The sequence below is a fragment of the Rhizobium arsenicireducens genome, assembly GCF_964021225.1.
The window spans coordinates 283460-514145 of the sequence record NZ_CAXHYK020000001.1; the positions used below are offsets into that span (position 1 = coordinate 283460).

A 230686-nucleotide genomic window follows, 5' to 3' on the forward strand; every position below is an offset into this window, starting at 1 on the left:
GGTGGCGACGACGGCGGCGACGGCGGCGATCTTCACCGAGCGGATCGAGGCCTCGATCACCTGGCTGTTGTTCCAGGCGGCCGCGAACCAGCGCAACGAGAAGCCTTCCCACAGCGCGATCGATGTGCCGGAATTGAAGGCGAAGACCACGAGGGTGGCTATCGGCAGGTAGAGGATGAAGAAGCACAGCATGGCGATGGTGGCAAAGCCCGACTGCGTGCGGATGTCGAAACCCTTATGCATGGCCGCCTCCGGTCTTTCCGGCGTTCTTCACGTAGTAGAGCATGGCCACGAGAACGATGATGACCAGCGTGATCGATAGCGCGGCCCCGAGCGGCCAGTTTCGGCCCTGGCCGAACTGCAGCTCGATCAGGTTGCCGATCATCAGGTTCTTGCCGCCGCCGAGGATGCGCGGAATGACGTAGGACGACAGTGCGGGGATGAAGACCAGGATCGAGCCGGCGATGATGCCGGGCTTTACCAGCGGGATGATGATGCGGCGCAGCACCTGGAAGCGGGTGGCATAGAGATCATAGCCGGCCTCGACCAGGCGGAAGTCGAGCTTCTCCATGCTGGCATAGAGTGGGAGCACCATGAGCGGCAGGTGGACATAGGCCATGCCGAGCAGGATGGCGAAATCGGTGTAGAGCATCTGGATCGGTGCGGAAATGATGCCGAGCTTCATCAGGATGGTGTTGGCAAGTCCCTCGTTGCGGATCACTTCCTGGATGGCGAAGGCGCGGATCAGCATATTGGTCCAGAACGGAATGGTGATCAGGAACAGCCAGACCGAGCGGATGTGGGGCGCCCGGCTGGCAATGAAATAGGCGGTTGGGAAGCCGAAGATCAGCGAAATGACGGTGGTGGCGACGGCCAGCTTGATCGAACGCCAGAGGATCGAGACATGGGCGTCGGCCATCGAGATCGTGCCGTCGAAGATGTCGCGCGATAGGAAGACATTGAACCAGGCCTCGGTCGAGAATTGCCACTTCACGTCGCCATAGGCGCCCGGCGCGAGGAAGGAATAGATCAGCACGATCATGAGCGGACCGACGCTGGCCAGCGTGATGATGAGGAGGGCCGGGGCACTGAGGAGCCAGCGGCCCCGGATGTCCTTTTTCTGTGCCGCGCTGGCGGCTTGGGCGGCGGTGCTCATGACGTCAGCCCCTCAGGATCTGCGCGGCCTGCGGGCCGAGACAGACGGCGATGCGTGAGCCCTTGTCGTGGGGAACCATACCGTTTCGCATGTTCTGCTCGCGCACGATGAAGGTGTCGCCGCTGTCGAGCAGAATGTGGAAATGCGTATCGGTGCCGAAATAAATGGTGTCGACAAGTGTCCCGTCGAAACTGCCGGTGCCCGGGTCTGCAAGCGCGGCATGTTCCGGGCGCACCACGATGGTCACCTGGCCCGACGGGCGCAGGCCTTCGGGAAGGGATGCCTCGATGACCATGCCAGCTGCAAGCCGGACGTTGGCGGTGTCCTCGCCGAGGTCGAGTATCTCCCCGGCGAGGAAATTCGACTCGCCGATGAAGTCGGCGACGAAGCGGTCGGCCGGGCGCTCGTAGATCTCGTGGGCCGATCCGACCTGGCGCACTTCGCCGTTCGACATGACGGCGATGCGGTCCGACATGGTGAGTGCTTCTTCCTGGTCGTGGGTGACGAAGATGAAGGTAATGCCGGTTTCGCCCTGCAGGCGCTTGAGTTCGATCTGCATTTCCTTGCGCAGCTTGTAGTCGAGGGCCGAGAGCGGTTCGTCGAGGAGGAGAACCTTCGGCTTCGGCGCAAGCGCCCGCGCCAACGCCACGCGCTGTTGCTGGCCGCCGGAAATCTGGGCAACCGAGCGGTCGCGCATGGTTTCCATGTGGACGAGGGCCAGCATCTCTTCGACCCGGGCCTTGATCTCGGTCGCGGGCTTGCCGAGCATCTTCAGGCCGAAGCCGATGTTTTCGGCGACCGTCATGTGCGGAAACAGCGCATAGGACTGGAAGACGGTGTTGACCGGCCGCTTGAACGGCGGCAGCGGCGCAATATCTTCCCCGTGCAGCAGGATTTCGCCGCTGGTGGGGAAATCGAAGCCGGCGATCAGCCGCAAGAGCGTGGTCTTGCCGCAACCGGATGGCCCCAGCAGCGTGAAGAATTCGTTTTCCCGGATCGTCAGGTTGACCCGGTCGAGCGCGATGACCTGGCCCGCGCCGGCGCCATAGACGCGGCCGACGTCCCGGATTTCGATTGCGGCCTTCTTCGATGTCGAACTCAAGAAATATCCCCAGTTAAAAAATGGATCTTTCCGGCAACAGTTCGCGTTCCGGCGTTGCCGACATGTTGTCGCGCCCGGTTGGCCCGTCGATCATGACAAAGCAATACGCGTGCCATGCAGGTTGATGTGACGAATTCCTCCTCGTTTCCTCCTGATTGGAGCCTGCACGCTCTGCAAATCCGCCGAAATCCAGCGATGCGCAAAGGCGTTGCTCCACTGCGGGCTCCTCCAAGCCCGATCCCGCACAGGGCGGAATTTGTGTATCGTGCCGCAAATTTGGTCGCTTGACCATTTTTATTTCGCCATGCGGGGCAAATTTTGAGCGAACCTCGCTGGGCGGCTGAAAGGTCCAGGAATTGGGGCCGATAAAACAGCGAGCCCCGGTTGCGCAGGGCGGAGGCAGGCCTGCTACTCCTGCGCGCATCGCCTTGTTCGCAATCGGTTTTTTTTGGCTTGAACCGGCGCGCGATTTAGTTCTACGTTGGTTCAACAAGCGGTCTGGACCGCTTGTTGCGGTGACGGTCGGGTCCGTTCCGGCGCTCTTGTTTGTTTCAACCTGGCTATCTGACTGCGGGACAATCTTTTCATGGAACGGGTATTCGACGGTCACAACGACGTCCTGCTGCGGCTTTGGCGGGGTCGGGCGAACGGCAGCGATCCAATTGCCGAGTTCGTCAACGGCACGAACGAGGGCCACATCGACGGGCCGCGCGCCAAGGCGGGTGGGCTGGCTGGCGGGCTCTGTGCGATCTATATCCCGTCGGACAACGACTTTGCCCTCAAGGAGCCAGACGCAAACGGTCATTATAGCACGCCGCTCGAGGCGCCGCTCATGCGACAGCCGTCGCTCGACATCGCCCTCGAAATGGCCTCGATCGCGCTGCGCCTCGATCGCGCCGGCGCTTGGCGTCTCTGCCGCTCGACCGGCGAGATTCGGAAGGCGATGGACGATGGCGTGTTTGCTGCCGTCCTTCACATGGAAGGCTGCGAGGCGATCGACGAGGACCTTGACGCGCTTGAGACCTTCCATGCGGCAGGGCTGCGCTCGCTGGGGCCGGTGTGGAGCCGCAACAACATCTTCGGCCATGGCGTGCCATTCGCCTATCCCTCTTCTCCCGATAGCGGCCCGGGCCTGACCGATGCCGGCTTCAATCTGGTGAAGGCGTGCAACCGGCTGGGCATTCTGGTTGATCTCGCACACATTACCGAAAAGGGGTTCTGGGATGTGGCGAAGACCACCGACCAGCCGCTGGTCGCCAGCCATTCCAATGTCCATGCGCTGACGCCGGTGGCGCGCAACCTCACGAACAAGCAGTTCGACGCGATCAAGGAAAGCGGCGGCCTGGTGGGTCTCAATTATGCCGTGACCATGCTGCGCGACGACGCGCAGGACAATGCGGCAACTCCGCTCAGCGATATGGTGCGCCATGTGGACTACATGGTGGAACGCATGGGGATCGACTGCGTGGCGATCGGTTCCGATTTCGATGGTGCGACGATTCCGGCTGAAATCGGCGACGCTGGCGGCAATCAGAAACTGGTTGCGGCACTGAAAGGTGCCGGATACGCTGATGAGGATCTTGCAAAAATATGCCGGGAAAACTGGCTGAGGGTTCTGGCATCCGCCTGGCACGAATAGGTCGCGGACGCTCGATTAAGACCAACTAGGTAAACAGGGGAACGAAGATAATGATGCATACCTTCAACAAGACTATGCGCCTGCTGACGACCAGCGCGGCCATGGCGCTGATTATGGCAGCCGCCCCGCAGGCCTATGCTGCGACGCCGGCCGACACGCTTGTCCAGGGCTGGGCCATCGATGACATCATCACGCTCGATCCGGGCGAGGCTTTCGAGATCTCCACCGCTGAGTTGACCGCCAATACCTATAGCAAGCTGGTCAACCTCGACATGAACGACACGTCGAAGGTCGTCGGCGAACTCGCCGAGAGCTGGACGATTTCCGACGATGGCCTGACCTATACGTTCAAGCTGAAGCCGGGCCTGAAGTTTGCCTCGGGCAATCCCCTCACGGCGGAAGATGTCGCCTTCTCCTTCGAGCGGGCCGTCAAGCTCGACAAGTCGCCGGCATTCCTGCTCACCCAGTTCGGTCTTAACGGCGACAACGTCACGGACACAGCCAAGGCTGCAGACGAGACGACCTTCGTGCTGACCGTCGACAAGGCCTATGCGCCGAGCTTCGTGTTGAACGTCCTGACCTCTACCGTGGCCTCCGTCCTCGACAAGAAGGTCGTGATGGAGAACGCAAAGACCGTGACTCCGAGTGATGACTACAAGTACGACACCGACTTCGGCAATGAATTCCTGAAGACCGGCTATGCCGGTTCCGGCCCCTACAAGATCCGCGAATGGCGCGCCAATGAAGTCGTGGTGCTGGAGCGCAACGACAATTACTACGGCGAGAAGCCGGCTCTCAACCGCGTCATCTATCGCCATATGAAGGAAAGTGCCGGCCAGCGCCTGGCACTCGAGAACGGCGATATCGATGTGGCCCGCAACCTCGAGCCGGGTGACGTGGAAGCTGTCTCCAAGAAGGAAGGCATCGCGCTGACCTCCGCTCCGAAGGGAACGCTCTACTATTTCAGCCTCAACCAGAAGAACGAGACGCTGGCCAAGCCTGAGGTCATCGAGGCTTTCAAGTATCTCGTCGACTATGACGCGATCGGCGAGACCCTGATCAAGGGCATCGGCACGATCCACCAGACCTTCCTGCCGGCTGGCCAGCTCGGCGCCCTTGACGACAAGCCCTATACGCTCGACGTCGCCAAGGCCAAGGAACTGCTGGCCAAGGCCGGTGTCGCCGACGGCTTCACCGTCACCATGGATGTGCGCAACACCCAGCCGGTCACCGGCATTGCCGAAAACGTCCAGCAGACGCTGGCCCAGGCCGGCATCAAGCTGGAGATCATCCCCGGCGACGGCAAGCAGACGCTGACCAAGTATCGTGCCCGCCAGCACGACATCTATATCGGCCAGTGGGGCTCGGACTATTTCGACCCGCACTCGAATGCCGAGACCTTCACCTACAACCCGGATAATGCCGACGAAGGCAAGACCAAGACGCTCGCATGGCGCAATGCCTGGGACGTTCCGGAACTGACGGAGAAAACCCAGGCTGCGCTGCTCGAGAAGGATTCGGATGCCCGTGCGGCGATCTATGAGGACCTGCAGAAGCAGGTTCTGACCGCGGGTCCGTTCGTTGTCATCTTCCAGCAGATTGAAAACGCCGGCTATTCGGACAAGCTGAAGGGCTACAAGCTCGGTCCGAGCTTCGACACGAACTTCGTCTACACCGTTTCCAAGGATTAAGGTCCATTGACCATCCTCGAGTCAAAAACCGAGGCGCGGCGCTCCGGCGCGCGCGCCTCGGCGTTCGCCATGTCGTTGCTGCGGTTCCTCGTGATCGTGGTAACCACCTATCTCGGCCTTCTGGCCGTGACCTTCTTCATCGGCCGCGTCGTGCCGATCGATCCGGCGCTCGCGATCGTCGGCGATCGGGCGCCCGCCCATGTCGTCGAGCGCGTGCGTGAGCAACTGGGGCTCAACCTGCCGCTCTACCAGCAATTCTTCATTTATGTCCGCCAGGCCTTGACCGGCGACTTCGGCACGTCGGTGCTGACCACCAATCCGGTGATGACCGACATCCGCCGGGTCTTCCCCGCGACAATCGAGCTTGCCAGCGTGGGGACATTGATCGGCGCCGTGTTCGGCGTGCCGCTCGGTGTTCTTGCGGCCGTCAAGCGGGGTTCGATCGCCGACCAGATCGTCCGGGTCATCGGCCTGATAGGCTATTCCGTGCCGATCTTCTGGTTGGGTTTGCTGGCGCTGGTGTTCTTCTATGCCAAGCTCAACTGGGTCGCCTATCCGGGCCGTATCGACATTGTTTACGAATACAGTTTCACGCCGGTGACGGGCTTCTATCTTCTCGATGCCACCATGCAAGGGCGATGGGATGTGCTGTGGGACCTCTTCCGCCACATCATCCTGCCGGGCGGGCTGCTCGGCTATTTTTCGCTGGCCTATATCAGCCGCATGACGCGAAGCTTCATGCTGAACGAGCTTTCCCAGGAATACATCGTGGCCGCTCGTGCGAAGGGGCTTTCCGAGACAAGGATCATCTGGTTCCACGCGCTGCGCAACGCTGCCGTGCCGCTGGTCACCGTGATCGCACTGTCCTATGCCGGGCTGCTCGAGGGCTCGGTTCTGACCGAGACGATCTTTTCCTGGCCGGGGCTCGGCCTCTACATCACCAATTCGCTGCAGAATGCCGACATGAACGCGGTGCTGGGCGGCACGATGGTCATCGGCGCCGTGTTCATCGCTATCAATCTGCTGTCCGATATCCTCTATCACGTGCTCGACCCGAGGACACGCAGCCGATGAGCCAGACCGATATGCAAACCAAACAGAGCCTGCGCGACTGGCTGCTCTCCGACCGTCCGCAATCGCGCCGACAGGCTCGTCTTGGACGGCTCTACATCATCTGGCGGCGCTTTTCCGAGAACCGGCTGGCCGTTCTCGGCCTGCTGATCCTGCTCGGCCTGCTGTTCGTCGCGGCTTTCGCCGACGTGCTCGCCCCGCATTCGCCGATGCAAGGGGATCTGCGCAATTCGCGGCTCCTGCCGCCGGGCACGGCGGGCTATCTGCTCGGCACGGACGACCAGGGTCGCGATATTCTCTCGCGCCTGATCCACGGTTCGCGGCTGACCCTGTTCGTCATCTTCCTGGTGGCGATCATCGCCGCGCCGATCGGGCTGATCGTCGGCACGGTGTCCGGCTATGCGGGTGGATGGGTCGATGCCGTGCTGATGCGCATCACCGACATCTTCCTTGCCTTTCCGAAGCTCGTCCTGGCGCTGGCGCTGGTTGCTGCGCTCGGGCCGGGCATTGAGAACGCGGTGCTCGCGATCGCCATCACCTCGTGGCCGCCCTACGCCCGTATCGCGCGGGCGGAGACGTTGACTTTCCGCAATTCCGATTTCATCGCGGCGGTCAAGCTGATGGGCGCATCGCCGATCCGCATCGTTATTTCCCACATCATGCCGCTGTGCATGTCGTCGCTGATCGTGCGCGTCACCCTCGACATGGCGGGTATCATCCTGACGGCGGCAGGCCTCGGGTTTCTCGGTCTCGGTGCGCAGCCACCGCTGCCGGAATGGGGCGCGATGATCGCGTCCGGGCGTCGCTTCATTCTCGACCAGTGGTGGGTTGCGGCCATGCCGGGCTTTGCCATCCTGATTGTCTCGCTCGGCTTCAACCTCCTGGGCGACGGGCTGCGCGATGCGCTCGATCCGAAGGAGGCTGGACAATGACGCCGCTCCTGGCCGTCGACAATCTCAAGGTCAGCTTCCCGACGCGGACCGGCCTCGTCGAGGCGGTGCGCGGGGTGAGCTTCACGCTCGGGCGCGAACGGCTCGGCATCGTCGGCGAGAGCGGCTCCGGCAAGTCGCAGACCGGCCGGGCCATCATGGGCCTGACGCCGGCGCAGGCGAGGATCAGCGCCGATCGTCTCGCTTTCGGAGACACCGATCTTCTGGCGATCTCGAAGCGGGAACGCCGTTCGCTGCGCGGCAAGAAGATTGCCATGATCCTGCAGGACCCGAAATATTCGCTGAACCCTGTCATGCCAATCGGTCGGCAGATCATGGAAACCCTGCATACCCATGAACGCCTTTCCAATGCCGAGGCCCGCCAGCGAGCGCTCGCCATGCTGGAAGCGGTGCAGATCAGCGACCCGGAACGCGTCTTCGACCTCTATCCGCATGAAGTCTCTGGCGGCATGGGCCAGCGCATCATGATTGCCATGATGCTGGTCTGCGGTCCTGAGCTTCTGATTGCGGATGAGCCGACTTCGGCGCTGGACGTGACCGTCCAGCTCGAAATCCTGGCGATCCTCGACAAGCTCGTCTCCGAACGAGGCATGGGTCTGATCTTCATCAGCCACGACCTGCGGCTCGTTTCGTCCTTCTGTGACCGGGTGCTCGTGATGTATGCCGGACACATCGTCGAGGAACTGCCGGCGTCAAAGCTTTCCGAGGCGCAGCATCCCTATACGCGCGGACTGCTGAACTGCCTGCCGCAGATTCATGGGGACCGGCATCCCCTGCCTGTCCTCGAACGCCAGGTGGAGTGGTCGCTATGACCGGACCGGCCCTTTCGATCCGCGACATGCTCGTCACCTTCAGCGGCTTTCGAGCGCTGGACGAGGTGAGCCTCGACATTGCCGCGGGCGAATCCTTCGGCATCGTCGGCGAGTCCGGCTCCGGTAAGTCCACGCTGCTTCGGGCGGTCGCCGGGCTCAATCGCTTCGACAGCGGCAGCCTGACGGTCAACGGTCGCAGTTTTACGGGTCACAAACGCGACGATGAATTCTATCGCACTGTCCAGATGGTGTTCCAGGACCCCTACGGATCGCTGCATCCGCGCCAGACCGTCGACCGCCTGCTTCTGGAACCGCTCGCCATCCACGGCTTCACCGACACCGAGACACGCATTGCCCGCGCGCTGGACGAGGTGGGACTGGGCGAGGGCTTCCGCTTCCGCTTCTCGCACCAGCTTTCGGGCGGCCAGCGCCAGCGCATTGCCGTTGCCCGGGCGCTGATCGTTGAGCCCAAGGTCCTGCTTCTGGACGAGCCGACCTCGGCGCTGGACGCCTCGATCCAGGCCGAGATCCTGAACCTGCTCGAACAGGCCCGCCGCGACCGCGGACTGACCTTCGTGATGGTCAGTCACGACCTCGCGGTCATCAGCCATATGTGCGAGCGGCTCGCGGTGATGAAGACAGGCAAGGTGGTGGAGGCGCTCGACGTCGCGCAATTGCGTTCCAGGCAGTTCTCGAACGACTATACGCGCCAGCTCATGAGCGCCAGTGAGGGCTTCCGCCGGGAAGCGTGATGTTCTCGCATGCCGGAACTCCCGGCGCGACGAAGGCCTGCTTTTTTAGAGGACGGTGAGGGCCTCGTCGGCGATCACCTGTTCCTCGTCCGTTTCGATAACCATCACGGCGACACGCGAACGGCTGGCTGAGACCGTTTTGGCATTGGCGGCGTTCGCCACCGCATCGAGCTCGACGCCGAGGAAGGCGAGGCGTTCGCAGACTGCGCTGCGGATGGCCGGCTGGTTTTCGCCGATGCCGGCGGTGAAGACGAGGGCGTCGAGCCCGCCGATCGTGGCGGAAAGGCGAGCGATCTCGCCGGCTATGCGGAACGTGAAGACGTCGATTGCCTCCTGCGCTTCCTTGGCGTCGCTTTCAAGTAGGACGCGGCTGTCGGCGCTGATGCCGGAGAGGCCGATGAGGCCGGATTTGTGGTAGACGATGTCTTCCACCTCCTCGCGCGAGAGGCCCATGCGCGCCATGAAGTGGAAGATCACGCCCGGATCCAGTGCGCCGGAGCGGGTTGCCATCGGGATGCCGTCAATGGTCGAGAAACCCATCGAGGTATCGCAGCTCAGGCCGCCCTTGATGGCGCAGAGGCTGGCGCCGCTGCCGAGATGGGCGACGACCGTTCGCGCCTTGCCGAGTTCCGGGTCGATCTTCGCCAATGCCCCGGCGATGTATTTGTACGAGAGGCCGTGGAAGCCGTAGCGCTTGATGCCCTGGTCGAAATACTGACGCGGAATGGCGAAGCGCTGCACGGTCGCAGACTGCGTTCGGTGGAAGGCCGTGTCGAAGGAGGCCGTCTGCGGCAGATGCGGCTTCAGGTGGCGGATCGCCTCGATCAGCCTGAGGTTCTGCGGCTGGTGCAGCGGCGCCAGCGGGGTCAGCGCGGCGATCTGGGAGCGGGCGGCGTCGTCCACCAGCACCGGGCCGGCAAAGACGTCGCCGCCGTGCACGACGCGGTGGCCAACGGCCGTGACGGCGTCGATGTCAAAATGGTCGGCGAGCCAGCCGAAGGTCTCGTCCAGAACCTCGTGCAGCACGTCGCCCCCTTCTGCCTCCAACGGTACGTCGAAGACCTGCGGACCTTCCACCAGCTGGAAGGTCAGCGGCTTGTGGCGGAAGTCGATCATGCCCTTGCCGATGCGCCGCGCCTTGTCGGCCTCACGCTGAAAAAGACCGATCTTCACGGTCGATGATCCGGCGTTGAAGGTAAGGAGCAGCTTGTCCGTCATTGGCCCGGGAGCCCCTGCGCGGCGCGCTTGGCGGCGACCAGCTTGGCGAGTGCGGCAGAGGCGATGCGGACCTTGAGGCTGTCGGAGCGGCTGGTGAGAATGATCGGCACGCGGGCGCCAAGCACGAGGCCGGCGGCATCTGCGCCGGCGAAATAGAGCAGCTGCTTGGCCAGCATGTTACCGGCCTCGAGATCGGGTACGAGCAGGATGTCGGCCTGACCGGCGACCGGCGAGACGATGCCCTTGGTGCGGGCGGCTTCGAAGCTGATGGCATTGTCGAAGGCAAGCGGCCCGTCGACGCTGCCGCCGGTGATCTGACCGCGCGACGCCATGACGGTCAGCGCCGCTGCGTCGAGCGTCGCCTGCATCTTGTCGTTGACCGTCTCGACGGCGGCGAGCACGGCGACCTTGGGATTGGGATTGCCGAGCAATCTCAGCAGGTCGATGGCGTTCTGGCAGATGTCGCGCTTGTGGTCGAGGGTGGGGGCGATGTTGATCGCCGCGTCGGTCACCACCAGCAGTTTCTCATAGGCCGGCACATCCATGGCATAGACATGGCTGATGCGTCGCGCGGTCTTGAGGCCCGAACCGGGGGCGACGACGGCGCCGAGCAGTTCGTCGCTGTGCAGGCTACCCTTCATCAGCGTGGAGACCTTGCCGGCGACCGCCAGTTCGACGGCCTTTTCGGCAGCGGCATGGCTGTGCTCGACGGGGATGATCTCGAAGCCGTCAAGCGAGACGCCTGCCTGTTCGGCGGCGGCGCGGATCTTGGCTTCGGGTCCGATCAGGATCGGGTCGAGCAGGTTTTCGTCGCGGATCTCGAAGGCCGCCTGGATCGCCTCGGGCGAGCAGGGATGGACGAGGGCGGTCTTGATCAGCGGCAGGGTGCGCGCCTCGGCAATGATGTCCTCGAAGCGGTCGTGATGCTGGGCGGCCATGGCCGGCATGGCCACTTGCGGCCACTCTACCCTCTCGAAGGGGGCGATCACGGTCGCCAGGCCGCTTAGAACGTCTTCACCCTTCTGATTGGTGCAGCGCGTCTCGAACACGACGATCCGTTTGTCGGGACGCTTTTCGGTCACGGTGACAAGCGCGGTGATCGTGTCGCCCGGGAAGACGGGCTTCTGGAAGCGCAGTTCCTGGCCGAGATAGATGGTGCCAGGACCGGGCAGCTTGGTGCCGAGCACCGCCGAAACCATGGCCGCCGTCCACATACCGTGGGCGATCACCTGGCCGAAGAAATCCTTCTCGGCGAATTTCGGATCGACATGGGCCGGATTGTAGTCCCCGGAGGCTAGGGCGAAAAGTTCGATGTCCTCGCGGCCGATGGTACGCGCAATGGTGGCGCTGTCGCCAACCTTCAGTTCGTCGAAGGTACGGTTCGTAAGCAGGGACTGGTTCATTGCGACTCTATCTCTGGTGGACGTAGGTGCCGGGTGCGGCTTCCTTGGCGACGTAACCGTTTTCGCTCGATCCCATCGTCGGCGCAGCAACCTTATCGGGTGACGAATGTGATGCAAGCCAGGCCGACCAGGCCGGCCACCAGGAACCGTCCTGCGGAGCGCATTCGGCCATCCATTCCTCGGCGCTCACGCAAGGGTCGACCGCCTTCTTCGTCGTCGTGCGGAAGTGACGGTGCGGATGGCCCGGCTCGCTGACGATGCCGGCATTGTGGCCGCCGCTGGTCAGCACGAAGGTGACGTCGGTGTCGGTCAGGTAATGGATCTTGTAGACCGAGGTCCAAGGCGCGACGTGGTCGCGCTCGGTGCCGACGGCAAAGACCGGAACGCGGATGTTCTGCAAAGCGGCCGGGCGCTCGTCGACCATGAAGCGGCCGGAGGCGAGTTCGTTGTCAAGGTAGAGGCGCTGGAGATATTCCGCGTGCATGCGGAAAGGCATGCGGGTCGTATCGGCGTTCCAGGCCATCAGGTCGTTGAGCGGCGTGCGTTCGCCCATCAGGTAGTCGTGCACGATGCGCGACCACACGAGATCGTTGGAGCGCAGGAGCTGGAAGGCGCCGGCCATCTGGTCGGCGGAGAGGAAACCGCGGTTCCACATCACGCTTTCGAGGAAATGCAACTGGCTGTGGTCGATGAAGAGGGCGAGCTCGCCCGGTTCGCTGAAATCCGTCTGGGCGGCAAACAGGGTAACGGAGGCCAGCCGGTCGTCCTTCGCCCGCGCCATGGCGGCCGCGGCGATCGACAGCAGGGTGCCGCCAAGGCAGTAGCCGGTCGCATGCACCTTGCGATCCGGTACGATGGCGTTGATCGCGTCAAGCGCGGCCATGACGCCGAGCCGGCGATAGTCATCGAGGCTGAGATCGCGGTCGGCGGCGGTCGGATTGTGCCAGGATATGCAGAAGACGGTGTGGCCCTGACTGACCAGGTAGCGGATCAGCGAGTTCTCCGGCGAAAGATCGAGGATATAGTATTTCATGATCCAGGCGGGAACGATCAGGATCGGTTCGGCATGGACCGTCTCGGTTGCTGGCGAGTACTGGATGAGCTCGATCAGGCGATTGCGGTAGACGACGCGGCCGGGCGTGGTCGCGACCGTCTGGCCGGGCACGAAATTCTCGGTGCCGGCGGCCGGCTGCTTGGTGAGTTCGCGGTTGGTGTCTTCGATGAGGTTCCGGACGCCTTGGACGAAGTTCATGCCGCCGGTCTCGACAGCCCGCTTCAGCACCTCCGGGTTGGTCAGCGGGTAGTTCGAGGGCGAAAACATATCGAGGATTTGCCGCGTCGCAAAGGCGATCACATCCTCATGGTGGGGCGCGACGCCCGGCACGTCATTGGTGACATTGTGCCACCATTGCTGGTTCAGCAGGAAGCACTGAGCCATGACGTTGAAGGGAAAATGCCGCCATTCCTCGCCCTTGAAGCGATCGTCGCCCGGCAGGGGCTCGATGCAAGGGGGTGTCTTCGGATCAACGGCTGCGGCCGCCATGTGGGCCGCAAGGCGATTGCTCTTGCGCACCGCCTTCTGCGCAAGCTCCAGCCGCTTGCCCGGAGCCATTCCCAGATGGACCGCCCAGTCATAGACGGCGAGCGACAGGGCAGCGGGCGAGATCCCGCCGGTCAACGGCGCGATCAGCGCCTCGTTCATCCTGGTCAGCGCCTCGAAGCCCGCGGCCTGAGAGCCATCGTCGAAACCAAGGACGTCGAGCGTCGCATCCATGTTGGCGGGCGAGGGCTCGCCGGCCCTGATCATGCTCGATATCGACATACAATCTTCTCCAGCACGCTTCGGCGTGTCGTTTCCGCCAACGGATAACCTAGCTTCGTGACGGGTACGCGACCAGGCGACGCGCCTACCGGTGGTCGACATAACCGCCGTTGTTGCAATGCAATATAATCATTTACGGTCGGGATTCAATCGAAGCCGAGTGGAACCCTTAACATCTGCTTGCGCGGGCAGCGCATCTGCCGCTCCCCATACGGGAACGCTGCCGCCTCTAGTCAGCCATAGCGATCGCGCCAGGAGACCTGGGCGCCGTCCATGGGCAGGGAGGTTGCCTCGAAGATGCCGCGAGCGATGGCGCGCGCCATGACGAGGGTGGCGAGGTGGCAGAGTTCCATGAAATCGGCGGAACTGGCGAGCGGTCGGCGATTGGTCGCGGCGGAAAAGATCGTATCGCCATCGGCCGGCAAATGGGCGGGCAACACGGCGCGGGCGAGCCCGTCATGGGCCATGATCGACAGGCGGTGCGTTTGCGCCTTGGTGAGCGCCGCGTCGGTGACGACTGCGCCGAGGGTGGTGGCCGTCAGGTTGATGCCCTTGGCGCGAAGGATGGTGTCGGGCGAGGAGAAATTGGCCGGAAGACCGATGCCGCCGAATTCGTCGTCCAGCTCGAACGGGGCGGCCCAGAAGAACGGACCGTCGCCGATCGTCGCCGAACCCATGGCATTGACCGCGGCGAGAGCGGCTATGGTGTGGCCGCCGCTGGTCATGGCGCTGGCCGAGCCGAGGCCGCCCTTGAAGGTTGCGGTCGTCGCGCCGGTGCCGGCGCCGACGCTGCCGAGATCGAACGGACCGTGTTTCGCCGCCATGAAGGCATCATAGCCCATGTCGCGATAGGGCGAATGCAGGCCCCAGTCCTTGTTGCCGCCGTTGAGCAAATCCATCAGGATCGCCTGCGGCACGATCGGCACGCGGACATCGCCCACCGGGAAGCCCCGGCCGATGGCGCGGAGCCCGGCCTGCACCCCGCCGGCGGCATCGAGGCCGAAGGCCGATCCGCCCGACAGCACGAAGGCATCGACCGCCTCCACCGTCATTGCCGGATCGAGCAGTGCCGTCTCGCGCCCTCCCGGCGCCCCGCCGAGCACGCTGCCCGAGGCCGTGGCCGGCCGGTCGAAGACGATCACGGTCACGCCGGACCCGAGCTTCAGGTCGGTCGCATGGCCGACGGCAACGCCCTCGACATCGGTCAGAAGATTGAGTTGGGATGTCATGCCGCTCCTCGTATGCGCTTCGGTTCGATGGGAACCACCTATGACCTTGAAAATATGCGCGGAGAGTGGCCTCGTCCGTGATCGGAATCAAGCCATGGGAGGAGGATGGTCGCGCGGGGGGCGTAGGGCCGCAAGACACGTAGCTACCCGATCTTCGAAAAATATCGCTGTAGTATGGCGATAATACCCGCCCTCCCTGACGATTTGCTAGCGTCCGCCCGACATTCCAGAACGGGAGGATGATATGTCGAAGAAGATCCTGATGATTGTCGGCGATTTTGCCGAAGACTATGAGACCATGGTGCCGTTCCAGACGCTGTTGGCCTGTGGTCACACCGTGCACGCCGTCTGCCCCGGCAAGAAGGCCGGCCAGACGATTGCCACCTCGATCCACGATTTCGAAGGCGACCAGACCTATACGGAAAAGCGCGGCCACAATTTCGCGCTCAACGCCACTTTCGCCGACATCAAGGCATCGGACTATGATGCGCTCGTCATTCCGGGCGGCCGGGCGCCGGAATATCTGCGCCTCGATCCCGAGGTGATCGCCGCCGTGAAGCACTTCTTCGAAGCCGACAAGCCGGTTGCCGCCGTCTGCCATGGCGCGCAGATCCTGGCCGCCGCGCGCGTTCTCGAAGGTCGCACCTGCTCGGCCTATCCGGCCTGCCGTCCCGAAGTGGAACTCGCCGGTGGCACCTATGCCGACATCGCGATCGATGCGGCCGTCACCGACGGCAAGCTGGTGACCGCGCCGGCCTGGCCGGCCCATCCGGCATGGCTGAAGCAGTTCATGGCGGTGCTTTCCGCCTGATCCTCGACATTCTGCCGAAACGGCGGGGCTTTGCGAGCGCCGCCGTTTCGCGATAGGGTCGCATCCACGCCGAGGACCGCACATTCGGGAGGAAACCATGTGCAAGCTCTTCATCCAGGCCGATCCAGGCCTGTGGGAAAGCCAGACGAAGTCGCTTCGGATCGACGGCATGGTGACCAGCGTGCGGCTGGAGAACTTCTTCTGGATGACGTTGGAGGAGGTCGGTCGCCGCGACGGCATGACCGTGATCCAGCTGATCGCCAAGCTCTATCACGAATCGATCGACGCGGGGCACGATCTGGGAAACTTCACCTCGTTCCTGCGCGTCTGCTGCGGCCGCTATCTTGCGCTACAGCTCTCCGGCGACATACCGGCCAATACCGACCTGCCGATCGCAGCGCTGGATGCGGACCATATCCTGACGGCCGAAAAGGCGAAGTATCACTAACCGATAAGGTGGGTTCGGTGCTGTCGCCTTTGGAACGCGCCATGTCACCGGCCGGCGTGACGAGGCGAACCGCCGGTGCTATAGCTTGGCCATTGTACCGGCAGCCAATCGACCTCCTTCCCTGACTGCCGGACCCCTTTGTCTTTCAGGAGTTCATTCCCCATGCCCGGTCCCAAGGTCGTTCCCGTTCAAGGTGACGCTCACATGCCTGCCCGCGTCGATGTCGTCGTCATCGGTGGCGGCATTATCGGCGTATCGACGGCGCTGGAGCTGGCCGAACGCGGCGTGTCGGTGGCGCTGTGCGAAAAGGGCGGGATCGGCGAGGAACAGTCGAGCCGCAACTGGGGCTGGGTGCGCATCTCCTGGCGCGATCCGCGCGAGGTGCCGCTGATGGCCGAAGCCATCCGCATCTGGCAGGGGCTCGACCAGCGCATCGGGCGCGACACAGGCTACAAGCAGTGCGGCATCGTCTTTGCCTCCATGGATGAGAAGTACGAAGCCAAGAACGCCGAATGGCCCGACATCCTGAGCAACTATCAGATGAAGTCACGGATGATCGACGGGCCGGAATTCAGCGGGCTCTATCCGGGCATGAAGCACGATTTCAGGAGCGCGCTGTTCACGCCGGCCGACGGCCGCGCTGAGCCGCAGAAGGCGGCACCGGCGATCGCCGAAGCGGCGCGTGACAAGGGCGCACATATCCTGACCAACTGCGCGGTGCGCGGCATCGAGACCTCGGGCGGAAAAATTTCCGGTGTTGTCACGGAGCGCGGCTCGATCGCCTGCTCGTCCGTGGTGCTCGCCGGCGGCGCCTGGTCGAGCCTGTTTGCCCGCAATGCCGGCATCGACCTGCCGCAGCTCAAGGTCATGAACACCGTCATCCGCACCAAGCCGATCGAGGGAGGGCCGGAACACACGCTCTATGGCAAGGACTTCGCCTTCCGCAAGCGCGAGGACGGCGGCTACACCATCGCCTCGCGCTACGACAATATCGTCGAGATCGTCCCGGACAGTTTCCGCTTCATGCTGAAGTTCCTGCCGGCGCTGAAGAGCGAATGGCGGTCGCTGCGCTTCCGCGTGTCCGGCCAATTCCTCGAAGAGGGGCGCATGGCGCAACGCTGGCGGATGGACGAGGAAACGCCGTTCGAGCGCTGCCGGGTACTCGACCCGAAGCCCTCGGACAAGTGGACCAACCATGCGCTTGCGCAACTGAGACAAGACTATCCGGTCTTCGCCAAGGCCGAGATCGAACAGCGCTGGGCCGGCTATATCGACGTTTCGCCGGACGCCGTTCCGGTGATCTCGCCAGTCGAGGAAGTCCCGGGCTTCTTCATCGCCACCGGCTTCTCCGGCCATGGCTTCGGCATCGGACCGGGGGCGGGACGGCTGATGGCGGACCTTGTCACCGGACATACCCCTTGCGTCGACCCGACGCCGTTCAGGCTGTCGCGTTTCTTCGACGGTTCGAAGATCGAAGTCATCAGCGGGGTTTGAAGGGAATTTCCCTTCTCCCCGATGGGGAGAAGGGAGGGCTCACCGTTTCATCATTCTCGGGTCGAGCGCGTCGCGGATGGCGTCGCCGATATAGTTAACGCTCAGCACTGTGAGCGAGATGGCCAGGCCCGGCCAGAGCACGCGCGACGGGTTGATCTGCAGGAAATTGGCGCCGTCGAACAGCAGCCGGCCCCAGGTCGGGAAGTCCGATGGGAAGCCGAGGCCGAGGAAGGAGAGCGCCGATTCCGTGATGATGGCGGAGGCGATGCCGAGCGTTGCCGAGACCATGATCGAGCTCATGACATTGGGCAGGATGTGCTTGAGGATCACCCGGTATTCCCACATGCCGCTCGCCTTGGCCGCAAGGATGAATTCCTGGCTTTTGACGGCCAGCACGTCGCCGCGGACGATGCGGGCGGTGTGCATCCAGCTGGTGATGCCGATAACGAAGACGATCAGGATGAAGATCCCGGTCTCCGGGCCGAAGGCGGCACGGAGCGTGTCGCGGAACAGCATGATGATCACCAGCAGCAGCGGCAGCAGCGGCAGGGCAAGGAAGAGATCGGTGATCCGCATTAACAGCCCGTCGATCCGTTTGAAGTAACCGGACAGCACACCGACGAGCGTGCCGAGCAGCAGGGCCAGCAGCATGGCCGTCATGCCGACGGCGAGCGAGATCTGCCCGCCGGCCAGCACCTGGGCCAGCATGTCATGGCCGAGATTGTCAGTGCCGAAAGGGTGGGTCCAGGACGGACCCTGGTTCTTCGCCTTGATGTCGATCTTGTTGGGATCGATGGTGTGGATGAACGGCCCGAGATAGACAGCGACCACGATGAAGGTGAAGACGATCAGGCCGGCAACCCCGCCCGGATGAGCCCGGAACTGGTGCCAGAGGTCGCCGGCAAACGAGCGGCCCGGCTTTTCGATGGTGGCGAGGGCGTCAGTCATAGCGAATCCTCGGGTCGAGAATGCCGTAGAGCACGTCGGCAATCAGGTTGAAGAGGACGATCAGCACGGCGAAGATGAAGGTCAGCGTCTGCACCAGCGGAATGTCGGCGCCCTGGATGGCGGTGATCAGTAATTGGCCTAGCCCATTCACCCGGAAGATCTGTTCGGTGATGATGGCGCCGGAAAAGATGGTCGGCACGCCGAGCGCAATCACGGTGACGACCGGGATCAGGCTGTTGCGCAGCACGTGGACCAGAAGCACGACCTTTTCCTTCACCCCCTTGGCGCGCGCGGTGCGGACATAGTCCTGGTGCAGGTTGTCGAGCATGGAGGCCCGCACGAAGCGGCTGATCTGCGAGGTGTTGTAGAGGGTGAGCACCAGGACCGGCAGGAACATTTGCCTGGCCTGCTGAACGAAACTCCCCCAGTCCCGCACGACGAGATTGGTGTCGTAGATCGACGGGAACCACTGCAGATACGAGCTGAAGATGACGATCAGCAGCACGCCGGTGAAGAAGGTCGGAACGGAATAGCCGACCATCGACACGAAAGTGCCGATCTGGTCGAAGACCGAATACTGCTTGTAGGCCGAGATGACGCCGATCGGAATCGCCAGAAGTACGCCGAAGAGATAGGACAGGCCGACGACCCACAGCGTCTGCGGCAGGCGCTGGACGATCAGGTCGACAACCGGGCTGCGGGTCGCCCAGGAGAGTACGCGCATGCGCTCTCCGGTGCCGATGGTGAGCCCTGTGATCTGTTCGAAAATGTTGATCGGTTCGTTGATGAAGAACTGCTGCAGCCATCTCAGGTAGCGAAAGACGAATGGCTGGTCGAGGCCCATGGCTTCGCGGATCTGCGCGCGGACCTCGGGGGGGATTGTGAGCGGCAGGTCGCTCAGCGGGTCACTCGGCGCCAGATCGAGAAGCGCGAAGATGATGAAGCTGATGACGAGTAAGGTCGGGATCGCGAACAGCAATCGCCGCAGGGTGAAGGTGAACATTCAAGGGTCCCCGGACTGTCAGGAAGAGGGCGATCACCGGGCCGGCGCGGACGCCGGCCCGGTGAAACTGCACTTACTTCTTGCGTGTCCAGTCAGCGACGTTCCACAGCTCGCTGTCCCAGGCGTTCATGCGGACGCCTTCGAGGGTTACCGAATGGGACGAGACGCTGCCGCGGTGGATCAGCGGGATTTGCGCCACGTCGTTGGTCAGCATGTCATTGAGCTTCTTAGCAATGACGGCGCGTTCCTCGAGCTTGGAGGTCTTGCCCAGTTCGACGACCAGTTTGTCATAGTCTTCATTGCAGTAGCGGACGATGTTCTCGCCCTGCCAGCCATTGGCCGGGCTCGGGATCTTGTCGCACATCCAGCCGGCCATGTACTTCTCCGGGTCGGTGCCATCGAAGTTGTTGGTGTACATCTGCACGTCGGCGTAAAATTTCTGGAACGTGTCCGGGGAGGCCGGATCGCCGCCGAAGAAGACGTTGGCGGCAATGTTGCGCAACTCGACGGTTACGCCGATCTGCGACCACATATCCTTGACCAGCGCCTGGGTGGCCTGGCGCACCGAATTGGTCGAGGTCTGGTAGAGGAAGGAGAGCTTCACCCCATCCTTGGCGCGGACGCCATCGCCGCCCATGACCCAACCGGCGTCGTCGAGCAGCTTGTTGGCCGCATCGAGATCCTGCGTCAGGCACCAGTCGACATCGGTCGACTTGTAGATATCCGGGGCGGGGAGGATGTTGCAGGTCGGCTGACCCGCTTCACCGTAGCCGGCCTCATCGATGATGTCGCGGTCGATGGCGAGCGAAAGGGCCTTGCGCACCGCCGGGTCGGACAGAGCCGGGTGCGGGCCTGCCTCTTTGGTGGAGCGCTTGTCGCCGAGCGAGGAATCGACGGCAAAGGGGTTCACGTCGATACGCTCGACCTGGGTACCGAAGGATGTGACGAGCTTGCCCTTGCCGGCGGCCACCATGCTGGCGAGGATTTCCGGCTCGACCTGCATGTTCCAGGCATAATCGAATTCGCCTGTTTCAAGCACGGCGCGGGCGGCCGATGCTGCATCACCGCCGCCCTTCAGCGTCGCGGTGGCGAAGGCGGGCTTGGCCGGATCGCGATAGTTCGGGTTGGCTTCGAAGGTGATGACGTCGTTCGGCTTGAATTCCTTGACGACGAAGGGGCCGGTGCCGATCGGGCCGAAATTGGCGGAGGTGCATTCCGGAGCCTTGACGCCCATGCAATCCTTGAACTGGGCCGCCTGGATGATCGGCGACTGGGCGCCGACGAAGGCGCTATAGGGATAGGGCTTGGCCTCGGAGAAGGAAACCTTGATGGTGGAAGCGTCGACCGCCTCGACATTGGTCACGCCCTCATAATAGGCGGCCTGGGCGCAGCCGCCGTCCGGCGCCGTGCAGTATTTCCAAGTGAAGATGGCATCGTCGGCGGTGACGGGCGTACCGTCTGACCACTTGAGGTCGGGCTTCAGCTTCCAGGTGATGCTCTTCAGGTCTTCGGCTACGCCACCGTTTTCGACGGTGGGGATTTCGGCGGCCAGCATGGGAACCAGCGCACCGGTCTCGTCATAGCGGGCGAGGGGCTCGATCACCATCGACGAGCTGTAGACTTCCTTGGTCCCGCCGGAGAGGTAGGGATTGAGCGTTGAAACGGCTTGCCAGAAGAGGATCTTCAGTTCGCCGTCGGAGCCTCGCTCGGCCAGTGCTGGCGCCGCCTGCACGGCGAGCGCCGCAGCCGATGCCGCCAATAGAATACGGAATTTATGCATGTCGTCATTCCCCTGTTATTATCATTGGAGTTGTGAACGTCAGTGCTGCCTTGGGAGAGTTCCCGTTCTCCCGGCAATCAAGGCCAGTCCCAGTTAAATTGCTGACCTTGTTATGTAATCTTGATTTTTTGGCCTCCGCCTGAAGTCGTTGCCCTTGTGAGAAATCGATCCGAAGATGGTGGGCCTGATCAAAATATGAGCCATCTAAGCATAGGCCTATTTTCCGTTCAAGGCGGAAAATTGCGGCTTGCAAAAGCGCTTTGAGGCAGCGCAGTATGGCGCAACAAGAGTGGGAACCAAAAGAAAAACCGAGGATCAAACACATGCCTGTGTTGAACCGTGCCAGCGAATTGCAGGGCGAGGTGGCCGCCTGGCGCCGCCACCTTCACGAGAACCCGGAACTGCTGTTCGACGTCTACGAGACGGCCGAATTCGTTGCGGAAAAGCTGACATCCTTCGGTTGTGACGTCGTTGAAACCGGTATCGGCCGGACCGGGGTCGTCGCCATCATCAAGGGCAATCGCGGCCACGGACCGGTCATCGGTTTTCGCGCCGACATGGATGCGCTGCCGATCTATGAGACGAGCGGCAAGGAATGGGCCTCGAAAGTCCCCGGCAAAATGCATGCCTGCGGCCATGACGGGCATACCGCCATGCTGCTGGGCGCTGCGAAGTATCTCGCCGAGACCCGCAATTTCCGCGGTTCCGTCGCGCTGATCTTCCAGCCGGCGGAAGAAGGCGGCGGCGGCGGGCGCGAAATGGTCGAGGACGGCATGATGGAGACCTTCGGGATTTCCCAGGTCTACGGCATGCACAATCATCCGGGCATTCCGGTCGGTCACTTCGCCACCCGCAAGGGCTCGGTGATGGCGGCGGCCGACGAGTTCGAGATCCTCGTGCACGGCCGCGGCGGGCATGCGGCCCAGCCGCATAAGACCATCGACCCGGTGCTGGTTTCCTCCCATATCGTCATTGCATTGCAGACCGTTGCCTCCCGCGAGGTGGACCCGCTGGAATCCGTCGTCGTCACCGTGGCGACGGTGCATGGCGGCGAGGCGTCAAACGTCATCCCCAACACCGTGAAGCTGACCGGCACGGTCCGCACGCTTCTGCCGGAGACGCGCGACTATGCCGAGCGACGCCTAAGCGAGGTGGCGAGTGGCATTGCCGCGAGCTTCGGCGCAAGCGTCGATGTGCATTACCGGCGCGGTTATCCGGTGACGTTCAACCATCCGGACGAGACGGATTTCGCGCTTGGCGTGATGCGGCGGATCTCCGGCGAACGGAACGTCGAGGGTGAGCTGCCGCCGATGATGGGTGCGGAAGATTTTTCTTACATGCTGGAGGTGCGTCCCGGCTCCTTCGTTTTCATTGGCAATGGCGATAGCGCCAATCTCCACCATTCGGCCTACGACTTCAATGACGAGGCGATCCCCTATGGCATCAGCTACTGGGTGACGCTCGCGGAAACGGCGCTCGCGGCCTGATGCTGCGGTCTCATGTCTTGCCGAAAATCTGAGGTTGAAGGACGAGTCGGATGGTGGAAGCTTCGAATGGCAATCTTGCGGGCGAGATCCCGGTTCTCGCGGTCAGGGATCTGACGACCTCGTTCAAGGTCGGCGACGAATGGCGATCGGTGGTCAAGGGCGTGAGCTTCGATGTGGCTCCGCGCGAAACGGTGGCGATCGTCGGAGAATCGGGTTCCGGCAAGAGCGTCACCTCGCTGTCGATTATGCGGCTGCTACCGCAGAACGCCAGCCGCATTGAGGGCAGCATCAAGCTGAACGGGCGTGAACTGCTGACGCTCGAAGCCGAGGAGATGCGCAAGGTGCGCGGCAATGAGATCGCCATGATCTTCCAGGAGCCGATGACGTCGCTCAACCCGATCTTCCCGATCGGCAAGCAGATCGCCGAAGCGATCACCTGCCATCGCGACGTCTCTACGTCCGAGGCGAAGGCCGAGGTGTTGCATTTGCTGGACAAGGTCCGCATTCCGAACGCCAAGAACAAATTCGGCGACTATCCGCACCAGTTTTCCGGCGGTATGCGTCAGCGCGTGATGATCGCCATGGCGCTCGCCAGCCGCCCGAAACTGCTGATCGCCGACGAACCGACGACGGCGCTCGACGTCACCATCCAGGGCCAGATCCTCGACCTGATCAAGGTCTTGCAGGACGAGGAAGGCATGGCGGTGCTGTTCATCACGCATGACATGGGCGTGGTGGCGGAAGTTTCCGACAGGACGATCGTGATGTTTCGCGGCGAGGCGGTCGAGACGGGCACGACCGACGACATCTTCAATCGCGGCAAGCATCCCTATACGCGCGCACTTTTGTCGGCCGTGCCCAAGCTCGGCTCGATGGGCGGGCGCGAACGGCCGATGCGCTTTCCGGTGATCGACATTGTTACCGGCGAAACCCGGATACCGGAGACGGAAGCCGGCGGCGTCGATGGCGCCAAGCGACCGGTGCTGGAAGTGAAAAATCTCACGACGCGCTTCGACATCCATTCGGGCCTGCTCGGCCGCAAGAGCGGCGCCGTGCACGCGGTGGAGAATGTTTCCTTCGACCTTCGCGAAGGAGAGACGCTGGCGCTGGTCGGGGAATCCGGTTGCGGCAAGTCGACGACCGGCCGCTCGATTACCCGGCTGGTCGAGCCGACCGCCGGCGCGATCTCGCTCGACGGCTATGATGTCGTCAACCTAGACCGGACCTCGCTGCGCAAGATGCGGCGCAGCATCCAGATGGTTTTCCAGGACCCGTTCGCTAGCCTCGATCCACGCATGAGCGTCGGCAGCGCGGTCATGGAACCCTTCGTCGAGCATGGACTGGGGCCGAAGGCGCAGGCGCGCGACAAGGCCGCCGACCTGCTCGAGCGGGTGGGGCTGAAGGCCGACATGATGCGGCGCTACCCGCACGAATTCTCCGGCGGCCAGCGCCAGCGTATCGCAATTGCTCGCTCGCTGATGCTCGACCCCAAGGTGATCGTCGCCGACGAGGCGGTCTCGGCGCTCGACGTGTCGATCAAGGCACAGGTCTGCAACCTGCTGCTTGACCTGCAGCAAAGCTTCAACCTCGCCTATCTGTTCATTTCCCACGATATGGCGGTGGTCGAGCGGGTGAGCCATCGGGTGGCGGTGATGTATCTCGGCGAGATCGTCGAGATCGGCCCGCGCCAGGCGGTTTTCGACAATCCGCAGCATCCTTATACGAAGAAGCTGATGGCGGCCGTGCCGATCCCCGATCCCGCCCGGCGCAGCTTGAAGCGCAATATATCGACGGACGAGATCAAGAGCCCGGTCCGTCCGGTCGGCTATGTGCCGCCCGAACGGCAATACCGCGAGGTATCAGCAGGGCATCTCGTCCAGGTGTGAGGCGGGAACTCGCGGTTGGCACTGTCATCGGCCCCGCAATAACTGCCTTCGCTCGCCGGCTTCACCGTTGTTGACCAAAGATCCGACATTGTCTTCGGCTAGGAGGATGTGGGATCATAAGTGAAAGTTGGTCGAGAGAAGGCATGGCAGAGACGGATGGGGAGCAAACGGACGATCCAAGTGGTCGCGGCACCCGCAGGCGCGGTGGTCGCCTCTCCGACATCCTGACGAGCATTGCCGGCGACGAGAGCCGCGAGCGCGTATCCATCGGCGATATCTTCGAGGCCATGGGCGACCGCGCCTTCGGGGCGCTGATGCTGATATTCGCGCTGCCGAACACCATGCCGACGCCGCCGGGAACCTCGGCGCTGACCGGCGCGCCGCTGGTCTTCCTCTCCGCGCAACTGATGCTCGGCCAAACGCCGTGGTTGCCGAGGATCATCGCGGACCGATCGATGGCGCGGAGCGATTTCGCCTCGATCGTCAGTCGCATTTCTCCCTGGCTGGCACGCGGAGAGCGCATGCTGCGCCCGCGGCTCGACATTTTCATCTATCCGCCGGCCGAATATCTCATCGGCCTGCTCTGTCTCATCCTGTCGGTTATCCTCGCCCTGCCGATACCCCTCGGCAACATTCTGCCGGCGATCGCCATTTGTCTTTTTTCCTTTGGCATACTCGAGCGTGATGGTCTCTGCGTATTGCTTGGCACGGCGATGTTCGCCGTGTCGGTGACCGTGGTCGCGGGGGTGCTCTATGCGCTCGTCAAGGGTTTTCTCCTGCTCATCACGGCCGCAGTGCTCTGATCGATCGAAAGCTGTGGCTATGCCGTAGGACGCTTTGCAAAGCGCGGCCGGTCAGCCTATCGTCCGGCTTTGATCGTCTTGGGCAGGATCCGTCATGTTGATTTCAATCTACCAGATGCAGCCGATTTCCGGCGATGCCGCAGCAAACCTTTCCAAGATCGCTCAAGCCGCGGCTGCCGCTGCGGACATGGGGGCCGACCTTCTGGTGACCCCGGAGCTTTCCGTCACCGGCTATGCCTTGGCTCCGGCCCAGTTCGCCGAAATCGCCGAAGGCCGCGACGGTGACATCATCGCTGCGCTCAGCGAAATCGCGGCCGAATTCGAAATCGCCATCTGCGCGGGCTTTGCCGAAAAGGATGGCGAGGGGGTCTACAACAGTGCTGTCCTGGTCGGGCCGGAGGGGACGACGGAATTCTATCGCAAGGCCCATCTCTACGGCGATGCCGAACGGGCGGCCTTCGTACCGGGTGGCGATGCGCCGCATGTCTTCGACTTCGCCGGCATCCGCACCGCAATGCTGATCTGCTACGATGTCGAATTTCCCGAATATGTCAGGACGCTGGCGCTGGCCGGCGCCGAACTTGTGCTCGTCCCCACCGCCCTGCCAGCCGGGCTGATCAGCCGGCGGGTGGCCGACATGGTGGTGCCGACGCGGGCCTTCGAAAACGGGCTGTTCATTGCCTATGCCGATCTCTGCGGCGATGAGGGCGCGCTTTCCTATGGCGGTCGCTCCGTGGTCGTCGGGCCGGACGGTGAGGAATTGGCGCGGGCCGGTATGCGCGAAACCCTGCTGTTCGCGGAAATCGACAGATCCGCCTATGACGACTGCCGCAAGCAGAACCCCTATCTGACCGACCGCCGGCCGGGGCTCTACCGGCTGGGATAATTCCGGACCGGAGGGCATCTGCCTTGTTCGCCGGCATGGTGCATCCTACATTCGCATCGGTATTGATGGAGGTTCCGGATGATCCTTGACGCAGCAGGCCTTGCCTTGCGCAATCTCTTCGCGCCCGAGACCCGCTCGGTGTTCTGGAAGGTGATCGGCCTGACGCTGCTGGTGCTGGCGGGGTTGTGGTTCGTGCTGCGGGAGACCTTCGTCGCCTTTGCCATGCCGTGGGTCGATGCGCTGATCCCGGGCACGCCGGAATGGGCGGGATGGCTCACCTTCATCTTCGGCATCTTCGCCAGCATCGGCCTTGCGCTGGCGCTCGCGCTGCTTTTGTCTTCGGTGACCGCGATCATCGCCGGCCTCTTTCTCGACGACGTGGCCGAGGTGATCGAAAAACGTGACTATCCGACGGATCGACCGGGCACTGCCATGCCGATCGGCGCTGCCATGCTCGCCTCGCTGAAGTTCTTCGGCATCGTGATCCTTGGCAACGTCATCGCGCTTTTCCTGCTGCTCGTGCCAGGCGTCAACATTCTCGCCTTCTTCCTCGTCAACGGCTATCTGCTCGGCCGGGAATTCTTCGAATTCGCCGCCATGCGCTACCGTTCGCCGGTTGAGGCGCGGCAGTTCCGCTCGCGCCATGCCGGAACGGTCTTCGTCGGCGGTTTGGTCATTGCCGGCTTCCTGGCAATTCCCTTCCTCAACCTGCTGACCCCGCTCTTTGCCGCCGGCTTGATGGTGCATCTTCACAAGATTCTGTCGGCGCGACAAGTTCTCCTGAGGGCCTGATCAGGCCGGCAGGGCTGCCGCATCATACAGCGCCGCATACTCCGCGCTCGGCGGGATCGGCTTTATGATGTCGATCAGAACGCCGTTCGGGTCGGCGGTGATGAAGTGACGCTGGCCGAAGTCCTCATCTGTCAATTCCTTCAGAATCGGCAGGCCGGCCTTCTTGCAGGCCTCGTATAGCGTATCCGGATCCTCCACCTCGAAGTTGAGGATGAGGCCTGCCACGCCTGCGCGGGCCTGTTCCGGTACGGTTTCATGGGATGGATCGAGGATGGCAAGCGTGACCTTTTCGTCCTCGGTCGACTGCAAATGCACATACCAGTCGCTCTCGAACAGCCGCGCGAAGCGGAAATGCCGGCAATAGAAGCCGGCAGTTTCGGCGACGCGATTGGTCATGATCACCGGATAGTAACTTGTCGATTTCATGCTTTCGCTCCTCTTCGAATTAACATACAATGTGAATGTATTTGGATGGATATCATACATACATCGTGCATGTAAAGAGGACTTATGGCGAGAAATACCCGGGAAGGAATGGAGCAGACGCGGCAGGCGCTGATTGCCGCAGCCCGGCGATTGTTCGCTGAAAAGGGATACGCCGAGACCGCCACACCGGAAATCGTCGCGGCCGCCGGTGTCACACGCGGCGCTCTTTATCATCATTTCGATGACAAGAAGGCCTTGTTCGAAGCGGTCCTGGCCGCCGAGGCTGAGGCCGTGGCTGCGGCCATAGAAGCACAATCCGTTCCGGCCGCGTCTGCGCGGGAGGCTCTGCTGACGGGCGCGAAGGCCTATTTCGACGCCATGAGCGAACCCGGACGGACGCGGCTGCTGTTGCTTGACGGCCCTGCCGTGCTCGGAGCCGCAAAGGTGTCGAAGATCGATGCGGAGCGGGCCGAAGGCAGCCTGCGAGAGGGGCTCAAGGCCTATCTCGAAGACGCCGGTTGCTCCCTGGAGGGCCTCAATGCGTTGACAGCTCTGCTATCCGCTGCGTTCGACCGCGCGGCACTGGCGATCGAAGCGGGCGAGCACCGAAGCGAATACGAGCGTGCGATCCGAACGCTTGTGGATGGCGTGGCCGAAGCGCGGCCCTGAGGCAGCCGCCCAGGGCGCGTTCCAGGTTGCGCTATTGATCGCGCTAAGTCAGTCAGTTAGCGGACCCGATTATCTGCTGCGGCAATTCTACCAGCGGGGCCGGCACGTCGCAGTTCTTTTCCGGCGACTTGCAGATGTCGGCGATGACGCAGCGTTCGCATTCGGGCTTGCGCGCCTTGCAGCAGTAGCGCCCGTGCAGGATCAGCCAGTGATGGGCATGGAACAGATAGTGCTTCGGGATGATCCGCAGGAGCTTGTCTTCGATTTCGTCCGGGGTCTTTCCGGGCGCCAGACGGATGCGGTTGGCGATGCGGAAGATATGGGTGTCGACGGCGACCGTCGGGATGCCGAAGGCCATGGACATGACGACATTGGCGGTCTTGCGGCCAACGCCCGGAAGGGTCACCAATTCCTCGCGCGTCTTCGGCACCTCGCCCCCATAGACGTCGACCAGGCGCTGCGACAGGGCGATGACGTTCTTCGCCTTGTTGCGGAAGAGCCCGATCGTCTTGATGTAGTCGCGGACCTTTTCCTCGCCGAGATCGAGCATTTTCTGCGGCGTGTCGGCCACCTTGAACAGGGCGCGTGTCGCCTTGTTGACCCCGGCATCGGTCGCCTGGGCGGACAGCGCGACGGCAACGACGAGGGTGAAGGGATTGACGTGTTCCAGTTCGCCCTTCGGCTCCGGCCGCTGGATGGAAAAGCGCCGGAAGATCTCCTCCAGCTCGGCCCTGGAATAGGCCGATCGCGCCACGGGCTTGCGCTTCACGGCTGCGGGAATTGACTTTTTCAAAGTTTGGGTGCTGGATTTCTTGGATGGACTCGTCATGGACAATCTATAGTCGGCCCCAATGACCAAAGGCAATGTGAACCCCGTCGCGGAGCAGCCGATATTCGCTGCCGAACTCGTGCCCTACCGCTCGCTCGGCCGGAAGGGCTTCCGCATACTCCTGATGATCACCGGCGCGGTTTGCGCGGTCCACGCCGCGTTCTTCATGTCGACCGGCGCCTGGCCGATCGGCCTGTTCTTCGGCCTCGATTTCCTGCTGCTCTACGGCGCGTTCTGGCTGAACTACCGTTCCGGCCGCGCCCGCGAGGAGGTCTATGTCTCGCGCACCGACCTTGCGATCCGCAAATTCACGCCGTCGGGGCGGATGACCGAGCATTGGTACAACCCGTTCTGGGCGCGCTTCTTCGTCAAGCGCCATGACGAGATCGGCATCGTTTCGATGCAGGTGACCGGCCAGGGGAAGCGCACCGAAATAGGGTCGTTTCTCAATCCCGACGACCGGGAGAGCTTCGCCAAGGCGTTCAAGCGGGCGCTTGCAACGGCCAAGCAGAGGATTTAGCGCTCCGCACGCGGCAAGAAACGGGTGGCGAGCGGCGCCAAGCCATGGTCAGATCGAGATCTCAGACCGAGGATTTCGCCATGACCCTAGCCCAGCAGATCGACCTTTCCGCGACCACCGACATTACGCCTGGAGGCTCCGACTACGAGACGGTGCGCCGCGTGATCGAGATGCTGACGCTCGACTATCAGGCGCAGCCGTCGCTGGAGACCATGGCGGCCCGGCTCGGGCTATCGCCGAGCCAGTTACAAAAGACCTTTACCCGTTGGGCCGGCCTCTCGCCCAAGGGTTTTCTTCAAGCCGTCACGCTGGACCATGCCAAGCGGCTGCTCGGCCAGGAGGGCATGCCGCTTCTCGAAGCCTCGATCGAGCTTGGGCTTTCCGGGCCAGGGCGGCTGCATGATCTCTTCGTCACCCACGAGGCGATGTCGCCGGGCGAATGGAAGGCGAGAGGCGCCGGTCTTGTCATCCGCTACGGCTTCCATCCCTCGCCCTTCGGACTGGCGCTGGTGATGGCAACGGACCGGGGGCTGGCGGGTCTCGCCTTTGCCGATCCGGGCGGGGAGGCCGCCTGTTTCGACGATATGGCGCGGCGCTGGCCGCAGGCGCAGTATGTGCCCGACCAGACCGCGACCGCCCCCTATGCGAGCCGCATCTTCGACTCTGAGAAATGGAAGGGCGAGCAGCCGCTGCGTGTTGTTCTGATCGGCACGGATTTCCAGGTCCGGGTCTGGGAAAGCCTGCTCGAAATTCCACTCGGCAAGGCGGTCACCTATTCCGACATTGCTGCGAGGATCGGCCAGCCGACGGCGAGCCGAGCGGTCGGGGCGGCGGTCGGGCGCAATCCGATCTCCTTCGTCGTGCCCTGCCACCGGGCGCTGGGCAAGGGCGGCGCGCTCACCGGCTATCACTGGGGCCTGACGCGCAAACGCGCCATGCTCGGCTGGGAGGCGGGCAGGTCCTCCGGCTGAAGGCTGGCCGCGGGACTTGTTAATCGATTGAAATCAGGGAGCCTTGTTCTTGACTTTGCCATCTTCGGCTGGTGATAGTCGGCGCGAATTCTTCGGCCTTGCCGCCTCTAAGAACAGGGATGACGATCATGACCTCCAAACTCGAACAGCTTCGCGCCATGACCACCGTGGTCGCCGACACCGGCGACATCGAGGCCGTTGCACGCCTGAAGCCGGTCGATTGCACGACCAATCCGACGATCGTGCTCAAGGCTCTGGGCACGGAGGCCTTCGCCGAAACGTTCGAGACGGAAATCGCCTGGGGCAAGGCCCAGGGCGGTGCGAGCGAGGCGGTGACGGCTGTAGTGGCCGACCGGCTGGCGATTTCGGTCGGTGCTGCCCTAGCCAAGATCGTGCCGGGCCGCGTCTCCACCGAGGTCGATGCCGACCTCTCCTTCGACACCAAGGCTTCGATCGCAAAGGCGCATGAAATCATTGCGCGCTACAAGGAACTGGGCATCGAGCGCGACCGGATCCTGATCAAGCTCGCCTCGACCTGGGAAGGCATCCGCGCCGCGGAGGTGCTGCAGCGCGAGGGTGTCGACTGCAACCTGACGCTGCTGTTCTCCAAGGCCCAGGCAATTGCCTGCGCGGAAGCGAAGGTCTTCCTGATCTCGCCCTTCGTGGGCCGCATCCTCGACTGGTACAAGAAGTCGACAGGCGAAAACTACACCGCCGAGACCGATCCGGGCGTTCTTTCCGTGCGTTCGATCTACAACTATTACAAGGCGAACGGCATCGAGACGATCGTCATGGGCGCCTCGTTCCGCAACGCGGGCGAGATCGAAGCGCTGGCCGGTTGCGACCGGCTGACGATCAGCCCGGCGCTTCTCGACGAACTGGATGCCGACAAGGGCACGCTGCCGCGCATGCTGTCGCCGGAGAAGGCGACGGCGGAACCGCGTGTTTCGCTTGACGAGAAGGCCTTCCGCTGGTCGATGAACGAGGATGCTATGGCGACGGAGAAGCTCGCCGAGGGAATCCGCGCCTTCTACAAGGACCTCGGCACGCTACGCGGCATGGTCGCCAAGGCACTGGCGGCTTAAGCGCCGAGAAGGAAGTTTCCGCTCAGTCCATGTGTTGCCTCCTCTGCCCTGCCGGGCAGGGGGTAACTGCGTGCGTCCCAATTCGTCACTCGATGTTTCCCCCAATGGCTGACGCTGAACTCACCAGCCCATCACCACATCGTCGGGAATGTGGAAGGTTTCCTCGCCGTTGACTGTGACGACGGCGACGCCGCCCTGTTTGCGGCTGCGAACTTCCGAGCCGTCCTTGGCGGCGAAGCGGCCAGCGCGGTAGGTGAGTGAACGGGTATAGCCGTCAGGGAAGGTCAGGTCGATTTCGGCGAAGGGGCCGTTGCGGACGATGCCGAAGGCACAGGCGGTAATGCGCGTGTCGCCGAGCGTTTCGCAACGGAGCGTACCGGTGGCGTGATAGGCGGTGCCGGGGATCACGCGCTCTTCGTCGTCTTCACGCTGGGAGCCCGCCGGCGGCAACCACTCGTCGGAGATATAGCGACCGTTGACCCAGCCGCTGATGCTCGGCCGGTCATAGGTGGAGATACGGCACCAGAAGCCGCCGTCGCGCTCGCGGCAGCCAAGATTGCGCACGGGGTCGCCTTCCTGCAAGGCGCCGATCACCCGGAAGGATGTGCCTGGACCGGAACGGATATTGAGGATATCGCCGGGGATCAGCCCATAGACATGCCAGATCGCCGCATCGTCAGACGGTTTGCCACCGAGATTCGGCGCCGGGATCACCAGCGGTTCCTGGGCGGTCGCGACGGCAGGCGATGACAGGGTCGCCATGGCGATCAGGACGGGCAGAATGCGGCGCATGCGGGAGACTCCTCTGATTCTCTCCCGACGATAGTGCAGCGGCGGACGCGTCGCCAGATTATCTCGGCCGAAGGTAAATGGGTCCTGTCCCACGGCGCCCGGACGCAGTGCCGCTCTCCATCCGTTCTGCATCCCGCTCCATAAGCAAACGGCGTGACCTCAGGCCACGCCGTTTTCGATGATCATCCGCGAACGGCTCTCAGTGCGCAATCATCACGTGGCGGACGGCGGTGTAGTCCTCCAGGGCATAGACCGACATGTCCTTGCCGTAGCCGGACTGCTTCAGGCCGCCATGGGGCATCTCGTTGCACAGCATGAAGTGGGTGTTGATCCAGGTGCAGCCGTAGCGAAGGCGTGCGGCGGTCTTCATGGCGCGGGAAATGTCCTTGGTCCAGACGGAGGAGGCAAGGCCGTAATCGCTGTCGTTTGCCCAGGCGACCGCATCGTCGGTGTCCGAGAAGCGGGTGACCGAGACGACCGGGCCGAAGACTTCGCGGCGCACGATCTCGTCGTCCTGCAGGGCGCCGGCAATGACGGTCGGGGCATAGAAGAAGCCCTTTTCGCCCGATACCTTGCCGCCGGTGACGACTTCCATGTGGCTGTGCTCGGAGGCGCGGGTGACGAAGCTTTCGACGCGGTCGCGCTGGCGCTTCGAGATCAGCGGGCCGATCTCGTTTTCGGTGTCGTCGGCCTGGTTGAACTTCAGCGTGGAGACGGCCGAGGCAAGGTCGGCGACGAAGTTGTCGTAGATCTTGTCTGAGGCATAGATGCGGCAGGCGGCGGTGCAGTCCTGGCCGGCATTGTAGAAGCCGAAGGTGCGGATGCCGGCGACGACGGCCTCGAGGTCGGCATCGTCATAGACGATGACCGGGGCCTTGCCGCCGAGCTCCAGATGGGTGCGCTTGACGGTCTTGGCGGCGGCGGCGAGCACCTTCTTGCCGGTGGCGATGTCGCCGGTGATCGACACCATGTTGACCTTGGCATGGTTGATGATGGCATTGCCGACGCTTTCGCCGCGACCGAGCACGACGTTGACCACGCCTTCCGGCAGTATGTCGGCGAGCAGCTTGGCCATCTTCAGCGCGGTCAGCGGGGTCTGTTCGGACGGCTTGAACACGACCGTGTTGCCGCCGGCGATCGCCGGTGCCAGCTTCCAGGCCATCATCATCAGCGGATAGTTCCATGGCGCGATCGAGCCGACGATGCCGATCGGATCGCGGCGGATCATCGAGGTGTGACCGGGCAGGTATTCGCCGGCGACCGGGGCATGCAGCGAGCGGATGGCCCCGGCGAAGAAGCGCCAGCAGTCGACGATCGCCGGGATTTCGTCATTCAGCACGGCATTGATCGGCTTGCCGCAGTTGAGGCTCTCCAGCGTGGCAAAGCCTGCCGCATCCTGCTCGATCGCATCGGCGATCTTCAGGAGATAGGCGGAACGCTGCGAGGGCGTGGTCGAGGACCAGGTGTCGAAAGCCTTTTCGGCGGCATCGACGGCGGCGTCGATCTGGGCGAGCGAAGCTTCGGGCAGGTCGAGAATGGTCTCGCCGGTTTTCGGATTGAGGACCTTTTCCTCGGTTTCGGTGCCGGCCTCGAACTTCGAGCCGATCAGCATTTGCGTGTCCATGTCGTTCTCCCTCAACTTTTCGAGTTGTCTTTGATGCTATTTGCCGCTGCCGGAAATCTGGTCGGTGTCGCGGGTCAGGTAATAGGCGGCGAGGATCGGCAGGAAGGTGACGATCACCACCAGCATGGCGACCACGTTGGTAACCGGGCGCTGGCGCGGGCGGATCAGTTCTTCCAGCATCCAGATCGGCAGGGTGGACTGCTGGCCGGCGGTGAAGGTGGTGACGATGACCTCGTCGAAGGACAGCGCGAAGGCGAGCATGCCGCCGGCGAGAAGGGCCGTGGCGATGTTCGGCAATACGACATAGCGGAAGGTCTGGAAGCCGTCGGCGCCGAGATCCATCGAGGCCTCGATCAGCGAACCCGAGGTGCGCCGGAAGCGGGCGACCGCGTTGTTGTAGACCACGACGACACAGAAGGTCGCGTGGCCGAGGATGATCGTCCACATCGAGAACGGGATCTCGGCGAGCGAGAAGGCCGAGCGCAGCGCGATGCCGGTGATGATGCCGGGCAGGGCGATCGGCAGGATGACCAGCAGCGAGATCACTTCGCGGCCGAAGAATTTTGTACGCGACACGGCGGCAGCGGCCAGTGTGCCGAGCAGTAGGGCGACGACTGTGGCGATCGAGGCGACCTTCACCGACAGCGTCAGCGCTTCCCAGACGTCCGGCCGGTTCCAGGTGACGGCGAACCACTTGGTAGTGAAGCCCGGCGGCGGCCACTGGAAGCTCTTCTCCTCGGTGGTGAAGGCATAGACGAAGATCAAAAGGATCGGCAGGTGCAGGAACAGGAGACCGCCAGCAGCCGCGATCTTGAGGGGCCATCCGGCGGAGGAGCGGTCAGAGCGCATCGAATGCCCCCATGCGTTTGGCGGCCCACAGATAGACGCCCATGATGACGATCGGTACGACCGAGAAGGCGGCGGCGAGCGGCACGTTGCCGGCGGTGCCCTGCTGGGCATAGACGGCCTGGCCGATGAAGAGGCGCGAGGAGCCGACGATCTGCGGGATGATGTAGTCGCCGAGCGTCAGCGAGAAGGTGAAGATCGAGCCGGCGATCACGCCGGGCAGCGCCAGCGGCAGCAGCACGTGGCGGAAGGTCTGTCCCGGCCGGGCGCCGAGATCGCCCGACGCCTCGAGGAGATTGCCGGGTACGCGCTCGAGTGCGGCCTGGACCGGCAGGATCATGAAGGGTAGCCACACATAGATGAAGACGAGGAAGGTGCCTATATAGCTGATCGACAGTGAATTTCCGCCGATCACCGGGATCGCCAGGATAGCGTCAAGCAGCCAGGTCAGGTGCAGTTTGGCAAAGGCCCAGGTGAGGATGCCTTCCTTGGCGAGGATCAGCTTCCAGGCATAGACCTTGACCAGATAGCTCGACCAGAGCGGCAGCATTACGCCGATATAGAAGAAGGCCTTCCATTTGCCGGTGGCGTAGCGGGCGGCATAGTAGGCAATCGGGAAGGCGAGTACGGCGGAGGCCAGCGTGACGGCGGCGGCCATCAGCACGGTGCGCAGTATGATGTCGAAATTTGCCGGGTGGAGTAGTTGACGATAGGTCGAGAACGTCAATTCGTAATTGATCATCCCGGAGAATTCGTCGATCGAGAAGAAGCTCTGCAGCAGGAGCGCAATCAGCGAGCCGATGTAGATGATGCCGAGCCAGAGTACCGGCGGGATCAGCATCAGCATGAGCAGCAGGGCGGGGCGGCGCCAGAACAGGTCCGACAGGCGGCCCATCAGGCCGCCGCGGCCGGGCAAGATCGATGTGGTGACGACCGCGCTCATGCGACGCCGTCCATGTAGTGGAGATCTGACGGCTGCCAGGAAAGTCCCGTGCCGGAGCCGACTTCCGGCACGGGTTGGCCTGCCGGCACCATGACCGACAACGCAATGTTGCCGGCCGAGACAGTGAGCCTTGTGGCGGCGCCGAGAAAACTCCTCGAGCGCACGGTTGCGGGAATGCCGCCCTCGGTGACGAGGCTGATGGCCTCGGGGCGCAGGCTTGCCCAATTCGTTTCGCCACCGAGCGTCTTCATGTCGTCGGGCGAGATCACATTGGAGGAGCCGACGAAATCGGCGACGAAGCGCGTCTTGGGGCGATTGTAGATCTCTTCCGGCGTACCCGCCTGGACAATCTTCCCGTCGTTGAATACGGCGACGCGGTCGGCCATGGACAGGGCCTCGCCCTGGTCGTGGGTGACGAAGATGAAGGTGATGCCGAGCGAGCGTTGCAGCGTCTTCAACTCTTCCTGCATCTGCTCGCGCAGCTTCAGGTCGAGGGCGCCGAGCGGCTCGTCCAGCAGCAGGACCTTGGGCTTATTGACAAGCGCGCGTGCGAGCGCCACGCGCTGGCGCTGGCCGCCGGAGAGCTGGCCGGGCTTGCGCGTGCCGTAGCCTGGCAGCTTGACGAGATCGAGCGCGTCTTCGGCCTGCTTCAGCCGTTCGGACTTTTCGACGCCCTTGACCATCAGCCCGTAGGCGACGTTGTTGAGGATGTCGAGATGGGGAAACAGCGCGTAGTCTTGGAACACCGTGTTGACGTGGCGGCGATAGGGCGGAACGCCCTCCGCCGTCTCGCCGAAGATCTCGATATGGCCGGATGTCGGTTGTTCGAAGCCGGCGATCAGGCGCAGGCAGGTCGTCTTGCCGGAGCCGGAGGGCCCGAGCATGGCGAAGAACTCGCCGGGCGCGATCGCGAGATCGACAGCATCGACGGCCTTGACGGCGCCAAAATGGCGCGACACCTGCGAGAATTCAACTGCTGCGGTCATGGGGACTCCGGTCGAGGTTTGGACTTCTCGCCCCTTGTGGGAGAGAAAGCGATTTCAGCATCTTAGCCTTGGCCAAGTGCTAGAAATCGCAAGTGAGGGGTCGCGTGCGGAGGGGACCCCCTCACTTGCAAAAATCTAACGTCTAGCACTCGCTGCGCTCGGCTAAATCGTTGATTTTGCTTTCTCCCCCACCAAGGGGGAGAAAGGGCTCGTCAACGGCCGCCGATCACGCCGATGTAGTCGGAGACCCAGCGGTGATACGGAACGCATTCGCCCTGGCTTTCGCACTTCGAGGTCGGCGTCTTCCAGAAGCTGATCTTCTCGAAGTTGTCGTAGCCGTTGGTCGTGCAGCCCTCGTCGGTCAAAAGCTCATTGCCCTTGCAGGCGGCCGGGACGGAGGGAACGGTGCCGAACCAGGCGGAGACGTCGCCCTGGACCTTGGGCGAGAGCGAATGCTCCATCCACATGTAGGCGCAGTTCGGGTGCGCGCTTTCGGCGTGCAGCATGGTGGTGTCGGCCCAGCCGGTGACGCCTTCCTCCGGGAAGGTCGAAGCGATCTTAGCGCCCTCGGCCTTCATCAGGTTGACCTGGAACGGCCAGGAACCGGAAGCGACAACGCCTTCGTTCTTGAAGTCGTCGATCTGGATCATGGCGTCGTGCCAGTAACGGCCGACGAGCTGGCGCTGACCGCGCAGCAGCTCAAGGGCGGCCTTGTACTGATCTTCATTCAGCTCGTAGGGGTCCTTGATGCCAAGTTCCGGCTTGTGCTTCATCAGGTAGAGGGCGGCGTCGGCGACATAGATCGGGCCGTCATAGGCCTGGACACGGCCTTTGTTGGACTTGCCGTCGGCGAGCGTCATTTCCTCGAAGACGACCTTCCAGCTGGTCGGCGCCTGATCCTTGAACGCTTCGGTGTTGTACATCAGCACGTTCGGGCCCCAGACATAGGGCGTGCCGTAGTGTACGCCGTTCACCGTGTGCCAGGGGGCGTTCTGCAGGCGCTCGTCGATGGTGCTCCAGGACGGGATGAGATCGGTGTTGATCGGCTGGACGCGCTTGCCGGCGACGAGGCGGAGCGAGGCGTCGCCCGAGGCGGTGACGAGGTCGAAGCCGCCTTCGTTCATCAGGGCGACCATTTCGTCCGAGGTCGCGGCGGTCTTGACGCTCACCTTGCATCCTGTGTCGGCTTCGAACTTGCTGACCCAGTCGTAATTCTTGTCGGTTTCGCCGCGCTCGATATAGCCGGCCCAGGCGACGATGGAGAGCGCACCTTCGCCCTTGCCGAGTTCCTTCAGCGGTTCCTGGGCAATGGCATTGGTGGTGAAGCTGGCAACGGCAATGATTGCGGTGCAGGACTGCAATAATTTCTTCATGGCAATTTCTCCCGGTTGGGGGCCGCCTTATCGCGGCGTTTGTTCCCGATCGTGAAGGTGACGTGAAATTACCGCATTCGCAAATTCATTTGTCAGAAAGGCGCTATCGGTTTTTCCGAAAGGTCAAGGGGTGAAGACCCCTCCCCACAAGGGGGAGGGGCTTTCCAAGAAAGCTGCGGCAGGTTCGTGGCCGAACGGTCCCGCGCGTGTACTCCCCCCTTGTGGGGGAGATGGCCGGCAGGCCAGAGGGGGATTTACACAGGTTTGAAGTCCTACCGTCCCCGCCCGCTTCTCAGCGCTTCGGCGATGCCGACGAAGTCGCGGGCCGATTGGGGCAGGCTCGAGCCCTTGCGCCAGACCATGCCGACCTGGACGACGGGGAGGGCACCGGAGACGTCGCGGCTTTCGATGCGGTCGCCTTCCAGCGACCAGGGGCGGTAGACGAGGTCGGGCAGCAGCGCCACGCCGGCGCCGGTCGCTACCAGGCTGCGTACCGCCTCCACCGAGCGGGTGCGGAAGGCGACATGCGGGCGGGCGCCGAGCGCCGAGAGGAGCTTGCCGGTGTTCTCCTCGATTTCGTCGACTGTCAGCATGATCAGCGGTTCGCGGGCGATATCGGCAATCGAGATGATGTCGGCGGAGACGAGCGGATGGCCCATGGGTAGCCACAGGCGATAAGGCGAGGTTTCGAGGATTTCCGCCTGCAGCGCCATGCGGTCGCGCAGGTTGGAGATGACCATGACGGCGACATCGAGTTCGCCGCCGATCAGCAGATGCTCAAGATAGGAGCCGTTGTCCTCGATGGCTGAGACCTCGACACCCGGGCAGGCGCGGCGATAGCGGGCGAGCAGGTCGGAAAGGACGTAGCCGGCGACGAGCGAGGTGACGCCGATATTGAGCGTTCCGCCGGTGTTTTCCTGTGTATCGGAAAAGGCGTTGCGCGCATCCGAGACGCTTGACAGAATTTTGGTGGCGTGGCGCAGGAACTGATGGCCGTTATGGGTGATCGACAGGCCGCGCGGATGGCGCTCGAACAGTTCGACGCCGAGATCGCCCTCGAGTTCCTTGATCGCCTCGGTCACCGAGGACTGCGAGATCGACAGGTTCTGCGCCGCCCGCGTCACGGAACCTTGCTCGGCGACGGCGATGAAATATTGCAATTGGCGAAGCGTGAAGGCCATGGCCGGTTAGAGCATGGCGGTGGGCGAAAGGGCAAGCGGCGGCGCGGATTGCGATCCGAGGCGGGAGATCTGCTCGTTTGCCACAAGGCAGATGTGCAAATTACCGACTTTGCAAATGCCAAGAGACGTATACGATCGATTCGCCTCCTTTCTCTGCGAAGGAGCCATTTCTGCTCCTTCCACGTCAGACGGTTTCATGAAATCAACGCCGCTCGGCTATGCCTTTGCCATCATCGCCTTCACCATATTTTCGGTGCAGGACGCCGTGTCGAAGCATCTCGGCATGCACTATCCGCCGGTGCTGGTGGCGATGTTCCGCTATTGGGCGTTTGCCGCCTTCGCCATCCTGTTCGCCATGCGGGCACGCGGTGGGCTGAGGGCGGCGGTCGCCACCAAGCGCCCGTTCCTGCAGATCGCCCGCGGGTTGCTGCTGGCGGTGCAGATCCCGATCGCCATTGCCGCGTTTGCCAAGGTCGGGCTTGCCCAATCGCAGGCGATCTTTGCCGCCGGTCCGCTGATTGTCGCGCTACTGTCGGTGCCGATCCTCGGCGAAAAGGTCGGATGGCGGCGCTGGACGGCGATCGGCGTGGGCTTGTGCGGGGTCTTGCTGATCCTGTCCCCAAGCGGGGACCAGTTCAGCCCGTTGGTGATCCTGCCGATCGCGACGGCCGTGATTGGCGCGCTCTACGGCTTGATGACGCGGCTGGTCAGCCGGGTCGATGGGCCGATGACGAGCTTCTTCTACATTGGCACGGTCGGGGCCGTGGCGCTCTCGATCGCCGGGCCGTTCTTCTGGACGGAGATTTCCGCCGCCGACTGGAAATGGATGATCCTGCTCTGCTGTACCGGCATTGCCGGGCACTATCTGCTGATCAAGGCCTATGACAATCTCGATGCCGTGGCGGTCCAGCCGATCACCTATCTGCAGCTCGTGCTGGCCTCGGGCATCGCCGTCATGGTTTTCGGCGAGGTGCTTCGGGTCAATATGGTGATCGGCGCCGCGATCGTCGTCGGCGCCGGGCTGTTCACCGTCTGGCGGGAGAATGTGCTGGCAAGGCGGAATTCAGCGGCTCAACCCGGAAGGTAGGTGGCCGGGCCGCTGCGGCGACACGGTTGTTGGAACGACCTCAATCCCCTGCGGCAATCTTGCGCAGTTCCTGCAATCCAACCGGTGCGACCGCACGGAAGTCGAGCCCGTAGACCCGGCTGGCAAAATCGCGTTTCACCCGCTCGATCTGGGCCGCCTCGCCCTTGATCCGGGCGCGCAGCAGCGGGTCGCGTGTGCCGGTAATCGCCATCGACTTGTTGACCACCCAGCCATAGGGCTCGATCCTGGCGCGGCGAAGATCCTCCTGCAACGTGCCGGCTTCGGAGACCGGCGTGGTTTCCGGCAGGGTGACCAGCAGGACGCGGGTATAGGCGGGATCCTGCAGGCGCATCAGTGGGGTTACCATGCGGCCGGGGGCGTTTTCGTCAAGGTGACGTGTCATCTGGCGGTGATAAGCGCCGGTCGCGTCGAGCAGCAGCAGGGTATGACCGGTCGGTGCCGTATCGATGACGACGAAGCTGCTCCTCGCTTCACCGACAACACGCGAAAAGGCGTGGAAGACGGCAACCTCCTCGGTGCAGGGGGAGGCCAGATCCTCGCGCAGCAGGGCCTTGCCATCCTCATCGAGGTCGCGGCCCTTGGTCGTCATGATCTTGTCGATATACAGCGCGGTTTCGGCCTCCGGGTCGATGCGGTCGACGGTCAGGCCCGGCATGGCATCCGAGCCGACGACGAAGGAAAGATGGGCCGCCGGGTCGGTGGTCGTCAGGTGCACGGAATGGCCGCGTGCGGCCAGCCCGATTGCCACGGCGGCGGCTACCGTCGTCTTGCCGACTCCACCCTTGCCCATCACCATAACGAGACCCTTGCCGCTCGCGGCAATGTTGTCGACGAGGGCCGAGAGACGCGGCAGGTCGGTGACGGCGGGCAAGCTGCCAGTGCCGGAAGCGGTGACATCGTCATTCGGCGCGAAGAGGGCTCGCAAGGCCCCGAGCCCGACCATGTCGAAGGATTTCAGCGGCACCTCGTCGCGCGGCAGGGAGGCGAGGGAGGCGGGCAGTTCGGCCAGTGCCGCAGCCTGCTCGGCGGCGAAGGCCGCAGCGACCGTGTCGCCCGGACCGGAGGGCGTGAAGCGGCCGTTGACGGCGAGCATCTGGTTGGAGAGGCCGAGTTCGCTGAGCTTCTCCGGCCGTGCGCGCTGCCTCGCGGATCGCGCCGCGCTCGGCACGGGTCACCAGCACGATGGTGGTGCGGGCCGGGTCGCCCAGGCATTCGAGTGCGTCGCGGAAGCGATCTTCCTGCATCTTCAGGCCGGAATGCGGTCCAAGGCAGGAGGCGCCGCGCTCGTTGGCCTCGAGGAAACCTGTCCAGGCCTTGGGCAGGCTCAGCAGCCTGAGCGTGTGGCCGGTGGGCGCCGTGTCGAAGATGATGTGGTCGAACTGCGGATTGTCGTCGGCGAGCAGGTCGACGAACTCATCGAAGGCGGCGATCTCGGTGGTGCAGGCGCCGGACAGCTGTTCGCGCACGGTCGCCTTCTCGGTGTCGGTGGCGGCCGGGCCCATCTGGTCGAGCACACGGGCGCGGTAGTCCTCTGCCGCCGTCTCCGGGTCGATGTTCATGGACAAAAGGCCGGGCACGCCCGGCACCGGGGTCGGATCGCTACCGAGCGCTACGCCGAGCATTTCATCGAGATTGGAGGCCGGGTCGGTGCTGACCAGCAGGACTTTCAGGCCCTTGTCGGCCAGCGCGATCGCGGTGGCGCAACTGATCGAGGTCTTGCCGACGCCGCCCTTGCCGGTGAAGAACAGGTGGCGGTTCGGTTTCGTCAGCAGCATCAGTTCGTTCATGCGCCCGGTCCTCGTTGATTGCTCCTGTTTAGAGCTAAAGAGGATCGGACGAAAGCGCGTTGATCCTGGGCAAGGCTTCTTCCGTGCCGTCGGTCAGCGGCTCAGACTGTCCGCGCATGTCGCGGGCCTTCCAGACGGTGCGCAGGAAGGCGAGGATGAAGATGGCGGTCATCACCAGCACGATGGTCGGGGCCGGCGCACTGTCGATGAGGAAGCTCAGATATATGCCGAGGAGCGTGGAGCTGGTTGCCACGATGACGGCGGCCAAAAGCATGGTCTGGAACCGTCGGGTGATGAGGAAGGCGATGGCGCCGGGGGCGACCAGCATGGCGACCGACAGGATGATGCCGACGGCCTTCAGGGCGCCGACCACGGTCAGCGACAGGACGGCCAGCAGGCCGTAGTGCAGGAGCCTGACCGGCAGGCCGATGGCCCGGGCATGTTGCGGGTCGAAGGCGTGGGCCAGAAGATCCTTGCGCAGGATCACCAGGAAGGCGGTCGCGGCAAGGGCGATCAGGCCGGTCTCGAGGAGGTCTAAGGGCAGGATGCCGAGCATGTCGCCGAACAGGATATGGTCGAGATGGACGTCGGATTCGACCTTGACGAAGAGCACGAGGCCGAGACCGAACATACCGGAGAAGACGATGCCGAGCACTGTGTCCTCCTTGATCCGGCTGTTCTCCTTCACATAGCCGGTGGCGAGCGCGCAGATCATGCCGGCGACGAAGGCGCCGACGGCAAGCGGCAGGCCGACCATGTAGGCGATGACGACGCCGGGCAGCACGGCATGGGAGACGGCGTCGCCCATCAGCGACCAGCCCTTCAGCACCAGGAAGCAGGAGAGCAGGGCCATCGGCACCGCGATCATCAGCGTGACGGCGAAGGCCGAGAGCATGAAGGGCAGCTGGAACGGCAGGAGCAGCAGCTCAAGGGTCTCGTTCATGGCGTCAGCTCCAGTGCTTGCGCCGCACGGCGGCGGGCGGCGAGCATGCCGTGCTTCGGCGCGAAGACGAAGGCGAGCAGGAAGAGCAGCGTCTGCAAGACGACGATCACGCCGCCGGTGGCGCCGTCGAGGAAATAGCTCGCATAGGCCCCGGTGAAACTTGTTCCGGCGCCGATCAGGAAGGCGAGCACGATCAGCCGCTGGAAGCGGTCGGTGAGCAGATAGGCGGTGGCGCCCGGCGTCACCACCATGGCGACGACGAGGAAGGCGCCGACCGTCTGGAGGGCGGCGACCGTCGAGCCGGCGAGCAGGGTGAAGAAGACGATCTTCAACAGGTCGGGGCGCAGGCCGATCGAGCGGGCGTGGTTCTCGTCGAAGAAGGCAACCATGAAGTCCTTCCACTTGGCGGTCAGCACCACGAGGCTGACGCCGCCGATCAAAACGAGCTGCAGCGTGTCGGCCGGGGTGATAGCGAGGATGTTGCCGAGCACGATGGTCTGGATGTTCACCGAGACCGGCGAGAGCGACACCATGAACAGGCCAAGGCCGAAGAAGGAGGTGAAGATCAGGCCGATGATCGCGTCTTCCTTCAGCCGCGTGCGCTGGTTGAGGAAGAGCATGGCGGCGGCGGCGAGCCCGCCGGAGAGGAAGGCGCCGAAGGCAAAGGGCAGGCCGAGCATGTAGGCGCCGGCGACGCCCGGCACGATGGCGTGGGAGAGGGCATCGCCGATCAGTGACCAGCCCTTGAGCATCAGATAGGCGGAGAGAAAACCGCAGACCCCGCCGACGAGCGCGCTCACCAGGATGGCGTTGCGCATGTAGTCATAGGTGAAGGGTTCAAGCAGCAGGCTTGTCATCGACTTCTTCCGGGACTTTGTCCGTTTGCGGCTTGCCGTAGATGACGAAGGGGCGTTCGTCGTCGGTGATGACCTTGAGCTGGCGCGCATCGGCGTCGTCATGCAGGTCGGCGCCGCCGAGAACGAAGTGGCGCAAGGCCCCGCCGAAGGCGGTCTTCAGGTTCTCCTCGGTAAAGGTTTCCTCGGTCGGGCCGGACGCGATCACCGTGCCCTTGACGAAAATGGTGCGGTCGCAGAATTCCGGTACGCTGCCGAGATTGTGGGTCGAGACCAGCATGACGCGGCCTTCGGCGCGCAGGTCGCGCATCAGGGCGACGATCTGTTCCTCGGTGTTGACGTCGACGCCGGTGAAGGGTTCGTCGAGCAGGATCACCTGTCCTTCCTGGGCGAGAGCGCGGGCGAGGAAGACGCGCTTGCGCTGGCCGCCGGACAGTTCGCCGATCTGGCGCTTGCGGAAGTCGCTCATGCCGACCCGCGCCAAAGCGTCGGCGACCATCCTGTGGTCGTTGCGCGAGGGGATGCGGAAGAAGTTCATGTGGCCGTAACGGCCCATCATCACCACGTCCTCGACCAGGACCGGAAAGTCCCAGTCGACCTCCTCGGCCTGGGGTACGTAGGCGATGAGGTTCTGGCGCAGCGCCTGGCGCACGCTCATGCCGAGCACGCTGATCTCGCCGGCGGCGAGCGGCACGAAGCCCATGATGGCCTTGAACAGGGTCGACTTGCCGGCGCCGTTGACGCCGACGAGCGCGGTGATCGTGCCCTTGGGGATCGAGAAGCTCGCGGCCTTGAGCGCGGTGAGGCCGTTGCGGTAGGTGACCGTGACGTTCTCTGCGGTCAGGCCCTCGGGCCGTGTTCTGGTGCTGCGTCCCATGATCATCGGGCAAGCCCCTCGGCGATGGTCGAAACGGTGACCTTCAGCAGATCGATATAGGTCGGAACCGGGCCGCCGTCCTCGCTGAGTGAGTCGACATAGAGCACGCCGCCATAGGCGGCGCCGGTCTCCTCGGCCACCTGTCGGGCCGGCTTGTCGGAAATCGTGCTCTCGGAGAAGATCACCGCGATCCGGTTTTCGCGCATGGCGTCGATTACGGCGCGTACCTGCTGCGGCGTGCCTTGCGCATCGGCATTGACCGGCCAGAGGAAGAGTTCCTTGAGGCCGAGGTCGCGGGCGAGATAGGAGAAAGCACCCTCGCTGCTGACCAGCCAGCGCTTTTCAGCCGGCAGATCTGAGATCTGTGCCTTCATCGGTTCGATCTCGGCGCGGATCCTGTCGGAATAGGCCTTGGCATTGGTGGCATAGGCATCGGCGTTTTGCGGATCGACGTCGGCCAATGCCTTGCGGATGTTCTCGACATAGATCAGCGCATTGTCCGGCGACATCCAGGCATGCGGATTGGGCTTGCCTTCATAGCCGCCGCCGGAAATGTCGATCGGCTCAACGCCGTCGCTGATAACGGCGGCCGGCACCGAGCCGAGATTGGCGAGGAATTTTTCGAACCAGCGTTCCAGGTTGAGGCCGTTCCACAGCACCAAGTCAGCGTCGCGGGCCTTGAGGATGTCGCGCGGCGTCGGTTGGTAGTTGTGGATCTCGGCACCCGGTTTGGTGATGCTGTCCACCTCGGCCAGATCGCCGGCGACATTGCGGGCAATGTCGGCGATGACCGTGAAGGTGGTGATGACCTTCGGCTTCTCGGCCGCCGCCGCGCCGATCGGCAGCAGCACGAGGGCGGCAGCGAGAAAGCCGGCGATGCGGGACAGCATGAAAACTCCTGAGGCTTCTTGCGAATAATTCTCATTCAAAGTTAGGACGGATTTCGGCATTGTCAATGCTTTTTGCGAGCGGTTCGCAAAGAGGGCTCGATTCTGACGACTTGGTATCAAAGCCGGGCAGTGTGCCGAGGATTGTTGCGACTGGATTAAACCTTCATCAAGACCGTTGTGGCAACTATCGACCTCTGTATTGCGTGTTAAAGCGGGGCGTGATTGATGTTGGAGTTCATGGCGTGAAGGGTCTTTTGAGCAAGATCCGGATCTCTCGCAAAATCGTCCTTGCCTTCGGCGGTGTGCTCGTGCTCTGCGGCGCCACGGGTGCTGCGGCCGTATTCATCGGCGCCGACAAGATCCTTGGTCCGTCCTATTCGACCCTGAACGGGTTCGAATGCACCGAGGTCAAGACCGTCACGATCAAGACCAAGGATCGTTTCTGGGTCCGCAAGTACATCACCACCTCCACACCCGGTGACGGGATTACGCGGGTCAAGACAGCACTTCGGGTTGCCGGTGCGGTCTACCAGACCGAAAAGCCGGATCTGGTGCAGGTGGTTGTTCTCGACAAGAACGGGCCGATCGACCGCTCGGCGATGCGCGGCCGGGCCGTCGGTGCGGACATCATCTACATTCCCGACCCGAGCCGTGTTCCGCAAGGGGCGAGTGGCCAGGTGTTCACGGCGCGCTATGTCGACAGACCGGCAAATGCCGACGGGCTATTCTATGGCGAAAGGATCGCCATGTTGGAGGCCGATATTGAAACGCTGGTGGCGCGGCTCGACGACAAGACCGATTGCGTCCGGCCTGAAGTGGCCGTTCCCGAGGGGCAAGACCCATCGGCCGGCCACGAAAAGGCGTCAACCGCCGCACATGAGGTGGCACCGGCCGACGGTCATGCAACGGCACCTGCTGACGAGCATGCCGATGAATCTGCGGCTGTACCGGCTGTCGCCGAGGTCAAGACGGAGGATACCGGGTATGCCGCCAATGCAGCTTCCGCCCATGCCGCGCCGGCAAGTGAAGCGGATGCCGAGGAGATCATGGCCCCGCAAGGTGTCGCTGCTGAGGACGCCCATGCCAAGCCGGCCGAGCCTGCCGGCGATGGCTGGCTATCGTCGCTGAAGAGCATGGTCCTCGGTACCGGCGAAGAAAAGCCCGTGGCGCAGATCCCAGGCGATGCGGGCGCCGCCGATCAGATCAAGGCTGCGCCGGAGGAGCAAGATGCCTCCGCGCCAGCGGTTGAAACCGAGGCCGTGGTCGAGGGTGATGCGGCGCCGGCGCAAGCCGCCGCGACCGAAGAGCCCAAGGCGGCATCTGAGCCGGAGGCGGAAGGCAAGGCAAAATCCGCCGGCGCCGCATGGCTTGAAAAACTTCGGTCCCAGCCGCTCGAGGGCGTGAAGCAAGGTGCCGCTACGCAACAGCCTTCTGCCGACGCCCATGCCACAGGCAGTGGAAAGCGGCCTGCCGCCGAGATCCCGGCCGAAGAAAGCCTGGTCCTGCCGCCGAAGGCGAGCGCCAAAGCCGCTGAGGAAAAGCACGCCGAAGCCACGCACTAAAGTCTATCGACCGCACAAACAAAATCCCGGCGCACGTTCTGCGCCGGGATTTTGTTTTTGTCGTCTCGAGATCGCCAAAACGGCCGGGCTTTCGTTCAGTCGCCCTTGTGGCGCCGCGCCGGGAAGAGGATGACGTCGCGGATCGACGGAGCGTTGGTCAGCACCATGATCAGGCGGTCGACGCCGATGCCCAGCCCACCGGCCGGCGGCATTCCCTGGTCCATGGCATCGAGGAAGTCCTCGTCGAGGGCCTTTTCCTTTTCGCCACGGGCATGGGCCTGAGCCAGCTGTTCCACCATGCGGGAGCGTTGCTCCTCCGGATCGTTGAGTTCGGAGAAGGCATTGCCGAGTTCCCAGCCGTTGACATAGGTCTCGAAGCGCTCGACCAGGCGTGGTTCGCCTGGCACTTCCTTGGCAAACGGCGAGATGTCCTTGGGGAAGTCAATGACATGCACCGGCTGGATGAGGTCGCCCTCGACGGTTTCCTCGAAAATGAACGCGAGGCATTCGCCCCACGTGGAGTCCTTCTCCACTTCGAAGCCGGCATGGCGCGCGGCAGCGCGGGCTTCCTCGTTGGTCTGGATGGCGAGGAAGTCGATACCGGTCTTCTCCTTGACCGCGCCGGGCATCGAGATGCGGCGGAACGGCCCTTTAAAAGAGAGTGTCTTGTCGCCATAGGGCACTTCGGTGGTGCCGTGGAGGGTCATCGCCAGTTCGGAGAACATCCGTTCGACAAGGTCCATGACGTCCTGGTAATCGGCATAGGCCCAGTAGCACTCCATCATCGTGAATTCCGGATTGTGCCGGGTGGAGACGCCTTCGTTGCGGAAGTTGCGGTTGATCTCGAACACCTTGTCCGACAGGCCCGAAACCAGTGTGCGCTTGAGGTACAGTTCCGGCGCGATGCGCAGGTACATGTCCATCTTCAGCGTGTTGTGGTGGGTCTTGAAGGGCTCTGCCGTCGCGCCACCGTAGATCGTCTGCAGCATCGGCGTCTCGACTTCCATGAAGTCGTCGTTTTCCATGAAGCGGCGAATGCCCGAAATGATCTTCGAGCGCTGTTGGAAGCGAAGCTTGGATTCCTCGTTGGTCAAGAGGTCGAGGTGGCGCTTGCGGTAGCGCGTCTCGATGTCGGCGAGGCCGTGATATTTTTCCGGCATCGGCAGCAGCGACTTGGTGAGCATGGTGATCTCATGCGTATTGATCGTCAGCTCGCCGCGCTTGGTGCGGCGCACCGCGCCGGTGACGCCGATGATGTCGCCGAGGTCGATCATCGGCAGTAGCGCGCGGGCTTCCTCCGGTGTCGTGTCCTTGTGGGAGAAGATCTGAATCTTGCCCGAGGCGTCATGGATGTCGATGAACATGCCGGAATTGCGCGACGAGTAGACACGGCCGGCGACGGTGACGATGTCGCCGGATTCGGTGTCGAGCTCCAGATCGGCATATTTCTCGGCGAGCTCCGCATTGGTGATGGTGCGGTGGAAGTGGGCCGGATAGACGTCGCCGACCTGCTGGCGCAGGAGGGCGAGCTTCTGGGCGCGGACTTCGGTCACGTCGGAGGAGAGGGCGGGTGCTGCGGTCTTCTGTTCGGTCATCGTGTATCGCCTTCAGCGGCTGTTTTCGTTTCGCTCACCCCCTCTGCCCTGCCGGGCATCTCCCCCACAAGGGGGGAGATCGGATGGGGGACGCTTGTCGTTCCACCTCTGATGTCAAGACCGGCGGTCAACGAGGGCTTAGGGCAACAGGCCGGCTACTCGCTGATCTCCCCCCTTGTGGGGGAGATGCCCGGCAGGGCAGAGGGGGGTAGCTCAATGCGCCGCCGGTCGAGCGACGCTGCATCGTCAGTTCGCAGCCCCAACCATTCCGGTCAGCACCTGGCTTGCCACTTTCAGCCGCTGGCGAACGACCGAGCGGCCGAGCAGCGCCATACTGTCGAACAGCGGCAGCGAGCGGGACGAGCCGGACATGGCGATGAACAGCGGCGGGGTCACCACGCGCAGCTTCTTGCCGAGGCGATCGGCGATGTCGCGCAGTTCCTGCTCGATCGTCTCGACGTTCCATTCGAGGATCTTTTCCAGATCGAAGGCCACCGTGTTGACAATCTCCAGCGTCTCGGCTGGCGCCGTCTTGAGGCCGGCAAACGAGGCAGGCGTCAGGCCGACATCGTTGGCGAGCAGGAAGCCGGTGAGCTGCGGCAGTTCGCCCAATTTGGAAATGCGGCTCTGCGCAAGCTTCAGGCCTTCCGTCAGGCGGTCATTTTCCGATGCCCAGTCGAAGACGCGGGCGAGGAATTCGTCCGGCATCAGCTTCTCGCGCATCCAACGGCCGTTCAGCCAGTCGAGCTTCTGAACGTCGAAGATCGCGCCAGCCTTGGACAGGTTGTCGGGATCGAACTTTTCCGCCAGCTCTTCCATGGTCAGAAGCTCTTCGCCTTCGGCGATCTGGATGAAGAACAGGCCGAGGAAGTTCATCAGGGCTTCCGGCAGGTAGCCGAGGGCCGAATAGTAGGAGATCGATGTCGGGTTCTTGCGCTTCGACAGCTTCGACTTGTCGGCATTGCGCATCAGCGACAGGTGCATGAACTTCGGCGGCTCGAGGCCGAGATACTTGTAGATCAGGATGTGCTTCGGCACGGAGGCCAGCCATTCCTCGCCGCGCGCAACGTGGGTGATCCTCATCAGGTGGTCGTCGACGACGTTCGCCATGTGATAGGTCGGCATGCCATCGGCCTTGAGCAGCACCTGCATGTCGACGGCATCCCACGGGATGGAGACATCGCCATAGACGCCGTCATGGAAATCGCAGGAGCCTTCGGTCGGGATCTTCAGGCGCACGACCGAGGGTTCGCCCTCTTCCATGCGCTCGGTGACTTCCTCGGCCTTGAGGTTCAGGCAATGGCCGTCATATTTCGGCGGCAGGCCCTTGGCGCGCTGGGCGTCGCGCATCATTTCCAGGCGCTCCGGCGTGCAGAAGCAGCGGAAGGCATGGCCGTCGCGCACCATCTGCTCGACGAACGGACGGTAGATGTCCTTGCGTTCGGACTGACGGTAGGGGCCGTAGGAGCCGCCAATGTCCGGGCCTTCCGACCAGGTCAGACCGGTCCATTTCAGCGCATCGAGCACCTTCTGTTCGAATTCCGGAGTTGAACGGGTTGCGTCGGTGTCCTCGATGCGCAGGATGAACTCGCCGCCCATCTTTTTGGCGAAGAGGTAGTTGAACAGCGCAATGTAGACGGTGCCGACATGGGGCTCGCCGGTCGGGGAGGGTGCGATGCGGACGCGGACGCCGGAAGTGCTCATGGAAATCTTGCTCGTAGTGACGTGCGGGGCGATCGAGCGGATGCCGCAGGATCAGCGAAAAAGGGAAAACAATCGTGTGGAAAGACGGGAAAAGGCCCGATGCATGCGCCGATCCTGTCATTTCCGCTGGCTGGCCTTAGGCCATATTCAGCCGCATGCGTCAAGGAAAACTGCTGGCTCTGGCGGCGTGGCTGCCCTGCTCAGACGAAACTTGTAGAGAAATTCGCAAAGCGCGGGAACCAAACGCCGCGACCGGTGTTTTACAGGCAGAGCGCAGGCCGTGCCAACCGGACGCGACGGGAAATGGGGAATGCGGAGATTTTTCCGGTTTCTCTCCGTAGCCAACGAAACGGCAGACGAGCCCCTTACCCGTCCGGCCCGCGTTCATTCCTAGTCCCCGCCCGGAAAAGCCTGCATCCGCCGATGCAGGCTTTTCTGCTTTGTGCCTTCGTGATGCTGGCGTCGAACTGGGCTGTGTGCCTGGCGGATCAGTTGACCGGCCAGACCATCAGCAGCATGGGAATAGACACCAGCACGATGAGGATCGACAGGGGTAGGCCGAGGCGCGGATAGTCGCTGAAGCGGTAGCCTCCGGGACCCATGACCAGCGTGTTGCACTGGTGGCCGATCGGGGTAAGAAAGTCCGAACCGGCACCGATCGCCACCGCCATCAAAAATGCGTCCGGCCTGTAGCCGAGGCCGGCGGCGAAGCTCGCGGCGATCGGGGCCATGACCAGAACGGTCGCGGCATTGTTGAGAAAGGGGGTGACTGCCATTGCGGTCACCAGTATCAAAGCAAGTGCCGCAAAGGCCGGCAATCCTTGTGCGGCCGCGCCCAGCCAGCTGGCGATCACCTCGCTGCCTCCGGTGGTGCGCAAGGTGTCGCTCACGGGGATCAGGGCAGCCAGCATAACGAGGATCGGTCCGTCCACAGCGCGGTAAATCTCGCTGAGCGGGATGACCTTGAGGATGACCATGGCCAGCGCCGCGGCGAAGAAGGCGACGGCGACAGGGGCAAGCCCCAGCGCCGTCGCGCCCATGGCGGCAACGAGGATCCCCAGCGGCACGATGGCGCTTCGGCTCGTGCCGAGCAGGATTTCGCGTTCGGCAAGAGGCAAGCAGCCGAGTTCCATCAACAGGCCGGGAAGAGCCGGGCGTTGGCCCTGAAGTACCACCACGTCACCGGCACGCAGTGTCAGTTCGCCGAGGCGCTCGCGGATCCGCTTGCCCTTGCGGCTGACCGCAAGGAGATTGACGCCATAGGTATTGTAAAGTGAGAGTTCGCGCGCGGAGAGACCGACGAGGGCGGAATCGCGGCTGATCACCGCCTCGATCGCCGCAATCTCGCCACTGGGTTTCACCTCGCTTTTGCCGTCCGCCTTGGCGGAGAGCGAAAGCTTGGCCTGGGAGACGATCCGGTCAAGCGGTTCGGAGGCGCCCTCGAGGAGGATCACGTCATTTTCCTTGAGGACGATGTCGGGAAATGGGGAGATACGGGTATGGCCGCGCAGGATTGCCGTGGCGATCACCTCGCCCGCGGCAATCTGCAGAAGCTCGTTCAGCGATTTGCCGAGAAAGGGCGACTGCTTGCTCACGGTCGCCTCTGTGGAAAAGGTCGAGTTCTCCAGGGCATCCTGCAAGGAGGGGGTCTGGTTCTCGCGCTTCGGTACCAGCCAGTAGAAGAACATCAGGAAGACGGTGCCGGTGAGGGCGAGCGTTGCACCGACCGGGGTGAAGTCGAACATGGTGAAGGCTTCGCCGGTGATCTCGGCGCGCAGGCGCGACACGACGATGTTCGGTGAGGTGCCGACCTGGGTCATCAGCCCGCCGAGCAGCGCGCCGAAGGCCATAGGCATCAGAAATGTCGATGCCGGCGTTCCGGAGCGGCGGGCGAACTGGAAGGCAACCGGCATCATGATTGCCAGCGCGCCGATGTTCTTGATGAAGGCTGATAGCACTGTCACCGTTACGACCAGCAGCAGCATCTGGGCGCGGATCGATGTGAGCGAGGGGAAGAACCTCTTTATGGCGTAGTCCACGATGCCGGACCGTGCGACCCCGGCGCTGACCACCAATGCGCTGCCGACGATGATAACGATATCGTCGCTGAAGCCGGAAAAGGCCTCGCCTGCGGGGACAAGGCCTAGAGCGACGGCAATGATCAGCGTGACGCAGGCAACCACGTCGTAGCGCAGCCGGTCCCAGATGAAGGCAGCCATCATCGCGCCGATGACGGCGAAGGCAAGAATCTGCTCGGTGGTCATAGGACTCCGGATAAGTTGTATCGAAGAGATCTTGAAGGACAGGCAGTCGGACAATCAATGCCCGCCGCATTGTCTTTGTTCCTCGCCACGGCGGGGCCTAGAAAATTTGGCCCGCGACGAGGTCGCGGGCCAATGACAGCATCACTGGGAGGCGAAGGTCGCCTGCTCAGTGCAACCGGGCTTTTGCTATCCGTTCTGCCTCCCGCTTGCGCCGGGCGAACATGTTCAGCACCTCGACGAGGCCGGAGAAGGCCATGGCGGCATAGACATAACCCTTCGGCACATGGAATCCCGTGCCTTCGGCGATCAGGGTCATGCCGATCATCAGCAGGAAGCTCAACGCAAGCATGACGATGCTCGGGTTCTTCTCAATGAAATTGGCCAGCGGTGTTGCTGCTACCAGCATGACCGCGACCGCAATGATGACGGCGGCGACCATGATCGGCAGATGCGGCGTCATGCCAACTGCGGTGATGATGCTGTCGACCGAGAAGACGAGGTCGAGCACGAGGATCTGGCCGATGGCGGCCGTGAATGTGTGGGTTGCGGACGAGGCGATGAAATCCTCCTCATGGTCCACCGGATCGACATTGTGGTGGATTTCCTTCGTCGCCTTCCACACCAGGAACAGGCCGCCGGCGATCAGGATCAGGTCCTTCCACGAGAAGCCGTGGCCGAAGAGTTCAAACAGTGGCGTGGTGAGCTGGACGATCCAGGCGACGGTGCCGAGCAGGACGAGGCGCAGGACCAATGCCAGGCCGATACCGAGCCGACGCGCGTTCTCGCGCTGGTCCGCAGGAAGCTTGTTGGTCAGGATGGAGATAAAGACGAGGTTATCGATGCCGAGGACGATTTCCATGACCACAAGGGTGATTAGGCCGATCCAGGCGGCTGGACTTTGAAGGAGGAGGAGGATTTCCTGCATGGGCTCATTCCGGTTTGCAGCAGCAGATAGCTGCAACAAATGGAGTATGGCCCGCACAACGGCAAGAGGCCGTGAAAAAGCATTTGGGAAAAGTGTGTTTGGCGCTCCTTTTAGAGCGGCTTTTGGCAGGTTCCGGTGCCATAGGCGCAAAGGAAAACGCGGACGGCACTTTCAATGACGCGATCGAGTTCCTCCCGCGCCGGCACCTCGCGCATCTCGCCGAACAGACGCTGTTTGAAAAAGGTGCCGGTTGCAAGGTCGATGAACTGGCGGGCGGCGAGATCCGGATCCTCGGTTGCCAGCGCGCCCCGGTCGATCTGGTGGCGGATGAAGGCCTCCAGCACGCTACGGGCATTGGATGGGGCATTCGACAGGAATCGGTGACAAAGGCCGGGCATGCGGTCGACGACGCCAAGCACCGTTCGCATGGCGGGGATCATGTCAGTTTCGACGATCTGGTGAACAAAGGCCTCGGCAAAGCGACGCAGCCCTTGCTCGGCGTCCTCGCTGTCGGCGAGAATATCCCGCAGCGCGTCCGTGAAACGCCCTTTTTGTCGCTCGATCAGCGCCGCGAACAGGTCTTCCTTGCTCTGGAAATAGACGTAGATCGTTCCTTTCGAGACACCGGCCTCCCGGGTCACGTCGTTCATGCTGGCGGCATCGAAGCCCATTTTCATGAAGACCTGTCTTGCGCCGTCGAGTATCTGCTCGCGCTTCACCGGGTCTCCTCCGGCCGGGAAACGGCTGGGAATGACGGGGTAAGGGAACTCGGTCGAGTTGGTCTCTTCGACCTTCTTGGGCTTGCGGGTCATGGCTATCCGAAAATTAACTGCAACCAGCCAGATAGGGAAGGCGCTGACTTTCTGCCTCTTGATATGTGGTAGAAAAGGCTCTATGTCAATCGAACCGAACGGTTCAGTTCGATTTCGTACTCTGCCAGCGAATGGTTTGATCATGCCAGTATCCCAAAGGACGGGTGCCGCCCGCGCCGCCAATACCGCCGACGAGCAGGCGCCCGCCAACGACGTCAGCGTTCTGGAGGTGCGTCCCGGCGCGACTGCCGAACACGAGGTTGCGCCAGTTTTGGCTGCAGAACCCGCTGTCGTGAAGAAGCGCCGCAGCCCTGTCCTGCCGGTCATATTCGCGGCATTGGTCGCGGGTGCCGCATGGTATGGATATGGCTGGTGGACCGAGGGCCGGTTCATGGTCTCGACGGAAGACGCCTATATCGAAGGTGACATCGCGATCATCTCGCCGAAGGTCTCCGGCTATGTGAAATCGGTCGAGGTTGCCGGCAACCAGCGCGTCAAGGCGGGCGATCCGCTGGTGACACTTGATGATGGCGACTATCGCATCGCCGTTGAGCAGGCCAAGGCACAGATCGCGGTGCAGCGGCTGACGCTCGAGCGGATCGACGCGCAGATCAAGGGCGGGGACGCCGCGCTTGCCCAAGCCGCGGCGCAGAAGCTGTCGGCCCAGGCATCGCTCAGTCTTGCCGAGCTTTCTTTCAAACGCGTCAGCGGCCTGCAGGAGCAAAAAGTGGTTTCGACCGCCGATCTCGACAATGCAAAGACCCGGCTCGAGCAGGCAAAGGCCAGCCTCGCCGCGGCCGACGCCAATATTGCTGCCGCCGAAGCCAGCATAGCCGTGCTGAGAGCGCAGCGTGCGGAAGCCGATGCCGGCATGCGCTCGACCGAACTGGCGCTGGAAAAGGCCGAACGCGATCTTGCCTTCACCGTCCTCAAGGCGCCCTATGACGGCATCGTCGGCAACCTCTCGGTTCAGGCGGGTGATCTCGTTTCGACAGGCAAGCGGCTGGCAGCGCTCGTTCCGGTCGAGGAACTCTATATCGAGGCGAACTTCAAGGAGACCCAGATCGCCAAGTTGGTTCCCGGCTCCAAGGTCGCGATCCATGTCGACGCCTATGGCGACGAGACGATCGAGGGCACGGTAACGTCGATCGCCCCTGCGTCCGGCTCGGTCTTCTCCATGCTACCGGCGGAAAACGCCACGGGCAATTTCACCAAGGTCGTTCAGCGGGTTCCTGTCCGCATCGAGATCCCGAAGGACGTGCTCAAGGCCGGCCACCTGCGGGCGGGCCTGAGCGTCGTGGTCGACGTTGATACGCGCACGGCGCCTGCCGGCGCCGCCCTGGCGGCTCAGTAGGCGAAAGTTCGAGGGGCGAGACCATGGCGGCAACGGGAGCGACACCGGCCGGATCGGCGGCGCTGCCCGCCGGCGAAGAGCGGATGGATCCGAAACGCGTCATCGCCTTCTTCGCGATGGTGTTCGGCATGTTCATGTCGATCCTCGACATCCAGATCGTCTCCGCCTCGCTCGCCGAGATCCAGGCCGGCCTCGGCGCGGGCTCCGACGAGATCGCCTGGGTGCAGACCTCCTATCTGATCGCCGAAGTGATCATGATCCCGCTGTCGGGAGCGCTGGCGCGCATCGTGTCGACGCGTATTCTCTTTTCCTTCTCGGCCGCCGGCTTCACCCTCGCCAGCGCGCTGGCCGCGACCGCGACCAATATCGACCAGATGATCGTCTACCGGGCGATCCAGGGCTTCATCGGTGGCGGCATGATCCCCTCGGTGTTCGCGGCCGCCTTTACCATCTTCCCGCCGTCCAAGCGCAATATCGTCTCACCGATCGTCGGTCTCGTGGCGACGCTGGCGCCGACCATCGGCCCGACCATCGGCGGCTATATCAGCCACGCCATGTCCTGGCACTGGCTGTTCCTGGTCAACGTCATCCCCGGCATCATCGTGACCGCGGTGACCTTCAGCCTCATCGATTTCGACAAGCCCGACTTCAAGCTCTTCAAGAAGTTCGACTGGTGGGGCCTGTTCTGGATGGCACTCTTCCTCGGGACGATGGAATTCGTTCTGGAAGAAGGCAACAACAAGGACTGGTTCAACGACGAACACATCGTCATGGGCACCGTGGCCATGGTGGTCGGCGGCTTCTTCTTCTTCCACCGGGTGTTCCGTGTGGATTTCCCGGTCGTCGATCTGCGGGCCTTCGCCAATCGTAATTTCGCCTTTGGCTCGCTGTTCTCCTTCGTCATGGGGGTGGGGCTCTATGGCCTGACCTATCTCTATCCGGTCTATCTCGGCCGCATCCGCGGCTATGACTCGATGATGATCGGCGAGACCATGTTCGTCTCGGGCGCGGCGATGTTCCTCACCGCTCCGGTTGCCGGGGCACTGTCGAACAAGCTCGATCCGCGGGTGATGATGATGATCGGTTTCGCCGGCTTCGCCGCCGGCACCTACACCATGACCTTCATGACCGCGGACTGGGACTTCTACGAGTTGCTCATTCCGCAGATCCTGCGCGGCTGCTCGCTGATGCTGTGCATGGTGCCGATCAACAATATTGCGCTCGGTACGCTTTCGCCCGACCGGATGAAGAATGCGTCGGGCCTGTTCAACCTGACCCGCAACCTCGGCGGTGCGGTCGGGCTTGCGGTGATCAACACCATGCTGACCCAGCGCTCGGACGAGCACTATGGCCGGCTTGCCGAACAGGCCCACTGGGGCAATGCCGCCGCGCTTGACTGGCTGGCGAGCGTCGGGGCCAACTATGACGCTTACGGCCTCGACGGAACGGCGGTGGCAATCAAGAAACTCTCGGGCGTCATAACCCAGCAGTCATGGATGCTGTCCTTCATCGATGTTTTCATGGGTCTGACGGTGCTGTTCTTCGGGCTGGTCTTCCTCGCGCTGCTGATCAAGAAGCCCGGCGCGCCAGCGCCCGCTGGCTCCGGCCATTGATCCCGACCTTCCCCGCTCCGTTAATCCACCGCAGCGCCAAGGACCGTCTCCCCCAGCAGGGAGGCGGTCTTCGTCGCTTTGGTACTCACTGAAATATGAGGTACGTACATCAAAAAGCGATTTACGTACCTCAGAACCTGCGCTAGGAGTCCGCTCGGAGGAAAAATGAAGCCGACAGTCCATGACATCGCATCAGCAGCAGGCGTCAGCCTCGCGACAGTCGACCGCGTGCTGAACCGGCGGCCGGGCGTGAGTGCGCGTACCCGCGACAAGGTGGAGGCCGCCGTCGTGGCGCTCGGTTTCGTGCGGGACGTGGCGGCGGCCAATCTCGCCAAGGGCCGCGTCTATCCACTGACCTTCATCCTGCCTTCCAACGACAATTCCTTCATGCGCGAGCTGGAAGCGGCTGTGCAGGATGCCATGGCGCGCTCGCCCTCGGAGCGTACCGACATCCGCATCCTCAAGGTGCCGCCCTTCGATGCGGCGGCGCTTGTCGCAGTGCTCGACGCGCTTGTGGACGAACAACCGGCCGGCGTGGCCCTCGTCGCCGTCGATGCGCCCGAAGTGGCGGCCGCCGTCGATCGGCTGGTCGAGGCGGGCATTCCGGTCGTGACGCTGGTTTCCGACCTGCCGGCTTCGCGACGCGTCCATTATGCCGGCATCGACAACCTGGCGGCGGGCCGCACGGCGGCGAGCCTGCTCGGACGTTTCGTCGGTGACCGGCGCGGTTCGATCGCCGTGCTGGCCGGCTCCATGCTGGTGCGCGACCATCGCGAGCGCCTGGAGGGTTTTCGTTCGGTCATGGCCGCCGACTATCCGCATCTCTCGCTGCTCGAGGTCATCGAGGGGCGCGACGATCCGGCGCTGGTCGAGAGCCGGCTCACCGATCTCTTTCGCGAGCGCGGCGACATTCTCGGCATCTACAGCCTCGGCGCCGGCAATCGCGGTCTGGTCGCCGCACTCGGCAAGGCGAGGTTCGACCGGCGGCCGGCGGTGATTGCCCATGAGCTGACCGGCACGACGCGCGGCGCGCTCAACGACCGGCTTGTCGACGCGGTGCTGAACCAGGATGCCGGCCACGAAGTGCGCAGCGCCATCCGGGTGCTGAAGGCCAAGGCCGACGGCCTGCCGCTGCTGGCCGCGCAGGAGCGCATCCGCATCGACATATTCTTGAAGGACAACCTGCCGTGAAGGGCGGGGCATAGGGAGAGACGACATGTATCTGGGGCTCGATCTTGGCACCTCGGGTGTGAAGGCCATGCTGATCGACAACGACCAGCGGGTGGTGGGTGTCGCCAATGCGGCGCTCGATGTTTCGCGTCCGCATCCCGGCTGGTCGGAACAGGATCCGCTCGACTGGATCCGCGCGGCGCGGGAAGCGGTTTCCGGCCTCAAGGCCGCCCATGGCAAGGATCTTGCCGCTGTGAAGGGCATCGGTCTCTCCGGTCATATGCACGGCGCCACGCTGATCAATTCGGCCGACCAGGTGCTTCGCCCTTGCATCCTGTGGAACGACACGCGCAGCCATGTCGAAGCGGCAGCACTTGACGCCGATCCGCGCTTCCGCGCCATCACCGGCAATATCGTCTTTCCGGGCTTCACCGCGCCGAAACTCGCCTGGGTGGCGAAGAACGAGCCGGACGTCTTTGCCCGGGTGGCCAAGGTTCTGCTGCCGAAGGATTTCCTGCGCCTGTGGCTGACCGGCGAATATCTCTCCGACATGTCGGATTCGGCCGGGACCGCCTGGCTCGATACGGGCGCGCGCCGCTGGTCTGCGGAGCTGCTGGCGACGACCGGGCTTTCGGAGCGGCAGATGCCCGGGCTCGTGGAAGGCACCGACCCGGCCGGCACCCTGCGCGACCAGCTGGCAGCCGAATGGGGCATGTCGAGCGGCGTGACCATTGCCGGCGGGGCAGGGGACAATGCAGCCTCGGCCTGCGGCATGGGCACGGTCGCCGAGGGACAGGCCTTCGTCTCGCTCGGAACCTCGGGCGTGCTCTTCGCCGCCAACGGCTCCTATCTCCCGAAGCCGGAGAGTGCCGTGCATGCCTTCTGTCATGCGTTGCCGAACACCTGGCACCAGATGGGCGTCATTCTCTCGGCGACCGATGCGCTGAACTGGCTGAGCGGCATCACCGGCAAGGCGGCCGGCGAACTGACCGGCGAGCTCGGCAACGATCTGAAGGCGCCGGGCAGCGTCACCTTCCTGCCCTATCTTTCGGGCGAGCGCACCCCGCACAATGACGCGAAGATCCGCGGCGTCTTCATCGGCCTTGGCCATGAGAGTTCGCGCGAGGTTTTGACGCAGGCCGTGCTCGAGGGCGTCACGTTTGCCATCCGCGACAATCTCGAGGCGCTGAAATCGGCGGGAACGTCGATCGACCGGGTGACGGCGATCGGCGGCGGCTCGCGCTCGCGCTACTGGCTGGCCTCGATCGCAACGGCGCTCGGCCTTCCGGTCGACATTCCGGCCGACGGCGATTTCGGCGCGGCCTTCGGTGCGGCACGGCTCGGACTGATCGCAGCGACAGGGGCGGACCCGCTTTCCGTCTGCACGGCGCCGAAGACGGCGGAAACCATCGAGCCCGTCACGGCGCTCGGCGGCGCCTATGATGAGGCCTACGGGCGCTACCGGTCGCTTTATCCGGCGATCCGCGGGCTTTGAGACAAGACCCCCTCTGGCCTGCCGCCATCTCCCCCACAAGGGGGGAGACGACTCGCGGTTCGGCCCTGCCTGGGCCGCAAGGGCGGTGAGGCGGGGCAGCCCCTCCCCCTTGTGGGGAGGGGTTGGGGAGGGGAACGCCGTTGGTCGCAACGTTGAACAATCAAGTGCATTTCGAACATGAACCAGGAGGAAATACCCATGACGACAGGCTTCTTCGGCGATACGCCCAAGGTCAGATACGAAGGCCCGGATAGCACCAATCCGCTCGCCTTCCGCCACTACAATCCCGACGAAGTGGTGCTCGGCAAGCGTCTGGAGGACCATCTGCGCTTCGCGGTCGCCTACTGGCATACCTTCACCTGGCCGGGCGGCGATCCGTTCGGCGGGCAGACTTTTGAACGTCCATGGTTCTCCGACACGATGGAAGCGGCGAAGATGAAGGCCGACGTCGCCTTCGAATTCTACCAGTTGCTCGGCGTGCCCTATTACTGCTTCCACGACGCCGACGTGCGTCCCGAGGGCAGGACCTTCGCCGAGAATACCAAGAACCTCAACGAGATCGTCGACTATTTCGAGAAGAAGCAGGCCGAGACGGGCGTCAAGCTGCTCTGGGGCACGGCCAACCTGTTCTCCAACCGCCGCTTCATGTCGGGGGCTGCGACCAATCCCGATCCGGACGTCTTCGCCTTCTCGGCGGCGACCGTGAAGACCTGCATGGACGCCACCCAGCGACTCGGCGGCGAGAACTATGTGCTGTGGGGCGGGCGCGAAGGCTACGAGACCCTGCTCAACACTGACCTCAAACGCGAGCTGAGCCAGCTCGGCCGCTTCCTCAACCTTGTGGTCGAGTACAAGTACAAGACCGGCTTCAAGGGCACGATCCTGATCGAGCCGAAGCCGCAGGAGCCGACCAAGCACCAGTACGACTACGACGTCGCGACCGTCTATGCCTTCCTGCAGAAGAACGGGCTGGAAAACGAGGTCAAGGTCAACATCGAGCAGGGCCACGCGATCCTTGCCGGCCATTCCTTCGAGCACGAGATCGCCATGGCGAACGCCTTCGGCATCTTCGGCTCGATCGACATGAACCGCAACGACTACCAGTCCGGCTGGGATACCGACCAGTTCCCCAACAACGTGCCGGAAATGGCGCTGGCCTATTATCACGTCCTGTCGGGCGGCGGCTTCCGGACCGGCGGCACCAATTTTGACGCCAAGCTGCGCCGCCAGTCGGTCGATCCGGCCGACCTGCTCTATGGCCATATCGGCGGCATGGACTGCTGCGCCCGTGGCCTCAAGGCTGCGGCAAAGATGATCGAGGATGGCGCGCTGTCGAAGCCGCTGGAAGAGCGCTACGCCAAGTGGGACAACCTCGAGTCTGAGCGCATGCTGCGCGGCGAGCTGTCGCTCGAGGCGATCACCCAGATGGTCGAGGAGGGCGACATAAATCCACAGCCGAAATCCGGTCGTCAGGAATTTCTGGAGAACGTCGTCAACCGCTACGTCTGATATTGCGCGGTGCCAAGAAGACCGGGGTACCACGCGCCCCGGCCTTCCATGAGCTGAGTCAGCTATTCGCTATCGGTGGGCCAGCCGCCAGGGGGTGGCGGGATCTGGTAAAGCGGCCCTGCCGTCCAGCTTGGAGGAAGGTCGAGATCGGTCTGGCCCCAGAGCGTGAGGCGTCCCGCCTTGTTGGCCTCGCTCTCGAGAAGCCGGTCATGAACCGCCTGCATGGCAAGTGTCAGGGCCTGGACCCCATCCTCGCCACAGGCATAGCCGCGCGCCTCGCCATCAGGCCAGAAGATCGACCAAGGGCATTGGAACTCACCGCCGGGCGCCCTGGCGGGAGTTAGAAAGCGAGCGAGCAGCTCGACGCCATCGAGATCGAACCGGCGTTCGACAAAGGGAGTTACGTCCATGGAGGTTCCTCATCGTTCGGACAGGACTGACAGGCGGGATACCATTCAGGCTCTCCCGGCGGAAAGGACGAGAGCGGGAGTTGTGTGCCTTTATAAACTTCGCTAATCCTTACTGCAACGTTGCAGGAGAGGCAGCGGCAGCATTTTGCACATGAACCGGAGCCGCTTTTAAAGACGTGGATCGCAAGACCGGGAAATACACCGGATTACCTGATGGGGAGGAGAATTCATGAAGACGATCAAGGGGCCAGGCATCTTTCTAGGGCAGTTTGCGGGCGAAGCCGCGCCCTTCAATTCCTGGGATGCGATCACCAAATGGGCGGCAGAAGCAGGCTATCTCGGCGTGCAGGTGCCGACTTGGGCCGGGCAACTGATCGACCTGAAAAAGGCAGCGGAATCCAAGGACTACTGCGACGAACTGGCCGGTGTGGCGCGGGCGAACGGCGTCGAGATCACCGAACTATCGACCCATCTGCAGGGCCAATTGGTTGCTGTACATCCGGCCTATGACGGGGCGTTCGACGGCTTTGCCGCACCGGAAGTGCGCGGCAACCCGAAGGCGCGGCAGGAATGGGCCGTCGAACAGGTCAAGTATGCGCTCAAGGCGTCGCGCAACCTCGGCATCAACGCGCACGCGACCTTTTCCGGGGCGCTGGCCTGGCCCTACTTCTACCCCTGGCCGCAGCGACCGGCCGGCCTCGTCGAGACCGCCTTCGACGAGCTGGCCAAACGCTGGAGGCCGATCCTCGACTATGCCGAGGAGCAAGGCGTCGATGTCTGTTACGAAATCCATCCCGGCGAGGACCTGCACGACGGCGTCACCTTCGAGATGTTCCTTGAGCGCGTCGGCGGGCATGCCCGCGCCAACATGCTTTACGATCCGTCGCACTATGTGCTGCAATGCCTCGATTATCTCGACAACATCGACATCTACAAGGACCGGATCAAGATGTTCCACGTCAAGGACGCGGAGTTCAATCCGACCGGCCGGCAGGGCGTTTATGGCGGCTATCAGAGCTGGGTGAACCGGGCAGGGCGCTTCCGCTCGCTCGGCGACGGCCAGGTCGATTTCGGCGCGATCTTCTCCAAGATGGCAGCCAACGACTTCGACGGCTGGGCCGTGGTCGAGTGGGAATGCGCGCTGAAGCATCCGGAAGACGGCGCCCGGGAAGGCGCCGAGTTCGTCAAGCATCATATCATCCGTGTGACGGAACATGCGTTTGACGATTTTGCCGCAGGCGGGACCGACGATGCGGCCAATCGCCGGATGCTCGGCCTTTAGAAGAAAGACCCCTCCCCAACCCCTCCCCACAAGGGGGAGGGGCTTTGCCGCCGCCCCGGTGCCTGCTTCAAGCAGGGAGGTGGGCAAGGGACGCTCTCCCCCTTGTGGGGGAGATGGCGGCAGCCAGAGGGGGTGTCAGAGACAACAAGGGAGACGTATTTCATGGCAATCGAAGGAAAGACGGAAGCGCGGACGCAAAAGATCAGGCTCGGCATGGTGGGCGGCGGGTCGGGCGCCTTCATCGGCGGGGTGCACCGCATGGCGGCGCGCATCGACGATCATTTCGATCTGGTGGCCGGGGCCTTGTCGTCGACGGCGGAGAAATCGCTCGCCTCCGGCCGCGAGCTGGGCCTCGATCCGGAGCGCTGCTACGGTTCGTTCGAGGAGATGGCGGCGAGGGAAGCGGCCCGGCCCGACGGCATCGAGGCGGTGTCGATCGTCACCCCCAATCACATGCACTATCCCGCGGCCAAAGCCTTTCTCGAGCGCGGCATCCACGTCATCTGCGACAAGCCGTTGACCTCCAACCTCGAGGACGCGAAGAAGCTGAAAGAGGTCGCCGACCGGTCGAAGGCGCTGTTCGTGCTGACCCAAAACTACACCGGCTATCCGATGGTGCGCCAGGCCCGCGAAATGGTGGCCGAGGGTGCACTCGGCGCGATCCGCGTGGTGCAGGCCGAATATGCGCAGGACTGGCTAACCGAGGCGGTCGAGCAGACCGGCGCCAAACAGGCTGTCTGGCGGACCGATCCCAAGCAGGCGGGCGCCGGTGGATCGACCGGCGATATCGGCACGCACGCCTACAACCTCGCCTGCTTTGTTTCGGGGCTGAGGCTCGACAGCCTTGCGGCCGATCTCGACAGTTTCGTCGAGGGGCGGCGGGTCGACGACAACGCGCATGTGATGCTGCGCTTCGAAGGCGGGGCCAAGGGCATGCTTTGGTGCAGCCAGGTGGCGCCGGGCAACGAGAACGGCCTGCGCCTGCGGGTCTATGGAACGAAGGGCGGTCTCGAATGGGAGCAGGAGAACCCGAATTATTTGTGGTTCACACCCTTCGGCGAACAGAAGCGGCTCATCCCGCGCAACGGTGCCGGCGCCGGGGCTGCAGCCGGGCGCGTCAGCCGCATTCCCGGCGGCCATCCGGAAGGCTATCTCGAAGCCTTCGCGACGATCTATTCGGAAGCCGCCCTTGCGATAAACGCCTCGAAATCGGGCAAGGCCGTCGATCCGGCGGTGGTCTATCCGACCATCGACGACGGCGTCAAAGGCGTTGCTTTCGTCGAGGCCTGCGTGGCCTCGTCGAAGGGCAACGGGGCGTGGGTCAAGGTGTGACTTCGCGCTCGTGGGGTCAAGCGGAAGCTCCCCTCGTCGCTTTGCCCTCACCACCGGGAGCAACGGGGTTGCTTCCGGCCTCTCCCCGCGAATGGGGGAGAGGGTGACCCATGCGACTTGAACAAGTCCCGGCGATGCTGGGATATCCGCGCGCCGGTCAGTCCGATGCGCAGGCCGAGAGCATGGCCGGCGTGTCGACATAGGCTTCGTAGCGAACAATCTTTCCCTCTCGCACGGTATATAAATGGACCGCGGGAAGCTCGAATTGCCGGCCCGTCGCCCAGGCCTTGCCCCGTGTGCGTCCGATACTGACCACGCGGTCGCCTGCCTCGAACAGTTGCTCGTCGACGATCTCGGTGTTGATCGTGCTGGTCAGCCGGGTGAAGAACTGCTGGAGGCCGAAATAGCCGCGATATTCGCCGCCCCATGGCAAGAGGTCGGACTGGTAGATCTCGCAGTCCGGATGGTAGAGAGCCTGGATCGCGGCCAGATCGCGGCCAGCATAGGCACGGTAGACAGCCCGCACGACATCAAGCGGGCAGGGGTGGTTTGCAGGCGAGGTATTCCGTGCTGCATTGGGTTGCATGACAAATCTCCTTCGGGCGGCTTCGGTGCCGACGCTTGTTCCCTAGGATATGTTCGGGGCAGGTTCTTTCTGCTGGTTGCGGGCCATTGCCCGTGATTGCGAAAACTATGCGCGGGCACGCGCACGCCACTGCGCCGGGGTCGTGCCGGTCGAACGGCGAAAGACGGTGGTGAAATGACTCTGGTTCTTGAAGCCGACGTCAAGGGCGACCTGCGCGAGGGGCATGTCAGTGGCCGCCAACAAGCCGGATGCGAGTTCGATCCGGAAGTCCTGCAGCCATTGAAACGGCGTTCTGCCCGTGGAGGCCTTGAAAGCGCGCAGGAAATGGAACTGGCTCAAGCCTGCCGCAGTGGCGATCTCCTCCAGGCTCGGATCGTCGGCCACCGTTGAGCGCATGTACTCGATCGCCCGCTTCAGGCTGCCGGGCGACAGCTGCTCTTTCGCGCCCCGGGCAACATCGGGCGATGGCGCGCGCTCCGCTTCCTGCGCGAGACGGGCAAGAATGAGGGCGACACCATGGTCGCCATAGGCGCGACCGATGCCGTCCTCGCCAGCCTTGATGCTTTCCTTCCAGAGCGCGGTCGAGACGGCGGCAAAAATCGGATCGTGCACCACGTGCCCTGTCAGCCGCTCAAGCGAGGCCACACCCGTCGGCGTGAACTCTTCGATCATCCGTGCCACCATTTCCTTGGGGAAGGAAAAAATCAGGCAGTCGTGATTGCCCTCGACCCGCCAGAGAGCGGATGTGTCGGCAGGGGTCAGGATACCCGCACCCTGATGTCGATATCCTTCCGCGCCCTTGGGAATCGTCAATCCGTCGCCAATGTCGCGCCAGGGTCTGGAACGACCGGCGAGCAATATCGAAAAGGTGTATTCGGGAAGCGCTGGCTGGAGGGTCTCGAAGTCGGAATGGCGCAGGCGCGTCAAGGTGACGCCGGCGGAGCCCACATGCCGCGTCTGCACGTTTGCACCCGGCGGGACCGTCTGCGCGCTGTCGCCTTCCTTGCTGGTCATGCGGCAAGGGTACCGAGCTTGGAAGGCGAGGTCCAGTTGGGACGCGCTCGCAGGCGACTGGAATTGGTGCCGGCAGGAAAATCATCAGCGGGTCACCATCTCGAAGCCTTCAGGGCATCAATAATGTCCCGGAAACACTCAATCCTGCAACGTTGCAGTTTTTTCTTCGCTCGCTCTTCACCGGCTCTGGTGAATGGTATATGCCGCTGGCGATAATTTTTGGGGCGCCTTGACGAAGAGGCCTTTGCCGCACGCCTGCCCAGAAGACGAAGGGTATCCAGATGACCGATCCAAAGAAGCTTGCCGAACGCTTTCCCGGCGATTTCGTATTTGGTGTCGCCACCGCCTCCTACCAGATCGAAGGCGCCACCAAGGCCGATGGGCGCAAGCCGTCGATCTGGGACGCTTTTTCCAACATGCCGGGCCGCGTCCATGGCCGGCACAATGGTGATGTGGCTTGCGACCACTACCATCGCTGGGAAGAGGATCTCGATCTCATCAAGGATATGGGCGTGTCTGCCTATCGCTTCTCGATCGCCTGGCCGCGGGTCATTCCCGACGGCACAGGGCGCATCAACGAGAAGGGCCTCGACTTCTACGACAAGCTGATCGACGGGCTGAAGGCACGCGGCATCAAGACCTTCGCCACGCTCTATCATTGGGATCTACCCTTGACGCTGATGGGCGAGGGTGGTTGGACGGCACGCTCGACGGCCTATGCCTTCCAGCGCTACGCCAAGGTGGTGATGGCGCGGCTCGGCGACCGGCTGGATGCGGTCGCGACCTTCAACGAGCCCTGGTGCTCGGTCTGGCTGTCGCATCTCTACGGCCAGCATGCGCCAGGCGAGAAGAACATGGATGCGGCGCTGCATGCGCTGCATTACACCAATCTCGCCCATGGGCTGGGTATCGACGCGATCCGCCAGGTGGCCCCGCAGGTGCCGGCCGGGCTGGTGCTGAACGCCCATTCGGTCGTGGCCGGCTCTGCAAGCGAAGCCGACGCGGCGGCGGCCGAACGGGCCTTCGAGTTCCACAACGGCGTGTTTTTCGATCCGGTATTCAAGGGTGAATATCCCGCCGCCTTTCTCGCGGCGCTGGGCGAACGCATGCCGGAAATCAAGGACGGCGACATGGAGATCATCCACCAGAAGCTCGACTGGTGGGGCCTCAACTACTACACGCCGATGCGGGTCTCCGACGATCCGACGACGGGTGCGGAATTCCCGGCAACCGTCGATGCGCCGCCGGTCTCCACGGTCAAGACTGATATCGGCTGGGAAGTATATGCCCCGGCGCTGAAGTCGTTGGTCGAGGGTCTCTACGATCGGTATGACCTGCCGGTCTGCTACATCACCGAGAACGGCGCCTGCTACAACATGGAGGTCGAGAACGGCGAGGTTGATGACCAGCCGCGCCTCGACTACTATGCCGAGCACTTGAGCGTCGTCGCCGACCTCATCAAGGACGGCTATCCGATGCGCGGTTATTTCGCCTGGAGCCTGATGGACAATTTCGAGTGGGCGCAAGGCTACAAGATGCGTTTCGGCCTCGTCCATGTCGACTACGACACCCAGGTGCGAACGATCAAGAAGAGCGGCAAATGGTATAGCGAGCTGGCAGCGTTGTTCCCGAAGGGCAATCACAAGGGGGCGTGACAGACCCTGCGAAACGCTGATCAATTCCGCTCCGTCGGCTGCTGCCGAGGGGCATAGCCTCAACCTATGCGGATCAGCTTGTCGTTGCCGCGTTCGGCGGCCGTGCGCTGGTCGAATTCGGCGCGGGCATCGTGAATCTTACTGTAATTGTTGAACACCCAGCCTCCCACGGCTTCGATCGGCTCCGAGAAGGATTGCCCGACCTCGGTCAGTTCGTATTCCACGCGGGGCGGGACCGTCGGATAGACGGTGCGCTTGACCATGCCGTCACGCTCGAGCGCACGCAGGGTCAAGGTCAGCATGCGCTGGGAAATGCCGACCACGGCACGCTTCAGGTCGCTGAAGCGTTGCGGCCCCTTGCGCAGGACCATGATGACGAGAACGCTCCATTTGTCGCCCAGGCGCGAGAGCATTTCACTGACTGTCGGGCATTGCGCCGGATCGTAAGGTGAGCACATTTCCGGTTACCTCCATGTGCCTTCGTATAGCCTATGTGCCTTCTTGTGTCTTCCTCCAAGTTACATATCTAGCCTTGGTTACGTTTTGATACCGAACTCTGCAGCGGCGCCCCAGTTCCGCGGGAGGCGGTATCAACCAACTAGAAAAGGTACACTCCCATGCTCATCGAAAAGCTCAACTGGCGCTATGCCACCAAGAAAATGGACCCGTCCAAGATCGTTGCAGAAGACAAGGTCGACCGCATTCTCGAAGCGGCGCGACTGGCCCCGACCTCTAGCGGCCTGCAACCCTACGAGATCATTGTCGTCAAGGATCCGCAGACACGGGCGAAGATCCAGGAAATCGCCTGGAATCAGGCCCAGGTCACCGAAGGGTCGCATCTCCTCGTCTTCGCCGCCTGGGACAATTACACGCCCGAGCGCATCAACGGCATGTTCGACCTGGTGAACGAGGAGCGCGGTTTCGTCAACGAAGGCTGGGAGAGTTACCGCAAGATGCTGCTCGACACCTATCCGCCACGCGACCCGCAGGTGAACTTCGAGCATGCGGCGCGCCAAGCCTATATCGGCTTCGGGCTTGCGCTGACGGCCGCCGCCTTCGAGGGCGTTGATTCGACGCCAATGGAAGGCTTCGACGCCGCCAAGCTCGACGAGATCCTGGGGCTTCGCGAACGCGGTCTGCGCTCCGTCACGATCTTGCCGCTCGGCTATCGTGCCGAGGATGGTGATTGGCTCGTCAATCTCAAGAAGGTGCGCCGCCCGAAGGACGACTTCGTTACTGTGATGAACTGACGGAAATAGCGGCGTGTCGCCGAAGTGCGGCACGCCTGCCGACCCAGCGCGGCATTCGACTTGGACGAATTTTCCGCTTTTCTTCCTGCTGGGCGGAAAAACATCTCTGTCCGGACGCGATGGTGAGTGGCATAAGCGGACCAGATTTCCGCGGCGCATGGCTGACCTGCGCCCGCCGGGTTTGAAAAGGTGAGACTGATGATGCTAGAGCGGCGCCCAACCGTCCGAATGTGTATGTCGCGATAGACCATCCGGCACACGATCATCTTTGCCGCCATTGGCGACGCTCACTGAAGAGACTTCCATGACGAACAGACCAAACCTGCCCAACGCCCCAACAGGGGGCTTCCGATGAGTGCGCCCGGCGACAAGGCACCCCTTGCCCAAAACCCGATGGTCGCCTTCGAAGGCGTCACCAAGCATTTCGGCGGCTCCAACGGGCAGCCGGCTTTCACGGCGCTTTCCGGGATTGACTACACGGTGCCGAAGGGTTCGATCACCGGCATTATCGGCCGCTCGGGAGCGGGAAAATCGACCCTGATCCGGTTGGTCAACGGGCTTGAAACTCCCTCATCCGGCAAGGTGCTGGTCGATGGCGTCGATGTAGGCGCGCTGGACGCTGCGGGCTTCCGGACGCTGCGCCGCTCGGTCGGCATGATCTTCCAGCATTTCAACCTTCTGTCGTCGCGCACAGTACATGACAATATCGCCTTGCCGCTGGAGATTGCCGGCATCGACAGGCAGGCGATCGACGCGCGGGTGAAACCTCTGATGGAACTGGTCGGGCTCTCGGACAAGGCCGGTCGCTATCCGGCCGAACTCTCCGGCGGGCAGAAGCAACGCGTCGGCATTGCCCGGGCGCTTGCCACGGAGCCGAAGCTGCTGCTGTCCGACGAGGCGACATCTGCGCTCGATCCGGAAACGACCCAGTCGATTCTCGAACTTCTGAAGACCATCAACCACGATCTGGGCCTCACCGTCCTGTTGATCACCCACGAGATGGAGGTGGTGAAGACCATCGCCTCGCAGGTGGCGGTGATTGACCGTGGGCTGATCGTTGAGCATGGCCGCACCTTCGACGTTTTTACCGCTCCAAAGCATGAGACAACGCAGGCGCTTCTCTCGGCCTCGATCGGGGCGAAGCTACCGGAGTGGATCCGTTCGGATCTGAGGGATGAGCCTTCGCCGGGTGACAGGGCGCTGGTACGGCTCGTCTTCTTCGGTGAAACGGCGTTCCAGCCGCTGACTGCGCGGCTGGTTGCCGAACTCGGCGCCGAAATCAACATTCTGGCCGGCGCGATCGACGAGATCGCCGGAGAGCCTTTCGGTTCGCTTGTCGTCTCCTATCCGGCCGATCCGGCGACCCTGGAACGGGCCAGCCGTTTCTATCAGCAGACAGGTCTCGTCACGGAGGTGCTCGGCTATGGCGTATGACATGCTTTTCAGTCTGCTGCTCAAGGCACTTTGGCAAACCTTGCAGATGGTCGCTGTCGCCGGCGTGATCGGCACGGTGATCGGCCTGCCGATCGGTGTGTTCCTGGCGACCAGCGGCAGGGGGGAGCTTTTCGCGGCCCCGACCGTTAACCGCATCGTTGGGTTGATCGTCAACGCGGCACGCTCGACGCCCTTCATTATCCTTGTCGTGGCGATCATCCCGTTCACCCGGCTCGTTACAGGAACTTCGATCGGCACTGCCGCTGCGATCGTCCCCTTGACGGTTGCCACCATTCCCTTCATCGCGCGCCTGATTGAGGCGGCGATCCGCGAGGTCGACAAGGGGCTGATTGAGGCGGCACGCGCCATGGGCGCCACCCCGTTCCAGATTGTCACCAAGGTGTTGCTCGCCGAGTCCAAGCCCGGCATTGCCATGGCCCTGACGCTGACGGCGGTGAGCCTGATCGGCTATTCCGCCATGGTCGGCGCGGTCGGCGGCGGCGGGCTTGGTGACCTCGGCATCCGCTACGGCTACCAGCGCTTCATGCCGGACGTCATGCTGGCGGTGGTCGTCGTGCTGATCGTTCTCGTCCAGGCGGTGCAGAGCGCCGGTGACCATCTGGCCCGGCGCTTCGACAAGCGCAGCCGAAAGAACTGAAATCCCGTCATTAGAAAACCAAGGAGTGACATGAAATGAAGAAATTGATCGCTGTTGCTGCAGTTGCAGCCCTCTTTTCCACGGCTGCGCTGGCCGAGAACATCAAGGTCGGCGTGACGCCCGGCCCGCACGCGCAGATCATGGAAAAGGTCAAGGAAGTCGCGGCCAAGAAGGGGCTTGAGATCGAGATCCTCGAGTTCTCCGACTATGTCGTGCCGAACCAGGCGCTGGCCGATGGCGACCTTCACGCCAACTCCTTCCAGCACCAGCCCTATCTCGACAACCAGATTGCCGACCGCGGCTACGAGATCGTCAGCGTCGGCCCGACGGTCAACTTCCCCATGGGCATTTATTCCAAGAAGGTGAAGAGCCTCGACGAACTGGCGGACGGCGCCAAGGTTGCGATCCCGAACGATCCCACCAATGGCGGTCGCGCGTTGCTGGTGCTGGCCGACAAGGGCTTGATCAAGGTCGATGCCGCCAAGGGTCTGAAGATCGGTCCGGCGGATGTCACGGAGAATCCGAAGAACATCGAATTCGTCGAACTCGACGCCGCCCAGCTGCCGCGTTCGCTCGACGATGTTGATGCCTCGGTGATCAACACCAACTATGCCATCGAGGCGGGCCTGAACCCGAAGACGGACTCGATCGCCATCGAAGGTGAGAAGGCCCCCTATGTGAACGTCATCGCCGTGCGCGTCGCCGACAAGGACGCCGCTTGGCTGAAGACGCTGCTCAAATCTTACTACAACGACGAGATCAAGGCCTTCGTCGCTGAAGAGTTCAAGGGCGCCGTGGTCGCCGGCTGGTAAGCGGGCGCTACAGACATTACCCCTCCCCGCAAGGGGAGGGGACGACGTTTTGAATACGATGGGCACCGGCGGATCCTGCGCCTCTTGCCGCCAAGTCTGATCCCCCGCCATCTTGCCTTTCGCGCCGCAAAAAGCGGTCGAGGCGTTCAAGGTTCTGCTGGCCGATATCGAGAGCATCAAGGCGCGTCACAGGCAGGACTGGCACTGATTGGCGAAGCGAGTGGCTCTCCCGAGATGCGAAGGAAAGGCCCTTCAGCTGCCGATGTGCTTCTCGCCGCGTTTCTTGGCAAGCGCGATCTGCATTTGGCGTTGGCGGTAGCGGTCACGATCTGCCTCGGTGCGGCTGTCGTAGCAGTGCGGGCAGGAGACACCCTCCTCGAACTTCGGCGATGTCACCTCTTCCGCCGTCAGCGGGTAGCGGCAGGCGTGGCAGAGCGTGTGCTCGCCCTGCTTCAGGCCGTGGGTTATCGAGACGCGCTCGTCGAAGACGAAGCAGGCGCCGTCCCACAGGCTTTCTTCCGCGGGCACTTCCTCGAGATATTTCAGGATGCCGCCCTTGAGGTGGTAGACCTCGTCGAAGCCCATTTCCTTGGCGAAGGCCGTCGACTTCTCGCAACGTATGCCGCCGGTGCAATACATGGCGAGCTTGGGCTTGTTGTGCAGGCCGGGATTGTTGCGCATCCAGTCGGGGAATTCGCGGAAGGTCTTGATGTTCGGGTCGATCGCGCCCTTGAAGATGCCGATCGCCGTCTCGTAGTCGTTGCGGGTATCGATGACGATGGTGTCGGGATCGGAAATCAGCGCGTTCCAGTCCTTCGGATCGACATAGGTGCCGACGATCTTGTTGGGGTCGATATTCTCGACGCCCATCGTGACGATCTCTTTCTTCAGTCGCACCTTCATGCGCAGGAACGGCATTTTCGAGGCGCGGCTTTCCTTGTGCACGAGCGCAGCAAATTCAGGTTGGGCGCGCAGGAAGGCGAGGATTTTCGCGATGCCCTCGTTGGTGCCGGCGATCGTGCCGTTGATGCCTTCGGCGGCCAGCAGCAGCGTGCCCTTGATGCCGTTTTCGCGCGCGACGGCATCAAGCTCGGCGCGAAAGCTCTCGAAGCGCGGGAAACGGGCGAAATGATAGAGCGCGGCAACACAGAAGGCGCCGCCCTCTTCATGGCGAGGGGTTTGGAAATCGTCGGTCATGGCCGGGGAATACTGCCTCGGCCCTTGCCGCGCAACGTTTTTCGTGCACCGGACGGCACTTTGAATATTGTCAAATCCTGGCCGTCCGGGGGGAAGCGCGGCGGGGGGCGACTTCGTCACGTCCGCGCAGACATGTGTCGTCTACCGCGCCGGAGGATTGTAGAAGCGGATGCGATGGCCATCCGGGTCGGCGATGACGAAGTTGTGGCCGAATGCCATGTCGGTCGGCTCCTGCAAGATCGTGTGACCGGCGGCGGACAGGCGGGCAAAGGCCGCGTCGACCTCGGCGCCATTCGCCAGGGGCACGTCGATCTCGAAGGCGCCGGTGCTGCCGGTCACGGCCGGCTCCACGGCCTTGCGGGACCACAGGCCGAGCTTGATGCCGCCGGGGAAGACGAACATGGCAAAGGCCGGCGAGCGTTCCGCGGGCTTGACCTCGAGCAGGGCCTCGTAGAAGGCGGAGCTCCTCTCGGTGTCGTCGACGTAAAGAATAACGAGGTTCGGTGTCATGGGCTTCTCCTGGGTTGAGAGCCAGACACTAGGCCTCTCTGCTGCCAAAAAATGACAGCATGCTACAGCGTGCGCTCGGAATAGTCGTTTTGCTGTCGCCATGCCTTGAGTAACTGCATCCGGCGCTTCGGGTAGCGGGCCAGGGGACCTTCCAGGATGTCCATGCGATCAGTGCGGAAGTGGCGGAAATCGTTGCGCAGCATGCACCAGGCGATCACCACGCGGGCGCCCTCGAAGAAGGTGAGGGCAAAGGGCCAGATTACGCGCTCGGTCGCGCTCCCCTTCTCGTCGCGATAGGCGATCTTCAGCATCTGCTCCGAGCGTATGAAATGGCGCATCCGGGCAAGGTCGATGCGGTCTTCCGGCAGAGGCAGTCCTGGCCCTGCAAACAAGGTGCTCGACGCGAGCTCCTCGCGCAGCTCGCCCGGCAGGACTTCGGTAATCTTGGCAAGGGCATCGCGGGCGGAAATTGCCAGTTCACGGTCCGCCCGTTGCGCCACCAGCCGCGCGCCGAGGACCAGCGCCTCGATCTCCTCGCGGGAGAACATCAGTGGCGGCAGCATGTAACCGGGGCGCAGCACGTAGCCCACGCCCGCTTCGCCCTCGATGTTGGCGCCCTGCGCCTGCAGGGTGGCGATGTCACGGTAGAGCGTGCGCAGCGAGACACCCAGTTCACGCGCCAGCGCGGCTCCGCTCACCGGCTGGCGATGGCGGCGCAGGACCTGCAGCAGGGACAACAAGCGTTCGGAACAACTCATGGTTCGATCCTAAAGAGATTGCTGCCAAGAAATGTCAGCAGTGTCGGCTATTCGGTGGCTGCGGCGATCCACAGAGCCTCGATGATCATGCCCTCGCGCGCCGGCGTATCGCCGAACAAGTGCTCGGCGATTGCGAGCGCGTCCCTGCGCAGTTCCTGTTGCTGGCGGATGATCGCGCCGAGCAGGTGGGAGAATTCCTCGCCGCCGCCGATCAGCCCGGTTTCCCGGTCGAGAAGGTCTGCGAGCAGCGCAAGGTCGTGTTCATGGCCCAGCGTGTCCACCAATGCCTTGGCTTCGGCTCGCTTGGCGCGCATGGCCGAAGGCCAGATGTCGCGCAATAGCGACAGGTTCATCCAGTAGGCCTGACCGGCCTTGCGCAGTTCGTGGAAGACTTCCTCGTGAACGCTGCGATGGCAATCGTCGAGCGAAGCGCGTGCCCGGTCCAGACCCTTGCGCCAGCCCTTGGCGAGCAGCTTGGCGGCCTTGCGCGGGCTGGAGGGAAACGTGGCCTTTTCCAGCGAGGTGATTGCCTCGCGACAGGCCGAGATGGCACCTGAAACCTTTTCCGGGAGGTCGGTTTCGGCGAGCGCCCGTGCGTCGCGCCGCTCGGTGAGCGCCGCGCGCGCGTGGGAGAGGGCATCTTTCTCCTCGTCGTTCAGCGCATGGCTCTCGAGATAAGCAACGGTCTCGATCAGCGCTGTGGCATCGCGCACGATGGACAGGGTCCGGGCTGTGTCGCGCAGCCGGGCGTTCTCCGCGGCGCGGAATTGTCTCTGGTCCAAGGCGACGAGGCGGTAGAGTGAACGCACGCGCTTGAACTTCTTGCGTGCCTCGTGGATGGCTTCGTGCACGCCCTCGGGCTGGTCTTCCAGGGCGCTGATGGCGCGCCGCAGCTGTTCGCTCGCGACCGCCACGACCTCCTCGCCGAAGGGATGGTCCGGTCTAATTCGATACGGCATGCACGACCTCGGGCTTCAACCTTTCGGTGGCCAGCGCCTGGTTGGAATAGCGACGGTCGCCGGTCACCTCGCGGCCGAGCCACTGTGGGAACTCTGGCTGGTCCTGCTCGGACTGCATTTCCACCTCGGCGATGACGAGCCCCTGGAAGGCGCCCTCGAAGACGTCGATCTCCCAGGTGAAGCCACCGATCTCGACGGTGTAGCGAACCTTCTCGATGACGCTGCCGATCGCAAAGGAGATCATTTCGAGCGCCTCATCGAGCGGGATGTCATATTCGAACTCGTCCCGAACCAGGGCGGTCTTGCCAAACTTGATCGTGAGCTTCGCCGAATCTTCGTTGCTGGTCCGTACGCGGACGGATCGATCGGAATTGACCGATAGATAAGCCTGCCGCATTGCAGTCGCCGACGTGACGCAGTCGCGCCAGCTGTCATTGATCACCAGGAACTTGCGCTCGATTTCCTTTGCCATCTCGCCGTCCATCGTGAAAATCCCAGTTACCGTAACGCAGTTGAACGGCCATGCAAACTGTCACCATCCTTAGCGCGCGCATTTGTCTCGACAATGACACAGGTTCGCGATAATCCTTGGGTCGAATTCAATCGTTTGAAATGGATGCCTGCCGTGAGTGAAAAAATCGAAAAACTCCTTTCCACCCTCAGGCTGCAGCCGGTTATTCCGGTGCTGATCATCGAGGATGCGGCAAGTGCTGTGCCGCTCGCAAGGGCGCTTGTCGCTGGCGGGCTGAGGGCGATCGAGATCACCATGCGTACCGATGCCGCGCTCGAAGCGGTTCGCCTTGTCGCGGCCGAGGTCGAGGGCGCCGTGGTCGGTGCCGGTACCATCCTCAACCCGGCCCATTTCGAGGCGGCGGTCAAGGCCGGTTCGCAGTTCATCGTCAGCCCTGGCACGACGCGCGAACTCATCCATGCCGCACGGTCTTCCGAAATTCCGCTGCTTCCAGGCGCTGCGACCGCCAGCGAAGTGATGCAACTGCGCGAGGAAGGCTATCAGGTGCTGAAGTTCTTCCCCGCCGAGCAGGCCGGTGGCGTCGCCTATCTCAAGGCGCTGTCCTCGCCGCTTGCCGGCACACTGTTTTGCCCGACCGGCGGCATTTCGCTCAAGAATGCGCGAGATTACCTGTCGTTGCCGAATGTGGTCTGCGTCGGCGGTTCCTGGGTCGCACCGAAAGAGCTTGTCGAGGCGGGCGATTGGGCGGGCATCACCAAGCTCGCGGCAGAGGCAGCGGCTCTCGCCGGCTGACGCCGCAGAAGGGAAAGCGTCGCTGCGTCATGGTAATTTCGCGATCGCTTCTTATCTAGCATGCGAGGACGAAACCGACGGAGATCCCGATGTTCGACGCGAAGAAGCTGCTTGATCAATTTCTCGGTGCCCAGGTGCCGGGCTCGACCGGCACCGTTAAGCAGAAGGCCGGCGATGCCGTCCAGCTTGCCAAGGACAATCCGCTGGCAACCGGCGCCATCGCCGCCGTGCTTCTCGGCACCAAGACAGGGCGCAAGCTCGCCGGCAACGCCGTGACGCTTGGAGGTCTCGCTGCCATCGCCGGGATCGGCTATCAGGCCTACAAGAACTACCAGGCCGGAAAGACACCGCAGGATGTCGCTGAGGCCGAGCAGAAGCTCTTGCCGCCGCCGGCCGACTCGCCGTTCAGCGTCGAGGCGCCCGCCGCCTCCGACGATTTCGCCCTGATTCTCGTGCGTGCGATGATCGCCGCTGCCAAGTCCGACGGCCATATCGATGCCGCCGAGCGCGCCCGCGTCATGGACAAGATCCACCTCTCGGGCCTCGGCGCGGAAGCCGAAGCCTTCCTAGAGAGGGAGTTGGCCGCACCCACCGATCTCGATGCGCTCGTCAAGGCGGCGGTCAGCGAGGAGCAGAAGGTCGAACTCTACACCGCCTCGCGGCTGGCGATCGATCCCGACAGCCGGGCCGAGCGCGGCTATCTCGACCTGCTGGCCGGCCGCCTCGGCCTTGCCGACGGGCTGGTCGATCATATCGAGGTGACCGTTTCGTCTGTCCAGGCCTGAACCGCTCCCCATCACAATGCGCCGGCCAGTTGCCTTTGCCGGGCGGCTGGCCTAATCGTTTGCCGACACATGAAGAGGCAGACATGCGCGATCTTTCCACATTCAAGGGCTGCCCGGCCCCGAAGCCGGTTCGTCTCGAAGGCCGTTTCGTTACCGTTGAACCCTATGACAAGGCGACGCATCTCCAGGCCCTTTGGGATGGTCTCGGCGGCATGGGAATCAATCCGCTGCTGACCTATTTTACCCAGCCGGACTTCGCCGGCATCGAGGACTTCGGAACGTGGCTCGATGGCGTCCGGAGCAACTGGGGCTGGGTGCCGCACGTCTTCCGTGACAAGCAGACGGGCAAGATCGTCGGCATGGCCAGCTATATGCGGGCCGATCCGGCCAATGGCGTCGTTGAGGTCGGGGCGGTCGCCCATGGTCCGGCGATGAGCCGTACGCCGCTTTCCACCGAGGCGCACTACCTGATGGCGCGCCATGTATTCGACGATCTGGGCTATCGCCGTTATGAGTGGAAGTGCCACAATGAGAACGTGCCGAGCCGGATGACGGCAGAGCGCTACGGTTTCACCTTCGAGGGCGTGTTCCGCCAGCACATGCTGTCCAAGGGCAAGAACCGCGACACCGCCTGGTTTTCGATGATCGACGGTGAATGGCCGGTCATCAAGGCCGCCTTCGAGGCCTGGCTTTCGCCCGGCAATTTTACCGAGGACGGCAGGCAGATCCGCAAGCTCGAAGACATTCGGGCGGACCTGGTCAAGGGAGCGACGGCATGAACGAGAACCAGAGCGATAAGAAAAGCAATCGGTCGGCGGCCTATGCGGCGCTGGCCATCGTGCTTGGCTTCGGCCTTGTGTTGCTCGGCCTGCCGAAGTTGGTCCTGTGGATCGGCGACTTTTCGCCGGTGCTCGCTGCGGTGGTGGGTACCGTGGGGATCATGTCCTTCTTCATAGTGCTGTGGCTGCGGGCCCGCCATCAGCGGCGGCGCGACCAGTCGTAGACGCGCTTCTCAGGGCTGGAGAGAGGCGGCGAGCAGCAGCGCGCCGAGCGCAATCACGGCCAGCGCCCCGAAGATCTCGATTGCATCTGTGACCCGCCGTGCCATCGGTGAGCCTGGGCCGGACAGCCTGACGGCCAGGCCCTTTGCCGAAACGGCGAGGGCGGCGAGGGCCGAGACGGTGATCGCGGTACCGAGCGCCATGGCGAAGACCGACAGAACCCCGCCGAGATAAAGTCCGTTCAACAGGGCGAAGGTCATCACCAGAAGTGCGCCCGAGCAGGGCCTGAGGCCAACGGCGACGATCGCCGACGATGCTTCGCGCCAGCTGAAGTTGCTGGAAGACAGGAGGCGCGGGTCAGGCAGGTGGGTCACCCCGCAATCGGGGCAGACCGAACCGGGAGCAAGGGCTTCATGTCCGTGTTCCACGGCAACCGCGCGGAACGAGAGCCCTGTGCCATTGCCCGCTGCGGCTGTCGCCGGGGAGGGGACGTCAAACAGGCTTCCTGTCGAGGGCGCATGAAACAGGGCGGCGCTGACCGGCGCACGCCGCGCGATTCGCAGGGCGTTCAGCTTGCGCAGCAGGAGCCAGGTGCCAAAGGCCACGACGAGGGCGAAGCTGGCGATCTCCAGAGCATGCGTCGCATCGGTCATGGAAATCGCCGAGCCGCGCAAAACCGCATAGCCGAGCCCGACCAGCGCGATCGCGACGACGCCTTGGAGGAAGGCGGAAATAAAGGAAATGGCGATGCCGCGCCGCAGTTCGGTCTCGTTGGCGATTATGTAGGAGGAAATGACCGCCTTTCCGTGGCCGGGGCCGGCGGCATGGAAGACGCCATAGGCGAAGGAAAGGCCGATCAAGGTCCACAGGTGGGCCGGGTCCTCGCGCATGGCTTTCAACGCCCCGGTCAGTGCCCGATAGAAGGCCTGCTGGTTTTGGTTGATGAAGGCAAGGAAGCCGCCGAACGGACCGGTCGTCTGGAATGCCGGCTCCGCTGTACCGATGCCGAGCGGCGAGGCGGCATGGGCCAGCGAGGCAGCGACGATCACGACAACGGCCGCACCGGCCGTTGCTCCGGCAAGGCGTCGCATTAGCATGTCAGCTCGAGCCTTGTGGCGAACAGCTTGGTCATGTCGCTGCCGGCCGGATCGTCGAAGAAAGCCGATGTCAGATTCGCCTGGTTCTCGGCAATAATCTGATCCGGGTCGGGCCGGACCACGGCGCGCTTGCAGAGCTTGAAGCCGTCGCCTTCGGTGACCATGTCCCCGTCGTTGGCGAAATCGATCGCGGTGTACATGGTCGGGTCGTAGACGCCGATGGTGAGCTTGCCCTTTAGCGGCAGCACCTTTTCGGGCTTTGCGACGAAGAAGACGAGGAGTTGATTGTCTTTGAAGTCAACGTGAAACACGTCCGGCCTTGCAACGGATACCGAAGCGCCATTGGCGGTGATGGAGGTAAAGAAGCCGTAGTCGGCGATCGATGTGCGGATCGTCTCGGCGATCTCGTTCAGTTCGCCGTGATCGAGCTTCAGGTCGCTGTTCTTGTCGAAATCCATGAGCACGCTGGACGAGAAGATGTCGTCGAAACGCCAGACATTACGCAGTTCCGAAACTGTCCCGTCCGTGCCGGCGACGATTTCGAGTCGGGCCTCGGCAAAGACATGCGGATGGGCAAAGGCCGGCAGGGGGGTGCCGAGGAGTGCCGCAATCAATGCCAAACGTGTTCTCATGTCGCCATTACCCCTGCGCCCGAATCCCTGAACTTCTCCCTGTCTGACAATTTCGTCGGAAATGGGACTTCGGAGCAGCCTCTCCTTGCTGTCAGACCTGCTGACGGAACCAGACGTGAAGAAAATCGACAAGGGCTCGCACCTTGGCCGGCAGGTAGCGGCGATGCGGATAGACGGCATAGATGCCGCGATCCTTTGGCAGGTAGTCATCGAACAGGGAAACGAGCTCGCCCGTTTCGATGTAGGGACGACCGATGAAGTCCGGGATCATGGCGACGCCGAGGCCGGCGCGCGCGGCACGCAAGGTGGCGAGGGGGCTGTTGACCTCGATCGGGCCGCTGACCGCCACCGAAATCGCGCTACCCTGCGGCTCGACGAACCGCACCGTGTTGTGAGCGCGGGAGTTGGTATCGACGAGAAACGGTACGCGAGAGAGATCCTGCGGATGTAGGAGCGGCCCATGCTTCTCGATAAAGGCCGGGGTGGCGCAGGCAAAGATCCGGAAGTCGGAGAGCTTCTTGGCGATGAGGGCCGAATCATCGAGCTTGGTGATGCGGATCGCCAGGTCGAAGCCTTCCTCGACCAGATCGACGAACCGATCCTCGGCGATGATCTCGAGCGAGAGGTCAGGGTGCTGCGTGGCGAAATCGATCAGTGACTGGCCGACCTCGGCGTCGATGAAGGTGCGCGGCACGGTGATCTTGAGCTTGCCCTTCAGGTCCGTGATATTTTCACGCACCAGATCGGCCAGACTGTCGATCTCTTTAAGGATTTCGGTCGCGCTGCGGTAGTAGGTATGGCCGGCCTCGGTCATCGAGAACTGCCTTGTCGTGCGGTTCAGCAACAGGGCGCCGAGTTCGTCTTCCAGTTCGCGCACGTATTTCGACAGAAGCGCCTTGGACCGTCCGGTCTTGCGGGCGGCGGCGGAAAAACCTTCGGCTTCAACGACGTCGATAAAGGCGCGAATGCGCGTCAGCGTGTCCATGAACCAGTTCCTCCCGATACTATGTTCGAACTGTGAACATAACCGCTGGATCGTTCAATCATTTTTCTGTCCGCGGGATCAAAAAACGCTTGATTATGACCGCGAACATTCATATCTGAACTTCAGCCCAAAGTCGCACGTGCCCATGGGTGTCCGCCGGTCCTCGATGTGGTGAGGAAATCGGTAAGGTACCTGGAATTAACCCCTCCAGTCGCTATTCCGGCCATCCGGGAAATGCGAGGACATCTGAAGCAACGACGGTGCGGGCCTTTCTAGTCTCTTCCGGCTTTCCATCAGCCGGAGTTACTTCAGAGGCACACCATCATTGCCGGAAGTGCGGTTGGGTCATCCCACCAATCCATGGCAGACAAAGCCGAATTGACGCTCCTGGCAGGGTGTCCGTTCACTGTTCGCGCTTCGAGCGCTCGTACGGTCTCAGCGTTTCCACCGGCTGATTTCGATCGAGTTCTCGTCGTCCTTTGTCCTTCCGTTCTCGGCAACGAGTCCGGGAACCTTGGAACTTGAGAGGGATAGACCCATGACCACCGCTCGTATCCTCGACTTTATCAACACCCGACGTCCGGAAGGTCCCTGCCTCGTAGTCGACCTTGACGTCGTACGCGAAAACTTCGGCGCCTTCCGCCACGCCCTGCCGGACAGCGCGATCTACTATGCCGTCAAGGCCAACCCGGCTCCGGAAATCCTCAAGCTGCTCGCCTCGCTTGGTTCGAGCTTCGATTGCGCTTCGGTCGCCGAAATACAGATGGCGCTCGACGCCGGCGCAACCGCAAACCGGATCTCCTACGGCAACACGATCAAGAAGGAGCGTGACATCGCCCGCGCCCATGCGCTCGGCATCGATCTGTTCGCCGTCGACAGTCACGAGGAAGTCGAGAAGATTGCTCGCGCGGCCCCCGGCGCCCGCGTGTTCTGCCGCGTGCTGACCGATGGTGAGGGTGCCGAGTGGCCGCTTTCGCGCAAGTTCGGCTGCGTGCCGCAGATGGCCGTCGATGTGCTCGTCTACGCCCACCAACTCGGCCTCAATTCGTTCGGCGTGTCTTTCCACGTCGGCTCGCAGATGACCAAGGTCGACGCCTGGGATGCGGCTCTTTCCGATGCCAAGCGTGTCTTCACCTCGCTCGCCAAGCAGGGCATCCACCTGCAGATGGTGAACATGGGTGGCGGCTTCCCGACCAAGTACCTGCGCGACATCCCTTCGGCAGAAGCCTATGGTCGTGCGATCACCGGTGCGCTGAGGAAGCATTTCGGCAATCACATCCCGCAGACCATTATCGAGCCGGGCCGCGGCATGGTGGGCAATGCCGGCGTGATCAAGGCGGAAGTCGTGCTGATTTCGAAGAAGTCGGACAATGACGCCCACCGCTGGGTCTTCCTCGACATCGGCAAGTTCGGCGGTTTGGCCGAGACCATGGACGAGGCGATCCGCTATCCGATCCGCACGGAGCGCGATGCGGACGAGATGGAGCCCTGCGTACTCGCCGGCCCAACCTGCGATTCAGCCGACGTCATGTACGAAAAGAACATGTATCCGCTGCCGCTCTCGCTGACGATCGGCGACGAGGTTCTGATCGAGGGCACAGGCGCCTATACGACGACCTATTCGGCGGTCGCCTTCAACGGCTTCGAGCCGCTGAGGTCCTACGTCATCTGAGGTCTATCGGACCTTTTGACGACCGCGCCGGTTGGACCGGCGCGGCGCAATAGACCATCATCGAAACACATCTTGGTACGGGAGGCCGCCATGGCCGCTGTTCTGGACGTCGTGCGTGCATTGTTCGCGCCTGCATCTACGCCTGCTTTTGTCATCGATCGTGAAACGCCGGCCGACGTCGTCGCCCGGGAGGCCTTGCTTGATCGCGCTCTGGGCGCTGATCGTAGCAAGAAGTCTTCGGAAAAGGTCCGAAAGGATCGCTTTCCGGCACAGGGGCTGGCGCTGGTTGCGCGTGACCGCGTCGGCCACGTGATCGGCACGGTCCGGCTTTGGAATATCGAGGCCGGCGTCTCGCGCGAAGGTCAGCCGGTCGATGCGCTGCTGCTTGGCCCGCTGGCGGTCGATGCCGCGCGTGAGGGTAAGGGCATCGGCTCGGCGTTGGTGCGCGCCGCGATCGTCGAGGCGAAGAAGCGCGGACACGGCGCCATCCTGCTGGTCGGCGATGCCAGCTATTATGAGCGCTTCGGCTTCTTCGCGAAAAAAGCGCGGCATCTCGTCATGCCGGGGCCTTTCGCGCGCGAGCGCTTTCTGGCGCTGGAGCTGAAAGCCGGCTGGCTCCACGATGCCGCCGGGATGATCGTCGCCTCGGGCCGCAAGTTTTCACGTCCGGCGCAACGCACGGTCGTCTGAAGCCTCGCGGCGCCCCAGGCTCGTCTTCTTTAGAATCCACCGCCCGGCGGCCGCGGAACCATGTTCCGCGGCCGTTGTTTTCAGCATGTGAGCCTCGTTTGGGCGGCAATTCATCGAATCCTAAATACATCCTCAAGGGATTTAATCGATTGTCGCTAATGTATACTGTCCGTGAAAGTTGAAGATGCGGAGGGAATGCCTTTGAGCGGGAGCAGCATACCTCCTCCGGGCGGGAGAACGCGGGGCATCGATCGTGCGCTGATCGACCGCACCCTGGCTGGGAAGCGGGGATTTCTTGAATTTCCTGCGGTCCTCGAGAAGCGTTTCGAGGCCGATACTCGTGCCCAGCGCTGTCGTGAAATTGTGTTGCGCGGGTTTATCGCCCTGATGGCCTTCGATCTTTTCCTGATCATCGACTACCTGGCGCTACCGGATGCGTTCGGGCTTGCGCTCTCTGCAAGGCTCAGCGTGACGATCCTAGGCTTGCTCGTTTTGGCCTTTATCTCCCGCAATCCTCCGCCTGCCTTGCGCGAAGGCGCGATCTCCGCGGTAGCTCTGGCGGCAGCGGTCGCTATCGTCATCATCATCATGGCCCGTTCGAATCCCTTGGCGAAGGATTACCTCTACGGGCTGCTGCTGGTCCCGCTGCTCGGTGTGATCGTGCAGCGCCTGCGTTTCCGCTATGCGGTGGCGGTCAGCCTCGGCTGCGTGGTACTCCACGGGTTCGCAATGTGGAACATCGAGGCGCTGACCTTGCCGTCCCAATTGATGGCCGGTCTTCAGATGATCGCGGCCTCGATCTTCACGCTGGTCGCCGGCTATACCATCGAGCGTGAGATGCGCATCGACTATCTCCAGGCGCTACGGCAGGGCCTCCGGACTGAGGAACTCGAAGATCTTTCAACCCATGATGCCATGACGGGGCTCGGCAATCGGCGCGGGCTGGAGCAAACCCTCTCCTGGATCAGCGCCGATGCGGCCGGAAACGGCAGGCTTGCGGTGATCATCGCCGATATCGACAAGTTCAAGGAATACAACGACCATTTCGGACATCCGGCGGGCGACGTATGCATCAAGCAGGTCGCTGATATCCTGGCGTCTGAAGTCCGGATCGCGGGCGACGCGGTCTTTCGCTATGGGGGCGAGGAGTTCATCGTTCTTCTGCCGGGCATGGAGGCCCATGGGGCGGCGGCGATCGCCGAGCGCTTGCGCTATGCCATCGAGGCCGCGGGCATTGTGCATGTCGAACCCGTAATGGGCGCACCGTTGACCGCAAGTTTCGGGGTGGCGACGGCGCGTCTCGACGAAAGTTTCCGCGCCCAGGATCTTGTGGAGCGGGCCGATGCCGCACTCTATCGAGCCAAGGACAATGGCCGCAATTGCGTGGTGGTCGACGGCTTGAATGCGGTGAAGCAGGTCTAGTCTCGCCCACGCCAGCTACCAATACGCTTGCGCCATGCACCCGTACTCTCGATCCCGGCGGCGGACGCGACTTCAGTATGCGACGTGAGGCGCCGTGTCCCGGATGCGTCACGTGAGAAAAATTGTCATCTCGATGGAACAAAAGGCCCTGCCGCGCTTGTTAGTCCCTGTGTGACGCGTTTCGTCACGACACAGTGCTTTTGTCCCGGCGATGCGGGACGCCCTGAGAGGGAGTAACAGCGATGATGAAGAAACTCGGATGGAGCGCGTTGGCGCTCATCGTGTCCACCACGCCGGTTCTTGCCGCGGATGCGATCATGGAAGCGCCGGCCGTGCCGCCGGAAGTCGTCGAAACAACGCCGGTGTTCAGCTGGGCCGGCGGCTATATCGGTCTCCATGGCGGCTATGCCTGGGGTGAGGGTGACTTCTACGATGGTGTCGTCTCGGCAACAGACGATTTCGACGGCGGGCGCTTTGGCGGATTTGTTGGCTATAACTGGGGCTTCGGCTCGGATGCCATCGTCGGCCTGGAAGCCGATCTCAACTATGACTGGAACGAGAACAGCTACGGCGCTGTCGATGTGGGCGCCGGCCTCAACGGCTCTGTTCGCGGTCGCGTCGGCTATGCCATGGACCGCGTCCTGCTCTATGCGGCAGGCGGCTGGACCGCGACCAACTTCAAGGTAGAAGGTGGCGGTTTCGACGAAAGCGAGACGCTGCACGGCTGGACGCTCGGCGCGGGCTTCGATTATGCGGTGACCGACCGGATCTTCACCCGGCTGGAATATCGGTACAACGACTATTTCGAGAAGGAGATTCTCGGGGTCGATACCCAGTTCAACCAGCATGTGATCAATGTCGGCCTCGGCGTGAAGTTCTGATCGTAGACGACCGAGATAGGGCGATCCGGCTGCCGCAGGCATGCCGGATGCCCTCGAGACGAGAGCAGGACGGGCCCTTTCCATCGTTCGTCACGAAAGCTGGGGAACGCGATATATGGCGACAGCTTTTGTCATCAAATCGCTTTTCAACTCTCGGGGTTGACGGGGCCAGGCGCAAGTAGCCGCCGGCAGGCGGGTCTGCCTCGTCCTTGTGCGTGGGCCGGCGGTACTTGCATTCGCTTTAGCCGCGTACTATCCCCCGTGCAGCAACTCTCAAAGGGACGTGACTGCATGAAAATCGGTGCTCTCAGCTGGAACAGCAACGATATCGGCGACGATATCCAGAGCATTGCAGTCATGCAGCATCTGCCACCGGTCGATGTGTTTCTCAATCGCGATCATCTGAACAGCTATGACGGTCCGAAAACGCTGCTGGTCACCAATGGCTGGTTCCTGGCGGAGATCGAAAACTGGCCGCCGAGCCCTTCCATCAAGCCGACCTTATGCCGCGGCTAGTGGACTTTCGATTTCAGCAGTTCGTCCATTGTTGGGGTCTATCAGTGGATGCGGCACACGCTATTTTTCAACGAGCCAGCCAAAACGATCAAATCACAAGGAGACAGCTATGGGTGCCTTTAGCCACTTGACAGAAAGACTTAAGCTCCGGAAGGTCAAGAGAAAGCACGGTCCCGATCTGCGTGGTTTGCTATGGAAGCGAGCTCTGGAACAGTCCGCAGAATTTGTCGAAGATAATCTCGAAGATGCCTTGATATTCGCTGACAGTGAAGCGATCCGTGAATACTCATTTCGTCAGCGCCCAAGCGAGGGGCTGTTACTAGAATTCGGTGTATACCGTGGTGCGAGCATAAACGGCTTTGCGAGAGAACTTGCGCGGTCACAAGATCATCGCCGAATTCACGGCTTTGATGCTTTCCTTGGTCTCTCCGAGGATTGGGCTGGACATGGCGTTGAGAAGCATGCCCACTTCTCGCTTGGAGGACACGCCCCCGAAGTAGAAGGCAATGTGTCTTTGGTTACGGGGTGGGTCGAAGATACGCTGCCGGTCTTTTTGGCCCAAAACGACGGTCCGATCGCATTCATTCACGTTGATACGGATACTTATACACCCTGCAAAACAATACTGACGTTGTGCGCAGATAGGCTCGTTCCAGGAAGCGTCATTCTTTTCGATGAACTGCTTTCATATCCAGGTTGGCGCTTGGGTGAGTACAAGGCATTGACAGAGTGTATCGATCGTCAGCGTTACACTTGGAAAGCATTTGCAGGTCACCGCGCGATGCTGGTTGTTAAATGAACGCGGGGCCTTTATGGCTTCTTTACAATCCAGGTTGGATGTTTCGCTGTAGAGCTTTCGATGACTTTTGGCGTCAGGATCATGCACTTTAGTTTATGCGAATAAACGAAATCATCAACCTCCTTCATTACCAGTGGCCATCGAGGTCCATAGTCATCCCCCGCAAAGATTCCACCCGAGGCGAGCTTTGGCCACCAATCTCTCAATGTTTGTCCGCCTTCTTCGCCGGTGTGGGCGTAGCCGTCAATGTAGATAAAATCGAAGTAGCTATCAGGGAAAAGATCAAGTGCTTCATCAAAACGAAGTCTAAGGCAACTGTTTTTCTCTCGATATGGCATTAGCAGCTTCAGTGCGGATTTATACTGATCTGTGCTGTGACCGCGGTCTCCAGCCCACATATCAATACTATACAGAAAACCAAGTTCCGAGTGCTTCAGAATTTGATGAGAAAACCAACCGGTTGCAACACCGAGTTCCACGCCAACCCCACCAGCCTTTAAAAGCTTGCAAATGTCGGCTCGCCGATCGAAGGTTCCTTCATATACATCTTGTACGTCCGCAGGCTGGACATAGCTGGCTGGACGACTGTAGCCGTCTTCTGCTGGTTTAGGCGGATTGAAATAATTCCTAATGAACTTTCTTAAACCCATCACTCTCTCCAACCTAAAATATTGATGTACACGGGGGCTCGCGTGGCTGTTCAGATATGTTGGGCGGACTCTTAATGCAATAGGGAGTTAAGTGGTTACGCTGACACTCACATCAACAGCTCGCAGTTGAAACCGAGCGTCATACCAAGGATCAAACGGATCAGGTGCATCTATGACGCGCGATGAATTTTATCAGCAAGCCATTCAAATCATTCGCCGCCACGAAAACATTCCGGCCACAGAATTGACGAAGCCGACCGTTGCCGACTTGCGGACGGGACAATTTTCCGGTGCTCTGATTGATTTGACGGACTCGCTGTCGAAATTAGAACGGCATGAAATTCATCAGGTGCTGTCAAAAGCTTCGGTGATGAGATCGAAGCTCGTGGCCGTTGCATCGATCTATTACTCGGATGTCATATTGGAAGATGGATCCAACGAAAGCAAAACGGTGGAGTCTTCAGAATGGTGGGAAGCGACGATTCGGCAACATTTTGATGACGTGGACAGAATAACGCCATTTAAGAGCAGTGATGTCGCAGTAAGCAATTTTGCGATCAGTCCTGAGATCATATCCGAGATATCGGCGCTGCGGCGACGGTCTTTAGTTCCGGGCGAGTTGGGCAAAATCGCAAACAGGGTTGCTCTCAGATTGCGGCTCCTGCTGGGAAGAACAACGAGTCAGGAAACCTTGTTTCAAGAAATTGAGGGCAAAACTGTCGCAATCGTCGGGAATGCTCGATCTCTTGCAGCCAAGGATTACGGTCCGACCATAGATGAACATGATGTGGTCGTGAGATTTAACCGCGTGCCGATCGTGTCGCGAAAATCGCACGGTTTCAAGACGAATTGGGTTGCCACCAGTGTTCCGGTGTCTCAGCGTCGTCTTGATGATCTCGGTGCTGACCGGTTGTTATGGCTTTCCGCTCGCAGACGAAAAATGCCCTCTGAAACCATAGCTGTCCAGAATCTCTATGTGCATTCGACAAAACAGATTCGTTCTCTAGAGATGCGCGCAGGGGTGTCCCGCGCTACCACAGGCATTACGGCCATCGATTTCTTATCGAGATCGGGCTTGTTGAAAGCTACACTTTTTGGATTTGATTTCTATCGGAGCCAGTCGTCATCGTCACATCAAACGGCGGTCGAAGCGCCACATGCTTTTGACCGGGAGGAGGTCTTCGTTCGCAATCTCGTGCAATCGGACCGCCGATTTGAGATCGCCGAGTAAGGCGACTCCTTGTATGCATGCGCTTTCCGCTTCGCTCCGCCGGTCTGGTAGTAGATCAGGTCCTCACGCTCGGCTTCGTCGACGAGCTTGAGTGCACGCAGGAGTTTGTGGCGCAGGGTCTTCTTCTGGGGATTTGAGGTGTGTTGGGCCATGGTCGAGCGATAGCCTACCGGCGGTGGCAATTCAAGCGAAGTGATACGGGTGGCACAAGGTCTGGCGCAATCCATCAGTGTCATTCGTATGTAGAGCAGTCGCAGACACTCGTGGCAGTAATGCGACAGCTCTTTTTTCATTCAAGCAAACTGGATTCCGGTCACGCGGAGATGTCGATGACGCCGCAGTCGCCGGCTTCCGAGGCATAGGCCACGAGCTTGCCATTGGCGCTCCAACCCATGGAAGTGATCGCTCCCTTGCCCGGTCGACGCAGCAGGGCTTCCTTGCCGTCGGCAATGCGGACCGCCAGGATCATCCCGTCGATGTAGCCGATCGCCAGAACCTCCTCGGCCGGATGGAAGGCGACCTGGGTGACCATGATGTTGGCGCGGGTGCCGAGTTCGAGCGGCGCCTTGCCCATTGGGCCTTCCTTGCCGGAAAACGGCCAGACGATCGCCGCCGGCGCGCCGGAGGAGGCGAGCCACTTGCCCTTGACCGACCAGGACAGCGATTTGACCTTGGCCGGATAGCCGGTCATGCGCATGTGCCGGGTTTCGGCCGACTTGCTGTCGAGTTTCCAGCCGTGCAGTGCATTCTCTTGCATGGTGGTGACGACGAAGCGGCCGTCGGGCGAGAAGGTGACGCCTGTATGGGCGCCCTTCCACTCGAGGTCGACCGGTGCGCCCGTGGTGCCGATCCAGTGCAGCGTCACGCCGTTATAGCGGGCAGCGGCGACACGCAGGCCCTTGGGCGCAAAGTCGAGGGCCTCGATGGTGCGTTCCTCGGTAAACTCCTTGATCGTTCCGTCGGCAAGCCGCACATAGCCGGTCTTGCCAACCGCGTAGGCGACGGCGCCCTGCGGCCCGGCCGCGACGACGGAAACCCATTTGCGCGGTACCTGGGCAAGTTCGGTGACCGAGCCGTCGTGGGCGATCCGCAGTACCTTGCCGTCTTCGCCGCCCGAGACCAGAGTCTGGTCGGCGCTGTCCTTTACGCAGGCGAGTAGGCCCTGATGCGCTTCGGTCACCTTTTCACCGCCGTCGAGGCGGTGAATGGCGCCCGAAGCCGCGGCAAAAACCGGAATGTCGCCGAGGAAGGCAGCGGTGACGACGTGACCTTCTATGTCCAGGGGGGCGACTGTCGGCATCAGGCTTTCTTTCCTGCTGGCATGACCTGATCCGAAAACCGCTTCACACTTTTCGGCGTCATACTGCTACCTCGCAGGCGTGGAAGCTCTTCTCCAGCTTCTCGCGGTCGAGATCGCGACCGATGAAGACGAGGCGGCTTTCGCGCTTCTCGCCATCCTTCCACGGCCGCTGATGGTCACCTTCGATGATCATGTGGACGCCCTGCACGACATAGCGTTCCTCGTCGCCCTTGAAGGCGATGATGCCCTTGAGGCGTAGGATGTTCGGGCCGTCGGTCTGGGTGACCTTCTGGATCCAGGGGAAGAAGCGGTCGGGGTTCATCTCGCCACCGCGCAGCGAAATCGACATGACCGTAACGTCGTGGATAGGTGAGGGGCCGTGGTCGTGGTGGTCATGGCCGTGATCGTGATCGTGGTGTTTGTGGTCATGGTCATGGCCATGATGATGATCGTGGCTGTGGTCATGGTCACAGTTTGGACCACAGACATGGTCAGGATCGTCGTGGTCGAGGAAGCTAGGATCGTTTTCCAGCGCCCGTTCGAGATTGAATGCGCCCTGGTTCAGAACCTTGGAGAGATCGACGCCGGAGCGGGTGGTCGAATAGATGCGGGCCGAGGGGTTGATGGCGCGCACGATGTCCTGGATGCGATGCAGTTCGTCATGGCTGACGAGGTCGGTCTTGTTGATGACGACGACGTCGGCAAAGGCGATCTGGTCCTCGGCCTCGCGACTGTCCTTCAGACGCAGCGGCAGGTGCTTCGCGTCGACCAGGGCGACCACGGCGTCGAGTTCGGTCTTGGCGCGCACGTCGTCGTCCATGAAGAAGGTCTGGGCGACCGGCACCGGATCGGCAAGGCCGGTGGTCTCGACGATGATGCCGTCGAAACGGCCGGGGCGGCGCATCAGGCCTTCCACCACGCGGATCAGGTCGCCGCGCACGGTGCAGCAGACGCAGCCGTTGTTCATCTCGTAGATCTCTTCGTCCGACTCGACGATCAGGTCGTTATCGATGCCGATCTCGCCGAACTCGTTGACGATGACCGCATATTTCTTGCCGTGATTGTCGGACAGGATACGGTTCAGAAGCGTCGTCTTGCCGGCGCCGAGATAGCCGGTGAGCACGGTGACGGGAATGGGTTTTGCGGCAGTTTCGGTCATGAAAACCTCGATCGGATGGGGCGCAGACGATGCGCCTGTAATTATGTTACCCCATATAGGCGCTGACGGGTGGCAGTTCAAAGGCTTTGTTTGCGGGCAACTCAATCGTCTGCTGAGACAAAAGTATCGACATCAAACGCCTGCACGTCACGCAGCAAGGCGATCAGCCCCGCGACTGCGTGATCGATCAGCTTCTCGCCCTTCTCGGCGGTGGCTGCCTTGGCATTGCCGGTGACGCCACGTGGATTGAGATCCGCCATTTTCCAGCCGAACGCATGCGGGCCATAGGCGCGCAAATGGGTGAAGCGCGCGGCATAGTCGGTTTGGAGTGAGGAAAAGTTCTCAGCCCTTGTCATGTCGACCCGCTCGGGATGCAATGCCAGCATGACCGAGGTTTCGATCTCGCCGCCGTGGATGCCTATTGCCTTCTCCTCCGGCGCAATGACGCCTTGGGGCAATCCGAAGCGCGTCCAGCTGGTCGCAACCGCCAACATGCCGAGGCGCACCCGGGCTTCCGTCGCAACGATGGTCAACAGCGGTGAATTGCCGCCGTGAGCATTGAGCATGACGAACTTGCGAATGCCCTTGCGTGACAGGTCTTCGGCAATCGCCAGCCAGCGCGCGACGGCTTGCCCATAGGTGAGCGTCTTGCTGCCGGACACGTCCATGTGCTCGATAGAATAGCCGACCCGCTCGGCGGGAAGAAAGGTCACCGGCAGGTCGACCGGCAACTTCTCGCCCAGTCGAGCGACGACGCCCTCGACAATCAGCGTGTCGGTCTCGAAAGGCAGATGCGGACCGTGCTGTTCGTGGGCGCCGAGCGGCAGGACGGCGATCCAGTCGCGCCTGGCCTCGGGCGGAAGCGAAGGGTCGTTGTCAAGGAAACGAGGGTTGGGCAGGGGCATCTGGCGTCGATCCTGGTTCTTCGCTATGGATTTAGGCGCTTGAATGTTGGCCGCCGAAACAATTGAAGTAGCCGCCTTTCCGCGGCAGGAGGGGAGAATGGCGAAAAAGGACAAGGGCGACAAGAAAAACAAGTCCTCCAAGAAGAAGGAAGACGGTACGCGCACTCTTTCCGTTGCCGCGGCCCTCACCCAGGCATCCCGGGCCATGCGCACCCAACTTTCTCGCGGCCTTGCCGACTGCGGCCTCTATGCCGGGCAGGATACGGTGGTGCAATTGCTCGCAGAGGAAGACGGATTGACGCCTGGTGCGCTGGCACAGAAGCTTGGCGTCAAAGCGCCGACCATGACACGCACGATCGGCCGGATGGAGGCCCAGGGTTTCGTTGAACGGCGCAATGCCGATGCCGACGGGCGCTTGACCATGGTGTATCTGACACCTGAGGGGCGCGCCCGGCTCGATGCCATTGTCACGGCTACGGAGGAAGCCGAAGCAGCGGCGACCAAGGGCTTGTCGGGTAAGGAGGTCAAGCAACTCGTCAAACTGCTGGGAGCGGTCGAGGAAAGCCTGAACGTTCAGCCGACGAAAAGCTGATCTCCCGGTGATTTTCCGTGAGAACGGGAATTGATATGCGTACTTAAATTATTTAATTAAACTGTTTAGGCGCGTGAAGGGTACCGCAGGGCATGCATCGGTCCATCAAGGGAGGCAAAGTGGCTCAGAAGGTCAAACTGTCAACGATCGCTGAGTCGCTTGGCTTGTCGACGGCCACCATTTCGCTCGCACTTCGCGACAGCCCTCTGGTGGCGGCCGACACGCGCGAGAGGATCAAGGACCAGGCACGCGCCCTCGGCTACATTTACAATCGCCGGGCCGCCAGTCTGCGCACTTCCCGATCGGGAATTATCGGCGTCGTCGTTCACGACATCATGAACCCGTTCTATGGCGAAATTCTGAAGGCGATCGAGAGCGAACTGGACCGTAGCCGTCATACCTTCATTCTCTCCAATCATTATGACTCGGTCGAGAAGCAGCGAACCTTCGTCGAAACGCTGCTTCAACTCGGAGGCGACGGCGTGATTATGTCGCCGGCCATCGGTACGCCGATCGAGGACATCAAGCTTGCCGAGGATAATGGCATGCCCGCGATCCTGATCGCCCGCCAGATGGAAGGACTCGACGTGCCGACCTATCGCGGCGACGACAGCTACGGCATATCCCTCGCCACCAATCACCTTATTGGTCTGGGCCATCGCGTGATCGCCATGATCGGTGGAACGGATCAGACCTCGACAGGGCGCGATCGCTACCAAGGTTATGTCAACGCCTTGCGCAAGGCGGGTATCGAGGTGGATCCGGAGCTTCGCATACCCGGTCCCCGGACCAAGCAGGGGGGCTTCGAGGCGGCGGTGCATTTCCTGTCGCTGCCGCAGAAGCCGACCGCAGCGGTCTGCTGGAACGATCTCGTCGCCATCGGCCTGATGAACGGGATTGCCCGCGCCGGGCTGGTGCCGGGCCGCGACATTTCCGTGACCGGCTATGACGATCTCGAGGAGGCCTCGATCGCGACGCCGTCGCTGACCACGGTGTGGAATGGCCAGGCCGAGGTTGGGCGGCTTGCGGCGCGCGCCTTGCTCGACAAGCTGGCCGGCAGCCACGAGCCGGACGGTATTCATTTGATCAAGCCGGAAATGCGCATTCGCCAGTCGACCGGCCCGATTCACGCTCGCTGACTTAACAGGAGGCCAAATGCCGAATTCGCGCATCACCATCCTCGTGCCGGGCCGAATTAGCCCCCGGGTCACCGAAAGGCTATCAGAACGCTTCGACCTCCTCACGGTGCCGCATGGCAAGGAGCTCGAACTCTCTCTGGTCGATGCGCCGAGGGTTCGTGGGGTCGCGGTCTCGGGAGCACTTCCGGCCAGCTGGATTGCGGGGCTGCCCAATCTCGAAATAGTCGCCAGCTTTGGCGTGGGCTATGACGGCGTTGACGTTCACGCCGCCGCTGCACGCGGCATTGTCGTGTCCAACACGCCGGATGTGCTCAACGACGAAGTCGCCGACACGACGATCGCCTTGTTGCTCAACACGGTGCGGCAGTTGCCCCAGGCGGAAACCTGGCTGCGGCAGGGCCGCTGGGCGGCGGAGGGGCCTTTCCCGCTGTCGCCACTGTCGCTCAAGGGGCGGCACGTGGGCATTCATGGCCTCGGTCGCATCGGTATGGAAATCGCCAAGCGGCTGGAACCGTTCAAGGTCAAGATCAGCTACTGCACGCGTCGGCCGCGGAGCGATGTCCATTATACCCATTTCCCCACGCTGCTCGGTCTCGCCGAGGCGGTCGACATACTGATCTCCATTGTTCCCAAGACGCCGGAAACGATCGGTGCGATCGATGCCGCAGTCTTGAGCGCGCTTGGCCCGCGCGGTGTGCTCATCAATGTTGGACGGGGCACGACGGTCGACGAGCCGGCGCTGATTGCGGCGCTGAAAGCCGGGACGATCGCGGCGGCCGGGCTCGACGTGTTTGCCAACGAGCCGCATGTTCCCACAGAACTGCTGGATCTGCCGAATGTTTCGCTGCTGCCGCATGTCGCCTCGGCTTCTGTCCCGACCCGCAATGCCATGGCCGATCTTGTCGTCGACAACCTGACCGCTTGGTTCGAGACGGGGCGGGCGCTGACACCTGTGCCGGAAACGCCGCAAAAAGCCTGATCCGATGTCAAACCTGAGTGACGGCTTAGGCTTTGTTCTGGGCGTAGGCGCGCACGGCATCGCCGAAGGCTACGAACAGCGCGCGCGAGGGCTCGTCGGTTTCGGCCCAATATTCAGGATGCCATTGTACCCCGATGGCGAAACCCGTGGCGCCGATCACCGATACGGCTTCGATCGTGCCATCTTCGGCCAGCGCCTCGACCTGCAAGCCTGGGGCGGTTTTCGAGATCGCCTGCCGATGAAGTGAGTTGACCTGGATCGAACCGGCGCCGAGATAGCGGGCGATGCACGAGCCCTCTGCCACGATCACGTCCTGTCGGATGCTGTAGACCACGTCGCGGTCCTCATGCTGCGGCTTGCGGTGATCCCAAACGCCCTCCTGCTCCTGGATCTCGCTGGCCAGCGTGCCGCCGAGAGCGACATTCAGTTCCTGGATGCCGCGACAGATGGCGAACAGCGGGATGCCTCGTTCGATCGCTCTGCGGATGAGTGGAAGCGTCGTGGCATCGCGCGCCGGATCGAAGGGGCCATCGCTTTCACGCGCTTCGGCGCCATAAAGCGTGGGGTGCACATTGGTCGCCGAGCCCGAAACCAGAAGGCCGTCGACCCTGTCCAGCAGCGCGTCGGTCTCATTGCCATCTTCAAAGGCCGGGATGATGAAAGACATGACGCCGGCGACCTTCAGGGCGGCGCGGACATATTGGTTCTGAGCGGCATGCCAATGCGTTCCGTCGAATTCGCGAATATCGGCGGGAATGGCGATGATCGGTTTGGACATGGGGGACTCCGGGAAAGCCAAGGCGGCACAGTATTTCTTGGAGTGAGCCGGGGGGATAAGTCAATATGGGATCTGTGTCGGCTTTCAGAGGAACGCGCCGGGAGCGATCTTCTGCCCAAAAATGCAACCAATACAAGCAGGAAGACGGGCGCAAAGCGTGAAATGTTCAGAATGCCACTCTACGCCGAAAGAATATTGCGGCGGCGCTTGAAAGGTTTTGGACAAAATGGTTATGTCGCCGGCATTGCCATCGGGAGGCGGCGCAAGGTTTCCCCCGGTGGAGCAAAACCATGATGGGAGGTCATTTCATGGATCGTCGTTCATTTATCAAGAAGGCGGGCGTTGCCGGCACTGGTGTCGCTGCGGCCACCGTACTGGCAGCTCCTGCCATTGCCCAGGAAAACCCGAAGATCACCTGGCGCATGACGTCTTCGTTCCCGAAGTCGCTCGACACCATTTACGGTGGTGCAGTCGATATCGCCGAACGCGTTGCTGCCGCAACTGACGGTAATTTCAATATTCAGGTATTTGCCGCAGGCGAAATCGTGCCCGGTCTACAGGCGGTCGACGCCGTTGCCGCCGGCACGGTCGAAGCTGCTCACACCACCTCCTATTATTTCTGGGGCAAGGAACCAACCTTCGCTTTCGGTACGGCCATTCCCTTCGGCCTCAACGCGCGCATGTCCAACGCCTGGTTCAACCAGGGCAACGGCAACACGCTGATGAACGAATTCTTTGCCACCCAGGGCCTCTACGGTCTGCCGGCCGGCAATACGGGCGTTCAGATGGGCGGCTGGTTCCGTAAGGAAATCAACACCGTCGACGACCTCAAGGGTCTGAAGATGCGTATCGCCGGTCTGGCCGGCAAGGTGCTCGAGAAGGTCGGCGTCGTACCGCAGCAGCTCGCTGGCGGCGACATCTACCCGGCGCTGGAAAAAGGCACGATCGATGCCGCTGAATTCGTCGGTCCCTACGACGACCAGAAGCTCGGCTTCCACAAGGTTGCCAAGTACTACTACTATCCGGGCTTCTGGGAAGCTGGTCCGGTTGTTCACGGCTTCTTCAATCTGGAGAAGTACAACAACCTGCCGAAGCACTACCAGGCGATCATTACCGACGCTTGCGCCTATGCCAACACCAACATGATGGCAAGATACGATGCCAAGAACCCGCAGGCGCTGAAGCAGCTGGTTTCCGAGGGAACGGTGCTTCGTCCGTTCAGCCAGGAAATCATGGAAGCCTGCTATCAGTCGGCTGTCGAGATCTACGCGGAACTGTCGGCGCAGAGCCCGTTCTTCAAGAAGGTCTACGACGATCAGCTGGCATTCAAGAAGGATGCCTATCTCTGGGCGCAGCTCGGCGAATATACCTTCGACACGTTCATGATGATCCAGCAGCGCGCCGGTAAGCTCTAAGCTTTTCAGCAACTCCAAGAAACGTGAGGCCCTGGGGTTCTATCCTGGGGCCTTTTTCGTGTCCGGTCTCGGTAAAAGGCGTTGGTATCAGGCCACATGTGGCTGCCGGGTGGCAGCAAGGTGGCGGGAACCGCTGCGGTCTCCGGCTTGCTGCTGACATTTGTCTGACGACAAGGAAAAGCCCCGGAGTTTCATCCGGGGCCTCAACATTCCTGATCGGGTGCAGCGTTCTGCCGTCCCGGAATTGCAGTCTCAGTTGATCACCGGCGGTTGGCTGAGATCGGGCGCCGGGTTGGCCGCAGGCGCTGCCGGAGCAGGCTGTTCGCCGCCGAGGTTGAGCGGAGGCAGGCCGAACGCCGGCGGGGGTGCGGGATTGGCGGCCGGCTGTTCTCCCCCGAAGTTGAGGGGAGGCAGGCCTATGGCCGGCGCCTGGGCGCCATTGTCGCTTCCAGCCCCGAGCGGCGGCAACCCGAAATTCGGTGAGCCGTTGCCACCATCCGAGCCGAGCGACGGAAGCGACATTCCGCCGCCTTGGCCAAAACCGGGTATCTGGATCTGGACGTCATTCGGGTTCATGGTCGGTGCATCTGCCTTATAGCGCATCACCAAGCCAGGGAAGGCAATGACCACCAGGATCGCAGCGAACTGGATGATGATGTAGGGCAGCACGCCCTTGTAGATCTGCAGCGTCTTGACGCCGTCCACCGTCTTTCCGGTCACCTGATCCTTCCACTTCCCAGCTGGCGTGATCGAGCGCAGGTAGAAAAGCGAGAAGCCGAAGGGTGGGGTGAGGAAGGAGGTCTGTAGGTTGATCCCGAGGATGACGCCGAACCAAATCAGATCAATGCCGAGCGTTTCGGCGACCGGTGCCAGAAGCGGCACCATGATGAAGGCGATTTCGAAGAAATCGAGGAAGCAGCCGAGGATGAAGACGATGATCGTCACGACGACCAGGAAGCCGTATTCACCGCCCGGAAGGGCTGTCAGCAATTCCTCGATCCAGACATTGCCGTTGATGCCGTAGAAGGTGAGGCCGAAGACGCGGGCGCCGATCAGGATCATCATGACGAAAGCGGAGAGTTTCGTCGTGGCGTCGAGGGCATGCTTTACCGTCGCGAACGACAGGCGACCCTTGAGGCCGGCAATGATCAGGGCACCGGTCGCGCCCATCGCGCCACCTTCAGTTGGCGTGGCAATGCCGAGGAAGATCGTGCCGAGCACGAGGAAGATCAGCGCCAGTGGCGGGATCAGTACGATGATGACCTGTTGGGTCAGTCGCGAGATGATGTTGAGGTTGAACGTCCGGTTGGCAAGTGCAATCAGGTAGACCGTGAAGACGCCGAAGGCGAGAGCTGAGACAAAGCGCCAGTCGGTGCTTTGGATCCCCGTGAACAGCACCTCGTGGCCGAGGAAGTATAGGCCGACGCTGATGGCGAGCATGACGATCAGCGAAGTCACGCCTCCGCCCAGCGTGCGCGCTTCGAGCGGCAGGGCCGGAGCCCATTGCGGCTTCACCATCGAAACTGCGAAAATATAGGTGCAATAAGCGGCGATGATCATCAAGGCGGGATAAAGAGCACCAACATACATGTCACCGACCGAGCGGCCGAGCTGGTCGGCCATGACGATCAGGACCAGCGAAGGCGGGACGATCTGCGCGAGCGTGCCCGAAGCGGCGATCGTGCCGGCAACCAGCGGACGGTTGTAGTTGTAGCGAAGCATGATCGGCAGCGAGATGAGGCCCATGGCCATGACGGAAGCCGCAACGACGCCGGTCGTGGCACCGAGCAGCGCACCGACCAGGATGACCGCATAGGCAAGGCCGCCGCGGATCGGGCCGAACAGCTGACCGATGGTGTCGAGCAGGTCTTCGGCCATGCGAGAACGCTCGAGGATCAGTCCCATGAAGGTGAAGAAGGGGATCGCCAGCAAGGTGTCATTGTACATGATGCCGTAGATGCGATCGGGATGCGACTGAAGGAGCGGCCAGAAAAGCCTGATTTCCGGGGAGATGGCGGAGAGCTCGACGCCAGCGGCAAAGTAGATCAACCCACCGGCAGCAAGCGTGAAGGCCACGGGATAGCCGAGCAAGAGCATCAGCATGACCGTGGTGAACATGATCGGGGCGAGATTGTGCGCGATGAAATCGATCATGTCAGTGTTCCGTCACTTCGTTGGCTTCTTTCACATCGACCTCGTCTTGAAGGTGGCCGGAGATGATGGCGGCGCGCTTGATGATCTCGGAAATCGCCTGGGCGCTCAACAGGATGAAGCCGAACAAGACGGCGGCCTTGGCCGGCCAGATGGTCAGGCCGCCGGCGCTCGAGGAGATTTCGCCGATGCGGAAGGAGTTCCAGAACCAGGGCCAAGCAAGCCAGGTCATCAGAAAGGTGAAGGGAACGAGGAAAATGATGTGCAGGACCAGGTCGATCCAGTCGCGCGTTCGCTTGCTCCAGTAGCTCGACACGATATCAATGCGGATATGTTCGTTCTTCAGCAGGGTATAGGCTGCGGCGAGCATGAACACGGTACCATAGAGATACCACTGCAGCTCAAGCCAGGCGTTCGAGGAAATATCGAACATTTTGCGGATGACCGCATTGCCGGCGCTGACCAGGACGGCGGCAAGGAGAAGCCATGAAACCCAGCGCCCTATTGCCCCGTTGATCGCGTCGATCACCCGGGTGATGGCCAATAACATTTTCATGTTTGTCTCCCCAAATACTAAGGGTCGTCCTTAGAGCATGGACCGGTGACGTGCAACGGGTGAAACCTCGGGCTTTCCGGCCTTTTTCTCAGTTTTCCGCCTCGCTCTGTATAGCCTTTCGTCTAAGGTTTTTCTTCAGGCTTACCGAAAAACAACTGCAAGTTTGGTGGGTGATCGAGACGTCGTTGGAGGGGTGCCGCATGTCCCGTCTTGGGGCGGTTGGCGCAACAGACGTTTCATCGGCCTTAACTCGTTCGGCATAAGCGATTTGCCATTTAGGGCAATTGGACGCAATCTCCGGCGGTGGCCTGGGGACTGTTGCCGCAAGCGTCGTCGTGACCGCGCGAAGCATACGGCTGACTATGGATTTTCCTGTGTTGTTGGCAATCGATTTTTAAATCGTTTTGCATAGGGTTCAGGAACAAGGAGGCCATCGGATGAAGGCTCAAAGCAGAAAGACTGTGCCGGCGGACGTGTATCTGTCCCTCGTCACGTCGCTGTTCGGCAACCGGCAGACCCTCTTCACAGGCATGCTGGTCCACATCCTGACGTACCTTGTGGTCTATCATAAGACCGAGGATCCGGTCTTCATCATGCTGGCCGTCGCCTTCGTGGTAGTCTTCGCCAATCGCATTTTTCTTTTCGCCCGCTTCAGCAGAGCTCAGAAGTCCGCCTGGACTGTCCAAGACATTCGGCACTGGGAGATGCGCTATGTCCTGGGCGGTGCGGCGACTGCTGCCATTCTCGGAATCGGTTGCGGCTATTCCATACTCCAGTTCGAGGACACGTTCGTCGAACTCGCCTGCGTCGCCGTCACGATGGCTTCGATGGTATCCGTCGTTGGACGCAACTACGGTTCGCGGCTGGCCGTCAATCTCCAGAGCCTGGCCTGTTGCGTTCCGATTATTGTCGGCGCCGCATTTTCCCAAGACCCGTACAAGGTCTTGTTGTCGATCATGCTTATCCCTTTCGTCCTGACGACCCAGGCTATGGCAAAGGGCGTGCGTGAATTCCTCTACGAAAATGTCATCGCTTCGCGGGAAATGAAGAAGCTCGTCGTCAGTTTCGACACCGCCCTTAACAACATGACCCACGGTCTTCTCATGTTGGATCCGCAGAACCGCATCGAGGTCATCAATCGCAAGGCTTGCGAACTGCTGAATCTCGGCGATCAGGCCCGTTTGAAGAACTGTGATCTGGACGTTGTGCTACGCTACGGCGTCCGTCACACCTTCGTCGACGGTTCCATGCCGAACCTGATCCAGCGTCAACTGGCGCAACTGATGGATGGCACGACTTCACGTGCGATCATGCAGTTTTCCGAGGATCTCGTAATGGAATTCTCGGCCAGCCGCCGACCCGAGGGCGGCGTCGTGCTGATCTTCGAGGACGTGTCGGCCCGTGTCCGCGCTGACCGCCGCATCCTGCACATGGCTCGGTTCGATTCTCTCACCGGTCTTCCGCAGCGTGGTTACTTCGCCGAGCTGGTGCTGGAACAGGTTGCTGCCCGTTCGAAGAGTGGTGTCGTGGGCTTTATGGTCTTGGACATCGACGAGTTCAAGCACGTCAACGACATGAAAGGTCACGTCACTGGTGACCGGCTTCTGGCAGCCATCGCCAATCGCCTGCTGACGCTGGCCGCCGGATCGGCGACCGTCGGTCATCTCGCCGGTGACCAGTTCGCTCTGTTCTTTCCGAATGATGATCGTCGTGAGGACCTAGAGCAGAAGATGCGAGACATGCACGCGGCGATCACTGGTTGCTATGAAGTGGACGGTACGCCTTTCTCGGTCACCTTCTGCGCCGGCGCAGTGCTGATCGAGAAGCTCCGAACTGCGGATGGAAGAGTGGCAGATCAAAGCCGATCTCGCCGTGTTTGAATCCAAGTCACGCGGCAAGGGAAATCTCACCGTATTCGCCCAGGAAATGGATGCGCGCTACATCGAACGCCAGCGGCTGAAGACCGACCTGAAGGTGGCGGTGGATGCCGGCGCGCTAGAAGTCGTCTATCAACCGATGTTCGTCCTCGACGGAAGCCGAATCGCCTGCTGCGAGGCCCTGTCCCGCTGGACGCACCCGGAAAAGGGCGCAATCCCGCCGAATATCTTTATCCAGATTGCCGAGGAGATGGGGATCGTGGCGGCCATCACCCGCTTCATGATTCGCTCCGCGTGCCGCGATTGCGCGACATGGCCGGATACCATCGGCGTCTCGGTCAACCTGTCGGTTATGGACCTGCGCAACGACGACATCGTCAAGACGGTACTCGACGCGCTCGCCGATTCAGGCCTCGCTCCAACGCGTCTGCACCTCGAGGTCACCGAATCAAGCCTGATCGAGGAGCTTTCAGCGGTGCGCGCGATTCTCGAGAAACTGCGCACCTATGGCATCACCATCGCGATTGACGACTTCGGGACTGGCTTTTCCAGTCTCAGCTATCTGGATTCGCTGCCAGTGGATCATGTGAAGATCGACCGTTCCTTCGTGCGCGACATCGGAGAGGATGCCAAACGCTTCAAACTCCTGCGTGGCATCGTGAACCTGTCACGCCAGCTTGATCTCGGCATTGTCGTCGAAGGGGTGGAGACCCGCGAACAACTGGCGTTGCTCGCCAAATACAATTGTGCGGATCTCATTCAAGGCTACGTCTTTTCGATGCCGATTGCCTCGAATGCCGTGGCTGATCTCGCTGAACAGGCGGAAAAGAAGCAGACTTCGGTCCATCCAGCCCACGTGGCCTGACGCTCTTTGCGACCTTCGGCCTCGCGCGCCCCCCTAGATTATGATTAGAAAACTCGGGTGCAACCATTGGTTAACTATGTTTCTTAAGCATTTGTTAACCCTAATAAACGGTAAATCGTCGCACTACTAATTTTCGCAAGTGTGCAACCTCACGTGGTTCGCTAACGTTGGTTAACGAAACGTAAACCGCGAGGCCGTCGAATGAACGTACGCACTCAGATGCCCGAGAGTTTTGCTGCGCGGCTTATGTCGCTGCTCGATAATATCGAGTATCGTAGGATCGAAAGCAGCGAGGATTTCGGCGAGATCGAGCGGCTCCGATATCGCGCCTACAAGGCGGCCGATGTGTTGCCAGTCGGCGCCGGCACTCTGCTCGACGATATCGATTTCGATGATCATGCCTATGTCTTTGGCGTCTACTATTTCGAACAATTGGTAAGCACCGTGCGACTGCATTACGTAACGCCGAGCCACCCGGTGGCACAATCATCTGGCGTGTTTCCGGATGCAATCGACGATTTCCTTGAGGCAGGCCTTACCCTTATCGATCCGGCACGTTTCGCCGTAGAACCGCAGGTCGCGGCAGAGCTTCCGGTGCTGCCATATATCACGCTGAGGCCGAGCATCGTGGCGGCTGCATACTTCAAGGCGGATCGCGTGCTGCAGCACGTCAGGCCGCCTCATGCGGCATTCTACAAGCGTGTCTTCTATGCCGACACGATCATCGACCGCCGGATGACTGAAATTTATGGGCTGGAGCTCACGTTGCTGGCCACGAACACCCATACGACTGGACAAAAGCTGCTGGAACGCTATCCATTCTTTAATTCGGGGGAACACGAGCGCCGCCTTATGTTCGGCCGTGACAGAGCGCATGTGCTCCCGTCGCTCACCGTTCTGCCTTCGGCACGGTTGGTGGCTGCGGGGCACATCCCAGGAGCGGTTGCAGGCGTGCATTATTGAGGAATGCCACATGCGCCTGATTGCACTCCCTTCCAGCTTTGTGTAAGGCGGAAATAGGAGGAAGCGTCTTCGGCGCGTCCTGCACCTGACGAAATCCAAGTCGGCGGGCAGCCACAGGCCTGATCCGGCCGACCCAAGGGGAGACAGATCATGAGCGAACACCACAGCGGTCCGGCCGAAACCGGTGCTCCGATGAACTACAACGAGCATGAAAAGACCTATGATCTCTTCATTGCTGCGACCAAGTACAGCACCGTTTTCCTCGTAGCGCTGCTGATCGCGATGGCGGCCGGCTTCTTCGCTGGCGCCGGCTTCTTCGGCGGCCTGATCGTTCTCATCGTTCTGACCTTTGCCGGCATCTTCCTGTTGCGCTGATCGAGCAGCGGCAGGAGGAGGGCTCAAGGGTTTCGCCGCCGCTTCTATGCTGTTCTGCAGGATAACTGACAAGCAGATCCCACAAATAGGAAATGCCGGCTACGCGCCGGCATTTCCTATTTTTTTGGGATCTGGCGGTATTTACGCGTCGAATCAGGCCGTGCCACGGGTGCGCGCAAGGCCCTGCTTGGCCGGCAGGTATTTTGGATCGAGCTGCAGGGCATGCGAGTAAGACTTCGCAGCGCGAGCCTTGTCGCCGCGGCGTTCGTAAACCAGTGCCTGGTTGGCCCAAGATTCCGCGATCTTGCCGTCGAGCTCGATGGCGTGGTTGAAGTCCGCAAATGCGTTTTCGTCGTCGTTCAGGGCGACATAGGACACTCCACGACCGTTATAGGGCTCCGGTGCACTCGGCGACAGCGATATCGCCTTCGAGAAATCATCGATCGCCTTGTCGTGCTGGCCGCGCAGCTGGTAGATCAGGCCGCGATTGTGGTAGGCGCGACCGTCTGTCGTGTCGAGCTGTATGGCGCGGTTGAAGTCGCCGAAGGCCTCGTCGGTCCGGCCGGCCTGGCGGTAGATGTTGCCGCGGCCGATATAGGCGACATCGTAGTTGGCGTTGATGCGTAGCGCTGCGTTATAGTCCCTGGCGGCTTCGACTGGCTTGCCCATGTTTCGATAGACAAGCGCGCGGTTGGCATAGGCCTGGTAGAAATTCGGGTTGAGCTGGAGGGCGGTGTTGAAGTCGTCCAGCGCCTTGTTGAACTGGCCAGCCCGGCCGTAGGCGGAGCCTCGGACGTTGTAGCCCTCAGGATCGCGCGGATTGGCGGCAATCACTGACGACAGTGATGCGATGTTCTCTTGCGAGCCCTGATCGCGGTCAATGCGAATGGTGTCAACGGTCTCGATCGTCTGACAGCCGGCAAGACCGACGATGGCGGTGATCGCGACCATGCCTGCGATCCGGCGGGTCCCGGAGATGGCGAGCTTGGAGGTCTCAAGAAGCGAATGATGGATCATGGTGACCAATTTGTCCGGCGGGCTGTCCGCCGTCGAGGAGCCGAACGGCAGCGTTATTGACTACATAGCAGAAGAGCGGTGGCGATACGATCGCCCCCGCTCTTAGAACATCGGAAAACGTCGAAAAAACGACAGATCAGCGAGCGGCGCGTGCCGGAGGTGCAGCGATCAGACCTTCGCGCTGCATGCGCTTGCGAGCCAGCTTGCGAACGCGGCGAACCGCTTCGGCCTTTTCGCGCGCACGCCTCTGCGACGGCTTCTCGTAATAGTCGCGCATCTTCATTTCGCGGAAGATACCTTCGCGCTGCATCTTCTTCTTGAGAGCGCGAAGCGCCTGATCAACGTTGTTGTCGCGGACTAGAACCTGCACGTTTATCCCGTTCCTTTGGTTTTGAGTGGTCGTTCCGCCAAAGTCAGGTCGTCGGCGCAACGAAGAACTATCTTTTTCGCCTGGCTGCAAGCCCCGGCGATTTGCGAGGCCATTACCAGAACGCTTCCGCAAAGTCCATATGGTTCAGGCGATTTCGCCAAGCAAAAGATGCGGCGGCGCCAAGCACCAGGGCGGTCGTGTCAAAAGACGAATGTCGCGACGTCGCAAAAGGGCGGTCATGACGCATATGGATTTGTCACTGCTTGGTTTATCCTAAGCCTGAACCACAGGAGTTTGAGGCGAATGCGCAAATATTCGGTTTTTGCCGTGGCACGCGAGGCGCTCAGGGCCCACAAGGGCTGGGAAGCACAATGGGTCTCCCCCGAACCCCGCCAATCCTATGATGTCATCATCATCGGCGCAGGCGGACATGGCCTTGGCGCGGCCTATTATCTTGCCAAGGAGCATGGGATCACCAATGTCGCCGTGATCGAGCGCGGCTGGCTGGGCGGCGGTAACACCGGCCGCAACACCACCATTATCCGGTCCAACTATCTCTATGAAGAGAGTATGGATATTTACGAGCATTCCCTGAAGCTCTGGGAAGGCCTGAGCCAGGACCTCAATTATAACGTCATGTACTCGCCGCGCGGTGTGATGATGCTGTCGCATAACGTGCACGACCAGCAGTCTTTCAAGCGCCATATCAATGCCAACAATCTCTATGGCATCGATAACGAGTGGCTGACGCCCGAGCAGGCCAAAGGATTCTGTCCGCCGCTCGATATCTCCAAGACCGCCCGCTACCCGATCAATGGTGCTGCCCTTCAGCGGCGCGGTGGAACGGCGCGTCACGATGCCGTCGCCTGGGGCTATGCCCGTGCGGCTTCGGATCGCGGCGTGCATATCATCCAGAACACCGAAGTGACCGGCATCCGCCGTGGCCCGGGTGGTGAGGTCATCGGCGTCGAGACGTCTCGCGGCTTCATCGGCGCGAAGAAGATCGGTGTGTCGGCCGCCGGCCATTCGTCGGTTGTTATGGGCATGGCTGGCGTCCGCCTGCCGGTGCATTCGACCCCGCTGCAGGCCCTCGTGTCCGAGCCTATGAAGCCGATCTTCCCCTGCGTCGTCATGTCGAATACGGTGCATGCCTATATCTCGCAGTCGGACAAGGGCGAATTCGTCATCGGCGCCGGCACCGACCAGTACAATTCCTATTCGCAGACCGGCGGCCTGCAGATCATTACTCACACGCTGGACGCCATCTGCGAACTGTTCCCGATGTTCCGCCGCGTCAAGATGATGCGCCAGTGGGGTGGGATCACCGACAACACCGCCGACCGCTCGCCGATCCAGGGTGTGACGCCGGTGCCGAACCTCTTCGTCAACGCTGGTTGGGGTACAGGCGGCTTCAAGGCGACACCGGGCTCGGCCAACCTGTTTGCCCACCTGATCGCCAGGGGCGAGCCGCACCGTCTCGCGGCAGGCCTTAACCTCGACCGGTTCCGCACCGGCCGACTGATCGACGAGGCGGCTGCGGCCGCCGTGGCGCACTGACCCTTAAAGGACGTTCATCATGCTGCTGATCAAATGCCCCTATTGCGAGGAAGAGCGCTCCGAGCTCGAATTCCGCGCTGCCGGCGAAGCGCATATCGCCCGGCCGGAAAACATTGCCGACATCACGGATGAGGAGTTCGCCGACTATTTCTTCCTGCGCGACAATCCTAAGGGCCTGATCTTTGAACGCTGGCGCCACATGCATGGCTGCGGTCGGTTCTTCAACGCAGTGCGTGATACCGTGAGCGACAAGATCCACTTGACCTACAAGGCCGGTGGGCCGAAGGCCGATGTCTCGGCCTTCCTCCCGAATGCAGTCGAGAAGGGAGTGTCGAAATGAGCGGTGCCAATCGTATCCCCGGCAAGGGCCGCCTGACGCCGGCCCGCACCGCCAGACTCACCATTGATGGCCGCAGCATCACCGCCTACGAGGGCGATACCGTCGCCTCCGCAATGCTGGCGAACGGCCTGCATCTCGCTGGCCGGTCGTTCAAGTACCACCGTCCGCGCGGCATCCTGACCGCCGGTCCGGAAGAGCCGAACGCGCTGCTCGACGTGTCGCGCGATGCTGCCCGGCGCCAGCCGAACGTGCGCGCCACCGTGCAGGAAGTGTTCGACGGCATGAAGGTCGAGACGCAGAACCGCTGGCCGTCGCTGTCCTTCGACATCGGCGAGATCAACGACTTCTTCTCGCCGTTCTTCGCCGCCGGCTTCTACTACAAGACCTTCATGTGGCCGAAGAGCTTCTGGCATTCGGTCTACGAACCCTTCATCCGTCGCGCCGCCGGCCTCGGCGTGGCTCCGAAGGAAGAAGATCCGGACCACTATTCAAGCCGCTATGCCCATTGCGACGTGCTCGTTGTCGGTGGCGGGGCGGCGGGCCTTTCTGCGGCGCTGGCCGCAGCCGAGACCGGTGCCGAGGTCATCCTGTGCGACGAACAGCCGGAACTGGGCGGTGCCTTCCACTACGATACCGGCGCGACCGTCGACGGCCAGAACGGCTATGACTGGGCACAGGCCACCGCCGCCCGGCTGGCTGCCATGCCGAACGTGCGTATCCTGCCCCGCACCACGGCTTTCGGCTATTACAACCACAACTTCGTGGCACTTACCGAGCGCGTCACCGACCATATGGCCAAGCCGGCCAAGAGCCTGCCGCGCGAGCGGCTGTGGCAGGTCCGCACCAAGAAGGTCGTGCTCGCCACCGGTTCGATCGAGCGCCACATGGTGTTCGCCAACAACGACCGGCCGGGCATCATGCTGGCGTCTGCGGCGCGCACCTATCTTAACCATTTCGGCGTGGCCGTCGGGGCCAAGGTCGGCGTCTATACCGCCCATGATTCGGCCTATGAGGCAGCTTTCGACCTGAAGCGTGCCGGCATCACCATTCCGGCGATCGTCGACTGCCGCGAAAAGCCCGGCGACAAGGTGCTGGCCCAGGCCCGCTCGCTCGGCATCGAAGTGCTCGTCGGCCACTCCGTCACCGATACATCGGGTCGCCTGCGCATCCGGTCGATGACGGTCAAGCGCAACGGCAGCGGCAGCGCCCGCAAGATCGAGGTCGACGCGCTTATTGTGTCGGCCGGCTGGACGCCGTCCGTTCACCTGTTCTCGCAGTCGCGTGGCAAGCTCAAATTCGATTCCGAGAACGATCGTTTCCTGCCGGACGTCTATGCGCAGGACAGCATCTGCGTTGGCACCTGCAACGGTACCGACGACCTGCAGGCGATCATCGACGAGGCGTTCGCTGCCGGCGCCCGGATGGCGAAGGAGGCCGGCGCGGCCGGCTCCGTCTCGTCGGCGCCCACCGGCGTCAATGTCTTCGGCTGGACCGGCGGCATGATCGGTGCGGCCGAAGGGGCAGGGCGCGACACCAGCGTCAAGGCCTTCATCGACTTCCAGCACGACGTGTGCGCCAAGGACATCCGTCTGGCGGTGCGCGAGGGCATGCACTCGATCGAGCATATCAAGCGGTTCACCACCAACGGCATGGCTTCCGACCAGGGCAAGCTGTCCAACATGCATGGCCTGGCGATCGCCGCCGAGATGCTGGGCAAGGAGATCCCGCAGGTCGGCCTGACTACCTTCCGCGCGCCCTATACTCCTGTCACTTTCGGTACGCTGATCAACCACTCGCGCGGCGAGCTGTTCGATCCGACCCGCAAGACCCCGATGCACGCCTATGAGGCTTCGCTCGGCGCGGCGTTCGAGGACGTCGGCAACTGGAAGCGCGCCTGGTATTATCCGCGCCCCGGCGAGGACATGCATGCGGCGGTCAACCGCGAATGCAAGACAGTCCGCGAGGCCGCCGGCGTGTTCAACGCCTCGACGCTCGGCAAGATCGAGGTGGTCGGCCCGGATGCGGCCGAGTTCCTCAATCTCATGTATACCAATGCCTGGGACACGCTGAAGCCCGGCAAGTGCCGCTACGGTATCATGACGCGCGACGACGGCTTCGTCTATGACGACGGCGTTGTCGGTCGCCTGGCCGAGGATCGCTTCCACGTGACGACGACGACGGGCGGCGCGCCGCGGGTCTTGAACCACATGGAAGACTACCTGCAGACGGAGTTTCCGCATCTCAAGGTATGGTTGACGTCGTCCAGCGAGCAGTGGGCGGTCATCGCCGTCCAGGGACCAAAGGCGCGCGACATCATCGCGCCGTTCGTAGAGGGCATCGACATCTCGAATGAAGCCTTCCCGCACATGAGCGTGGCCGAAGGCAGGTTCTGCGGCGTGCCGACCCGTCTGTTCCGCGTCTCGTTCACCGGTGAGCTCGGCTTCGAAATCAACGTGCCGGCCGATTTCGGCGCTGATGTCTTCCAGAAGATCTGGGAACGGGCCGAGAGCCTCGGCGGTTGCCTCTACGGCACCGAGACCATGCACGTGCTGCGTGCCGAGAAGGGCTATATCATTGTCGGCCAGGATACCGATGGCACCCTGACGCCGGACGACGCCGGCTACGGCTGGGCCGTGTCGAAGAAGAAAAAGGACTTCGTCGGCATCCGCGGCCTGAAGCGACCGGACCTGGTCAAGGAAGGGCGCAAGCAACTTGTCGGCCTCTTCACCAAGAACCCGAACGAGGTTCTGGAGGAGGGCGGCCAGATCGTCGCCGATCCGAACCAGCCGAAGCCGATGACCATGCTCGGTCACGTCACCTCGTCCTACTGGTCGGAAAACCTCGGCCGGTCGATCGCGATTGCCACGCTGGTCGGCGGCCGGGCGCGCATGGGCGAAACGCTCTACGTGCCGATGAAGGACAAGACCATCGCGGTCGAGGTGACCGATACCGTATTCTTTGACAGGGAAGGGGGCCGTATCCATGGCTGATGTGACCGTCGCCGAACGCAAGTCTGCACTCGCCGGAGCCCATGGCGGTTCGCCATCGGTGCGGCTGAGGCCTGTCGAGGCCGCGACGCGGGTGTCGCTTCGGGCCGGAGCGGAAGACGTCGCCGCGCTGTCGAAGGCCTTGGGTGTCAAGCTGCCGGTCAGGCCCAAGGGCTCGGCCACCACCAAGGGCCGCATGGCATTCTGGCTCGGCCCGGACGAATGGCTGCTGATCGACGACAAGGGCGGCGATCTGATGGCCGACTGCGCCGCGTCCGGCGTGGTTCATTCGGCAACCGACGTCTCACACCGCAATACCGCGATCGTGGTATCCGGCCCCGGGGCGGCCAATGCGCTCAATGCCGGCTGCCCGCTGAACCTTTCGCTGAAGACCTTTCCGGTCGGCGCTGTAGCCCGCACGGTACTCGGCAAGATCGAAATCGTGCTCTGCAGGATCGATGAGGAGACCTTCCGCGTCGAGTGCTGGCGCTCGTTTGCCGACTATGCCTTCGGCCTGTTGGCACAAGCGGCAGAGGACGCATAGCTGGCCAGGAAACGCCCTGGACAAAGGGGGCCCGGACTAAAGTCCCGGCCATCCTCTCCACTTGACCCAACGCCCGTGAAAGTCGGCCCGCCCGATTTCATGACGCTCACCAGTCGGCCAGACCTGTAGCGTCAGCGCTGCGCCATCCGGATTGCCGTCAGCCTCCATCTGCAGGCGCGCGAGAGGCGCATCCTGCGTCGCACCAGCTCCGGCCGTGGCGATCAGAAGTTCGCCCTTCGCTTTCAAAGCCTCCGGGAAATATTGCCAGGCGATCGAATGGTAGACGACATGAACGCAGCCTGCGTGGCGCTGCGATAGCCGTTTGGCCAACCATTCGATTGCATCGGCCCGATCAACTTTCATGCCTGTTCTTGCCGCGATGTCGAGCGCATTTCCAGCTCGCTCCAGACGGTCCGCCTGGTCAGCCCAGATGTAGGAGGCAAGGCGCTCGCGATCGTCAATGGAAGACGGATCGAGCGGGTTCAGGTCGCAACCAGCACGCCCTGCAATGGCAACCTCCGCATCGGGCGGCGGCGGCCCCTTCCAGTCGGGTGTAAGCTCGACCGATGATGCGGAACCCCAGGCGAATGCACCGAGCCGATAGGCATAGCGGTCCCAATGCAGATTGAGGCCGGCGCTCGCGCCCACTTCTGATAGCACAAGCGGCTTGCCGAACAGCCTTGCAATAGTGAGGAAGCCCGGTAAAAGCGCGCCGGCACGCCGCACCTCGTTGGTTTGTGGCGCCGAGCGCAAGCGCTCGAGAATGAAGCGCTCGTCGCGCCGGAATGCGTCTTCGCAGGCGGACCAGAGAGCATCGTCATCGACGCGTTCGGGAGGATAGACGGCGGCAAGCGCCGGATCTTGTCCCGATCGCACCAGCGCATGCAGCGAGCCGGCAAGTCGCAGCGCCAGGGCGTCGCCGGCGACTGTCGGATCCCCTTCCCAGTTCAGCACGCGTCGAGCGACCGCCGTCTCGCCGTTCAATCGGTCGGCGACCAGTCGGCAGAGGCGAGCGGTGAAGGGCGAGCCGAGATCATCGCAGGCCTTCGCCTGTCGCCGGAAGGAAGCGCGGACTATTTCGGCTTTTCCCATGCCTACATTCCTTCGGGGCGGTCCTTCGGGTCGAACTGGATGATTGTCATCCAGGTGGCAGTCAGCGCCGGCTTGCGTTCGCCTTCGATCTCGATGCTGACGTCATACGCGGTCATCATCATGCCCGCCCCGCGCAAACGACCTTCCGACAGCACGAAATGGCCGCGAATGCGCTTACCGCATTTGACGGGCGTCATGAAGCGTACCTTGTTGAAACCATAGTTGATGCCCATCGTCTGCTCGCGGATCTTCGGCAGGCAGTCGTAGTTCATGGTCGACAGCAACGACAGTGTGAGAAAACCGTGGGCGATGGTGCCGCCGAAGGGTGTTTCGGCCGCGGCCCGGACTGGATCTACATGGATGAACTGATGGTCGTCGGTCGCGCCGGCAAAGGCGTCGATCATGGTCTGATCGACGGTGATCCATTTCGACACGCCGATCTCCTGGCCGATCAGCGACGAAACCTCGGACAGGGAAATCTCACGGGGCATGGAACCTCACCAATGGTTGCAGTAGGGAAAGTCATACAGGGGCTCTGGCGAACAGGGAATAGCGTCTGCTTGTCTAAGGATAATGAAGGAACTAGTGCTCGAAATAAAACTGGACCGATCTCGGCCTAAGGTGGAACTGTTTGGTTGGCCGGTTACCCGGCAGATGTCGCCAATGCTTGTTTTCGCCTGTGGGCAGATGGAAGTCCAGAGCAGAGGTGGAGCGGTTGAACAAAATGGCGAGCCGCACCTCGGTCTTGAGCTTATAGTCGGCGCTGTGAACCAGCATCGCAAGGCCGGGGCCTTGCGCGTGTTCCCAGTCCGGGACGCCCATCTCAGATCCGCTCGCTGAGAGCCACACCACATCCTTTCCTCCGGAAAAGAAGCGCGTTTCGGAAAAAACCGAGAAACGCTTTCGCATAGCCGAGAGTTTGGCGACAAGGGCGATCAGATGTTCGTCCGCCGCCTCCCAGTCGAGCCAGGTCAGGTCGTTGTCCTGGCAATAGGCGTTGTTGTTGCCGTTCTGGGTCCTGCCGAATTCGTCGCCCGCCGTCAGCATGATTGTGCCGCGCGTGGCAAACAATGTGGAGAGAAGGGCGGCGACGTCCTGGCGCCGGCGCGCCAGCACGGTCCGATTGTCGTGCTCTCCTTCCACGCCGTTGTTCCAGGAATAATTCTCGTCATGGCCGTCACGATTGTGTTCGCCATTGCGCCCATTGCGCTTGTGGCTGTGCGAAACGAGATCGAACAGGGTGAAGCCGTCATGGGCGGCGACGAAGTTGACGCTGCGCGTTTCGGTCCCGCCGCACCTCGAGAAGATATCGGATGACCCGGAGAGCGCCGTGGCAAGCGCACCCGCCATATAGCTGTCGCCGCGCCAGTAGCGTCGAATGTCGTCGCGTGCCCGATCGTTCCATTCGAGGAAGCCGTCCGGGAAATTGCCGAGCTGATATCCACCGGGGCCGATATCCCAGGGCTCGGCAATCATCACGCGGTCTTCCAGCACCTCGTCGGTCAGAATGGTGTGCAGCGTACGGGACGTCGTGTGGAAGCCGTTGGCTGTGCGGCCAAGGATTGGCGCCAGATCGAACCGGAAGCCGTCGATACCCGCATGCACGACGAAATGGCGAAGGCTGTCGACAATCAGCCTGCGAACATAGGGGTGGTCGCAGGCGAGTGTGTTGCCGCAGCCGGTATCGTTGACGAGAATGCCCGGATTGTCTGGCAGATGGCGATAGCAGCTAGGATTGTCGAGGCCGCGCAGCGATAATGTGGTGCCGAGCTTGTCGCTTTCGCCGGTGTGGTTGAAAACCAGATCAAGGATGACGCCAATGCCGGATTCGTGCAGCGTGTGCACGGTTTCGCGCAGCTCCGTCATGCCGCCTGGCACGATGCGCGGATCGAGCGCCATGAGCGCGATCGGGTTATAGCCCCAGGCGTTTGTCAGGCCGAGCGGTGGCAGGTGGCGCTCGTCGATCCAGGCGACGATCGGCATCAGCTCGATCGCATCCACACCGAGCTTTTTCAGGTGGGCAATGACGGCGGGATGGGCGAGGGCGGCAACTGTACCCCGCAGTTCCTGGGGGACATCGGGATGCAGCATCGTGAAGGCCTTGACGGCCAGTTCATAGACGAAGCCGCCCTTGGGCAGCAGCGGGCGCATCGGCTTGGCCAACGGATCATTGGTGACGATCGCCCTTGGTACCAGCGCCTGCGTATCCGTGCCGAACACCGAGAGACGCGGATCGTGGACGAAGGGGCGGTCGAGTTCCTTCGCATAGGGGTCGACCAGGAGCTTGGACGGATCGAACCAATAGCCTCTATCTGGCATATAGCGGCCATGGGCGCGATAACCGTAGCGAGAGCCCTCCACGATCCCATCTACATGCAGGCGATGGACGGAGTCGGGGCCTCGCGTCATCGGCAAACGGCAGATCTCCGACCGGCCCGAGCTGTCGAATAGGCACAGATCGATCCTGTCGGCATGTTCGGACCATACGGCGAATTCGGCGCCGCTGTCCGTCATTAACACTCCGCCTAGCCGTGTTTCGATACGGTTCATGATGAGTGGATCAGGTGATCACGCTTGGCGCGTCTCGCCCTGTCCGTTTGCGGATGTCGGCGACGCTTTCGGCCGCGGTGATCAGCTCGGCGAGTGCGCTTTGCGTTTCCAGGTCGTGGCGACTGGCATCCGGTTCGTAGCGTTCGATATAAACGCGCAAGGTCGCCCCGGATGTTCCGGTGCCGGAGAGCCGGAAAACGACACGCGAGCCGCCTTCGAACAGGATACGGACGCCCTGATTGTTGCTGACTGACTGGTCTATGGGATCGAGATAAGCGAAATCATCGGCCTTGGTCACGACGAGCTTGCCGATTCTGGTGCCGGGAAGCGTTTCCAGCTTTGCGCGAAGTGCTGCGATGAGACCATTTGCGGCATCGGTGTCGACCGCTTCGTAGTCGTGACGGGAATAGTAGTTACGGCCGTAGGTTGCCCAATGCTGGGTGACGATGTCCTTCGCGCTCTCGCCGCGCACGGCAAGGATGTTGAGCCACAGCAGGACGGCCCAAAGTCCGTCCTTCTCGCGCACATGGTTCGATCCGGTGCCGGCCAATTCCTCGCCGCAGATCGTCACCTTGCCCGCATCGAGCAGATTGCCGAAAAACTTCCAGCCGGTGGGCGTCTCGTACATGCCGATCCCGAGCTTCTCCGCAACCCGGTCGGCGGCAGCGCTGGTCGGCATGGAGCGGGCGATGCCGGAAATGCCCTTGGCATAGCCGGGAGCCAGATGGGCATTGGCGGCGAGAATGGCGAGACTGTCGGAAGGGGTGACGAAGATGCCCTTGCCGATCACCAGATTGCGGTCGCCGTCGCCATCGGAGGCTGCGCCAAAGTCGGGCGCTGCGTCGCCGGCCATCATCTCGTCGTAGAGTTCCTTGGCATGGACGAGGTTCGGGTCGGGATGGTGCCCGCCGAAGTCGGGGAGGGGAATGAAGTTGCGGACCGTGCCGGCTGGCGCGCCGAGGCGGCCCTCGATGATCTCCTTGGCATAGGGGCCGGTGACCGCGCTCATCGCGTCGAACACCATGCGGAAGCCGAGGCCAAACAGGTTGCGAATGGCGCCGAAGTCGAACAGTTCTTCCATCAGCGCGGCATAGTCGGCGACCGGGTCGATGATTTCGACCACCATGCCGTCGAGCTCGACGCTGCCGATCTGATCGAGATTGATATCGGCCGCGTCGACGATCCTGTAGCTTTGGATCACCTTGGAGCGTTCGAAGATCGCGTCGGTGATCCGCTCCGGCGCCGGGCCGCCATTGCCGGTATTGTATTTGATGCCGAAGTCCTCGGTCGGGCCGCCGGGATTGTGGCTGGCCGAGAGGATGATGCCGCCGAAGGCCTTGTACTTGCGGATGACGTGCGAGGCGGCCGGCGTCGAGAGTATGCCGCCCTGGCCGACCAGCACCTTGCCGAAGCCGTTGGCTGCGGCCATCTTGATCGCCTTCTGGATCACGTCGCGATTGTAGTAGCGGCCGTCGCCGCCGATCACCAGCGTCTTGCCGGCGAAAGCCTCGAGGCTATCAAAGATCGACTGGATGAAGTTCTCAGCATAGTTCGGTTGCTGGAAGACCGGAACCTTCTTGCGCAGGCCGGAGGTTCCCGGCTTCTGATCCGCGAAGGGCTTGGTTGCAACGGTCGAGATCATGGACTTACGGGCCTTTCGAGACGAGGCGTTGATAGAGTTCGGCGTAGCGCTCTGCGCTTTTGCCCCAGGAGACGTCGCTTTTCATCCCCTGCTTCTGTAACTGACTCCAAATCTTAGCAGAGCTGTGGAGCCGCGTGGCACGGCGTATCGCCGAGCGCAGAGCATCGGCCGATCCCGGCACGAACTTGATGCCGGTTGCAGCTTGGGCAGCGATCGCCGCCTCGTTGGCGTCGATGATCGTGTCGGCCAGCCCGCCGGTGCGGGCAACCACCGGCACGCAGCCGTAGCGCAGGCCGTAAAGCTGGGTCAACCCGCAGGGCTCGAAGCGTGACGGGATGAGGATGGCGTCGGAACCGGCCTGCATCAGATGCGACAGCGGTTCGTCATAGCCGACCACCATGCCGATGCGGCCCTTGTGGCGGGCGGTGGCGGCGAGCAGGCTGGATTCGAGCGCGTGGTCGCCGGAGCCGAGAATGACGAGCTTGGCACCGGCTGCGACGATCGTGTCGGTGACTTCGGCAAGCAGGTCCATGCCCTTCTGCCAGGTCAGGCGCGAAATGACGCAGAAGATCGGCCCGTCGTCGGTGTCGAGCGAGAAGCGGGCGGCCAGCGCGTCACGGTTTGCCTGACGCTTCTTCAGCGCGGCGGACGCGTAGGTCTGGGCGATGTGCTTGTCGGTGGCCGGATTCCACACGGTGGCGTCAATCCCGTTGACGATGCCGTAGAGGTCGTCGGCGCGGCTGGCGATGACGCCTTCGAGCCCCATGCCGAAGGCGGGGGTCAGGATCTCTTCCGCATAGGAAGGGCTGACCGTGCTGATCGCGTGGGCTGCGACGAGGCCGCCCTTGAGGAAGCTGATCGTCCCATAATATTCGAGCGCTTCCCAGAAGGCATGGGTGGGAAGTCCGAGTTGCGGGAACAGATCGGCGGAGAATTGCCCCTGGAAGGCGATGTTGTGGATGGTGACGAGGCTCGGCCTCTCCGACGCTTCGCCATAGCGCATGTAGACCGGCGTCAGGCCGCTTTGCCAGTCATGGGCGTGGACGAGATCCGGCTGCCAGTCGGGCAGGACGCCCGCGGCAATCTCTGCGCCGGCCTTGGAAAGCACCGCGAAGCGCTTCCAGTTGTCTGCATAGTCGCGGCTGTTGGGATCGACATAAGGGCCGCCCGCGCGCTCGAACAGCGCGGGCGCGTCGAGGACGAGAATGTCGATGCCTTCGTGTTTTGCTTCGAGCAGGACTGCCTCTTCGCCGAGCAGGTCTGTGAACTCCTTGCGTTTCACCAGGTTGCCGAGCGCCTTCAGCACCGCCGGATAGCCGGGGACGAGGGTCTTTGTTTCCACGCCATGCGCGGCCAGCGCCAGCGGCAATGCGCCCGCGACATCCGCAAGGCCGCCGGTTTTGACGAGCGGGTAGAGTTCCGACGCGACAGAGAGGACCTTCATCAGACTGCCATGCCGAGCTTGTCGATCATCGGCTGGGTGATCAGGCAAATTCCTTCCTCCGATCGGCGGAAGCGCCGGGCGTCGATTTCCGGATCCTCGCCGACGACCAAACCTTCGGGAATCACGACGCCGTGGTCGATGATGACGTTGGTCAATCGCGCATGACGCCCGATGTGGACTTTGGGCAGGATGACCGCCCCTTCGAGCCGCGAGTAGGAGTTGGCGCGCACGCCGGTGAAGAGCAGGCTCTTGTAGAGCGAGGAGCCGGAGATGATGCAGTCGCCGGCCACCAGCGACGAGATCGCCGAGCCTCGCCGCCCCTCGTCGTCATGCACGAATTTGGCCGGCGGGGTGATTTCCGAATAGGTCCAGATCGGCCAGGACTTGTCGTAGATGTCGAGTTCGGGAACGATGTCCGTGAGGTCAATGTTGGCTTGCCAATAGGCATCGATGGTGCCGACGTCGCGCCAATAGGGGGTGCTTTCGAAATCGGACCGGACGCAGGAACGGGCGAATCGATGCGCCACCGCTTTGCCGTTCGATACGATATAGGGAATGATGTCCTTGCCGAAATCGCGGCTCGAATGCGGGTCGGCGGCGTCACGGCGCAGCGTGTCCATCAGGAACTTCGTGTGGAACACGTAGATACCCATCGATGCCAACGCGAAGTCCTCGTTTCCGGGAATGCCCGGCGGATCGGTCGGTTTTTCGATAAAGGCGATAACTTCGTCATTGCCATCGACATGCATGACGCCGAAGCCGCTCGCCTCCATGCGCGGTACTTCCAGACAGCCGATGGTTACATCGGCGCCGGAATCGACGTGCTGCTGAAGCATGAGTTCGTAGTCCATCTTGTAGATGTGGTCGCCCGCCAGGATGACCATGTATTCCGGACCATAGGGTTCGATGATGTCGATGTTCTGGTAGACGGCGTCGGCGGTGCCTTCATACCATTGCGTTTCGGAGACGCGCTGGCTGGCGGGCAGGACGTCAAAGCTCTCGTTTCTCTCCGGACGCAGGAAGTTCCAGCCGCGCTGCAGGTGACGGATGAGAGAATGCGCCTTGTACTGGGTGGCGACGCCGATACGGCGGATGCCCGAATTGATCGCGTTGGAGAGGGCAAAATCGATGATGCGGGCCTTGCCACCGAAATAGACAGCTGGCTTGGCGCGCCGGTCCGTCAGTTCCTTAAGGCGGCTTCCCCGACCGCCGGCCAGAACATAAGCCATGGCATCGCGCGCCAGGGGTTGGTGTCGCTTCTCCATCATTTCGCCTCCCGCCTCAGTTTTCCTGTTCTAGCATGATGACCGCAAGCGGCGGCAATGTCAGGATGGCGTAAGCGTGGCCGCCGTCTCCTGGTCCGGCCTCCACGCGCCCACCGTTGCCCTTGCCGCTACCGCCATAGATCTCCGCGTCGGTATTGAGGATTTCGCGCCAGCGCCCGGTCGTGGGAAGCGGCACGACATAGCCCTCATGGTAAACTGGGGTGAGATTACAGATCACCGCGATGGTCTTTTCACCCGGCGCCTTGCGCAGCCAAGCGAGTACCGAATTGTCGTGATCGTCGGCAATCAGCCACTCGAAGCCTTCGCCCTCGCAGTCGCGGGCGTGCAACGCCGGCTTTGAGCGGTACGTGAAGTTAAGGTCGCGTACCAGTCGCCGCATGCCTTCATGCTGTGCGTATTGGAGGAGGTTCCAATCCAGCGGACGCTCCTCGCTCCACTCGCTCCATTGGGCGAATTCCTGGCCCATGAACAGCAGCTTTTTGCCGGGATGGCCCCACATGAAGGCATAGTAGCTGCGGAGATTGGCGAATTTTTGCCAGTCGTCACCGGGCATCTTGGCGATCATCGAGCCCTTGCCGTGCACGACCTCGTCATGGGAGATCGGCAGTACGAAATTTTCCGAGAAGGCATAGAGCAGCCCGAAGGTCAGCTCCTGGTGGTGGAACTTGCGGTGCACCGGATCGCGGGCGAAATAGCTCAGCGTGTCGTGCATGAAACCCATGTTCCACTTGAAGCCGAAACCGAGACCGCCTTCATGCACTGGCTGGGAGACCTTGGGCCAGGAGGTGGATTCCTCGGCGATGGTCATGATCCCCGGATGAGTGCCGTAGACGGCGCGGTTCATCTGCTGCAGGAAACGCACGGCCTCCAGATTTTCTCGGCCGCCATATTCGTTCGGGATCCACTCGCCTTCCTTCCGCGAATAGTCGAGATAGAGCATGGAGGCGACGGCATCGACGCGCAGACCGTCGAGATGGAATTTCTCCGCCCAGTAGAGCGCATTGTTGACGAGGTAGGAGACGACCTCCAGGCGGCCGAAGTTGTAGATCGCCGTGTTCCAGTCGGGATGAAAGCCCTGGCGCGGGTCGGCGTGCTCGTAGAGTGCCGTTCCGTCGAACCAGCGCAGGCCATGGGCGTCGGTCGGAAAGTGGGCAGGGACCCAGTCGAGGATGACGCCGAGCCCGACCTTGTGGCAGCCGTTGACGAAGCGGGCGAAGCCTTCCGGCTCGCCGTGGCGCGCGGTCGGGGCGTAGAGGCCGGTGGTCTGGTAACCCCAGGACGGATCATAGGGATGTTCCGTGATCGGCATGAACTCGATATGCGTGAAGCCCATGTCTACGCAATAGGGGATAAGCCGCGCGGCCATCTCATCCCAGCTCAGCATCGTGCCGTCGTCGCGGCGCTGCCAGGAACCAGCATGCACCTCGTAAACGCTGATCGGCTGGCGACGCTGGTCGATGGTTGCCCAATGCTTGCGGTGCGCGGCATCCTCCCAGGCCTGTTCCAGTTCAGCGGTGGTGACCGAGGCGTTCTTGGGGCGAAGCTCGGCGCGCCGCGCATAGGGGTCGGCCTTCAGCGGCAGCAGTTCGCCATTCTTGCCGATGATCTCGAACTTATAAGGCGAGCCTGGCCGGACGTCCGGTGCGAAGATTTCCCAGATGCCGGTGTCGCGGCGAAGCCGCATCACGTGGCGGCGACCGTCCCACTCGTTGAAGTCGCCGACGACGGAGACGCGTTTGGCATTCGGCGCCCAGACAGCGAAGTGAAAACCGTCGACGCCCTGATGCTTCAGAGGGTGGGCGCCCATCTTGTCGAACAGGCGCAAATGCGAACCTTCACGGACGAAATAGTCATCCATCGGCCCGAGCACCGGCCCGAAGCTGTAGGGATCGGTGACGGTCCATTCCACATCGCCCCGTGTCGCCCTGTAACGCAGCGGCTGGAAGCCGTCGGCGGCAACCGGCCCGCAGAAGAAGCCGGCCGGGTGGAGACAGGTCAGATCGCCGAGCGCGGCCCCTGCGATGGACAATGCCGAAATTGCCTCGGCGCCCGGAATAAAGCAGCGCGCGACAAAACCCGACGCGGTCTTCTGCAGCCCGAGCACAGAGAACGGGTCGTCGTAATTGCCCTGAACAATCGCCTCTATTTCCGCGGCAGGTGGCGCCTCCGGCCGTGCGGTATCACCGACCTTCTTCGGCGATTTCACCATCAGGCTCTCCAGATGTCGGCGCTGTATTGGCGAATGGTCCGATCCGAGGAGAACCAGCCCATGCGCGCCGTGTTGCGGATCGTCTTGGAATACCACGCCGCATCGTCGCCCCAAAGCGTGTCGATCTGGCGCTGCGCCGTGGCATAGGCGTTGAAGTCGGCGGCGACCATGAACCAGTCGTGCTGGTAAAGCCCGTCCACGAGGCCGGCGAAGCGACCCGGATCGTCAGGCGAGAAGACGCCCGAGGCGATCGCCGAAAGGGCCTGCGAGAGTTCGCGCGAGCTTTCGATCACGGCGCGCGGATCGTGTCCGCCAGCGCGCACCTTCGCGACCTCCCCGGCCGTCATGCCAAAGATCACGATGTTCTCCTCGCCCACATGGTCGCGCATTTCGACATTGGCTCCGTCGAGGGTGCCGATGGTCAGTGCACCGTTCAACGCGAACTTCATGTTTCCGGTTCCCGAGGCTTCCATTCCGGCGGTGGAAATCTGTTCGGAGAGGTCGGCGGCAGGCACCATGACCTCGGCAAGCGAGACATTGTAGTTCGGGATGAAGACGACCTTCAGCAGGTTGCGGACCGCCGGGTCATTGTTGATGACACGGGCGACGTCGTTGGCCAGTTTGATGATCAGCTTGGCGTTGTGATAGCTCGGCGCCGCCTTGCCGGCGAACAGCTTGACCCGTGGCACCCAGTCGCGCTCCGGATGGGTGCGGATCTGGTCGAACAGGGCCACCGTCTCGATGATGTTCAAGAGCTGGCGCTTGTATTCGTGGATGCGTTTGATCTGGATGTCGAACATGGCCGACGGGTCGAGCCGGATGCCCATACGGCTGGCGACGAGATTGGCCAACTGCTCCTTGTTGGCGCGCTTGACCGCTGCAAACTGCTTCTGAAATTCTGAATCGTCCGCGTAGACGTCGAGTGCCTTCAACTTTTCGGCGTCATCGAGGAAAGCCGGGCCCACCGTGTCACGGATCAGCGATGTCAGGCGCGGATTGCACTGCATCAGCCAGCGCCGCGGGGTTATGCCGTTGGTCTTGTTGTTGATCCGGTCCGGGTAGAGCTTGTGCAGGTCGGCGAACACCGTCTCCTTCATCAGCGTGGTATGCAGCGCCGACACGCCGTTGATGCTGTGGGAGCCGATGAAGGCGAGATTGCCCATGCGCACCCGTCGGTCGCCGCTCTCGTCGATCAGCGAGATATGGCTGATCTCGTGATCGGAGAAATTGCGGTTCTTACGGGCGTGGAGCAGGATCTTGGCGTTGATCGCGTAGACCAGCTGCATGTGGCGGGGCAGGAGCCGCTCGAACAGCGGCACCGGCCAGCTCTCCAGCGCCTCGGGAAGAAGCGTGTGGTTGGTGTAGGAGAATGTGCGCCAGGTGATGTCCCAGGCGGTGTCGAAGTCGAGGCCGTGCACGTCGCAGAGCAGGCGCATCAGTTCGGTGACGGAAATGGCCGGATGCGTATCGTTCAGCTGGATCGCCACCTTGTCGGGCAGGGCGGACAGTTCGTTGCCCTGTTGCAGGTGGCGCCTGAGGATGTCCTGCAGCGAGGCTGAACAGAAGAAGTACTCCTGGCGCAACCTGAGTTCCTGGCCGGCAGATGTCGCGTCGGCTGGGTAGAGGACGCGGGTGAGTGTTTCCGCCTTGTTGCTTTCCTTGAGCGCTCCGATGTGGTCGCCGGCGTTGAAAGCCTCGAGCAGGATCGGGTCGATCGGCTGGGCCGACCAGAGACGCAATGTGTTGACATGGTCGCCGCGCCAGCCAACCACCGGCGTGTCGTAGGCGGTGGCGATCACTCGTTCGCCTGGCTTCCAGACGAATTGCGGCTCCTCGTCATGCCCGCCCGCGGTCTCAACGGCGCCGCCGAAGCCGATCTCGTAGGAACTCTCACGTCGCTCGAACTCCCAGGGATTGCCGTGGGCGAGCCAGGTCTCGGGGAGCTCTACCTGCCAACCGTCGGCCATCTGCTGGCGAAAAAGGCCGTGCACATAACGGATGCCATAGCCATAGGCGGGAATGTGGACGGTCGCCATTGACTCCATGAAGCAGGCGGCGAGGCGGCCCAGGCCGCCATTGCCCAGCGCGGCGTCTGCCTCGAGACCGGCAATGACGTCGAGGTCGACGCCCATCGAGGCGAGCGCCTGGCGGATCTCGTCCATCATACCGAGATTGGACATCGCGTCGCGCATGAGCCGGCCGATGAGGAATTCCAGCGAGAGGTAGTAGACCCGCTTGGCGTTGTTGTCATAGGTGGCGCGTGTCGTTTCCATCCAGCGGTCGATGATGCGGTCGCGCACCACCAGGATGGTGGCCGTCAACCAGTCATGCGGCGTTGCCATCTTGGCATCCTTCCCGATGCCATAGGTCAGTCGTTCGATAATCTCGGCCGCAAGGACTTCCGGATCGGTAACTCGTCGTTGGGGAAGAGGCAGGTCGGCTTTGCTAAGGCTCTTGATCATGATCTCGCCAATTCGTTGCGCGCCAGTCGGAATGCCGCGCCGATTCTCCCCTACCGGCACGCTTCTTTGGACAGTTTACGCATCGTTAGGAAGCACTTGCAACCGGATAGAATGGGTTGCCACCGATTAGCTATGGCGTGATCTTGATATTGGCGGATCATGTTCGGCTTTGTTCTCGACGCGGGGCAATAGCTTGGAAAACCGGGGCATTTGCGGCTTGCCAGGTTTGCTAACCCAGGCCTCGCGCATCAGTTTGTGAGGCGCGTGGTGAGATCCGCGGCTTTTTGGCCGATTTTCCTGAAAGCGCTCACGAGGTCGCCCATGTCTTCGGGCTCGAAGTAGTAATCTGTCGCGCTGGCGCAATAGCCGAGTAGGGATTTGCCCCGGTTGGGCGCCATAAAGGCGACCGAGAAGATCTTGATGTCGTCGTTCTTGGCCTGGTCGCAGTAATTGCGCACCTGGTTGTCAATCGTCGAATTCCAGCTAGAGCTGGAACCGGTCATTTCACCGTCCGTCATGAGCAGGATGAAGCGCTGGAAATCGCGGTTGCCTTTGGCGGTATGGGCGGTCGCTTCCGTCGTGCTGGCACGCTTGAGGGCATCATAGGCGACTTTCATGGCGCCGGAAGCATTCGTGCCGCCTGTCGGGACCGAAGGCAGGGCGTTGACATAGGATGCGGCGCCGCTCGTGCCCCACGTGATGGAGGATGGGGTCTGGGTCGAGTCGTTGTAGGAAACGGCGCCGAGGCGGACGAACTTGCGATCCGGATCGGCTTCGTTCAGCATGTCCAGCATGACTGTGGAGGCGGTTTTCAGTGCCGCGATCTTTTTCACATAGCACGGCGAAGACGGCGCGATGTAGCCTTGCTTGCCTTTTTGAACGTCCTTGTAGCCCCAGTTTGCGGACGTGTAGTTCACACACGACGATTGGCTCGTGTCTCTTGTGTCGGTAACGAAGGACATCGAACCGGAGCGGTCGAGAACGAGGTACATGGACAGGGCATTTCCGCTTGCCTGGGTGCTTTCGGATGTGCTCGCGACACTGACTCGAACGGTGTCATAGCCAAGTAGGCGCGTGAAAGCGTTCATCGGCACGTCGTAGTGCCCGCTTACGTTGACTTCGAAGGCCTTGTTTAGCCCGCTCTCATCCTTGGTTCGCTCGATGCTGGCCAGCGCGCCCTCGGCGAGATCCTTGGCACTCTCTTCTTCTTCCTCGGTAGGCAGGCTGCCGTTGAGGCTCGTGTTTCTGAACTGGGCCGCCATGAATTGCTTGGCGAGTGCGATGGCTTCGGCGTCGGTGATATCCTTGCTGGCAAGGGCAGAGGCGGCGGAGAGGGCCGCGGAGTTGGCTGCGTCCTGAAGGGCGGATTTCACCTGCACCAGCTTGGCGAGGTCCATCGCCACGCCGGCACTCGCCAGGAGCACGGGCAGGAGGATCGCCGTCATCATCCCGAAATTACCGCCGCGATCCGTCATGAAACCGCGGCAGGCTGCGTGCTTTTTCCTAGTCTCGACCATCATGTTCTTCCGTCAAAATAGAGCACTTTGACGACCTGATACAGTAAAGACCTGTTTTTCGGCTTAAACGGTTTGGTAAAATTTTAGCTGACGCGCAGTTCCCGGCAAGAGGGGCTAATTCAGCGGAATGACGTCGACCGCCTGCTCCGTCTGATGGCTGCCATAGCTCTTCAGTACACCGATCACCGGGGCGACGTCGGAATAGTCGCGGCCGTAGGACGTAACGATGTGGTCTGCGCCGACGAGGATGTCGTTGGTCGGATCGAGTTCGATCCAGCCTGCCGTTTCGCCGCACCACACCCTGACCCAGGCATGCATGGCGTCGGCGCCCTCGAGCCGCTCTTTGCCCGGCGGGGGAATGGTCCGCAGGAAGCCGCTCACATAGCCGGCCGGGATGCCGAGGCTTCTGAGTGCGATGATCATGATGTGTGAAAAGTCCTGGCAAACGCCTCGTCTCAATGCGAAGGCCTCGAGCGCCGGCGTGTCGACCGTGGTGGCCTTCGGGTCATACCTGAAGTCGGCATGGATGCGCGCGCAGATGGCTTCCGCGATCTGACGCACGGTGAAGCCGGGCTTCAGATCCGAGCGGGCATAGTCGGCGATCAACGGGTCGATGCCGAGCCGCGGGCTCTCTCCGAGGAAATGGTGCGGCGATTCCGGTCCGAGAGACCAGCAATCGGCCAGTTCATCCGGTAGCCCGGAAAGGATCGGAGAGAAGTCGGCGGTAAGTGGGGGAGCCTCGACCGAGACGCGGGCCTTCATGCGGATGTCGAGTTTGTCGTGCGGCGAGCGGTACATCACATAGGTCGCTGGATGCCGGAAGAAGTCGGTGAAGCCCGATCGCTCGTCCGGCTTCGGATGGACGGTGACGCTGCCGGCAACGAGACGCTGTCGATCGGGGAGGGACAGAGGCAGCAGCCGCAAGATGTGATGGGCGCCCGATGCCGGGACGTCGTAAAGATAGCCGATATGCAGGGAGAGGTCGTAGAGCATCAAGCTAACCGAGATAGGTGCTGGCGAGGAGGTCGGAGAGCTTTTCGAGGTCGCGCTCCAGACTGGCATAGATATCGGCGTCCATGGTCTCCGGCGTCATCACCGCGAGCGTCGAATGTAGCCGGACGGTTTCTCGGTAGAGCGGCGACATCTGGCCGTTGATGAAAGCGTTCGGCAATTGCTCGACCTCGGTGCGGATCTCGTTCAGCTGGAAAAGGATCGAGCGCGGATTGAGGGGGTCGAGTGCCAAGAGGTCGGTGACCGTCAGCCGCGTCGTGCTGACATTGTAGCGGCGGCGATGGGTCATGACATTGTCGCCGATCTCCAGCAGCATGTCGAGCGCGCCGTCCGGCGCATCGTCGCCGGTCATGTGGCCGAGCAGGCGGGTCATGTGGAGGCCGCGTTCCAAGAGGCGCCCGATGGTGAGGAAGCGCCAGCCGGTGAAGCGGTACATGTTTTCGTGCACCAGGCCGGCGAACCCGGCCAGTTTGCGTAGCAGCACGGTCATCGCGTGCGCGGCGTCGTCGCCGAGCTTCACGGTGTCATGGAAGCGGCGCGCGGTCTTGGCGAGGTCGTTCAATGCGAGCCAGCCGTCGGGCGAGAAGCGGTCCCGGATATTGCTGGCAGAGTATACGGCGCCTTCGATGTTGCGCAGCAGGCTCTCAGGCACGCCGTGCTTCATCGTGACGTCGAGATCGGAGAGGTAGCGCGACACAAAGGCGAGCAGCGGCTGGTCGGGATCAGCGGACTCGGCGAAGCGGGCATGCCAGGCGCGCAGGATGCGCAGGGCGCCTTCGGCCCGTTCGATATAGCGGCCGAGCCAATAGAGGTTGTCGGCAGCGCGGCTCGGCAGGCTGCCGGGCATGTTGCGGGTGAAACTCTCCTCGGCGGGCAGAAGCGAGATGCGATCGACCGGCTTGTCGGAGACGATCCACACATCGGCGGCGCTGCCGCCCGACTGCATGGCAAGGGCCGTGATGTCGTTGCCGGAGCCGATTCGAGCAAAGCCGCCCGGCATGATCTGCCAGCCGTCGCGGGTGCGCGCGGCGTAGACCCGCAGCGACATTGGGCGCGGCGTGACCTTGCCGTCGACCAAGGCCGGGGTGGTGGAGAGGGTCACGACTTCCTGGCCGACCAGGTTGGTGCCTTCGGATTCCAGCCACTCGGCCGTGGAATGCCGGGAACTGCCGGACAGGCGAGAGCCCAGGACGGAGCGGCCGTTGTCATCGAAGAACGGAAGGCCTGAATAAGCTGGTCCAATGACCATGCGGTCGATGTTGCGCGCGACGTGCTCGCGCTCGCTTTTCTGACCGCACCACCAGGTGGCGATCGACGGCAGTTCCAGATCCTCGCCGAGCAGATGGCGACAGATGGTCGGCATAAAGGCGAGGAAGGCCCGGGTTTCGAGAATGCCGGAGCCGAGCGCGTTGACGAAGGTGACCGAGCCGTTGCGCAGCGCCTGCACCATGCCCGGCGTGCCGATATGGGAGCTCTGGTTGAGTTCGAGCGGGTCGGAGAAGGCTGCATCGAGGCGGCGCCAGAGCACGCTGATCGGCCTCAGACCAGCCACGGTACGCACCATGACGCGGCCATTGACGACGGCCAGATCCTCGCCCTCCAGCAGCATGATGCCGAGATAGCGGGCGATATAGGCGTGCTCGAAATAGGTCTCATTGGCCGGCCCTGGCGAGAGAACTGCGATCCGGTCGTCGCTGTTCCTCTTTTGAGCCTGCAGAGCCTCGCGGAAGGCACCGAAGAAGGAGGCGAGGCGATGCACATGGCTTTCGCCGTAGATGTCGGAGAAGGCCCTGGCTGTCGCCACGCGGTTCTCCAACGCAAAACCGGCGCCGGAGGGGGCCTGGGTGCGGTCGGCGAGCACCCACCAGTTGCCGTCCGGCCCGCGGCCGATCTCGAAGGAGCAGAAATGCAGATAGTGGCCGCCGGCGGGTTTGATGCCGACCAGCGGACGCAGGAATTCCGGATTGGCGGCGACGAGGGCTGGCGGCAGGAAGCCCTGCTCGACCAGCTTGTTGTCGTTGTAAATGTCGGCGACGACGGCCTCGAGCAGGTTGGCGCGCTGGACGAGACCGGCGGCCAGCACGTTCCATTCCTTCTCGTCGATCAGCACCGGGATATGCGAAAAGGGCCAGACCCGCTCGCTCGAGCCGGCTGCACCATAGGCGCGGTAGAAAACGCCGGCGTCGCGCAGATAGCGGTCGGCCCGGGCGAAGCGCTCATGCAGATCATGATCTGACAGGCCATCCAGCGCTGAGACGAAAGATTGCCAGACCGGGCGGATATTGCCCTCGGCGTCGAGCATTTCGTCGGCGGCGCCCGGAAGGGCGCGATAACCCGCGGTTCTCGACTCGGTCGTCACTCTGTCTGCCGGGCTCTTGTCCGCTGCCGGTTGGTTCGCCATTTCGTCAAATGCCCTGGGGTCGCCGCAAGTCCAGCGTATGGGGGAATTCCGCAGATACCGTCTCCGGCCATAGCGGAAAATTGCCTGCTGTATGACCCCACGGTTCGAAACGTGCAAGGCGTCGTGCTTCCGCTTCATTCCCGTTCACAGGGAATGTGTCGTAGTTTCGACCGCCGGGATGCGCCACATGGTAGACGCAACCGCCGATCGACCGGCCCGACCACATATCATAAACATCAAATGTTAGCGGTGTGTTGACCGGCAGGACGGGATGCAGGCCCGATGCCGGCTGCCAGGCCTTGTAGCGCACGCCGCCGATCGAGACGCCGTTGGTTCCCGTCTTCGCCAGTGGCACGCGCCGCCCGTTGCAGGCGATCGCGTAGCGCTCCGGATTGCCCGTTTCCAGCCGAGCCTGCAGCCGTTCGACCGAGGAGTTGACATAGCGCACGGTTCCGCCGATCGCGCCCTGTTCGCCCATGACATGCCAAGGCTCAAGCGCCTGCCTGAGTTCCAGCCGCGAATCCCCGTATTCGACTTCGCCATAGAAGGGGAAGCGGAATTCGAGTTGGGCGGCAAACCATTCCGGCTTGAAGTCGAAGCCGTTGTCGCGCAGGTCCGCCAGCACTTCGTGGAAATCCTGCCAGATATAATGCGGCAGCATGAAACGGTCGTGCAGGGCCGTGCCCCAGCGCACGAAGCTGCCGCCGGTCGGGTTCTTCCAGAAGCGGGCGATGAGGGCGCGCACGAGAAGTTGCTGGGCGAGCGACATGCGGGCGTTCGGCGGCATTTCGAAGCCGCGGAACTCGACGAGGCCGAGCCGGCCGGTCGGGCCGTCGGGCGAAAACATCTTGTCGATGCAGATCTCGGCGCGGTGGGTGTTGCCGGTGACGTCGATCAGAAGGTTGCGGAACAGCCGGTCGACCAGCCAGGGCAGCGGCGGAGCCTCGCCCGATCCGGGCATCGGGATCTGCGCCATGGCGATTTCGAGTTCGTAGAGGCTGTCGTGGCGCGCTTCGTCGATGCGCGGCGCCTGGCTGGTCGGGCCGATGAACAGGCCGGAGAACAGGTAGGACAGCGACGGATGGCGCTGCCAGTGCAGGATGAGGCTTTTCAGCAGGTCGGGACGGCGCAGGAACGGGCTGTCGGCCGGATTGGCCCCGCCCACCACCACATGGTTGCCGCCCCCGGTGCCGGTGTGGCGACCGTCGATCATGAACTTGTCGGCGCCGAGGCGCGATTCGCGGGCCTCCTCGTAGACGGCGTCGGTGATCGCGACGCAGTCATCCCAACTGGCTGCCGGATGGATGTTGACCTCGATGACGCCGGGGTCGGGGGCGACGCGCACCACATTGATGCGCTCGTCATGCGGCGGCGCATAGCCTTCGATATGGACCGGCAGGCCGATGGCGGTTGCCGCCTGCTCTGCGGCGGCGACCAGTTCGAGGTAGTCCTCGATCCGCTCCACCGGCGGCATGAAGATGCTGAGGCGGCCATCGCGCACCTCGACCGACATGGCGGTTCGCACTGCGCCGCCGATCTCGCCGAGCACCTGCTCGACGCGGCCCTGCTGGATCGTGTCGTCCACCTGGAACGAGGCTTCGGGCATGGCGCGGCCGGTGGGCTCAACGACTTCCGGCAGAGGTCCCCGCGGCTCGCTCGGATCGGCGGGGTGGATATAGGGAAATTGCGACGGCGGGACATAGGGCAGGGCGCCAAGCGGCAGGCGGTAGCCGACGGGACTGTCGCCGGGCACCAGGAAGATCTTGCCGCGGCGGGTCTTCCATTTCTCGCTCACCCAGCGCTTGCCGGTCGCCTTGCTGTTCCAGGTCTGGACGGGCAGGACGTAGCCGCTCGGCTCGGTCAGGCCGCGTTCGAAGACGCGGGCGATGCGGCTTCGTTCTTCCGGGTCCTTCAGCTTCGAATTGGCGGGGTCGACATTGTCGGGAAGGTTGGCTTCCTTGAGGATCCATTCGCCGGGATCCTCATAGGCCGGCACCACCATTTCGGATTCGATGCCGAGGGCTTCGGCGATCTCGCCGAGCAGACGGCCGGCGTCGTCGGCGCTCACATCGTAGCGCTTGCCTTCCTCGGCCACCAGTTCGGGATTCTGCCAGATCGGCTTGCCGTCCTTGCGCCAGTACAGCGAGAAGGTCCAGCGCGGCAGGCTTTCGCCGGGATACCACTTGCCCTGGCCATAGTGCAGGAAGCCGCCCGGCGCGAAGCGCTGCCTGAGGCGGCGGATCAGGGTGTCGGCCTTGTCGCGCTTGGTCGGGCCGACCGCGTCGGTGTTCCACTCCTCCGACTGGAAATCGTCGATCGACACGAAGGTCGGCTCGCCGCCCATGGTGAGGCGCACGTCGCGGGCCTGAAGTTCTGCGTCGACGCGATGGCCGAGCGCGTTCAGCCCATCCCAGCTCTCGTCGGAGAACGGCTTGGTGATGCGAGGATGCTCGGCGACGCGCGTCACCGTCATGGCGAAATCGAATTCGGTATTCGCATGGCCGAAATAGCCGCCGGTGATCGGCGCGGCGTTGCGGTAGTGCGGGGTTGCCGCGAGCGGGATGTGGCTCTCGCCGGTCAAAAGGCCAGAGGTCGGGTCGAGGCCGACCCAGCCGGCGCCGGGCAGGTAGACTTCAGCCCAGGCATGAAGGTCGGTGAAATCGACCTCGGTGCCCGATGGACCGTCGAGTGCCTTCAGGTCCGGCTTCAGCTGGATCAGGTAGCCCGAGACGAAGCGGGCGGCGAGGCCCAGCCGGCGCAGCACCTGGACGAGCAACCAACTGGTGTCGCGGCACGAACCCTGGCCGATGGTGAGTGTATCGTCGGGCGCCTGGACGCCGGGCTCGAGGCGGATGACATAACCGATCTTCTGCTGCAGGGCGGCGTTCAGGCCAACGACCATGTCGACCGTGCCCTGGCCGGGCGTCTTGTCAAGCGTCTGCATGAAGGCGGCCAGTGCCGGAGTGTCCGGTTCCGGCGTCATGTAGATCTTCAGGTCGTCGCGGATGTCGGCCGGGTATTCGAACGGCCATTGGCTCGCTTCCTCCTCGACGAAGAAGTCGAAGGGGTTGTAGACGGTCATGTCGGCGACGAGATCGACCTCGATCTTGAACTCGGTGACCGGATCGGGGAAGACGAAGCGCGCCTGGTAGTTGCCGTAGGGGTCCTGCTGCAGATTGACGAAATGATTGGCCGGCGTGACCTTGAGCGCATGGCTCAGCACCTTGGTACGGGAATGGGCGGCCGGTTTCAGCCGGATGATCTGAGGTCCCAGCCGCACCGGCTTGTCATACTTGTAATGGGTGAGATGGTAGATGCTCGCCTTGATCGACATGTCTGCTGTTCGCCCTCTTTGCCCGTTGTTCTTTTTTGTCGGGCTAAAGGACGATCTTGTGCAATGCAGCGCCATAAAGCAAGGGCGCAACGCCTTGCCGCATTGCCGGCGGCCCGCCGCTGATGCCAGAGGGGGCCAGGCCAAAGAGAACCCGCGAAACTCTGTTTCGCGGGTCGGGACTTGCTGGAACCGGTTTCTCCGGTGGCAAGCCGAGGATCAACTGCGGCCGAACTCGTCGACCAGACGGATGATGTCGTCCTCGCCGAGATAGGAGCCGGTCTGTATCTCGATCAGTTCGAGCAGGATCTTGCCGGGATTGCCGAGCCGGTGCACGGCCCCTTGCGGGATATAGATGGACTGGTTCTCATGCAGCATGGTCACCTTGTCGTCGATCGTCACTTCAGCCGCGCCCTTGACGCAGATCCAGTGTTCCGAGCGGTGGTGATGCTTCTGCAGCGACAGCTTCTTGCCGGGATGGACGAAGAGCCGCTTGACCTGGAAACGCTCGCCGTTGAGCACCGAGGTATAGCCGCCCCAGGGGCGCAGCGAGGTCGGATGGTTTTCAGTGAGCGTCGCCGTCTTCTTGTCGGCTGCAAGCAACTTGACGAGATTGCCGACCTGCTGGCTATCGTCGAGCCGACCGACATAGACGGCGTCCTCGCTGGCAATCACGGCTACGCCATCCATGCCTTGAACGGCGAGATGGTTGTTGCGCGACATGACCAGAGAATTGCGGGTGTTGACCAATGTGGCATTGCCGCTGACGACATTGCCGTCGGGATCAGCATTGCCGAGCTTCCACACGGCGTCCCAGCTGCCGAGGTCGGACCAGTTGATCGGGGAGGGAACGACGGCGGCATTGGCCGTCTTTTCCATTACCGCATAGTCGATCGAAATGCTGGGGCTTTCGGCGAAGGCATCGGCGTCGAGACGGGTGAAGTCGAGATCCTTGGTCGCGCCTCGCACCGATTTTTCGGCCGCGGCGAGCACGTCCGGCGCCAGCAGGCGCAGTTCGGAGAGGATCTGGCCGGCAGAGAAGACGAACATGCCGGAGTTCCAGAAGTAGTTGCCGGCGGCGAGCATCTTCTCGGCGTCCTCGGCCTTGGGCTTCTCCACGAAGCGCTTGACGGCGTTGGCGCCGGCGGTCAGCGGTTCGCCCATCTCGATATAGCCGTAGCCGGTGGCCGCCTCGGTCGGGGTGATGCCGAAGGTGACGATCTTGCCAGCGCGGGCAGCGGCGGCAGCCGCGTCGACGCAGGTCCGGTAGCGCTGGTCGCTGACGATGTCGTGGTCGGACGGCAGGACCTGCAGGAGCGTGTCGCTGCCGTAGAGATCGGCGACGATCAGGGCGGCGACGGCAACGGCCGCTGCCGTATTACGCGCTTCCGGCTCCAGCACGATGCCGCAGAGTTCTGGAATCCATCTCGCGGGCCTGTTCGGCGACCAGGAAGCGGAATTCTTCGTTGGTGATCACCAGCGCGGGCTCGTAGAGGTCCTGATCGGTGACACGGTCGAGGGTGCCTTGGAAAAGGGTCTTGTCGCCAATGAAACGGATGAACTGCTTGGCAGCGGTGGCGCGCGACAACGGCCAGAGGCGGGTGCCTTTCCCCCCGCCATGATGACGGGTACGATCTTCTCGGTCATATTCTGCTTTGCCTTTCGGTTTGGCGGACGATGGGCGGTGGCGCTGCCTGCCGGGCAGTCGAGTTTCGGCTTCGACGCACAATGGCGCGGCGCACGCCCTGTAGTCCCGATGCCTGAACGTCTGGTTGTTGCATTTTTTGTCGCTGACTCCAACCCTGTGCATCTTGCGGTCGCAGAAAGTGGACAGAATTTCAGGCGTATTGGACGGATTTTCGCGGCGCGCCGGGTCGAAGATCATGGTCTATTGAGCGCGATCACGGTGTTTTGCCCCAGCTGTCGGGCGCGCCAGCTTCGGGTGCCGGTCTCAGTGGCAATATGCATTCCACAATACCTTTGCCATGACGCCGCTGAGGCTTGCTCTACTTGCTTTGCGCTCGGCGATATTTCAGTACGGGGGCTGCACCGGTTGGGAGGATTTCCACTTGTCGGATAGCTTGTCCCGCCGCACTTTTCTCATTGCCGGTGGCGCAAGGTCCTGACCGGGCGGTGCGGGTTCGTGCGTGGCTTCGGCAGGAAGCGGTCGTGTTCGTGCGCGAAGAACCAGTATTTGGCGATCTCCGATACCAGCAGATAGAGCAGCGTTATGACGCCGAGCCCGGCAAGCACCTGGGGCGGCAGCGGAACGAAGCCGAACCAATCTGCTCCCGGCAGGTATGGTACTGACAGCGCAAGCACGATCACCGCGACGGTAGACAGGACCAGCCAGCGTCCGGGCTTGCTCTTCCATACCGGTTTCGAAGTGCGGATCACCAGCACGATGGCAAGTTCGGTGACGAGCGATTCAACGAACCAGGCGGTCTGGAATATCGCGGCGGTCTCCCTCGCGACCACGATCAGGAAGCCGAAGGTCAGCATGTCGAACACAGTGCTGATCAGGCCGAAGACCACCATGAAACGCTGGACGTAGGCGATGTTCCAGCTCTGCGGACGGATCACCGCATCCTCGTCGACATTGTCGCTGGCAATGGCCAGTGAGGGGATGTCGGAGAGGAAGTTGTTGAGCAGGATCTGCTTGGCGAGCAGTGGCTGGAACGGCAGGATGAAGGAAGCGACCGACATGCTGATCATGTTGCCAAAATTGGCGCTGGTCGTGGTCGAGATGTATTTCAGCGTATTGGCGAAGGTTCGCCGCCCGTTGTCGATGCCGTCCAGGAGCACGTTGAGGTTCTTGTCGACGAGCACCATGTCGGCGGCCTGTTGGGCGACATCGGCGGCCCCTTCGACGGAAATGCCGATATCGGCCTCATGGAGCGCCGGCGCATCGTTGATGCCGTCGCCGAGGTAGCCGACGACATTGCCGCGCCTGCGCAGCGCCGCGATGATGCGCTGTTTTTGGTTGGGGTCGATCTCGACGAAGAGATCGGTGCGGCCGGCGAGCGCGGCCAGCGCCTCGTCGGATGTCCGCGCCAGTTCCTCGCCCGTCAGGATGTGATCGGCCTTCAATCCGACGGAACGGGCCAGATGGGCGGCGACGAAGCGGTTGTCGCCGGTGATCACCTTGACGCCGACGCCGCGCGTGGCGAGGGCCGAAAGCGTTTCGACGATGCCCGGCTTCGGCGGGTCGCTGAACAGCAGGAAGCCGGCGAAGGTGAGGTCCTGTTCGCTGTTGCGGTCGTAACGGTCGGCAGGCGTCGGGAAGTGGCGGATGGCGAGGCCGAGTATACGGTAGCCCTCGTCGCCCCAGGCGGCGAAACGGCTCTCGATCACGGCGCGGGCGGCCGCATCGAGCGGCCGAACCTCGTCGCCGTCCTGCACCGTGCCGCAGATTTCGAGGATATTGGCCAGTGCGCCCTTGGCGACCAGCAGGTGGCCGGAGGCATCGGTCTCCTCGACGATCACCGACAGGCGCTTGCGCAGGAAGTCATAGGGGACTTCGCCGATCTTGCGAACGCCTGCCGTATCGATGCCGGCGGTCGTAGCCGCGGAGGCGATCGCATCGTCGAGCGGATTGGCCATGCCGTTCTGCAGGCGGGCGTTGATCGCGGCGAGCCGCATGAGGTCGGTGCGGCCGGCGCCGAGCGGCCCTTCGGCGCACTCGAGCCGGACCACGCCTTCCGTCAGCGTGCCGGTCTTGTCCGTGCACAACAGGTTCATGCTGCCGAGGTTTTCGATCGAGGCGAGGCGCCGCACGATCACGCCGCCGTCGGCCATGCGCCGGGCGCCGTTCGACAAGGTGACGCTGACGATGGCCGGCAGCAGTTCTGGGGTCAGGCCAACGGCGATCGCCAGGGCAAACAGCAGGGAATCGATCAGCGGCCGGTCGAGAATGAGGTTTCCGGCAAAGATGACGACCACCATGATCAGCGTGATGCGGGTCATCAGGTAGCCGAAGCGGCGGATGCCGCGGGCGAAATCGGTTTCCGGCGGCTCCAGCCTGAGGTGGCCGGCGATCGTACCATATTCGGTCGCCGAGCCGGTCTCGACCACGACGGCGCGGCCGATGCCGCTGCGCACCGAAGCCCCGGTGAAGAGCACGTTGGTGCGGTTTGCCAACGTGGTCTCGGCCGGGATCTCGCCGGCGCGCTTTTCCACCGGATAGGTCTCGCCGGTCAGCGCCGATTGGCTCACATGCAGGTCGGTCGCCTCGATCACCACGGAGTCGGCGGGAATGAGGTCGCCGGCCGCCACCTCGATCACATCACCGGGGACGAGCGCGCTGGCGGCAAGCGGGCGCAATTCGCCGTCGCGCCAGACCTTGACCTTAAAGGCGATGCGTTCCTTCAGCTTCTGGACCGCAAGCGAGGCGGAATATTCCTGGTAGAAGCTCAGAAGCGAACTGGCGAGGATGATGATGATGATGATCGTCGCCTCCTTCCATTCGCCGACCGCGATCGAGATGGCGGCTGCCGCCACGAGGATCAGCACGAGTGGGCTCTCGAACTGCGACAGAAAGATCCGGAAGCCCGACCAGCGGCCTTCCTCGCGAAAGACGTTGGCGCCCACGCTCTTCAGCCGCGCCTCGGCCTCATCACCGGTCAGGCCGTGAGGCGAGGTTTCCAGTAGCGCAAGAAGATCGGCCTGAGGCCGGCTCCAATAGGCTCGTTTTTCCGGTGCTTCGAAGGAAAAGGGCGCAGGGGAGGACGGCATGGCAGCATCCGGTTTCGGCGTTGTGGTCGGCGAAAAGAACTTGATTCCGATCACTGCGTCATGAAGGCTAATCCAGCATAAACGATCGGATTGCGAACTGCCATGCGGTTCTGGAACCGGGAGGCCGAAGAGATGAAAGCCATGGTGCTGCATGCGCCGCGCCAGCCCTTGAGGCTGGAAGAGCGGCCCGATCCGGTTGCCGGTCCGAGCGAGATCGTCGTGCGGGTCGAGGCCTGCGCCGTCTGCCGGACCGACCTGCATGTTGTCAATGGCGATCTGACCGAGCCGAAGCTGCCGCTCATACCTGGGCATGAGATCGTCGGCATCGTCGAGAGCTGCGGCGCGGAAGTCGATCTAAAACCCGGCCGGCGCGTCGGCATTCCGTGGCTCGGCCATACCTGCGGTTGCTGCAGCTATTGCGCGAGCGGGCGGGAGAACCTCTGCGACAATCCGGGTTTCACCGGCTACACCCGCGACGGCGGTTTCGCCAGCCATGTGGTGGCGGATGCCGCCTTCGCCTTTCCGCTCGACGGCTTCTCCGATCCGGTCGCAACCGCACCGCTGATGTGCGCTGGGCTGATCGGCTGGCGGTCGCTGAAAATGGCGGGTGAGGGCAAGCGCATCGGAATCTACGGTTTCGGCGCGGCGGCCCATATCATCGCTCAAGTCTGCGTCTATCAGGGGCGCGAGGTCTATGCCTTCACGCGGGCCGGGGATGAAGCGGCGCAGGCCTTGGCCCTTTCGCTCGGTGCCGTGTGGACCGGCGGTTCCGAAGATTCTCCGCCGGTTCTGCTGGATGCCGCGATCATTTTTGCCCCGGTGGGCGAGTTGGTGCCCGCGGCGCTCCGGGCCGTTGCCAAGGGCGGTCGCGTCGTCTGCGGCGGCATCCACATGAGCGACATCCCGCAGTTTCCCTATTCGATCCTGTGGGGCGAGCGGCAAATTCTCTCGGTCGCCAATCTCACCCGGGCGGACGCCACGGAATTCCTCGAACTAGCGCCGCGGGCCGGGGTCACCACGACGACGACGGTTTATCCGTTGGAAAAGGCTAACGAAGCGCTGGACGACCTGCGCGCCGGCCGGTTCCAGGGCGCCGCGGTTCTTGTGCCGTAATGGCGCGGGCGAGTGGCGGGCCGTTCAGGACACCCGTAGGGGCGCGCGGCTCTTCTCGTTGACGGCTTCGCAGGCCTTTTGCAGCAGGGCCACGAACTGCTGGCGTTCCGCCGCATCGAGGCCCTCCAGCAGGATCGCCTGCACGTTCTGGACGATCGGGCGGATTTCGGCGAGCGTCTGGGAGCCTTTCTCAGTGACGAAGAGATTGCGGGCCCTGCGATCATTCGGATTGGTTTCGCGCCGCACCAGCTCCTTCTGTACCAGGCGATCGACGACTCCGCCGATAGTCACGCGGTCATAGGCGATATGGCTGGCGAGCGTTGCCTGGTCGAGACTGGGTCCAGCCTCGATGGCGCTTAGCGCCGCGTATTGCACGGGCGTCAGGTCGAAGCCCTTCTTGCTGGCTTCCTCCATGAACACGGAGACCGAGGCCTGGTTCAGTCGCCGGACCAGATGGCCGGGCATCTCATAGATTTCAAGCATCACGATTGCGTTCCCCCCGCAAGTTTATGATTTTCTTTAGCGCTTATCGCGCCAACAAAAAAGAGCGATGCAAGAACCGCTATTCGCGGTTGCCTCGGGCGAGAGGCGGTGGCGGTGCTGCAAGGTCCCGCTTCTCTTTGTGTTCAGCATTTTTTCGGCGGATGAGTATGTCGACACTGGCGACGCGCCGCCTTAGCTGATTTATGTCGGCTATGTGCCGTAGCGGTAACATGCGCGGCAATTACCGAATTGAATGCGAGCAAAACGATGAAGACGCTTTTCGAAATCCCGTCGACGCCACTGGTTCCCGTTCGCGGCGAGACGGCCGGATACCCCGTCCACCGCATATTCGGTGTCGGGCGCAACTATGCCGAACACGCTGCCGAGATGGGCTACGAGGTGGACCGCGAAGCGCCGTTCTATTTCACCAAGCCGGCTTCGGCGATCGTGGCCACAGGCAGCGAAATTCCTTATCCGCCGGGCACATCCAACTTCCACTACGAGATGGAGCTGGTGGTGGCGATCGGCGCGCCTGCCTTCGAGGTCAGTGTCGAAGAGGCCGGCAAGGCCGTCTTCGGCTATGCGGCCGGCCTCGACATGACCCGTCGTGACCTGCAGCTTGCGGAGCGCGCCAAACAGCGTCCATGGTCGCTCGGCAAGGCGTTCGAGATGTCGGCCCCGATCGCCGAGATCACCAAGGCCTCGGATTTCGCGGAGATCGGCCCCCAGCGCATCTGGCTCGAGGTGAATGGCGAGATTCGGCAGGACGCGCGCTTGAGCGATCTGGTCTGGTCGGTCGCGGAGTTGATCAGCCACCTGTCGCGCTTCTATCATCTCGTCCCCGGTGATCTCATCTTTACCGGAACGCCGGCGGGCGTCGGTGCGCTCAATCCGGGCGACCGCATTCACGGTCAAATCGACGGGCTGCAGCCGGTGACAGTTACCATCGGTGCCGCGCAGTAACACCATTTGCGGCGAGGAGCCCCCAATGGGAGAGCTTGGAAAATTCGAGCGGAAATCTCCGGATGAGCGTCGCCGGGCGCTGATCGCAGCGACGCTCGCCTGCCTTGCCCGTGAAGGGCATGCGGGGCTTTCCATCCGCAAAATCAGCAAGGAGGCCGGCATTTCCGTTGGCCTCATCAACCATCATTATGCCAGCAAGGACGAACTCATCGGCCATGCCTACGAGACCCTCTCGCTCGACCTGCTTGCCAATATGCGCGACAAAGTCGAGGCTGCGGGTTCCGATCCCCGGGCGCGGCTCAGCGCCTATTTCCGCGCCTCGCTGTCGGCGCCGATTCTGGAGCGCAGCACTCTTCGCACCTGGGTGGTGTTCTGGGGCATGATCGAGCACTCGCCGATCATGACGGAGGTCCATGACCGCACCTATGCTGAATACCGGCGTCTTCTCGAAGCCCTGCTTGCTGACCTCTGGGGGGCGTCGGGGCGACCCATGCCGGATCTGAGGCTTGCGGCGATCGGGTTGGTCGCCATCCATGACGGGCTCTGGCTAGAATGGTGCCTCAATCCGCAGACATTCTCCTCGGAAGAGGCGATCGGGCTGTGCGAGCAGTGGACCGAATCCATGCTGGCCGCCACCTCTGCCTGAGCGGATCGGCACAAAACTGAACAGTCGTTTAATTTCTCTTGTCAGCGGCATGGAGGGCTGTATCATCCCCACCACCGAGGGAGCGTTGTCGCGTCTCCCCGGTTCAAGTCCAATCCGCCCGCCGCATGCGGCAACCAAGAGAAACGCCATGTCCACAGCGAAAACCACCAGCACCGGCAGCAGCTACGGTGTCCAGTCCCTGCCCAAGATTGCCTATGGCAAGGGCAGCTACCTCTATGATGTCACCGGCAAGCGCTATCTCGACGGTTCTGGCGGGCCGGCGGTCTATTGTCTCGGGCACGCGCATCCGGAAGTGACGGAAGCGGTCAAGCAGCAGCTCGATCGCATTGCGCACGCCTATCGCTATCTCTTCACCTCGGATGCGGTGGAAGAGCTGACCGAGATCATCACCAACAATACCGGCGGGCATTTCCCCAATATCATCTATGTGTCGAGCGGTTCGGAAGCGGTCGAATCCTGCCTGAAGATCGCGCTCCAGTACCACACGGCGCGTGGCGAAAAGAGCCGCCGTCGCTTCATCGCGCGTGAGCGCTCCTGGCACGGCAATACGCTTGGCGCGCTCTCGGTCTCGCATTTCAAGACACGGCGCGATGCCTTCGAGGGCAGCCTGCTCGACGTCGCCTTCGTTTCCGCCGCCAATGCCTACCGTCGGCCGGAGGGTGTCAGCGCCGAGGGACTGGCGGCCTTTCTGGCGCAGGAGCTTGAAGACAAGATTTTGGAGATCGGGCCGGACAAGGTTGCCGCCTTCATCTTCGAACCCGTGGTCGGCGCGGCCGGCGGGGTGGTGCCGGCGCCGGAAGGCTATGCCAAGGGGATCCGCGCGGTGTGCGACAAATACGGCGTCCTTTTGATCGGTGACGAGGTGATGTGCGGATCGGGCCGGACGGGCACCTGGCGGGCACTCGAACACGACGGTATCGTCCCGGATATCATGAGCGTGGCCAAGGGGCTCGCGGCCGGTTACCAGCCGCTTGGCGCGGCGCTCTACAGCGACAAGGTGCATGAGGTGCTGATGGCCGCGCATGGCGGTGCGATGACCGGCCACACCTTCACCGGCCACACCGCCGCCTGTGCCGCGGGCGTCGCAGTGCAGAAGATCGTCACGCGGGACCGGCTGCTCGGACGGGTCCTCGATCGCGGCGCGATCCTTCAGCAGGAACTCCGCACGGCCCTGGCCGATGTCGCAGAGCTCGGCGATGTGCGCGGCCGTGGCTTCTTCATCGGTCTCGAACTGGTAAGCGATCCGATCACCAAGGAGCCGTTCCCCGCCTATGCCAGCCTGCATGCGGCCATCGGCCGTCGGGCCTTCGATGCCGGCCTGATCTGCTATCCCTGCACCGGCAATGTCGGCGGCACGGCCGGCGACACCGTCATCCTCGCGCCGCCCTACAATGCCAGCGAGGAGGAATTGGGCGAGATCGTGGAGACGCTGTCCAAGGTGATTCGTGATTCGGTCGTGGAAGCGCGGCGCACTGTTGCCAACCGCTGAGCACCCTGAAGGGGGCGGCCTTGCCGCCCCGTGGATCAATCGAAAGTAGCGTTTTGACACAGGTCGGGCGCCGGTTCCGTCGTCAAAGCTTCATTTCTGCAAGAAAGCTGTTGGAATCGTCGTTCGGCTGGCCGACGCATTCAAACTTTGCTTTGACCCAAGTCAAAACATGACTGATCTTTCCCGCTGGGACGTTGCATCGGAAAAATACGATTTGAAGTTCATTCTAAAACAGCACTTTAGAAGGTCTTTATTTAATCGCCGGGGTTGGATTGGGGAGCAGCATGGTCATGAGTTTTTTTCGCCGCACCGAAGAGCAGGGCAAGGGCGGGGACGGCGCCGGCACGCGCCCGGTCGCCAGCCAGCAAGACGGCGCGGCATTCGCAGCATTTTCCAACTCCGGGATGCAGCCATTGGGCGAGTTCGGCGAGTGTCAGGCTTTTGGCTCGATCGTGGAGGAGAGCCAGCTTTCCTCGGAGCACCTGCTCTCTGGATTTGGTCACCTGCAGGAGCGCGTTTCCGCGCTGTTGACGTCCCATAGTGAGGCACTCGCCGAGCTAGCGTCGCTGCGCACCGAAAGGGCACGGATCGGCTCCCTGCTCGACTATGAAAGCACTGCCCGCAAGAAGCTCGACAGCGAGAGCCAGCGGCTTGCTACCGAGTGCAAGGAGCTCAAGGCCGAAAACACGCAAATGCGTGCGGAAATTGAAGAAAACCGCGAGAAACTCGTCAAGCTTCAGGCGCTCTATGAAGCCAACGCCCAGGATCTTGCCGTAGTCGAGACCCGCCTGCGGGACGCATCGCGGGAGCTCGATGAACGCATTCGCCAGTACGACGAGACTTCTGCCCTGCTGAAACGTGCCCATCATGACCTCGAGCAGCGCAATCGCGATTTCGCGATCATGCGGGAGAAGTACGAGACGGAGCGGACGGAGCACCAGGTCCTGAGCGAATCCTCGAGTCGCGAGGCCGATGCGCAGGCCCGTGAGATTGCCCGGCTCAGCGAAGAGAAGGGCCAGCTCAAGAACGGTCTCGCGCACCAGGAGAACCTGTCGCGCAGTCTGGTCGGCGAGGTGACGACCCTCAAGCAGGAACTCACCTTCACAGAGGAAAAGCTGAAACGCCTGCAGTCAGATGTCGATACGCGGCAGAGCGCCATGGCGGTGGAGATGTCGCAGCTGTCGACCCGTCACGAGGCGATCAATTCCAAGGCCGAGCTGGTCGAGAAGCTGCTGGTGACCGCGCGGGGACGCGTCAAGCTGGTCGAGGACGAACTGCAGGCGACCCGCTCGGAGCTCAAGCAGACCAAGGCGGAACTCGCCACGTCGTCGCTACGCGCCGATCGCCTGGCCCAGGAGTTGAACGAGGCACGCGCCCATCATTCCGATAATGAGTCGACGCGCCGGGATCTGTCGCTCCAGGTCAGCGAACTGACCATGCGTCTGCGCGACTCCGAAAGCAGCCGCGGCAAACGGGATCGCGACTCCGAGACGATGAAGCGAGATTTCGACCAGCGCACCCGCGCCGACCAAGAAGAAATCCGCCAGTATCGCTCGAGCGCGGAGGTCGCCAAGGCAGAAATCCGCCAGCTGCGTTCGGAAATTGCCATCCTGACTGGCCAGTTGGAGGTGGCGCGCATCGACCGCCAGGCAGCACCGGCGGCCACCATGCCGAGCGCGAGCCTCGGACCGCTCGAAGGCTGGAGCCTGCCGATCGATGGAGCAGCCAAGCCGATCATCGAAATCTCGGAGAAGTCGCTGCGCGGTCCTCTGCCGCCGGCTGAGGCCTGACACTGCAACTTCTCGCCGCGCCCTGGCGCGGTCGATCGGATGCCTCAAGGGCGTCTCACCGAGGCCGCCGGTTCATGATGAGCCGGCGGCTTTTGAGTTGGCGGCTTGCGCTCTAAACTCGCCACCGTAACGGGGACGAGGCAGGCTCTTGGCTCCTTGTCCGACGCCCTGGGGCGCCGGATCTTGGTATCGGTGTGGTGCCAGGGGACGTCCCCTATGGTACGAAAACTCAATGACGACGACCGTTTCCCAACCTGATACGTCCACAATCGCACTCTCGCATCGTTCCTGCCGGTCCTGCACCTTGTGCTGCGACCTGCCGGACATCGATGAACTCGACAAGCCGGCCAACGCGCTCTGTCGTTATTGTGTTCGCGACGAGGGTTGCACCGCCTATGCGGCGCGCCCCGCGACCTGCCGGGATTTTCTCTGCGGCTGGAGGACCGACCTCTCCCTGGGGGCGGAATGGGATCCGATCCTGAGCCATATGATGATCTATCGGCAGGGAGCCCAACTGACCGTGCTGGTCGATCCGCGCCACCGGGAGATCTGGACGGAGCAGCCTTATCACGGCCACCTTCGGCGTTGGGCTGCGGAAGGCAGGGCGAGTGGCGGCTATGTCATCGTGTGGGTGGGGGAAGAGGTGTTCAAGATCGAAGGGTGATCCAGCCGGTTGCCATTCAAAACGGCATATCCGCAAATGCGACAAGGGCTCGGCGATTTCTCGCCAAGCCCTTGTTTGAATTGGGATGGTGGGCGTGACAGGGATTGAACCTGTGACCCCTACGATGTCAACGTAGTGCTCTCCCGCTGAGCTACACGCCCATCCGATGGCGGCTTAAGACCACAAAACCCTCGGCTCCGTCAATAGGGTTTTTTCGGTTTCGCGACGAGTTTCTTGCGCCGCCCGCGAAAGCCCTTACGCGGCAAGCAGTTTGTTGACTTCGTTGACGAGGTCGCGCAGGTGGAAAGGCTTGGAGAGCACCTTCGCATCCTTCGGGGCCTTCGAATCGGCGTTGAGCGCAACGGCGGCAAAGCCGGTGATGAACATCACCTTGAGATCCGGGTCGAGTTCGGTGGCGCGGCGCGCCAGCTCGATGCCGTCCATTTCCGGCATGACGATGTCGGTCAGCAGCAGCGAGAAGGGCTCTTCCCGAAGGCGGTCATAGGCGCTGGCGCCATTGTCGAAGGAGGACACCTTGTATCCCGCCTTCTCGAGCGCCTTGACCAGGAACCGGCGCATGTCGTTGTCGTCTTCGGCGAGAAGAATTTTCTGAATCATTGAAGGGTCCGCTACTCACTCATTTCCAGGGAAGGCTTTCGGGCTTTTTAGTTTCCTCTTGTGGAGTAAACAACCGGTGAAGAACCGGCTTTGCAGACCCAAGCGCCATTTAACCCAATATGGACTTTCGCGGGGGCAACTGGCAACATGGTCTAAGCAACAAGGTTGTGACTTGGTAAAAAAGAGGCACCGTGAACGGGATGACAGGCGAGTTCGAGCTGTTCGAGGTGCGCGAACCTGAAACGCAGTCCATCCCCTTCGTCTACAACTCGCCTCATAGCGGGAGGCGCTATCCTGCCCGTTTCCTTGACCAGTCGCGACTCGATGGTCTGGCGATCCGCCGTTCTGAGGACCATTATGTCGATGAGCTGTTCACTGCCGCACCCGATTTCGGCGCACCGTTGCTGCTTGCCCATTTCCCGCGTGCCTTCATCGATGTCAACCGCGAGCCCTATGAACTCGACCCGCGCATGTTCCAGGGATCGCTGCCGCCTTATGCGAACATCAGTTCCGTTCGTGTGGCAGGCGGGCTCGGCACAATTCCGCGCATCGTCGCGGAGAACGTCGAGATCTATGACAGGCGGCTGCCGGTCGCCGAAGCGCTCGAACGGATCGAGGCAGTGTACAAGCCCTATCACGCCTGCCTCAGGAGACTGATCGCGCGTACCCATGCCCGGTTCGGTTTCGGTGTGCTGATTGACTGCCATTCCATGCCGGGCAATATCCGCATCGCCGGCAGTGCAATTCGGCCCGATTTCATCATCGGTGATCGCTACGGCACCAGCGCCTCGGCCGAGCTGTCGCAGGCGGCTCTGGAATTCCTCGATGGCCTGGGTTTTGCGGCAGTGCGCAACAAGCCCTATGCGGGTGGTTTCATCACCGAACACTACGGACGTCCGGTGCGCGGCCTGCATGCCCTGCAGATCGAGGTCAATCGCGCCCTCTATGTCGATGAGGCGACCCTTGCGAAACGTAGCGATTTTGGCGCGCTCGCCGGCTCAATCGCGGTCTTCATGCAGCAAATGGCCGAATTCGTCGCCGACTATGCGGCCGATACGGCGCTCGCTGCCGAATAGTCTGCCCGAGGCAAAAAAAACCGCGCCATGGGCGCGGCTAAGTCTAGGGAGGAAACACCCAAGGAGGGTATTTACAGTCCGGAGACTGCAAAAAGAGACTATTGCTGCGACGCACAATCGTCAAGACGCAAATAGGCACTTTTTTAAGCGGGGCTCTTTTTTGTGCAACTCCCTTCGAGGCGGCTGATCCGCACAGCGATTGCAAATCGCCGGGACTGCTTTATGAGACTGCAATCCCGATCCCTTTCAACGAGCGGAAAATCCGATGCGTCCCGATCGCAGTTTCTTCAATCGTCTCGCCGAAGCCGCCAAGGCCGAAACCCTGCCGCGCTTCCGTTCGCCGCTGTTCGTCACCAACAAGGAACGCGGTGGGTTTGATCCGGTCACCGAGGGAGACCGCGCGGCGGAAGCGGCGATCCGCGCGCTAATCGAATCCGAATACCCGGAGCACGGAATACTTGGCGAGGAGCACGAGGACATCGGCACTGACCGCGACCATGTCTGGGTGATCGATCCGATCGACGGTACGCGCGCCTTCATTTCGGGCGTACCTGTCTGGGGAACCCTGATCGGCTTCCGGGAGAAGGGCCGTTCCGTGATGGGCCTGATGGATCAGCCCTTCACCGGCGAGCGCTATTTCGCCGACGGCGAATGCTCCTGGTACAGCGGACCCGACGGCGAACGGCAGATCCGCACCCGCGATTGCGGCGGCATCGAGAACGCCATCCTCTTCACCACCTCACCGCACCTCTTCAAGGGGGCGGAATTGGCGAAATACCAGGCGGTGCAGGATAAGGTACAGCTCTTCCGCTACGGCATCGATTGCTATGCCTATGCACTGCTGGCGGCCGGACACGTGGATCTGGTCATCGAGACGGTGCTGAAGCCCTATGATGTCGGGGCGCTGATCCCGCTCATCGAACAGGCGGGTGGCGTCATCACCACCTGGGAAGGGGAGCGGCCGGAAGGTGGCGGCCGCATTATTGCGGCCGGCAGCGCGACGCTGCATGCCCAGGCCCTGCAGATTCTGAAGGACAGCTGACGTTACTCTTCGGCGAAGGCAGCAAGGACGCTCGCGGGGGCATCCTCAGCCTCGGGGTCGCCGCCCGGGACGAATGCGTCGAAGGCCGCCAGCGCCTGGGCGCGGTAGCGGTCGCGCTCTTGCAGGATCTCGTGCATGGCGCCTGGCACCGGCACGAGTTGACCGGCGCGGAAATATTGCGAGAGCTTTTCCTGGTAATGGAACGGGACGATCGGGTCGTTGCCGGGCGCGACGATGACGGTCGGCACGGTAATTGAGGCGAGGTGCCTCGGCGACGAGACCCGCTTGATGGTTTCCTGGGCCTCGTAGAGCCAGCGCGCCGTGGGCGGCCCGACCGCCAGATCAGGGTGGGCCTTCAGGATCTCGACATTGCGCTGGTAGCGCTGCGGGTCGGAGGTCAGCGGATTGTCGTTATAGGGTCTCGTCGGATCGTCCGAGGTCAGGCATATGCGGCCAAAGCCGGTGAAGGTGGCAATCGTCGAGATCCGATGGATGTTTCTCGGCGACAACTTCTGGCCGCCCAGGCCCACAAAAGGCGCGAGCAGCACCATCCGGTCGATGCGGTTGGCAAGCCTTGGAGCGGCGGAAAGCGCGATCAGCCCGCCGGTCGAATGGGCAAGCAGGAAGAAGGGAAGCCGCGTGTCGGGCAGAACGATGTGCTCTATGAAGAGCTCGAGATCCCGGACGTAGTCGGAAAAGCGATGGACGTGGCCTTTGCGGGGGGACTTCAGCAGGCGCTGCGAGCCGCCCTGACCACGGAAATCGTAGGTCGCCACCCAGAGGCCGCGCGCATTGAGGTCGCGGATGGTCTCGAAGTATTTCTCTATGGATTCATTGCGTCCATGCAGAAGGATCACGGTGCCCTTGGCGACCGGCTGCTCGGAGCGAAAGACCGCATACCGCAGCTTCACGCCGCCATGGCCGGTGAAGAAGCCGGCGACAGGAGTTCCAGGGATCGGATTGCCGGGAGTGGCGTGTAGGATGGGGTCCATGCTCGCATTCGCCTAAACGTGGCCGGGCGAAACCGCCCTCTCTTCATCGGATAGGCTGAAGGCCGGACAAGGTCAAAGAAAAAAGCCGGAACCGCTCAAGCGGGGACAAGGGTGCGGTTCCGGCGAAGAGGGACCGGAAGGGAGGGACGTCCTCTTGCGGCCATCGGGTCGAGTCATCCGATAGTCAAAGTCTGGCCGGGATGCACTGAACCCTTCCTGAACCAAGTGTTCACATTGAATTCATCGGACAAGAGCCGGCCTTGAATTTGAATTGCGCGGATCCCATCTCATTTCCGTGGTCGCCATCAAGGGATCGCATTTCATTCCGCCGCCGCCGGATACGGGGCGCCGGAGCAGAAAATCGCAAAACGTCGCTTCAAGGAGGACACCATGCGTCACGTTGACTTTTCCCCCCTCTATCGCTCGACCGTCGGCTTCGATCGCCTGTTCACCATGCTGGACGGCCTTGGCCAACCGGAGCAGGCACAGACCTATCCGCCCTACAACATTGAACGTACGGGCGAGACCACCTATCGCATCACCATGGCGGTCGCCGGTTTTGATGAAACCGAGATTTCGATCGAGGCCCATGCCCATGTGCTCACAGTGAAGGGCGAGAAAGCCGAGGAAGATAAGGCCGAGCAGAACGAATTCCTCTATCGCGGAATCGCCAAGCGCGCCTTCGAGCGCCGCTTCCAGCTTGCCGACCATGTGGAAGTCCAGAGCGCCTCGTTGAAAAACGGCCTGCTACACATCGATCTTCTGCGCAACATCCCGGAAGCGATGAAGCCGCGCCGGATTGCGATCAGCGCGGAACCGGTGAATGTGCCGAAGGCGATCGAGGCGCGCGTCGCCTGATCGGCAACTGGTGTTCAATAGAAAGGGGCGGCTCTCTCGAAGGGCCGCCCTTTTTCACATCTTAAGTCCCCGTGAACCGTCAGGCCAGGAATTCCACGAAACGGTCGACGTCTTCCTCCGTGGTGGCAAAGCTCGTGACCAGGCGGATCAACATTTCGTTTTCCTGCAGCAGGTCCGGCGTCTCGGCCGGAATTGGCCAGTCGTAGAACCTGGCACCTTTGGCTTCGGTGCGTTCTGCCGCATCCTTGGTCAGGACGGCAAAGACTTCGTTGGTCGTGGTGCTCCAGGCGAGCCGGCTCTTCGCCGATCCGCCAATGCCGGTGCGCAGCCGGTCCGCCATCGCATTGGCGTTGCGGGCGAGATCGAGCCAGAGGCCGTCTTCGAAATAGGCCTCGAATTGCGCGGAGATGAAGCGCGTCTTGGAGAACAGTTGGGCGGAGCGTTTGCGGATGAAGGGCATTTCGCGCGCCAGCTCCGGCCTCAGGAAGATGATCGCCTCGGCGCACCAGCAGCCATTCTTGGTGGCGCCGAAAGAGAGGATGTCGACGCCGCGTTTCCAGGTCATGTCGGCCGGCGTTGTTTCCAGGGCGACAAGGGCATTGGCGAAACGGGCGCCATCCATGTGAAGCGGCAGGTCGTTCTCGCGCGCGATTGTGCCGATCGCCTCGATTTCATCGAGCGTGTAGACAGTGCCGGATTCGGTCGCCTGAGTAATAGTGACCGCCATCGGGCGGCCCTGGTGCACAGCACCCGGCGGGAAGCGGCCGATCGCAGCGGTGAGTGCATCCCTGTCCATCTTGCCGCCCGGCCCGTGAACCGGAACGAGCCGGCAGGCGCCGGTGAGGAATTCCGGCGCGCCGCATTCGTCGGCCGTGACATGAGCCTCCGAATGACAGAAAGTGACGCCACCGGGCTTGGCCACCGAGGCGAGCGCAAGCGAATTCGCGGCTGTGCCGGTGCCGACGAAGAAGACCGCAACCTCGCGCTGGAACAGGTCGTTGAAACGTTCCTCCATGCGCCGATCGAGATCGCTGGTACCGTAAGCGGCAGCATAGCCGGTGGCCTCGCGTGCAAGGCTCTCGGCAATTCGGGGGTGGGCGCCAGCCCAATTATCGGAGGCGAAAAACATGACAATAATTCCATTTGTGGCGAGTGAATCCGTCGTTGGGGAGATTAGGGATTTCGCCGGGCCGATCAATCCATTCCATGACGGACCGATGTTGAATTATACGTCTGCGTAACAAGTTGTGGGAAAACCTGCGACGCAGGGTAATAAAATTACCAGTATGTGGTTCAGGGCGTAACAAATGATCCATATGGCCCACATATTTTTGTTGCAGTGCCTTGCGTCACTTTGCAGTTTCTGTCATAGAGCTTGCGAAAATAGGTCAGGATAATTGACCTAATTGAACATTCTTGAGCCGGTTCGGTTTGCTTGTCATGATGGTGAGGGTAATACTCGCCAGACTGAGGCGGCTGCACCGGCATCGGCGCCAGCGGTACTGGCGGGAACAGGCGCGGGTGTTCCGGGCCCAAATGGAGGGAAGGCAATGACCAAGATGACGCCATCCGAAGAGATCATGCAGGCTAGCGCTACGGCGAACGAAGATCGCCCGGTGCGAGCGGCCGCCTATGGTCTTCCCGCCAAGCAGGGCCTCTACGATCCGAAGAACGAGCATGATGCCTGCGGCGTCGGCTTCATCGCCCACATGAAGGGTCAGAAGTCGCACCAGATCGTCAAGGACGGCCTGTTTATCCTGGAGAACCTCACCCATCGCGGCGCCGTCGGTGCCGATCCGCTGATGGGCGACGGCGCGGGTATCCTCGTGCAGATCCCGGACCGCTTCTTCCGTGAGGAAATGGCCAAGCAGGGCATCACCCTGCCGAAGGCCGGCGAATATGCCGTCGGACATTTCTTCTTCCCGCGGGACGAGACGCAGATCGCGCATTTCAAGAAGATCATTGCCGATGTCTGTCAGGCCGAGGGCCAGGAACTGATCGGCTACCGCGACGTACCGGTCGACAATTCCTCGCTCTCCAAGGCGCCGGACATTGCCGCGACCGAGCCGCGCCATATCCAGGTCTTCATCGGCGCCGGCCGCGATGCCGCGACCCAGGAACAGTTCGAGCGCCGGCTGTTCCTGCTGCGCAAGGTGATCTCCAACCGCATCTATGACGAATTCAAGGGCGAAGATACCGGCTTCTATCCGGTGTCCCTGTCTTCCTCGACAATCGTCTACAAGGGCATGTTCCTCGCCTTCCAGGTCGGCGCCTATTACAAGGATCTCGCCGATCCGCGCTTCGAGTCGGCCGTAGCGCTCGTCCACCAGCGCTTCTCGACCAATACCTTCCCATCATGGAAGCTGGCGCATCCTTACCGCATGGTCGCCCACAACGGTGAAATCAACACCCTGCGCGGTAACGTCAACTGGATGGCGGCGCGCCAGGCTTCGGTCTCCTCGCCGCTGTTCGGCAGCGATATTTCCAAGCTGTGGCCGATTTCCTACGAGGGCCAGTCGGACACCGCCTGCTTCGACAACGCGCTCGAATTCCTGATGCGCGGCGGCTATCCCATGGCCCAGGCGGTGATGATGCTGATCCCCGAGGCCTGGGCCGGCAACCAGTCGATGAGCCCGGAGCGCAAGGCATTCTACGAGTATCACGCGGCCCTGATGGAGCCGTGGGACGGTCCGGCTGCCGTTGCCTTTACCGACGGTCGCCAGATCGGCGCGACGCTCGACCGCAACGGTCTGCGTCCGGCCCGCTACATCGTCACTACGGATGACCGCGTCATCATGGCGTCGGAGGCCGGCACGCTTCCCGTGCCCGAGGAGACGATCGTCAAGAAGTGGCGGCTACAGCCGGGCAAGATGCTGCTGATCGACATGGAAAAGGGCCGCATCATCGGCGACGAGGAGATCAAGTCGGAACTCTACAAGAGCCATCCCTATCGTGAATGGCTCGACCGCACCCAGCTGATCCTCGAAGACCTGAAGCCGGTGGAGCCGCGGGCGCTTCGCCGCGACGTCTCGTTGCTCGACCGCCAGCAGGCCTTCGGCTACACCACCGAGGACACCAAGCTCTTGATGTCGCCGATGGCCACGACCGGCCAGGAAGCGATCGGCTCGATGGGGACCGACACGCCGATTTCCGCCATGTCGCAGAAGTCGAAGTTGCTCTACACCTATTTCAAGCAGAACTTCGCCCAGGTCACCAACCCGCCGATCGATCCGATCCGTGAGGAACTGGTCATGAGCCTCGTGTCGTTCATTGGCCCGCGGCCCAACATTCTCGACCATGCCGGCATGGCGCATGCCAAGCGGCTCGAAGTGCGTCAGCCGATCCTCACCAATGGCGATTTGGAGAAGATCCGCTCGATTGGTCATACCGAAGACCGTTTCGATACCAAGACGCTGGACTTCACCTATGATGCCGATCGGGGTGCGGAAAGCATGCCGGAAATGCTCGACCGGCTCTGCGAGCGCGCCGAGGCTGCGGTCAAGGGCGGCTACAACATCATCGTGCTGTCCGACCGCCAGGTCGGGCCGGACCGTATCGCGATCCCGGCGCTGCTGGCGACGGCGGCCGTGCACCACCATCTGATCCGCAAGGGGCTTCGCACCTCCGTCGGCCTCGTCGTGGAAACGGGTGAACCGCGCGAAATCCACCACTTCTGCTGTCTGGCCGGCTACGGTGCCGAGGCGATCAACCCGTATCTCGCCTTCAACACGCTGCTCGACATGCACAAGCATGGTGAATTCCCGAAGGAAGTCTCGGAAGACGAAGTCGTCTATCGCTACATCAAGGCGGTCGGCAAGGGCATACTCAAGGTCATGTCGAAGATGGGTATCTCGACCTACCAGTCCTATTGCGGCGCGCAGATCTTCGACGCGATCGGCCTGTCGTCTGAACTGGTGGAAAAGTATTTCTTCGGCACGGCGACGATCATCGAAGGCATCGGCCTTGCCGAGATCGCCGAGGAAACTGTCGCCCGGCACAGGGCGGCCTTCGGCAAGGATCCACTGCTTGCCAATACGCTCGACATCGGTGGCGAGTATGCCTACCGCATGCGCGGCGAAAGCCATGCCTGGAGCCCGGACTCGATCGCGGCCCTGCAGCATGCGGTCCGCGGCAACAGCCAGGAGCGCTATCGCGAGTTTGCGGCGATGGTCAACGAGACCTCTCTGCGGCTCAACACGATCCGCGGCCTGTTCAAGATCAAAGGCGCCGAAGCGCTCGGCCGCAAGCCGATCTCGATCGACGACGTCGAGCCGGCCGTCGAGATCGTCAAGCGTTTCTCGACCGGCGCGATGTCATTCGGCTCGATCAGCCGCGAAGCGCATACCACGCTCGCCATCGCCATGAACCGGATCGGCGGCAAGTCGAACACCGGCGAGGGCGGCGAAGAGGCAGACCGCTACCTGCCGCTCGCCAATGGCAGCCAGAACCCCGAACGTTCGGCGATCAAGCAGATCGCTTCCGGCCGCTTCGGCGTGACGACGGAATATCTGGTCAATGCCGACGTCTTGCAGATCAAGGTGGCGCAGGGCGCAAAGCCCGGCGAGGGCGGCCAGTTGCCCGGCCACAAGGTCGATGCGACGATCGCCAAGACCCGCCACTCGACCCCCGGCGTCGGCCTGATCTCGCCGCCGCCGCACCATGACATATATTCGATCGAAGATCTGGCCCAGTTGATCTTCGACCTGAAGAACGTCAACCCGGTGGCCGACATCTCGGTCAAGCTCGTGTCGGAAGTCGGCGTCGGCACGGTTGCCGCCGGCGTCGCCAAGGCGCGCGCTGACCATATCACCATTGCCGGCTTCGACGGCGGTACGGGCGCATCGCCGCTCACCTCGCTGAAGCATGCAGGTAGCCCTTGGGAAATCGGCCTCGCCGAAACCCAACAGACGCTGGTGCTCAACGGCTTGCGCTCGCGCATCGCGCTGCAGGTCGACGGTGGCCTGAAGACCGGCCGTGACGTCATCATCGGCGCGCTGCTCGGAGCTGACGAGTTCGGCTTTGCCACCGCGCCGCTGATTGCTGCCGGCTGTATCATGATGCGCAAGTGCCATCTCAACACTTGCCCCGTGGGTGTCGCCACGCAGGACCCGGTCCTCAGGAAGCGCTTCAAGGGTACGCCGGAGCACGTCGTCAACTACTTCTTCTTCGTTGCCGAGGAAGTGCGCGAGATCCTCGCCTCGCTGGGCGTCGCCCGGCTCGACGAGATCATCGGTGCTTCCGAACTGCTCGAGAAGGACGAGATGCTGGCGCATTGGAAGGCCAGGGGCCTCGACTTCTCGAAGATCTTCCACAAGGTTGAGGCTGCGAAGTCCGCAACCTACTGGACCGAACGCCAGAAGCACCCGATCGATGACGTGCTCGACCGCAAGATGATCGAAAAGGCCATGCCAGCGCTGGAGGCTAAGCAGCCGGTGGTGTTCGACGTCGACATCAAGAACGTCGACCGTTCGGCTGGCGCCATGCTGTCGGGCGAGCTTGCCAAGCGCTACGGCCACAAGGGCCTGAAGGACGACACCATTCATGTGACGCTCAACGGCACGGCCGGCCAGTCGTTCGGTGCTTTCCTTGCCCGTGGCATTACATTTGACCTCGTCGGCGACGGCAATGACTATGTCGGCAAGGGTCTGTCGGGTGGCCGCATCATCGTTCGGCCACCAGAAAACACGCGGATCATCGCCGAAGAGTCGATCATCGTCGGCAATACTGTTCTCTACGGCGCAATCGCTGGCGAATGCTATTTCCGCGGTGTGGCCGGCGAACGTTTCGCGGTTCGCAATTCTGGCGCTGTCGCAGTCGTCGAAGGCGTGGGCGACCACGGCTGCGAATACATGACGGGCGGCGTCGTCGTCGTGCTCGGCGGCACGGGACGCAACTTTGCGGCCGGTATGTCCGGCGGTGTGGCCTATGTCCTGGACGAGAGTGGCGATTTTGCCTCGCGTTGCAACATGGCGATGGTCGAGCTCGAGCCGGTTCCGGAAGAGGACGACATGCTCGAGAAACTGCACCATCACGGCGGCGACCTCATGCACAAGGGCCTCGTCGACGTGTCGGGCGACATGAACCGTCATGACGAGGAACGCCTCTACCAGCTGATCTCGAACCATCTGCACTACACGGATTCGGCCCGCGCCAAGCAGATCCTTGATAACTGGGCCGGCTTCCGTCCGAAGTTCCGCAAGGTCATGCCGGTCGAGTACCGTCGTGCTTTGGAAGAGATGGAGCGCATGCGCATGGGAGTCGCGGCGGAGTAACCGCCTTTCGAAGCCGTCCCGCCGGTCTTGCGGCGGGGCACCCTTCGGGCACGCAAGCGTGCCGTCCACGAGACACTTGAGCAGGATAAAGACTATGGGCAAGGTTACAGGTTTTATGGAAATCGACCGGCAGGTCATGAAGTACCAGCCGGCGTCCGACCGCATCCGTCATTTCCGCGAGTTCACCATTCCGATGTCGGATGCCGAGGTCACCAAGCAAGCCGCCCGCTGCATGGATTGCGGCATACCCTATTGCCACGGCCCGACCGGCTGCCCGGTGCACAACCAGATCCCCGACTGGAACGACCTCGTCTACAACAACAAGTGGGAAGAGGCGATCCGCAACCTCCATTCCACCAACAACTTCCCGGAATTCACAGGCCGCGTCTGTCCGGCTCCGTGCGAGGAAGCTTGCACGCTGAACCTCGAAGACATGCCGGTGGCGATCAAGACGGTGGAGCAGGCGCTCGCCGACAAGGCCTATGAACTCGGCTTCATCGTGCCGCAGCCGGCCACGGTTCACACCGGCAAGAAGGTGGCGATCATCGGCTCTGGCCCGTCTGGCATGGCCGCTGCCCAGCAGCTCGGCCGCGCCGGCCATGAAGTGCATGTCTATGAGCGCGAAACCAAGCCCGGCGGGCTGCTGCGCTACGGCATTCCGGACTTCAAGATGGAGAAAAACTTCATCGACCGCCGCGTCGAGCAGATGGAAGGCGAGAACGTCACCTTCCATTGCGGCGTCAATGTCGGCGTCGACGTCAAGGTCGAGAAGCTGCTGGCGGACTACGATGCCGTGCTCTATTGCGGCGGCTCGGAAACGCCGCGCGAGGCCGGGATGCCCGGTGTCGATTTCCACGGTGTCTATGACGCGATGCCCTACCTGGTGCAGCAAAACCGCCGAGTCGGGCGCGAGAATGTCGACAGTGTCGGCTGGCCCTCCGATCCGATCCTCGCCGGCGGCAAGCATGTCGTCGTTGTCGGAGGCGGCGATACGGCCTCCGACTGCGTCGGCACTGCCTTTCGCCAGGGCGCGGTGAAGGTCACCCAGCTCGACATTCGTCCTCGTCCACCGGAAACCGAGGACAAGCTCGCCATCTGGCCGTTCTGGGCGACCAAGATGCGGACCTCATCCAGCCAGGCCGAAGGCGCGATCCGCGAGTTCCAGGTCGGCACACTCGAATTCGTCGGCGAAGACGGCGTGCTGACGGGCGTCAAGTGCTGTCAGGTCGACGAGAAGCGCAAGCCGATCGCCGGTTCGGAATTCATCATCAAGGCCGATCTCGCCTTCATTGCCATCGGCTTCCGTGGCCCCTTCAACGACGGCGTCGTCAAGGAACTAGACGGCAAGCTGACGCTCAATACCGACCGTCGCGGTTCGACCAATGTCGTTGCCAATGATCGCGACTACAAGACATCGGTCGACAAGCTGTGGAGCGCTGGTGACGTGCGCCGCGGCCAGTCGCTGGTCGTCTGGGCGATCCGCGAAGGCCGCCAGGCGGCGCGCGCCATCGACGAGGCGCTGATGGGCGCGAGCGTCCTGCCACGCTGAACCAGAAAACGGTCCAGTGAACTCGATTGTCCTGGATGGGCCGCGTTCGACGCGGCCCTATTCGCTTATGGGAGCGTCGGCCCGGGGCGTGCGCACGTCGTCCACTCGACCGGACGGCGGCGGCGGCAAAGTGCCGTCCTTTACCAGTTGGTCGCGTGGCGTCGGCATCGAGGAGACAGGCAGGGGGGCTGCGCCGAGCAGTTCAGTCGCGCCGTCAAGCTCCGGATCGAAAAGATCCATCGGTTGCGTTTTGACCAGAGTCTGTATTTCCGACGGAGGCAGGCTCAGCAGATCCGGCAGGCTGCCGGCGTCCAGGCGCAAGAGATCCGGACTCGTCATGTCTCCAAGGCGGCGTCGCACGGATTTTTCAGCGTAGAATGCCAGCTTGCGTTTGCCGGCCGCCGTCAGATTGATCCCGTCGGAGCCGCGCAGACGTACCTGCTGGCCATTGATGTCGGATCCGGTGAGGATAAAGCGTCCTTCCTCGTCGACGAAGCCGTCCCATACGTCGATGAATTCTCCGCCAATGCGTTCCACCGCACGGCGATAGACGGTGTTGAGCGTCAATGCGTCGGCGGTCATGTTCTGCGGGCGGAACGCAGGGAGGCCTACCCAGAGCAATGGGACGTTTGCATCCGTGATGATCTTGCCGAACGCGGTCACGCGCCGCTCGTATTCCTGAAACCACCCATCGGTCCGGAAATCGAGCCTACCCGAAGCGGTCGTCATCTGCTGGCGATCGTTGGCGCCGATTTCGACGATGACAATGTCGGGCCGCAGCTCGGCGATCATGGCCGGTAATTCGGACTGCCAGTCGTAATAGTCGGTGCGCACCAGACCGGACGAGCCATTGCTGCGCTCCTCGATCATAACGCCTGGCGAGGCAGCAAAGGCCTCCTGCAGCCCCGTTGCAAGGCCGTCCGCGACGAAGTCGCCAACCACCAGGATCTTGCGGGCGTTCTCAATCTTCGGCGGCGGTGGTGGTGGCTTTGGCGCGGTGGTGATGCTGGTGACGCTTTTCGTCTGCTTTTTCACGGTGCTCGGCGGTTTCGCCTTGCGCGGCGGTGGCGGCGGTGGCTCGGGGAAACGTTGTTCGCGCGTGCCGAAGAACAGTTCGATCAGGTTGCGTGGCTGGCGCGTCTGCTGGGCCTCTGCCGTGGAGGCAAGCGTCGAGATCGCGATGAAGGCAAACGCAAACGCGCAAGCACACCAGCCCCGAGCGCCCATATTTCGCCGCGTCTGCCGCATCCCGGTCGTCGTCCTATCCGTGCCGCACTATCCTTGGACACTCCGGGGATATGTGAGGCGGGCATGCGCAATTGTCAATTGCGCAGCTTGTCTAACAGATCCCGCGTCGGCTGGCCGTCGGCGGCCATGCCGAGGCGTGTCTGGATCGCGGTAATGGCGGCCTTCGAGCCGGAACCAAAGTTGCCGTCGATCTCGCCGTTGTAATAGCCGAGGGCCCGCATGCGGTCCTGCAGTTCGAACTTTTCCTTGATGTCCAGGCTGCCATCTGGGCGGGGCCATGCCTGCTGCATCCCGCCGTAGCCGGCGATTTCGTCGGCAAGCAATCCGACGGCGAGCGCGTAGCTGTCGGCGGCGTTGTAGCGCTTGATGACGAAGAAGTTCTTGGTCATCAGGAAGCCTGGACCGTTGGTGCCACCCAGCATTTTCAGTTCGGCCCGCTGGTTGCCGTTCTTGAAGCCTTTGCCGCTCGGCCGCACGTAGCCCAACGCCGCCCATTGGGCGAGGGTCTTGGTCTGCCCCGCATGGGCGTGGCCACCCTTTGGAACGACGACCTCGAAACCCCAGGTCTGTCCTGTCTGCCAGCCGTTCTTCGCCAGCAGATTGGCCGCGGTTGCGAGCGCATCCGGCACTGAATGCCAGATGTCCTTCCGACCATTGCCGTCGGCATCGATCGCATAGAGCAGGTAGCTGGAGGGGATGAATTGCGTATGGCCCATTGCCCCCGCCCATGAGCCCATCAGGTTCTTGGAGGATACATCGCCGTTTTGCAGCATCTTCAGGGCGGCGACCAGCTGGCTTTTGGCATATTTCGATCGCCTGGTGTCGGCGTAGCCGAGGGTTGCAAGTGCGCGCGGCACGTGATGCAGCCGATCGGGGTTTTCAAGCGCCGCGCCGTAATTGGACTCCATCGACCAGATGGCGAGGAGCACATTCCTGTCGACACCGAAATGGCGTTCAAGTGAGGCAAGCGTCGAACCGTGCTTGGCCGCCATCTCGCGGCCGATCTTGACCGTGTAGGGATTGACGCGCGAGTCGAGATAATCCCAGATCTTCGACTTGAATTCTGGTTGATAGCGGGCCTTTTCCAGTACGAGGGGATCAGGCGTGGTAACCCCCGCGAAGGCTTGGCTATAGGTTTTCTGGCTGATGCCGCTCTTGGCGGCCGTTGCGTAGAATCCATTGATCCACTTAGTGAAGCCAGCGTCTGCCGAGGCCGGTCCGGCCATGAGGCCGGCGGCGATGGAAATGGCAATAGCTCCGAAAAGCTTGCGATTTTTTCTCGTCATGGGAACATCCCCGTTCTGTTACGGTTCTTTTCCAGCCGATCTGGAGGCTGTTCAGCCAAGGTTAAGGCAACAGCGTCAACAAAGTCTTTACCATGCAGCAGGGCCTCGCAAAACCTTTGCGAAATGGTAGCGAATATATAGTAGTGCGCGGGTGCTTGTTAAAGAAGCCCGGGCAGAAGCCTCGAGGAGGAATGTGTGGTTCACCGAAAGAGACTCCGTAAAGCTGTTTTCCCTGTCGCCGGTCTCGGCACGCGCTTTCTTCCGGCCACCAAGGCTGTTCCGAAGGAAATGCTGACCGTCGTCGATAAGCCGGTCATTCAATATGTGGTCGACGAGGCTGCGGAGGCTGGTATTGAGCACTTTGTGTTTGTCACGGGCCGCGGCAAGGGCGTGATCGAAGACTATTTTGACATCCAGTACGAATTGGAGCAGACGCTGAAGGCGCGTAACAAGCATGCCGAACTGACGCTGCTTTCAGGTCTGTTGCCGAAGGCGGGTTCGGCGAGCTTCACCCGTCAACAGGAGCCACTCGGTCTCGGCCATGCGGTCTGGTGCGCTCGCGACATCGTCGGCCGCGAACCGTTTGCGCTGCTCTTGCCGGACATGATCATGCGTGGCGAAAAGGGTTGCCTCAAGGGCATGGTCGAGCTCTACGAAAAGACCGGCGACAATATCGTTGCGGTAGAGGAGTGCGATCCGTCGCAGACCCACAAATACGGCATCGTCGGCGTCGGCGAGGTGCTGGAGGGCGGCTTCCGCATCACCGAAATGGTCGAGAAGCCGGCCAAAGGCACGGCGCCTTCGAACTTCTTCATCAACGGCCGCTACATCCTGCAGCCGGAAATCTTCGCCATTCTTGAAACGCAGGAGCGTGGTGCCGGCAACGAGATCCAGCTCACCGACGGCATGCTCAAGCTCGCCAAGGAACAGGCCTTTGCCGGATATCACTTCAAGGGCCAGACCTTCGACTGCGGTGCCAAGGATGGCTTCATCCTCGCCAATGTCTCCTTCGCCATCGAGCGCGCCGACATCCGTCCGATGATCGAGGAACCACTCAAGGCGCTGCTGGCAGCGCTGAAGTAGGCGGCGGCGTCTCGCGAATGCTGGAGCCGCGTCCGTGGAGGGCGCGGCTGTATCGTTTTCGCAACGCTCTAGCGCTTGGCGGTGAGGCCGATCGAGGTGGTCAGCACGTCGCTGCTGGCGGATCCGTTCCGCTCAGTGCGCTCGTATTCGATATCCGTCGTCAAATCGAGGTAGCGGTTTATCCCCCAGGTCAAGCCTGCGCCCGTCGTATAGGTGACGGCGTTCTGGGCCAATGCGCTGTCCGGATAGCGCGTCCATTCGATCGCGTTTGCCAGTCGAAGCACGAGATTTTCGCGGAGCTGATGCTGCACCTTGGAATTGAGGTTGTAGATCACCGAACCGTTCAGGCCGGCGGTGGTTGCCGGATCAATGGTCGTCGAAAGCCCAAGATCGACATCGGTCCCCCGGCGCGGCGACCAGGTGACGTTGCCGTCCACGGTCACTGCGGCGAGATCATCGAGTCGCAAATCCTCGAAGCGCTGGCGCTCGTAGCCGATGCCTAGTTCACCCTTGAGCTTCTCGCCGAAATCGACGGCGATGCCGGCCTTTGCCGCATAGGTGTCGGCGGAGCGCGCATAGCCGGAAGAATCGCGCCTGTCATCGTAGTTGACTTTGCCGATCGCCACTTCGACAAAGGGGGTGAGGGCGGGAGAGATTTCGTAGCCGATGCGTCCGCGCAACTCGCCCGACAGACGGTTGCGATCGCTGAGTGAGAGGGTGGTTCCGTCCGGGAATTCCGCATCGGAATACTGAAACCGGGTGATGTCGGCCGCAATCGTGCCGCGCAGACGGCCGAAGTCGTGCTCCACCGAAACGCCGCCGGTGTATTGGTGGATGCCGGACTGGACCGAGGCGCCGGAAATGGCGTTCGGGTCGTCACTATCCTCTCGGCTGAAGTTGTATCCGCCCTTGATGTGGGCGACGGTCTGGTCGGCGAGATCGAGGCGCAAGTCGGCGTTGATGTTTGCTCGAGGATCAGTCGCCCCGTCGCCGGAGAGGTTCTCCTGCCAATAGCCTTCCCCGCTGATCATCAGCTCGTGGCGCGACCAGTCGGTCGTCAGCGTTCCCTTGAGGCCGGTTTCGGAGAACGTGCGGTTCCCGCTGTTGGTCCGCTCATGGACGAGCTTTTCGCTGATCGACGGGCGCAGCACCATCGTGCCGATGTGGACGCCTTCGCCATCCAGGTCGCGGCGCGTTCTCAATGCCGTCGGGTCATCCAGAGTTGTTTCGCGCAAGTTCTGTCGGCCGAGATCGAGCGGCCGGGCATTGACGTCCAGGTCTGCATCCGTGGCCAAGGCATCCGCGCCGAGGGGATCTGTCATGCCGTCCGCGTCGCCCGTCGCGGCTGCGGTGGTCGGATCAACGGTCGCAGTCGGATCTCCCGTGGCCGGCAGGGTGGCATTGTTGCGGCTCTGGCCCGGTAACGGCGTCCAGGTGGTGGACGGATCTGCAGTCTGTGCCACTGCGGGCACGACGAGGCCGAGCAGGCCGCAGGTCAGTAGGCCGGCCGAGAGAGCGGATACCCGGCGGCGTGCGCCCTCCGCTTCGGTCTTTGTATTCTGAACCATCTGGACTTCGCCCGGCAATGCTGGAATGCTTACCCAAAGGTAAAGCGCTGTGGTTAACGTTTAGTTGCCGTCGGTGCGCTGTCCCGAAATGAGTGCTCGCGGGCGGGCGTAACAGATTTTTGCCGTGAAGCTGTGCATGACGTTTCCTCCCAGAGTTGATGATCATCTGATCTTCTGGACAGGTGCAGACAAAAGCAGTAAGGAACCGCCATGATCAAGCGCGCTGTAAATCTTGTCGAAGCTGGAGCCATCGAATCGGCTCTTAGGGTGGTCTCAACCGAACGGGCCGGGTTGGACGCCCTGGAACGTGCGCTCACCGAGAGCCTTGCTGGACCTTTCTGCAATGCCATCAGGGTCATCGGCGGCATTTCCGGTCGCGTGATCGTCACCGGCGTCGGCAAGAGCGGCCATATCGGCACGAAGCTCGCCGCCACCTTTGCCTCGACCGGCACGCCCTCTTTCTTCGTCCATCCGGTGGAAGCCAATCATGGCGACCTCGGCATGATTGCCCGCGACGACGTGATCCTTGCCATGTCCTGGAGCGGCGAGAGCACCGAACTGCACGGCATCCTTTCCTATTCGCGCCGCTTTTCCATTCCGCTGATCGCCCTTACAGCCGGCGCGACCTCGACGCTGGCGCGCGAAGCCGACATCGTCCTTCTTCTGCCGAAGGAGCAGGAAGCCTGTCCGCATGGCGTTGCGCCGACGACGTCGACCATCATGCAGCTCGCCATGGGCGACGCGCTCGCCATCGCTCTGCTTGAAGCACGCGGCTTCACGGCCCATGATTTCCGCACCTTCCATCCGGGTGGCAAGCTGGGCGCTATGCTTAGCCATGTCTCCGACATCATGCACACCGGCGACAGCCTTCCGCTCGTTCCGGTCGGCACCTCGATGCCGGAAGCGATAACCGTCCTGTCGATGAAGCGTTTTGGCTGCGTCGGGGTGATCGATGGGGCCGGAACGCTGTGCGGCATCGTCACCGACGGCGATATTGCCCGACACCTGAGCGTCAATCTCGGCGAAACCTTGGTCGATGACGTGATGACCCGCAATCCGAAGACGGTCAACTCGACCGTTCTGGCGACCAGCGCCATGGGTTTACTCAACCAGCACAATATCTCGGCGCTGTTCGTCACCGAGGAAGACGGCACGCCGCTCGGCATCGTGCACTTCCACGATCTGCTCCGGATCGGCGTCGCCTGATCAGGCGGCCTCTACGGTCAAGTCACTACCATTCCACGAAACAATTCGAACCTGGGTGCCTGCCGCAAGGTCCGGCCCCAGCACCGGCCAGAAGGTGTCATCGAGGCGGATACGCCCGTGCCCCTCGGCAATTGGCTCCTGCAGGGTCGCGGTACGGCCGACTAGGCTCGCGCCACGTTGATTCAGCAGCGGTTCGTCGGTTACCTGGTCCGATTTCGACAAGAACCTGCGGCCAAGCAAGGTAGCGACGACCGCCAGCGCGGCGAAGGTCAGTGACTGGATCTGCCAGCCCCATACGGCACTCTCCCAAAGCAGCAGCGAGATAACCCCGGTCGCAAGCGCGCCGATGCCGATCCACACCAGGAAGACGCCGGGGAGCAGGAGTTCGGCGGCCAGCAGCAACAGGCCAAGCAGCCACCAACTCCACGGACCCAGTTCAGCGACCATGCGGCTCAGCATTGCTCAGGTCTCCCGGTCGGGTGCGAATGGATTGACCGCCGGTGTCGTGCGCGCCGGTACTGCGGGTGTCGTCGGTCGGGCACGCGGCGCGGCGGACTGATCGCCGAAGACCTCGCGCGCGATGGCGCCTATGCCACCGAGCGAGCCGATCAGGCTCGAGGCTTCCATTGGCATCAGCACGACCTTGGAATTCGGCGCCGTGCCGATCGCGCTCATGGCCTCGGTGTATTTCTGCGCGACGAAGTAGTTGATCGCATTGATGTCCCCGGCGGCGATCGCCTCAGACACCATGCGTGTCGCCTTTGCTTCCGCCTCGGCCAGCCGCTCTCTGGCTTCCGCCTCGCGATAGGCGGCTTCGCGCTGGCCTTCTGCCTGCAGGATTGCCGATTGCTTGGCGCCCTCGGCGCGCAGGATCTGCGCGTTGCGGAAACCTTCGGCTTCAAGCACCTGGGCGCGCTTCTCACGCTCCGCCTTCATCTGCCGGCCCATGGCATCGACCAGATCCTTCGGCGGCTGAATATCCTTGATCTCGACGCGGGTGACCTTGATGCCCCACGGGCCGACCGCCTCGTCGACGACGCGCAACAGACGGTCGTTGATGACCTCGCGGTTGGACAGCAGTTCGTCGAGATCCATCGAGCCCATGACCGAGCGGATATTTGTCATCGTCAGGTTCAGGATCGCGTTTTCCAGATCGGCGACCTGATAGGCGGCCTGGGCGGCGTTGAGGATCTGGTAGAAGGCGACTGCGTCGGCCGAGACGCTGGCATTGTCCTTGGTGATGACCTCCTGGGTCGGAACGTCGAGCACCTGTTCCATGACGTTGAGCTTGGAGCCGATCCGCTCGATGAAGGGCACGATCAGGTTGAGGCCGGGCTCCAGTGTGCGCGTATAGCGACCGAAGCGCTCGATCGTGTAGCGGAAGCCCTGCGGCACGGTCTTGATACCAGCGAAGAGAACGAGGATGACAAGGGCAACGAGCGCGATGACGACGATATCGGGACCAGCAAAATCCATGATGTGTTCTCCTGACAGTGCTTGACGCGGGGTTGGGGCACCGTCCGCATGGTTCTACCATCGGACGGCGACGAAGGCATTGCAAGGCCGAAGCGTCTGGTTGGAGACGATTAGACCCAGCCCTGAAGCTCGCGGCGCACGACATGCTCCAGCACGCGCATGCCTTCCTCGCTGTCGTTTAGACAGGGAATGTGCGTGAATTTCTCCCCGCCATTGTGGAGGAATTCCTCGCCCGCTTCACCGGCGATTTCCTCCAAGGTCTCAAGGCAGTCGGAAACGAAGCCTGGATTGATGATGGCGATCCGCTTCACGCCTTCCTTGGCCAGTCTTTCGACCGTCTTGTCGGTATAGGGCTGGAGCCATTCCTCCGGTCCGAAACGCGATTGGAAGGTGACCATGAGCTTCGTCTTGTCCCAGCCGAGCACATCGCCCAGCAGACGGGTCGTCTTGTAGCACTGGCAGTGATATGGGTCGCCCTTCTTGAAGTAAGACTGCGGAATGCCGTGATACGATGTCAGCACCATTTCCGGCTCCCAGTCGAGGGTTGCGAGGTGCTTGCGGATCGAGGTGGCCAGTGCTTCGATGTAAACCGGGTCGTCGTGATAGCGCGGAACGGTTCGCAGTGCCGGTTGCCACCGCATGTCCAGCAGTGCCTTGAAGGCTTCGTCGTTCACCGTTGCAGTGGTGGCAGCGGCATATTGCGGATAGAGCGGAAAGACGAGGATCTTCTCGCAACCATCCTTCTGAAGTTCGTCCATCTTGGAGCGGATCGACGGCTGGCCGTAGCGCATGGCCCAGTCAACGCGCACGTTCGGAAGGTCGGCGAAGGATGCTGCCATCTTTTCCGCCTGGTTGCGCGTATAGGTCCGCAGATAGCTTTCGTTCAGCTCGTTATTCCAGATCGCCTCATAGGCCTTGCCGACCTTCTGAGGCCGCTTGTTCAGGACGATGCCGTAGAGGATCGGATACCAGAACCACCGCGACCACTCAATGACGCGTCGGTCTTTGAGGAACTCCTCGAGATAACGACGCATCGACTTGTAGTCGGTGCCGTCCGGCGTGCCAAGATTGACGAGTAGCACCCCGACCTTGCCGAATTTGACCGGCGGATGATCGGAGGGGAGGTGAGATGTGTCTATGGTCATGTCGAAATCCTGCTGATGGCGCTCGATATCCAATACGTTGGAGAGCGCTTTCGGGATCATCCTTTAAAAGCAAAAACCGGCACGGGAAAGCCCGCACCGGTTCCACAGCTGCGGCATACCGCCCCCCTAGTTGGCGGGAAGCTCGAGTTCGTCGCCGACCCCGATCACGTTCGGATTCCTCAGCTTGTTGGCTTCTGCAATCTTGGTCCACAGATTGCCGTCACCATAGGTGGCGAGCGCAATCTTCCAAAGGCTGTCGCCGCGGACGACCGTGTACGTCTTCGCGGTCCCCGCCACGGCGTCGCTGGCGGCCGGGGCGGTAGTCGCGGGCGCCTCGGTTGTCGTAGCCGGAGCTTCGGTGGTTGCCGCAGGCGTTACAGTTGCCGCGACTTCGGTAATGCGGCCGTCGGTGTATGGCTTGTAGGGGCTGTTCTTGGCAATGTAGTCGGCCAGGACGGTTTCGAGGCCTGGACCGAAGTCATAGGCGTTCTGGCCTGCCGTGGCGAAGATCTTGTAGCCGTCGCCGCCGGCGCGCATGTAGTTGTTGGTGGCAATGCCGTAGAGCTTTTCCGGATCGAGCGCGACGAAGCCGTCGCCTTCCTTCACCTCGACCGAGACGACGCGGCTGCCAGCCGGCTTCGACTTGTCGAACGAATACTTCAGACCGGAGACCTGCGGGAAGCGGCCGGCACCTTCCTCGATCTGGCCGAGGCCGTTCTCGAGTGCCGCGACAATGTCGGAGCCCTTGAGCTTGAACGTGGCGAGCGTGTTCTGGAAGGGTAGGACGGTCAGGGCTTCGCCCATGGTGACAGTGCCGGCATCGATCGAGGCACGCAGGCCGCCGCCGTTCTGGATGGCGATCGTTATCCCCTGATCCTTTACGCGGTCGACCATAGCGTCGGCGACGAGATTGCCCATCGTGCATTCTGCCGTGCGGCAGACTTCGCGCGAACCGTCGATGACATCCGTGGTCTCGCCGATTTCCTTCATCTTCAGTTCTTCGATCGGCGCGCCGAGTTCGGCGACCTTGGCTACATAGGCTGCATCAGGCGCAACGGAGTGGTCGAGCAGCTTTGGCGCTCCCTCGGCAGTCTTGATGGCGCCCGCGTCATCGAACACGACCTTCAGGTCGCCGAGATACTTGGAATAGGCGTAGGCCGTGACGATCGGCACGTCCTGGCCGGAGGGATTCTTTACCAGTGTCGGATAGGGGCCAACTGCCTTTTCGTCGGTCGAGGACAGCAGGGTATGGCTGTGGCCACCGACGATCACGTCGATTCCATCGACGGCCTTGGCGATCTCCTGATCCTTGACATAGCCGACATGCGAAAGAAGCACGATCTTGTTGACGCCGGCCGCCTCGATCTCCTTCACGGCATCCTTCAGATAGCTGATCTCGTCGATGAAGAGCACGTCCTGGCCGGGCGACGAGGTCTCATCGGTGTCGGTCGCGAGGACCGAGACGACGGCGACCTTTTCCGCGCCGAATTCCTTGATGATGTAGGGTTTGTATTTTTCGGCGATCGGCGTGTTGAGGCCGGCCAGAACGTTGCCGGAGACCATCGGGAACTTCAAGGCGTCGATGAAGCGCGCCAGTTCCTCCGGACCATCGTCGAATTCGTGGTTGCCGATGGCCATCGCATCGTAGCCGATGTCGTTCATGAACTCAGCGATCGGGGCGCTTTTGTATGTCGTGTAGAACAGCGAGCCCTGGAACTGGTCGCCGGCGTCGAGCACCAGGACGTTGGTGTCCTTCAGTTCCGCCTTGCGGGCATCGATGGCGGTTTTCATGCGGGCTATGCCGCCGAAGCACTCATTCTTGCCAGCTTCCTCGGCGCTGCAAGTCGAATCATACTTGTTGATCTCTTCGATCCGCGAGTGGAAATCGTTGGTGTGGAGGATGTTCAGCTCGAAATCAGCGAAGGCAGCGCTGGTTGACAGGGCAAGCACGGAAGCGCTCAATAAACCAGATCGCAGGTGTCTCAACATCGCTTTTCTCCTGTTTTCAAAATAGAATTCCGAGGTGCCGTGCGGCATTCCCGCGTGTTCAAAAGTCTTAGTCGAAGCGATGTTTTCACCAAGTCGGGGCAACTGCAAGAGGAAAACGGCGCGAAGACAAAGCCTGTGCTGGTGACAAAAAAACCGGCCAGCGTCGCCGCCGACCGGTCGTCATGGAATTATGCTGGAACCCGCGCTCAACCGCGGCGGGCAAGCGAGAATTGAGAACCGGCGTCGGACGTGCAGTTCAGCTGGCTCGGCGTCACCAGGGCGCAATTCACCTTGGACTGGGTGTTGCGCACCAGCGAGGTCATGTTGATTTCGACGAGCCGATCCGAAACCATCATATAGGTGCCGGATGCGAGCAACTGGTTGCTGTCGGTCGTGCGGGTGGAGAATGTGCCTGCCCGGAAGGTCGAGACGATGCCGTTCGGATCGACCCACGCGCCATCGACGGTCGGCGCCTGACGAACCGGAGGAAGGGGCTGCCGCGGACCGGTCGAGGAGCAGGCGGCCAGCGTCCCGGTGCATGCCAGCAATGCTACAATAGACTTGATTTTCATTACCGTCTCCTGCCTGTCGCTTTCGCCCCGCGACGTTGAAATGCCTGACTGATTTCGCCAAACCATGCCGCGAAGACATGGTGAAAGCAAGTCCGCCGCTCCTTGTGGAGGGGGGATATGCAGGATTAGCGGCAACTTATTGACATTTGGCAACAGAAAGCCCGCCGCTTGGAGCAGCGGGCGAACTTGCCGTCTGCAGAAACAAATTTAGCGAACGAGGACGTTCTTGAACTGCCACGGATCCTTGGTGTCGATGTCTTCCGGGAAAAGGCCCGGTCGACCATCAAGCGGGGTCCAGTCTGTGTAGTGTCCCTCGACCGGGCCGAGATACTGCGCCTGCACTTCGAGGCAGCGCTTGTAGTCGACTTCGTCGGCTTCGACGATGCCAGCCTTGGGGTTCTCCAGTGCCCAGACCATGCCGGCCAGAACGGCCGAGCTGACCTGCAGGCCGGTGGCGTTCTGGTAGGGGGCGATGCGGCGGGTTTCTTCCAGCGACAGGCGCGAACCGTACCAGTAGGCATTCTTCTCGTGGCCGTAGAGCAGCACACCGAGTTCATCGACGCCGTCGACCAGTTCGTTCTCGTCAAGAACGTGCAGCACAGGCTGGGCATTGCCGCCATTACCGAACATCTCGTGCAGCGAGAGCACGGCGTCATTGGCCGGGTGATAGGCATAATGGCAGGTCGGACGGTAGGTCACTTCGCCGTCCTTGTCGCGGACCGTGTAGTAGTCGGCGATCGAGATCGATTCGTTGTGGGTGACCAGGAAGCCGTATTGCGGGCCGGGGGTCGGGCACCAGGTACGCACACGGGTGTTGGCGCCCGGCTGCTCGAGGTAGATCCCCGCCTTGCAGCCCTTCTTGTGCTTCTTGGCGTTCTTCGGCATCCAGTTCTCATGGGTACCCCAGCCGAGTTCGGCGGGCTGCAGGCCTTCCGAGATGAAGCCTTCGACAGACCAGGTGTTCCAGAAAACGTTCAGTGGCTTCGGGTTCTTGGTGCGTTGGGTGTCGCGCTCGGCGATGTGCACGCCCTTGACCCCGAGCTTCTTCATCAGCTTGGCCCAGCCTTCGCGATCGTCGGCTATCGGCTCTTCAAACTTCAGGCCGGTCTCGTTGGCGAGGTTGACGAGTGCCTGCTTGACGAACCAGGAGACCATGCCCGGATTTGCGCCGCAGGTGGACACGGCGGTGGTGCCGCCCGGGTTCTTGTTCTTTTCGGCACGAAGGGTTTCGCGCAGCGCGTAGTTGGTGCGCTCGGAATTCTTCATGCTCTTGTCGAAGTAGAAGCCGAGCCACGGCTCGATAACGGTGTCTATGTAGAGAACGTCAAGCTTGCGGCAGAAGCGCATCAGGTCGACCGAACCGGTATCGACCGAGAGGTTGACCAGGAAGCCCTGGCCAGCGCCTTCGGTCAGCAGCGGCTTCAGCAGCTGCTTGTAGTTTTCCTTCGTAACATGCGCTTGGATGTGCTTCACGCCATGCTTGGCGAGCAGCTCGGCTTCGTCATTGCGCGGATCGATGACCACCATCCGGCTCTTGTCGAACTTGAAATGGCGTTCGATCAGGGGCAGGGTGCCGCGGCCGATCGAACCAAAGCCGATCATGACGATCGGGCCGGTGATCTCGCCGTACACCGGATAGGTCTGCTTGGTCATTGCCTTCTCCTTGCAATGCGGGCCGGGCCCGCTGATATCGGCGGTTCTAGATCATAAAAGCCTGACACAATAAAGAGCGCTTTTCGGCCGCCATGCCCGTTGCTGGCGGATTTTCACGCGTAAGCGCCAGAGCGCAGGCAGCGTAGCAGTTCTTCGCGTTTTTCGGCCAGCCCCTTGTAGGCGATCTGCTCGTCGGTCATCGCCTCCAACTGGGCGGCAAGACCCTGCGCCATCCGCGCACCGTCGGGGTGTCGCTCGAAGACGGCGACGGGGTCGAGATAGATGCGGATGGTGAAGACAAGATCGCCGGTTTGCTTCAGCTTGCGCAGGGTCTGGCGCTCGACGCGGACGAAGGCATTGGCCGGGTCTATGTCGCGGGAGGCCGGATCGGTCGACGGGCGGACGCTGACCGGATGATAGAGCGCATAACGCCAGTTGATCGACCAGTTGAAACGCTCGGCCGGCAGGTCCGGCTGGAGATTGTCGAACACCCGGTTGATGATCGTGTCGTTGCGCGTGCCGCCCTCGAAGCCCGGCACATGCGCGTGGACCTTGGCCATTGGTCGCATGAATTTTTCCGCCAGCGACCAGGAGGAGGGGAAGGCGAGATGGGCGGCGATGATCGTCCAGCCGTCGGGCTTCTTGCGCAGGATCACCAGATCATCCTCAACCAGCGACCCGGCGCGCAGGAGCGGCGGGCGGCTTTCGTCGGCAAGGTCCACGGCATGGCCGGCCGTGGTCATTATCGAGCCTGAGCGGCTGTAGCGGTCGCCGTGGGCCTGCAGCAAGTGGTCCACAAGTAGATCCAGACATTCCTGCTGAGCGTCGATGCTTTCCGGCGCGGCGCGGAAGATGTCGTCAAAGTGGTCCTCTTCGAGACGCCGCTTTTCGTCGAGATAGCGCTTGAGATCGTCGTCCGGCTCTATCCAGCGCTTCGGATCCAGGGCCGAGAGGCCGATGGAGAAGGGCTTGGTCGCGTCGCTGGCATAGGGTGCGTAGGTGGGCATGTTCCGTCGAAGACCTCGTGCGGTAGTCGGCGACAGGTCGTTGCCGTCACCCCTTGAGAAGCTCAAGTTGAGGCAAGGCAGTGGTGATGGCAACCTCCGTTATTTCGTAGTCCGCCACGCCGTGAACCGCGAAGGGATCGCCCGCGACAAAGGCCTCGATGTCTGTCCGTTCGCCCTTGGCAAGAATGACGCCGCCGGTGCGGGGTACCTTGCGGCCGGACGCGAGGAACATGCCGGAGTCATAGCCCTGTTTCACCCAGGTCATGTGCGGTTCCATCAGGCGATCGGCATCTTCCTGCGGCTTCACGTAGGTGAGGGAGAGGATGAACATCAGGCGTCACCTTCCACGAGTTCGGCGCGGATCAGGCCGCGCAGCGAGTTTCCGACATAGAGCTTGCGAAACTTCAGATCCTCGGGCCGCAGCACTTCGCTTCTGGCCTTGCGTTCGCGAATGAGTTCGGCGCGCAATACGCCCGGGAGCAGTCCGCTCGACAGGGCCGGGGTGACGAATTGGCCTTCCTCGACCTCGGCGAAGAGATTGGTGATGGTGCCCTCGCAGACCTCGCCGCGTTCGTTCAGCATAAGGACTTCGTCAGCATCTTCCGGTTTGAATTCGGCGCGGGCCGCCTCATAGGGTTCGCGGCGTGAGGTCTTGTGGCGGTAGAGGCTATCGTCGGATTTCAGATGGGTCTGGGCGATCCGCAGTCGCCAGACGGTATCGTCCGATTGCGGTTCGAACGGGGAAGCTGTGACCTCGATCTTGCCCCGGAATGTCATGGTGAGGCGCACGCGCAGGGGAAAGTCGCCCTCCACCGCGGCTTGCAACTTGGCCAGCGCATCCTGCGGCTGGCGAAATCCCAGCGCGTCGGCGGAGCGGGAGAGGCGTCGCAGATGCTGGTCGAGCCGGAGAAAGCCTCCTCCCGGCTGCCAGCGCATGGTTTCGATCAGCGAGAAATCCATTGATCCCCTACCGCAAAGCGCGCCTTCAACAGGCATTCCTCGTATTCCGCTTCCGCCTTCGAATCGAAGACGATGCCGCCGCCGACATTGAAGACTGCCCGGTGGTCTTTGAAAAGTGTCAGAGTTCGTATGGTCACCGAAAAACGCATGGGCCCGGCCGGGTCGCAGAAGCCGATGGCGCCACAGTAGACGTCGCGTGGCCCTGACTTCGAGCTCGGCGAGAATGCGCATCGCCCACATTTTCGGCGCACCGGTAACCGAACCGCAGGGGAAGAGCGCACGGAAGATTTCCGGTGTGCCGATCCCCTCCAAGAGCTTTGCCCGTACGTGGCTCACCATCTGATGCACGGTCGGATAGGTCTCTATGGCAAAGAGTTTGGGCACCGACAGCGTGCCGACCTCGCTGATGGCCGAAATGTCGTTGCGTAGCAGGTCGACGATCATGCGGTTTTCGGCCTGGGTCTTCTCGTCGGCCAGCATAGCGGCAATGATCGCCTGGTCTTCTTGCAGCGTCTTGCCCCGTGGCGCCGTTCCCTTCATCGGATGGGTCTCGATCCAACCCTCGTCATCAATCTTGAAGAACAGTTCCGGCGAGCGCGACAGGATCACCGGGCCGCCGAGATCGATGAGGGCGCCGTAGTGCACCGGCTGTCGGGCAACCAGGGACCAGAAGGCGGACCGCGGATCGCCACGCCAGCGGGCCTCGATCGGCATGGTCAGGTTCGCCTGGTAACAATCGCCCCGGCGCAGGTGATCGTGCAGGCGCTCGAAGCGTTGGCGGTAGGCGGCAAAATCCCAGCCGGCACGCGGCTCGGTGATGAAGGGGGCGTCTCCCGTTGCGACAGGTGCGGCGAGCGGATGCCCAATTGGCGCGGGGCCGTCGAAAATGCCCATGGCTATGAGCGGCGTCTCCCTGCCATCTTCGACAAGATGCTTCAGTTTTTCCTCGAAGACATAACCGGCCTCATAGGAGACGTAGCCTGCCAGCCATTTGCCCGACCGCCGCTCCGTCTCCAGCCGCTCGAAGGCGGTCAGCACCTCGTCGGCCGTCTGCGCGATGACGATCTCGCGCGGATCGGCAAACAGCAGGCTTTCCCCGCGCTTGTCGTCTCGGAACAGGGCAAAGGGCGGATGGTCAGCCATAGGGCTTGAGCGTTCCCCGGTTCAGGAGGCCTTATCAAGCGCCTCCAGTTCGTCGATCAGGCCTTCTATCATCGACAGGCCCTTGGCCCAGAACGACGGATCGGTAGCGTCGAGGCCGAAGGGAGCGAGCAGTTCTGAATGGTGCTTGGTGCCGCCGGCCTTGAGGAACTCGAAGTACTTCTGCTGGAACCCCTCTTCGGCATTCTGGTAGACCGCATAGAGCGAGTTCACCAGGCAGTCGCCGAAGGCATAGGCGTAGACATAGAAAGGCGAGTGGATGAAGTGGGGAATATAGGCCCACCAGCTCTCATAGCCTTCCGAAATCCTGATCGCCGGGCCGAGGCTCTCCGACTGGACCGAGAGCCACAGCTCGCCGATCTTCTCGGCCGTCAGCTCGCCTTCCTTGCGGGCGGTGTGCACCTTGCGCTCGAATTCGTAAAAGGCGATCTGGCGCACGACCGTGTTGATCATGTCTTCGACCTTTTGGGCGAGCATGGCCTTGCGTTCGCGATTGTCGGCCGTGCGGTCGAGCAGCGTGCGGAAGGTCAGCATCTCGCCGAACACCGAGGCCGTCTCGGCGAGCGTCAGCGGTGTCTGGCACATCAGCGGCCCCTGAGCCCGGCGAGCACCTGGTGCACGCCGTGGCCGAGTTCGTGGGCGAGCGTCATCACGTCGCGCGGTTTGCCGAGATAATTCAGCAGCACATAAGGATGTGCCGATGGCACGGTCGGATGGGCAAAGGCGCCCGGTGCCTTGCCGGCGCGCGCCGGTGCGTCGATCCATTGTTCATCAAAGAAGCGACCCGCGATTTCGGCCATTTCAGGCGCGAAGGCGCCGTAGGCGGCCAGAACCGTATCCTTGGCCTCGTTCCAGGGAATCAACCGGTCCGGCGTCTCCTTGAGCGGTGCGTTGCGATCCCAATAGTTCATCTGCTCCATGCCGAGCCATTTCGCTTTCATCGCATAGTAGCGGTGCGACAGGCGCGGATAGGCATCGCGCACGGCTGCGGCCAGTGCGTCCACAACGTCTCGCTCGACCCGGTTTGCCAGGTGGCGACTGTCGGCTATGTCCTCGAAACCGCGCCAGCGATCGGAGATTTCCTTGTCTTTGGCCAGCGTGTTGGTGACCAGCACGAAGATGCGGATATTGTCCTTGAATGTCTGCGAGAGCGCCTTGGCGGCCTGCTCGCGCAGGGCCGGATCGGCATCCTGCAACATGTTGAGGGTGGCTTCGAGCGGCAGTTCCTGCTCGCCGACCCTGAAGCGCAGCGAGGCGAGCGTCTCGTCGAACAGGCGGTTGAAGGCCGCCGTCCCGGTCATCGACTTTTCCAGGAACAACTGCTCGATCTTGTCCTCGAGTTGGAAGGGCTTGTCCTTCCTGAGGTCGACGATCCACGGGCGGTAGTGGGCAAGTGCCGGATCCTTGTCCATGCTGGTGTCGATGACGGCATCATCGATACGGTTCAGCTCTAGTGCGAAGAACAGAAGATGGGCGGAGAGGTCGGTTAGCTTTGCCTGGACGTCGCCGAAGAATTTCCCGTTCTGGGCATTGGTCATGTCGGAATAGTAGGTGAGGCCGGCATAGGAGGCGATGCGGCCGAGCAGGTCTTCCAGCGCTTCGAGTTCGCGCAGTGCCTTGGACATTCCCTGGTCGCCGGTCAGTGTCGCTGCCTCAGTAAGCTTGCCTTTCCATTTCGTTTCGAAGGCCAGCGAATCCGCGGCTGCCTTTTCAAGGTCGCTTCGGAATGCCCCGGACGTTTGCGACGGATAGAGATGCGAAAGGTCCCAGAGCGGAAGGTCGTCGAGTTCGGTCTGTGGAGCGGCAGCAGCAGCGGCCGTAGACAGGGCGCGGGCGGGCTGGAAATCTCTCGGCATGGTGGTCCTTCCTTTTCCGAACTGATTGGTAAGGAGATGTAGTCAGTCGCGCGCGAGGGGGCAAGCGTCGCTGTCAGCAGGGGTACGATCCCCTGTGCCGGGCACCGCTATCAGATTGATAAAATGCGAGCTTTTCTCAAAACGGGATGTTCAGTCCTTTCGGGCAGGCTTTGCCGGACCATGGTTTGCAAATGCGCATTCCGCATGACGCACCAGAATGAATTCGGGAAGCTCGAAGTTGACCGCTCATATCCTTGTAATCGATGACGATGCGGTCCAGCGCCGCTCACTCAAGGCGGCGATCGAAGGCCTTGGGCATGTCGTACATCTTGCCGACAGCGATCAAGCCGGGCTTGACGTGTTCCGCAGGCATCGACACGAGATCGTAGCCGTTCTGGCGGACCTTTCCGCACCCGAGAGGATTGGCAACGGCTTTCTGGATGCACTGGGCGACCTGCATGCGAGCGTACCGGTGATCGTCCAAACGTCCGAGGGCGCAACCCGCCGTGCCATTGAGGCCATGCGGGCGGGGGCCTTCGACTTTCTCGTCAAACCGTGCTCGATCGAGCGGATTTGCGGCGCGATCCAGAGCGCCGTCAAATTCAACAGCAATGGTTCGCTGGGCCGACCTGGTCGTCGGAGCCGAACTGGTGCCGTCGGCTTTGGCGATATCGTTGCGGCGAGCTCGGCCATGGCCCGCGCGGTTGACCTCGGCCGGCGCGCGGCGCACTCCGTCATTCCTGTCATGCTCGAGGGTGAAAGCGGCGTCGGCAAGGATATGATGGCGCGTGCCATCCACACGACAAGCGAACGCTCGGCGCGCCCCTTTGTTACCATCAACTGTGCGGCAGTTCCGCCCAGCCTGATCGAAGGTGTGCTATTTGGACACGATCCGGCAGGGGTGCCCGGCGAGGCGCAGATCCCCGGCAAGTTTGCGGAAGCTGAAGGCGGTACGCTATTCATCGAGGAGATCAGCGAATTGCCCGCCCATGTGCAGGCGAAGCTCCTTTCCGTCGTGCACAACGGCGAAGTGGAATTGCCCGGCGGCAAGCGACCCCGGAAGATCAATGTCCGGCTGGTCCTCGCCACCAACAAGGACCTGATCGAGGAGGTCAAGGCCGGCCGCTTCCGGGAGGACCTTTACTACCGGCTCAACGTCTATCCGATCACGATCGCCGCGCTGCGCCGCCGCAAGGAAGATATTCCCCATCTGGCGCGCGCCTTCGTGGAGCGTTTCTCGGCTGAGCAGCGCCTCGCGAAACCCCTCACGATCGACGCCGGCGCGCTGGCGCTGCTGACCGGTCATGACTGGCCCGGCAACATCCGCCAGTTGGAGAATACTGTCTACAGGGCAGTCGTCCTGGCCGAAGGTCCAGTTCTCGGCGAGCGCGACTTCCCGCAGATCGCTGCCCAGAAGATCTCGGACCTTGCGCCTACCGCTGCTGGAGGCGGGCGAAACCGAAACGAGGTCGTCCCAGCCACCCAGGCCGAGGTGAGTGGGCATATTCCACCCGCGCCGCAGCCTGCCGAATCGGCTGCTTCCGATCGGATCGCGACAGCCAGCGAAATTGCCGCCAACGTGATCATCAGCACGGACGAAGCCGGCAATGTGCGAAAGCTCGCCGAGATCGAAGAGGAACTGATCCGATTCGCGCTCAAATTCTACCGCGGCCAGATGAGCCAGGTGGCACGCAAGCTCGGCATTGGCCGCTCAACGCTTTACCGAAAGCTGAAAGACTACGGCATCGATCCTGACGACCCCCAGAAGCACGCGGCTTGATGATGCGATCATGGCGTGCATTTGCTGCCGGATGGATGGTGCCAGGCGAGCCCCGGGCCTTTACGGGATATGACGCTCAGGGGCCCGTTGCCCGCCAGGGCCGTCGCACCTTCCGCCAAAGCGATTGATTCCTGCAGGAGAATTGCGGACAGGGTGGACCCGAGAGTAACGGCGCCACAAGATCAAAGGCATTGAATTTTGCGAGCTTTCTCTTGCCGGAGGTTCGCAGAGACAATTGGAGCACGAAGTAGGTCAGCGTCCCGACAGTGATCGCCCGCACGATCCCCGGCCACTCCATCTTCCCAGGTTGCTTTCTGAAACTCACACCAGCTTTCGATGTTCGGTGCATGCATTCCGCGCATTCTTGAGGTTGAATGGCGCGCACCAATGGCTGCGGCCGTCATACTGTGGAGATCGACGCGGAGGGTGGCGAGGAAGCTGCCCGTTCATGACCAGAATAGCCGCCGCACGCCTCGTGCTGCGCAGCGCACTGGAAACGGTGTCCCTCTTGCCGCTAATCACTTGTTAGGCATATGTTCACTATATAAGGATTGATGCTGCCTGTGGCAGAATTGCCATGGTGTTACCGCATTTCGCGGGCATTTATGTGGCGTGGGATATAGTCTTTCAGACGGGGATTGATTTGCTGACCTTGCATGATCGCAGCGCGCCTTCCGGCGGAAACGGGCGCAGTCATCCGACTGCGCATGCGCAGTCCTTCCTCAGGTCGGTCTGTTCGCTCGTTGCTTTCTTCTTCCTTACGTGCGTGGTTTCAATGGGCATGACGGCGACCGCCTCTGCCGAGACCCGCACCCTCAAGATCCACTTCGTTCATACCGGCGAGAAGGCGGCGGTCACGTTCAAGCGCAACGGCCGCTACGACGCTAACGGGCTCAAGCAGTTGAGCTACCTCGTGCGTGACTGGCGACGCAACGAGCCGACCAAAATGGACCCCCGGCTCTTCGATCTTGTCTGGGAAGTCTATCGGCGTGCCGGTGCGACAGGCTACATCACGGTCGTTTCCGGTTATCGATCCCCGGCCACCAATGCGATGCTGCGTTCGCGCTCCAAGGGAGTGGCGAAGGAAAGCCAGCACATGAAGGGCACGGCGATGGATTTCTACATTCCCGGTGTGTCGCTGAGCAAGCTGCGCGAGATCGGCGTCCAGTTGCAGGCCGGTGGGGTGGGCTACTATCCCAGGTCCGGATCGCCCTTCGTGCATATGGATGTTGCCGGCGTCCGTGCCTGGCCGCGAATGTCGCGTCAGGAACTGGTGCGCCTTTTCCCCGATGGCAAGACCGTGCACATTCCTACTGACGGCAAGCCGCTGCCCGGTTATCAGCAGGCGCTGGCAGATTACAAAAAGCGGTTGAGCCTTAACCAAATTCTGGTTGCTGATGAGAAGTCCGGGGGGCGCAAGCGCAAGAACCTGCTCGCCATGCTGTTCGGCGGCGGCGACGAGGACGAAGAGGAAGATGTCGGCCCGCCGCCCAGACGCACACCCGTCGCGCCGCAGCCTGTCGTGACGGCGGCCGAACCGGTGATGATGGCGAGCGCTGCGCCGCCGCCTCCGCAGGCTGAATTGAGGATGCCGGAAGCGACTGTCGCGCTTAATGCACCGGTGCCGGCGGCCCGCCCATCGCTCACTCCCGCCGACAACAGCCTGGCTGTTGCGCTTTACTCCCCGCCACGCAACCCGGCCGAAGACGCGTTGGCGCGGGTCGCGTCCGGCGAGCCGACGGCCGAAGAAGGCTATGCCGACCTGCAGGCAATGAAGATACCCGTTCCGACCCTCCTTGGCCCGCGTGGTATGAAGGGTGATGCGCAAACCTCGGAAATGCTGACTGCGTCCGTCAACCCGGCCCTCACTCAGGCGGTCGAAGGCGAATTGGCGATGGTTCCGGTGCCGGTGGCACGGCCCGCGGTGGCGGAAGCCTTGCTGGCCGGCGCCGAGAGCGACCCGGAATCCGAAGTCGACCAGATCGAGCAGGCAATCCTTTCACCGGAAGCGGCAGCTGCGCTGGAAGAGAGCAATATGCCGATGCCCGGGACACGGCCTGACGCGCCGGTATCAAGTGGTGCCGTTGCGTTGACAATGGGCGAGGTTGAGCCCGCTTCGTCTCCGACGGTCGAGGTGGCAGCTATCGCCCCCCAGGCCAAGCCGGCCGCGAATGCGGGCGAATTCGGCGACGGCTTCGACATGCCGAAGGCGGTCGAGAACAGTGGCATCGAGGCGGGCCTGCCGGCCAAGGGCAAGCGCCCGAGCCAGGCGGAAGCCGAAGCGGCGCGTATGGCAATGTCGGGTGGGCGTCTCACCGAGGACATGATTTCCTACTGGGCTCTGAACCAGGACCGCTTCGAAAAAGTCGACAAGACTGCCAAGGCGCCGCGAATCGTCAGCCGCTCGCTGAGCGCGCCCATGGCGGCTATGCCGGTTGGCTTCCAGCAGGGTGCTGTGTCGGTCGATCCGAACCGTTTCGGGGCACCGTAAGATCGTCGCACCCCGAGATCGCAGTGTGGTCAAGCGCAATACAGAAAACCCGCCGGACAGGCCGTCCGGCGGGTTTTTCAGTTATGGAGACCTTTGGGCTCGGATCATTCCTCCGGCGGGCTCTCGATCATGCCGAGCGCGTGCAGGTAGGTGTCTAGGATCAAGTCCTCTTCCATGCGTTCCTGCTCGTCCTTCTTCCTGAGAGCGATCACCTTCTTGAGGATCTTGGTGTCGAAGCCCATGGACTTGGCTTCGCCGTAGACGTCCTTGATGTCGTCGGCGATGGTCTTCTTTTCTTCTTCGAGGCGCTCGATGCGCTCGACAAAGGCGCGGAGCTGGTCGCGGGCAACGCCGTGTGCGGCATCAGACATGGGCATTCTCCTTCAATAGCGGCAATTTCATTTGGTGAGGCTGACCTGCCGCGAAGCGGGGCTCGCGTCAAGACCCAAGTTATGCGCAGCGCTCACTCTTCAGTCTTGTGCCGGACCGCAGCTCCGAACGAGGCGCGAATTGCGCAGGAAATTGCGGCGAATTCCCGTTCCTTCGCCGACGCTATCCTTTCAGACGGCCGGGTAGGGCCCCGCGCGGGACGCGTGAACTTCGTATCGGTGCAGCGCCGGATCGGCATTGAGTTCTTCGAAGATCGGCGCCAGCCTGTCGGCCCAGGCTGCGACGCCGGCCTCGTCGCCGATCAGATCCTGCCGCACTTCCAGAAGAGCGTGCGGCGTGCCTGTCATCATGCAATGGCTGTACAGGGTGTCGCCCTTCAAGGCTCCGTCATAGGGCTCGTTGTCACCGACAGTGATGTCGCCGGGCGCCCGGAGATGGCGAAGCAAGGGCTCGACGGCGCGATGGTCGCTATCCCATAGAACGGCTGCATGCCATGGCCGGGCGATGCCTTTCCAGGCGGGGGTGAAAGAATGCAGCGACAAGACGAGCGGCGCCTTGCCGGATGCTTCTGCAACCGCGGCAATCGTGCGACTGACGGCCTGGTGATAGGGCCGGTGGAAGGTTTCGATGCGGTGGTTCCACTCGTCCGCGCTGATCGGGTGATTGCCCGGGATGATCGCCCCGTCGGAGATCTTCATGATCAGCGTCGGATCGTCCTCGCCGCGATTCGGATCGATCAGGAGGCGCGAGAAACAGCTGAGTACGGCCGGCACCTCCAGCCTGGCAGAAAGGCGGCGGGTTAGAGCCTCGATGCCTATGTCATAGGCGATATGGCGGGCAAAGGCGTCCTCGGGCAGTCCCAAGCGACCATAGCGCTCCGGCAGGCGGTTCATCGCATGGTCGGCGAGAAGCACCAGACCGAGGTCATGCCGACCCGATAGGAGTTCGAAAGGCGAGAAGTCGTGCATGGGCGCCGCCGGAAAAGGTGTCTCGGGCTTGATGACATGGGGGAAAGGCGAGCGCAAGCTTTCGTCCCGGCCACGTTTGTGCCAAGATCGCGGTTGATGGTTTATGTCAAAAATATAATCGATTAGAATTGCGTTGACTTTCCGAGGCCATCATCGCAAGAAGGCAGTCGACGCACAAACATGGAGTTCCGGCGGAAACCGTGCTGAAGCAAGATAGAATTCCAAGCTCCCAGGGGAGCGCGCGTCACCTCAAACAATTTCTCATCGCCAGCGTATTGATTGCGCCGCTTTTCGCGGCGGGAGCAGCACATGCTGAATTCAGGGTGTGCAATGGAACGCCCAACCTCGTCGGCGTTGCGATCGGCTACCGTGCAGAAGAAGGCTGGATCACCGAAGGCTGGTGGCAGATTCCGGCCTCGACCTGCGCCACGCTGATCGAGGGCGAACTGCAATCCCGCTACTATTATCTCTATGCGGAAGATGCTGCCCGCGGCGGACGCTGGACGGGCGACATCAACATGTGCGCAGCCGAGAACGAGTTCAAGATCGTCGGCGTACAGGACTGCTTCGCACGGGGCTACCAGCAGATGGGATTCAAGGAATATGACACGGGCCGTCAGGGCAGCTGGATGGTCCAGCTTTCCGACACCCCCGGCACGCAGGAAAGCCAGAATTAATGAAGCGTAATCGCAAAGTGAAGATCCTCGCAACGCTCGGTCCGGCCTCCTCCGACGAAGCGATGATCCGCAAGCTGCATGAGGCGGGAGCGGATTTGTTCCGCATCAATATGAGCCATGCCAGCCACGATGTGATGCGTAGCATGATTGCGAAAATCCGTTCCGTCGAGGCCGAATGCGGTCGCCCGATCGGTATTCTTTGCGATCTGCAGGGGCCGAAGCTACGTGTCGGCAAGTTCGCCGAGACCACCGTCGGACTGGTGCCGGGTCAGACCTTCACGCTGGATGACAAGGATGAGCCTGGCGACAATACGCGCGTCTTCCTGCCGCATCCGGAAATCCTTACCTCGGTCAAGCCGGGCCATCGCCTGCTGATCGACGACGGCAAGCTGCACCTGCGTGCTGAAAAGTGCGACGGAAAAAGCATCGTCACCACCGTGGTCTCGGGCACCAAGATCTCCGATCGCAAGGGTGTGAGCCTCCCCGATACTCTGCTTGCAACCGGCGTCCTGACCGACAAGGACCGCGCCGACCTCGACGCTGTCCTGGCCACCAACGAGGTGGACTGGGTGGCGCTGTCGTTCATCCAGCGTCCGGAAGACCTGGCCGAGGTGCGCAAGATCGCCCGTGGCCGCGTCGGCCTGATGTCGAAGATAGAAAAGCCGCAGGCGATCGAGCGCATCGATGAGATCATCGAATTGTCAGACGCGCTTATGGTGGCGCGCGGCGACCTTGGGGTGGAAATGCCGCTCGAGGCGGTTCCGGGCCTGCAGAAGCAACTGATCCGCGCCTGCCGTGGCGCGGGCAAGCCGGTGGTCGTCGCGACCCAGATGCTCGAATCAATGATATTCGCGCCAGTCCCGACCCGCGCCGAAGTCTCCGACGTCGCGACCGCCGTGTTCGAAGGCGCCGATGCCATCATGCTGTCGGCCGAGTCGGCATCCGGCCAGTATCCGGTCGAGGCGGTTTCCACCATGGCGTCCATTGCTCGCACGGTGGAACGCGAGCCGCATTATCCGGGCATCATCTACGCCCAGCGTGCTCATCCCGAGGCTACAGGCGCCGACGCCATTTCCCTTGCTGCCCGACAAATTGCCGAGACGCTGAAGCTCACGTCCATCGTCTGCTACACATCCTCCGGCAATACCGGGCTTCGCGCCGCGCGTGAGCGTCCGGAAGTGCCAATCATCGCGCTTTCGCCGGTCATTCAGACGGCGCGGCGCCTGTCGGTCGTTTGGGGCCTGCACTGCGTTGTCTCGGAAGAGCCGACCGACCTCGACGACATGGTGAACCGGGCCTGCCGAATCGTTGTCGCCGAGGGCTTTGGAAAGCCAGGCGACCGGGTCATCATATCGGCCGGTGTGCCGCTCGGAACGCCGGGCGCCACCAACATGCTGCGCATTGCCTATATCGGATCGGACGGTTTGTCCGGGATCTGAGGGATACCCCGTCATCTGGTTAGGCAGAAGCCGCGTCCGGGCGGCTTTTTCAAATTTCAGCCTCTCGTCACCCGGGTTGACCGCCAAGGCTTACGTCCGACTGCCGGCAAGCTTCTCGGAAAGCTTCGTGATGATCTCCTGTGCCTGTCGATCGGCCGGATAGATTTCCAGGTAGCGCTCCCAGGCCTTGAGAGCCATCTCCTCGCTGCCGCGTTCGCCGAGGATCGCAGCGAGGCTCGCCAGCGCGCCGAAATGGCGGGGCTCCAGGGCCAGTACACGGTTGATGTCGGAAACGGCCCTCTTGTAGTTGCCCATGGTATAATGCAGCGTTGCTCGCTGGTTCCACGCGCCGATGAAGTCCGGCTTCAAGACGATGGCCTGATCAAGAAAATCGAAAGCGGCTGCGTTTCGTTTCTCGGATGCCGCGCTCTGCGCCCATTGCATCAGCAGGTCAATAGTCGGGCTGCCCGATGCGTTCCAGCTCGCCAGGATGTCCTCGGTGAGACGGTTCGCTGCCTCCGGATCGCGCTCCCGCTTTAGATCGGCGATCAACGCATCAACGCCCTCTGGCATCTCCTCGGCGCCTGATTCGACGGATACGCTTTCGGAAGCGCCTGTCTGGGCATCGGTCTGCGCCAGGGCAGACGGTCCGTGGACAGTCGCCAACAGCAGGGTTGAAATGAGCGGGGCACAAATACGAAAACGGCGCATGCGGATAAGGTAATCCGCTTGCGCCGCTATTCAAACTCAATTTTTCGCCATCGACACGATCGGGTACAGGACCCATGTCTGACGAACAGCACCGCCACCACAGGGTGGCGCTCCCTTGCCTCAGCCCTGACGAGCCTTGAAGCGCGGGTTCTGCTTGTTGATGATGTAGACGCGGCCCTTGCGGCGAACCAGACGGTTGTCGCGATGACGGGCCTTAAGCGCTTTCAGCGAGTTCTTGATCTTCATTTTACTGGTCCGCAAAGGTTGTCGGCGAATAGTACACTCGCCACTGTGTCTAACAATCAAAAGCGCGCTACGGGGCGCGCTCTTAAAGGGTTGGTGGCAAATACTCCGTCCTGACCCTTCGTGTCAACCGGTTCCGCCCGGATTTGGCGGCGGAAGCCCGGTTTTCTCCGGCTTTTTCAGCGTTCGGGACGCATGAGCTCGGTGACATGACCCATCTTGCGGCCCGGCCGGGCCTCGGTCTTGCCGTAGAGATGGACGAGTACGTCGGGTTTGGCAAGCCATGCCGGAACATCGTCAAGATCGTCGCCGATCAAGTTGGTCATCACGCAGTCGGAGTGTCTGGCAGGTGAGCCGAGCGGCATTCCCGCAATCGCCCTGATGTGCTGCTCGAACTGTGAAACCACACAAGCTGCTTCAGTCCAATGGCCGCTATTGTGAACGCGCGGGGCAATCTCGTTGGCCACCAGACTGCCGTCGGGCAGGACGAAGAACTCTATGCCGACAACGCCGACATAGTGGAGCGCTGCCAGTAGCTTCCGCGCTGATTCGCGGGCGGCGGCGATTGTGGCTCCACCGATTCGGGCCGGAAGGGTCGATGTGTCGAGTATGCCGTCGCGATGGACGTTCTCGGCCGGGTCATAGGTTTCCACACTTCCGTCGATGGCCCGGACGGCGATGATCGAGATCTCGCGTTCGAAGGGTACGAAGCTCTCGAGAATCAATGGAACGTTGCCGAGGGCTGCAAAGGCGCCCTGCGGGCTGTCGGTCGTCGAGCGGAAGACGCGCTGGCCTTTGCCATCATAGCCGAGGCGTCGCGTCTTGAGAACGCCCTGTCCGGCGAAATCGGCGAGCGCTCTCTCGAGTTCGGCCTGGCTGTTGACGGCATGAAAGCGCGCGGTCGGGATGCCGCAATCGTTGAGGAAGCGTTTTTCCGTCAGCCGATCCTGCGCGACTTCGAGCGCGCGCGGCGGCGGATAGACCGGCACGTTGCGCGCCAGGATCGCGGCTGCCTCGACAGGCACGTTCTCGAATTCATAGGTGACGATGTCGCAGGCAGCGGCGAGTTGGGCCAACGCGACCGGGTCGCCGTAGGGCGCGGTGATCTGGCTGTTGGCAACCTGGGCTGCCGGGCAGTCGGCCTGCGGCTCGAGGATCACGGTGCGAAAATTAAGCCGGGCGGCGGCCATGGCCAGCATGCGACCGAGCTGTCCGCCGCCGATAATGCCGATCGTGCGAGCACTCATGGCTGCTCGTCCAGCGGATATTCGGCAACGGCTGCGCTCTGGCTGGCACGCCATTCATCGAGACGTTCGGCGAGGTCCTCGTCGTGGAGGGCGAGCACGGCGGCGGCCAGCAGCGCGGCATTGACGGCGCCGGCCTTGCCGATGGCGAGCGTGCCGACGGGAATGCCGGCCGGCATCTGGACGATGGAGAGCAGGCTGTCCTGGCCGGACAGCGCCTTCGATTGTACCGGTACGCCAAATACAGGAAGCGGCGTCATGGCGGCGGTCATGCCGGGAAGGTGGGCAGCGCCGCCAGCGCCGGCGATGATGATCTGAAAGCCTTCGTCGCGCGCGCCCTTGGCAAAGGCGACCAGCCGATCAGGGGTGCGGTGCGCCGAAATGATGCGTGCCTCATAGTCTACGCCCAGAACATCCAGCGTATCGGCGGCGTTCTTCATGGTCTCCCAGTCGGACTGGCTTCCCATAATGATGGCGACCGGAGGGCGTTCTTCGTTCATCGTGGCGGTCCTTGCCTGTTCACGCGATGATATCGGGGATGATCTGGTCTTCGAGGGAGGTCAGCTTGTCCTTGATTCCCAGCTTTTTTTTCTTCATGCGCTGGATTCTCAAGGCGTCACATCCGGTGGTGATCATGGCATTGATGGCGACGTCATAGTCCTCGTGCTCCTGCCGGAGCCGGGCGAGCGCCAGCCGAATGTCCGCCTGTTCCTGATCGGCCATTATCGTGTCCCCATTCTCGCATTCAACCCATCCTTTTTGTCGGATGCGTCGAAGATTCGCGCAAGCTCCTATCATCAAATACCGGTAACGGGAAGTTATCCTTGCCAGCGAATTTGCCGCGCTTTCTCCCTCATTTCGCCTTCGACAAAACCCATTGTTCGTGTCACATTACTTTCGCAAAGCCTGAAACTCCAGCGTTGTGAGGGCTGGAGGTAGGCGAAAGGAAGGACGTGTCAAATGACCATGCAGGCTCATCTTGAATCGCTCGAAAAGAAGCACGGCGCTCTTGAGGAAAAGCTCCACACTGCTCTTACGTCTCCCTCCGTCGACGACCACCATATCGCCGAGCTGAAGAGGCTCAAACTGCGGATCAAGGATGAAATGGAACGCCTGAGGGCGTCGACCAGACACTGACTTTCCGGCATATGCCGGCCGGGGGTCGCCTGAAGGCAGATCCGGGCCGGCAAGCCAGGAACAACCGATTACACACCGATGCCCCGGAGACCAGAGCGGTTTTCGGGGCTTCTTTTGTTCTCGAGGGATGCGCTCAGGACCAGAACTGGTCAAGCCAGAGGTTGAGGCGATCGAAGCCCGGGCGATTGACGGAATAGATGCGCCGCGTTCCCTCGGCGGTCACAGTCACGAGATTGCAGTCGAGCAATGCCTTGAGGTGCTGCGAGACGGCGGGACGGCTGATCGGCAGGCCACTCGCAAGATCGTTCACTGTCTTCGGCGCACGCCGCAGTTCCTCCAGCAGGTACCGGCGGTGCGGGTCGGCGATGGCGACAAAGGGATCAACGTTCGACATGGCGTGAGGGTACGTCAAACTCCACGTTGCGGCAAGCGCGCTGTGCGTTGCAGCAATCGCTAGGGGCCACCCTGCTTAAAGTCCGGTGATGCCGTCATAGAGCAGCTTGCCACCGGCGATCAGCACCATGCCGTACATGAGCGGATAGAAGATGTGCGGTTTCAGGTGATGGACCAAACGGGCGCCGATGAGGGTCGAGACGAGCGCTAACGGCAACAGGGTCGCCGAAAGGACCAGATTGCCGGTGCCGAGTTCGCCGAGCGCGAAATAGGGTATGACCTTGATCGCGTTCATGATCGCGAAAAATCGGGTACTGGTGCCGGTATAGGAGAGCGGATCCAGTCGGAGCGGCAGGGTATAGATCTGGAACGGCGGCCCGCCGGCATGGGCGACGAAGCTCGAGTAGCCGGACAGCGTGCCCCAGAGCGTCGCGGCGACCGGCCGCTCGGGTGCGGCAGCCGGTTCCGTCTTTTGCAACTGCCGGGCCGCGTCGACGAAATAGCGCAGCGCGAACAGCACGGATATGCTGCCGAGCAACAGCCGCATGACGTTGACCGAAACATAAGCGGATGTAGCCCAGCCGATCGCGATGCCGAGAATGCCGCCGGGCAGCATGGCCAGAAGTGTCGGACGGCTGTTGTGGCTTCGCCAGGCCCAGAGCGCCACCGCATCCATGACCAGCAGTATTGGCAGGAAGATCGCCGCCGCCTGCATCGGTGGGACGACGATGGCAAGGAGCGGCACACCGATCAGGGCAAATGCGCCGCCTAGACCGCCCTTGGACAGCCCGACGAGAATGACGGCCGGAATTGCCGCGGCATAGAACAGCAGATCAAGATTCATTTGTTTCGGTTGATCCTTTCGATGGACCGGTCTATCGGATTTACTTACCCAATACGAGGGAGGTGTGCGGAGAACGCCGCACCGTCCCGGAGAACGGATCCAGTCATGACCAGTCCCGAAGATCGCTGCCGTCTCGTCCTGATCGTACCCGACATTGCCGATGCCGAGGCAAAGGCGCGTGCGGTCGGCGACGCCCTGAAAGGTGGCGACGTCGCCTCGGTCATCATTCCGCAATACGGTCTTGATGACGCGGCGTTCCAGAAGCATGCCGAACTGCTCGTGCCGCTGATCCAGGACGTCGGGGCCGCAGCGCTTGTCGCCGACAACAGCCGTGTGGCTGGCCGGGCCCAGGCCGACGGTCTTCACATTTCCGGCAATGCGGCCGCGCTTGCCGAGGCGATCGAGAAGCATGTGCCGAAGATGATCGTCGGAGGCGGCAATGCCATGGACCGGCACCATGCGCTGGAAATCGGCGAGGTGCAGCCCGACTATATCTTCTTCGGCAAGCTCGACGGCGACATCAAGCCGGACGCCCATTCGAAGAACCTGGCGCTTGGCGAATGGTGGTCGTCGCTGATCGCGATTCCCAGCATTGTCATGGGTGGGCAGGATCCAGCGTCGGCGCTCGCGGTCGCAGAAACCGGCGTCGAGTTCGTCGCATTGCGCGAGGCGGTTTTTGCCGATCCGGCCATGGCTGCCACTGTCGTTGCACGGGTCAATGCCGAGCTTGACGAAAAAGCGCCACGGTTTGAAGATTGAAACGCATCATGCGCTCAACTCTTTTAAATCGGCCCGTGCTGTTTGCCGTCGTTGCCTGCCTCGCGGCGGTGGTTGGTTTGCCGAGCTCTCCTGTCGCCCAGCAAGGGGAAAAACGCCCGTCGATGCGGCCGCTGGCGCCTGCCGACGTGAGGGTGCTAGAGCGCGGTGAGCAGCAGCCACCCTCCGCAGGAACGCTCGATCGCAGCGCCCGCCCCGGGTCCGCGGCGGATGAGAAACTGCAGGCGAACCAGGGGGACGACGAGCCTCAAGGGATCAACATCTATGCGCGGATGGGTGTTCCCCTGCCAGACCTGCCGCCCGAGGCGGAGTACAAGGGGCCCCTGGATGAGGCCTATGGCGCGTTCCAGCGCGGATTTTTTCTGACGGCCGTAGACAAGGCTCTGCCGCGCGCCCAGCTCGGCGATCCGGCGGCGCAGACCCTGCTTGCCGAGCTGATGGACCGTGGTCTGGGCATCAAGAAGGACCTGAAGGGCGCTGCCTTCTGGTATGGCCAGGCTGCTGCCGGCGGCGATCCGGCCGCGATGTTCAAATACGCGATGCTGTTGATGGAGGGCAGGACAGTCCCCCGCGACAAGGCCAAGGCCGACGAATACATGCGCAAGGCCGCGGATGCCGGCAACAGTTCGGCGCAGTTCAACTGGGCACAGACCCTGGTCGCCGACAATCCCGGGCAAAAGGGCTTGTCCATGGCCTTGCCCTATTACGAGAAGGCCGCGGACAACGGGATTGCCGATGCCCAATATGCAGTGGCGCAGATCTACGAATCGCTGAAGGACATTTCCGAGGAAAAGCGCGCCAAGGCGCGTTACTGGCTCGACCGTGCGGCGCGCGCCGGTTTTGACACCGCCCAGCTCGACATCGGCATCTGGCTGATCAACGGCATTGCGGGCGAGCGGGATTACGAAGAAGGCTTCCGCTGGCTGAAGGTCGCCGCCAACCGCGGCAATGTTGTAGCTCAGAACCGCCTTTCGCATCTCTATATCAATGCACTTGGCACGCGACCCGATCCGATCGAGGCCGCCAAGTGGTATGTGCTGTCGCGTCGGGCAGGGCTGAAGGACCCGGCGCTTGAGGATTTTTACCTCGGACTGACCGACGAAGAACAGAAACAGGCGATCGACGCGGCGAACAAGTTCCGCCGCCGTTGAAGTCGGACGCTGGGGAGGGGGAGAAAGTGGACAATGTCGAGCTTTTTCAGCGCCTCGGCCTGGCTATTGCCATCGGGGCGGCTGTCGGCGTCGAGCGGCACTGGCGCGAACGGGATGAACCGGAAGGCGCACGTACGGCCGGTATCCGCACCTTCACCATGTTCGGCATGGCCGGTGGGGTCGCCGGACTCATCGAAAGAACTCTCGGCACCGCGTCTGGCTATCCTGGCGTAGCGCTCACCGGCTTCCTGATCGCCATTGCTACAGTCATGGCGGTCTTCGAAATGCGCGAGGCGATCGCGGAGAAATCCTTTAGTGTGACTTCGGTAATCGCCGCCATTCTCACCTTCGGGCTCGGAGCACTCGCCACGCTTGGAGACATGAAACTCGCCTCGGCTGGCGGAGCTGCGCTGATCGTAATCCTCGTCAGCCGCGAATTCCTGCACCAGGCAATCCGGCGGCTGCAATGGGTCGAGCTGCGCTCGGCAGTCATCCTGCTTGCAGTAACCTTCGTCCTGTTGCCGATCATACCCGATGCTCCGATCGGGCCGTTCGGAGGGGTTTCGCCGAAGAGCATTGTCCTGCTCGTCATCATGCTCGCCTCGATTTCCTTTGTCGGCTATGTCGCGGTCAGGATGTTCGGCGCGACGCGCGGCGATGTGTTGGCCGGTGCGGTTGGCGGACTGGTGTCTTCCACCGGAACGACCGTGGCATTCGCTCGCCGCAGCCGCACCGAAGAAACGGTTCTTACACTGGTTGCGGGTGCAATCAGTGCAGGGGCGGTTTCGTTGCTGCGCACCGCCCTGCTTATCGGGGCCCTGGCCGCATCGCTACTGCCCGCGCTACTCGTGCCACTGCTCATGGGCGCTGCAGCACTAGTCGCCTATGCACTGCTTGTCGCCCGGCGCCAGCGCGCCGAGGGAGGGCAGGGTATACCGGGCAATCCCTTCGAACTCGCTGCGGTGGCGAAGATGGCTCTTCTGCTGGCCGCAGTGGCCTTTCTCGCCCGGGCAGCCACACTGCTTTTCGGCGATGCCGGCCTCATCTTCGCCTCGGCGCTATCCGCGCTTGCCGATGTCGATGCGGCGACCGTCACCGTGGCCGGCCTGCTTCCCTCGCTCGATATCGGCCTTGCTGCGCAGGCGATCGGCGTCGCGGTGGTTTGCAACATGACTGCCAAGGCGATTTATGCGGGCATTTTTGGCAGCTTTCGTTTTTTCATGCATCTGTTGGCGGCAACCGCACTGTCGGTCGGGGTGGGGCTTGCCGCCTGGGGGCTGGGCCTCGCCATATGACGAGTCATGCCTGAGACTGGCTGGTGCATGCCTCTTGAATTCCGGCTGTTTTTGTGGTCTTGAACCGCCCAATCGCCGCGATCCATCGCGCCGCGCTTGCCGCCGTCGCCCGGCGACCTGCCGCACTTTCAAGGAAACCGATAATGGCCCGTTCAGCTCTCCTCAATGTCATGGTCCAGGCCGCGCTCAAGGCGGGCAAGTCCCTGTCGCGCGATTTCGGTGAGGTGCAGAACCTGCAGGTTTCGGTCAAGGGACCGAGCGACTTCGTTTCGCAGGCCGACATCAAGGCCGAAAGGCTGGTTCGTGAAGAACTGCTGAAGTCACGCCCGACCTACGGTTTCCTCGGGGAGGAAAGCGAAGAGATCAAGGGTACAGACGGCGCGCACCGCTGGATCGTCGATCCGCTGGACGGCACGACGAACTTCCTGCACGGCATTCCGCAGTTCGCCGTGTCGATTGCATTGGAGCGCAATGGCGAGATCGTCGCCGGCGTTATCTTCAATCCGGCGACCGACGAACTCTACACAGCCGAAAAGGGCGGCGGCGCCTTTCTCAATGATCGCCGCATCCGCGTGGCGGCGCGCAAGGTCTTGTCCGACTGCGTCGTCGGTTGCGGCATTCCCCATCTCGGCCGCGGTGCGCACGGCAAGTTCCTGCTGGAACTGCGCCATGTCATGGGTGAAGTCGCCGGCGTTCGCCGCATGGGTGCAGCCGCCCTTGACCTGGCCTACGTTGCGGCCGGCCGTCTCGACGGTTTCTGGGAAGCCGAGCTCAACCCGTGGGACATCGCCGCCGGCCTGTTGTTGATCCGCGAGGCTGGTGGCTTCGTAAGCGACATGCATGACGGCCAGGACATGTTCCACACCGGCACCGTCGTCGCCGGCAACGAATATATCCGCAAGGCACTGATTGAGGTCATTGCGCGGCCAATCCCGAAAGCCTGAGACTTTACACAGGCGTCGTCAGGGGTCGGCGGCTTTTAGCTTCAATTCGTCGCAATTTTCTACTAGCCTCCGGCGCACGATGACCGGAGGCTGGAGACGACATGGCGAAAGTTAAGCTGGCGGATTTGGAGGCGGCGGAGGCAGCACCCGGAGAATACGGCCACAAGCTATCCAGCCCGATGCCGTTCTTCACGACCATGGTGATCTTCCTGATCATCGTCGGTTTCATTGCCGCCATCCTCTATCGACAGGCGCATGCAGCCTTCATGACCAATCCGGGTCTCAATGGCCTCATCCTTGGCGTTCTGGCCGTCGGCATCGTCCTCGTTTTCAATCATGTGCTGGCGCTGAGGCCGGAGGTTCGCTGGTTCAATTCCTTCCGCGCAGCCGGTCATGCCGAAAAGGTGGGGCGCGACCCGCGACTTCTGGCGCCGATGCGGGCGCTGATCGGTGGCCGTCGTTCGATGGCTATCTCGACCACGGCACTGCGGTCGATCCTCGATTCGATTGCCACCCGTCTCGACGAATCACGCGATACCTCACGCTACCTGATCGGCCTCCTCGTGTTCCTCGGACTGCTCGGTACATTCTGGGGGCTACTCGGCACGATCGCTTCCATCAGTTCGGTGATCCAGTCGCTTGATCCGGGCTCGGGCGACAGCAGCGACGTGCTGCAGGCGCTGAAGAGCGGTCTCACCGGTCCGCTCTCGGGCATGGGCACGGCGTTTTCGTCCTCGTTGCTTGGCCTGTCGGGCTCGCTTATCCTCGGCTTCCTCGATCTGCAGGCCGGTCGTGCCCAGAACCGATTCTATACCGAGCTTGAAAACTGGCTCTCCTCGGTGACGGATGTGGATTCCGACATGGCGATAACGGCCGGCGGAATGTCCGGCGTACCGGCGGACGACATCAAGGGTTTGGTCGACCAGTTGTCCAGGCTGGCCAGCCGAGAGGGTTCTGCGCTCGGCGGTAGCGACCGTTCGGTTGCTGCAATCGCCGGGCTTGCCGAAGGCATTCAGGGCTTGGTGAAGAACATGCGCAACGAGCAGCAGATGCTGCGCGACTGGATCGAGGCGCAGCAGGAAGATGCCCGCGCAATGCGCAAAACGCTCGACAAGCTGAACGAAAAAATGGGCGGGGGCAAATAGCCATGGCGCTCGGCCGCAACCGCCGCCGCGACAGGGGCATGGACTACTGGCCGGGCTTCGTCGACGCCCTGGCGACGCTACTTCTGGCGATCATGTTCCTGCTCACGGTCTTCGTGCTGGCGCAGTTCATCCTCAGCCGCGAGATCTCCGGCAAGGACGAGGTCCTCAACCGCCTCAACAGCCAGATCGCCGAACTGACCCAATTGCTTGCGCTGGAAAAGAGCGGCAAACAGGATCTGGAGGATACGCTTGCGTCTCTGCAATCCTCGCTCACCGTCTCCGAAAGCGAACGCAGCCGGTTGCAGCAATTGCTCGACGCCGGTGCTGGTACGTCGGATGCCGCCAACCTGCGGGTCGGCCGGTTGACGCAGGAGCTCGATTCCGAGAAGCAGGTGAGCCAGCGGGCGATGAGCCAGATCGAACTGCTCAACCAGCAAATCGCCGCGCTGCGCGCCCAGATCGCTGCCGTCGAAGAGGCACTGCAGGCGTCGGAGGCCCGGGATCAAAACTCTCAGGTGAAGATCGCCGATCTCGGACGCCGCCTCAACGTGGCGCTTGCCCAGCGTGTCCAGGAACTCAATCGATATCGTTCCGACTTCTTTGGCCGTCTTCGCGAGATTCTCTCCGACCGCGAGAACATCCGTATCGTCGGTGACCGCTTCGTCTTCCAGTCGGAGGTGCTGTTTCCCTCGGGCGGGAACGAGCTTAATCCGGAGGGCGAGGTCGAAATGGCGAAGCTAGCCGGGGCCCTGCTCGACCTTGCCAAGGAAATCCCGCCAGAGATCAACTGGGTGTTGCGCGTCGATGGTCACACTGACGACGTGCCGCTCAGGGGCTCGGGACGCTATGCCGACAACTGGGAGCTTTCGGCTGGCCGCGCCATATCGGTGGTCAAATACCTGATATCCAAGGGCGTTCCGTCCAATCGCCTGGTGGCTGCGGGATTTGGCGAATACCAGCCGATCGCCGAGGGCGACAGTGCTGAAGCGCGCGCCCAGAACCGCCGCATCGAACTCAAGCTCACCGAACGCTGACACCGCTGCCCGCTATTAGCAGAAGGGCTGGGTTGTGGGAGCGTTTACGTGCGCGTAAAAGTAAGACGTGGGGAGCTCGCGGGGGGAGTGTGCGGATGGATTATGATGTATTGGTGATCGGAGCGGGATTGGCAGGCCTTGTGGCTGCGACCGAGGCAACTGAGCGGGGGCTCAAGGTCTGCGTTGTCGACCAGGAGGGGGAGCAAAATCTCGGCGGACAGGCGTTCTGGTCCCTGGGCGGACTCTTCTTCGTGAATAGTCCTGAGCAAAAATGGATGGGCATACGTGACAGTTTTGAACTTGCACGGCAGGATTGGCTTGGTTCAGCCAGTTTCGATCGCGTCGAGGACTACTGGCCGCGCCACTGGGCTGAGGCTTATCTTGAATTTGCTGCCGGGGAGAAGCGCGATTGGTTGCATCGCCAGGGCGTTCGCTGGTTCCCGGTCGTCGGCTGGGCCGAACGCGGTGGCTCGCTTGCCAACGGCCATGGCAATTCCGTGCCGCGCTTCCACATCACCTGGGGGACCGGGCCGGCCGTGCTGGCGCCCTTCATCCGCCGGGCACGAACGGCAGAGCAGAACGGCCAACTGTCCTTCCGCTTCCGTCATCAGGTCGATCACCTTGTCGTCACCAACGGCGATGTAACAGGCGCGCGCGGCAGCGTTTTGGCACCCGATCCGGCGCCGCGTGGTTCTGCGACATCGCGCGTTGTTGTCGGCGACTTCGAGATCGCAGCTGGCGCCGTCATCGTGTCGTCCGGCGGCATCGGCGGCAATCATGACCTCGTGCGCAAGCACTGGCCCGTAGAGCGCCTTGGACCGCCGCCGAAGTCGATGGTCGCAGGTGTTCCGCAATATGTCGACGGGCGGATGCTTGCCATTGCGCGCGCGGCCGGCGGCGAGATCATCAATGGCGACCGCATGTGGCACTATACCGAGGGCCTCAGGAATTTCGATCCGATCTGGCCGAACCACGGCATTCGAATCCTTCCCGGCCCCTCCTCTTTCTGGTGCGATGCCGCCGGAAACCGCCTTCCCTTTCCGGCCATGCCGGGCTTCGATACGCTGGCAACACTGAAGGCGATCCGGGAGCGGGGCCATGAATACAGCTGGTTCATCCTCAACAAGGCGATCATCAAGCGGGAATTTGCGCTGTCTGGCTCCGAGCAGAACCCGGACCTGACCGGCAAGAATATTGCCTTGTTGCTGAAGCGGCTGGGCAAGAATCCGCCCGGACCGGTCCAGGCCTTCATGGACAAGGGAGAAGACTTCATCGTTCGCGACACGCTCGAAGACCTTGTCGTCGGCATGAACGAACTGACCGGCGAGCATCGGATCGGTATCCACCATCTTCGCAGCCAGGTCGAGGCGCGTGACCGCGAGATCGACAATCGCTTCAACAAGGACGCTCAGGTGACCGCGATCCGCGGGGCGCGCCACTATCTCGGTGATCGGCTCATGCGCACGACAAAGCCGCACCGCCTGCTTGATCGCAAGGCCGGGCCGTTGATCGCGGTTCGGCTGCACATCCTGACGCGCAAGTCGCTTGGTGGTTTGCACACCAATTTATCGTCACAGGTGCTCGATGATACCAATAAGCCGGTTCCAGGCCTCTATGCGGCCGGTGAGGTAGCGGGTTTCGGCGGTGGCGGGGTACACGGCTACAACGCGCTCGAGGGCACGTTCCTCGGCGGTTGCCTGTTCTCTGGCCGAATCGCCGGCCGTTCGGTCGGGGCTTGAGAGCCGAGACGCTTTCGCTGTCGATTACTCGATGGCAGGCGAGGTAAAATCGCGGCCGCCGGTCTCGAATTGAAGACGGGCCAATTTGGCATACAGTCCGCCCTGCTGGATCAGGCTGTGGTGCGTGCCTTCCTCGACGATCCGGCCGTCGTCGAGCACCATGATGCGGTCCGCCTTGAGCACTGTCGCCAGACGGTGGGCGATGACGATCGTGGTGCGATCCCTCATCAGGCCGTCGAGGGCCTTCTGGACCAGCGTCTCGCTTTCGGCGTCGAGCGATGAAGTTGCTTCATCGAGCAGGAGAAGCGGTGCATCGCGAAGCAGGGCACGGGCAATGGCGATCCGCTGACGTTGACCTCCGGACAATGTGATGCCGCGTTCGCCGACCTGCGTGTCGAAGCCGTTCTCCAGGCGCAGGATGAATTCGGTCGCCTGGGCGGCTTCAGCAGCCGCCTCGACCATCTGGGGCGTGGCATCCGGCGAGCCGAAGGCGATGTTGTCGCGGATCGAGGAGGCGAAGATCGTCACGTCCTGGGGCACAATGGCGATGCGGGAGCGCACCTCTTCGGGATCGGCTTCTCGAATATCGACGTCGTCGATCCGAACGGTTCCGCTCACCGGATCGTAGAAGCGCAGGATCAGCGAGAAGACGGTGCTCTTGCCGGCACCCGACGGGCCGACAATGGCAACTGTCTCGCCGGGCTCCACCCGGAAGCTCAGACCCTTGAGGGCCGACTTGGAAGCGCTCGAGGGGTAGGCGAAGTGGACGTCGCCGAAGCTGACGCGGCCAAGCGGGGGCGAGGGCAGATGGATCGGATTTGCCGGCACCGCGACCTGTGAAACTTCCTGCAGGAGTTCGCCGAGCCGTTCTGCGGCACCCGACGCCTGGGAGAAGCTCGCCCCACACTTCTGAGAGCGTTCCCATCGATCCTGCAGCGATCAGCGAGTAGAGCAGGAACTGGCCGAGCGTGCCGGCGGACAAGGTGCCGGCGAGCACGCTCTGGGCGCCGAACCAAAGCACCGCGACGATGCTACCGAAGACGAGCGTGATCGCAACCCCGGTCAGGAGCGCGCGTGACTTGATTGCTGCGCGGGCCGCTTCATAGGCCTGTTCCACGGTCGTGCCATAGCGGTCGGTGGCAATCCCTTCGGCGTTGAATGCCTGGACGGTGCGGGCGGCGCCGATCGTTTCTCCGGCGAAGGCCGAAGCTTCGGCGAGGGTGTCCTGAGCCAGTCGCGAGCGACGGCGCACCGAGCGGCCGAAGGCGACGAGCGGAAAGACGATGATCGGGATGGCGGCGAGCACCAGGATCGACAGCCGCGGGCTCGTATAGATCATCATCGCCATGGCGCCGAGACAGAGAATCGAGTTCCTGAGCGCGAGCGAGGCGGTTGCTCCGACGGCGGACTTGATCTGCGTCGTGTCGGCGGTCAGCCGCGAGACGATCTCTCCCGACTGGTTGACGTCGAAGAAGGCGGGCGAAAGCCTTGTCACATGGGCGAAGACATCGCGGCGCAGATCCGAAACGACCCGTTCGCCGATGGTGATAACGAAATAATAGCGCATGGCGCTGGCGAGAGCGAGAATGATGGCCAGGATGGCCATCATGCCGAAATAGTTGTTGATAAAGGCGCTGTCGGCGGCGCTGAAGCCATGATCGACCATCCGGCGCACGGCGAGCGGCAAGGCAAGGGTGGTGGCGGCGGCCAGACCGAGGAAGAACAGTGCGCCGGCGACCAGCTTGCGATAGCGCATGACATAGGGAAAAAGACGGGCGAGAGGCTTGAGGGAACGGCGTTTCGACTGGGCGGTTTCGGTGACTGCGGACACTTTATTCCTCTCCGGCCCGGTCAGCGGGCTTTTGTGCCATGGCACTTGTTATCCTTGTGCCCTTCATGTATAGGCAGCGCATCGAATTGGGAAGCCGTGGCCTCTTCAGACTACGGCTTCGTCTATTGTATTGGGTCGCTCGACGCAATTGCGGCAAATGGACCCCCGGCACAGCAGGAAGATCGCAATGAAGGCTGACATTCATCCCGACTACCACATGATCAAAGTGGTCATGACCGATGGCACCGAGTACGAAACCCGCTCCACCTGGGGTTCGGAAGGCGCAGTCATGAACCTCGAAATCGACCCCAACTCACATCCGGCCTGGACCGGCGGCAACCAGCAGATGCTGGACCGCGGCGGCCGCGTTTCGAAGTTCAACAAGCGTTTCGGCGGCCTCGGCCTCTGATCCAACTTCGATCGACCATCTTCGAAAGCCCGGCGTGTCCGGGCTTTTTTGTGTTTGGCTTCCATCGCTGTGGTTGGCAGCAGACAAGAGAACCCGGCAATGCTTGGCATGCCGGGTCCATTTGTTCTGATGCGGAATAGAAGAAATCAGTTCGGGCAGAACGCGGTGCGCAGCAGGTCGAGTTGCGCCTGCACGCTGTTCTCATTGTCCGGAACAACCGGCGTGTCGGCGGGACGGTAGATTTCGCGGTCGAGCAGGGCGATACGGTTCTGCAGGCGTAGCGAGCGTTCGACGAGATCGCGGAAGGACTCCGGCAGGTCGTTCCAACCGGGGGCCTGACGATCCACATTGAAGCCGTCGAGACGAACCTTGCTCTTTTCGGAGAGAACCTGATCGCGGCTCATCTCGCCGTTGTTGACGGCGCGTTGCAGCAGCAGCCACGAAGCCATCTGCATCAGGCGGGTGGTCAGGCGCATCGATTCCGCAGCATAGAGCACCGAGGCCATACGGGGCAGGACCTTGGCAGCGGAGCGGCCGGGCCCGTCCAGATAGGCAGCGGTTTCTTCGACCAGACCCATGCCTTCGGCATAAGTCGCTTTGAACTGAGTGGACGCAGCGGCCCGTCCGGCGAAGCTGACAGTGTTCAGTCCGAGTTCAGACATCGGTTCACCCTTGAAATACGCATCACTTTAGTTGGGTAACGGCGTGGAACGCTGTCTTGTTCCTGCCGCTTTTCATGGCCGTACGTTGCAACCAATACCCCAAATGCGCAAGCCGTTTATTAAAGAAGGGTTAATACCCACAATTTTGAATATAGGAATTCGCAAGGCACAAAAAAAGAGCCGCATGAGCGGCTCTTAAGGTAAAACAGGGAGAAAAATCAGACCTTCGCCACGAGGAAGAAACTGCCTGAATCCGGCAAAACCGGATGCATTGATAATCGCCGAAAAGGCTTAACAGATGGTAAACGCAAAGCGGGAAAGCGTACTATTCTCAAATAGCGCAGCAGGACAGAAGGAACGATTCGGCTATACTTTGGGCTTGAAGAAACTGTCGGCGGCGCGCTTTCCCGCTTCCTTGCGTATACGCTCAGCGTCGAGCCGTTCGATCTCCGTCCGGAGCAGCTCAATCCGGTTCTGAAGTTCCTCTGCCGAAAGGGCAGAGAGGTCGCTGCCCAATTGATGGCCGGCAGGCTTTTTCGGCTTCTCTTCGTCGAAGATCATGGTGTCGCTTCTCCGGCCGTGGACGTTGCGTCTTCTTCCCGCTCTTCATCCTCTTCCGGCAATGGTGCAGCGCGGGGGTCGAGGCTCAGGCTTTCCGGCGTACTCATCGGAGACGCGGATACGGGCATGTTCGGCACGTTCTCGCGCTCGGCGGCGGGTATGGCGGCGCGCAGGCGGCTGCGATAGATCGCGTAGGCGGTCAGGAATACATGGGCGACGGCGGTGACGGCAAAGAGGGCGTGGGGGCCGAGTTGCGACATCACCGGACCGCCGATGGTCGGGCCGATAATCGTGCCGACACCGTAGAGCAGAAGTAGCCCGCCCGACACCTGGACGAATTCGTCGGAACTGGCGAAGTCGTTCGCATGGGCGACGGCAATCGGATATAGCGCGTTGGCGGCCGCGCCATAGATTGCGACGAGAACGATCATTGTCATGGCATCCTGCGGCCGCACGACGATCAGCAGGAGCGCCGCAACGGCCGCAACCGCCGAGAGCGCCGCCAGCACATAACGGCGATCGATGCGGTCCGATGCCTTGCCTGCGGGAAATTGCGCGAGGGCCCCCACGAAGATCGTGATCGACAGCATGATTGCGATCATGTTCGGCGTGAGGCCGGCGCGTGAGCCGAAAACCGCGCCGAGCGTCCCATAGGCGCCGTTGGCGATGCCGACGAGCAGGATGCCGACGAAGGAGACGGGCGAATTGCGATAAAGCCGCGGCAGATTGAGCGTGACGGAGGTGAGGGGCTGCGGCGTGTCGGCGGTCGATACGGTGGTCGGCAGCATGGCGAGGCAGTAGAGAATGCCGCAAACCATGAACAGGATGGTGGTCGAGGGGTCGATGACGCCGACCAGCATCTGGCCGCCCACCACACCGATCAGCGTGATCGAGATATAGAAGGAGAAGATCGTGCCGCGGCTCTCGTTGGTGGCGCGCTCGTTCAGCCAGCTTTCGATAATCATCGAGGTTCCGGCGATGCAGAAGCCGGTCACGGCGCGCAAGACCACCCACCAGTATTGATCGACCAGAATGCCGCTCAACAGCGCAATGATGGCAATCAGCGAGATGAAGCTCGAAAAGGCCCGGACATGCCCGACCCGCATGACGAGTTTTGGCGCGATCAGGCAGCCAGCGACGAAGCCGGTCGCCCAGGAAGTGCCGAGCAGGCCGAGGATTTCATTGGAATAGCCCTCTGCCGTGCCGCGCACGGGCAGCAACAGGCCGTGCAAACCGTTCCCGAGAAACAGGAACAACGTGCCGAGGAGAAGCGCCATGACTGGCAGAAGGTTTGTTCGCATGGCTTGGTGATCGACTGGGGTTGGGGAGGCTGTGGGAACAGGTTCCTGAAACGTCACAGATTAGGTCAAGGTTCCTACCGATCCCTGAATGGACAAGGCCCCTTGCGGGAAAACCTTCTGGCGGTCAAAAGTGTCGCCGTTGTGACAAGGGCCGAAACAGGCGTGCTGGGATTTATCCATGACCAAAGTGATCGGCCTTCTCCTCATCCTTGCCATGATGGTGCAGGTGATCCGGCCGCTCGGATTGCCAGGCTTAAGGAAACGCAGCGATTTCTGGAAGATCGCCGTGATTGCCTTTGTCATCTGGTCGATCACTCTACTCATCCGACCGTGACGGCCAGGAGGCGTGGCGGGGCCGCTTGGCGAGTTGGATCATCTCCTCGTCAGTGCGTGACCTGTCCCTGCGGTACCTGCCATTCCGGGATTGGGAACAACCGGTCATAGCCCCAGTTGAAGGCAAAAGCGTAGACCATGTAGAAGAGCGCAAAGGCGACGTCCATCACCACTGCGTGCCAAAGGCCGACGCCGAGGTACCAGGCGATGAAGGGGGCGAGCACGAGGAGCAGGCCGGCCTCGAACAGCACGGCGTGCAGCACGCGAATGGGAACTGTCTTGAGCGTACCCCCGGCAAGACGCTGCATGGCGCGGTCGAAGGCGATATTGTAGACGTAGTTCCAAAGCATGGCGATCGTCGCGCTGCCGACGCCGATGAGGCCGATGTCGGCGAGCGGTAGGGAAAAGACCCAGGCGCCGAGCGGCGTGACGAGGAAAAGGGCGAGGATTTCGAAACTGACAGCGTGGCGAATACGGTCGCTGGTCGTGCGCATGTCTGGTCTCCCACAAGGGTCCGTCGGGTCGTCCCGGTCAAATGCCCGTCATTGGGGAGAGGTCGTCCTCAGCACGAACCAATATAGTTTGCCGAACGGGCAAGGCAAGGGGACGCTGGCCGGGCTGTCACCAAAAAGCCCCGCCAGCGTCGCTGACGGGGCTTGAAAGGCCGGCATTGAAAGGTGCGGGTCAGGCCGTCTTTTCGTGCCTTTGGGGCATGATCAGGCCTTGTTCACGCTTGCGGCGTAGATCGCATCGATCGTCTTGGCCAGGCTCGCGTTGAACTCCGCGTCGCTCATGGAGACGCGCAGGTTTTCTGCCAGAGCGCGCGAGAAGCTGGCGATCATGCCGTGGTTATGGCTGAGCTTCTCGCAGGCATCCGCGGTGCTGTAGCCGCCGGACAGAGCGACGACGCGAACGACTGACTTGTGGGCAACCAGAGGGGCGTAGAAATCGGCGACGGTCGGGATCGTCAACTTCAGCATGACGGTTTCGCCTGCGGGAAGCTTGTCGAGCTGCGCGGCGATCTCGTCGCGAAGAATGGCTTCAGCCTCGGCCTTGGTCGGGCTCTTGATGGATACTTCCGGCTCGACGATCGGCATGAGGCCCTGGCCGATGATCTGGCGGGCGACCTCGAACTGCTGCTTCACGACGGCAGCGATACCGCCCTTGTCGGCATGGCCGATCACCGAGCGCATCTTGGTGCCGAACATGCCCTTTTCGCGACCGCGGATCAGGAGCGCATCGAGATCGGGCATGGCCTTCATCAACTGAACGCCGTTCTGCTCGGCTTCGAGGCCCTTGTCGACCTTGAGGAAGGGCACGACGCCGCGCTTTTCCCAGAGATAGGAGGGAACGGGCTGACCTTCGACGTCGCCGTCCATGGTCCGTTCGAACAGGATTGCGCCAATAACCTTGTCGCCCGTAAAGGCCGGCGCGCTCATGATGCGGACGCGCATGGCATGCACCAGGCGGAACATCTCCTCGTCACCCTGATAGTCGGATTCGGACACGCCGTAGAGACGCAACGCGCCGGGTGTTGAACCACCGCTCTGATCCAGCGCCGCGATGAAACCCGGCGCCGAGCTGATCTTGTTCAACATCTTCGCGTCCATCATATCTCACTCCTATCCCTAAAATGGCGCGATACGCGCTCACCTGTTTTCGTTGATGTTGCGACCAATCGGCAGAGCCGAATTGGTCAATCCCCGCATCTAGATGAGGCGGATAACAGATGTTTTGCGACAGGAAAATGGCGACTTAAAATGTTGAAACGATTGAAATCGTTTTAATCGTTTGAAAGGCTTGGAAATACCCGCTGATGCTTAACGATGGCGGGCAGTGAAGCCCGCCATCGCCAACATCACTTCTCGGCAATCAGGACTGCGACGCCGGGCAGTTCCTTGCCTTCCATCCATTCGAGGAAGGCGCCACCGGCGGTCGAGACATAAGAGAAGTCGTCAGCCACGCCGGCGTGGTTGAGCGCGGAGACGGTATCCCCGCCACCGGCGACCGAGACCAGCTTGCCCGCGCGGGTCCGTTCGGCGGCGTGCCGGGCGGCGGCAACGGTGGCGGTGTCGAAGGGCGCGATCTCGAAGGCGCCGAGCGGGCCATTCCACACCAGCGTCTCGGCCTTGGAGATCCAGCCATTGATCGCTTCGACGGACTTCGGGCCGACGTCGAGGACCATGGCATCGGCCGGGATGGCGGTGATGGCGACGGTCTCGTTGGCAGCGCCTGCCTTGAACTCGCGGGCGACGACGCCGTCGACCGGGAGCACGATGGCGCAGCCGGCGGTCTCTGCGTCGATCATGATCTGCTTGGCGGTGTCGGCCAGATCGTGCTCGCACAGCGACTTGCCGACATTGATGCCTTGGGCCGCGAGGAACGTATTGGCCATGCCGCCGCCGATCACCAGCGCGTCGACCTTCTTCACCAGGTTGGAAAGGAGGTCGATCTTGGTCGAGACCTTGGCGCCGCCGACGATGGCGACGACCGGACGGGCCGGCTTTCCGAGGCCCTTTTCCAGCGCCACGAGTTCGGCCTGCATGGTGCGGCCGGCATAAGCGGGCATGTGATGGGCAAGGCCCTCGGTCGAGGCGTGCGCCCGGTGGGCGGCCGAGAAGGCGTCGTTGACGAAGATGTCACCGTTCCTGGCCAGCTCAGCGACAAATTCCGGGGTGTTCTTTTCCTCGCCCTTGTGGAAGCGGGTGTTTTCAAGAAGCAGGATGTCGCCGTTTTCCATCTTGGCGATGGCGTCGGCAGCGGGTGCCCCGATGCAATCCGAGGCGAAGGCGACTTTCTGGTCGAGCACTTCCTCCACGGCCGGGGCGATCAGCGACAGCGACTGGTCGGCGACTGGCTCGCCCTTGGGGCGGCCGAAATGGGCGAGAAGGATAACCCTGGCGCCCTTGTCCGACAGTTCCTTGATGGTTGGGGCGACGCGTTCAATGCGGGTTGAATCGCTGACCTTGCCGTCGGCGACGGGAACGTTGAGGTCGACGCGTACGAGAACGCGCTTGCCCGCGATGTCGGTGAGGTCGTCGAGTGTCTTGAAAGCCGGCATGAGGGAATCCGTCGTTTGGTCGTTGCACGGTTGGCGCTGAAACTTACACCGCCTGATGCGCGACGCAAGGCGATCAGGGATTATTTTCGTTCCCGCCGGCCTTGGCGCGCTGCCTGCGCAGATAGTCCCGGATTGCATGGGCCAATTCGCGAATGTTCAGGAAGATGGGCAATTTGGTGGCGGGGGCCACCGGCTCGAGCGAGACGCCGACTGAGGCTATATGCCCTGTCTCGTCGATGTCGCGGACGATCAGAACGATGGTGCCGAGCCGCACACGGTCTGCGTAGTCGGCTTGCCCTCCGGAGCGCTGGGCAATGAGTTCCGCAACCGTCTTCCCCCGGTCGGCCTCGTTGATCGTCAAAGGACCATAGGCCTGGTCGAGATGATCGACCCTGGTCGACGGGGCGATCGCGAAGGTCCCGAAGAACTCGTTGTCGTCTTCCTCGACTGCGGCCTTGCTGGCGAACAGGCGGTCGAGCAGCTTGGAATAGCCGGGGGCGATGAATAGGTAGACGTGATCGTTCTCGCGCAGCCTTCCCGCATATTGATAGCGCATCGACTTGCCGTCGCGGATGACCAACGACGGCATTGCCCAGCGCGGAATACGTTCGCCGCGCAAAACGGGGCTATCGGCAACGACGCGATAGGCGAGCAGTTCGTGATGGGCGGCGCCCGGCAAGTCGACTTCCAGCTTGTCGATCGCTCCGATGCGGGGCGGGATGATAAGGCCGAGCCTGCGTGCCACGGGCTTGATCGTCCAGCCTTGCACCACGAGCGAAATCATTACGATGAGGAAGGCGGCGTTGAAGAGGATCTGGCCGTTTTCCAGATTTCCCAGAATGGGCAGAATGGCCAGTAGGATCGACACTGCTCCGCGCAGGCCAACCCAGGCGATGAAACCGGTCTCGCGCTGGGTGAAGTCGAAGGGCAGGAGGCAGAGCCAGACCGCAAGCGGCCGGGCGACAAAGATGAGGAATAGTCCGAGCAATACGGCTGGCAGGAGGATCGATGGGAACTGCGAGGGCGTGGCAAGGAGGCCAAGGACGAGGAACATGACGATCTGGGCAAGCCAGGTCATGCCGTCCTGGAAGCGGCTGATGGCGCCGCTGGCGGGGATCTTCTTGTTGCCTGCGTAGATGCCGGCCACATAGACCGCGAGGAAGCCGCTCCCGCCTACGGTCCCGGTGAAGGCGAAGATTAGTAGGGCCATGGCCAGCATGAAGATCGGGGCCAGGCCGCGCTCCACCGTGAGGCGCTTCAGCACGAAGACGATCATCGCGCCGCCGATCAGGCCGAGGCCGAGGCCAAGGCCCATCTGCTCGATGAACAGGCGCAGGAGCTGCAGGTCGAAACCGGATCCGCCGCCTTCAGTTGCCAAGAGGCCCACGATCGCCATGGTGAGGAAGATCGCCATCGGATCGTTGGTGCCGGATTCGACCTCAAGCGTCGAGCGAACGCGCTCGCGGATATTGATGCCGCCGATGCGCAACAGGAAAAACACAGCCGCCGCATCGGTCGATCCGACAATCGAGCCGAGCAGGAGCCCTTCAAGGAAGGTGAAGTCGAGCAGCAGATGGGCCATCAGGCCGAAAAAGACAGCGGTCATCAGCACGCCGACAGTGGCAAGCGTCAATGCCGGGACTGCCGACAGCTTGAAGGATTGCAGCGAAGTGCCGTAGCCGGAATCGAAAAGGATGACCGCCAGGGCGATAGAGCCTAGCGCATAGGCGAAGGCATTGTCGGAAAACTCGATGCCCAGACCGTCGACGCCGGTCGCCAGACCGATCAGCAGGAAGAGGAGAAGCAGAGGCGCGCCAAAGCGAAAGGCGATCAGGCTGGAAAACGCGGCCAGAAGGACCAAAGCGGTCGCCACCAGCGTAAGTGCATAAAATTCGTCCACCCCTCGTCCCTCTCCTTGGTCGCCGCGCCGTCGCCTGGCAAGCCGGATCAGGTCAAACCAAGAGCGCGGCTCGACGCGGTGTCGGCGCTGCTATTCGTCCCGACGCGGGGCCGGTGACGTGGGGTGGAATGATCTGGCAGGACTGCCGGACGACGAGATGGAAAACCTATCGTATCCAATCGTGATCAGAGTAGGGCGGAACCTGAAAATTTGAAAGGCGGGCCGGGGGTTCCGGTCCGCCTTTTTTAACGCGAGTGCTAATTTTTATGTGATCAGATCAGCTTGGCCAGGGCAACCGCGGTATCAGACATACGGTTGGAGAAGCCCCATTCGTTGTCGTACCAGGTGAGGATGCGGACGAAGTTGCCTTCGAGAACCTTGGTCTGGTCTATGGCAAAAATCGACGAATGGCTGTCATGGTTGAAGTCGCGCGAGACCAGCGGTTCTTCGGTGTAACCGAGGATGCCCTTCATGGCACCGTTCGAAGCCGCCTTGATGGCTTCGTTCACTTCCTGCACCGTCGTGTTTCTCTTGGCGACGAACTTGAAGTCGACGACCGAGACGTTCGGGGTTGGCACGCGGATCGAGGTCCCATCCAGCTTGCCCTTCAGTTCCGGCAGAACGAGGCCGACGGCCTTGGCGGCACCGGTCGAGGTTGGGATCATGGAAAGGGCGGCTGCACGGGCGCGGTAGAGGTCCTTGTGCATGGTGTCCAGCGTCGGCTGGTCGCCGGTATAGGAGTGGATCGTCGTCATGAAGCCATGATCGATGCCGATTGCGTCGTTCAGGACCTTGACCACTGGCACGAGGCAGTTGGTCGTGCAGGACGCGTTGGAGATGACCAGGTGATCCTTGGTCAGCTTGTCGTGGTTGACACCGTAGACGACGGTCAGGTCGGCGCCTTCGGCCGGAGCCGAGACGATGACGCGCTTGGCGCCAGCCTGGAGGTGTAGGGCCGCCTTGTCGCGCGCGGTGAAGATGCCGGTGCATTCCATCGCGATGTCGACGCCAAGTTCCTTGTGCGGCAGGGTCGCCGGATCCTTAATCGCGGTCACCTTGATCGGCTTGCCACCACCAACGATGATGGTGTCGCCTTCGACTTTAACATCGGCCGGGAACTTGCCATGGATGCTGTCGTAGCGCAGCAGGTGGGCATTGGTTTCGACCGGGCCGAGGTCGTTGATGGCCACGACTTCGATGTCGGTACGGCCGGATTCGACGATGGCGCGCAATACGTTGCGGCCGATGCGGCCAAAGCCGTTGATGGCTACTTTCACAGTCATTTGTTCACTCCCGCGTTTAAAATCAGAGCAATAGATTATGGGAAGAATGGGCGTCCGGGAACGCCCATGCGACAATTTGACGTCTCAGGCGAGCTTGGCCTCGGCGGCGGCAACGACCGCCTCCGGGGTGATGCCGAAATGCTGGTAGAGTTCCTTGTACGGCGCGGATGCACCAAAGGACTTCATGCCGATGAACGTGCCGTCGGAGCCGATGAAGCTGTCCCAGCCCTGGCGGATGCCGGCTTCGACCGCAATGTTGACGGCGGCCGAGCCGATGATCGCTTCGCGATAGGCTTCCGGCTGCTCGAAGAACAGTTCGAAGCAGGGAACGGAGACGACGCGGGCAGGGATGTCCTTCTGGGCCAGCATCTGCTGGGCTTTAAGGGCAATCTCGACTTCCGAACCGGAGGCGAAGATCGACACCTTGGCGTCGCTGGCCGAGACCAGCTCATAGGCGCCGAAGCTGCAGAGGTTCTTCTCTTCGTAGTCGGTGCGGGCGGGCGTCAGGTTCTGGCGCGTCAAGGCCAGACCGGACGGGCGATCCTTGTGCTCCAGCGCGATCTGCCAGCACTCGACCGTTTCGGTTGCGTCGGCCGGACGGAACATCATCAGGTTCGGGATGGCGCGAAGCGCCGCCATGTGCTCGACCGGCTGATGGGTCGGGCCATCTTCGCCAAGGCCGATCGAGTCATGGGTCAGCACGTGGATGACGCGGATGCCCATCAGGGCGGCGAGGCGGATCGACGGACGGCAATAGTCCGAGAAGATCAGGAAACCGCCGGAATAGGGGATCAGGCCGCCATGCAGCGCAATCCCGTTCATTGCGGCCGCCATGCCGTGCTCGCGGATACCGTAGTGGATGTAGCGTCCGGAGAAATCGTCAGGGGTGATCGACTTAGTCTGACTGGTCTTGGTGTTGTTGGAGCCGGTCAGGTCGGCCGAGCCGCCGAGCGTTTCGGTCAGCACGCCGTTGATGACTTCGAGGGCATCCTCGGACGCCTTGCGGGTGGCAACCGTCGGCTTGGCTTCGGCAAGCTTCTGCTTGTAGTCGCCGATGGCCGTGGCGAAGTGACCGGGCAGGTCGCCGGCGAAGCGGCGGGTGAACTCGGCCTTCGTCTCGGCCGGGCTTGCGGCGAGGCGGCCATCCCAGTCCTTGTGGGCTTTGGTCGAACGCAAGCCGGCGAGACGCCAGGCGTCGAGCACGTCGGCGGGGACGACGAAGGCTTCCTCGGCCCAGCCGAGCGCCTTGCGGGTGGCGGCGATCTCGTCGGCGCCGAGCGGCGAGCCATGGACCTTGTGGGTGCCAGCCTTGTTCGGCGATCCGAAACCGATAACGGTCTTGGCTGCGATCAGAGTTGGCTTGTCGGACTTTTGCGCGGTCTCGATGGCGGCTGCGATAGCTTCCGGGTCATGGCCGTCGACGGAGAGTGTGTTCCAGCCGGAGGCGCGGAAGCGGGCGTGCTGATCGGTCGAGTCGGAAAGCGAAATGGCACCGTCGATGGATATGCCGTTGTCGTCCCACAGCACGATCAGCTTGTTGAGCTTCAGGTGGCCGGCGAGCGCGAGGGCCTCCTGGCTGATGCCCTCCATCAGGCAGCCGTCGCCGACAAGCGCATAGGTATAGTGGTTCATCAGGTCGGAGCCGAACTCGTTGGCGAGCTTCTTCTCAGCGATCGCCATGCCGACCGCATTGGCGATACCCTGACCGAGCGGGCCGGTCGTGGTCTCGATGCCCGAGGCATGGCCGTATTCCGGGTGGCCTGCAGTCTTGGCACCCATCTGGCGGAACTGCTTGATGTCCTCGATGGTCATGTCTTCATAGCCGGTCAAATAGAGCAGGCTGTAAAGGAGCATCGAGCCGTGACCGGCCGACAGCACGAAGCGGTCGCGGTCGGGCCAGAGAGGGTTCTTCGGATCGAAGCTCAGATACCGGGTGAAGAGAACGGTGGCGACATCGGCGCAGCCCATCGGCATGCCAGGGTGGCCGGAATTGGCTTTTTCCACCGCGTCCATGGCGAGGAAACGGATCGCATTGGCCATCCGGTTGTGTTTTTCGGGAGAAATCATGTCTGTTCCGCTTGTTCCGGGTCTCAAGGGAGGACCGCGCTCGGCACGGTCATCTGAAAGCGGCTGATCCATAGCAGGTGGATCGCGCGAGTCAACAAATGCCGGGTGTTCGGGTCTTTTGTCGCGCGATAATTCATGCTTTTGTCTATTCCGTGTGCACTGCACAGTTTCGCCCCGAACCGGGCAGGTCCAGGCCGTCGTCCACAGCTTAGACGGTCGCGGGTCACCCTGCATTTATTGACGGGTGACGATCGAGCGGCTTACTGTCCCTCTTCAAGTTAGCGGGTCTTCATGGTCGATTCGATCACCGCTTCTGGAAAGCCGGGTCAAGAATATGCCGACAGGGAATTCGGTCGAAGCGGCGCTCGGCGCGCTCAGGCAAGCAATTGCCGGGCTTGAGAACGCCATCGACATGCGGATCGAGGTGCAGCGCGAGAGCGGAGAGGTCGAGAGCGAGGTTCGCCGCGTGCACGCCGATCGTTCGCGGCTGGCCCAGGAGCTCGACCAGTCGGAATTCCGAGCCAACAGGCTTGAAGAGGTCAATCGCGAGGTTTCGCGGCGGCTGGTGACGGCCATGGAAACGATCCGGGCGGTTCTCGATCGCTAGATCAGGGCGCTAGGGTCAGGGAAATGCGAAGGCGCCGTGCGGCGGCACTTGGGAAGATTGATGGCACAGGTCACGGTTACCATTGACGGCAAAGCCTATCGCATGGCCTGCGAGGAGGGCCAGGAAGGTCATCTGATCGATCTTGCTACGCAGTTCGACCGCTATGTCAGCCATCTCAAGGGCCAGTTCGGCGAGATCGGCGATCTGAGGCTGACGGTGATGGCCGGGATCATGGTGATGGACGAACTTTCGGAAGTGAACCGCCGCGTGGCGGCGATGGAAAAGGAGCTTTCCTCGTTTCGCGAGGGACGTGACGGAGCGCTGGAGGCTGCGCAGCGCCGCGAGGACACGCTGACGACGGCGCTTGGCGAATTGACCGAGCGGCTAAACGGGATCACCCGCAAGCTTACTGCCAAGCCGGCACCCGCCGCACGGCCGGAACAATGAACCGCGGAATAGGTGTCCATCTGAGAATGTTTGGATGAGGCCACTGGCGTCCGGCACGAATTAGACCTATATCTCTTCTGCGGTCTGCGCCTCACGACAGGACAAACAATCCCTGGGGCCATACTCGATCCAAAGGGAGCTGTCCCTGGCCAGGCCCGTGGGCTTGGACACACGGCGCCCACCTACGTTTGTAGGCACCCAGGATCGTAAACCTCCATCGGTTGTCGTGGATCGCACTTTTCTTCTTTCAAAGGCCTGAGCCAATTCGGCTTCACCGACGCCCGGTGAGGCAGGTCGGCGGCGAGCGCCAGCATGGCGCATAAGGCGATTATCGCGCCGGCCGCGTTTCTACTCCACCGAGATCGACGCGGCGAACGGGGCTGGGATTGACGGGAGAAATCGTGCCGCGTCAAATGGCGCCGACCGCAGGCATTCGAGGACCGAAGCATTCCATGTACCAGCCGCCGCATTTTCGCGAGGAACGCCTCGACGTTCAGCACGCTCTCATCCGCAATCATCCGCTCGGGCTGCTGATTTCGTCCGGCGAAGACGGGCTGATGGCCAATCCGATCCCCTTCCGGCTGGCGAAGGAGAGCCATGGTCTGGGCACGCTGCAGGCGCATATGGCCAGAGCCAATCCGCAGTGGAGGGCGCTGGCCAAGGGCGCGGAGGTACTGATCGTCTTCCAAGGGGCTGATCACTACATCACCCCTTCCTGGTATGAGACCAAGCGCGAGACCGGCAAGGTCGTGCCCACCTGGAACTACGCTATCGTCCAGGTGCGGGGCAGGGTCCGGGTGATCGAGGACAGCCAGTGGATCCTGGCCCAGGTGGACAGGCTGACCGACGGCCATGAGAGCAAGCGCATGATACCATGGGCCGTCGGCGATGCGCCGGACGACTTCATCACCGCGCAATTGAAGGGCATTGTCGGCATCGAGGTCGAGATCACCGCGATCGACGGCAAGTGGAAGGTCAGCCAGAATCGTGGCGAGCCGGATCGCCGGGGTGTTGCTGGAGGTCTGACGGATATGGCGACCGCGGAAGCAAGCGCGATGGCCGAACTGGTCAAGACCTATGGCGGGCTCGACTAGATTTTTTCCTCAGACGGCCAGCCCCAGTTCCTTCTCGCGCTCGATATAGGCGCGCTGCCTGTCGGTCACGTAGTCCCGCACGATCGGCGCCGCATCGCGCTTTCGCGACAGTTGCAGGTGGAAGACCATCTGGCTGCCGGCGCGGAACATCATCTCGCAACTGATCAGATAGAATTCCCACATGCGGGCGAAACGCTCGTCATACATGGCGACGACCTTGTGGCGGTTTGCCTCGAAGCGCCCGCACCAGTGGGCCAGCGTCATCGCGTAGTGCAAGCGCAGGATTTCGATGTCGGTCACCCACAGGCTGTTCTGCTCGGTGACGGCGACGACCTCCGACAGGGCCGGCGAGTAACCGCCGGGGAAGATGTACTTGCGCAGCCATGGGCTGGTCATGCCCGGCGGGCTCATATGGCCGATCGAGTGAATGACGGCGACGCCGTCGTCCGGCATCAGCGCGTTCAGCTTCTTGAAGAACTCGTCATAGTGCTGCACGCCGACATGCTCGAACATGCCGACCGAGACGATGCGGTCGAAGGTCTCCTCCACATCGCGATAGTCCTTCAGCTCGAACCGCACGCGGCCGGCAAGGCCGGCATCCTTGGCACGGTTGGTCGCCAGCGCGTGCTGCTCCTTCGACAGCGTCACGCCGACCACCGAGACGTCCTCCAACTGGGCGAGGTAGATCGCCAGATCGCCCCAGCCGCAGCCGATGTCGAGCACCTTCATGCCGGGCTTGAGGTTCAGCTTGGCGGCCAGCAGCCTCAGCTTGTTGCGCTGCGCCTCTTCGAGCGTCTCGCCCTCCTCGCGGAAATAGGCGCAGGAATAGAGCATGTTGTCGTCGAGGAAGAGTCTGTAGAAGTCGTTGCCGAGATCGTAATGGTGCGCGACGTTGCGCTGTGCCTCGCCCTTGCGGTTGGATTGGAGGCTCTTGCGGAAGCGCATCTTGACGGCGCGCAGGATCTTCTGAATCGGATAGGAGCCGAGAGACAGACGGTTGACCGAGAAGAGCATCAGGAAGTCACGCAGGCTCGAGCCTTCCTCGAAGCGCATGGTGCCGTCCATATAGGCCTCGCCGGCCACCAGTTCGGCTTTGAAGACCAGAGAGCGATAAAGCTTGGGGTCGGTCAGCCGCATGGTTACCTGCGGACCGGGCTCCCCACCGCCAAAGACATGCCGCTTTCCCTCGGCATCGATGACGGTCAACTGGCCCTTGCGGATGAAGGATTTGAGCATATGCGACAGCAGAAACATGCGCACCTCATGGCGTTTTCACCGATCAGGTCGCCATGTTAGCGCAAATGTGCGGCGTCGCACCTGCAAAAAAATCCCATGTAATTCTGGTGCCGAAAGCAGAACGCCGACGCATCCAGGGGGAAACGTCGGCGTTGCATGATTTGCGGCCTTGGCATGGTCCGGTCGGTCAGAACTCTTCCCAGTCCGATGCCGCCGTTGCCGAATTCGCGCCACCGGAGGAGAAGGCCTTGGCCAGGCTGCCCACCATGCTGCGAGCCGGCGAGGGGACGGCCCGTGCGGCGTTGCCGGCCGGGCGGGGGGCGGCCGGTGCCGAAGGAGCGGCCGGGCGTGCGACGGACCTGTGCGACTGCATGGGCGGCTGAATGGCAGGTGCCACGCCCGTGTCCGAGGTGCGGAACTGGCCGACGAGCCCGGAAAGCGCCGTTGCGCTGTCGGCAAGGCGGTGCGTGACGGCGGTCGTTTCCTCGACCATGGCCGCGTTTTTCTGGGTGAACTGGTCCATTTGGTTCATCGAGGTGTTGATTTCCTGCAGCCCGACCGACTGTTCGCGCGCCGCCGTGGCGATCGCCGCGATGTAGTCGTTGATCTGCGCAACCTGCTGGGCGATTTCGCCAAGCGCCGTGCCGGTCTTGCGCACCAGCGTCACGCCGCCGGAAACTTCCTCGCCTGACTTGGTGATCAGCGCCTTGATGTCCTTGGCCGCATTGGCCGAACGCTGAGCCAGTTCACGCACTTCCTGGGCGACGACGGCAAAGCCCTTGCCGGCCTCACCCGCGCGGGCCGCCTCGACACCGGCATTCAGCGCCAGAAGGTTGGTTTGGAAGGCGATTTCGTCGATGACGTTGATGATCTTCGAGATCTCGCCCGATGCGGCCTCGATCCGGCCCATGGCATCGACCGCCTCGGAGACGACATGGCTCGAGCTTCTCCGTGCTCTGGCGCGTCGACTGTGTCAGGAGGGCGGCCTCGTCGGCCTTGGCTGAAGCGCTGCGGACGGTCGCCGTGATCTCGTCGAGAGCGGCCGAGGTTTCCTCGAGCGAGGCGGCCTGCTGCTCGGTGCGTTTCGACAGGTCTTCGCTGGCGGAGCGCATTTCGCCGGAGCTCGCTTCGATGCCGTGCGTTTCGGTGCGCAACTGGGCCAGCGTGCCATTGAGCTTCTCGACGGAGTGATTGAAGTCATTGCGCAGCCGGTCGAGCCCTCCTTCGAAGCTCTGATCGAGGCGGACGGTCAGGTCTCCTTCGCTCAATCGTTGGAGGCCACCCGCCAGGGCGTCGACGGCTTGCTGGATCCCAAGCGTTTCACGGGCCTTGGCGGCCTCGCGCTCGGTGCGTTCCTGCTCGCCGAGCGCGGCGTTTTCCGCCGCCTGGCGCTCGAGGTCGATCTTCTGCAGGGCGCTGTCGCGGAAGACGTCGAGGGCGCGGGCGAGGGCGCCGATCTCGTTGCGCAAATCCTTGTGCGGCACCTTGACGTCCAGGCGGCCCGAAGCCATGGCGTCGGCGACAGCCGTCAACTGCGGCAGCGGACCCATTATGCGCCGTGCGATGAGGACCACGAGGACCGTCGCTGCGAGCAGGACGACGAGGGCGGTGATGCCGATCGCCCAGGCCATCTGGTGGGCCATGCCGTCGATCTCGGCGGCGCGCACGCCGGCATAGAGAATGCCGATGACGTCGCCGGCCGGCGAGAAGATCGGCTGGTAGATCGTGTAATAAGGCACGTCGAGAATGACGGCTTCGCCGCGGTAGGTCTGGCCCTTGGTGACGACCGGATAGACCGCGCCCGCCTGGCCCAGTGCCGTTCCGACGGCGCGCTTGCCGTCCGGCTTGATGATGTTCGTCGTACGGCGCCAGAAATCCTTGCTTTCGCCATCCCAGGCGAAGATCGTCGCGGTCTGGCCGGTCATCCGGCCGACGCTGTCGATCATGTCGTGCACGGCAAACTCCTTCGGGATCGCCGCGGCGACAATGCGCTCGACATTGCCGTCCTTGCCCCAGGTCACCACGGTGCCCGGCAGGTCGCGCTCGACGATGGTCGCCGCGGTCCTCAGACTGGTGTTCTGGCCGGCGATCGCCTGTTCGCCGATGCGGGCGGCAATGCTGCCGGAGATCACCCAGGCGACTGCGCCGAGCGATGCCATCAGGATCAGGATCGTCATGGTGGTAACGGTGCCGACCAGACCGAAGCGGGAGAAAAACTTCATGAGTAGAATTCCTTTGGTGAGCTTGCTTCTCATTTTACCCTGCGAGTGTTAATTCGATCTTTCCCGATGTTCGCTCCTGCAGCATTTTTTTTGCACTGCGGAATCGGTTGCTTTTTCGTCGGCTTTGAAAGGCCGGCCATCTCGGCTATCGTCCCGCCATATTCGGGGACAGAACACGCATGAATATCAAAGACCTCAAGGCGCAAATGCGGAATGAACGACTGGCCGCACGGGATCAGCTTCCTGCGGAAACCCGCACCGAATACAGCCTCCTCATGGCCGACCACGGCGGAGACGCCTTCGAATTCGAGCCGGGGACGATCATCTCCGGCTTCCTGCCGATCCGCTCGGAGGCCGATATCCGTCCGCTGATGGCGCGGCTGAAGGCGCGCGGCGCGCGGCTCTGCCTGCCGATCGTGCAGGACAGGATGACCATCGTCTTTCGCGAGCTGGTGACGGGCGCGGAACTCGTCGATACGGGATTTGGAACCCGTGGTCCGGGTCCGGATGCCGCCGTCCTCGACCCCGAAATCCTGCTCGTGCCGCTCTCCGCCTTCGACGCCCGGGGCCATCGCATCGGCTATGGGGCGGGCCATTACGACCGGGCGATTGCCAGACTGGTGCAAAAAGGACGGGAACCGAGGCTGATCGGCATTGCATTCGATTGTCAGGAAGTGGCAGAAGTGCCCATGGAACCGCATGATGTCCGGCTGCAAGCCATCCTGACCGAAAGCGGGTTCAGGCAATTCTGAGCGCGATTGGACAGTTTGAATGCGGCTTCTTTTTCTCGGAGACATGGTTGGCAAGACGGGGCGTACCGCGGTTTGGGAGCGCCTGCCTGGCCTGATCTCTGACCTGAGTCTCGATTTCGTCATCGTCAATGGCGAGAATGCCGCCGGCGGGTTCGGAATCACCGAAGACATTTATCTCGAAACGATCAATGCCGGCGCCGACGTGGTGACCACCGGCAATCATGTCTGGGACCAGAAAGAAGCCGTCAGCTTCTGCGAGCGGCACGACCAGTTCCTGCGTCCCGCCAACTATCCCAACGGAACACCGGGCAAGGGTTCGGGACTCTTTTACGCACGCAACGGCGCGCAAATCCTGGTCGCCAACATCATGGGCCGGGTCTTCATGCACCCGGAACTCGACGATCCCTTCAAGTCTGCGGAGATGATCCTCGCCGCCTGCCCGCTGAAGGAGCAGGCCGATGCGATCGTGTTCGACTTCCATGCCGAGGCGACCAGCGAAAAGCAATGCTTCGGCCATTTCGTCGATGGGCGCGCGAGCTTCGTCGTCGGCACCCACACCCATGTGCCGACCGCCGACCACCAGATCCTCAACGGCGGCACCGCCTATATGTCGGATGCCGGCATGTGTGGTGACTATGATTCCTCGCTCGGCATGGAGAAGGAAGAGCCGCTCAACCGATTCATATCCAAGATGCCGAAGGGCCGGTTCGAGGCGGCGCATGGCCCGGCGACCATCTGCGGGGTCGGCGTGGAGATTTCCGACCGCACCGGACTTGCGGAGAAGATCGCGCCGCTTCGCCTCGGTCCGCGACTGACGGAAACCGTCCCGGACTTCTGGCGTTGATCACAATCTGGCGGCAGTAACGCCATTGTGAGGCCAATGACGTGGCTGCCGGCTTTACCGCAGCCAAGCTCTGCCGCATCCTTTGCCCCTCTAAACGAGGTGCGGGAGCGGCCGGATGCTGCACAGACTGTCCCTTGCCCTTTGTGTCCTTTCAGGCCTTGCGGCGCCGGCGGTCGCGGAGGATGCTCGACCTCCGGTCAGCCAGTGCCAGTTGATCGCGCAGAAGCTTCCGGCAGTCAGCTACGCCGCCTACAGGCCCGCCGAGGATGCCGCGACGCGGCAGCAGACAGCACTGGACGAAGAGGTGACGATCCGCTTTCTCGGGCACTCCACCTTCCAGATCGAGACGCCGGCCGGCATTTCGATCGCCACGGATTTCAACGGTTGGCTGAGAACGGCACGGCTACCCGACGTCGTGACGATGAATAAGGCGCATTCCAGCCATTACACGCTGACGCCCGATCCCGGCATCGCCAATGTCCTGCGCGGCTGGAACGCCGAGGAGCCGGGCGAGAAGGCCGTGCACAGGGTGGTCGTCGGCGACGCCTATGTCAGGAATGTCGCGACCGACATCCGCAGTTGGGGCGGCGCGTTCGAACCCAACGGCAATTCGATCTTCATCTTCGAGGTGGCGGGCCTGTGCATCGGCCATCTCGGCCATCTGCACCACGAACTGACCGATGCGCATTTCGCCGAGATCGGCCGGCTCGACGTGGTCATGGTGCCGGTCGACGGCGGATTGACGATGGGCGCGCAGAGCATGAGCGACACCATCAAGCGCCTGCGCTCAGCGCTGATCCTGCCGATGCATCGCCGCGGGCCGCCGATCGAGACGTTCCTCGCCATGTTCGATCCGAGCTTCGACTGGAAGATTGCCGACACCGCCACGATCAGCGTCTCAGTGCGCAGCCTGCCGCGAAAGCCGCTGATCCTGGTACTGAGCGGGGTCTGACACCCGGGCCTGCCGGGGCGGCGGTTCTCACTGCCGCGTCAGGCGCAGATGTCCGTCGATCTCCAGCCCGATCTTGCCGCGCCCGAGGCGGATCAGGCGGACCGGCAGCTTCTTTTCCTCAAGCCTTCGCCGCAGGAGCAGCAGGCGGGTTTCGAGATTGTCCTTGAAGTCCGGCAGCCGCAGGGTGGTGTCCAGCCGGATCTCGCGGTTGGAAAACTCGCGGCGTCCGCTCGCGAGGCTCTGCTCCATCATGAAGACCAGCAGTCGGCCGGCGACGCCCTTGATGACGTAATCGCCGTTGACGAAGACGCTGTCGTCGAAACCGTGATGGACGACGTCGATGCGGGTCTCGCCGGCCGGCGGGTCGGAAGGGCGGTGGCCTGCGCTCTCGCCCTCGAGTGACAGCCGTTCGCAGAGCGCGAGCGATGCCGCCGCCTGGCGGGCGATGATCGCAAGGGCCGCTTCGTCGTCGCGACCGAAGGCTAGCCTTTCGGCGCTCTCGAAGAACAGCACGCCCTCGACGGTATCCTGCACCAGCAGTGGCACGGCAATCTGGCTCATCGCCTCCGCCATGCCGGGCAGGGGAATAGAGCGGGTCCGGTTTTCGTCGGGCGTGGTCGCGCGGATCGCCGAACCGAAACGGCGGATGCGGCTCATGTCGCTAACCTTGACCGTCTTGCCGCTCTCGGCGGCCGCGCCGATCAGGCCCTCGCCGAGCGGCACCTCCGCGCCGATGCCGGAGGGAGCGTAGCCGGTGCTGCCAATCGCCACGACCTGGCCCTTGTCGGGGTAGCAGTGCAGGAACAGGCCATGGTGGAAACCCAGACGCTCGCGGACCCCGTCGAGCGTCGCGTTGACGATTCCGTCCGCATCCGTCTCCGCGGCGATTCGCTCGACGATGCGGCGGGTGGCGTCGAGCCGGTTCCTCTCCGGTTTGCGTTTGATCAGCGTGCCGGCCGGGGAGGGCGTATCGACAATGTCGAGAACCCGGAAGACATCCACATGGCGCAACCGCATGACGTCGGCCATGCCAGCCTGCGCGCTGCTGGCCTCGACCTGAAGGGCCAGTCTCTCGAACAGCGCGCCGCTTTCCATCGAGTAGGCAAATCGCAGGTCGAGGCGAAACTGGGCGCCGTTGTGCCCGTCGACAACGAGAAGGGTTGCCTGCGGATTGAGCCGGATATTGGCGGCGGTCTTGGCGAAGAACTGGTTGGACAGGGCGACGTGGTCGTCGTCGACGATCGCCACATGGGACAGATAGGAGATGTTGGGAATGCCGTCGGCATCGGCCGTCGAGATGATCGACGGAATGACGCCCTCGAAACAGGCTTCCAGTTCGACGAGCGACCACGTCATTGGCGAATACCCGCACGCTTCGTGCCGGCCTGCGCACCGGGCGTCTGCACATAGACTGACGATATCCTGATGGTGGCGACCACGGCATCCCGGGCGGTGAGCCAGGGGGCGATGATCTCCGGCAGCAGGCCGTTTCGCATCAGTGCCGAGACGATCGCGACCATGTAGCCGGCGGATCGCTCGATCTCCCCGTCATCGGCCGGCCTGAGGGTCGCCGTCCCCTTGATCTGGTAGGTGACGTAGTCGGAAGGACGGGAGAATGTCACCGCGATGCGGCCGGTCGCCTCGATATTGGCGATCGTTTCCGGCCATTGCCAGGCCGAGAGGACGAGGTCGACGGCGTCCCGGCCTCCTGCGCGCCAGGCGCCGACGCCGCGCGCGATCCCGGGCCGCCGCGTGGCGTCCGCCGTTCCGACAATCTGCATGACCGGGCTCTCGATGAAAGCCGCAAGCTCCGCATCCAGCATGGTGTTCTCCGTGAGGGACCGATTCATACCGCAGTTATGCAGGTTTTAGGATAAGCGATCCGCGCCTTAGGAAGCTTTTAGGAAACGCCCACATCGCATGCGCCTATAGCCACGCTCCATCACAACCCAAGGAGCAAACCCATGCAACAGGAACAGACAACCATCATGCCGGAGAATTTGGTAGCGATCATCGGCGCCGGCCCCGGCGGCCTGGCCGCGGGCCGATGGCTGCGCGCCCACGGGTTGGAGCCGGTGATCTTCGAGGCGGCAGCCCGGGTCGGCGGCCAGTGGAACTCGGCCTCGGCGTCGAGCGCAACGTGGCCGGGCATGCGCACCAATACCAGCCGGGTGATGACTGCCTTCTCCGACCTCGACCATGCGCCCGGCACGCCGGTCTACCCGAGCCAGGAGGACATGCTCGACTATCTCGAACGCTATGCCTTCACCGCCGGCCTGCTGCCGCATCTGCGGCTGTCCACGCGCGTCGAGGCGCTGGAGCGTGCGCCGAACGGCGGCTGGCTCGTGCGCTCGGTCGCGGGCGGGCGCATTCGCCAGGACGTGTTCAAGCGGGTGATCGTCGCGAGCGGCCGCCACCGCACGCCGCAAGTGCCTGAGGTCCCCGGCCTCGACACTTTCAGCGGCAGCCTGGGCGCGGTACATGCGGCGCAGTATAACGGTGTCGAACGTTATCGTGGCCGCAAGGTGCTGGTGGCCGGCTGTTCGATCAGCGCACTGGAGATCGCCTCGGAGCTTGCCTATGGCGGTGCCGCCAAGGTCGTGGTCGCCAATCGACGCCAGCGTTATGTCCTGCCGAAGCTGATTGCCGGCGTGCCGACCGAGCATGTGATGTTCAATCGCGCCTCGGCGCTCCTGGGGGCCGTGGCGCCGCCGGAGGCGCTGGCGGCCGGGTTGAAGGCAAAGGTGCTCAGCGTCGCGGGCAATCCGGCGCAGTTCGGCGCGCCGGCCCCGGACGAGAATATCTTCGCGGCCGGTATCACCCAATCGCATCATTTCCTGCCGGCAGTCGCCGAAGGGCGCATCACGGTCGCGCCCTGGATCCGTCGGATCGAAGGCGGCAGGGTGCAGTTCGACGACGGCTCGGTCTTCGATGCGGACGGCATCGTCTTCGGCACCGGCTATCGCCTATCGCTGCCATGGCTCGGTTCGGACATCGCCAAGGCGGTCGATCTGGACGATACCCATCTGGACCTGCACGACCATAGCTTCCATCCCGATTTGCAGGGACTCGCCTTCCTGGGACTTTACGATCTGGTCGGCCCCTATCTTCCGGTGCTCGAACTTCAGGCGCGGTGGATCAGCCATTGCTTCGCCGGGCTGCAGCCGATGCCGTCGCAGGCGGAAATGCGCGAGGGGGTCACGCGCAGCAAGGCAATGCGGGCCGGCCCGCCGAGCATGCCGATGAATGCAGCGGCGCTGATGTTTGCAGCCAATGCCGGCGTTGAGCCGGACCCGGCCAAATGGCCGAAATTGGAGCGGGCTCTTCTGTTCGGTCCGCTGTCCGCCGTATCATTCCGGCTGACCGGCCCCGACGCCCTTGGCGAGGCAGAGACGCGCAGCCAGCAGGCGGCGACGGCGTTCGGCGCGATCAGTGGGGCCGAGTTTACAGCCGAAGAACATGGCATCTGCACTATGATCAGCCGACAGGCCGCCACGTCGGCCGCCTGATCACCCAAACAAGAACGCCCGGCTCACTGGCCGGGCGTTTGTCGTTGGGGGATATCGAAGATTCAGGCGAAGGAAATCTTGCGGTGGACGCCGATGTCCGGCTCCTTGTCGTCGCTGAGGTTCGCCTTGGCAATCTCCCAGCCAAACTTTAGTGGGTTGCCGGTCGAGGCCCAGATCTCGGCATCGTCAAGCTTCAGGGCGAGCATGGTCAGCCTGGGGTCGTTCTTGCCGCCGTCATACCACGCCTCGACGATAGAGCTCCAGTATTCATCGATCTTGGCTGTGTCGTTGCGCTCGGCGATCACGCCGCCGAGGCAGGCATGATAGTCGTGGTCCTTGCCGACGACGCAGAAATGCGCGCGGCTTCCCGGCCGCAAGCTTTGCACCAGATGCGAGTCCGTCTTGGCAAAGAACCAGATCGTGTTGGTCTTGGGATCGGCGAACGGCGCCATAGGCTGCATGTGCATGTGGCCACCCTCAAGGCCCAACATGCCGGCATGAATGTCGTCGATCTCGTCCCATAGCTGCTCGACCGGGGTTTCGCGGGCTTCGCTGAAGCTTGCCATGAACCATCTCCTGTTGTTGGCGGTTTTCACCTGCAAAACGGGCCGGTCGGTGCACTTGTTCCAGCAAAAGCGGAGTTGACCTGCGTGCGGACAGGGACGAGGCGGGTGCAGGTCTAATCTCGGGCATCCCCTTGAACAGGGCGGATTTCGCTCGTATAAGGCGCCATTCCTTACAAATAGACCTGATCAGGGGTGCCATGGCTGGCCATTCACAGTTTAAGAACATCATGCACCGCAAGGGAAAACAGGACGGCATCCGTTCCAAGATGTTTTCCAAGCTCGCGCGCGAAATCACGGTTGCGGCCAAGATGGGCCTGCCCGACCCGACCATGAACGCTGCCCTTCGCCTGGCCGTGCAGAACGCCAAGGCGCAGTCGATGCCGAAGGACAACATCGACCGAGCCATCAAGAAGGCGTCGGGCGCCGACGCCGAGAGCTATGACGCGATCCGTTACGAGGGCTATGGTCCGGGCGGCATCGCCGTCATCGTCGAGACGCTGACCGACAACCGCAATCGCACCGCATCGACCGTCCGTTCGACCTTCACCAAGGCCGGCGGTGCGCTCGGCGAAACCGGCTCGGTATCCTTCTCCTTCGATCACGTGGGCGAGATCACCTACAAGGCCTCGGTCGGCGATGCCGACAAGGTCATGGAAGCGGCGATCGAGGCCGGTGCCGAGGATGTCGCTTCCGACGAGGACGGCCATACGATCTATTGCGCCTTCGAGGACATGAACGAAGTGTCAAAGGCACTCGAAGACGTGCTCGGTGCGGCAGAAAGCGTCAAGGCGATCTGGAAGCCGCAGAACACGATCGAGGTCGACGAGGAAAAGGCGCAGTCGCTGATGAAGCTGATCGGCACGCTGGAAGACGACGACGACGTGCAGAACGTCTATTCGAACTTCGAAGTGTCGGACGAAGTCATGGCCAAGCTGTCGGCCTGATCGACCGCAGGAATTCAGGAAAACGGCCCGGCTGCGCGCGCAACCGGGCCGTTTTTGTTTGTGGGTTTGCCCCTCACCCTGATCCTCTCCCCGCAAGCAGGCAGAGGGAACGAAGACGTCGCAGCATATGACCTTCTCCCCGCTTGCGGGGAGAAGGTGCCGGCAGGCGGATGGGGGGCCGAAAGCAAAGACGAGAACTAGGCCGCCTCGCTCCGCACGCTGCCGATCACGCTCACCAGTCCGTTGACGATGCGTTCGACCTGTTCGCGGTCGTCGCCTTCGGCCATGACGCGGATCAAGGGTTCGGTGCCTGACGGGCGGATGACCAGGCGGCCGTTGCGGGCCAGTTCGCTCTCGGCGTCGGCGATCGCCTGCTTGACGGTCGCATCCTCGAGCGGCTTGCCGCCGGAAAAGCGCACATTGCGCAGGAGCTGAGGCACGGGCTCGAAGCGATGGCAGATCTCGCTCACCGTCTTCCCTGTGCGCTTGACGCAGGCAAGAATCTGCAGGGCGGCCACCAGGCCGTCGCCGGTGGTGCCGAAGTCGGACAGCACGATATGGCCCGACTGTTCGCCGCCGACGTTGAAATTGTGCTGGCGCATGTGCTCGACGACATAGCGGTCGCCAACCTTGGTGCGGGCGAGCGTGAGGCCCTTATCCGAGAGGAAGCGCTCGAGGCCGAGATTGGACATGACCGTGGCGACGATGCCGTCGCCCTTCAGCGTCTGGTCCTGCGCCCAGGTCTCGGCGATCGCCGCCATCAGCTGGTCGCCATCGACAATCTTGCCGTTCTCATCGACGATGATGACACGGTCGGCGTCGCCGTCGAGCGCGATGCCGATGTCGGCGCGCACCTCGTGGACCTTCTGTTGCAGCGCGGCCGGATGGGTAGACCCGCAATCGAGGTTGATATTGGTCCCGTTGGGCGCATTGCCGATGGTTACCACCTCGGCGCCGAGCTTCCCATAGAGCGGCCGGGGCCACTTTGTAGGCCGCACCGTTGGCGCAGTCGATCGCGACCCTGAGGCCATGCAGGGTGACGTCGCGCGGCAGCGTGCGCTTGACGAACTCGATGTAGCGATAGATGTCGCCCTCGACACGCTTGGCCCGGCCGATCTCGTGGGCGGGAGCCAACTGCGCGTAGATTTCTTCCTCGAGCAGGGCCTCGATCTGCTGTTCGATTTCGTCGGAGAGCTTGTAGCCGTCCGGGCCGAACAATTTTATGCCGTTGTCTGCGAAGGGATTGTGGGAGGCGGAGATCATTACGCCGATGTCGGCGCGCAGCGAGCGCGTCAGCATGGCGACGGCGGGTGTCGGGATCGGGCCGAGCAGGAACACGTCGAGGCCAGCGGCGGTGAATCCGGCAACCAGGGCGTTTTCCAGCATGTAGCCGGAAAGCCGGGTGTCCTTGCCGATCACCACCCGGTGGCGATGGTGTCCCCGACGGAAGATCGTGCCGACCGCAATGCCGACCCGCATGGCGAGATCCGGGGTCATGGGAAACTGGTTGGACTGACCACGAATGCCGTCCGTACCGAAATAGCGACGAGTTATCTGTTCTCCTGCAAAGATCAAGCCGGCACCGAGAGGCGTGGCGAAAGGCGCTGGATTCCAAAACCGGCCAAGCGGCCGGAAGCTATGCAATGCGCGTGCTCTTGCCACAAAAAGCTGCGAAGGGCACGTAAATTAGCGTCAACAGCGCATACATCTTGTGAGCGCAAAGAAAAAGGCCACCCGCCGCTTTCGGGGGTGGCCTCTGCATTTATCTGCGCGCGGTTTAGTGGGGCTGGGGCTCAAGGCCGCCTTCCGGTTCGCCGCCTTTGGGGGCGTCCTTCTTGGCGCCGGCCGAGGGAACTGCCGAGCTGCGTCCGGACGGACCTTCGTCGCCCATGTCGCGTGCCGGCTTTTCGCCGCGCAACAGCGCCTTGATCTCATCGCCCGAGAGCGTTTCGTATTCAAGCAGCCCTTCAGCCATGGTAACGAAGTCGTCGTGTTTCTCCGTCAGGATCCGGCGGGCTTCGGTATAGGCCTCGTCGATCAGGCGGCGCACTTCGGTGTCGATCTTTTGAGCGGTCGATTCCGAGACGTTCTTGGTCTGCGAAACCGAATGACCGAGAAAGACTTCCTGCTGGTTCTCGCCATAGGCGACCTGGCCGAGCACGTCGGAGAAACCCCACTGGGTGACCATGGCGCGGGCAAGCTTGGTCGCCTGCTCGATATCGGAGGATGCGCCGGAGGTGATGTTCTCCTTGCCGAAGGTCAGTTCCTCGGCGACGCGGCCGCCCATCATGATGATCAGGCGCGAGACCATCCACTTGTAGCTCATCGAGTAGCGGTCACCCTCGGGCAGCTGCATGACCATGCCGAGTGCACGTCCGCGCGGGATGATGGTCGCCTTGTGCAGCGGGTCGGCGACCGGCACGTTGAGCGCGGTGATCGCATGACCGGCTTCGTGATAGGCGGTCAGCTTCTTTTCGGCCTCGGTCATGGCGGACGAGCGACGCTCGGCACCCATCATGATCTTGTCCTTGGCGTCTTCGAACTCAGCCATGGTGACAACGCGCTTGTTGCGGCGGGCGGCCATAAGGGCGGCTTCGTTGACGAGGTTCATCAGGTCGGCGCCGGAAAAGCCCGGTGTGCCGCGGGCCAGAACCTTGAGATCAACGTTCGGAGCGAGCGGTACGTTGCGGACATGAACCTTGAGGATGCGTTCGCGGCCGACGATATCGGGGTTCGGCACGACGACCTGGCGGTCGAAGCGGCCGGGACGCATCAGCGCCGGGTCGAGAACGTCGGGACGGTTGGTCGCTGCGATCAGGATGACGCCCTCATTGGCCTCGAAACCGTCCATCTCGACCAGTAGCTGGTTGAGCGTCTGTTCGCGTTCGTCGTTGCCGCCGCCAAGGCCTGCGCCACGATGGCGACCGACGGCGTCGATTTCGTCGATGAAGATGATGCAGGGCGCATTCTTCTTCGCCTGTTCGAACATGTCCCGGACGCGGCTTGCACCGACGCCGACAAACATTTCGACGAAGTCCGAACCGGAAATAGTGAAGAAGGGCACGTTGGCTTCGCCGGCAACGGAGCGGGCGAGCAGCGTCTTGCCGGTGCCGGGAGGGCCGACCAGCAGAACACCGCGCGGGATCTTGCCGCCGAGCCGCTGGAATTTCTGCGGATCACGCAGGAATTCGACGATTTCTTCCAAGTCCTGCTTGGCTTCGTCGACGCCGGCGACGTCTTCAAACGTTACCCGGCCATGCGCTTCGGTCAGGAGCTTGGCCTTCGACTTGCCAAAGCCCATGGCGCCGCCGCGGCCACCACCCTGCATCTGGCGCATGAAGAACAGCCAGACGCCGAGGATCAGCAGCATAGGCAGAAGAGTGCCGATGTAGCTCAGAAAACCGGAAGAGCCGTCGGTCTCGGGGCGAGCGACGATCATCACGTTCTTCGACTGCAGCTTCTCCAGCAGACTGCCGTCGACGACCGGGGAATAGGTCTGGAATGCCGTACCGTTCTCGACATAGGTGCCGAGCACGCGGTTGCCGGTGACTGTCACGTCACGGACGCGGCCCGCATCCACTTCGCTGAGGAACTGCGAATAGGGGATTTCGCGCGAACTGGTCTGCGTCGGCGACGTCTGGAACATGCTGAACAAGGCGATCAGCAGGAGGGCTATGATTGCCCATAGCGCGAAATTCCGAAAATTTGGGTTCATAAAACTCCCCGAACATGTGTTGCGCGCTGAATGCCCGCCAGATTATCGACTAACATAGGTTCGCACTTGGGCCTTGCCAAGGCGAAGCGGCGGGATGAGTGCGTTTTCCGTCAATAACCGCTTAAGTCGGGAGCGGCAAATAGGCCTTCCGTCCAAGGAGCCGGGCCAAGGCATCGGCGAGGGCAAGGTCGAAATCCGGCAGGAAGCGATCGAACAGCGGCAAGGCGGGCTCGACCGAGACCAATTCGGGCAACACTGCCGTTTCTGCTTCCATCTCCGATACCATCCAGATTTCCGGGCAAATGCGGGCCATGTGGCGCAGCATTGCCGTCGGCAGGACGCCCGCACCGGACGGCGAGAGTGGTTCCGAGTGCGGTCCGATGCGCAGCACATCGCCCGAATGGTTGGTAACGCGGTGGCGGCCGTCCCATAGGATGGTCGAATGCGCAGGGACGAGACGCGGTAAAACATCGCGGAGTTCTCGCATCAGATAGAGGCCGTCCCGACGGCGTTGAACTAGTGTTCGGGACAGCGTCATTCGTCCCGGGGATCCGGAGGTCGCCAAACGCATCAGTTTGTCCAAGGCCGCTGTGCCCGGTCGGTGCGGCTTGCCGCCAGCGACCGCCACGAGTGTCGCCAGTGCATGGCGCAGGATTTGCCGATCGGCGTTCAGCGCTGCGGGCGAAAGCGCAATAAGACAGCCGGAATGAAGCGTGGCGCAGTTCTCAATGAGGTCGGCGGCACCGTTCGACAACGCCCGGCGCCGCTTGGCGGCTTCGTCGGCAGGCGGTCGCATGCCCGGGTCACGGTCCTGCCGGACGCGTACCCGCTCATAGCGCCGGTCGCTATTGCTCGGGTCGTCGATCCAGCCGATGCCCGCGTCGGTGAGATAATCGCGGATCGCCGCACGGTGGACGGATAGAAGGGGCCGCAGGACCCAGATCCTGCGATCGTAGAGCATTGCCGAGGCCATGCCGGAAAGGCCGAGATTGTCCGCCTCGGCGCGGGCGGCGCGCATCGCAACGGTCTCGTGCTGATCGTCGGCGGTGTGGCCGGTAGCGATCGCCGCGGCGCCGAGATCGGCTGCGGCATCGGCCAGCAGGCGGTAACGCGCCTCGCGCGCCGCCGCTGAAATGCCGGTCGAGGGCTTGGTGCCATGCCAGGTGAGGATGCGATGGGGAATGCCGAGCGAAGCGCAGAGGCTTGCGACGCTGCGCGCTTCTTGCGCCGACTGAGGCCGCAGCGCATGGTCGATGGTGGCCGCAACAAGGCTGTGAGGGCTCTGTAAATTCGCAAGGGTGCGGTGCAAGGCAAGGAGCAGACCGGTTGAATCGCTGCCGCCGGAAATGGCGACGAGAAGGCGGGTCGGTTTTCGCAGGGAGATCAGGAGCCGGCGGGCGGCATCTTCGGGAGAGATGGGGAAAGGGCTGTCCACGGCGGTTGCGCCGGTGGGCCGGTTAGCAGCCAAGCCGCTTTTGTTCGGAGGCGACCTTGGAAACCACGGCGCGCGACGCTTTGGGATAGCGCTTCGTCACTTCGCGCAGCGTGGCGCAAGCGGTTTCCGTGTTGTCGAGAGCGGCAAGGGACATGCCGAGCTTGAGGAGCATTTCGGGCGCCTTGTTTGAGGAGCTGTAAGTCTGGTGGGCATTGAGGAAGGTCTTCGCCGATTCGTTGAACTTGCCCTGCGAATACTGTGCCTCTCCGAGCCAGAAGTTCGCATCGGCGATCTTGGCGCTCTGTGGAAAGCTTGAGATGAAGTCGGTAAGCTCGTTCTCGGCGATGGCATAGTCGCCGGACAGCACATGGGCATAGGCAACCTGGTAGAGGTCGCCTTCCGAACCCAGCGAAGCGGTGTCCGAGGGGCTGACCTGCGGCGTAACGCTCTCTACCCCGGGAAGGGAAGTCGATCCATTGCCGATCGCATCCTGGTTGAGAGTTGCCGATCTCGGCATGCCCTCGCTGTCGAGCTCGATGGAGCCGAGAACCTGTTCAGGCTGACCGATGGGATCGGGCCCGGCATTGCTGCCGGGCGCGGGATCCTGCGTGATGATCTCGGCGACGGACTTCGTCTGCCCGCCGCCGTTGACCGGTGTTTCGAGGGCGCCACTCTTCTTCGAGCCGCCCTTTTCGAGATCCTGGAAGCGGAACTCATTGTCTTCCTGGGTCTTTCGCATCTGCTCTTGCATCTGCAGGATCTGGAAGCTCATTTCCTCGATCCGCCCGTTGAGGTTACGGATCTCTTCCTCGAGTTGCAGCACGCGGATCGCCGGGTCCGCGCTCTGGGCGAGGATCACCAGCGGGCGCGGTGTCGGGCCTGCGGCCGTCCCGGCTTCCGGTGCCGGGCGCGGTGCGAGCAGTTGCATCGCACTTGCGCTTCCATGCAGGCCGGCCACAGTCGCCGCTCCTAGCAATGCGGCCATGACAAGTCTTTTCATGTCATTGTTCCTGTCTTCATGAATCGTCGCACCGGGCTTGGCGCAACCGGTAAATTTTTCCCAACTGCCGGCAAAAAGCAACCGAAGTTCGGCCAAAGTATGGAGAAAAGCGGAAAGGCGGCCCCCCGCGGGGAGCCGCCTTTCAGAACTTTGCCGCTGGAAGTGGCGATTACATTCCGGCGCCGCCGAGAACGGTGACAGCGCGACGGTTCTGCGACCAGCAGGAAATGTCGTCGCAGACAGCGACCGGGCGTTCCTTGCCGTAGGAAATGGTCTTCATGCGGCTGGACGGTACGCCCCGCGAGGCGAGATAGTCGCGGGTAACGGCGGCACGACGGGCGCCGAGCGCGAGGTTGTATTCGCGGGTACCGCGTTCGTCGGCATGGCCTTCGACGGTGATCGCATAGTTCGGATATTTGGCGAGCCACTGGGCCTGACGGTCGAGGGTCTGCTGGGCGTCGGCACGGATCGAGGTCGAGTCGGTGTCGAAGAAGATGCGGTCGCCGACATTGACGGTGAAGTCCTGGGTCGAGCCCGGAGTGGCGGCACCTGCGCCGAGGCCGAGCTCGGAGGCGCTGTTCGGCAGGTTCTTCTTCGAAGCGCAGCCTGCCAGTGCGAGCGTCAGCGCGATGGCGAGGACGGCAGGGTTGCTGGCGATCTGCTGCATGCGGCTCTTCGCCGGATTGTAGATGCGGCTCATAGCCGGTCTCCTTGATTCATTCCGTTAGGGTTGCCTGACTTTAACCATTCGAGGTTAATTGGCATCAAACGAACGTGGTTAACGATTTACCAAAATACGCTGGAAAGCGCTGATTCACAGCTCTTTGCGGCAAGAAAGAGGCGCGATTGAGGCTCTATTCGAGCAGCGGGGACCAGGCCGGGTCAGAGGCGTAGGTCGGGGTCTTGACAAGCTGCTCGTTGTAGCCGGTCAGGTCGATCGAATAGAGCTGCGGGCCGCCTGCGCCGGCCGTCTGGCGGAAGAACATCAGCACGCGTCCGTTCGGCGCCCAGGTCGGGCCTTCATTGTGGAAGCCCGAGGTCAGGATGCGCTCACCCGAGCCGTCGGCCTTCATCACGCCGATGGAGAACTTGCCGCCCGACTGCTTGGTAAAGGCGATGAGGTCGCCGCGCGGCGACCACACCGGGGTCGAGTAGGAGCCATCGCCGAAGGAGATACGCTGCTGGCCGGAGCCGTCGGCATTCATCACGTAGAGCTGCTGGCGACCGCCGCGATCGGATTCGAAGACGATCCGGGCACCGTCAGGCGCATAGGACGGGGAGGTATCAATCGCCGCGGTCGAGGTCAGCCGAGTCGTCGTTCGCGAGCGTAGGTCCATCGTGTAGATGTTGGCATTGCCGTCCTGCTGCAGGCTCATGATGACGCGCTGGCCGTCAGGCGAGAAGCGTGGCGAGAACGTCATGCCGGGGAAGTTGCCGACCACTTCGCGCTGTCCCGTCTCGAGCTGGAGCAGGTAGACGCGTGGCTGCTGGCCTTCGAAGGACATGTAGGTCACTTCCTGGCGGCTCGGCGAGAAACGCGGCGTCAGAACGATGTCCTTGGAGCCAGTCAGCATGCGGACGTTTTCGCCGTCCTGGTCCATGATGGCGAGCTGGCGCTTGCGGTCGGTCTTCGGACCGCTTTCCGAGACGAAGACGATGCGGGTGTCGAAATAGCCCTTCTCGCCGGTGATGCGCTCGTAGATCGCATCGGCGATGATGTGGGCGACACGCCGCCAGTTCTCCGGCTGGGTGTAGAACTGCTGGCCGGTCATCTGCTGGCCGGCAAAGGTGTCCCATAGGCGGAATTCGGCGCGCAGACGACCGTCGCCTTCCTTGCTGATCCGGCCGACGACCAACGCCTGGGCATTGACCACCTTCCAGTCCTCGAAGCGCGGTGCCTGGTCGGGATTGGTGATCTTCTCGATGAAGGCTGCGCGGTTGACCGGAGCGAAAAGGCCGGAACGCTTGAGGTCCGCCTCGACGACTGCGGCGATCTTCGCACCGATGCCGTCTGCCGAGACGAAGTCGGTGATCGCGATCGGCAGCGGTTCGACATTGCCTTTGTTGATGTTGATTTCGACGACGGCGCTCGCCGGAGTGGCGAAGGCGCCGGCAATGCCGACGATCACCATCAGGGTTCGAAGAAGGTTGAGTTTCATCATAAGATCCAAGCCTTTCAGCTCTTACATCAGTTCGCTGGGGTCGAAATTGACGATCACTTCCGACCAGGCGTCGTATTTGTCCCGGGGAAGGTTCTTGAACGGGGCCGAACGGAGCACGGCGCGGCGTGCGCCGCCCATCAGCACTTGCTGGGTCTGCGGCGTTCCGCCGGTGGCAGTTACTTCCGGTTCGCCGATCAGTGCGCCGGATTCATCGAGCTGGAACTTCACCCGGATGCGGACGTCTGCCGCATCGGCGAGGCCCGGGATGACTGACCAGTTGTTCTGGATCTGGCCGCGCAGTGCGTCCATTTCGCTCTGGCTGAGCTTCGATCCGCCGGTGGTCTTCTTGCCGCCCAAGGCCGCCTTGTCCGGCGATGCCTTGGCGCCTCCAGCGGTCGGGTCGTTCTTGTTCAGGAGGGCCGCGACCTCGTCGGCATTGAAGTCGCTTTCCTTGGCGGATTTCGACTTCGCCGTCTCTTGGGTCTTGACGTCCTTCTTCTTGTCCTGCGTCGCCGTCTCACTCGCGGCTGGCTTTGTCTCGGCGGGCTTCGCCGCGGCCGGCTTGGGCCTGGCGGATGGGACCGGTACGTTGTCGGGCAGTGGTATTTCCTCGGCAGTTGCCTCTTCCGCGGGCGCGGGCTCGGCAGGTGTCTCGGCCTTCGGCTCCGGCGTCACTTCGGGCTTT

199 protein-coding genes, 1 tRNA gene, 1 other RNA gene and 6 pseudogenes (2 of these 207 cut by a window edge) are annotated in these 230686 nt (G+C 62.2%); 90 read left to right on the top strand and 117 right to left on the bottom strand.

Features of this window, described 5'->3' with window-relative positions:
• The 4 genes in view from ACWPVA_RS01370 to ACWPVA_RS01385 are tightly spaced (at most 13 nt apart) and all read right to left on the bottom strand, a layout consistent with a single transcriptional unit that may run on beyond the window.
• Positions 1-243 carry the 5' end (the start) of an ABC transporter permease gene (locus ACWPVA_RS01370; RefSeq protein ID WP_454285965.1) on the bottom strand. Its footprint begins 567 nt before the window's first position, so the window shows 243 of its 810 coding nt (coding positions 1-243); its start codon is at positions 241-243; the stop codon falls past the left edge of the window.
• Entirely contained in the window at positions 236-1156 is a 921-nt protein-coding gene (locus tag ACWPVA_RS01375; RefSeq protein WP_454285966.1) for an ABC transporter permease, read from the bottom strand. The genes ACWPVA_RS01370 and ACWPVA_RS01375 overlap by 8 nt, the downstream gene beginning before the upstream one ends.
• Before the next feature lie 4 nt (positions 1157-1160).
• Positions 1161-2258: an ABC transporter ATP-binding protein gene (locus ACWPVA_RS01380; protein WP_454285967.1), complete on the bottom strand. Its 1098-nt coding sequence runs from the start codon at positions 2256-2258 to the stop codon at positions 1161-1163.
• A gap of 13 nt (positions 2259-2271) precedes the next feature.
• On the bottom strand, positions 2272-2868 hold the full coding sequence (locus ACWPVA_RS01385) for a hypothetical protein (protein ID WP_454285968.1): 597 nt from the start codon (positions 2866-2868) through the stop codon (positions 2272-2274).
• Between ACWPVA_RS01385 and ACWPVA_RS01390 the strand changes: the two genes are divergently transcribed.
• From ACWPVA_RS01390 to ACWPVA_RS01415, 6 genes are read left to right on the top strand one after another with little or no spacing between them, the layout of a single operon-like run.
• A complete protein-coding gene (locus tag ACWPVA_RS01390) occupies positions 2845-3897 on the top strand; it encodes a dipeptidase (RefSeq protein ID WP_454285969.1) in 1053 nt (350 codons plus the stop codon). The two genes, ACWPVA_RS01385 and ACWPVA_RS01390, sit on opposite strands and share 24 nt — an antisense overlap.
• Positions 3898-3947: 50 nt before the next feature.
• The gene (locus tag ACWPVA_RS01395; protein ID WP_454285970.1) at positions 3948-5588 is read left to right on the top strand and encodes an ABC transporter substrate-binding protein; all 1641 of its coding nucleotides are present in this window, start codon (positions 3948-3950) and stop codon (positions 5586-5588) included.
• 6 nt (positions 5589-5594) lie between these two features.
• Positions 5595-6662 carry an ABC transporter permease gene (locus ACWPVA_RS01400; RefSeq protein WP_454285971.1) on the top strand — a complete coding sequence of 356 codons (1068 nt, stop codon included), beginning with the start codon at positions 5595-5597 and terminating at the stop codon, positions 6660-6662.
• Complete coding sequence (locus ACWPVA_RS01405; protein WP_454285972.1) at positions 6659-7591, top strand: ABC transporter permease; 933 nt, start codon at positions 6659-6661, stop codon at positions 7589-7591. The genes ACWPVA_RS01400 and ACWPVA_RS01405 overlap by 4 nt, the downstream gene beginning before the upstream one ends.
• Positions 7588-8421, top strand: a complete 834-nt coding sequence (locus ACWPVA_RS01410; RefSeq protein WP_454285973.1) for an ABC transporter ATP-binding protein — start codon at positions 7588-7590, stop codon at positions 8419-8421. Before ACWPVA_RS01405 ends, ACWPVA_RS01410 begins: the two co-directional genes overlap by 4 nt.
• The gene (locus ACWPVA_RS01415) at positions 8418-9173 is read left to right on the top strand and encodes an ABC transporter ATP-binding protein (protein ID WP_454285974.1); all 756 of its coding nucleotides are present in this window, start codon (positions 8418-8420) and stop codon (positions 9171-9173) included. Before ACWPVA_RS01410 ends, ACWPVA_RS01415 begins: the two co-directional genes overlap by 4 nt.
• 45 nt (positions 9174-9218) lie before the next feature.
• On the opposite strand, the gene ACWPVA_RS01420 is transcribed toward ACWPVA_RS01415, so the two are convergent.
• From ACWPVA_RS01420 to ACWPVA_RS01435, 4 genes are all read right to left on the bottom strand, one after another.
• Entirely contained in the window at positions 9219-10391 is a 1173-nt protein-coding gene (locus tag ACWPVA_RS01420; protein WP_454285975.1) for an acetate/propionate family kinase, read from the bottom strand.
• On the bottom strand, positions 10388-11794 hold the full coding sequence (locus tag ACWPVA_RS01425) for a bifunctional enoyl-CoA hydratase/phosphate acetyltransferase (RefSeq protein WP_454285976.1): 1407 nt from the start codon (positions 11792-11794) through the stop codon (positions 10388-10390). The genes ACWPVA_RS01420 and ACWPVA_RS01425 overlap by 4 nt, the downstream gene beginning before the upstream one ends.
• A gap of 7 nt (positions 11795-11801) precedes the next feature.
• Entirely contained in the window at positions 11802-13568 is a 1767-nt protein-coding gene (locus ACWPVA_RS01430) for a PHA/PHB synthase family protein (protein WP_454289498.1), read from the bottom strand.
• A gap of 281 nt (positions 13569-13849) precedes the next feature.
• Positions 13850-14845 (bottom strand): P1 family peptidase, encoded by a 996-nt coding sequence (locus ACWPVA_RS01435; protein ID WP_454285977.1) that lies wholly within the window; start codon positions 14843-14845, stop codon positions 13850-13852.
• A gap of 244 nt (positions 14846-15089) precedes the next feature.
• Between ACWPVA_RS01435 and ACWPVA_RS01440 the strand changes: the two genes are divergently transcribed.
• From ACWPVA_RS01440 to ACWPVA_RS01450, 3 genes are all read left to right on the top strand, one after another.
• Positions 15090-15656, top strand: coding sequence for a DJ-1/PfpI family protein (locus ACWPVA_RS01440; protein ID WP_454285978.1), 567 nt, complete (start codon positions 15090-15092; stop codon positions 15654-15656).
• A 97-nt stretch (positions 15657-15753) separates the two neighbouring features.
• On the top strand, positions 15754-16104 hold the full coding sequence (locus ACWPVA_RS01445; protein ID WP_454285979.1) for a ribbon-helix-helix domain-containing protein: 351 nt from the start codon (positions 15754-15756) through the stop codon (positions 16102-16104).
• Between the two features lie 162 nt (positions 16105-16266).
• Positions 16267-17598 (top strand): NAD(P)/FAD-dependent oxidoreductase, encoded by a 1332-nt coding sequence (locus tag ACWPVA_RS01450; RefSeq protein ID WP_454285980.1) that lies wholly within the window; start codon positions 16267-16269, stop codon positions 17596-17598.
• A 39-nt stretch (positions 17599-17637) separates the two neighbouring features.
• Here the strand turns inward: ACWPVA_RS01450 and ACWPVA_RS01455 are convergent, their stop codons facing one another.
• The 3 genes from ACWPVA_RS01455 to ACWPVA_RS01465 form a co-directional block, all read right to left on the bottom strand.
• On the bottom strand, positions 17638-18546 hold the full coding sequence (locus tag ACWPVA_RS01455) for an ABC transporter permease (protein ID WP_454285981.1): 909 nt from the start codon (positions 18544-18546) through the stop codon (positions 17638-17640).
• On the bottom strand, positions 18539-19549 hold the full coding sequence (locus ACWPVA_RS01460; protein ID WP_454285982.1) for an ABC transporter permease: 1011 nt from the start codon (positions 19547-19549) through the stop codon (positions 18539-18541). The genes ACWPVA_RS01455 and ACWPVA_RS01460 overlap by 8 nt, the downstream gene beginning before the upstream one ends.
• Positions 19550-19622: 73 nt before the next feature.
• The gene (locus tag ACWPVA_RS01465) at positions 19623-21329 is read right to left on the bottom strand and encodes a peptide ABC transporter substrate-binding protein (RefSeq protein WP_454285983.1); all 1707 of its coding nucleotides are present in this window, start codon (positions 21327-21329) and stop codon (positions 19623-19625) included.
• 323 nt (positions 21330-21652) lie between these two features.
• On the opposite strand from ACWPVA_RS01465, the gene ACWPVA_RS01470 reads away from it, so the two are divergent.
• From ACWPVA_RS01470 to ACWPVA_RS01490, 5 genes are all read left to right on the top strand, one after another.
• Positions 21653-22816, top strand: coding sequence for a M20 aminoacylase family protein (locus ACWPVA_RS01470; RefSeq protein ID WP_454285984.1), 1164 nt, complete (start codon positions 21653-21655; stop codon positions 22814-22816).
• A gap of 50 nt (positions 22817-22866) precedes the next feature.
• Complete coding sequence (locus ACWPVA_RS01475) at positions 22867-24702, top strand: ABC transporter ATP-binding protein (RefSeq protein ID WP_454285985.1); 1836 nt, start codon at positions 22867-22869, stop codon at positions 24700-24702.
• Positions 24703-24845: 143 nt separating this feature from the next.
• On the top strand, positions 24846-25505 hold the full coding sequence (locus ACWPVA_RS01480) for an exopolysaccharide biosynthesis protein (RefSeq protein ID WP_454285986.1): 660 nt from the start codon (positions 24846-24848) through the stop codon (positions 25503-25505).
• 94 nt (positions 25506-25599) lie between these two features.
• Positions 25600-26391, top strand: coding sequence for a carbon-nitrogen hydrolase family protein (locus tag ACWPVA_RS01485; protein ID WP_454285987.1), 792 nt, complete (start codon positions 25600-25602; stop codon positions 26389-26391).
• A gap of 78 nt (positions 26392-26469) precedes the next feature.
• Positions 26470-27183 (top strand): sulfate transporter family protein, encoded by a 714-nt coding sequence (locus ACWPVA_RS01490; RefSeq protein WP_454285988.1) that lies wholly within the window; start codon positions 26470-26472, stop codon positions 27181-27183.
• On the opposite strand, the gene ACWPVA_RS01495 is transcribed toward ACWPVA_RS01490, so the two are convergent.
• Positions 27184-27609, bottom strand: a complete 426-nt coding sequence (locus tag ACWPVA_RS01495; RefSeq protein ID WP_454285989.1) for a VOC family protein — start codon at positions 27607-27609, stop codon at positions 27184-27186.
• An 84-nt stretch (positions 27610-27693) separates the two neighbouring features.
• Between ACWPVA_RS01495 and ACWPVA_RS01500 the strand changes: the two genes are divergently transcribed.
• Positions 27694-28278, top strand: coding sequence for a TetR family transcriptional regulator (locus ACWPVA_RS01500; protein ID WP_454285990.1), 585 nt, complete (start codon positions 27694-27696; stop codon positions 28276-28278).
• A 52-nt stretch (positions 28279-28330) separates the two neighbouring features.
• Here the strand turns inward: ACWPVA_RS01500 and nth are convergent, their stop codons facing one another.
• Entirely contained in the window at positions 28331-29107 is a 777-nt protein-coding gene (nth, locus tag ACWPVA_RS01505; protein WP_454285991.1) for an endonuclease III, read from the bottom strand.
• Between the two features lie 22 nt (positions 29108-29129).
• On the opposite strand from nth, the gene ACWPVA_RS01510 reads away from it, so the two are divergent.
• The 3 genes from ACWPVA_RS01510 (at position 29130) to tal (ending at position 31683) form a co-directional block, all read left to right on the top strand.
• The gene (locus ACWPVA_RS01510; RefSeq protein WP_454285992.1) at positions 29130-29627 is read left to right on the top strand and encodes a DUF2244 domain-containing protein; all 498 of its coding nucleotides are present in this window, start codon (positions 29130-29132) and stop codon (positions 29625-29627) included.
• A gap of 80 nt (positions 29628-29707) precedes the next feature.
• A complete protein-coding gene (locus tag ACWPVA_RS01515; protein WP_454285993.1) occupies positions 29708-30598 on the top strand; it encodes a methylated-DNA--[protein]-cysteine S-methyltransferase in 891 nt (296 codons plus the stop codon).
• Positions 30599-30726: 128 nt separating this feature from the next.
• Positions 30727-31683: a transaldolase gene (gene tal / locus ACWPVA_RS01520; protein ID WP_454285994.1), complete on the top strand. Its 957-nt coding sequence runs from the start codon at positions 30727-30729 to the stop codon at positions 31681-31683.
• A 120-nt stretch (positions 31684-31803) separates the two neighbouring features.
• Here tal and ACWPVA_RS01525 read toward each other — a convergent pair whose 3' ends face one another.
• From ACWPVA_RS01525 to ACWPVA_RS01555, 7 genes are all read right to left on the bottom strand, one after another.
• Entirely contained in the window at positions 31804-32475 is a 672-nt protein-coding gene (locus tag ACWPVA_RS01525; RefSeq protein ID WP_454285995.1) for an SH3 domain-containing protein, read from the bottom strand.
• Positions 32476-32674: 199 nt separating this feature from the next.
• Positions 32675-34099, bottom strand: a complete 1425-nt coding sequence (locus tag ACWPVA_RS01530; protein ID WP_454285996.1) for a gamma-aminobutyraldehyde dehydrogenase — start codon at positions 34097-34099, stop codon at positions 32675-32677.
• Between the two features lie 36 nt (positions 34100-34135).
• Positions 34136-34948, bottom strand: a complete 813-nt coding sequence (locus ACWPVA_RS01535) for an ABC transporter permease (RefSeq protein ID WP_454285997.1) — start codon at positions 34946-34948, stop codon at positions 34136-34138.
• The gene (locus ACWPVA_RS01540) at positions 34938-35888 is read right to left on the bottom strand and encodes an ABC transporter permease (protein ID WP_454285998.1); all 951 of its coding nucleotides are present in this window, start codon (positions 35886-35888) and stop codon (positions 34938-34940) included. Before ACWPVA_RS01540 ends, ACWPVA_RS01535 begins: the two co-directional genes overlap by 11 nt.
• Positions 35885-36874 carry an ABC transporter ATP-binding protein gene (locus ACWPVA_RS01545; protein WP_454285999.1) on the bottom strand — a complete coding sequence of 330 codons (990 nt, stop codon included), beginning with the start codon at positions 36872-36874 and terminating at the stop codon, positions 35885-35887. The genes ACWPVA_RS01540 and ACWPVA_RS01545 overlap by 4 nt, the downstream gene beginning before the upstream one ends.
• A gap of 212 nt (positions 36875-37086) precedes the next feature.
• Positions 37087-38247: an ABC transporter substrate-binding protein gene (locus ACWPVA_RS01550; protein ID WP_454286000.1), complete on the bottom strand. Its 1161-nt coding sequence runs from the start codon at positions 38245-38247 to the stop codon at positions 37087-37089.
• A gap of 272 nt (positions 38248-38519) precedes the next feature.
• Positions 38520-39428 carry a LysR family transcriptional regulator gene (locus ACWPVA_RS01555; protein ID WP_454286001.1) on the bottom strand — a complete coding sequence of 303 codons (909 nt, stop codon included), beginning with the start codon at positions 39426-39428 and terminating at the stop codon, positions 38520-38522.
• A gap of 196 nt (positions 39429-39624) precedes the next feature.
• Here ACWPVA_RS01555 and ACWPVA_RS01560 point away from each other — a divergent pair, with 196 nt between their 5' ends.
• Positions 39625-40515: a DMT family transporter gene (locus ACWPVA_RS01560; protein WP_454286002.1), complete on the top strand. Its 891-nt coding sequence runs from the start codon at positions 39625-39627 to the stop codon at positions 40513-40515.
• Positions 40516-40555: 40 nt separating this feature from the next.
• On the opposite strand, the gene ACWPVA_RS01565 is transcribed toward ACWPVA_RS01560, so the two are convergent.
• The 6 genes from ACWPVA_RS01565 to ACWPVA_RS01590 are packed head-to-tail and all read right to left on the bottom strand — an operon-like array spanning position 40556 to position 45887.
• A complete protein-coding gene (locus tag ACWPVA_RS01565; RefSeq protein WP_454289499.1) occupies positions 40556-41479 on the bottom strand; it encodes an ArsA-related P-loop ATPase in 924 nt (307 codons plus the stop codon).
• Positions 41436-42323 carry a TRC40/GET3/ArsA family transport-energizing ATPase gene (locus ACWPVA_RS01570; protein WP_454286003.1) on the bottom strand — a complete coding sequence of 296 codons (888 nt, stop codon included), beginning with the start codon at positions 42321-42323 and terminating at the stop codon, positions 41436-41438. The genes ACWPVA_RS01565 and ACWPVA_RS01570 overlap by 44 nt, the downstream gene beginning before the upstream one ends.
• A 34-nt stretch (positions 42324-42357) precedes the next feature.
• Complete coding sequence (locus ACWPVA_RS01575; RefSeq protein ID WP_454286004.1) at positions 42358-43266, bottom strand: metal ABC transporter permease; 909 nt, start codon at positions 43264-43266, stop codon at positions 42358-42360.
• Positions 43263-44123, bottom strand: coding sequence for a metal ABC transporter permease (locus ACWPVA_RS01580; protein WP_454286005.1), 861 nt, complete (start codon positions 44121-44123; stop codon positions 43263-43265). Before ACWPVA_RS01580 ends, ACWPVA_RS01575 begins: the two co-directional genes overlap by 4 nt.
• Complete coding sequence (locus ACWPVA_RS01585) at positions 44104-45003, bottom strand: manganese/iron ABC transporter ATP-binding protein (protein ID WP_454286006.1); 900 nt, start codon at positions 45001-45003, stop codon at positions 44104-44106. Before ACWPVA_RS01585 ends, ACWPVA_RS01580 begins: the two co-directional genes overlap by 20 nt.
• Positions 45000-45887, bottom strand: a complete 888-nt coding sequence (locus ACWPVA_RS01590) for a metal ABC transporter substrate-binding protein (RefSeq protein WP_454286007.1) — start codon at positions 45885-45887, stop codon at positions 45000-45002. Before ACWPVA_RS01590 ends, ACWPVA_RS01585 begins: the two co-directional genes overlap by 4 nt.
• A 242-nt stretch (positions 45888-46129) precedes the next feature.
• On the opposite strand from ACWPVA_RS01590, the gene ACWPVA_RS01595 reads away from it, so the two are divergent.
• On the top strand, positions 46130-47449 hold the full coding sequence (locus ACWPVA_RS01595; RefSeq protein ID WP_454286008.1) for a hypothetical protein: 1320 nt from the start codon (positions 46130-46132) through the stop codon (positions 47447-47449).
• 95 nt (positions 47450-47544) lie between these two features.
• On the opposite strand, the gene lysS is transcribed toward ACWPVA_RS01595, so the two are convergent.
• The 5 genes from lysS to ACWPVA_RS01620 form a co-directional block, all read right to left on the bottom strand.
• Entirely contained in the window at positions 47545-49044 is a 1500-nt protein-coding gene (gene lysS, locus ACWPVA_RS01600; protein ID WP_454286009.1) for a lysine--tRNA ligase, read from the bottom strand.
• A gap of 246 nt (positions 49045-49290) precedes the next feature.
• Positions 49291-50748, bottom strand: a complete 1458-nt coding sequence (gltX, locus tag ACWPVA_RS01605; protein WP_454286010.1) for a glutamate--tRNA ligase — start codon at positions 50746-50748, stop codon at positions 49291-49293.
• A gap of 488 nt (positions 50749-51236) precedes the next feature.
• Positions 51237-53012, bottom strand: coding sequence for an SLC13 family permease (locus ACWPVA_RS01610; protein ID WP_454286011.1), 1776 nt, complete (start codon positions 53010-53012; stop codon positions 51237-51239).
• Positions 53013-53178: 166 nt separating this feature from the next.
• Positions 53179-53937, bottom strand: a complete 759-nt coding sequence (locus tag ACWPVA_RS01615) for a TerC family protein (RefSeq protein WP_454286012.1) — start codon at positions 53935-53937, stop codon at positions 53179-53181.
• A gap of 110 nt (positions 53938-54047) precedes the next feature.
• A complete protein-coding gene (locus ACWPVA_RS01620) occupies positions 54048-54749 on the bottom strand; it encodes a TetR/AcrR family transcriptional regulator (protein WP_454286013.1) in 702 nt (233 codons plus the stop codon).
• Positions 54750-54891: 142 nt separating this feature from the next.
• Here ACWPVA_RS01620 and ACWPVA_RS01625 point away from each other — a divergent pair, with 142 nt between their 5' ends.
• From ACWPVA_RS01625 to xylA, 5 genes are all read left to right on the top strand, one after another.
• Positions 54892-56103, top strand: a complete 1212-nt coding sequence (locus ACWPVA_RS01625; protein WP_454286014.1) for an HlyD family secretion protein — start codon at positions 54892-54894, stop codon at positions 56101-56103.
• Positions 56104-56126: 23 nt separating this feature from the next.
• On the top strand, positions 56127-57716 hold the full coding sequence (locus ACWPVA_RS01630; protein ID WP_454286015.1) for a DHA2 family efflux MFS transporter permease subunit: 1590 nt from the start codon (positions 56127-56129) through the stop codon (positions 57714-57716).
• 165 nt (positions 57717-57881) lie between these two features.
• Positions 57882-58907: a LacI family DNA-binding transcriptional regulator gene (locus ACWPVA_RS01635; RefSeq protein WP_454286016.1), complete on the top strand. Its 1026-nt coding sequence runs from the start codon at positions 57882-57884 to the stop codon at positions 58905-58907.
• Positions 58908-58932: 25 nt separating this feature from the next.
• Positions 58933-60381, top strand: coding sequence for a xylulokinase (gene xylB, locus ACWPVA_RS01640; protein ID WP_454286017.1), 1449 nt, complete (start codon positions 58933-58935; stop codon positions 60379-60381).
• A gap of 198 nt (positions 60382-60579) precedes the next feature.
• A complete protein-coding gene (xylA, locus tag ACWPVA_RS01645) occupies positions 60580-61890 on the top strand; it encodes a xylose isomerase (RefSeq protein ID WP_454286018.1) in 1311 nt (436 codons plus the stop codon).
• A gap of 62 nt (positions 61891-61952) precedes the next feature.
• Here the strand turns inward: xylA and ACWPVA_RS01650 are convergent, their stop codons facing one another.
• Positions 61953-62300, bottom strand: a complete 348-nt coding sequence (locus ACWPVA_RS01650; RefSeq protein ID WP_454286019.1) for a DUF6968 family protein — start codon at positions 62298-62300, stop codon at positions 61953-61955.
• Positions 62301-62529: 229 nt separating this feature from the next.
• Here ACWPVA_RS01650 and ACWPVA_RS01655 point away from each other — a divergent pair, with 229 nt between their 5' ends.
• Positions 62530-63582 carry a sugar phosphate isomerase/epimerase family protein gene (locus ACWPVA_RS01655; RefSeq protein ID WP_454286020.1) on the top strand — a complete coding sequence of 351 codons (1053 nt, stop codon included), beginning with the start codon at positions 62530-62532 and terminating at the stop codon, positions 63580-63582.
• Between the two features lie 162 nt (positions 63583-63744).
• Complete coding sequence (locus ACWPVA_RS01660) at positions 63745-64914, top strand: Gfo/Idh/MocA family protein (RefSeq protein ID WP_454286021.1); 1170 nt, start codon at positions 63745-63747, stop codon at positions 64912-64914.
• Positions 64915-65071: 157 nt separating this feature from the next.
• On the opposite strand, the gene ACWPVA_RS01665 is transcribed toward ACWPVA_RS01660, so the two are convergent.
• Both ACWPVA_RS01665 and ACWPVA_RS01670 read right to left on the bottom strand, forming a co-directional pair.
• Positions 65072-65500, bottom strand: a complete 429-nt coding sequence (locus ACWPVA_RS01665) for a nuclear transport factor 2 family protein (protein WP_454286022.1) — start codon at positions 65498-65500, stop codon at positions 65072-65074.
• A 105-nt stretch (positions 65501-65605) separates the two neighbouring features.
• Positions 65606-66514, bottom strand: coding sequence for a helix-turn-helix domain-containing protein (locus tag ACWPVA_RS01670; RefSeq protein ID WP_454286023.1), 909 nt, complete (start codon positions 66512-66514; stop codon positions 65606-65608).
• Positions 66515-66795: 281 nt separating this feature from the next.
• On the opposite strand from ACWPVA_RS01670, the gene ACWPVA_RS01675 reads away from it, so the two are divergent.
• A complete protein-coding gene (locus ACWPVA_RS01675; RefSeq protein ID WP_454286024.1) occupies positions 66796-68169 on the top strand; it encodes a GH1 family beta-glucosidase in 1374 nt (457 codons plus the stop codon).
• A 59-nt stretch (positions 68170-68228) separates the two neighbouring features.
• Here the strand turns inward: ACWPVA_RS01675 and ACWPVA_RS01680 are convergent, their stop codons facing one another.
• Positions 68229-68627, bottom strand: a complete 399-nt coding sequence (locus tag ACWPVA_RS01680) for a winged helix-turn-helix transcriptional regulator (protein ID WP_454286025.1) — start codon at positions 68625-68627, stop codon at positions 68229-68231.
• A 159-nt stretch (positions 68628-68786) separates the two neighbouring features.
• On the opposite strand from ACWPVA_RS01680, the gene ACWPVA_RS01685 reads away from it, so the two are divergent.
• From ACWPVA_RS01685 to ACWPVA_RS01700, 4 genes are all read left to right on the top strand, one after another.
• Positions 68787-69419: an NAD(P)H-dependent oxidoreductase gene (locus tag ACWPVA_RS01685; RefSeq protein WP_454286026.1), complete on the top strand. Its 633-nt coding sequence runs from the start codon at positions 68787-68789 to the stop codon at positions 69417-69419.
• Positions 69420-69812: 393 nt separating this feature from the next.
• On the top strand, positions 69813-70853 hold the full coding sequence (locus ACWPVA_RS01690) for a methionine ABC transporter ATP-binding protein (RefSeq protein WP_454289500.1): 1041 nt from the start codon (positions 69813-69815) through the stop codon (positions 70851-70853).
• A 1-nt stretch (position 70854) separates the two neighbouring features.
• A complete protein-coding gene (locus ACWPVA_RS01695; RefSeq protein WP_454286027.1) occupies positions 70855-71511 on the top strand; it encodes a methionine ABC transporter permease in 657 nt (218 codons plus the stop codon).
• A 35-nt stretch (positions 71512-71546) separates the two neighbouring features.
• Positions 71547-72323, top strand: a complete 777-nt coding sequence (locus ACWPVA_RS01700) for a MetQ/NlpA family ABC transporter substrate-binding protein (RefSeq protein ID WP_454286028.1) — start codon at positions 71547-71549, stop codon at positions 72321-72323.
• Between the two features lie 252 nt (positions 72324-72575).
• Here the strand turns inward: ACWPVA_RS01700 and trhO are convergent, their stop codons facing one another.
• The 5 genes from trhO to ACWPVA_RS01725 form a co-directional block, all read right to left on the bottom strand.
• A complete protein-coding gene (trhO, locus tag ACWPVA_RS01705; protein ID WP_454286029.1) occupies positions 72576-73520 on the bottom strand; it encodes an oxygen-dependent tRNA uridine(34) hydroxylase TrhO in 945 nt (314 codons plus the stop codon).
• 141 nt (positions 73521-73661) lie between these two features.
• Complete coding sequence (locus tag ACWPVA_RS01710) at positions 73662-74030, bottom strand: VOC family protein (RefSeq protein ID WP_454286030.1); 369 nt, start codon at positions 74028-74030, stop codon at positions 73662-73664.
• A 62-nt stretch (positions 74031-74092) separates the two neighbouring features.
• Positions 74093-74788 (bottom strand): helix-turn-helix transcriptional regulator, encoded by a 696-nt coding sequence (locus ACWPVA_RS01715; RefSeq protein ID WP_454286031.1) that lies wholly within the window; start codon positions 74786-74788, stop codon positions 74093-74095.
• Positions 74789-74835: 47 nt separating this feature from the next.
• The gene (locus tag ACWPVA_RS01720; RefSeq protein WP_454286032.1) at positions 74836-75747 is read right to left on the bottom strand and encodes a CHAD domain-containing protein; all 912 of its coding nucleotides are present in this window, start codon (positions 75745-75747) and stop codon (positions 74836-74838) included.
• On the bottom strand, positions 75731-76219 hold the full coding sequence (locus ACWPVA_RS01725) for a CYTH domain-containing protein (RefSeq protein WP_454286033.1): 489 nt from the start codon (positions 76217-76219) through the stop codon (positions 75731-75733). Before ACWPVA_RS01725 ends, ACWPVA_RS01720 begins: the two co-directional genes overlap by 17 nt.
• A gap of 153 nt (positions 76220-76372) precedes the next feature.
• On the opposite strand from ACWPVA_RS01725, the gene ACWPVA_RS01730 reads away from it, so the two are divergent.
• From ACWPVA_RS01730 to ACWPVA_RS01745, 4 genes are all read left to right on the top strand, one after another.
• Entirely contained in the window at positions 76373-77011 is a 639-nt protein-coding gene (locus ACWPVA_RS01730) for a 2-dehydro-3-deoxy-phosphogluconate aldolase (RefSeq protein ID WP_454286034.1), read from the top strand.
• An 89-nt stretch (positions 77012-77100) separates the two neighbouring features.
• Positions 77101-77796, top strand: a complete 696-nt coding sequence (locus ACWPVA_RS01735; RefSeq protein ID WP_454286035.1) for a tellurite resistance TerB family protein — start codon at positions 77101-77103, stop codon at positions 77794-77796.
• 83 nt (positions 77797-77879) lie between these two features.
• Complete coding sequence (locus tag ACWPVA_RS01740; protein WP_454286036.1) at positions 77880-78575, top strand: GNAT family N-acetyltransferase; 696 nt, start codon at positions 77880-77882, stop codon at positions 78573-78575.
• The gene (locus ACWPVA_RS01745) at positions 78572-78799 is read left to right on the top strand and encodes a hypothetical protein (RefSeq protein ID WP_454286037.1); all 228 of its coding nucleotides are present in this window, start codon (positions 78572-78574) and stop codon (positions 78797-78799) included. Before ACWPVA_RS01740 ends, ACWPVA_RS01745 begins: the two co-directional genes overlap by 4 nt.
• Positions 78800-78808: 9 nt before the next feature.
• On the opposite strand, the gene ACWPVA_RS01750 is transcribed toward ACWPVA_RS01745, so the two are convergent.
• From ACWPVA_RS01750 to ACWPVA_RS01760, 3 genes are all read right to left on the bottom strand, one after another.
• Entirely contained in the window at positions 78809-79894 is a 1086-nt protein-coding gene (locus ACWPVA_RS01750; protein WP_454286038.1) for a nickel/cobalt transporter, read from the bottom strand.
• The gene (locus ACWPVA_RS01755) at positions 79888-80526 is read right to left on the bottom strand and encodes a DUF1007 family protein (protein WP_454286039.1); all 639 of its coding nucleotides are present in this window, start codon (positions 80524-80526) and stop codon (positions 79888-79890) included. Before ACWPVA_RS01755 ends, ACWPVA_RS01750 begins: the two co-directional genes overlap by 7 nt.
• A gap of 91 nt (positions 80527-80617) precedes the next feature.
• The gene (locus tag ACWPVA_RS01760) at positions 80618-81511 is read right to left on the bottom strand and encodes a LysR family transcriptional regulator (RefSeq protein ID WP_454286040.1); all 894 of its coding nucleotides are present in this window, start codon (positions 81509-81511) and stop codon (positions 80618-80620) included.
• Positions 81512-82049: 538 nt separating this feature from the next.
• Between ACWPVA_RS01760 and odc2 the strand changes: the two genes are divergently transcribed.
• The 6 genes from odc2 (at position 82050) to ACWPVA_RS01790 (ending at position 87491) form a co-directional block, all read left to right on the top strand.
• Entirely contained in the window at positions 82050-83183 is a 1134-nt protein-coding gene (gene odc2 / locus ACWPVA_RS01765; protein ID WP_454286041.1) for an ornithine/lysine decarboxylase, read from the top strand.
• A gap of 90 nt (positions 83184-83273) precedes the next feature.
• On the top strand, positions 83274-83873 hold the full coding sequence (locus ACWPVA_RS01770) for a GNAT family N-acetyltransferase (protein ID WP_454286042.1): 600 nt from the start codon (positions 83274-83276) through the stop codon (positions 83871-83873).
• A 387-nt stretch (positions 83874-84260) separates the two neighbouring features.
• Positions 84261-85295, top strand: coding sequence for a diguanylate cyclase (locus ACWPVA_RS01775; RefSeq protein WP_454286043.1), 1035 nt, complete (start codon positions 84261-84263; stop codon positions 85293-85295).
• A 242-nt stretch (positions 85296-85537) separates the two neighbouring features.
• Complete coding sequence (locus ACWPVA_RS01780) at positions 85538-86176, top strand: outer membrane protein (RefSeq protein ID WP_454286044.1); 639 nt, start codon at positions 85538-85540, stop codon at positions 86174-86176.
• 291 nt (positions 86177-86467) lie between these two features.
• Positions 86468-86692, top strand: coding sequence for a hypothetical protein (locus ACWPVA_RS01785; RefSeq protein WP_454286045.1), 225 nt, complete (start codon positions 86468-86470; stop codon positions 86690-86692).
• Positions 86693-86801: 109 nt separating this feature from the next.
• Positions 86802-87491, top strand: coding sequence for a class I SAM-dependent methyltransferase (locus ACWPVA_RS01790; RefSeq protein ID WP_454286046.1), 690 nt, complete (start codon positions 86802-86804; stop codon positions 87489-87491).
• Positions 87492-87502: 11 nt separating this feature from the next.
• Here ACWPVA_RS01790 and ACWPVA_RS01795 read toward each other — a convergent pair whose 3' ends face one another.
• Complete coding sequence (locus ACWPVA_RS01795) at positions 87503-88141, bottom strand: class I SAM-dependent methyltransferase (protein ID WP_454286047.1); 639 nt, start codon at positions 88139-88141, stop codon at positions 87503-87505.
• A gap of 172 nt (positions 88142-88313) precedes the next feature.
• Between ACWPVA_RS01795 and ACWPVA_RS01800 the strand changes: the two genes are divergently transcribed.
• Positions 88314-89372, top strand: coding sequence for a glycosyltransferase family 29 protein (locus tag ACWPVA_RS01800; RefSeq protein WP_454286048.1), 1059 nt, complete (start codon positions 88314-88316; stop codon positions 89370-89372).
• A 313-nt stretch (positions 89373-89685) separates the two neighbouring features.
• Here ACWPVA_RS01800 and ACWPVA_RS01805 read toward each other — a convergent pair whose 3' ends face one another.
• From ACWPVA_RS01805 to ACWPVA_RS01815, 3 genes are all read right to left on the bottom strand, one after another.
• Complete coding sequence (locus ACWPVA_RS01805) at positions 89686-90672, bottom strand: WD40 repeat domain-containing protein (protein WP_454286049.1); 987 nt, start codon at positions 90670-90672, stop codon at positions 89686-89688.
• Between the two features lie 58 nt (positions 90673-90730).
• Positions 90731-91831, bottom strand: a complete 1101-nt coding sequence (locus ACWPVA_RS01810) for a CobW family GTP-binding protein (RefSeq protein WP_454286050.1) — start codon at positions 91829-91831, stop codon at positions 90731-90733.
• Between the two features lie 101 nt (positions 91832-91932).
• Positions 91933-92736, bottom strand: a complete 804-nt coding sequence (locus ACWPVA_RS01815) for a creatininase family protein (protein WP_454286051.1) — start codon at positions 92734-92736, stop codon at positions 91933-91935.
• 97 nt (positions 92737-92833) lie between these two features.
• Between ACWPVA_RS01815 and ACWPVA_RS01820 the strand changes: the two genes are divergently transcribed.
• The 3 genes from ACWPVA_RS01820 to ACWPVA_RS01830 all read left to right on the top strand — a co-directional run bounded on the left by ACWPVA_RS01820 (position 92834) and on the right by ACWPVA_RS01830 (position 95446).
• Positions 92834-93328: a MarR family winged helix-turn-helix transcriptional regulator gene (locus ACWPVA_RS01820; RefSeq protein ID WP_454286052.1), complete on the top strand. Its 495-nt coding sequence runs from the start codon at positions 92834-92836 to the stop codon at positions 93326-93328.
• Positions 93329-93447: 119 nt separating this feature from the next.
• On the top strand, positions 93448-94467 hold the full coding sequence (locus ACWPVA_RS01825) for a LacI family DNA-binding transcriptional regulator (protein WP_454286053.1): 1020 nt from the start codon (positions 93448-93450) through the stop codon (positions 94465-94467).
• 16 nt (positions 94468-94483) lie between these two features.
• Positions 94484-95446 carry a 2-hydroxyacid dehydrogenase gene (locus tag ACWPVA_RS01830; protein WP_454286054.1) on the top strand — a complete coding sequence of 321 codons (963 nt, stop codon included), beginning with the start codon at positions 94484-94486 and terminating at the stop codon, positions 95444-95446.
• Positions 95447-95471: 25 nt separating this feature from the next.
• Here ACWPVA_RS01830 and ACWPVA_RS01835 read toward each other — a convergent pair whose 3' ends face one another.
• Positions 95472-96224, bottom strand: a complete 753-nt coding sequence (locus tag ACWPVA_RS01835) for a gamma-glutamyl-gamma-aminobutyrate hydrolase family protein (protein WP_454286055.1) — start codon at positions 96222-96224, stop codon at positions 95472-95474.
• Between the two features lie 308 nt (positions 96225-96532).
• Between ACWPVA_RS01835 and ACWPVA_RS01840 the strand changes: the two genes are divergently transcribed.
• A complete protein-coding gene (locus ACWPVA_RS01840; protein ID WP_454286056.1) occupies positions 96533-97639 on the top strand; it encodes a TRAP transporter substrate-binding protein in 1107 nt (368 codons plus the stop codon).
• Between the two features lie 252 nt (positions 97640-97891).
• Here the strand turns inward: ACWPVA_RS01840 and ACWPVA_RS01845 are convergent, their stop codons facing one another.
• Together ACWPVA_RS01845 and ACWPVA_RS01850 are read right to left on the bottom strand one after the other, a co-directional pair.
• Positions 97892-99793 (bottom strand): TRAP transporter large permease, encoded by a 1902-nt coding sequence (locus ACWPVA_RS01845; RefSeq protein WP_454286057.1) that lies wholly within the window; start codon positions 99791-99793, stop codon positions 97892-97894.
• Between the two features lies 1 nt (position 99794).
• On the bottom strand, positions 99795-100346 hold the full coding sequence (locus ACWPVA_RS01850; RefSeq protein WP_454286058.1) for a TRAP transporter small permease subunit: 552 nt from the start codon (positions 100344-100346) through the stop codon (positions 99795-99797).
• Positions 100347-100783: 437 nt separating this feature from the next.
• On the opposite strand from ACWPVA_RS01850, the pseudogene ACWPVA_RS01855 reads away from it, so the two are divergent.
• The 3 genes and pseudogenes from ACWPVA_RS01855 to ACWPVA_RS01865 all read left to right on the top strand — a co-directional run bounded on the left by ACWPVA_RS01855 (position 100784) and on the right by ACWPVA_RS01865 (position 104426).
• Positions 100784-103088: pseudogene (locus tag ACWPVA_RS01855) on the top strand (putative bifunctional diguanylate cyclase/phosphodiesterase).
• A 201-nt stretch (positions 103089-103289) separates the two neighbouring features.
• Positions 103290-104051 carry an N-acyl amino acid synthase FeeM domain-containing protein gene (locus ACWPVA_RS01860; RefSeq protein WP_454286059.1) on the top strand — a complete coding sequence of 254 codons (762 nt, stop codon included), beginning with the start codon at positions 103290-103292 and terminating at the stop codon, positions 104049-104051.
• A gap of 150 nt (positions 104052-104201) precedes the next feature.
• Positions 104202-104426: an aa3-type cytochrome c oxidase subunit IV gene (locus ACWPVA_RS01865; RefSeq protein ID WP_454286060.1), complete on the top strand. Its 225-nt coding sequence runs from the start codon at positions 104202-104204 to the stop codon at positions 104424-104426.
• A gap of 153 nt (positions 104427-104579) precedes the next feature.
• On the opposite strand, the gene ACWPVA_RS01870 is transcribed toward ACWPVA_RS01865, so the two are convergent.
• The gene (locus ACWPVA_RS01870) at positions 104580-105377 is read right to left on the bottom strand and encodes a tetratricopeptide repeat protein (RefSeq protein ID WP_454289501.1); all 798 of its coding nucleotides are present in this window, start codon (positions 105375-105377) and stop codon (positions 104580-104582) included.
• Between the two features lie 202 nt (positions 105378-105579).
• On the bottom strand, positions 105580-105813 hold the full coding sequence (gene rpsU / locus ACWPVA_RS01875; protein WP_454286061.1) for a 30S ribosomal protein S21: 234 nt from the start codon (positions 105811-105813) through the stop codon (positions 105580-105582).
• 303 nt (positions 105814-106116) lie between these two features.
• Here rpsU and ACWPVA_RS01880 point away from each other — a divergent pair, with 303 nt between their 5' ends.
• From ACWPVA_RS01880 to ACWPVA_RS01895, 4 genes are read left to right on the top strand one after another with little or no spacing between them, the layout of a single operon-like run.
• Positions 106117-107370, top strand: a complete 1254-nt coding sequence (locus tag ACWPVA_RS01880) for a sarcosine oxidase subunit beta family protein (RefSeq protein ID WP_454286062.1) — start codon at positions 106117-106119, stop codon at positions 107368-107370.
• Positions 107371-107389: 19 nt separating this feature from the next.
• Positions 107390-107710: a sarcosine oxidase subunit delta gene (locus tag ACWPVA_RS01885; protein WP_454286063.1), complete on the top strand. Its 321-nt coding sequence runs from the start codon at positions 107390-107392 to the stop codon at positions 107708-107710.
• A complete protein-coding gene (locus ACWPVA_RS01890) occupies positions 107707-110700 on the top strand; it encodes a sarcosine oxidase subunit alpha (protein ID WP_454286064.1) in 2994 nt (997 codons plus the stop codon). The genes ACWPVA_RS01885 and ACWPVA_RS01890 overlap by 4 nt, the downstream gene beginning before the upstream one ends.
• Positions 110693-111241, top strand: a complete 549-nt coding sequence (locus ACWPVA_RS01895; RefSeq protein WP_454286065.1) for a sarcosine oxidase subunit gamma — start codon at positions 110693-110695, stop codon at positions 111239-111241. The genes ACWPVA_RS01890 and ACWPVA_RS01895 overlap by 8 nt, the downstream gene beginning before the upstream one ends.
• A 36-nt stretch (positions 111242-111277) precedes the next feature.
• Here the strand turns inward: ACWPVA_RS01895 and ACWPVA_RS01900 are convergent, their stop codons facing one another.
• The 14 genes and pseudogenes from ACWPVA_RS01900 to mgtA form a co-directional block, all read right to left on the bottom strand.
• Positions 111278-112333, bottom strand: coding sequence for a DUF2332 domain-containing protein (locus ACWPVA_RS01900; protein WP_454286066.1), 1056 nt, complete (start codon positions 112331-112333; stop codon positions 111278-111280).
• Between the two features lie 2 nt (positions 112334-112335).
• Positions 112336-112824, bottom strand: a complete 489-nt coding sequence (locus ACWPVA_RS01905) for a MaoC family dehydratase (protein ID WP_454286067.1) — start codon at positions 112822-112824, stop codon at positions 112336-112338.
• A 91-nt stretch (positions 112825-112915) separates the two neighbouring features.
• Positions 112916-114883 carry a glycogen debranching protein GlgX gene (glgX, locus tag ACWPVA_RS01910; protein WP_454286068.1) on the bottom strand — a complete coding sequence of 656 codons (1968 nt, stop codon included), beginning with the start codon at positions 114881-114883 and terminating at the stop codon, positions 112916-112918.
• 10 nt (positions 114884-114893) lie between these two features.
• Entirely contained in the window at positions 114894-116525 is a 1632-nt protein-coding gene (locus tag ACWPVA_RS01915) for an alpha-D-glucose phosphate-specific phosphoglucomutase (protein WP_454286069.1), read from the bottom strand.
• Positions 116526-116529: 4 nt separating this feature from the next.
• A complete protein-coding gene (gene glgA, locus ACWPVA_RS01920) occupies positions 116530-117969 on the bottom strand; it encodes a glycogen synthase GlgA (RefSeq protein WP_454286070.1) in 1440 nt (479 codons plus the stop codon).
• A complete protein-coding gene (gene glgC / locus ACWPVA_RS01925) occupies positions 117969-119237 on the bottom strand; it encodes a glucose-1-phosphate adenylyltransferase (protein WP_454286071.1) in 1269 nt (422 codons plus the stop codon). Before glgC ends, glgA begins: the two co-directional genes overlap by 1 nt.
• 13 nt (positions 119238-119250) lie before the next feature.
• The gene (gene glgB, locus ACWPVA_RS01930) at positions 119251-121461 is read right to left on the bottom strand and encodes a 1,4-alpha-glucan branching protein GlgB (protein WP_454289502.1); all 2211 of its coding nucleotides are present in this window, start codon (positions 121459-121461) and stop codon (positions 119251-119253) included.
• Positions 121462-121463: 2 nt separating this feature from the next.
• Positions 121464-123926 (bottom strand): glycogen/starch/alpha-glucan phosphorylase, encoded by a 2463-nt coding sequence (locus ACWPVA_RS01935; protein ID WP_454286072.1) that lies wholly within the window; start codon positions 123924-123926, stop codon positions 121464-121466.
• 248 nt (positions 123927-124174) lie between these two features.
• Entirely contained in the window at positions 124175-125446 is a 1272-nt protein-coding gene (locus tag ACWPVA_RS01940; RefSeq protein WP_454286073.1) for a vWA domain-containing protein, read from the bottom strand.
• Between the two features lie 111 nt (positions 125447-125557).
• Positions 125558-126436, bottom strand: a complete 879-nt coding sequence (locus tag ACWPVA_RS01945) for a transglutaminase family protein (RefSeq protein WP_454286074.1) — start codon at positions 126434-126436, stop codon at positions 125558-125560.
• Positions 126437-126440: 4 nt separating this feature from the next.
• Positions 126441-128855: a circularly permuted type 2 ATP-grasp protein gene (locus ACWPVA_RS01950; RefSeq protein WP_454286075.1), complete on the bottom strand. Its 2415-nt coding sequence runs from the start codon at positions 128853-128855 to the stop codon at positions 126441-126443.
• A gap of 4 nt (positions 128856-128859) precedes the next feature.
• The gene (locus ACWPVA_RS01955; protein ID WP_454286076.1) at positions 128860-132189 is read right to left on the bottom strand and encodes a transglutaminase family protein; all 3330 of its coding nucleotides are present in this window, start codon (positions 132187-132189) and stop codon (positions 128860-128862) included.
• A 216-nt stretch (positions 132190-132405) separates the two neighbouring features.
• Positions 132406-133833, bottom strand: a pseudogene (locus ACWPVA_RS01960) (mannose-1-phosphate guanylyltransferase/mannose-6-phosphate isomerase).
• 453 nt (positions 133834-134286) lie between these two features.
• A complete protein-coding gene (mgtA, locus tag ACWPVA_RS01965; RefSeq protein ID WP_454286077.1) occupies positions 134287-136920 on the bottom strand; it encodes a magnesium-translocating P-type ATPase in 2634 nt (877 codons plus the stop codon).
• A gap of 132 nt (positions 136921-137052) precedes the next feature.
• Here mgtA and ACWPVA_RS01970 point away from each other — a divergent pair, with 132 nt between their 5' ends.
• Positions 137053-138033 (top strand): zinc-dependent alcohol dehydrogenase family protein, encoded by a 981-nt coding sequence (locus ACWPVA_RS01970; protein WP_454289503.1) that lies wholly within the window; start codon positions 137053-137055, stop codon positions 138031-138033.
• A gap of 24 nt (positions 138034-138057) precedes the next feature.
• Here the strand turns inward: ACWPVA_RS01970 and ACWPVA_RS01975 are convergent, their stop codons facing one another.
• On the bottom strand, positions 138058-138516 hold the full coding sequence (locus ACWPVA_RS01975) for a MarR family winged helix-turn-helix transcriptional regulator (protein WP_454286078.1): 459 nt from the start codon (positions 138514-138516) through the stop codon (positions 138058-138060).
• Positions 138517-138783: 267 nt separating this feature from the next.
• On the opposite strand from ACWPVA_RS01975, the gene ACWPVA_RS01980 reads away from it, so the two are divergent.
• The 5 genes from ACWPVA_RS01980 to ACWPVA_RS02000 all read left to right on the top strand — a co-directional run bounded on the left by ACWPVA_RS01980 (position 138784) and on the right by ACWPVA_RS02000 (position 144089).
• Complete coding sequence (locus ACWPVA_RS01980) at positions 138784-139479, top strand: fumarylacetoacetate hydrolase family protein (protein WP_454286079.1); 696 nt, start codon at positions 138784-138786, stop codon at positions 139477-139479.
• A gap of 25 nt (positions 139480-139504) precedes the next feature.
• Positions 139505-140125 carry a TetR family transcriptional regulator C-terminal domain-containing protein gene (locus ACWPVA_RS01985; protein ID WP_454286080.1) on the top strand — a complete coding sequence of 207 codons (621 nt, stop codon included), beginning with the start codon at positions 139505-139507 and terminating at the stop codon, positions 140123-140125.
• A 148-nt stretch (positions 140126-140273) separates the two neighbouring features.
• The gene (locus tag ACWPVA_RS01990; protein ID WP_454286081.1) at positions 140274-141635 is read left to right on the top strand and encodes an aspartate aminotransferase family protein; all 1362 of its coding nucleotides are present in this window, start codon (positions 140274-140276) and stop codon (positions 141633-141635) included.
• Between the two features lie 290 nt (positions 141636-141925).
• Positions 141926-143425, top strand: coding sequence for a hypothetical protein (locus ACWPVA_RS01995; RefSeq protein ID WP_454286082.1), 1500 nt, complete (start codon positions 141926-141928; stop codon positions 143423-143425).
• Between the two features lie 232 nt (positions 143426-143657).
• Positions 143658-144089: a hypothetical protein gene (locus tag ACWPVA_RS02000; RefSeq protein WP_454286083.1), complete on the top strand. Its 432-nt coding sequence runs from the start codon at positions 143658-143660 to the stop codon at positions 144087-144089.
• Between the two features lie 86 nt (positions 144090-144175).
• On the opposite strand, the gene ACWPVA_RS02005 is transcribed toward ACWPVA_RS02000, so the two are convergent.
• Together ACWPVA_RS02005 and cpdR1 are read right to left on the bottom strand one after the other, a co-directional pair.
• Positions 144176-144250: transfer RNA gene (locus tag ACWPVA_RS02005), tRNA-Val, on the bottom strand.
• 94 nt (positions 144251-144344) lie between these two features.
• Entirely contained in the window at positions 144345-144707 is a 363-nt protein-coding gene (cpdR1, locus tag ACWPVA_RS02010; protein ID WP_115669735.1) for a response regulator CpdR1, read from the bottom strand.
• A 200-nt stretch (positions 144708-144907) separates the two neighbouring features.
• Between cpdR1 and ACWPVA_RS02015 the strand changes: the two genes are divergently transcribed.
• Positions 144908-145783 (top strand): N-formylglutamate amidohydrolase, encoded by an 876-nt coding sequence (locus ACWPVA_RS02015; RefSeq protein WP_454289504.1) that lies wholly within the window; start codon positions 144908-144910, stop codon positions 145781-145783.
• A gap of 265 nt (positions 145784-146048) precedes the next feature.
• Entirely contained in the window at positions 146049-146825 is a 777-nt protein-coding gene (gene hisN / locus ACWPVA_RS02020) for a histidinol-phosphatase (protein WP_454286084.1), read from the top strand.
• Between the two features lie 2 nt (positions 146826-146827).
• Here hisN and ACWPVA_RS02025 read toward each other — a convergent pair whose 3' ends face one another.
• Positions 146828-147817 carry an alpha/beta fold hydrolase gene (locus ACWPVA_RS02025; protein WP_454286085.1) on the bottom strand — a complete coding sequence of 330 codons (990 nt, stop codon included), beginning with the start codon at positions 147815-147817 and terminating at the stop codon, positions 146828-146830.
• Positions 147818-148207: 390 nt separating this feature from the next.
• Here ACWPVA_RS02025 and ACWPVA_RS02030 point away from each other — a divergent pair, with 390 nt between their 5' ends.
• Positions 148208-148675 (top strand): Hsp20 family protein, encoded by a 468-nt coding sequence (locus ACWPVA_RS02030; RefSeq protein ID WP_454286086.1) that lies wholly within the window; start codon positions 148208-148210, stop codon positions 148673-148675.
• A 79-nt stretch (positions 148676-148754) separates the two neighbouring features.
• On the opposite strand, the gene ACWPVA_RS02035 is transcribed toward ACWPVA_RS02030, so the two are convergent.
• Entirely contained in the window at positions 148755-149804 is a 1050-nt protein-coding gene (locus tag ACWPVA_RS02035) for a threonine aldolase family protein (RefSeq protein ID WP_454286087.1), read from the bottom strand.
• A gap of 430 nt (positions 149805-150234) precedes the next feature.
• Between ACWPVA_RS02035 and gltB the strand changes: the two genes are divergently transcribed.
• Both gltB and ACWPVA_RS02045 read left to right on the top strand, forming a co-directional pair.
• On the top strand, positions 150235-154947 hold the full coding sequence (gene gltB / locus ACWPVA_RS02040; RefSeq protein WP_454289505.1) for a glutamate synthase large subunit: 4713 nt from the start codon (positions 150235-150237) through the stop codon (positions 154945-154947).
• A gap of 94 nt (positions 154948-155041) precedes the next feature.
• On the top strand, positions 155042-156496 hold the full coding sequence (locus ACWPVA_RS02045) for a glutamate synthase subunit beta (protein ID WP_454286088.1): 1455 nt from the start codon (positions 155042-155044) through the stop codon (positions 156494-156496).
• A 57-nt stretch (positions 156497-156553) separates the two neighbouring features.
• Here the strand turns inward: ACWPVA_RS02045 and ACWPVA_RS02050 are convergent, their stop codons facing one another.
• Together ACWPVA_RS02050 and ACWPVA_RS02055 are read right to left on the bottom strand one after the other, a co-directional pair.
• Positions 156554-157723, bottom strand: a complete 1170-nt coding sequence (locus ACWPVA_RS02050; protein ID WP_454286089.1) for an SGNH/GDSL hydrolase family protein — start codon at positions 157721-157723, stop codon at positions 156554-156556.
• A gap of 95 nt (positions 157724-157818) precedes the next feature.
• The gene (locus ACWPVA_RS02055) at positions 157819-159030 is read right to left on the bottom strand and encodes a lytic murein transglycosylase (protein WP_454286090.1); all 1212 of its coding nucleotides are present in this window, start codon (positions 159028-159030) and stop codon (positions 157819-157821) included.
• Positions 159031-159225: 195 nt separating this feature from the next.
• On the opposite strand from ACWPVA_RS02055, the gene galU reads away from it, so the two are divergent.
• Positions 159226-160113 carry a UTP--glucose-1-phosphate uridylyltransferase GalU gene (gene galU / locus ACWPVA_RS02060; RefSeq protein ID WP_454286091.1) on the top strand — a complete coding sequence of 296 codons (888 nt, stop codon included), beginning with the start codon at positions 159226-159228 and terminating at the stop codon, positions 160111-160113.
• A gap of 68 nt (positions 160114-160181) precedes the next feature.
• Here galU and ACWPVA_RS02065 read toward each other — a convergent pair whose 3' ends face one another.
• A complete protein-coding gene (locus ACWPVA_RS02065; protein WP_454286092.1) occupies positions 160182-161681 on the bottom strand; it encodes an outer membrane beta-barrel protein in 1500 nt (499 codons plus the stop codon).
• Positions 161682-161891: 210 nt separating this feature from the next.
• Here ACWPVA_RS02065 and ACWPVA_RS02070 point away from each other — a divergent pair, with 210 nt between their 5' ends.
• Positions 161892-162887, top strand: coding sequence for a KpsF/GutQ family sugar-phosphate isomerase (locus ACWPVA_RS02070; RefSeq protein WP_454286093.1), 996 nt, complete (start codon positions 161892-161894; stop codon positions 162885-162887).
• Here the strand turns inward: ACWPVA_RS02070 and ACWPVA_RS02075 are convergent, their stop codons facing one another.
• From ACWPVA_RS02075 to ACWPVA_RS02125, 11 genes and pseudogenes are all read right to left on the bottom strand, one after another.
• A complete protein-coding gene (locus ACWPVA_RS02075) occupies positions 162888-163346 on the bottom strand; it encodes an NfeD family protein (protein WP_454286094.1) in 459 nt (152 codons plus the stop codon). It lies immediately after the preceding gene.
• 3 nt (positions 163347-163349) lie between these two features.
• Positions 163350-164363: an SPFH domain-containing protein gene (locus tag ACWPVA_RS02080; protein WP_454286095.1), complete on the bottom strand. Its 1014-nt coding sequence runs from the start codon at positions 164361-164363 to the stop codon at positions 163350-163352.
• 110 nt (positions 164364-164473) lie between these two features.
• The gene (hemH, locus tag ACWPVA_RS02085; protein WP_454286096.1) at positions 164474-165508 is read right to left on the bottom strand and encodes a ferrochelatase; all 1035 of its coding nucleotides are present in this window, start codon (positions 165506-165508) and stop codon (positions 164474-164476) included.
• A 126-nt stretch (positions 165509-165634) separates the two neighbouring features.
• On the bottom strand, positions 165635-167497 hold the full coding sequence (locus tag ACWPVA_RS02090) for a 5'-nucleotidase C-terminal domain-containing protein (protein WP_454286097.1): 1863 nt from the start codon (positions 167495-167497) through the stop codon (positions 165635-165637).
• Positions 167498-167703: 206 nt separating this feature from the next.
• The gene (omp10, locus tag ACWPVA_RS02095) at positions 167704-168069 is read right to left on the bottom strand and encodes an outer membrane lipoprotein Omp10 (protein ID WP_454286098.1); all 366 of its coding nucleotides are present in this window, start codon (positions 168067-168069) and stop codon (positions 167704-167706) included.
• Positions 168070-168276: 207 nt separating this feature from the next.
• Positions 168277-169722: a homospermidine synthase gene (locus ACWPVA_RS02100; RefSeq protein ID WP_454286099.1), complete on the bottom strand. Its 1446-nt coding sequence runs from the start codon at positions 169720-169722 to the stop codon at positions 168277-168279.
• Between the two features lie 113 nt (positions 169723-169835).
• The gene (locus tag ACWPVA_RS02105; protein WP_454286100.1) at positions 169836-170729 is read right to left on the bottom strand and encodes a heme-dependent oxidative N-demethylase family protein; all 894 of its coding nucleotides are present in this window, start codon (positions 170727-170729) and stop codon (positions 169836-169838) included.
• Positions 170730-170775: 46 nt separating this feature from the next.
• Positions 170776-171060, bottom strand: a complete 285-nt coding sequence (locus tag ACWPVA_RS02110) for a YciI family protein (RefSeq protein ID WP_454286101.1) — start codon at positions 171058-171060, stop codon at positions 170776-170778.
• On the bottom strand, positions 171060-171725 hold the full coding sequence (locus tag ACWPVA_RS02115) for an aminotransferase class IV family protein (RefSeq protein ID WP_454286102.1): 666 nt from the start codon (positions 171723-171725) through the stop codon (positions 171060-171062). Before ACWPVA_RS02115 ends, ACWPVA_RS02110 begins: the two co-directional genes overlap by 1 nt.
• Positions 171674-172832 (bottom strand): annotated as a pseudogene (locus ACWPVA_RS02120) (aminodeoxychorismate synthase component I). Before ACWPVA_RS02120 ends, ACWPVA_RS02115 begins: the two are co-directional and overlap by 52 nt.
• Positions 172833-172853: 21 nt before the next feature.
• A pseudogene (locus ACWPVA_RS02125) lies at positions 172854-174706 on the bottom strand (M3 family oligoendopeptidase).
• Positions 174707-174944: 238 nt separating this feature from the next.
• On the opposite strand from ACWPVA_RS02125, the gene ACWPVA_RS02130 reads away from it, so the two are divergent.
• Positions 174945-176486, top strand: a complete 1542-nt coding sequence (locus ACWPVA_RS02130) for a sigma-54-dependent transcriptional regulator (protein ID WP_454286103.1) — start codon at positions 174945-174947, stop codon at positions 176484-176486.
• 781 nt (positions 176487-177267) lie between these two features.
• Positions 177268-178977 carry a DUF882 domain-containing protein gene (locus tag ACWPVA_RS02135; protein ID WP_454286104.1) on the top strand — a complete coding sequence of 570 codons (1710 nt, stop codon included), beginning with the start codon at positions 177268-177270 and terminating at the stop codon, positions 178975-178977.
• Positions 178978-179081: 104 nt separating this feature from the next.
• Here the strand turns inward: ACWPVA_RS02135 and ACWPVA_RS02140 are convergent, their stop codons facing one another.
• Both ACWPVA_RS02140 and ACWPVA_RS02145 read right to left on the bottom strand, forming a co-directional pair.
• On the bottom strand, positions 179082-179348 hold the full coding sequence (locus ACWPVA_RS02140; protein WP_454286105.1) for a DUF2312 domain-containing protein: 267 nt from the start codon (positions 179346-179348) through the stop codon (positions 179082-179084).
• 189 nt (positions 179349-179537) lie between these two features.
• Complete coding sequence (locus ACWPVA_RS02145; RefSeq protein ID WP_454286106.1) at positions 179538-180335, bottom strand: N-formylglutamate amidohydrolase; 798 nt, start codon at positions 180333-180335, stop codon at positions 179538-179540.
• Positions 180336-180598: 263 nt separating this feature from the next.
• Here ACWPVA_RS02145 and ACWPVA_RS02150 point away from each other — a divergent pair, with 263 nt between their 5' ends.
• Both ACWPVA_RS02150 and pyk read left to right on the top strand, forming a co-directional pair.
• Entirely contained in the window at positions 180599-181012 is a 414-nt protein-coding gene (locus ACWPVA_RS02150) for a DUF1036 domain-containing protein (RefSeq protein WP_454289506.1), read from the top strand.
• Entirely contained in the window at positions 181012-182451 is a 1440-nt protein-coding gene (gene pyk, locus ACWPVA_RS02155; protein WP_454286107.1) for a pyruvate kinase, read from the top strand. Before ACWPVA_RS02150 ends, pyk begins: the two co-directional genes overlap by 1 nt.
• Positions 182452-182541: 90 nt before the next feature.
• Here the strand turns inward: pyk and ACWPVA_RS02160 are convergent, their stop codons facing one another.
• From ACWPVA_RS02160 to ACWPVA_RS02180, 5 genes are all read right to left on the bottom strand, one after another.
• Positions 182542-183162, bottom strand: a complete 621-nt coding sequence (locus ACWPVA_RS02160; protein ID WP_454286108.1) for a tetratricopeptide repeat protein — start codon at positions 183160-183162, stop codon at positions 182542-182544.
• 120 nt (positions 183163-183282) lie between these two features.
• On the bottom strand, positions 183283-183408 hold the full coding sequence (ykgO, locus tag ACWPVA_RS02165) for a type B 50S ribosomal protein L36 (protein ID WP_003497670.1): 126 nt from the start codon (positions 183406-183408) through the stop codon (positions 183283-183285).
• Between the two features lie 176 nt (positions 183409-183584).
• The gene (locus ACWPVA_RS02170; protein ID WP_454286109.1) at positions 183585-184652 is read right to left on the bottom strand and encodes a 5-(carboxyamino)imidazole ribonucleotide synthase; all 1068 of its coding nucleotides are present in this window, start codon (positions 184650-184652) and stop codon (positions 183585-183587) included.
• A complete protein-coding gene (gene purE / locus ACWPVA_RS02175; RefSeq protein WP_454286110.1) occupies positions 184649-185149 on the bottom strand; it encodes a 5-(carboxyamino)imidazole ribonucleotide mutase in 501 nt (166 codons plus the stop codon). Before purE ends, ACWPVA_RS02170 begins: the two co-directional genes overlap by 4 nt.
• A gap of 19 nt (positions 185150-185168) precedes the next feature.
• On the bottom strand, positions 185169-185372 hold the full coding sequence (locus tag ACWPVA_RS02180; protein WP_454286111.1) for a YdcH family protein: 204 nt from the start codon (positions 185370-185372) through the stop codon (positions 185169-185171).
• A 237-nt stretch (positions 185373-185609) separates the two neighbouring features.
• Between ACWPVA_RS02180 and ACWPVA_RS02185 the strand changes: the two genes are divergently transcribed.
• Positions 185610-185786 carry a YdcH family protein gene (locus ACWPVA_RS02185; RefSeq protein WP_454286112.1) on the top strand — a complete coding sequence of 59 codons (177 nt, stop codon included), beginning with the start codon at positions 185610-185612 and terminating at the stop codon, positions 185784-185786.
• 133 nt (positions 185787-185919) lie between these two features.
• Here ACWPVA_RS02185 and ACWPVA_RS02190 read toward each other — a convergent pair whose 3' ends face one another.
• Positions 185920-186180: an ArsR/SmtB family transcription factor gene (locus ACWPVA_RS02190; protein ID WP_454286113.1), complete on the bottom strand. Its 261-nt coding sequence runs from the start codon at positions 186178-186180 to the stop codon at positions 185920-185922.
• Positions 186181-186255: 75 nt separating this feature from the next.
• Positions 186256-187023, bottom strand: a complete 768-nt coding sequence (locus ACWPVA_RS02195) for a sulfite exporter TauE/SafE family protein (protein ID WP_454286114.1) — start codon at positions 187021-187023, stop codon at positions 186256-186258.
• Positions 187024-187128: 105 nt separating this feature from the next.
• Here ACWPVA_RS02195 and ACWPVA_RS02200 point away from each other — a divergent pair, with 105 nt between their 5' ends.
• The 7 genes from ACWPVA_RS02200 (at position 187129) to ACWPVA_RS02230 (ending at position 195108) form a co-directional block, all read left to right on the top strand.
• Positions 187129-187782 carry a thiamine phosphate synthase gene (locus tag ACWPVA_RS02200; RefSeq protein WP_454286115.1) on the top strand — a complete coding sequence of 218 codons (654 nt, stop codon included), beginning with the start codon at positions 187129-187131 and terminating at the stop codon, positions 187780-187782.
• Between the two features lie 8 nt (positions 187783-187790).
• Complete coding sequence (locus ACWPVA_RS02205; protein ID WP_454286116.1) at positions 187791-188951, top strand: tetratricopeptide repeat protein; 1161 nt, start codon at positions 187791-187793, stop codon at positions 188949-188951.
• Between the two features lie 26 nt (positions 188952-188977).
• Positions 188978-190246 carry an MgtC/SapB family protein gene (locus ACWPVA_RS02210; protein WP_454286117.1) on the top strand — a complete coding sequence of 423 codons (1269 nt, stop codon included), beginning with the start codon at positions 188978-188980 and terminating at the stop codon, positions 190244-190246.
• A gap of 143 nt (positions 190247-190389) precedes the next feature.
• Entirely contained in the window at positions 190390-191190 is an 801-nt protein-coding gene (locus tag ACWPVA_RS02215; protein WP_454286118.1) for an inositol monophosphatase family protein, read from the top strand.
• 101 nt (positions 191191-191291) lie between these two features.
• Positions 191292-192335 (top strand): flagellar motor protein MotA, encoded by a 1044-nt coding sequence (locus tag ACWPVA_RS02220; RefSeq protein ID WP_454286119.1) that lies wholly within the window; start codon positions 191292-191294, stop codon positions 192333-192335.
• A 2-nt stretch (positions 192336-192337) separates the two neighbouring features.
• Complete coding sequence (locus ACWPVA_RS02225; RefSeq protein WP_454286120.1) at positions 192338-193369, top strand: peptidoglycan -binding protein; 1032 nt, start codon at positions 192338-192340, stop codon at positions 193367-193369.
• A 95-nt stretch (positions 193370-193464) separates the two neighbouring features.
• Entirely contained in the window at positions 193465-195108 is a 1644-nt protein-coding gene (locus ACWPVA_RS02230) for an FAD-binding dehydrogenase (protein ID WP_454286121.1), read from the top strand.
• A 24-nt stretch (positions 195109-195132) separates the two neighbouring features.
• On the opposite strand, the pseudogene ACWPVA_RS02235 reads toward ACWPVA_RS02230, so the two are convergent.
• Positions 195133-196864 (bottom strand): annotated as a pseudogene (locus tag ACWPVA_RS02235) (ABC transporter transmembrane domain-containing protein).
• 262 nt (positions 196865-197126) lie between these two features.
• Here ACWPVA_RS02235 and rpmE point away from each other — a divergent pair.
• Positions 197127-197348, top strand: a complete 222-nt coding sequence (rpmE, locus tag ACWPVA_RS02240; protein WP_454286122.1) for a 50S ribosomal protein L31 — start codon at positions 197127-197129, stop codon at positions 197346-197348.
• 146 nt (positions 197349-197494) lie between these two features.
• Here rpmE and rcdA read toward each other — a convergent pair whose 3' ends face one another.
• The 3 genes from rcdA to ACWPVA_RS02255 form a co-directional block, all read right to left on the bottom strand.
• A complete protein-coding gene (gene rcdA, locus ACWPVA_RS02245; RefSeq protein WP_454286123.1) occupies positions 197495-198010 on the bottom strand; it encodes a protease adaptor protein RcdA in 516 nt (171 codons plus the stop codon).
• Positions 198011-198376: 366 nt separating this feature from the next.
• Entirely contained in the window at positions 198377-198571 is a 195-nt protein-coding gene (locus tag ACWPVA_RS02250; protein ID WP_454286124.1) for a DUF1192 domain-containing protein, read from the bottom strand.
• The gene (locus tag ACWPVA_RS02255) at positions 198568-199872 is read right to left on the bottom strand and encodes an MFS transporter (RefSeq protein ID WP_454286125.1); all 1305 of its coding nucleotides are present in this window, start codon (positions 199870-199872) and stop codon (positions 198568-198570) included. Before ACWPVA_RS02255 ends, ACWPVA_RS02250 begins: the two co-directional genes overlap by 4 nt.
• A 178-nt stretch (positions 199873-200050) precedes the next feature.
• On the opposite strand from ACWPVA_RS02255, the gene ACWPVA_RS02260 reads away from it, so the two are divergent.
• Positions 200051-200206 carry a hypothetical protein gene (locus ACWPVA_RS02260; RefSeq protein ID WP_181903965.1) on the top strand — a complete coding sequence of 52 codons (156 nt, stop codon included), beginning with the start codon at positions 200051-200053 and terminating at the stop codon, positions 200204-200206.
• Between the two features lie 49 nt (positions 200207-200255).
• On the opposite strand, the gene ACWPVA_RS02265 is transcribed toward ACWPVA_RS02260, so the two are convergent.
• From ACWPVA_RS02265 to tkt, 6 genes are all read right to left on the bottom strand, one after another.
• Complete coding sequence (locus tag ACWPVA_RS02265) at positions 200256-200699, bottom strand: PACE efflux transporter (protein WP_454286126.1); 444 nt, start codon at positions 200697-200699, stop codon at positions 200256-200258.
• Positions 200700-200921: 222 nt separating this feature from the next.
• The gene (locus ACWPVA_RS02270; RefSeq protein WP_454286127.1) at positions 200922-201818 is read right to left on the bottom strand and encodes a fructose bisphosphate aldolase; all 897 of its coding nucleotides are present in this window, start codon (positions 201816-201818) and stop codon (positions 200922-200924) included.
• 245 nt (positions 201819-202063) lie between these two features.
• Entirely contained in the window at positions 202064-203266 is a 1203-nt protein-coding gene (locus ACWPVA_RS02275; RefSeq protein ID WP_454286128.1) for a phosphoglycerate kinase, read from the bottom strand.
• A 73-nt stretch (positions 203267-203339) separates the two neighbouring features.
• The gene (locus ACWPVA_RS02280) at positions 203340-205166 is read right to left on the bottom strand and encodes a potassium/proton antiporter (RefSeq protein WP_454286129.1); all 1827 of its coding nucleotides are present in this window, start codon (positions 205164-205166) and stop codon (positions 203340-203342) included.
• A 272-nt stretch (positions 205167-205438) separates the two neighbouring features.
• The gene (gene gap, locus ACWPVA_RS02285; RefSeq protein WP_454286130.1) at positions 205439-206449 is read right to left on the bottom strand and encodes a type I glyceraldehyde-3-phosphate dehydrogenase; all 1011 of its coding nucleotides are present in this window, start codon (positions 206447-206449) and stop codon (positions 205439-205441) included.
• 84 nt (positions 206450-206533) lie between these two features.
• Positions 206534-208516 carry a transketolase gene (gene tkt / locus ACWPVA_RS02290; protein ID WP_454286131.1) on the bottom strand — a complete coding sequence of 661 codons (1983 nt, stop codon included), beginning with the start codon at positions 208514-208516 and terminating at the stop codon, positions 206534-206536.
• 334 nt (positions 208517-208850) lie between these two features.
• On the opposite strand from tkt, the gene ACWPVA_RS02295 reads away from it, so the two are divergent.
• The 4 genes from ACWPVA_RS02295 to ACWPVA_RS02310 all read left to right on the top strand — a co-directional run bounded on the left by ACWPVA_RS02295 (position 208851) and on the right by ACWPVA_RS02310 (position 210664).
• A complete protein-coding gene (locus ACWPVA_RS02295; RefSeq protein WP_028736502.1) occupies positions 208851-209123 on the top strand; it encodes a DUF4164 domain-containing protein in 273 nt (90 codons plus the stop codon).
• 60 nt (positions 209124-209183) lie between these two features.
• Positions 209184-209570 carry a cell division protein ZapA gene (locus ACWPVA_RS02300; RefSeq protein ID WP_454286132.1) on the top strand — a complete coding sequence of 129 codons (387 nt, stop codon included), beginning with the start codon at positions 209184-209186 and terminating at the stop codon, positions 209568-209570.
• A 78-nt stretch (positions 209571-209648) separates the two neighbouring features.
• Positions 209649-209807: non-coding RNA, 6S RNA (ssrS, locus tag ACWPVA_RS02305), on the top strand.
• 215 nt (positions 209808-210022) lie between these two features.
• A complete protein-coding gene (locus ACWPVA_RS02310; protein ID WP_454289507.1) occupies positions 210023-210664 on the top strand; it encodes an FMN-binding negative transcriptional regulator in 642 nt (213 codons plus the stop codon).
• Between the two features lie 9 nt (positions 210665-210673).
• Here the strand turns inward: ACWPVA_RS02310 and ACWPVA_RS02315 are convergent, their stop codons facing one another.
• From ACWPVA_RS02315 to ACWPVA_RS02325, 3 genes are all read right to left on the bottom strand, one after another.
• Complete coding sequence (locus ACWPVA_RS02315; protein WP_454286133.1) at positions 210674-211918, bottom strand: class I SAM-dependent methyltransferase; 1245 nt, start codon at positions 211916-211918, stop codon at positions 210674-210676.
• Between the two features lie 169 nt (positions 211919-212087).
• A complete protein-coding gene (locus ACWPVA_RS02320; RefSeq protein WP_454289508.1) occupies positions 212088-212801 on the bottom strand; it encodes a methyl-accepting chemotaxis protein in 714 nt (237 codons plus the stop codon).
• Positions 212689-214122: a Cache 3/Cache 2 fusion domain-containing protein gene (locus ACWPVA_RS02325; protein WP_454286134.1), complete on the bottom strand. Its 1434-nt coding sequence runs from the start codon at positions 214120-214122 to the stop codon at positions 212689-212691. Before ACWPVA_RS02325 ends, ACWPVA_RS02320 begins: the two co-directional genes overlap by 113 nt.
• 179 nt (positions 214123-214301) lie before the next feature.
• Here ACWPVA_RS02325 and ACWPVA_RS02330 point away from each other — a divergent pair, with 179 nt between their 5' ends.
• The 3 genes from ACWPVA_RS02330 (at position 214302) to ACWPVA_RS02340 (ending at position 216670) form a co-directional block, all read left to right on the top strand.
• Positions 214302-214874 (top strand): 5-formyltetrahydrofolate cyclo-ligase, encoded by a 573-nt coding sequence (locus ACWPVA_RS02330; RefSeq protein ID WP_454286135.1) that lies wholly within the window; start codon positions 214302-214304, stop codon positions 214872-214874.
• Positions 214875-214893: 19 nt separating this feature from the next.
• Entirely contained in the window at positions 214894-215718 is an 825-nt protein-coding gene (locus ACWPVA_RS02335) for a TIGR00282 family metallophosphoesterase (RefSeq protein WP_454286136.1), read from the top strand.
• Between the two features lie 115 nt (positions 215719-215833).
• Positions 215834-216670, top strand: coding sequence for an MBL fold metallo-hydrolase (locus ACWPVA_RS02340; protein WP_454286137.1), 837 nt, complete (start codon positions 215834-215836; stop codon positions 216668-216670).
• Positions 216671-216697: 27 nt separating this feature from the next.
• Here ACWPVA_RS02340 and ACWPVA_RS02345 read toward each other — a convergent pair whose 3' ends face one another.
• Entirely contained in the window at positions 216698-218026 is a 1329-nt protein-coding gene (locus ACWPVA_RS02345) for a GAF domain-containing protein (protein ID WP_454286138.1), read from the bottom strand.
• Positions 218023-218493, bottom strand: coding sequence for a pyridoxamine 5'-phosphate oxidase family protein (locus ACWPVA_RS02350; RefSeq protein ID WP_454286139.1), 471 nt, complete (start codon positions 218491-218493; stop codon positions 218023-218025). Before ACWPVA_RS02350 ends, ACWPVA_RS02345 begins: the two co-directional genes overlap by 4 nt.
• Positions 218494-218634: 141 nt before the next feature.
• Between ACWPVA_RS02350 and ACWPVA_RS02355 the strand changes: the two genes are divergently transcribed.
• Complete coding sequence (locus ACWPVA_RS02355; protein WP_454286140.1) at positions 218635-220179, top strand: flavin-containing monooxygenase; 1545 nt, start codon at positions 218635-218637, stop codon at positions 220177-220179.
• Positions 220180-220241: 62 nt separating this feature from the next.
• Here ACWPVA_RS02355 and ACWPVA_RS02360 read toward each other — a convergent pair whose 3' ends face one another.
• Positions 220242-220745 (bottom strand): pyridoxamine 5'-phosphate oxidase family protein, encoded by a 504-nt coding sequence (locus ACWPVA_RS02360; RefSeq protein WP_454286141.1) that lies wholly within the window; start codon positions 220743-220745, stop codon positions 220242-220244.
• 197 nt (positions 220746-220942) lie between these two features.
• Between ACWPVA_RS02360 and ACWPVA_RS02365 the strand changes: the two genes are divergently transcribed.
• Complete coding sequence (locus tag ACWPVA_RS02365; protein ID WP_454286142.1) at positions 220943-221689, top strand: YebC/PmpR family DNA-binding transcriptional regulator; 747 nt, start codon at positions 220943-220945, stop codon at positions 221687-221689.
• Positions 221690-221886: 197 nt separating this feature from the next.
• Here the strand turns inward: ACWPVA_RS02365 and glmM are convergent.
• From glmM to ACWPVA_RS02400, 7 genes and pseudogenes are all read right to left on the bottom strand, one after another.
• A pseudogene (gene glmM, locus ACWPVA_RS02370) lies at positions 221887-223243 on the bottom strand (phosphoglucosamine mutase).
• A gap of 223 nt (positions 223244-223466) precedes the next feature.
• Positions 223467-225404 (bottom strand): ATP-dependent zinc metalloprotease FtsH, encoded by a 1938-nt coding sequence (gene ftsH / locus ACWPVA_RS02375; RefSeq protein WP_454286143.1) that lies wholly within the window; start codon positions 225402-225404, stop codon positions 223467-223469.
• A gap of 121 nt (positions 225405-225525) precedes the next feature.
• The gene (gene tilS, locus ACWPVA_RS02380) at positions 225526-226839 is read right to left on the bottom strand and encodes a tRNA lysidine(34) synthetase TilS (RefSeq protein WP_454286144.1); all 1314 of its coding nucleotides are present in this window, start codon (positions 226837-226839) and stop codon (positions 225526-225528) included.
• A gap of 22 nt (positions 226840-226861) precedes the next feature.
• Positions 226862-227839, bottom strand: coding sequence for a tol-pal system protein YbgF (ybgF, locus tag ACWPVA_RS02385; protein ID WP_454286145.1), 978 nt, complete (start codon positions 227837-227839; stop codon positions 226862-226864).
• A gap of 169 nt (positions 227840-228008) precedes the next feature.
• A complete protein-coding gene (gene pal / locus ACWPVA_RS02390; protein WP_454286146.1) occupies positions 228009-228539 on the bottom strand; it encodes a peptidoglycan-associated lipoprotein Pal in 531 nt (176 codons plus the stop codon).
• A gap of 154 nt (positions 228540-228693) precedes the next feature.
• On the bottom strand, positions 228694-230001 hold the full coding sequence (tolB, locus tag ACWPVA_RS02395; protein WP_454286147.1) for a Tol-Pal system beta propeller repeat protein TolB: 1308 nt from the start codon (positions 229999-230001) through the stop codon (positions 228694-228696).
• 21 nt (positions 230002-230022) lie between these two features.
• On the bottom strand, positions 230023-230686 hold the 3' portion of the coding sequence (locus tag ACWPVA_RS02400) for a hypothetical protein (RefSeq protein ID WP_454286148.1). It continues 434 nt past the right edge of the window; 664 of the gene's 1098 nt are visible here — the last part of the coding sequence; its start codon lies off the right edge, out of view; the stop codon is at positions 230023-230025.

Bases quoted from the DNA above. Each gene is read 5' to 3' on its own strand.
- xylA (WP_454286018.1), top strand. From the start codon at position 60,580: ATGACGACAGGCTTCTTCGGCGATACGCCCAAGGTCAGATACGAAGGC.
- ACWPVA_RS01415 (WP_454285974.1), top strand. From the start codon at position 8,418: ATGACCGGACCGGCCCTTTCGATCCGCGACATGCTCGTCACCTTCAGC.
- ACWPVA_RS01790 (WP_454286046.1), top strand. From the start codon at position 86,802: ATGGGTGCCTTTAGCCACTTGACAGAAAGACTTAAGCTCCGGAAGGTC.
- ACWPVA_RS01935 (WP_454286072.1), bottom strand. From the start codon at position 123,926: ATGATCAAGAGCCTTAGCAAAGCCGACCTGCCTCTTCCCCAACGACGA.
- ACWPVA_RS01375 (WP_454285966.1), bottom strand. From the start codon at position 1,156: ATGAGCACCGCCGCCCAAGCCGCCAGCGCGGCACAGAAAAAGGACATC.
- ACWPVA_RS01410 (WP_454285973.1), top strand. From the start codon at position 7,588: ATGACGCCGCTCCTGGCCGTCGACAATCTCAAGGTCAGCTTCCCGACG.
- ACWPVA_RS02340 (WP_454286137.1), top strand. From the start codon at position 215,834: ATGCTGCACAGACTGTCCCTTGCCCTTTGTGTCCTTTCAGGCCTTGCG.
- ACWPVA_RS02260 (WP_181903965.1), top strand. From the start codon at position 200,051: ATGACCAAAGTGATCGGCCTTCTCCTCATCCTTGCCATGATGGTGCAG.
- ACWPVA_RS02065 (WP_454286092.1), bottom strand. From the start codon at position 161,681: ATGGTTCAGAATACAAAGACCGAAGCGGAGGGCGCACGCCGCCGGGTA.
- ACWPVA_RS01840 (WP_454286056.1), top strand. From the start codon at position 96,533: ATGGATCGTCGTTCATTTATCAAGAAGGCGGGCGTTGCCGGCACTGGT.
- ACWPVA_RS02090 (WP_454286097.1), bottom strand. From the start codon at position 167,497: ATGTTGAGACACCTGCGATCTGGTTTATTGAGCGCTTCCGTGCTTGCC.
- ACWPVA_RS02025 (WP_454286085.1), bottom strand. From the start codon at position 147,817: ATGGACCCCATCCTACACGCCACTCCCGGCAATCCGATCCCTGGAACT.
- ACWPVA_RS01890 (WP_454286064.1), top strand. From the start codon at position 107,707: ATGAGCGGTGCCAATCGTATCCCCGGCAAGGGCCGCCTGACGCCGGCC.
- ACWPVA_RS01485 (WP_454285987.1), top strand. From the start codon at position 25,600: ATGTTGATTTCAATCTACCAGATGCAGCCGATTTCCGGCGATGCCGCA.
- ACWPVA_RS02200 (WP_454286115.1), top strand. From the start codon at position 187,129: ATGACCAGTCCCGAAGATCGCTGCCGTCTCGTCCTGATCGTACCCGAC.
- ACWPVA_RS01815 (WP_454286051.1), bottom strand. From the start codon at position 92,736: ATGCCCCTGCCCAACCCTCGTTTCCTTGACAACGACCCTTCGCTTCCG.
- ACWPVA_RS01620 (WP_454286013.1), bottom strand. From the start codon at position 54,749: ATGACCCGCAAGCCCAAGAAGGTCGAAGAGACCAACTCGACCGAGTTC.
- ACWPVA_RS02160 (WP_454286108.1), bottom strand. From the start codon at position 183,162: ATGCGCCGTTTTCGTATTTGTGCCCCGCTCATTTCAACCCTGCTGTTG.
- omp10 (WP_454286098.1), bottom strand. From the start codon at position 168,069: ATGAAAATCAAGTCTATTGTAGCATTGCTGGCATGCACCGGGACGCTG.
- ACWPVA_RS01445 (WP_454285979.1), top strand. From the start codon at position 15,754: ATGTGCAAGCTCTTCATCCAGGCCGATCCAGGCCTGTGGGAAAGCCAG.
- ACWPVA_RS01970 (WP_454289503.1), top strand. From the start codon at position 137,053: ATGAAAGCCATGGTGCTGCATGCGCCGCGCCAGCCCTTGAGGCTGGAA.
- ACWPVA_RS01465 (WP_454285983.1), bottom strand. From the start codon at position 21,329: ATGCATAAATTCCGTATTCTATTGGCGGCATCGGCTGCGGCGCTCGCC.
- ACWPVA_RS01715 (WP_454286031.1), bottom strand. From the start codon at position 74,788: ATGAGTTGTTCCGAACGCTTGTTGTCCCTGCTGCAGGTCCTGCGCCGC.
- ACWPVA_RS02100 (WP_454286099.1), bottom strand. From the start codon at position 169,722: ATGACCAAGCAGACCTATCCGGTGTACGGCGAGATCACCGGCCCGATC.
- ACWPVA_RS01725 (WP_454286033.1), bottom strand. From the start codon at position 76,219: ATGGCAAAGGAAATCGAGCGCAAGTTCCTGGTGATCAATGACAGCTGG.
- trhO (WP_454286029.1), bottom strand. From the start codon at position 73,520: ATGACCGACGATTTCCAAACCCCTCGCCATGAAGAGGGCGGCGCCTTC.
- ACWPVA_RS01690 (WP_454289500.1), top strand. From the start codon at position 69,813: ATGGTCGCCTTCGAAGGCGTCACCAAGCATTTCGGCGGCTCCAACGGG.
- ACWPVA_RS01650 (WP_454286019.1), bottom strand. From the start codon at position 62,300: ATGGACGTAACTCCCTTTGTCGAACGCCGGTTCGATCTCGATGGCGTC.
- ACWPVA_RS02030 (WP_454286086.1), top strand. From the start codon at position 148,208: ATGCGTCACGTTGACTTTTCCCCCCTCTATCGCTCGACCGTCGGCTTC.
- cpdR1 (WP_115669735.1), bottom strand. From the start codon at position 144,707: ATGATTCAGAAAATTCTTCTCGCCGAAGACGACAACGACATGCGCCGG.
- ybgF (WP_454286145.1), bottom strand. From the start codon at position 227,839: ATGAAAAGACTTGTCATGGCCGCATTGCTAGGAGCGGCGACTGTGGCC.
- ACWPVA_RS01535 (WP_454285997.1), bottom strand. From the start codon at position 34,948: ATGCGCTCTGACCGCTCCTCCGCCGGATGGCCCCTCAAGATCGCGGCT.
- ACWPVA_RS01550 (WP_454286000.1), bottom strand. From the start codon at position 38,247: ATGAAGAAATTATTGCAGTCCTGCACCGCAATCATTGCCGTTGCCAGC.
- gap (WP_454286130.1), bottom strand. From the start codon at position 206,449: ATGACTGTGAAAGTAGCCATCAACGGCTTTGGCCGCATCGGCCGCAAC.
- ACWPVA_RS02075 (WP_454286094.1), bottom strand. From the start codon at position 163,346: ATGCTGAGCCGCATGGTCGCTGAACTGGGTCCGTGGAGTTGGTGGCTG.
- ACWPVA_RS01865 (WP_454286060.1), top strand. From the start codon at position 104,202: ATGAGCGAACACCACAGCGGTCCGGCCGAAACCGGTGCTCCGATGAAC.
- ACWPVA_RS01945 (WP_454286074.1), bottom strand. From the start codon at position 126,436: ATGCTCTACGACCTCTCCCTGCATATCGGCTATCTTTACGACGTCCCG.
- ACWPVA_RS02365 (WP_454286142.1), top strand. From the start codon at position 220,943: ATGGCTGGCCATTCACAGTTTAAGAACATCATGCACCGCAAGGGAAAA.
- ACWPVA_RS01480 (WP_454285986.1), top strand. From the start codon at position 24,846: ATGGCAGAGACGGATGGGGAGCAAACGGACGATCCAAGTGGTCGCGGC.
- ACWPVA_RS01635 (WP_454286016.1), top strand. From the start codon at position 57,882: ATGAAGCCGACAGTCCATGACATCGCATCAGCAGCAGGCGTCAGCCTC.
- ACWPVA_RS01915 (WP_454286069.1), bottom strand. From the start codon at position 116,525: ATGATCTCGACCGTTGCAACCAAGCCCTTCGCGGATCAGAAGCCGGGA.
- glgC (WP_454286071.1), bottom strand. From the start codon at position 119,237: ATGATGGAGAAGCGACACCAACCCCTGGCGCGCGATGCCATGGCTTAT.
- ACWPVA_RS02265 (WP_454286126.1), bottom strand. From the start codon at position 200,699: ATGCGCACGACCAGCGACCGTATTCGCCACGCTGTCAGTTTCGAAATC.
- ACWPVA_RS01895 (WP_454286065.1), top strand. From the start codon at position 110,693: ATGGCTGATGTGACCGTCGCCGAACGCAAGTCTGCACTCGCCGGAGCC.
- ACWPVA_RS01735 (WP_454286035.1), top strand. From the start codon at position 77,101: ATGTTCGACGCGAAGAAGCTGCTTGATCAATTTCTCGGTGCCCAGGTG.
- ACWPVA_RS01590 (WP_454286007.1), bottom strand. From the start codon at position 45,887: ATGCTGTCCCGCATCGCCGGCTTTCTCGCTGCCGCCCTCGTGCTGCTG.
- tkt (WP_454286131.1), bottom strand. From the start codon at position 208,516: ATGATTTCTCCCGAAAAACACAACCGGATGGCCAATGCGATCCGTTTC.
- ACWPVA_RS01525 (WP_454285995.1), bottom strand. From the start codon at position 32,475: ATGCGCCGCATTCTGCCCGTCCTGATCGCCATGGCGACCCTGTCATCG.
- rpmE (WP_454286122.1), top strand. From the start codon at position 197,127: ATGAAGGCTGACATTCATCCCGACTACCACATGATCAAAGTGGTCATG.
- ftsH (WP_454286143.1), bottom strand. From the start codon at position 225,404: ATGAACCCAAATTTTCGGAATTTCGCGCTATGGGCAATCATAGCCCTC.
- ACWPVA_RS01675 (WP_454286024.1), top strand. From the start codon at position 66,796: ATGACCGATCCAAAGAAGCTTGCCGAACGCTTTCCCGGCGATTTCGTA.
- ACWPVA_RS02045 (WP_454286088.1), top strand. From the start codon at position 155,042: ATGGGCAAGGTTACAGGTTTTATGGAAATCGACCGGCAGGTCATGAAG.
- ACWPVA_RS02115 (WP_454286102.1), bottom strand. From the start codon at position 171,725: ATGCCTGTTGAAGGCGCGCTTTGCGGTAGGGGATCAATGGATTTCTCG.
- ACWPVA_RS01745 (WP_454286037.1), top strand. From the start codon at position 78,572: ATGAACGAGAACCAGAGCGATAAGAAAAGCAATCGGTCGGCGGCCTAT.
- ACWPVA_RS01995 (WP_454286082.1), top strand. From the start codon at position 141,926: ATGAGTTTTTTTCGCCGCACCGAAGAGCAGGGCAAGGGCGGGGACGGC.
- ACWPVA_RS01585 (WP_454286006.1), bottom strand. From the start codon at position 45,003: ATGATCATGGGACGCAGCACCAGAACACGGCCCGAGGGCCTGACCGCA.
- xylB (WP_454286017.1), top strand. From the start codon at position 58,933: ATGTATCTGGGGCTCGATCTTGGCACCTCGGGTGTGAAGGCCATGCTG.
- ACWPVA_RS01990 (WP_454286081.1), top strand. From the start codon at position 140,274: ATGTCCACAGCGAAAACCACCAGCACCGGCAGCAGCTACGGTGTCCAG.
- tolB (WP_454286147.1), bottom strand. From the start codon at position 230,001: ATGATGAAACTCAACCTTCTTCGAACCCTGATGGTGATCGTCGGCATT.
- ACWPVA_RS02250 (WP_454286124.1), bottom strand. From the start codon at position 198,571: ATGATCTTCGACGAAGAGAAGCCGAAAAAGCCTGCCGGCCATCAATTG.
- ACWPVA_RS01530 (WP_454285996.1), bottom strand. From the start codon at position 34,099: ATGGACACGCAAATGCTGATCGGCTCGAAGTTCGAGGCCGGCACCGAA.
- ACWPVA_RS01450 (WP_454285980.1), top strand. From the start codon at position 16,267: ATGCCCGGTCCCAAGGTCGTTCCCGTTCAAGGTGACGCTCACATGCCT.
- ACWPVA_RS01460 (WP_454285982.1), bottom strand. From the start codon at position 19,549: ATGTTCACCTTCACCCTGCGGCGATTGCTGTTCGCGATCCCGACCTTA.
- ACWPVA_RS01655 (WP_454286020.1), top strand. From the start codon at position 62,530: ATGAAGACGATCAAGGGGCCAGGCATCTTTCTAGGGCAGTTTGCGGGC.
- ACWPVA_RS01860 (WP_454286059.1), top strand. From the start codon at position 103,290: ATGAACGTACGCACTCAGATGCCCGAGAGTTTTGCTGCGCGGCTTATG.
- ACWPVA_RS02275 (WP_454286128.1), bottom strand. From the start codon at position 203,266: ATGCCGGCTTTCAAGACACTCGACGACCTCACCGACATCGCGGGCAAG.
- ACWPVA_RS02080 (WP_454286095.1), bottom strand. From the start codon at position 164,363: ATGGATTTTGCTGGTCCCGATATCGTCGTCATCGCGCTCGTTGCCCTT.
- ACWPVA_RS02205 (WP_454286116.1), top strand. From the start codon at position 187,791: ATGCGCTCAACTCTTTTAAATCGGCCCGTGCTGTTTGCCGTCGTTGCC.
- ACWPVA_RS02050 (WP_454286089.1), bottom strand. From the start codon at position 157,723: ATGGGCGCTCGGGGCTGGTGTGCTTGCGCGTTTGCGTTTGCCTTCATC.
- ACWPVA_RS01495 (WP_454285989.1), bottom strand. From the start codon at position 27,609: ATGAAATCGACAAGTTACTATCCGGTGATCATGACCAATCGCGTCGCC.
- ACWPVA_RS01940 (WP_454286073.1), bottom strand. From the start codon at position 125,446: ATGATGGTCGAGACTAGGAAAAAGCACGCAGCCTGCCGCGGTTTCATG.
- ACWPVA_RS02140 (WP_454286105.1), bottom strand. From the start codon at position 179,348: ATGTCTGATGCCGCACACGGCGTTGCCCGCGACCAGCTCCGCGCCTTT.
- ACWPVA_RS02325 (WP_454286134.1), bottom strand. From the start codon at position 214,122: ATGAAGTTTTTCTCCCGCTTCGGTCTGGTCGGCACCGTTACCACCATG.
- ACWPVA_RS01780 (WP_454286044.1), top strand. From the start codon at position 85,538: ATGATGAAGAAACTCGGATGGAGCGCGTTGGCGCTCATCGTGTCCACC.
- ACWPVA_RS02310 (WP_454289507.1), top strand. From the start codon at position 210,023: ATGTACCAGCCGCCGCATTTTCGCGAGGAACGCCTCGACGTTCAGCAC.
- ACWPVA_RS02055 (WP_454286090.1), bottom strand. From the start codon at position 159,030: ATGACGAGAAAAAATCGCAAGCTTTTCGGAGCTATTGCCATTTCCATC.
- ACWPVA_RS01710 (WP_454286030.1), bottom strand. From the start codon at position 74,030: ATGACACCGAACCTCGTTATTCTTTACGTCGACGACACCGAGAGGAGC.
- ACWPVA_RS02190 (WP_454286113.1), bottom strand. From the start codon at position 186,180: ATGTCGAACGTTGATCCCTTTGTCGCCATCGCCGACCCGCACCGCCGG.
- ACWPVA_RS01570 (WP_454286003.1), bottom strand. From the start codon at position 42,323: ATGAACGAACTGATGCTGCTGACGAAACCGAACCGCCACCTGTTCTTC.
- ACWPVA_RS01755 (WP_454286039.1), bottom strand. From the start codon at position 80,526: ATGAGAACACGTTTGGCATTGATTGCGGCACTCCTCGGCACCCCCCTG.
- ACWPVA_RS02360 (WP_454286141.1), bottom strand. From the start codon at position 220,745: ATGGCAAGCTTCAGCGAAGCCCGCGAAACCCCGGTCGAGCAGCTATGG.
- ACWPVA_RS01980 (WP_454286079.1), top strand. From the start codon at position 138,784: ATGAAGACGCTTTTCGAAATCCCGTCGACGCCACTGGTTCCCGTTCGC.
- ACWPVA_RS01700 (WP_454286028.1), top strand. From the start codon at position 71,547: ATGAAGAAATTGATCGCTGTTGCTGCAGTTGCAGCCCTCTTTTCCACG.
- ACWPVA_RS01905 (WP_454286067.1), bottom strand. From the start codon at position 112,824: ATGCCCCGTGAGATTTCCCTGTCCGAGGTTTCGTCGCTGATCGGCCAG.
- ACWPVA_RS02255 (WP_454286125.1), bottom strand. From the start codon at position 199,872: ATGCGAACAAACCTTCTGCCAGTCATGGCGCTTCTCCTCGGCACGTTG.
- ACWPVA_RS01775 (WP_454286043.1), top strand. From the start codon at position 84,261: ATGGCCTTCGATCTTTTCCTGATCATCGACTACCTGGCGCTACCGGAT.
- ACWPVA_RS01810 (WP_454286050.1), bottom strand. From the start codon at position 91,831: ATGACCGAAACTGCCGCAAAACCCATTCCCGTCACCGTGCTCACCGGC.
- ACWPVA_RS01950 (WP_454286075.1), bottom strand. From the start codon at position 128,855: ATGGCGAACCAACCGGCAGCGGACAAGAGCCCGGCAGACAGAGTGACG.
- hemH (WP_454286096.1), bottom strand. From the start codon at position 165,508: ATGACCATAGACACATCTCACCTCCCCTCCGATCATCCGCCGGTCAAA.
- ACWPVA_RS02170 (WP_454286109.1), bottom strand. From the start codon at position 184,652: ATGAGTGCTCGCACGATCGGCATTATCGGCGGCGGACAGCTCGGTCGC.
- ACWPVA_RS01850 (WP_454286058.1), bottom strand. From the start codon at position 100,346: ATGAAAATGTTATTGGCCATCACCCGGGTGATCGACGCGATCAACGGG.
- ACWPVA_RS02035 (WP_454286087.1), bottom strand. From the start codon at position 149,804: ATGTTTTTCGCCTCCGATAATTGGGCTGGCGCCCACCCCCGAATTGCC.
- ACWPVA_RS02135 (WP_454286104.1), top strand. From the start codon at position 177,268: ATGACGGCGACCGCCTCTGCCGAGACCCGCACCCTCAAGATCCACTTC.
- ACWPVA_RS01515 (WP_454285993.1), top strand. From the start codon at position 29,708: ATGACCCTAGCCCAGCAGATCGACCTTTCCGCGACCACCGACATTACG.
- ACWPVA_RS01395 (WP_454285970.1), top strand. From the start codon at position 3,948: ATGATGCATACCTTCAACAAGACTATGCGCCTGCTGACGACCAGCGCG.
- ACWPVA_RS01440 (WP_454285978.1), top strand. From the start codon at position 15,090: ATGTCGAAGAAGATCCTGATGATTGTCGGCGATTTTGCCGAAGACTAT.
- ACWPVA_RS01510 (WP_454285992.1), top strand. From the start codon at position 29,130: ATGACCAAAGGCAATGTGAACCCCGTCGCGGAGCAGCCGATATTCGCT.
- ACWPVA_RS02215 (WP_454286118.1), top strand. From the start codon at position 190,390: ATGGCCCGTTCAGCTCTCCTCAATGTCATGGTCCAGGCCGCGCTCAAG.
- ACWPVA_RS01430 (WP_454289498.1), bottom strand. From the start codon at position 13,568: ATGGATGCGACGCTCGACGTCCTTGGTTTCGACGATGGCTCTCAGGCC.
- ACWPVA_RS01720 (WP_454286032.1), bottom strand. From the start codon at position 75,747: ATGCCGTATCGAATTAGACCGGACCATCCCTTCGGCGAGGAGGTCGTG.
- ACWPVA_RS01900 (WP_454286066.1), bottom strand. From the start codon at position 112,333: ATGGGAAAAGCCGAAATAGTCCGCGCTTCCTTCCGGCGACAGGCGAAG.
- ACWPVA_RS02145 (WP_454286106.1), bottom strand. From the start codon at position 180,335: ATGCACGACTTCTCGCCTTTCGAACTCCTATCGGGTCGGCATGACCTC.
- ACWPVA_RS01580 (WP_454286005.1), bottom strand. From the start codon at position 44,123: ATGACAAGCCTGCTGCTTGAACCCTTCACCTATGACTACATGCGCAAC.
- gltX (WP_454286010.1), bottom strand. From the start codon at position 50,748: ATGAGCACTTCCGGCGTCCGCGTCCGCATCGCACCCTCCCCGACCGGC.
- ACWPVA_RS01885 (WP_454286063.1), top strand. From the start codon at position 107,390: ATGCTGCTGATCAAATGCCCCTATTGCGAGGAAGAGCGCTCCGAGCTC.
- tal (WP_454285994.1), top strand. From the start codon at position 30,727: ATGACCTCCAAACTCGAACAGCTTCGCGCCATGACCACCGTGGTCGCC.
- ACWPVA_RS01800 (WP_454286048.1), top strand. From the start codon at position 88,314: ATGACGCGCGATGAATTTTATCAGCAAGCCATTCAAATCATTCGCCGC.
- hisN (WP_454286084.1), top strand. From the start codon at position 146,049: ATGCGTCCCGATCGCAGTTTCTTCAATCGTCTCGCCGAAGCCGCCAAG.
- ACWPVA_RS02015 (WP_454289504.1), top strand. From the start codon at position 144,908: ATGACAGGCGAGTTCGAGCTGTTCGAGGTGCGCGAACCTGAAACGCAG.
- ACWPVA_RS01435 (WP_454285977.1), bottom strand. From the start codon at position 14,845: ATGACATCCCAACTCAATCTTCTGACCGATGTCGAGGGCGTTGCCGTC.
- ACWPVA_RS01685 (WP_454286026.1), top strand. From the start codon at position 68,787: ATGCTCATCGAAAAGCTCAACTGGCGCTATGCCACCAAGAAAATGGAC.
- ACWPVA_RS01615 (WP_454286012.1), bottom strand. From the start codon at position 53,937: ATGCAGGAAATCCTCCTCCTCCTTCAAAGTCCAGCCGCCTGGATCGGC.
- ACWPVA_RS01555 (WP_454286001.1), bottom strand. From the start codon at position 39,428: ATGGCCTTCACGCTTCGCCAATTGCAATATTTCATCGCCGTCGCCGAG.
- ACWPVA_RS01565 (WP_454289499.1), bottom strand. From the start codon at position 41,479: ATGGTCGGGCTCGGGGCCTTGCGAGCCCTCTTCGCGCCGAATGACGAT.
- ykgO (WP_003497670.1), bottom strand. From the start codon at position 183,408: ATGAAGATCAAGAACTCGCTGAAAGCGCTTAAGGCCCGTCATCGCGAC.
- ACWPVA_RS01560 (WP_454286002.1), top strand. From the start codon at position 39,625: ATGAAATCAACGCCGCTCGGCTATGCCTTTGCCATCATCGCCTTCACC.
- ACWPVA_RS01740 (WP_454286036.1), top strand. From the start codon at position 77,880: ATGCGCGATCTTTCCACATTCAAGGGCTGCCCGGCCCCGAAGCCGGTT.
- ACWPVA_RS01660 (WP_454286021.1), top strand. From the start codon at position 63,745: ATGGCAATCGAAGGAAAGACGGAAGCGCGGACGCAAAAGATCAGGCTC.
- ACWPVA_RS01985 (WP_454286080.1), top strand. From the start codon at position 139,505: ATGGGAGAGCTTGGAAAATTCGAGCGGAAATCTCCGGATGAGCGTCGC.
- lysS (WP_454286009.1), bottom strand. From the start codon at position 49,044: ATGACCGAACAGAAGACCGCAGCACCCGCCCTCTCCTCCGACGTGACC.
- rcdA (WP_454286123.1), bottom strand. From the start codon at position 198,010: ATGTCTGAACTCGGACTGAACACTGTCAGCTTCGCCGGACGGGCCGCT.
- nth (WP_454285991.1), bottom strand. From the start codon at position 29,107: ATGACGAGTCCATCCAAGAAATCCAGCACCCAAACTTTGAAAAAGTCA.
- ACWPVA_RS02000 (WP_454286083.1), top strand. From the start codon at position 143,658: ATGACGACGACCGTTTCCCAACCTGATACGTCCACAATCGCACTCTCG.
- ACWPVA_RS01805 (WP_454286049.1), bottom strand. From the start codon at position 90,672: ATGCCGACAGTCGCCCCCCTGGACATAGAAGGTCACGTCGTCACCGCT.
- ACWPVA_RS01630 (WP_454286015.1), top strand. From the start codon at position 56,127: ATGGCGGCAACGGGAGCGACACCGGCCGGATCGGCGGCGCTGCCCGCC.
- ACWPVA_RS01575 (WP_454286004.1), bottom strand. From the start codon at position 43,266: ATGAACGAGACCCTTGAGCTGCTGCTCCTGCCGTTCCAGCTGCCCTTC.
- ACWPVA_RS02110 (WP_454286101.1), bottom strand. From the start codon at position 171,060: ATGTTCATCCTCTCCCTCACCTACGTGAAGCCGCAGGAAGATGCCGAT.
- ACWPVA_RS02315 (WP_454286133.1), bottom strand. From the start codon at position 211,918: ATGTTTCTGCTGTCGCATATGCTCAAATCCTTCATCCGCAAGGGCCAG.
- ACWPVA_RS01420 (WP_454285975.1), bottom strand. From the start codon at position 10,391: ATGACGGACAAGCTGCTCCTTACCTTCAACGCCGGATCATCGACCGTG.
- gltB (WP_454289505.1), top strand. From the start codon at position 150,235: ATGACGCCATCCGAAGAGATCATGCAGGCTAGCGCTACGGCGAACGAA.
- pyk (WP_454286107.1), top strand. From the start codon at position 181,012: ATGAAGCGTAATCGCAAAGTGAAGATCCTCGCAACGCTCGGTCCGGCC.
- ACWPVA_RS02230 (WP_454286121.1), top strand. From the start codon at position 193,465: ATGGATTATGATGTATTGGTGATCGGAGCGGGATTGGCAGGCCTTGTG.
- ACWPVA_RS02355 (WP_454286140.1), top strand. From the start codon at position 218,635: ATGCAACAGGAACAGACAACCATCATGCCGGAGAATTTGGTAGCGATC.
- ACWPVA_RS02335 (WP_454286136.1), top strand. From the start codon at position 214,894: ATGCGGCTTCTTTTTCTCGGAGACATGGTTGGCAAGACGGGGCGTACC.
- ACWPVA_RS02330 (WP_454286135.1), top strand. From the start codon at position 214,302: ATGAATATCAAAGACCTCAAGGCGCAAATGCGGAATGAACGACTGGCC.
- ACWPVA_RS02070 (WP_454286093.1), top strand. From the start codon at position 161,892: ATGATCAAGCGCGCTGTAAATCTTGTCGAAGCTGGAGCCATCGAATCG.
- ACWPVA_RS01880 (WP_454286062.1), top strand. From the start codon at position 106,117: ATGCGCAAATATTCGGTTTTTGCCGTGGCACGCGAGGCGCTCAGGGCC.
- ACWPVA_RS01835 (WP_454286055.1), bottom strand. From the start codon at position 96,224: ATGTCCAAACCGATCATCGCCATTCCCGCCGATATTCGCGAATTCGAC.
- ACWPVA_RS02185 (WP_454286112.1), top strand. From the start codon at position 185,610: ATGACCATGCAGGCTCATCTTGAATCGCTCGAAAAGAAGCACGGCGCT.
- odc2 (WP_454286041.1), top strand. From the start codon at position 82,050: ATGACCACCGCTCGTATCCTCGACTTTATCAACACCCGACGTCCGGAA.
- ACWPVA_RS01845 (WP_454286057.1), bottom strand. From the start codon at position 99,793: ATGATCGATTTCATCGCGCACAATCTCGCCCCGATCATGTTCACCACG.
- ACWPVA_RS01610 (WP_454286011.1), bottom strand. From the start codon at position 53,012: ATGACCACCGAGCAGATTCTTGCCTTCGCCGTCATCGGCGCGATGATG.
- ACWPVA_RS01680 (WP_454286025.1), bottom strand. From the start codon at position 68,627: ATGTGCTCACCTTACGATCCGGCGCAATGCCCGACAGTCAGTGAAATG.
- ACWPVA_RS01785 (WP_454286045.1), top strand. From the start codon at position 86,468: ATGAAAATCGGTGCTCTCAGCTGGAACAGCAACGATATCGGCGACGAT.
- pal (WP_454286146.1), bottom strand. From the start codon at position 228,539: ATGAGCCGCATCTACAATCCGGCGAAGAGCCGCATGCAGCAGATCGCC.
- ACWPVA_RS01390 (WP_454285969.1), top strand. From the start codon at position 2,845: ATGGAACGGGTATTCGACGGTCACAACGACGTCCTGCTGCGGCTTTGG.
- ACWPVA_RS01425 (WP_454285976.1), bottom strand. From the start codon at position 11,794: ATGAACCAGTCCCTGCTTACGAACCGTACCTTCGACGAACTGAAGGTT.
- ACWPVA_RS01670 (WP_454286023.1), bottom strand. From the start codon at position 66,514: ATGACCAGCAAGGAAGGCGACAGCGCGCAGACGGTCCCGCCGGGTGCA.
- ACWPVA_RS02295 (WP_028736502.1), top strand. From the start codon at position 208,851: ATGCCGACAGGGAATTCGGTCGAAGCGGCGCTCGGCGCGCTCAGGCAA.
- ACWPVA_RS01695 (WP_454286027.1), top strand. From the start codon at position 70,855: ATGCTTTTCAGTCTGCTGCTCAAGGCACTTTGGCAAACCTTGCAGATG.
- ACWPVA_RS01760 (WP_454286040.1), bottom strand. From the start codon at position 81,511: ATGGACACGCTGACGCGCATTCGCGCCTTTATCGACGTCGTTGAAGCC.
- ACWPVA_RS01545 (WP_454285999.1), bottom strand. From the start codon at position 36,874: ATGACCGCAGCAGTTGAATTCTCGCAGGTGTCGCGCCATTTTGGCGCC.
- ACWPVA_RS02225 (WP_454286120.1), top strand. From the start codon at position 192,338: ATGGCGCTCGGCCGCAACCGCCGCCGCGACAGGGGCATGGACTACTGG.
- ACWPVA_RS01490 (WP_454285988.1), top strand. From the start codon at position 26,470: ATGATCCTTGACGCAGCAGGCCTTGCCTTGCGCAATCTCTTCGCGCCC.
- ACWPVA_RS01405 (WP_454285972.1), top strand. From the start codon at position 6,659: ATGAGCCAGACCGATATGCAAACCAAACAGAGCCTGCGCGACTGGCTG.
- ACWPVA_RS02270 (WP_454286127.1), bottom strand. From the start codon at position 201,818: ATGATGGACGCGAAGATGTTGAACAAGATCAGCTCGGCGCCGGGTTTC.
- ACWPVA_RS01625 (WP_454286014.1), top strand. From the start codon at position 54,892: ATGCCAGTATCCCAAAGGACGGGTGCCGCCCGCGCCGCCAATACCGCC.
- ACWPVA_RS01540 (WP_454285998.1), bottom strand. From the start codon at position 35,888: ATGAGCGCGGTCGTCACCACATCGATCTTGCCCGGCCGCGGCGGCCTG.
- glgX (WP_454286068.1), bottom strand. From the start codon at position 114,883: ATGAACCGTATCGAAACACGGCTAGGCGGAGTGTTAATGACGGACAGC.
- ACWPVA_RS01795 (WP_454286047.1), bottom strand. From the start codon at position 88,141: ATGGGTTTAAGAAAGTTCATTAGGAATTATTTCAATCCGCCTAAACCA.
- ACWPVA_RS01870 (WP_454289501.1), bottom strand. From the start codon at position 105,377: ATGGTCGCGATCACCGCCATCGTCGGTCTTGCCGGCTGTCAGACGATC.
- ACWPVA_RS02195 (WP_454286114.1), bottom strand. From the start codon at position 187,023: ATGAATCTTGATCTGCTGTTCTATGCCGCGGCAATTCCGGCCGTCATT.
- glgA (WP_454286070.1), bottom strand. From the start codon at position 117,969: ATGAAGGTCCTCTCTGTCGCGTCGGAACTCTACCCGCTCGTCAAAACC.
- ACWPVA_RS02105 (WP_454286100.1), bottom strand. From the start codon at position 170,729: ATGCCCACCTACGCACCCTATGCCAGCGACGCGACCAAGCCCTTCTCC.
- ACWPVA_RS01470 (WP_454285984.1), top strand. From the start codon at position 21,653: ATGCCTGTGTTGAACCGTGCCAGCGAATTGCAGGGCGAGGTGGCCGCC.
- ACWPVA_RS02300 (WP_454286132.1), top strand. From the start codon at position 209,184: ATGGCACAGGTCACGGTTACCATTGACGGCAAAGCCTATCGCATGGCC.
- ACWPVA_RS01455 (WP_454285981.1), bottom strand. From the start codon at position 18,546: ATGACTGACGCCCTCGCCACCATCGAAAAGCCGGGCCGCTCGTTTGCC.
- ACWPVA_RS02180 (WP_454286111.1), bottom strand. From the start codon at position 185,372: ATGGCCGATCAGGAACAGGCGGACATTCGGCTGGCGCTCGCCCGGCTC.
- ACWPVA_RS01500 (WP_454285990.1), top strand. From the start codon at position 27,694: ATGGCGAGAAATACCCGGGAAGGAATGGAGCAGACGCGGCAGGCGCTG.
- ACWPVA_RS02220 (WP_454286119.1), top strand. From the start codon at position 191,292: ATGGCGAAAGTTAAGCTGGCGGATTTGGAGGCGGCGGAGGCAGCACCC.
- ACWPVA_RS01665 (WP_454286022.1), bottom strand. From the start codon at position 65,500: ATGCAACCCAATGCAGCACGGAATACCTCGCCTGCAAACCACCCCTGC.
- ACWPVA_RS01830 (WP_454286054.1), top strand. From the start codon at position 94,484: ATGCCGAATTCGCGCATCACCATCCTCGTGCCGGGCCGAATTAGCCCC.
- ACWPVA_RS01750 (WP_454286038.1), bottom strand. From the start codon at position 79,894: ATGCTAATGCGACGCCTTGCCGGAGCAACGGCCGGTGCGGCCGTTGTC.
- ACWPVA_RS01475 (WP_454285985.1), top strand. From the start codon at position 22,867: ATGGTGGAAGCTTCGAATGGCAATCTTGCGGGCGAGATCCCGGTTCTC.
- ACWPVA_RS02345 (WP_454286138.1), bottom strand. From the start codon at position 218,026: ATGACGTGGTCGCTCGTCGAACTGGAAGCCTGTTTCGAGGGCGTCATT.
- ACWPVA_RS01955 (WP_454286076.1), bottom strand. From the start codon at position 132,189: ATGTCGATCAAGGCGAGCATCTACCATCTCACCCATTACAAGTATGAC.
- ACWPVA_RS01975 (WP_454286078.1), bottom strand. From the start codon at position 138,516: ATGCTTGAAATCTATGAGATGCCCGGCCATCTGGTCCGGCGACTGAAC.
- ACWPVA_RS02350 (WP_454286139.1), bottom strand. From the start codon at position 218,493: ATGCTGGATGCGGAGCTTGCGGCTTTCATCGAGAGCCCGGTCATGCAG.
- ACWPVA_RS01820 (WP_454286052.1), top strand. From the start codon at position 92,834: ATGGCGAAAAAGGACAAGGGCGACAAGAAAAACAAGTCCTCCAAGAAG.
- ACWPVA_RS01770 (WP_454286042.1), top strand. From the start codon at position 83,274: ATGGCCGCTGTTCTGGACGTCGTGCGTGCATTGTTCGCGCCTGCATCT.
- mgtA (WP_454286077.1), bottom strand. From the start codon at position 136,920: ATGCCGTCCTCCCCTGCGCCCTTTTCCTTCGAAGCACCGGAAAAACGA.
- purE (WP_454286110.1), bottom strand. From the start codon at position 185,149: ATGAACGAAGAACGCCCTCCGGTCGCCATCATTATGGGAAGCCAGTCC.